This is a genomic window from Nocardia gipuzkoensis (genome assembly GCF_021183645.1).
Classification (GTDB): domain Bacteria; phylum Actinomycetota; class Actinomycetes; order Mycobacteriales; family Mycobacteriaceae; genus Nocardia; species Nocardia abscessus.
On sequence record NZ_CP089225.1, the window covers coordinates 746209 to 976894 of the forward strand.

The following is a 230686-nucleotide window of genomic DNA, read 5'->3' on the forward strand; positions in this document are numbered from 1 at the left end:
CACCATCAGCTCCCCCGCCACCGCCCAACCCCGAACACGCGGACTGGCACCCTGATCCGGAATATCCGCAGCGCATGCGCTGGTGGGACGGCGCCGATTGGACCGAGGACCGGTATCTGCCCCACCCCGCAGGCGGCAGGCACTGCTCTCGTTGCGGAAACCCGCTCCGCCGCAAGCTGTTCGGCGGGCTGGCCCCGTGCCAGCGGTGTGCACAGGAGATCGAGGAATACCTCATCCATTGGCACACACGGGCATGGCGGGTGCTCACCGCCCATGGGCCGCGTGGCCCCGAGTGGGCGGCATTGTGGGCATCGTTGCGCTACCAGCGCATCGAGGCCGATGCGGGGCGCACGGCCTTGCGCGAGGTCGGCCTCAGCTATGTGGAGCGGCTGGTCACCTTCGCCTTCGCCGACGCCGAAGTCCACCACGCGGAGCTGGAGCTGTTCGAACAGGCGGTCACCGAACTCGGGCTCGGCGGACCACTGATCGAGGACCTGCGCCGGCGGATGCATCGCGGGAACACCCTCTACCGGCTGCGCACCGGCGATCTGCCGGTCGTCCGCACGCCCGGCCTGCATCTGGACCCCGAGGAGACGGTGCACCTCGACCTGCCCGCGACGCACGTGCGCCAGCTCGCCCGCGGCCCGAAGCTCACCGAGGGCAGGCTGATCGGCAGCAACAAGAAGCTGCGTTTCGTCGGTGCCGACACCGGCATCGAGATGCCGTGGTCGCGCGTGGTGTCCGTGCACACGGAGCAGGGAGTGGTGGTGCTCGCGGCCACCTCCGCGCGCGGGGGCGCGACGTTCGCCGTCGACGATCCGGACTATGTCTCGGCCGCGCTGGAAGGCGCGCTGCGCGTGGCCAAACGTCTCGTCCTCAATCCCGGCCAGCGTGACACGCGCAGCATCCCGCAAGAGGTGAAGGCGCAGGTGTGGCAGCGCGACGGCGGCCGGTGCGTCGAATGCGGCGACGGGCACTACCTGGAGTTCGACCACGTCATCCCGCTCAGCCGCGGCGGTGCGACCAGCGCGGCGAACCTCCAGATCCTGTGCCGGGCGTGCAACCGCGCGAAGGGGGCTCGCATCTAGCGCGAGCGCCGGGATCAGTCGGGCAGCAGGCCCGCCGTGCGCCCCAGGTCGGCCAGCATCGCGTCGAACAGGATCTCCGGCTTGTCCAGCGGGATCGGGTAGTTCCCGAACACCTCGAGCGTGACGTGCCCGTAGAGCCGCGCCCAGATCTGGATCATCAGATACGTCACCCCGAGATCCAGCTTCTCGGCGGGGAATTTCTGGCTCGACTCCGACAGCGCGGCCAGCAGTTCGGTCTGGAAGTGCACCAGATCCTCGCGCAACTCCGGCGGGATGACGTCGGTGGAGGGCGTGACGATGTCGTAGTTCGCCAGCAGCCTGCCCGCCGCGGCCAGGAAGATCCGGCCGAAGGGCTCGTCGAAGCGGCGCAGCGCGCGGGCCTGCCCGGCGCCGGGCGAGGCGAACACCAGGGTGAACTCCCTGGTGTGCGTCAGCGCCCAGCGCCGGAAGCCACGGCAGATGGCGAAGAACTGCACGGCGCCGTCGTCGGGCAGCGTGGCGATCTCGGCGGTCAGTTCCGCCGCCAGGTCGGCGCAGAAGTCCAGCCGCAGTTGCTCCAGCAGGTCTTCCAGCGAGTCGTAGTACCGGTACAGCGCGGGCGCGGTGACACCGAGTTCCCGCGCGATGGCGCGCAAGCTGACCGCATCGGGCCCGCGTTCGACCAGCAGCGCGCTGGCGACCCGCCGGATGTCGGTGTCGGTCACCACCGGCGCACGACCCCGTGGTTTGGACTGTTGCACCGTTCGATTCAAGCGTATTCGACTTCCCAGCGCTTGATCCCGTTCAGCCAGCCCGACCGCAGCCGCACCGGATCGGCCACCTGCCGCAGGTTGGGCATCACCTCGGCGATGGCGTTGAACATCAGATCGATCTGCAGCCGGGCCAGGTTCGCGCCGACGCAGTAGTGCGTGCCGGTGCCGCCGAAACCGACGTGCGGGTTCGGGTCGCGCAGCACGTCGAAGGTGAACGGATCCGCGAAGGCCTCCTCGTCGAAATTGGCCGAACTGTAGAACAATCCGAGCCGCTGGCCCTGCTTGATCTCCTGACCGCCGAGCACGGTGTCCTGGGTCGCGGTGCGCTGGAACGCGGTGACCGGGGTAGCCCACCGGACGATCTCGTCGGGTGCGGTGCGCGGGCGCTGCTGCCGGTAGATCTCCCACTGTTCCGGGTGGTCCACGAACGCCTTCATGCCGTGGGTGATCGAGTTGCGGGTGGTCTCGTTGCCCGCCACCGACAGCAGGATGACGAAGAAGGCGAACTCGTCCGAGCCGAGGTGCTCGCCGTCGATGTCGGCGTTGACCAGCTGGGTCACGATGTCCTCGGCGGGGCAGGCGCGCCGCTGCTCGGCCATGTTCCAGGCGTATCCCATCACCTCGGCGGTCGCGGCCTGGTGGTCGCCTTCGAACTCCGGGTCGTCGTAGGAGATCATCTGGTTGGACCAGTCGAAGATCTTCTTCCGGTCTTCCTGCGGAATGCCCAGCAGCTCGGCGATGGCCTGCAACGGCAGTTCACAGGCGACCTGCTCGACGAAGTCGCCGCTACCGGACTTCTTGGCCTCGTGCACGATCCGCGCCGCGCGTTCGGTGAGCGCGGCGCGCAGGCTTTCCACCGCCCTCGGGGTGAAGCCCTTGGAGATGATGCGGCGGGTCTTGGTGTGCTTGGGCGGGTCGAGGTTGAGCAGCAGCATGTCGCCGAGCATGTCGATCTGCTCGCGGGTGGTCTCTTCGTTGAACCGGATGATCGCGGTGTTCTGGTGCGAGGAGAACACCTCGGGATTCTTCGAGATCTCCTTGATGTGCGCGAGCTTGGAGACGACCCAGTACCCGCCGTCGTCGAAGCCGCTGGCCCGATCGGGTTGCGCGCACCACCACACCGGTGCGGTGCGGCGCAGTTCGGCGAACTCCGCGATGGGCAGGCGGGAGGCGAGCAGGTCGGGGTCGGTGAAATCGAATCCCGTCGGGATCGAGGGCGTGGTCACGGTCATGGCTAACTCCTACGGTCTGGGCGCAGACCTCACAACGACGTCGGGCACACGGTCAAGGGAGATGCAACCACAGAACCACCCTTCGTGAACAGCGTTTAGTAAAACCCGTTTACTTTTTTGCCCGCCCATAGGCGCGACCGGTCGGTTCGCGCAGGTGACCGATATCGGCCAATACCCCGGTTCGCCTGGACAGCGGCTGACGGACTGCCTGTAATGAGAACTCAGCCCACACCCCGGCCGGAGGTCCCATGCCCAGTCTCTACGACCACGTCGGCGGCGACGAGGTGCTGCATCGCGTCGAAGCGGCGTTCTACGACAAGGCGCTCACCGATCCGGTGCTGAAGACGTTGTTCACCGAGCGACTGCCGCAGCACGTCGACCGTCTCACCTGGTTCACCGCCGAATCCTTCGGTGGTCCGGATCGTTTCACCCGGGAACTCGGGTTCGAATACATCATCGCGGTGCACCGTAACCTGCGGATCACCGATGAGCAGCGAGAACGCTTCGTCGAGGTGTACATGCAGACCTTCGAGGAAGCCGGACTACTGGAGGACGATCGATTCCGCACGGCGGTCTATGCGCATGTCGCGTTCGGATCGCAGGTGGCGCAACAGAATTCGCACGCGACCAGCGACGCGGAGCTGCACCCGATCCGCGAGGTCCCCCGCTGGAGCTGGGCGGGCGACGACTAGCTCACCGCAGCGCGATCAGCGGCGGCGGTTGCCAGCGCCGCTGTAGGACAGCTTCTTTCGGGGCGAACAGCGCCAGGGTGGCCGAGAACGGGTCCGACGCCGGGATGGGCAGCCAGTTGCCCTTGGGGACGCTGGGACCAGGATCGTCGTGCTGGAGCGTGAGGTCGAGGGAGCCGTCCGGATTGAGCACCACGGGGACATGGTGACCTACCGAGTAGATCTCGGCCGGATTGGCCACCAGATAGTCCGCGGCATCGTAGACGGCCAACGACCAGAAAGCGTCCACCGGTGGCAGCTCGCCCGGCGTGAAGTGCAGCCGGAAAGGGCCGGAGCCCGCGGGAACCGCCGTGAAGAGGTAGTGCGCGTCCGCGGACAAGGGGATGCCGAGAGCGCCGTACGCCGTGACGGCGCGCAGCAGATAGTCGGTGCCGAACCGGCCGGCCCCGAAATCGGCGACCCAGCCGTTGTCGTTGATCGTGTTCGGACCCAGAGTCACCGGGAGCTGTCGCTCGACGGTCTCGACCGCGGCGGTCAGTTCCTCCTCGGAGACGCCTTCGACCGCGCCGCCCGGCCGGATTCCGATCGTCGCGAAGCGCCGCATGGCGGGCTCGTCTTCGGGAGCGGGCGGATTGATCGACATCACCGCGCACATCCGGTCGAAAAACGCGCGCGCGTCCATTCCCATGACCTGATCGACCGGGCGCTGGGCGTTCGCCTGCCCGTTCGGCGGGACAGCCGGGGCAGGCTGCTCGCCCGCTTTCCAGACGCTCAGCGGGACCAGTTTCAACCCCTGCTGCAACGAGCGAACGATCGGAAGGTCGTCGTCTCCGTCGACTTGGATCCGCACGATCAGCCATACCGTCGGCGTCGGCACCGGCAGCGGAGTGAGATCGTCGGGTAGCGGGCCCGCCCAACCCGGGCCGGTCACCACGTAGGTGTACGGCGGCACAGCCGACTTCGCCTGCGGCCGACGGCTACTCGGATTGTGCACATTGTTCGTCCAGGCGTCGAGGACTTGCGCCAGCCAGAACCGGCCGCCGCCCATCATGGGGACGCTCAGCACCATCGGCTCGCTCGTCAGATCGAGCCAAGCGGTCGAGTGCAGGGTGTCGGGATCCGGCCGCACCACCTCCTTGTAGGCCGGGGTGGGCAACGACGTGTCGTGCCGGAACCGGTTGGGCGGCGTGGTCGCCTCGGCCGCCACGCGGGTGACATCCATCAGCACCAGCGGAAAGCCGAACAAGCAGGCGTCCTTGGCGACCATTCCGCCCTCGCTGGTGACGGAAAGGCGGGTGTCGGCCGAACCGTCCTCGTCCGATCCGCCGCACGCCGCCACGCCGAGGGCGGCCATCGAGGTCGCCGCCATGCCGAGCACGGCGCGCCGCGACAGCGCGGCATCGCGGTAGGTCCAGTCGCCCATGATCTTGCTCCGCCTCCGATCCGATCGGGTACCGTGCCGGATCCGCCTGGATTATAGTCGCCACCCAGAGGGAAATTGCTGGTCAGCGCGCCTACTGCGGCCACATGTCCCGCCCAGCGACCTGTTCGCCGCAGATCGCGGCGACGTGTCGCGGTCCGCTGATCGTCGATGAGCGACCGGGAACGCTTCGATGATCCCCCGCGCGCGGAGACCGGATCAGGACGCGGGCTCCAGCGGCGGCGGACGCCATCGCCCCTGGATGGCCTCCGCTTTCGGCGCATACAGGCGCAGCGTCAAGGAGAATTGACCGGACTCCGGGATGGGCAGCCAGTTCCCGGCCGGAACGGTCGGTCCCGGGTCGGTGTACTGCAGGGCGATGTCGGAGGACCCATCGGGATTGAGAACTACCGGAGCCGGGTGGCCGACGGCATAGATCCCCGCCGGATTGGACACCAGGTAACTGTCGGCGTCATAGGCGGTCAGCGACCAGAAGTCGTCGGCCGGTGGCAGCTGGCCGGGCGCGAAGTGCAGGCGGAATCGGCCCGCACCATCCCCGGCGTCCGTCGAAGCGAACAGGGTCGGATAGAACGCGTTCTCGGCCAGGCTGGCGCCGAGGGCTATCCGGGCGACGACGGCGCGCAGCAGATAGTTGGTGCCGTAGCGCCCGACGTCGGGGTCGACGAGCCAGCCGTTCTCGTTGACCGTCCGCGCCCCCAGATACACCGAAATCTGCTGTTCGGCGCTGTCCACGGCGGCGGCGAGATCGATGTCCGAGACGCCCTCGACCGCGCCGCCCGGCCGGATTCCGATCTCCGCGAAACGCCGCATGGCCGGTGCGTCCTCGGCCGCAGGCGGATTGACCGACATCAACTGGCACATCCGATCGAAGAACACGCCCGCGTCCATCTCCGCGACCCGCTCCGGCGGCGGCTGCGCGCTCGCCCGCCCACGCCGCGCGGCGGGCGCGGGCGGCTCGGTACCGGCGATCCACGCGCTCAACGGAACCAGCTTCACCTCCTGCTGCAGGGAGCGGACCACCGGCAGATCGTTCTCGCCGTCGACCTGGATCCGGACGATCAGCCACACCGTCGGCGTCGGCACCGGCAGCGCGGCGAGACCGTCCGGCAGCGCGCCCGACCAGCCCGGACCGGTCACCGCGTACGACAGGGCAGCCGACGTCGCCTCCGGCCGGACGCTGCCCAGGTTGCGCACGTTGTTCGTCCAGGCATCCAGCACTTGCACCAGCCAGAACCGGCCGCTGTCCAGCACGGGGACGCTCAGCACCATCGGCTCGCTCGTCAGATCGAGCCAAGCGGTCGAACGCAGCGTGTCCCGGTCCAGTCGCACCACCTCTCGCTGCGCCGGAGTGGGCAACGACGCCGCGTGCTCGAACCGGTTGACGGGGGTGGTCTCCTCCGCCGCCGTGCGCGTCACGTCCATCAACACGAGCGGATAACCGAACTCGTAGGCGTCCTTGGCGATCGTGGCGGCGTCGCCGGGAACGGAGCCAGGGGTGGAGTCCTCGTCGTCGGAGCCGCCGCAGGCCGACAACCCGAACGCGGCCATCGACGTCGCCGCGATGCCGAACGCGGTGCGCCGCGACACCGTGACCTTGCCGTAGGGCCTGTCGTTCATGATCCTGCTCCGCCTCCGATCATATCGGGCACCGCGAGATCCGTACCGGAGTATAGCCACACTCCGCGACGAAATTGCAGGTCAAGGAGGCAATCGCAGGACCTCCGACCGGTTCCGGTCGGCGCCTCGGCCGCGGACAGGGCTCGCCCGGCATCGCGACCGAGTTCTCTCGGCGGCCCACGGCGATCCGTTCGTGGCACACTCGTCGTCGCCGACGAAACGAGCCCGAGGGATCGCCGCACGGCCCCCGCGCTCAGAACTCCAGAACGGTGTTCATGATGGTGCCCGCACTGGTGGCGACCACCCCGCCGAGCATCGCCCCCGCGATCATCTTCGGCGACTGCAACCCGCCGCCGCTCCACTTCTCCCAGGCGAATCTGCCGCCCGCGTAGATGATGCTGACGATGCCGGACGCCAGTGCGAACCAGGTGAGGTACCGCACGAACTGTAAGAGCTTGTCCGCCAAAGGCGGCGCCTCCGGGGTCGGATTGCCGATCTGCGCCAACGTCGTGAACGAATCGCCGACCGACGCCAGAATGATGCTCACCGTCTACTCCCTCTACGCTCGAATACAACCCTGCCGCCGACCAGCCGCTTTGCGAAAACTGTTCGACCACCGATGAATTCGGCCACGCACCAGGATACGGGCACGGACCGCGGGGCGGTGTGCTCTGCCCGGAACGCCCGCGACCGGCCGCGGAACCAGCAGGGGGATCACGCCGGATCACCCGCGAGCAGTCGTCGGCGGATCCGGCGATACGCGACGGCAAGTTCTCGACCGCCGCGCGTCATCGATGATCCCGAGGTTCGCCTACCCCGGCAAGGCAACGCGAAACGCGAACTTCACTGCGCTACATGGACCTGACTGCATCGCGGCGAGCGAACGGATACGATCTCCTCAGCGAATCCCTTGCCCCTGTCCCGAATCCAGAATGAGCGAACGACGATGATACTGGCCGCCGCTTACGACACCTTGGCGCAGATCGGCAACCCCACACCAGAAGCACCGCCGATCTCCGACAAGTTCCTCCAACTGGTCCGCTACCTGACGTGGTTCGTGCTCCTGTCGGGCATCTGCGGCATCATCTACGCCGGTGGCCGCTTCGCCTGGGAGAAGTGGACCGGCGGCGGGCTCGAGTCGCCGAAGATGGTGGCGGGAGCCATGATCGGCGGGGTGATCGCCACCAGTGCGGGCACCATCATGAACGCTGTCATCGGCTGATTCGAGGCGCGCCGAACCCCACCCCATAGCTGTTCGCTATGACATGCGGGGTGCTGGGCAGTGGGCAGGGCAGCTCTGCGCTGTTCGCCGCGAGGCCGCCGATGCGCACTCTCGCGGGTCAGCGCAGGATGCCCGCGGCGCGCGCGGCGCGCAGCCAGTCCGGGAACTCGCCCAGCAGACGCGCGTAGAGCTGCCCGTCGTCGACCTGATCGATGTCGTCCAGGGCGAAGAATCCCGCGTTGTCGACCGCCCGGTCCGACAGCTCGTCCAGGGTGCGCAACAGGCCGTAGTTGGCCCGGCCGAGACCGACGAACTGCCAGAAGGCAGGCAGCTGCGAGGCTTCGCGCATGAGCGCCGCGATCTCGCGTTTCTTGGCGAAGCCGCCGTCGGTGAAGAACAACACGAGGGTGGGGCGGCCGCCCGGGCGCAACGAGTCGATGACGTCGCGCATGATCGGCAGTTCGTCGTTGCGGCCGCCGAGCCGGTCGTAGTCGATGCCCGCGTGGGTACCGGTGAGATGCAGGAAGGTTCGTGTCCACTCGTCGCCGCGCTCGACGGTGATGTCGGGCAGCTTGGCGAAGGAAAGCGCGTACAGGTACGCCTCCAGGGTGCCGTCGTCGTCGAGCTGGGTGGCCACCGGAATCATCCGCTGCACGACGCGGTGCACCACCTTGTCGTGGTACTGCCGCTTCATGCTGCCGGTCTTGTCGATGACGAGCACGACGCGGGCGCGGATCCCGAAAGCGTCCTTGTCGATGAGGACTTTCGCGACCGCGCGCTTGCGCAGGTCCAGCTTCGCGCGCTTGTCGAACGAGAGCTTCGCCTCGCCGGGGACAGTGAAGACATCCGCTGTCGGAATGACCATGGCCTGCGGGTCCGGCGCGGCCGGGTGCGCTGACGGGGCCTCGCCTCGGACCGGCTCGTCGTCGACGCTCACGCCGTGATCGGTGACCAACGCGGCGAAGCCGCCCGCGTAACCTTGCCCGACCGCACGCACCTTCCATACGCCCTGGCGGCGATACAGTTCGAGCGCGATCACCACGGATTCGCTACCCAGGCCCTCGATGCGGTATTCGTACAGCACGTTTCCCGCCGCGTCGGCGACCGTGGCGACCGGCGGTGCGAACCGGCCGAAGGTCTGCTCCGGATCGTCCAGGGTGAGCACCGCGCGCAGCTGCGCGATGTCCGCGGGCAGATCGCTCAGTGAAACCGACAGCGCGGCAGGCGTTCCCTGATCCAGCGTCACGCCCGGCGCGCGCGGCTGGTTGAAGAACACGAAGTCCGCGTCCGATCGAACGCGGCCCGCTTCGGTCACCAGCAGCGCCGACACGTCGACCGGTGCCTCGGTGCGCACCGACACCAGCACGCGGGCCACGTCCAATGCCCCGTTCTGACCTTTGATCAATGCCGCACCCACCGAGACTCCCAGCCGTCGTCACTCCGAAATCCCCACCGGGACCAGCGTAAGTCCACAATCGGGAGGATGCGGAGTCTTCGCTCCGGGCGCGTTACGCGCGGGCGGATTCCGCGGCGCCGGTGATATTGCGCGCCATCCCGCCGAAGATGGCGGCGTGGAACGGCGCGATGGATTTCCAGTACAGGTGCCCGGCCAGCCCGTGCGGCTCGAACAGCGCGCGCTGGTGGTAGGTGGCGCCGGGGCCGTCCGGCTCGACCGCGAGTTCCAGCCAGGCCCGGCCCGGCACCCGCATCTCGGCGCGCAGGCGCAGCAGCCGCGGACGCTCGAGCCGCTCCACCCGCCACCAATCCAGCGCCTCGCCTTCGTGCAGCCGGTGCGGATCGCGGCGACCGCGGCCGAGACCGGCGCCGCCCGCGAGCCGGTCGATCCACCCACGCAGCGACCAGGCCAGCGGGAACGAATACCAGCCGTGTTCGCCCCCGATGGCCTCGATCACCCGCCACAGCGTCGCCGGGTCGGCGTCGGTGTGGCGCTGCCGCACATCCCGGTACAGCGAGCCGCCCGACCACTCCGGGTCGGTGGGCAGCGGATCCGACGGCGCGCCCGGCGGGTGGGCGTCCGACCACCTGGTCGGCACGTCCAGATCACGGATCTTCCGCAGCGCCAGCGTCACCGCTCGCCGGTAACCGGTCAGGCCCGCCGGTGGATCCGGGATGAGATCGGCGATCGCGTGGTCGCGGCAGACCACGTCGTTGATCAGCGACTCCATCAGCGGCACGGCGATCGCGCGCGGCACCGGGGTCACCAGATTCACCCACTGCGCCGACAACCACGGCGTCAGCACCGGCACCGGCACGATCAGCCGCCGCGGCAGCTGCGCCACTTCGGCGTAGCCGCGCATCATCTGCAGGTAGGTCAGCACGTCCGGACCGCCGATGTCGAAGGCCCCGCCTGCGCCTTCGGGCAGCGTCGCCGCCTCGGTCAGGTAATACAGCACGTCACGCACCGCGATCGGCTGGATCCGGTTGCGCACCCAGCGCGGTGTGACCATCATCGGCAACCGCTCGGTCAGGTAGCGCAGCATCTCGAAACTCGCCGAGCCGGAGCCGATGATCACCGCGGCCTGCAGCACCAGGGCGGGCACCGCGCCCGCCCGCAGGATCTCGCCCACCTCGGCCCGGGAGGCCAGGTGGCGCGACAACCGCTGCGCACCCGGGATGATGCCGCCCAGATAGACGATTCTGGTCAGGCCTGCCTCGGCCGCCTCGGCGGCGACCAGCGTGGCCGCCTCCCGGTCGACGGTGTCGAAGTCGGCGCGGGTCAGCGAATGGATCAGGTAGTACAGCACGTCCTGTCCGGCCAGCGCGGCGCGCACGTCGGCGACGGAGGTCACGTCACCGGTGAGCACCTCGACGCGATCGCGCCACGGCGCCTCGGCGAGCTTGCCCGGCGTGCGAGCCAGCACCCGGACCGTGTGACCGGCGCGCAGCAACTCCGGTACCAGTCGTCCGCCGATGTAGCCGGTCGCACCGAACACCACACATCGCACGACAACCACCCTTCCGATGACCTGCTCCGGTGATGACCCGGGGCCGCCGGGTCAAACAGCGTCCCGCTCGCGCGACCGGCCGTGGGCCCTGACCGATCCGCCACCGCGTGCCAGACTGGGCCGGTGAGCGAACGTAGCAAAAGCCACGGACCGGACAAGCCCACCTTGCGGGATCGCGGCGACGTCATCGGTGTGGGCCTGCTGTGGCTGGCCAAGTGGGCGCTGTGCATCGTCGCCATCGCGGCAGGCGCGTGGGTGCTCGGATTCCTGGTCGCCCGGCTGTGGGTGGTGATCCTGCCGGTGGCGCTGGCGATCGTGATCGCCACGGTGCTGTGGCCGCCGGTGCGCTGGATGACCTCGCACGGCCTGCCGCCCGCCGCGGCCGCCTCGATCGCGGTGGTCGGTTTGATCGGTGTACTGGCCGGTGTCATCGCGCTGATCGTGCCGTCGGTCGTGGACCAGGCGCCGGAACTGGCCGACAAGGCGGGCGCGGGCGTCGAACAGGTGCGCGACTGGTTACAGGGTCCGCCGCTGAGAATTCGTGACGAGCAACTGGATTCGGCCGTGGACGCGATCGTCTCCCGGTTGCAGTCGAGTTCGGAGCAGATCGCGACCGGCGTGTTCAGCGGCGTGTCCACCGCGACCTCGGTGCTGATCACGCTGTTCCTGGTGCTGGTGCTGGTGTTCTTCTTCGTCAAGGACGGACCGCGTTTCCTGCCCTGGCTGCACAGCGTTTCGGGCAGCCGCAGCGGCAAGCACCTGGAGGAGGTGCTCAGCCGGGTCTGGGTCGTGCTCGGCGGGTTCATCCGCACCCAGGCGCTGGTCAGCCTGGTCGACGCGGTACTCATCGGCGCGGGCCTGGTCATCCTCGGGGTGCCGCTGGCACTGGTCCTGGCGGTGGTCACCTTCCTCGGCGGATTCGTCCCGATGGTCGGCGCGTTCGTCGCGGGTGCGCTCGCGGTGCTGGTGGCGTTGGTGGGCAACGGCTTCGTGACCGCCCTGATCGTGCTGGGCATCGTCGTCGCCGTGCAGCAGCTGGAGGGCAATGTGCTGCAACCGGTGTTGCAGAGCCGCAGCATGCAGCTGCACGCGGTCATCGTCCTGCTGGCGGTCACCGCCGGCGGCTCGCTGTACGGGATCGTCGGCGCGTTCCTGGCGGTCCCCGTGGTCGCGATGGCCGCGGTCGTCCTGCGCTACGTCGGCGAGCAGATCGATGCGGCCACCACCTCGCTTACGGAACCGGAAACCGAGCCGGAGACCGCGGACTGACCGCACCGCGCGAAAAGCCGCGCACCATTGTTGCATTCAGTCCGAATGTAACTATCGCCGTCACCCGCTGCGGTTCCTAGCGTCAGTGGACATGACAACTGATCTGAGCACCCCGCTCAACGACATCGCCGACGCCACCGCACGGGCCGTGGCGGACGACCCGGCGAACGCGCTGGTGGTGTTCCGTGCCTCCGGAACTCCGGAGGGAACGGTGGGCAGCACGATCAGCCTCGGCAAGCACACCGTGCGCGTGGACGAGCCGCCCGCGCTCGGCGGCGCGGACACCGCGCCCAATCCGGTCGAGGTGTATCTGGCGTCGCTCATCGCCTGCCAAGTGGTGACCTACCGGTTCTGGGCCCAGCGCCTCGGCATCACGATCGACGATCTCGCGGTGAGCGCCGAAGGTGATCTCGACGTGCGCGGGTTCTTCGGCTTGGATGACAACGTCCGCGCCGGGTTCGAAGCGGTGCGGGTGACCGTGCGCATCAGCGGACCCGACACCGAGCAGCGCTACGCCGAACTTCAGCAGGCCGTCGACGCGCACTGCCCCGTGCTGGATCTCACCACCGGACGCACTCCGGTCGATACCACCCTGATCACCGATTAGCCGCTGCCCCAACCCGATCGCCCATCACAAGGAGGACCACCCCGATGACCGAGCCCGACCCGTCCCAGGACTGGAGCTTCGAGACCAAGCAGATCCACGTCGGACAGATTCCGGACGGCACCACCAACGCCCGTGCGCTGCCGATCTACCAGACCACCTCCTACACCTTCCGCGACACCGCGCACGCGGCGGCGCTGTTCGGTCTGGCCGAGCCCGGCAACATCTACACCCGGATCATGAATCCCACCCAGGACGCGGTGGAACAGCGCGTCGCCGCCCTCGAAGGCGGCGTCGCCGCACTGCTGGTGGCCTCAGGGCAGGCCGCGGAGACCTTCGCGATCCTCAACATCGCCGGAGCGGGCGACCACATCGTCTCCAGCCCCAGGCTCTACGGCGGCACCTACAACCTCTTCCACTACTCGCTGCCCAAGCTCGGCATCGAGGTCTCCTTCGTCGACGATCCCGACGACCTCGAGCAGTGGAAGGCCGCCATCCGCCCGAACACCAAGGCGCTCTACGGCGAAACGATTTCCAACCCGCAGAACCACATCCTGGACATTCCGGGGATCGCGGGCGTCGCCCACGACAACGGCGTTCCGCTGATCGTGGACAACACCGTCGCCACGCCGTACCTGATCCAGCCGCTGGCCCACGGCGCCGACATCGTCGTGCACTCCGCCACCAAGTACCTCGGCGGGCACGGCGCGGCCATCGCGGGCGTGATCGTCGACGGCGGCAAGTTCGACTGGACCGGCGGCCGGTTCCCCGGCTTCACCGAACCCGACCCGAGCTATCACGGCGCCGTGTTCGCCGACCTCGGCGCACCCGCCTACGCGCTCAAGGCGCGCGTGCAGCTGCTGCGCGACCTCGGCTCGGCGGTATCGCCGTTCAACGCGTTCCTGATCAGCCAGGGCCTGGAGACACTGAGCCTGCGGGTCGAGCGGCATGTGCAGAACGCGCAGGCGGTGGCCGAATTCCTCACCACCCGTTCCGAGGTCACCTCGGTGTCCTACGCGGGCTTGCCGTCCTCGCCATGGTACGAGCGGGGCCGCGCCTTGGCGCCGAAGGGCACCGGCGCGGTGATCGGCTTCGAGCTGGCCGGCGGCGTCGACGCGGGCAAGCGGTTCGTCGAGGCGCTGCGGCTGCACAGTCATGTCGCCAACATCGGTGACGTGCGCTCGCTGGTGATCCACCCGGCCTCCACCACCCATTCGCAGCTCACGCCGGAAGAGCAGCTGGCCGCGGGCGTAACGCCCGGCCTGGTCCGGCTCGCGGTCGGCATCGAGGGTATCGACGACATCCTCGCCGATCTGCGCGCCGGATTCGCGGCGGCTTCCTGACGCATCGCGCCCCGGGGCGAACGACCCCGGGGCGCTCTGCCTGTCCGCGATGTGGATCAAAAGCCGTACAGCAGGGCGAAAACCCGTTTCGAGCCGATTTTCGTGAGTTCCATTGACGAATCGGGCCGCAACGGCAAATGCCATCGGATACCCACGGCGCCATCGTTATTCGTCGCGGTCGCACGATGCGATCGAAAAGAAATCGAACCTTCGCGCATCCGTAAGGCTTTCTGAATCGAACTAGAAAGGTAGGTATATGTCCTCTTCAGAATGAGGTGGGTAAGTCCATGGGCATAGCAGTACCCGAAACTCCAGCGCACCCCTTCTTACGCCGCGCCGCCACTCTGGTCGTCGCGGGCGCCATCCCGCTGTCGGTGGTCGGCGCCGCGACGGCCACCGCCGACCCGCTGGTGCCGGAGATCTCGATCCAGCTTCCGTTCGCCCCGGCGCCTGCCGTCGGCGTCATCGCCCCGGCGGCCGATCCCGCGGACCCCGGATTCGTTCCGCCCGAAGCGGCGCCCCCCGCGCCTCCGATTTCCGCCGGCCGCAACGACCTGAGCGTCAACCGGCCCATGCCGGACCCGAACGTGCTCGCTCCGATCATCCCGCAACGGCTGCACCTGCCCAATCCCGCGGCACCGGCTCCCGCCGTCGCGCCGATCGAGGCGCCGCCCGGCACGCTGCGCGTCGGTTCGGTGGTGATCGGCCGGCCGGACTTCCTGACTCCTGAACAGGGCAAGATCTTCAACGACGCGATCGCGGTCCCGGAAGCAGGCCTCGCGCAGACCTTGGATTCGGCGGGCTTCGAGCCCTCGCGCTCCGACCGTATCGCCGCCGACCTCCTCGGTTCCACCGCCATCGGCGCTTCGGTGGGCAGCATGGTGGCCGCGCCGGTCGCTTCGATCGGTGCGGTCATCGGCGCTGTCTGCGGCGCCATCGCGGGTATCCCGATGTTTCCGACCGGGACGGTGGCCGTAATGGCCTTCGGCGCCGCCATCGGTTACGGATTCGTCGCCTCACCGGCCATTGCCGTTGGCGCGGCCGTCGGCGCGGGTGTCGGCGTGCTGCAAGGCCTTCTCACACCGCCTACGGTTCCGGCCGCGTAATCCGCTTTCCCGGTGCGTTGCGGGACGAGATCACCTTGTGGGCTCCAATTCCGCCGGGTCTTCTGCTTTGCGCGAAAGGCCCGGACGTTTGGCCTCGCCATAACGGGCTATCGCGAAGGAGACCGGCTGAAGATGGCCGGCCGGTCTCTTCACAAGGAGGTTGTGACATGAGCGCAGTCGACAAGGCGAAGAACAAGGCCGAGAAAGTCGCTGGTCAAGCCAAAGAAAAGTTCGGCGAGGCGGCAGGCGACCGGGGGAAGCGGGACGAAGGCCGCACCGACAAGGTCAAGTCGGACCTCAAGGACGCCGGCGAGAAGGTCAAGGACGCTTTCAAGCACTGACCGACGCTGGTGGACGCTGTCGGATGTAGTCCGTCCCCAGCGCCACACCTGGCCGGAGCAACGGCGCAGTCGCCGTGCACGGCCGAGCGAAGGCGGTAGAGCGCCACGCTCGGTCGCAGTGAACGCGGAGCAGCGCCTCGCACGGCCGAGCGAAGGCGAAGGTACGACAGAGCGGATGACCGCACCGAGCGGTCATCCGCTTTTCTTGGGAGACATTCAGACGTTCGATCCCGCCAAGGTCGCCACCCACGAGTGGACCTCGACCTACGCAGCGCGCCGACATGGCGCGCCCGAAGCGGCTAATTGTTCCGCGGCCCCGGCTGGTCGCCGGCCGACTGATCTGCGTAGGAAGCGGGAGCGCTGGGCCGATCGCCGTCCTCCTCGACGAGCCGCAGTTCGCTCGGCCACCAGATCCTGCGCCCGATCAGGCTGAACAGCGCCGGGATCACCACGGTGCGCACGACGAACGTGTCGAGCAGGATACCGAGGCCGACCACGATGCCGACCTGGGTGAGCGTGATCAGTGGAAGCACCCCGAGCACACAGAACACCGCGGCCAGGACGATGCCCGCGCTGGTGATGACCGCGCCGGTCACCGCCACCGCGCGCACCATGCCGTGCGTGGTGCCGTATCGCGGCGTCTCCTCGCGGGCCCTGGTAACGAGGAAGATCGTGTAGTCCACGCCGAGCGCGACCAGGAACAGGAACGCGAACAGCGGCACGCTGATGTCCAGCGCCGGGAATCCGAACACGTGCTCGCTCATCCAACTGCCCAATCCGAGCGCGGCCAGCGCGCTCAGCACCGTGACGGCGACCAGCAGCAGCGCGGCGGGCACCGCGCGCAGCAGCACGAGCAGCACCACCAGCACCACGACCAGGATGAGCGGAATGATCAGCTTGCGGTCCCGGCTCGCGGCGCTCTGGACGTCCAGAGCCTGGGCGTCGGTGCCACCGACCAGCGCGTCGGCTCCCGGCACCTGCGCGACCGACGCGCGCAGCGTCTCGATCGTCTCGAAGGCGCGGGCCGACGACGGTGGCGCGTCGAGCACGACCGACCACCGGGTCAGCCCGGTCGGCGAGGCACCCGTCTGCCAGCTCAGCACCACGCCCTCGGTGCGCCGGAACGCCTCCTCGATCCCCGCCGCCGCCGCGCCGCGCGCGAGAACGATAGCGGGATCGGAGGAGCCCGACGGGAAATGCGCGGCGAGTGCGTCGAACCCATCGACCGACTCCGCGCGCACCCGGAACTGCTCGGTCTGCGAAAGCCCCACCTGCGTCGACAGCAATCCCGTGGCGCAGACCGCGAGAACCGCGATCGCGCTTCCGGCGATCAGCGCGGGCTTGCGCACCACGCGCGCGGCGATCGCGTGCCACACTCCCTCGTCGGCCGTGTCGCGGTCATCGGCTTGCGGCACGAAGGGCCAGAACACATTGCGCCCGCACAGCGCGAGCGCGGCGGGCAGCGCGAGCAGGACGAACACCACCGCCACCAGCAACCCGAGCGCGGCCATCACGCCGAGACTGCGGGTGCTCGGCACCGACGCGAGCAGCAGCACCAGCAACGCGGCCACCACCGTCACGTTGCTCGCCAAGATCGCGGGTCCGGCGCGCCGCACCGCCTGCCGCAACGCCGTGCGGTGATCCGGCTCGCGGTGCAGTTCGTCGCGATAGCGCGACACCAGCAGCAGCGCGTAGTTGGTGCCCGCACCGAACACCAGCACGCTCGTGACGCCGGAAGTCGAGCCGTCGAAGGTCAGCGGGGTCAGCCGCGCCAAGGCGGTTCCGGCGCTGGTGGCCACCCGGTCGGCCGCCCCGACCACCAGCAGCGGAACCAGCCACAGCACCGGGGAGCGATACGTCGCGATCAGCAGCACCGCCACGACCACCGCGGTCACCGCCAGCAGGGTGACGTTGGCGCCGGAGAACGAGTCGGCGATGTCGGCGCCGAACGCCGGGCCCCCGGTCACCTGCAGGCTCAGCCCCTCGGGCAGGCCCTCCCTGGCGGCCACCCGGATGTCCCGGATGCGATCGGTCAGCGCGAATCCGCTCAGGTCGGCGTTGACGGGCACCTGCCCGATCTCCGCTTTGCGGTCCGGTGCGGCGAGCAGGTCGCCCGGCCCCGGCGTGCGCCCCGCGGCGCGGGCCACCGCCGCGGCGGTGGCGCCGCGGTCGTCCTCGGTGAGCTCACCGCCATCGGCGCGCGTGACGACGATGATGGCCGCGGCCGTCCCCGCATCAGGGAACTCGCCCAGCGCCTGTTCGACCCGTGCCGACTCCGCCGAGGAGGGTAGCGCCGTCGGCGCCTGCCCGGCGGTCTCGTTCTCCCCCACCGCGCCGATCAGGCCTATCGAGGCCGCGGCGAGGATCAGGAGCAGCACCCACGAGGTCCGGGCGGTGACCAGCGATGCATAGCGATCCCAAGCGCTCACCCGGCAACTCTCTCAGAAACTTAAATATTAAGCAATCGAGACATCAGCTCCACTACGCTGACGTCCCGTGTGGAAAAGGATGCGCCGTTGATCGAGGAATCAAACGCCGACGAGCCGGACCGTGATGAATTGGAAGCCGACATCGCCGCCGACATCCGCGCGCTCACCGCGATCTCCGAGCAGATCGGACAGGTCTTCGCGCGGTCCAACGAGCTGCGCGCCAACGACTTCCGCGCACTGATGCACGTCGCGACCGCCGAGCTCGAGGGCGCGCCGCTGACCGCGGGCGGGCTCGGCAAGCTGATGGGCATCTCTTCGCCGGCGGTGACCTATCTGGTCGAGCGCATGATCGACTCCGGTCACCTGCGCCGGGCGACGGACCCGTCCGATCGCAGACGGGTCATCCTGCACTACGACGAGCACGGCATGGACGTAGCCCGCGGCTTCTTCACCCCGCTCGGGCGGCGGACCCGCGCCGCGATGGCCGAGCTTCCCGGCGAAGACTTGCGCGCCGCGCACCGCGTCCTGGTCGCCGTCGTGCTGGCGATGCGCGACTATCACGCCGACCTGACCGGCGAGTGAGCGCCGGACGGCAGGTCCGCGATATCCGCGTCAGTCGCGCAGCGCCTGCTCGCGGAGCGATTTCAGGGTCTTCGACAGAATCCGCGACACCTGCATCTGGGAACAGCCGATCCGCTGGGCGATCTGCTCCTGGGACATCGAATCGAAGAAGCGCATCACCAGGACCTGCTTCTCGCGTTCCGGCAACGCCGCCAGCAGCGGCTTCACCGCCAAGTAGTTCTCGACGGTGCCGAAGTCGGGGTCCTCGGCGCCGAGCGAGTCCAGCAGTGAGGGACCGCCGGACTCCGCGTCGTCGGTGTCCGAAGCGGCATCGATCGAGGAGGTCTGGTAGGCGTTGCGCGCGATGAGCGCCTGGGTCACCTCGTTCAGGTCCGCGCCGAGTTCCTCGGCGATCTCCCTGGCCCGCGGCATCCGGCCCAGCCGCTGCGACAGGATCTCCACCGTCGGACCGATGGTGGACTGAATTTCCTTGAGCCGCCGCGGCACTCGCACCGACCAGGCGTAGTCGCGAAAGTGCCTGCGCACCTCGCCCATGATCGTCGGCACGGCGAAGGACAGAAATGTCGCGCCGTGTCCCGGATCGAAGCGGTCGACGGCGGCGAGCATGCCCACCCGGGCGATCTGCAGCAGATCCTCGAAACTCTCGCCGCGCCCACTGAACTTGCGGGCGATGTGTTCGGCCAGCGGCAGACAGCGCTCGATCACTTCCGCGCGCACGGCTTCCCGGCGCGGGTCGTCCTGGGCCAGCGCGGCAAGTTCGGCGAAGAGCGGCTCGATATTGTCGTAGCTGTCTCCCCGCGCTTTACGCTTGGGCGCGACCGGATTCGACTCGCTACTCATTATTCGAGCCGCCGCGCACCCAACGGAAGTCGACGACAGTCGGGTAGCCGCCCGCGGCGGAGTCGTGCGCGCCTCGCGAGGACGAGACAGAGTTCGTCAACGTCGCCACGATGTGCCAGCCGAAACTCGACTCGTCCGGGCTGGCGTCCGACACCGTGACGGTGGACACACGCACGTCCACCGCGTCGCCGTCGAAGCCGAACGCACACTCGAGCTCCGCACCGTCCACCGCGTCCAGCACCAGTGCGCTGGCCACCTCGTCGAGCGCCAGCCGGATATCGGTCACCTCATCGATGCCGAAATCGGCCATGAGCATGACGGTCTCGGCCAAGGCACGCAACATGGCCAGCTGCTCGGACACCGCGGGCACCCGCACACTGATCGTGCCGGTCCGCGTCGTGGCGGGAGGAGTCCCCTCAGCCTTGCTCATGCACCGCTCCCAGAAGTCGCGCCGTCCTTCGGAGCGCCCAGCCTACGCCCTCTCGTCAACTCGCCGCGATCGGCCACCGCACAGCGCGCGCGTTTCCGCCCGCCGCGGCGAGTCATCCAGGGCCCCGACGCGGGCACGGCCACTCCGCGCGACCACCGATCACGAAGCTGACCAGCGCGTCTGCCCGGCACGACCGCACTGCGCGCCTGAGCCAGGTCTCGAGTCCGCGAGCCGCTCATGGATCACCGGGTCACCGGCGCCGCCGCCGGTTGTGTCCGCTTCGGCGGGAGGCGGCGACGGCCGTCGGTGACCGCGTGCACCAGATCCGCGTAGGCGATCTCCAATTCGGCCAGCCGGGTCCATGCCGCGTGCATGCGCTCGCCCCCCGGATCGTCGTGCATGAGCAGATGGAACGCCTTCTCCGCGACGGCGGCCATCCGGTCGATCACCTCGCCCAGGCTCGCGTCGTGCAGGCGCGCGGCCGTCGTGGCGGACGGCAGGTGCAGCGTCGCCCACGTGTCGATCCGGTCGACCACCTCGGCCCGGCGCCCGTCGATCTCGGCCCAGCTCTCCGCGTCCTCGCGCCGGCGCCGATGCAGTTCGGTCAGCTCGCGCGCCCACCGGCTCACCGGCCCTTGCACATGCTGACCGCCCAGTGCGCACAGCAAACTGCTCGGACTCGGCAGCACCGAACCCTCGTACACCTTCCGCGGGCGCGCACGCTGGACCAGCATCGGCCTACCTCCTCGGCACGACCACACCGATTCCGCGACCGGTCGTCGAAGCCTTCATCAGGACAGCGTTCATTCCGGATCGGGCATGCCCGCGTGGGGCCCGTCCAAACTCACAGGGGCGCAGTGAGTTCGAGGTGGATACCGTCCGGATCGGAGAACGACAGGATCGCGATCCCGAAATCGGCCATTTCCTTGATCTCGCCGTGTTCGATGCCCGCTTCGGCCAGACGAGCGGCCGCGGCCACCAGATCGTCGCGCGCCGGGACGGCGAAGCTGAGGTGGTCCAAACCCACACGCTCGGAATCGAACCGGTCCGTCGCCGCCGCCACCGGCCGCAGGCCGAGCAACATGCCGTTGGCCTGGAACACCACCCCGCCGAACAGGCGCATCGGGTCGGTACGCACCGCCGGATCCTCCGGGCTGCCCGGCGATTCGGCGGCGATCGGGAAGCCGAGCACATCCTGGTAGAAGGCGCGGGACCGGGCGATGTCGGTCACGGTCAACCGGATGTGGTGGGTCCCGGTCGTTTCGATCATGGTCACGCGAACTCCCAGGTGCGAAGAGGTAGGGCCGGTTCGAAGGACGCCCGGGGCCGATGCCGCCGGAGGCGAGCCGTCTCGCGATGACAGTAGGACAGAATTCCGGCGGATCCGAGTGTCGCAAACGACATCTTCGGTACTGTTCCCGACATGGACGTGGCTGTCTTCATAGTGGACGGCGTGGCCGACTTCGGATACGCCGCCTTGCTGGAGACCTTCAACACCGCCAACAGCGTGCGCGGCGAACTCGCCGACCCGCCGCAGCCGTGGCGCGTCCACAGCACGTCGTTCGGCGCCACGGTGCGCTCGGGTAACGGAAACACCGTGCCGACAGTCCCGCTCGACGAGCTGGGTGACGCGTTCGAGCTGATGATCGTGCCCGCGGTGAACGTCTTGGAGGCCACGGCGCTGATCGACCTCATCTCCGCACCGGCCAGCCGTCCCGTCCTCGACCGCCTGGTCGCCGCGCGCGAACGGGGAGCCCATCTCGCCGGCGCCTGCACGGGGACGTTCTTCCTTGCCGAGGCAGGCGTACTGGACGGTTCACCCGCGACAACGAGTTGGTGGCTCGGGCCCAGCTTCCGGCGCCGCTATCCCCGCGTCGAGCTGAACGAAGGCCTAACCCTGTGCCGCGGCCACGGCGTCACCACCGCCGGTGCGGCGCTGTCGCACATGGACCTCGCCTTGTCGCTGATCGCCGCCAAGAGCCCGGCGCTGGCCGAGCGCGCGATGCGCTACCTCGCGGTCGGCGCGGGCCGCCCGCAACGCGAGTTCATCGTTCCCGAGATCATCGCCCGAGGCGATTCCGTCACCGCGGCCTTCGAACGCTGGGTCCGCGAACACCTCGGCGACAATTTCCGGATCGCCCAGGCCGCCCGCGCCATCGGTGTCACCGAACGCAGCCTGCAGCGGGCCACGCACGCCGAACTCGGCATGTCGCCGACCGACTTCGTGCACGACATCCGCCTGGAACGCGCCGTGCATCTGCTGCGCAGCACACCGCTCACGGTGGACGCGGTGGCGGCCAAGGTGGGCTACCTGAATGCCGGAACCCTGCGCGGGTTGTTCCGCCGCCGCGGAATGTCGATCTCCGAAATCCGCCTGGCGCGACTCTCCTACTGAGCCGGGCGCCACGCCGCGCGGTGGCGCGACGGAACCTCGTCCCGGACCGGCGCCGGGAGCGGTATCGTCCGGCACGAGCGCCGGATACGCAGAGCAGGCCGCGCGAGGAGGATCGCCGTGACCGATCACCAGCACCCGTCGAGGTCCGATGCGGCACGACCCCCGGTGGCCGCCGGAACGAATTCGCGCGACACGGTGCGGGCGGCCGTGGTGGTCGCCGCGCTCGGCGTGGTGTTCGGATCAGCGCGCCTTGCATCATGGGCTCGCACATCGAGATCTGAGCGCGCGGACCGCGGCCTCGGTGCTCGTTTCCGGTCGACGCGCCGCCAGGCCGATAAGCCCGATCGGACCGCACCCTAGGGACGGAGCCGACCGGTGAGCAGTAACGCGGTACGCAGGCCGCGCCGGGGAGACGCGTCGACTCCGGTCGCCGGGCCGGCGGCGAACTTCCGTTCCGATGCGGTCTCCGGTGCGTCATCGGAGGTCGCGGTCAGGAAGCTGTCCGGGAGGGCCAACTTGTGGATGGTGCGCAGGGTCAGCAGATACTGCCGGATCAGCGGCCCGGTGGTGTAGGGCAGGTCGTACTTGTCGCATACCCGGCGCACCCGCACGGCTATCTCGGCGTACCGGTTGCTGGGCAGGTCCGGAAACAAGTGGTGCTCGATCTGGTGGCACAGATTCCCGCTCATGAACGCCAGCACCGGTCCGGCGTCGAAGTTCGCGCTGCCGAGCATCTGCCGCAGATACCACTCCGCCTTCGTCTCCTGCTCCACGGCGGCCTCGGTGAATTTCTCCGCACCGTCCGGGAAATGACCACAGAAGATCACCACATACGCCCAGACGTTACGCAGTACGTTGGCGGCGACGGTCGCCGCGAGCGTGCGCCGCCAGCGCCGCCCGCTCAGCGCCGGAAAGAGCACATAGTCCTTGGTGACCTGCCGCGCGATTTTCCGGATCAGCCCTCTGGTCTGGGCGGCCTTCTCCGCCGGGTCAGGCGTGCGAGCGCGCTCGGAGTACAAGTCGTGCAGGGCGATGCCCCATTCGAAAGTCATCGCCAGGAACAGGTTCTGCAGCGGTTGCAACAGCAACCGCGGCCTCCACCGCTGATCGCGGGTCACCCGCATCACGCCGAAGCCGATGTCGTCGTCTATGCCGACCACATTGGTGTACACGTGATGGCGATAGTTGTGCGAATACCGCCACTGGGAGGACAGACCCGCCATATCCCATTCCCATGTCGTGGAATGAATTTCCGGGTCGTTCATCCAATCCCATTGTCCGTGGCACACATTGTGGCCGATTTCCATGTTCTCGATGCTCTTCGCCGCCGCCAGCGCCGTGGTGCCCAGTAGCCAGCCGGCTTTGGTCCGGGTACCGCCGATCACCAGCCGGGACGTGGCTTCCAGTATTCGCTGGAACGCGATGGTCCGGCGGATATAGGCGGCGTCCCCGGCACCGCGCCGATCCAAGATGTCACGGCGAATCGCATCGAACTCCCGCCCCATCGCTTCGATATCCGTGTCGCTCAAATGCGCGTAGGCCGCGACCTGCGTGATTGCCATTCGTTACTACCTCGAGTTTGTGGAGCACGTGCCGTGAAGGGCTGGCATCTCCGGACCGTCGAGGTCGGAGTCAGCGTGTGAACGCCTGCTTCAGCTTGCGTCCGGCCAGTGCGATGGTGCCGCCGGGACGTCTGCCACCGACGTCCGTTCTGCGACGGCTGTCTTCGTCGGTCTTGGCCAGCAGCGTCCGTAAGCGCGAGCGGCCTGCCCGGACCTGGTGCGCGATCTTGTCCCTGATGGTCATCGGAGAGTTCCCGTCTTCCGGTTGCGCGGCTCGGCCACGGACTCTTCGATCGGCCGACAGCGGATGCGTGAACCGGTTGTCGCCAGTCTACGGTCGGCTACAACGCGCGTCTACATCGTAGACGTACATTGGTGACATCACGGGTCACCGCGCCTGACCTGGCTGGAGCAAAGTGACGCTCAGGCCGGTGAGCAGGATGTCGAGGCCGCGTTCGAGTTCGGCTTCGCCGTCGTAGGCGGCCAGGACGGGCGCGAGTTCGCGCAGCAGCGGGAACTCCGCGATCGGCAGGCGGTACAGGCCCAGCCGCAGTACGTCGTCGGTCTCCTCGGGACGCTCCACGATCTCCTGCAACTCGTTGAGAACGTGCCCGTACAGGAAGCCGAACACCGCACGGTAGACGTGCAGCGCGTCGGCGCCCGAGAACCCGGCACGGGTGAGCAACTGGAGGACGTCCTCCAGGGTGTGGACCACCGCGTAGGGGCGCAGCCCCAACGGCGTGGCCAACGGCCGGGTCACCAGCAACGGCACCACCTGCGGATGCGCCAGCGCCAGTCGCCGGAAATCCCGGGCGAGGGCCCGCAGTTGCGCCGCCCAGTCCGGGGCGGCGGGATCGACCGACAGCTGCGCCAGCACCAGTTCGGCCACACCGTCGAGCACAGCCGCCTTGTTCGGTACATGCCGGTAGATCACCATCGGATCCCGCCCGACCGCCTCGGCCAACCGCCGCATCGACAGCGCCTCGACACCGTCCCGATCGATGATCTCGAGCGCCGCGGACAGCACGGTCGTCCTGGTGATCGGACCGTTGCCCCGGCCGGTGGCGGCGCGGTCGGGCCGTCGGTTCCCCGAGCGAGAGCTCGGGCGATCGATCGGTTCGGCCATTCCCATGCCTCCAACGCCATGACAACACGTGCTGTGATGAGTGTAGACCTACAACGTTGACATCGCGACGCATGCGGCGTCTACTGGAGGTACACGGCTACTGCGCCGGTCACTTCGCCGATCAGTACCGAACTCGGTGTCCGCAGGTTCGCGGCCGCCATCGGTTTCTATGCGCCCGACTTCAGCTGCCACCGACCCGCCGACGAGGCCGCCCTACCGGCGTCCGCGCCGCCCGGCGATCCCGAGCCATCGCGCCACCATCGGCCGACGACGCGATGCTCCCAGCGAAAGGAACGACATGCGATTCCACAACAGAAACAGCGGCGCGAGCACGACATCCGAACAGACGCATGCGCCCTACGCGCGGCATGACGTTCCGCCCGACTACACCCCTCGACTGAGGCTGAAGCCGAAAGCGGAACGCGGCGGATACATCGACGGCGCATGGTGGCCCCGCTCCAGCGAACTGACCGCCGAGCTGCCCGACCTGCTCGCCGTCCTGACCGTGCGGCTCGGCCCCATCTGGCGAGTCGTCTACGACCCCACCTGCTGGTCGGACACACCCCGGCAGACCACCGTCCACGGTGGTCAGATCGTCCGGCTGGACTCCTATCCCTTCGAACTGTGGAACACGATGTACGTCTTCGGCCGCGACAACGACCTGCTCGTGCTCCGCGTCATCCCATCGGCCACCGACGACGACATCGCCCACACGGCCCTGATGGCCGCCGTCGCACCCGAAGCCGCGACCACCCCCACCGGCTGACCAGAGGAACACGCCATGCCCCGAATCAGAATCCGCCGCCCGATCACCAACCACTTCGACATGTCCCCCTCCACCGGCCCGCCCCAGCCCAGCAGGCAACCCTTCGAGGCACCCACGCGCACCCCGCGCCTGCTACTGCGCGAATCCGGAACCGGGCCCGAGGAGGTCGACGGCGGCTGGTGGCCATGGACGGACAACCTCACCGCCGAACTACACGACCTGATCAGCGCTCTCACGCCACGCCTCGGACACACCGCACGCGTCAGCTTCGACTGGAACGCCGTCAGCCTCACCCAACGCCGCATCGACAGCCAGGACGGCATCGAAGTACACGGACCCGATTCCGGTCAACCGCCCGGCACGATGCATCTGATCGGCACGAACGGCGCCCAGGCGACGCTCCTCGTCATCCCCGCCGCCACACCACCCGCCGAAGCGGAGAACCTGCTGCGGCGTGCGGCCGGGAAATCCTGACGAACGGATGCTCGGCTGCGACAAGACCAACGTCACCGGCATGGTGGACCGGCTGGAGCGCCGAGGACTGCTCGTCCGGGAGACCGATCCCCGCGACCGCCGGGTGACTCGCGCCGTCGCGACCGAACAGGGCTCGGCGGTGCGCGAGAAGTTTCGCGCCGACCTGGAACACGAACCGACCCGCAGACTTCCCGAAATCGACCGGGCTGGATCGGTCACCCTCGTGACCGCGACGGCTACGGCTCTTGCCGAACACCGGTGAGCGCGACCCACCGCGCCGAACGTCGCTGAATCCGACAGCACTCCAATCGACCAACTTTTCGCGGCATTCCGTTCTGCCCTGGGTTCGAGTAGTTCGCTACTCGTGTACGGCTCGCGCGGCGATCCGATGATGGCAATAGCTGGTGCGACACCGTTGTCGCCGCCATGCTTCACCTCGAACACGGAGTCCGCCATGCCTGCCAAAAAGAACTCGCCGACCGGCCGGTCGCACGCCGAGAACGACCACCTTCTCGGCGCACTGCGCACATTCATCCGCACCAAAGGGGAGGATTTCCTCGAAGACCCTAATATTTCCTCGATCGGCGTCGGCTACAAGCAGGTCGACGGGAAATCGACCGGTGAGATCGCGGTGCAGTTCACGGTGAACGAAAAGGTGTCCGAGCCGGAGGCACTCGAAGCGCTGGGCACGAAGACCATTCCGGAAACCGTCACCGTCGACGGGATCGAAGTGCCCACCGATGTCCTACCGCGGAAATTCGAGCCCGCCTTCAAAGTAGTCGGCGAAGCGCTTGCGCCGCAACGAAAGACGCGCCTGGATCCGATTGTTCCCGGAGTCAGCGTCGGCCATCCCACCAGCACGGCGGGGACGATCGGGTGCGTCGTCTACGACCGAGACGACGGCACGCCGTACGTATTGAGCAATTGGCACGTCCTGCATACCGCGGAGGGGGCGCTCGGCGACGACGTCGTGCAGCCGGGCCCGCGAGACGACAACCGGATCGACCGCAATCGGCTCGGCCGGCTCGTCCGCTCCCATCTCGGCACGGCCGGCGACTGCGCCGTCGCCGCCATCGAGAACCGGCAGTTCAGCGCCGAGATCAGCGGGCTCGGCGTCACCCCGGACCGGCTCGGCGAACCCGAACTGGGCGACAAGGTGATCAAGAGCGGCCGCACCACGCAGATCACCCACGGCATCGTGCGCCGCGTGGACGTCGTCGCGAAGCTCAGCTACCCAGACGTGGGCACGAAGAGCATCGGCGGCTTCGAGATCGGACCGGACCCGGCGAACCCGCCGGTCGACGGCGAGATCAGCAGCGGGGGCGACTCGGGATCGGCCTGGATGTTCAAGTCCGCCGACGGCGAGACCAGCACCGTGCTGGCCGGACTGCATTTCGGCGGCGAAATGCGGCCGAGCACCGACGAGCACGCGCTGGCCTGCCTGCCGCAATCGGTGTTCGAGAAGCTCGGGATCACCCTCACCCCGCCCGTCGCGGAGGAAGTCGCGGTCGTCGCAGGCTACGACCCTCGTTTCCTCGCCGCACCGGTGCCGCTGCCCGAGGTGGACGCCGAGCTCCGCCCCGACGTGGCGACCGCACTCGACGGCGCGGACGTCCTGCACTACACGCACTTCTCCCTCGCGATGCGCCGCTCACGCCGATTCGCCATCTGGGTGGCCTGGAACATCGATGGCGCGTCGATGAAGAAGCTGTCGCGAAAGAAGATCGACTTCGTGAAGGATCCGCGCCTGGACGCGGATGTCCAGGTCGGCAACGAGTTGTACCGCGACAACCGGCTCGATCGCGGTCACCTCGCGCGGCGCGCGGACCTGCTCTGGGGCAGCCTGCCCGAAGCGGCGAAAGCCAACAAGGACTCGTTCTTCTACACCAACATCACCCCGCAGATGGACGATTTCAACCAGAGCGCGCGCGACGGGATCTGGGGGCGGCTCGAGGACGCCGTCTTCGCCGATGTCGACGTCGACGACCTCAAGGTCAGCGCATTCGGGGGGCCGGTCTGCACCGACGACGACCGGGAATTCCGGGAGGTCAAGATCCCCCGCGAGTTCTGGAAAGTCATCGCGTTCGAAGAGAACGGCGAGCTGAAGGCCCGCGGCTTCCTGCTGACCCAGAACCTGGAGCAGCTCGAAGCACTCGAACTCGACGAGTTCCGCGTGTTCCAGGTCGCGCTGTCCGAGATCGAACAGCGGGCCCGCTTCCACTTCCCGCAGGTGCTGCGCGACGCGGATCTGCGATTGGCACCGGAAGAAGTGGCCACCCCGTTGGACGCGGTCGCGGACATCCGTTGGTGAGGCCGACCGGGTGCGATACGTGATCGCTATACCGCGCGAGAATTCGGAGGTGCGCTGAATCCCTCGGCGAATTCGATGAAGTTCTGCACGACGGTTTCGCTCTCTCGTCGAACGCTGCGTTTGAGCAGAAGTCCTGGGAGCAACAGGGAGTAGTGCACCTCGGTGTGATACCAGACCTGGGTATCCGCACCGTCGCGCGACACTTCGAACCAGCCACCGCCGCCGAGCCCGTTGCAACTGTCCACGACCTGCCACGACACCCGGTCAGCGGTCCACTCGTATTCCAGCACCTGCAGATCGGACCTGCCGAGGAACGTGTCCGCGGTGACGTAAACCCGCTGCGGCCTGCCGGATTCGTCGCGAGAGGCCACGCGTGCATCCGAATACAGCGACCATTCGGGAAGCAATTCGATCGCCGCGACCGCATCGAAGACCTGTGCGGGATCGACGGCGACGGCGAAATGTATATCGGTTTTTACGCGCATAACTCCTCCACCCCCCGTACCAACGCGGCCGATTCTGCCCGGCACGCCTTTCATCCGTCAACATGCTCTTGCCCTTCACACACCGGCTTCGCGAGAATGTCGCAGTCGGCTACCCGTGGGCTATTTCGCGGCGGTCGCAGTGCCGAGACCACAGACCGATCAGGAATCGAGAAGCACCGGTCGAGGAGCCGGAGCTAGCGTCACTGGCAGAGACCGGATCGAGCTTTCTCGTGGCTGTCGCGAGAACCGACTGGAGGTAAGCGGATGACACAGAACCAGAAAGCAGGCAAGCGTGGTACGACCGGGGCGTTGTCCCGGTGGTTCCAGCGGAAGATGAACGTTCGCACGAACGCCCGTATCCGGCGCAAAGGCGGCAAGTTCATGGGCATGGACCTGCTGATCCTGCACACGGTGGGTCGCCGCAGCGGCCAGCAGCGCGAATCGCCGGTGACGTGGTTCTCCGACGGTGCGGACGGCCGGCTGATCGTCGCGTCGGGCGGCGGCAGCAGGCACCCGGACTGGTACGTCAATCTGATGGCGCATCCCGACCGAGCGTCGATCGAATTGCCCGGCCACGGCACCGTGCCGGTGGCCCCGTGCCGCCTCGAGGGCGCCGAGCGCGAGCAGGCATGGCAGCGGATCGTCACCGCTCAGCCCCGCTACGCGAAGTACCAGCGCAAATCCGGCCGGGAGTACCCGCTGATCCGGCTCACCCCCCGCTGACCGTCCAGCCTGCGCAACCGCGCCCACCGAGGGTGATCTCGGGCGCCACCGCGAGCCGGCTTCCGCGGGCCGACGAAGCCGACGGGGTTCCTCATCGACCGCGCACCGGAGTGGCGCGGTCGTCAGCGGTGGTGGCTCGATCCGACGGTGTGCATGCCGCTGAACGGGGTGGTGAAACCGTCGTAGCGCAGACGCAGCATCATCCCTTGGTGCGCGTGCGGCAGGTTGTGGCAGTGGTTCATCCAGATGCCCGGATTCGAGGCGCGAAACGCGACCTCCCATACCTGGCCGGGACGAACGTCGAAGGTGTCGACCCACAGTGGGCTGCCCGACGACGGCGTGCCGTCTCTGGACAGGATCAGCACCGGATGGCCGTGCAGATGCCAGGGGTGCGTCTCGCGGCTCCGGTTGACCACGGTGAACCGGACGATGTCGCCTTCGGCGACGAGCTGATCGGGGATCGAGGGGTGGCCACGGCCGTTGACGGTGTGCGCGTACGCCGGTGCACCGTCGACCATGGCCGCCCCACGGTCGAGAACCAGGGTGAAGTGCCGGTCGGCAGCGGCGGTGCGCAACGCGACGGGGACCGGGGTTCCGTACCTCAGCAGGTCGAGTTCGGGCCATCGGGCGATGTCCTGGGTGGACGGCTCGCCGTCCGGAGCGCCGGCCCGGGGCCGCAACCACACTGTGGCAGCGCGATCGTCCACCGCCAGTGCCACGGACGTGCTCGGCATGACGAACACGAGGTCGTGGCGGCCGCCCGCGGGCAGCCGCAGTGCGGTCCGGGTGACCTCGCCCGGCTGCTCCAGGTCGCGGCCGTCGACGGCCACCACCCGGAACGAGGCGCCCGCCAGCGCGAACATGTGCGGATCGGAGTCGGTGTTGATCAGCCGCAGCCGTACCGCGGTGCCCGGCGGTGCGATTCGTTCGGCGCCGCCCGCGATGGTGGCGGTGCCGTCGAAAGTGTGCACGAGCAGAGTCAGATCCAGTTGTTCGGTGTCCTCCGCGCGAGGTTTCACCACGAGGGCACCGAAAAGCCCCCGGCGTACGCCGATGTGTGACGCGTGATGGGTGTGGTACCAGTAGGTTCCCACTTGGTCGGCGCGGAACCGGTAGACGAATTCGCCACCGGGTGCCACGGCGTCCTGGGTGAGGCCCGCGGCACCGTCCTCCCCGCACGGCACGTCGTAGCCGTGCCAATGCAGCGTCACTCCGTCGCCCAGATCGTGGTTGATCAGCTTGACCTCGATCAGGTCCCCCTGGGTGGCCGTGATCTGCGGGCCGGGCACCGTGCCGCCGAAGGTCCAGGCGTCGATGTCGCGTCCGGACTCCGAGCGCACGGTGGCTTTCCGGGCGACCAATGCGTGTTCGCGCCGGACACCGCCCGGTGCCGGTGTCTCGGCGCCCCGCAGGTCGGTCACCGGTACGGCCGCGTGCGACGCCGGACCGGGACCGCCTCCGTCGGTCACCGACGCGGCGGACCGCACCGACAGGCCGACGCCGGTACCGGCCGCCCCGACCACGACCACCGCACCGGCGACGCCGAGAAAGCGGCGGCGCGAAACCTCGGGCCGGTCATCGATATCCGGCTCGCCGGCACTGTCCACGCTCGGTGTCCCGAACACCCGCACGGTCAGCAGCACGCTCGCCGCCACCAGGGCGATCGTGATCAGCACGATGCCGAAGCTGAGGGGATATCCGATGAGGAAGCTCACCGCGAAACCCGCCAGCGCGGCATAAGCCGCGGTGAGCATCGCGACGACGCCTGCCACATCGGGGGTTTGCGGCGGCCTGGTATCCCTGGCCTGCGCGAGCAGCCGGGGACCAGCGATCACCGTGGCCGCCGACGCGGCCACCACGAGCAATGGCAGCCCGAGGAGCACCTTCTCTTGGACGAACCACCACCCCCGACCGGCCAGCGCCGTGACCGACACCGCCCTGGCCGACGTCACCAGCAGTGCCACGACCAGGAGAGCCAGGGCGAGCCCGGCCCGCCGCAGCGACATGGTGACGCCTGCCGCGAACCACACGACCACACTCAGCAGCGCGAGGGCATGGTCCACGAGGATCCAGGTGGCTGTCGTCATGACGCCGTTCGCACGGGTTTCCGCGCTACCTTCCGCGACTGCCGCACGATCATCCCGATCACGCCGATAATGACCAGCCCGTTGATCGCGTGCACGCCGAAGACGAGATGGCCGCTCGAACCGTCACCGAACGCTCTGGCGACTTCCCGGATCACCGACTGACCGATCACCAACCCGGTGACCAGACCGGCCAGCCCGACGAGCCGTCGCGGCATCCGGGCGATGGCGGCGGCGATCGTGAGCACGAGCGCGAAGACGAGGATCACGTACCCGAGCGTGCGATGCGGCTGGAAGGATTCCTCGACGGGCGCGGTGTCGTACGCACCGCTGGCCGCCAGATAGAACTGGGCGATGACGGCGAGCAGCAGCAGGGCCGCCAGGCCGGTGAAGGCTCTTTTCATGCCGTCGATCGTCGTGGCGGCCGGGCATGCCCGGCTTCCGGCGACGGGAGTCGCCGTCTACGCGAATGCGCGTAGAAACATCGCGATCGGCTGCGCCGGTCGTCGTAGCCGATCGCGCACACGAGGCGGGGTGCGAGCGCTCCCGGATGCCGTACTCTCACGGCATGGTTCTGCGGGCGGTGTCGCGACAGCTGTCTGCCCGGTCCTCGCCTCGGCCCGACTGGGTCTCGGATATCGCGCTGGCGCTGTTCGTCACCGTGATCCAGGTTCTGAGTGCCGCGATCCCGGTGCCGCTCGAGCCGGTCTCGACGCCGGTCTCGGGCGTCGGATACGCCCTGCTGTTCGTGAGCGGCGTGGCCGTCGCCGCGCGCCGCCGGTGGCCGGTCCCGGTGTTCGTGGTGACGGCGCTGGCCAGCCTCATCTATTTCGGTTTCGACTTCCCCGACCGGCTCTCCTATCTCGCGCTCTTCATCGCCCTGTACACCCTCGCCGCCTACGGCGACGGGCGGCGCTCGCTGATGATCGCCGGTGGCGGCATCACGGTGCTCGCCGTCGGCTGGCTGATCGCCGCGGCGGATGTCGAGCCGATCGTGGCCATCGGATGGGTGTTCTTCCGGATCGGCGCGTCCGTGATCAGCACGACGCTGGGCGAGTCCGTCCGATCCCGCCGGGTCATCGCCGCCGATGCGCAAGAACGGGCAGAGCTGGCGGAGCGGTCCCGCGACGAAGAAGCCAGGGCGCGAGTCGACGCCGAACGACTGCGGATCGCCCGCGAAGTCCACGACACCGTCGCCCACGCCATCGCCATCATCAATGTGCAGGCAGGTGTCACCGCACACGTGCTCGACAAGCGACCGGAACAGGCCCGCGAAGCATTGCGCACCATCGAACAGACCAGCTCTCGTGCGCTGCACGAGATGCGTGCCATTCTCGGTGTACTGCGCGATGGCGACGAGCGCGAACCCTATCCCGGTCTCGGTCAGATCGATGAACTCGTCGGCAAGGCCCGCGATGCCGGGCTCGACATCGCTTTCGAGCAGACCGCCCCGGTGACACCGCTGCCGAGCGCGGTGGGCAGCGCCGCGTACCGCATCGTGCAGGAATCGATCACCAACGTGATCCGCCACGTCGGCCCCACCCGGGTGACGGTGGCGCTCGAACCCGGCATCGACGCCTTGCGGATACGGGTGATCGATGCGGGCAGCCGCGACACCGCGCACGTTCCGCCCCGCGCCGGCAGTTCACCCACGACCGGCCGCGGCATCGTCGGAATGCGGGAACGCTGCCAGCTGCTCGGCGGTGAACTCGACGCGACGTCGCGTCCCGACGGCGGGTTCGAGGTCACCGCCCGGCTCCCCCTCGCCCCGGTCGGATCGCGCCTGTGAACTCCACACCACCGATCAAGGTGCTGCTCGCCGACGACGAACGTCTGGTCCGTTCCGGCTTCAAGGTCCTGCTCGACCTGGAAGACGACATCACGGTGGTCGGTGAAGCCACCAACGGTGCGGAAGCCGTCGAACTCGCCCGCGCCGGCCGCCCCGACGTCGTCCTCATGGACATCCGCATGCCACGGCTGGACGGCATACGCGCCACCGCCCAGATCGCCGAGGCCAACGGGTTGGAACGGGTCAAGGTGCTGATCCTCACGACCTACGACACCGACGAGAACGTCTTCGACGCCCTGCAGGCGGGTGCCAGCGGGTTCTTGCTCAAGGACGCGGGCCCCGCCGAACTCTTGCACGCCATCCGGGTGGTCGCCGCCGGTGACGCGCTGCTCGCGCCTCGGGTCACCCGCCGCCTCATCAGCCAGTTCACCGCGCAGCGCAGGGCTGCCAAGTCCGCCGAAGACCGGCTCGCGGTGCTGACCGACCGTGAGCGCGAAGTGCTGGCATTGGTGGGTCAGGGCATGAGCAATGACGAGATCGGCGCCGCGTTGTTTCTCAGCCCCGCCACGGCACGCACCCATGTCAGCCGCGCGATGGTGAAACTGGGTGCGCGCGATCGCGCGCAGCTGGTCGTGATCGCCTACCAGACCGGACTGAGTGATTTCACCGCGTAGTTGTCGGCGGTTCGTCCGTCCCTGACGGCACCGACGTCATTGCGGCTGGACATATTTCGGTACGCCCGTGTCCGTTCGACCACGGACCGGTACGACGACCGACGCAGCTGACCGTGATCTTCGTACGCGCATTCACGTAGACAGCGACTCCTGTCGCCGGAAGCGGAGCAGGCCTGGCGGACGCGACGATCGTCGGCATGATCATCGATCCCGAACTCGAAGCATTCCTCCCGCTGTTCCCCCCGGCCGATCTGAGCGACCCGCTCACCGCCCGCGCGAACCTCGCGGCGCTGTCCGCCGCGGTCGCCGTACCGGACACCGCGGACCTGGAGATCGAAAATCGCACGGTGCCGGGCGATTCCGATGTGCCGATCCGGATCTACCGGCCGCACCGGGCACAGGGCGCCATCCTGTGGCTGCACGGCGGCGGATTCGTCATGGGTGATCTGGACACCGAACATCCGTGGGGCGCGCTGCTGGCCAAGGGCTCCGGCGCCACAGTGATCTCGGTGGGCTACCGCTTGGCCCCCGAACACCGGTTCCCCGCCGCGCATGACGACATCTACACGGTGCTGACCTGGACGGCCGAGCACGCGGCCGAGCTCGGCATCGACCCGGCGCGGATCGCGATCGGAGGCCACAGCGCCGGCGCGGGACTCGCGGCCGCGGTGACATTGCGGGCGCGGGACCACCAGGGGCCGCCGATCCGCTTCCAACTGCTCAACCAACCGGTCCTCGACGACCGGCAGCAGTCCTGGTCGGCGCGGAATTTCACCGACACACCCTTCGTGACTCGCGCCAAGGTCGCCCAAATGTGGGGACATTACTTGGGTTCCACGCCCGCCACGCCGTACGCCGCCCCGGCGCGGGCCACCGACCTGTCCGGCCTGCCACCTGCCTACATCGCCACCGCGGAATTCTGCCCGAACCGCGACGAAGACATCGACTACGCCCTGCGCCTGCTGCGGGCGGGCGTACCGGTCGAGCTGCACCAGTGGCCCGGCACGTTCCACGGATCGCAGGCGATCCTGTCCGCTCAGGTGTCCCAGCGCCAGACCGCCGAACTCGCCGCAGCGCTGCGCCGAGCACTGGCCGGGGATACGAGCTACTCGGAATCTAGACATTGACAAGTTTGCGCGCACCAACTTATCTTTCCACTGTCAAGATTTGCTCTGGATCCCCGGGGGCTCGATGGCAACGACGGCTGACCGACCGACCCGCGTCGGCTCCATCCATGGGCGCACGCGACCGCACACGAACCCGCCGCTATCCAGCGCGAAGAGATTGACGAAGACAGGAGAACGATGACCACCATCGACCTCGCGGAGGCGAGGGAGCAGTCCACCCCACCCCCAGCAGATGTCGACTCCTCGGCGCAAAACAGCGTGACGGCACTTCTGCGCCCTTATCTGGGCGGGTTCGCCGCCGTGGTCGTCCTGCAGATCATCGGCGCCATCGCCGGCCTGGCGCCATTGCTCGCGGTCGTCGAACTGGGTCGAACACTGTTGGCACCCGGGCCGATCGATCACGGTCATGTCTGGATGATCGTGCTCGCGGGCGCGGTCGGCTTGTTCGCCCGGCTGCTGTTCACGGCCGCGTCGTCCGGCATCGGGCACCTGCTCGACAGCCGGGTGCAACTGGCATTCCGCAGGCGACTGGCCGCGCGGCTGGGCCGGGTACCGATCGGCTGGTTCGCCCGGCGCAGCTCCGGCGAGCTGGCGAAGATCGTCGGTAAAGACGTGAGTGCCGTGCACCCGCTCATCGCCCACACTCCCGGCGATCTGGTCGCCGCGTTCGTGGTGCCGCTGGTGTCGCTGATCTACCTGTTCACGATCGACTGGCGGCTCACGCTGATCACGCTCGTTCCGGTGGTGCTGGCCGTGGCGCTGGTGCCACTGATGATGACCCCGACCCGGCTGCGCGAGCAGAAGGAGTTCGACGCGGGGATGAGCCGGATCGCGAACGCGGCCGTCGAGTTCGTGCAGGGCATCTCGGTGGTGAAGGCGTTCGGCTCCGGCGAGCGTGCGCACCGGAAATTCCGGATGGCCGCAGACGATTTCGCGGACGCATTTCTGAGGATGGTGCACGGTCTCGCCGGGATCGCAGCGGGAATGCAGGTGGTGCTGTCGCCGCCGTTCGTGCTGCTGATCGTCCTGATCGGTGGGACGGTTCTGATCACGGACGGTTCGCTCCCCCCGGCCGACCTGCTGCCGTTCCTGCTGCTGGGCCTCGGCCTGACCGCTCCGATCGCGGCACTCGGCCACGGATTCGACGATCTGCAGGCCGCCCGCCGCGCCGTCGAGCGCATCCGCGACGTGCTCGCCGTGCCCTCGCTGCCGGAGCCCGCGCGCCCGGTCGCGCCACAGGGCCACCGGGTGGAACTGCGTGACGTGCGATTCGGGTACGACGCCGGTCGGGAAGTACTGCGTGGCATCGACCTGGTCCTCGAGCCGGGCACGGTCACCGCGATCGTCGGACCGTCCGGGAGCGGCAAATCCACGCTGGTGCAGCTGTTGCCGCGGTTCTTCGACCCGGCCCACGGTTCGGTGACCCTGGGCGGAGTCGATCTCCGCGAAGTCGCCGGGCGTGAGCTCTACCGGATGGTCTCGTTCGTCTTCCAGGACGTTCGCCTGCTGCGCGCGTCGGTCGCGGACAACATCGCCCTGGCAGTGCCCCATGCCGACCGCGCCGCCGTGGTGCGCGCCGCCCAGCTGGCGAACATCCACGATCGAATCCTCGAGCTGCCCGACGGCTACGACACGGTGCTCGGTGCGGGCGTTCAACTGTCCGGCGGTGAATCGCAGCGGATTTCACTCGCCCGCGCACTGCTGGCCGACACCCCCGTTCTCGTGCTCGACGAAGCGACCGCTTTCGCCGACCCGCACACCGAACAGGCGGTGCGCCGGGCACTGGCGACGCTGGCGGGCGATCGGACGATCCTGGTCATCGCCCATCGCCTGGAGACGATCGCCGACGCCGACACCGTCGTGCTGCTGGAGAACGGGTCGATCGTCGAACGCGGCAAGCCGGCCGAATTGCTGGCGCGCAACGGCAAATTCGCCGAATTCTGGCAATCCCACCGAGTCACGTTCACCGATGGGGCCGAAACCCTGGGTGGCGTGCTGCGGCGTGAACTCGGGCCATGGAGGCGGATCGCCACCGCGCACGACACCGATCGAACACTGCAAGGAGACGAGCCCCGATGATTCGAACGCTATTGCGCGTGCTCGGAGACGAGTACGCCCAGCCCGTGCGCCGCACGGTCGCCCTGATGACGGCAACCGCGATAGCCGAGGGTTTGTCCTACGCACTGCTGGTTCCGGTGTTGCGGGCACTGTTCGGAAGCACGCCCACGGACGCCCGCCCCTGGCTGATCGCGTTCGGAGCGGCCGTCGCCGGCTATGCGGCGCTGCGCTATCGCAGCGATCTGTCCGGTTTCCGCGTCGGGACCACGCTGCTGCGCGGTGTCTATCACCGTTTCGGCGATCGCCTGGCTCGATTGCCCCTCGGCTGGTTCACCGCCGGTCGCGTCGGGGAGGTGTCGGTCCTGGCCAGCGAGGGTGTGCTGCAAGCGATGAGCGTGATCGCTCATCTGCTGGCGCCTCTGATCTCCGCCGTGGCTACTCCGCTGACGATCCTGCTCGTGATGCTCGCCTTCGACTGGAAGATGGGCTCGGCCGCGCTGGCCGCCGTACCGGTCGTGGCGGCGATCCAGATCTGGACGGGGCGCTCGATGGCCGCTGCCGACGCGGAGCGCACCGAACGTACCAAGGAGGCCACGGGAAGAGTCATCGAATATCTCCAGGCCCAGCCCGTACTGCGCGCCGGTGGCCGGACCGCCGAACGCTTCCGGTTGCTCGACGACTCACTGTCGGGACTCGAGCGCGCGGCCCGCCGTTCCATGCTGTCGGCACTGCCCGGCATCGTGGGCCTGACGCTCACCGTGCAGGCCGTGTTCACCGCGTTGCTCGCGTTGGGCGCTTACCTCGCGCTCGGCGGGAACATCGGTGTAGCAGAGGTTTTGGCGATCCTGGTGCTGGCTGCCCGATGTGCGGATCCGCTGCTTTCGCTCTCGGAAATCGGCGGCCAACTGCGGGGCGCGCGGGTGGGGCTGGCCGGCCTCGACATGGTGTTGCGCACCGAGCCCCTACCGGAGGCTCTCGAACCGATCCCGCCGAAAGGCCACGCTCTGGCGTTCGAGTCCGTCACCTTCCAGCATGGCGGCCGCACGGTGATCGACAACGTGTCGCTGTCCGTGCCGGAGGGCCGGCGCCTCGCCGTTGTCGGGCCGTCGGGGGCCGGTAAGAGCACTTTGCTGCAACTGCTCGCACGGTTCTATGACGTGGATAAGGGTGCGGTGCGCGTGGGCGGTGTGGACGTCCGGGCCATCAGCACCGAGGCGCTGATGGCGCAGTACGCCATCGTCTTCCAGAATGTCTACCTCTTCGACGGCACCATCGAGGAGAACGTACGACTCGGCCGTCCCGACGCCACCGACGCCGAGGTCCGGGCGGCAGCGGCCGCGGCGCGATTGGACGAAGTGGTCGAGCGACTGCCCGACGGATGGGCAACGAACGTCGGCGAAGGCGGCGCACTCCTGTCGGGAGGCGAGCGTCAGCGTGTCTCGATCGCCCGAGCGCTGCTGAAGGACGCGCCCATCGTGCTGCTGGACGAGGTGACCTCCGCACTGGACCCGACGAACGAGGCAGCCGTCCACGAGGGCATCGAGCGCCTGATGGCGGGGCGGACGGTGGTGATGGTGGCGCACCGTCTTCGGACCGTGCAACGCGCTGACCAGATCGTCTTCCTGGACGGCGGCCGGGTCGTGGAGCAGGGCAGTCACGAGGAGCTGTTGCGTCACGGAGGGCATTACGCCGACTTCTGGAAATTGTCCCGGGTACCGGTAGCGAGTGAATGAGTCATTACGAGTGTGACCTGCGTCCGCAGATCGAGCTACCACCGCCCCTTCGTCCACCAAGCCGAAGTACAGGTAGCTGGCTACCCGTGAGCAATCCAGTTTCCACTGGCAGGGTTCTCCCTGAGCATGAGTAGTCGAATCAGGAGTTTCGATGCGATCTCCAAGTAGCCATAGTTCGAGACCTGCGAGAGCCGCTTGGTTTGCCGCGAAGATTTCGGTGCTCGGATTCTCAGCGACCGTTTTCACGGCTTGCGAAGGCAACAACATCGACCCACCCCCACCGCCCAAGTCGGCCTCCCCTTCGGGGACATCTACGCCGGCTGCGACGCAGCCCGGGGTGACGGTTTCGCCCGCAGATTCTGTTCCAGCGTCGCCGTCGTCTCCAGTGCCGATACCTGACGGAAATAGGTTCCCGACTGCGGAACCGCTCGATACCCGTACACCCGGTGGGCGACCACCTACTCCGGGAGGCTACGTACGCCCTTCCACTCCACCGCTGCCAGAGAGCAGGACCCCGGAACCGGCTGAAACGGGCACTCCGCCGACCACGCAGGTCATCCCCGGTGGGCCGACGCCCGCACCCAACGGCACGCCAGAAGGTCCGTGAGATGACCGACCAGCCAGCCGCGTCCCCGGCGATGCTCCAACGATGGGTGGGGTTCATCGGGGCGGTCGTCGCCCCGACCACGATCATCACGGCGCTGTGCTACTACTTCGGCTACGTCTACACCCGCAAGAAACTGGCCCATTTCGGCGTCGACTGCGACGCCCTCGGCTTCGCCTCCAGCGACTACGTAGTGGGGAGCGTCAGCGTGCTGTACGCACCACTATTACTACTGCTGGTCGGGTGGTTCTCAGCTGCCTGGGTAGGCACCTACGCAGGACGTTTCATCCGGAGCGGACAACGACCACGCCTGGTTCGCAACACCGGCCGAACCATCCTCACGCTCGGAGCAGTCTTCATCACCACCGGTATCACCGGAGTAGTGGTGCCCTGGCTCACGCCCAAGTCCCCCGTCATTTCCTGGGCGTTTTCACCCACCACGCTCGGATTGGGTGGACTTCTCATTGTGGTCGGCTATTGGGTCCTGTCCGCATCGATGACCGAGCAGGGTACACGTAGAGCGGCACCGACCACACGAGTCAACCAAACCATCGCGATCGCAGTCAGCCTCCTGGCCCTCTTCGCCGTGATGAACTCCTTCGCCACCCGGCTCGGCGACAACGCCGCCCAAACCTCTGCCCACGAACTCTGGACGAGAGAGTCCGTCGTCTCCGTCGTAACGGACGAACGTTTGGACGTGCCGAGAAACCTGATAGCGGAGACACTGGTCGAGGCCCAACCGCAACAGCCTCCACGATTCCGCTACCAGTGTTTCCGCGTCCTCGTAGCCCGCGGCGACCTATGGGTACTTGTGCCCGCAAAATGGTCCCAGGACAACGGATTCGCGGTCATCGTTCCAGCCGACAACTCCATCGTCAGCGTCTCACGATCGAGCGCCTTCAAAAAAGTCGCCGAAGACAACCCCCAACCCCAAGATGTGCCATGGCAGTGCCCAGAACGTGCACCGAACCCCCACTGACACCCTGCGTAGCGTAACTATGGCAGCGGCGCAGTGTCATGCCTACGAAGTCGCGCCGCCGCGATGAGAGACTGTCAGGCCCCGTGTGCTGGGCAGCAGGCTTCGAACAATGATCTGCACCACAGCCTGTGGCGCTTCGACTGAACGACGCATCGATAGCGGATCCCTGCGTCGGCACCTACCGAGCGGCGATCATCGACAATAGAAACTGCGCGACCTTGATTGCAGGTTCAGGTCCGCTCTGCGGTGCGATCGAAATCTTGAACGCTCGCTCATGTGTCGATCAAACGGCGGGCCAAGCACACCTGGGGCGCCGGACAGCTCAAATCTTGACGTTGGCCCACTTCGCGAATCGGGCCAGGTCGTCGGTTCCGCGGCGGGCGTGGGCGAGTACGCGCACGGTCTCGTGGACTTGGGGATGGTTGCGCGTCAGCCCCGGCGCGAGCCGGCGCGCCTGGTCGAGACTGGTGAGGGCACGATGCTTATCCCCGTGGAGCAACCACGCGCGAGACACGTCGATCCAGTGATGCCCTGCGCGGGAGGGCGATACCGATGCCGGTAACCGAATCTGCTCGGCGCGTGCGACCGCGGTCGTACCATCGGACAACTCTACGGGCACCGCGACAGAGTGGATTGCGACGTTCGGCAGATGGAACCCGGTCCCGTACTCCTGATACCGATCGGAGCTGATCACCTGTCCGATCCGACGTGCTTCCCGCAGATGCGCGTCGGCGGTTTCGGCGTCGAGCGCACGGGCCGACAGTACCGCTCCCCGCAGGTGCAACGCGCCCCGTACCGCGAGGACTCCGGTGTTGTGGGCAGCTTCTCGCTGACGGCATGCGCACGTTCAACGACCCGCAGCCCACCGGCGTACGCGCCGGAGTACAGCAGAATGAGCGCACGATGGTATTCCGCCGCGATCGGCCACGCCGGGTCACCACTGCGTTCAGCGGCCCACACGCAGCGCTCTGCGGCCAACCCGGCGAGATCGAGGTAGCCGTACCGATAGGCGATCGACGACGCACTGTTATAGGCGTAGGCGAGCGTCGAATAGATAGTCTCCAGCCGATGCCCGGGAGGTTCGTCGCTCGCGAGCACGTGCAAACCGTGGATCACGTCCGGCAGTTCGGCGGTGTGGTCGCCGTACCGGCCCCGGCGCCTGCTCTCCTGAACCCGATGCAGTGCCGCGGTCAGCTCTTCCAAGGTGGTCGGCGCGCTCAGCGGTTCGTCGTTGAACGCCAGGATCTTTCGGCGCAACTCGCGGATCGTGGCGTGAGCCCCGGCGTCGTCGCGCGCCGGGGTGTAGGGCTGTCCGGTCAGGTCCTCGATGTTCACACCGAGGGCACCGGCCACGGCCGCGATGAACGCGGGCGAGGCGGGGCGTGTGCCTCGCTCGACCTTGCGCAGCAGCGACACGTTCGCCCTCTGCGCAAGCTGTAACTGTGTAAGCCGAGCGAGTTTGCGCGCCCTGGCGGTACGTTCCCCGATCCCGGCGTCGTCCATGCCTCCACGGTGACACACGATGTGCCGCTTCGCATGGGTTCACCCAGGCCGAGGTATCCGCAGGCCCCGGCGTCGGGTTGACCCCCGAATCCCCGACGCCCGGTGCCCGCCGACCACCACAACGCACCGAAGGGTCACCGAATGACCGCAGAGCTCGCAACCGTCCTGATCGTCATAGCCGCTGTCGGCGGGCTGCTCATCCTTGTGTTCTGGGTTCTTCCCTGGCTACTTCAGCTGGGCGACGATCCGCACGAGTCGGTACCGGCGCGTGAGATCTTCGCGCGATTGAAGGACGAGCAGCGATGACGACACGGCGTTCATGGGTCCAGGATTACTGCGAGGACAGCAATCGTCCCGCCGATGAGCAGCACGCGCAGGGCCTGTTCAAGCTCCACGCGACCTGCACCCCGGCGTGCCCGCACAAGCTTTCTGCACAGCGGTATCTCCAGGAGCGCGATGCGGAGGGCCAAGCCACGGAAGGGCGAGAGGGTCGCTAGCCGGTTACGCAACGTGACAACAACCGGCGTACCGGGAAGCGACTGACCGGCCACTTGCTGAAGATGAGCACCCGCCGACGGCGGCCATGGGATACCCAATGGTGGGTGACCAGCGTCTGGTAGCGGCGTTTTAGTGGCGTTAGCGCCCGCCATCGAGCGATCTACCCTCCGGCGCACCAGGCCGCCGATCAGCTACTCCGGCCGTACCTGCATCCATTATAAAGCCATGATCATCTAATGCGGGTAGCCACTACTCACGCCAAGAGCGTATCTACAAGTGATTCTAGAAAATGTCAGTTTCATGCTAGCAACCCGGACGGGGCTGCTGACTCAGTTGACAAGAAGAATCACTGCAAGAACGGAGAAGCAAATGAACAACAACAGCTGCTTGATCAAGCTCCTCCCGGAGGAGGTTTGGCCCGTCGCCGCCGAACGAGCTAGCGGGATCAACCCGGCCAACGCGCCGGCGTTACAGATGCTCGAACTTGCGGTCCCTGATGCGGTCATGGACCCGGGTCATCTTGCCGCCCTAACCGGTAAGTACTGGGGCAGCAATGGGGTACGGCTAACTGTACAGTTCCTCGATAATCCTGCCGCCGACCTGCGGTCTCGAATCCTCTCGCACATGAACAGCTGGGGGACCTGGGCCAATGTGAACTTTCGGGAGACAGCGGTCGACGGACAAGTGCGCATCGCTCGCGCCGATGGCCGAGAAGGTGGATTCTGGTCATTTCTTGGGACTGACATCCTTCAGGTTGAAGCAGGGAATCCAACGATGAACCTCGAGGGCTTCACGATGAGTTTCCCGGATTCCGAATTCTTCCGCGTTGTGCGGCACGAGACGGGGCACACGCTGGGGTTTCCGCACGAGCATAAGCGCTCGCAGATTGTAAATCGCATCGACAGAGACAAAGCTATCCAATTCTTTGCCACGCGCTTTGGCTGGTCAGAGCAAATGGTGATCTCACAAGTATTGACCCCACTGGAGAACTCGGCGCTCATCGCAACTGAGCAGGCAGATCCGCATTCCATCATGTGCTACTGGCTACCGGCATCCATTATGCGAGATGGTATTGCCGTCGAGGGTGGCACCGACATCAATGATCAGGACGCAGGATTCGCTTCATCAATCTATCCCAAACCGCCGGCATGGTACGTCTCGGAAAGTGGAACAGGGAAGTGGAAGGAAATAAACGTCTCCAGGTTCCGCATCGAAGATTTAGCCTTCGGCGACTTCACCGGCACCGCCAAAACAGACGTCTTCCGCGCCGACGGCACCAACTGGTTCATCTCCGAAGGCGGAACCGGAAAATGGAAAGAAATCAACACCTCCAAGTACCGCATCGAAGATTTAGCCTTCGGCAACTTCACCGGCACCGCCAAAACAGACGTCTTCCGCGCCGACGGCACCAACTGGTTCATCTCCGAAGGCGGAACCGGAAAATGGAAAGAAATCAACACCTCCAAGTACCGCATCGAAGATTTAGCCTTCGGCAACTTCACCGGCACCGCCAAAACAGACGTCTTCCGCGCCGACGGCACCAACTGGTTCATCTCCGAAGGCGGAACCGGAAAATGGAAAGAAATCAACACCTCCAAGTACCGCATCGAAGATTTAGCCTTCGGCAACTTCACCGGCACCGCCAAAACAGACGTCTTCCGCGCCGACGGCACCAACTGGTTCATCTCCGAAGGCGGAACCGGAAAATGGAAAGAAATCAACACCTCCAAGTACCGCATCGAAGATTTAGCCTTCGGCAACTTCACCGGCACCGCCAAAACAGACGTCTTCCGCGCCGACGGCACCAACTGGTTCATCTCCGAAGGCGGAACCGGAAAATGGAAAGAAATCAACACCTCCAAGTACCGTGTCGCGGACTTGGCGTTCGGCGATTTCACGGGCGATGGCACGACAGACGTATTCCGCGCCGGCTAACCGAAGCGCCGACGTCTATCTCTGACAGCAAGGCCGCGTCCGAGATCGCTACCACTCAGCGAGCCGCCTCAGCTAAGGCGCGTTCAACGACGTTGCGCCGCCAGTAAGCGATTGAGTCTAACCTGGGCGGTCGCCCCCCCCCGACGCGGTCTCGCCGTCCGGTGGGCGATCTGGTCGGCGCGTTCGGTAATGACAGCGTGAATACGCCTGCGACGCATCAGGACCGATTACTCGCCGATGAGTAAGGCTCGTCGGCGAGTAGCCGGGTAGGACGGCGCCGCGGCAGATCACCGGTCAGCCGCGGCACCGCGATGGCATCGAGCACGGCGGGCATCATCGGCCAGTCACCAGCTCGGCCCGCATCGATGCAGCCGGTTCGATGAGGCAAACCGAGTCGAGCACGCCGTTCTCCGCCGCGCTAGACACCACACAGGTTCTACTCCGATCAATCAGGGTGTCCGGCGATGGTGGGCGCAGCTTTCCAGCGGCAGCGATTTACCACGTCCGGCAGTCGGACGAGCACACTGTCCACCCAATTCATTGCGAGGGAATGCCGGAGTGAAGTCTTCTTGAGCGCCCGCGGATCGAGCTTTCACCGACCCTTCGTCCATAAAGTCGTACAACAGGTAGTCTGCCACCCGTGAGCAATAAATGATCTATCGGCAGCGTTCTCCCTGAAACCTGGTAGTCGAATTAGGAGTTCCGATGCGATGCCGAGAGCCATAGCTCAGGAGCTTCGAGAGCCGCTTGGTTTGCCGCGGGGACCTATCGGCGCTCAAATTCTGTCGACCGTTTTCATGGCTCGCGAACGCAACAGCGATCCAACATTACCACCTGACTCCCACTGTACGCTACCAGCCCGAAAGGGGCAGTGGCACATATGTTTTCGGAAACCGAATCACATTGCAGCAGAGAAAAGGGCGTCTCAGTGAGAGACTGAAACTATGCCGATAATCGCAAATCAGCAAGGCTCCGACTGCATCGTCCTCAGCAGTAACAAAGAGTAAGCTCAATCCTTATCGGTGATCGATACATCGAAATCTTACTGGACTGGCAGTAGCAGACGAGTCGATCAGACGTCAAGGCGACCGAACGCCCGCGCCAGCGGATTGCGGACAAAAGCAACCGAGGAGCCCCATCATGACAGTGGTCCAGAACTTCATCGACGGCAAGCTCGTCGACTCGGTCAGCGGTGCGACGATGGCGCTCATCGACCCCACCACTGGCGATCAGTACGGCACCGCCCCGGCGTCCAACGAACAGGACATCGACAACGCGTACGCAGCGGCGGACAGGGCGTTCCACGACTGGAAGCGCACGACGCCGTCGCAACGCCAGCAGGCGCTGCTCGATTTCGCCGACGAGCTGGAGAATGTCGCCGACGCGCTTGTCCAGGCAGAGGGCCGAAACACCGGCAAGCCGAACCACCTCACCTCGGCCGCGGAGATCCCGCAGATGCTGGACCAGACCCGGTTCTTCGCGGGGGCGGCGCGGGTTCTCGAGGGTAAGTCGGCCGGCGAGTACCTCGCGGGCCATACATCGTGGATCCGCCGGGAACCGATCGGCGTCATCGGGCAGGTGACGCCATGGAATTACCCGATGATGATGGCGATCTGGAAGTTCGTTCCCGCGATCGCGGCGGGCAACACGGTGGTGATCAAGCCGAGCGACACCACCCCGGTGACCACGGTGATGCTGGCCGAACTAGCCTCCGAACACCTGCCGCCAGGCGTGCTCAACGTAGTCACCGGTGACCGGGTGACCGGCGCGGCAGTGGTGGCGCATCCGACCCCGAAGATGGTGTCGATCACCGGTTCGGTGGCCGCGGGCCGTGCGGTCGCGGAGTCGGCCGGCGGCCGGCTGAAGCGCACGCATCTGGAGTTGGGCGGCAAGGCGCCGGTGATCGTGTTCCCCGACGCCGATATCGCCGCTGCCGCCAAAAGCATTGCGGCCTCGGGCTATTTCAACGCCGGGCAGGATTGCACGGCAGCCACCCGGGTGCTCGGTCACGCGTCGGTGACCGATGATCTGACCGCGGCGCTGGCCGAGCAAGCCAGCAGCGCGACAACGACTTTCGGCAAGGCGGCCGATGACGAGGAAGCCTGGGTTCCACCGGTCAACAACGCCAACCAACTACAGCGGGTGCTCGCCTTCCTCGATGAGGTGCCCGATCACGCTTCGGTCGTGGTCGGTGGGAACCGGCAGGGCGACCACGGGTATTACGTCGAGCCGACGGTCATCGGCGGGCTGCTTCAGCACGACCGGCTGAGCCAGAACGAGATCTTCGGCCCGGTGATCACCGTGCAGGCGTTCACCGACGAAGACGAGGCGATCCGATGGGCCAACGGCGTCGAATACGGCCTGGCCTCCTCGGTATGGACCAAGGACTTGTCCCGGGCGCTCCGCGTGTCGGCCGCACTCGACTTCGGCTGCGTATGGATCAACACCCACACCGCGCTGATCGCCGAGATGCCGCACGGCGGGTTCAAGTCGTCCGGGCACGGCAAGGACCTGTCGATGTACGGGCTGGAGGACTACACCCGCGTCAAGCATGTGATGGCCAAGATCGACTAGCCACTCCTTTGATTAGACTTCAGCGTTTGCACAGCTCAGAGGTCATTCTATGGGGCGGGCGGGGCTCGAATCCGCCACCGATTTCGACGAGCGGTGTATCGCAGCCAGCCCGCCGTTTGCCGCGCTACGGTTCGCGGCTACCTACATCGCAACCAGCTACCGAAGCTGCGTTCCCCCCTGGCTCAGAAGGTGCCCGAGCCCCGGATCGTCGGGAACAAATCCGAGGCTCTACTCCCCCGATTCAAGGGGTGGGTACGAAGTCGAGGTCGCGGAGGAGGTTTCGGAAGAATCCGTTGGCGCCGATGCCGAGTGCCGAGCCGAGCAGCATTCCGACGACGACGTCCTGTGGCGTGGCTGTCGGTTCCCAGAAGATGGTTTCGGGTGGGTGATTGACCTTCGACGTTTTGAACCGACCGACAGGGAACTCCCCCGCGAAAAGTGTGGCGCGCTTGGGTCCAGTTGGGATCAGTCGGTAAGCGACTCCTCGCACGAGCGCGTCGCATCGGTATGTGCGTCGTCGCATGCCGCGTTTGCCCGCCGAGATGACCGCCGGATCGTTCTCGACCATGAGCGTCACGCTTCGTCGGTTGGTCGCAAGGATCCTCGGTGGGACCACACTCGTAGCGAGGCGGCGCGGCAGGCCTTCGTCCCGCACAGTGAGCCGCGGTGCGCCGGCAACTTCGACCGTGACGCTTCGGGGATACCACAGCTCGATGAATCGCGCGGTGCCGAACCGGCTATGAGTCGGAACCGACCGGAGCGTCGGCTCGGAGGGCAACTCCGGCCCCACGACCGCCCGTTTCAGGCTCTCCCACATCCAGCGCTCCTGCAATCAAGGACCTCGATCGGCACTGCCGAGTATGTATTCGCCGACGACATCCGCCAGTGATGGGAATGGCTCCGGCATGTCGGAGCCAGGTGGGAAGGAACGTGCCGCCGTCGGGTGGATTCGGTAGAGTTCTCCATCTGCTTTCGCACCGAACCAATCGGCGGCGAATTCGAACCTGTTCGGAGTCGCGGGAAGTCAGATGGGTTGTACCGAGCGATGTTTCACTGATTGTGCCCTCTCCTCCGCCCCGGGGTACTTGAAGCACAGCAGCGACCGGTACCGGCCGCGTGCGTACTCCGGCGACAACGGCCCATGGTGCACTCCAAAATTAGTGGCGCAGCAGGGTGGATGTGCTCGATGCCGGCGGCCTCGGCGCGGCGTTCCAGCATCTGCTGAGACGACGCGGCCGGGTTGGCGACCTCACCGCAGCGGCAACCTGTGTCCGCGAACAACCGCGAAAACAAAACCCGCTGGTCAGCGGGTATTTGTGGGGCGGGCGGGCTCGAACCCTCGACCAATGGATTGTGAGATCAATTCGGAACTCCGACAGCCTTACGATAGTCGACGGCGTAGTTCGACCTACTGCACACCGGGGCGGACCGTTCTCGACCGCCGAAGTCTGCTGTAGCCAGGTGTCCCAAACTTCGATCTGAGCACGATTGCTTGCTCGATCGTCAGCCACCGCGCGAGCCGTTCAAGCGTCAGCGACGCTACCCGTTGATGGTCAACAGGCAGCCCGACTTGTGCCGGTTGCGTTCGTCACCCCACGCCGCCGCTGTGTCGCTCTCACGGCTCATCGCGGATGGTTCGCGTCGACCCAGCGGCCACACGCTTGTCGATGATCTTCATACTCGGGGACGGTGGGCTGGCCGAGACCATCCTGCTCGGAGACGATGCCCCTTTCGGCTCTTCAGGTAGCGCTGGCTCGGACCGGTCGGTCACCGCGCGCGGCGCCCACAACTGTCGTGAGAGCCGGCCCGCCAGGCATGCACCGGCCGCGTTCACCAGCACGTCGTCGACGGATGAGTGACGGCCGATAGCGAGGGCGAACTGCACAGTCTCCACCGCGATCGAAGCTGCCGCTCCCGCCAACAGGATGCGGTACGAGCGGGCGAACCAGGCTCGGCGCACCGGCAACAGGAAGCCGAGTGCGGCGAAGACCAGCAGATTCCCACCGAACTGCTCGATTACCCTGTCGTCGGCCAGTACCTCGGCCAGATCACGCAACGGCACGAGAGTCACCGAACGGCCCGTTCCCGTCGGCGTGAGGACCATCCACAACCACGGCGCGGTACCCGTCACCATCCCGACGTCGCATAGCGCGGCACGCCACCCGCGCCGCCCAGCCAGCCACCAGGCCGCGAGACCGGCTAGCGGTATCGAGGTAATCGCGGCGATCGCGACCCCACCCCACGCCTCCCATGTCCCGTTCATACCGCCAGTATCACTCAGATCATCTGCGCCCCAGGTCGGCTCGACAGACCGTCCACACGACCCACACCGCACACACCAGCCAGGCGTCGTAATGGTCCTCCGCAAGCTCTCGGATGCCGTCCAGGTTCCAGCCCCAAGCCCGACCTATCGGCAAAATCCATTGCTGCCGGAGCGCTGTTCTAGATCAACTCAGCTGTAGAGTTCAGCGTTTTCGCAGATCAGAGATATTTGTGGGGCGGGCGGGGCTCGAACCCGCGACCAATGGATTATGAGTCCACGGCTCTAACCGACTGAGCTACCGCCCCATGCCGCGGGGAACCGCGAGCGTTGGGGATGCTACCGGGTTCGGTGGGTCGGGGACCAGTCGGAGGGGGATCGCTTAGGGTGGGCGGGTCGGAAACTTACTGGAGGGTCAGGTATGGCCGGTCTGTTCACGAAGGTGCTGAAGGCGCATCAGTGGGTGTACGAGAACAGTGGCGGGCTGGTGGGGCATCGGCTGCTGCTGGGCAATCCGACGCTGCTGTTGCGGACGGTGGGGCGCAAGTCCGGTAAGGAGCGGACTTCGGCGTTGACGTACGCGCGCGACGGTGGGGACTATCTGGTGACGGCGTCCAACGGCGGGTCGCCGCGGCCCCCGGGGTGGCTGGCGAACCTGAAAGCGCGACCGGAATGCGAGATCCAGGTCGGGCGGCGGAAACTGACGGTGCGGGCCCGGGCGACGCTGCCGGATGATCCCGATTACGCCCGGCGGTGGGCGATCGTCGACAAGGTGAATCGGGGTCGCTACAGCGCTTATCAAAAGCTGACCAAGCGGCCCATCGCGGTCGTGGTACTGACCCCCGCCGGGCGGGGTCAGTCGTCGCGATAATCCTCGTCCCAGTCGTCCTCGTAGTCCTCGACGTCGTCATGGTCGTCCCACGGCTCGGCTTCCTTCGGTGGCCGGCTGGCGAACTGCACTACAGCGACTACGAAGCCGAGGACCACGATGACGATACCGACGACGAGCAGAGTTTCCACCCCGGCACCCTAGCGCCGTCGTTCGAACCGCGCACTACGTCGATTGTCCAGTTCGTCGCTTTGTTCACACTGTTAACAAAGTGCGCCCCACCGCCGCCCTGGACTCGATGGCGGCATGCGCCCGATCCGCTCCGTCGAGTGGGAAGGTCTGGCCGATGACCACCTGCAAGCGCCCCGCCGCGACCTCTTCCTGAGCCCGCCGGGCCAGCGCCTGCCAATCGATATCCGCGCCGGTGATATCGAACAGCCCATAGACGGTGATGTCGCGCGCCGCCGCGTCCTCCCGGTCCAGAGCGGCGAATTCCCCTGCGGCAGCGCCATATCCGAGGAAACGCCCACCGTCCGCGGCGGCCGTGAGCGCGGCCTCGCCGAGCGCGCCGCCCGCCCCGTCGAACACGACGTGCGCGCCCGCTCCCCCGGTCGCGGCGCGTGCCTTCGCCGCCCAGTCGGGGGCGGAGTAGTCGACCACCGCGCTCGCGCCGAGCCGCTCGGCGAGTTCCAGCTTCGCGGCGCCGCGCGCGGCGGCGACGACGTTCGCACCCGCCGCACGGGCGAGCTGGATCAGCAGGATGCCCAGTCCGCCGCCCGCGGCGGTGATCAGGACCCATTCGCCCGGCTGCACGGCGGCATGGTCGAAGACAGCGAGCGCCGTCCTGCCGTCATGGGCGAGCGCGACGGCCTGCGTCGGGGTGAGCCCGTCGGGCAGAGCGACGAGGGTGTCCGCCTTGGCCAGCGCTTTCTCGGCGTATCCGCCGATCGGCAGGCCGCCGCCGACGCCGCTGGCCGCGGTCGGCGTCGACACCCGCTTGCCCAGCCAGCCCGGGTCGACGTCGGGGCCGACCGACGCCACCACCCCGGCGACGGCGCCGCCGGGCACATAGGGCAGCTCGATCGCGAAGAAGTCGGTGCCCCAGCCGCTGCGCAGCCGGGTGTCCAGGAACATCACATCCGCGGCGGCCACATCGATGACCACCTCGCCCGGTCCGGCCACCGGATCGGGCAGCTCGCGCACCACGAGTACTTCCGGTCCACCGAACTCATCGGCTTGTACAGCCCGCATGACACACCCTTCGTAGTTTCTTGCTGTCTCGGACGAAGATCAGCATGGAACCTTAAGAAGGGTTGAGGTCAAATCCTGCGTCAGGAACCGCCGCCGCAGCTGCTACTGCTTCCCCCGCCACAGCTGGAACTACTGCCCCCGCCGCAACTGGAACTGCTGCCGCCACTACAGCTGGAGCTGCTTCCGCCGCCACAGCTGCTACCGCTTCCGCCGCCGCAACTACTGCCATGGTGGTGATGCCCGCCCCCACCGCCGTGCGGCTGGTCGAACCCGCCGATCAAACCGGCGCCGCCGGCTGCCCAGAACGGGTCTGTGGATCCCCCCTCGTAATATCCTCCGCTCCGATTCCCGCCGCGCCACGGACCATAGGGTGGCGGCGGCAGGAACTGATTGCGCTGCGAGCGGATGACGACGACTACGACGATGATCGGAACCGCCACGAGGAGCAGCACCATCAACAGGATGAAAAGAACGATGAGTGCGCTCATGTCACGACGGTAGCGGCCGATCGGCACGCACGTACAGTGAACTGTGGTGAACTTCAGGTTCCGCAGATCTCCAGCGGGTGAGATCGACCTCGCGGCCGTGCGCGCCGCCGTCGACGCCCTGGAACTGCCCGAGGCCGTCTACAAGACCTGCCCCTGGCAACCACGAGAGCTGGTGGAGAAGGGATTGCGGCAGTGGTTGCTCTGCTGCGGCGCCGCCATGCGCGACGACCAGGTGATCGGCATGCCATCGCACGCGGTGGACGAGGCATGGCACGGATTCATCCTGTGCACCAAGCGCTACGCCGACTTCTGCGCGCGAGCCTACGGCCGCTTCCTGCATCACTTCCCGGAAGGCGCCGGGCCGCCGGTGGACTCGCACGGAACCATGGCCGAGCAACTCGGCCGCACCGTGGTGGCGTGGTCGTTCGTAGCGGCTCCGGGCGAGAAATGCGTGCTCTGGGATCTGGATCGGCGGGTGGGTGTCGAGCACCCGTGGGGCATCGGGCTCGAGCGAGTCGTGGCCGTCGAGGCCGAACTCGCCCGAACCCTCGCCTCCTGAGTCAGGTCAGCTTCACCCGCGCCGCCAGGAACCGCACGACGGCGGGCGCGAGCCGCCCGAAGTGATACTGCAGGTGGGCCTCCGGCGTCACCGGCACGATGCTGCGATTGCGCTGCAGGGCGCGCACGATCTGCTCGGCCACCTTCTCCGGGCCGTAACGCCGCATCCGGTACAGGTTGTCGTAACGCTCCTGTTTGCGCTTCTCCTCCTCCGCGCTGACGCCGGAGAACCGGGTGCGCGCCACGATATTGGTGTGCACGATGCCCGGGCAGATCGTGTGCACCGAGATTCCGCGAGCGGCCAGTTCGGCGCGCACGCAGTCGGAGAACATGAACACCGCCGACTTGCTGGTGGAATACGCGCTGAATCCTTGCTGCGGACTGTAGGCCGCCATGCTGGAGAGGTTCACGATGTGCCCGCCGAGGCCACGCTCGGCCATGGCGGGCCCGAAGGCACGGCAGCCGTTCACCACGCCCCCGAGATTGATTCGCAGCACCCGGTCGAAGTCGGCCGCCGAGGTCTCGAAGAAGGCACCGGCCTGGCCGATCCCGGCGTTGTTGATCAGGATGTCGGGGACGCCGTGGTTGTCCAGCACCGTCGCGGCGTGCGCCTGCATCTCGCCTTCCTCGGCGACGTCGAGTTGATAGGCGTGCGCCACGCCGTGTCCGGCGGTGATCAGCTCGGCGGTCTCCTTCGCCGCTGCGAGATCAATGTCGGAGAGCACGATCTCGGCGCCGCGGCGAGCCAGGGCGAGCGCGGTGGCACGGCCGATGCCGCTGCCACCACCCGTGATGACGACCAGCTGATCATCGAACGGCCTTGCGGCCCGGCCTGTTTCGGCCCGGCGCAAGGTCCGGGGCGGCGCCGCGCCGCCCAGCGTGTCGATCAGTTCCGTGGTCGCGGTGGCCAGCAGCTCCGGATGCGAAAACGGCATCCAGTGCCCGGCGGGCACATCCCGCCGCCACAGCCGCTCGGTCCACCGGTGTTCGTCGTCGAACCCCGCGGGACGTACGGCGACGTCACGGCCCGCGACGATCAGCTGCACCGGCACCTCGGTGTGCCGCTCACGTGGCGCGAGCATGCGCTGCACGATGTTCGCGCGGTAGATCAGCAAGCCGTCGACGAGGTCGGCGCGGAAACTCGGGCCCAGACGCACGTTCGACGGCGCGGTCTCGTTCATGATCGAGACGACCCGCCGCCAGATGCGTTCGGTACCGATCAGGCCGAAGGCGGCGCGCGGCAGCGCGGGGGTCATGAAGAAGAAGGTGTACGCCGACGACAGCAACTGCGTGAACGGCTGCCATATGTTGCGCGGCGTCGGACGCGAGAGCCGGTTGCGAATCCACTTGCCGATGTGGTCCAGGTTCGGCCCCGACACCGAGGTGAACGACGCGACCCGGGTGGCCGCACGCGGCTCGCACACCGCTTCCCATACCTGCACCGAACCCCAGTCGTGCGCGAGCACGTGCACGGGCCGGTCGGGGCTCACGGCGTCCGCGACGGCGTAGAAATCCGCGGCCAGGCGGTCGAGCCGGAAGTCTTCGGTGCGCCGGGTGCGGGTGGAGCGCCCGTGCCCGCGGGTGTCGTAGGCGACCACATGGAACCGGCGAGCCAGCAGCGGCACCACCGCGTCCCAGAGGTGGTGGGTATCGGGCCAGCCGTGCACCAGCACGACGGTTTCCGCGGCGGGATCACCGTATTCGTAGACGGCGAGGTCGAATTCGCCGCTGCACACGGTGCGTTCGACCGCGGGGAGCGGTTCGGTAGTGGTCATCGGGTTTCTCCTTGACTGACCGTGGTCGGGTCACAGATCGAGCACGAGTCGCCCACCGTCGGCGCGCGAGACGCAGACGAGCATCTCGCCCGCCTCGTGTTCGGCGGCGGTGAGCACGGTGTCGCGGTGGTCGGGTTCGCCTGCCAGCACCCGGATCTTGCACGTGCGGCAGAAGCCCTGCCTGCACGAGTACGGGCGGTCGGGCCGGGCCTGGAGGATCGTGTCGAGCGCGCTGCGGTCCGCAGCGACCTCGAGAACCTCCCCGGTGGAGGCGAATTGGATCTCGAACGGCTTGCCGTTCACGATCGGCGGCGGCGAGAACCGTTCGGAATGCAATTCCACATAGGGCATTTCGCGCACGGTTTCGGCGATGATGGTGATCATCGGCACCGGGCCGCAGCAGTAGACCGCGGTGTCGGGGCCGACGCCGGGCAGCAGGGCGGCGGCGTCGGGAAGCCCCTGCTCGTCGTCGGTGCGTACGACGACGCGGTCGCCGAATCCCGCGATCTCCTCGAGGAACGGCAAGGTGTCGCGGCTGCGCCCGGTGTACACCATCGTCCACTCGATCCCGAGCCGGTGCGCCAACCGCGCCATCGGCAGGATCGGCGTGATTCCGATGCCGCCCGCGACGAAATGCAAACGCGCGGCCGGGGATCCGTGGCCGGGCACGGCGAACGGAAACGCGTTACGCGGCCCGCGTACCACGATCGGCGACCCCACCGGGAGAGCCTCGTGCGCCTCCACGGAACCACCGCCGCCTTCCGGGATGCGGCGCACCGCCACCCGGTAGGCCCGAACGTCCGCGGGGTCGCCGCACAGCGAGTACTGCCGCAGCCGGCCGGAGGGCAGCTCGAGGTCGAGGTGGGCGCCGGGACGCCAGGGCGGCAGCACGCGCCCGTCCGGCGCGGCCAGTACCAGGCTCACCACGTCCTGGTCGCGCGCCTCGATCCGCCGCTCGGTGACCACCAACGCGAGCCGCCGATCGTCCACCCTCGGACGTGGATCGCGCCGGTTGACCAGGGTGGTCCAGCGCAGTCGCGCCGAGGCCACCGCGTCGAGCACCCGCACGGCGCGGTCGCGATCACGCTTGCCGAACAGGTCCGCGGGAAGCCGGTCGGGAACGGGCAGCCTCACGAGGCGATCGCCTGCGCTGCCGGGGATTTGGCCAGGTAGGCCACCGCCTGCGCGGTGGAGCCGACCGTCTCCGGGTTGTAGCCCGGTTTGAAGGTGCTCAGCGCGCTCCACAGCAGCGAGGGGACCCCGGGCAACGCGCCGCGCCACATGGCGCCGAAGACTCGCGCGAGCAACCGGGGATAGTCGAGGTCGGGCAGGTCGCGGTCCTGATGGACCATGAACTTGGTGCCGCGCACCACCAAGGTCAGGAAGATCGGGAACACCAGCAGCATCAGCCCCGCCCGCCGCACGTATCCGGCGCCGAAATAGACCGCCACGTCGTGCGCGACGTGGCGGTGCTCGACTTCCTCCGCCCCGTGCCAGCGGAACAGGTCCGCCATGCGCGGGTCGGCGCCGAACCGCTCCAGATCCGCGTTGAGCACCCAGTCGCCGAGGTAGGCGAAGAAGTGCTCGAGGCACGCGATGAAGGCCAGTCGCTCGATCATCACCTGCCGCTCGGCGACGCCTTCGACATCCCTCGGCCCGAGTGTCCGGCGGAACAGGTACTCGGCCTGTCGCAGGTAGGGCTCCGGATCGATGCCGTGCACGGCGAGCACGTCGCGCAGCACTCTGTCGTGCGTCTCGGCGTGCATCGATTCCTGACCGATGAACCCGAGCATCGCCTCGCGCAGCTTCTCGTCCCGCACGTACGGCAGCGCCTCGGCATACGCGGCGCAGAACATGCGCTCGCCCTCGGGCAGAAGCAGATTCAGCGAATTGATCAGGTGCGAGGCGATGGGCTCGGCGGGCATCCAGTGCAGCGGCGTGCCCGCCCAGTCGAATCGCACGTTGCGGGCGTGCAGCGCCACGGCGCCAGGGTCCGTATCGGGCCGACGCCCGGCCCTGCGAAGTAGCTTCATCGATACTCCTCGATCCTCGCTCGCCGCCATCGCGCGCGATTCCTACATGTCCGTAGCAAGGACTATACACATATGTAGAACTTTCAGTAACACACAAAAGCGGCACCCGGCGCTGTACGGTGACACGACTTCGCGACAGTCGTCACACCGGCCGTTTCCGGCACAAAACTAGAACGCGTTCTAGTAGGCTTTTGCTATGGAACGATTGACCGGATTGGATGCCAGCTTTCTCTACCTCGAAACCGGGACCCAGCATCTGCACGTCTGCGCGCTGCTGATCCTCGACCCGTCGTCGGGTGACTACTCGTTCGAGGGCTTCAAGGCCGAACTAGCCCGGCGACTTCCCCTGATTCCGCAGATGCGCCGCCGCGTGTACGAGGTGCCGCTCAACCTCGACCACCCCGTCTGGGTGGAGGACGAGAATTTCGACCTCGACTATCACGTCCGCCGCATCGCGATCGCGGCGCCGGCCGGGCGCCGCGAACTCGCCGAACTCGTCGGGGACATCGCCAGCCGTCCCATGGACCGCGACCGCCCGCTGTGGGAGATGTCCGTGGTGGAAGGTCTCGATGACGGGAAGGTCGCGGTGGTCTCCAAATACCACCACGCCGCCGTGGACGGCATCACCGGCGCCAACCTGATGATGCATCTGTGCGACCCGGAGCCGGGCGTCACGAAGACCGTGCCCGAGGACGAGTGGCGCCCCGAGCCCAAACCGAACGACTGGCAGATGCTGGCCGAAGCGGTGGTGAAGTTCCCGGCCAGAGCGGGCATCGTCGGCATGCTGCCGAAGACGGTCGGCGTGGTCGCCGGATTCGCGCAGCGCCGCCGCGAGAACAAGGCGGGCATGGCGATACCGTTCTCCGCGCCCCGCACGCCGTTCAATCTCGCCATCACTCCGCATCGCGCGGTCGCGTTCACCGACGCCGAACTGGACGCCATCAAGGAGATCCGCTCCGCGTTCGGCGTCAAGGTGAACGACGTCGTGCTCACCGTGGTCGCCGGTGCGTTGCGCACCTATCTGGCCGAACGCGACGAATTGCCGGACCGCTCGCTCATCGCGTCGGTTCCGGTGTCGGTACACGAGTCGACCCGGCACACGGCGGGGGTCAACAAGGTGTCCACGCTGTTCGCGCGGCTCGGCACCGACGTCGCCGACCCGGTGCAACGCCTGCGTGAAGTGGCCGAGAACAATCGCGGGGCCAAGGAAGAACACGAAGCGATGGGCGCGGACTTCCTGCAGGACTGGTCGAAATACGCCCCGCCGAACACCTTCCGGCTCGCCGCGCGGATGTACTCCTCGCTCAAATTGGCCGAGATGCACCCGGTGGTGCACAACCTGGTGGTGTCGAACGTGCCCGGCCCTCCGATGCCGCTGTACTTCCTCGGCGTCCGGGTGGACGGGATGTATCCGTTCGGGCCGGTGTTCCACGGCGCGGGCCTGACGGTCACCGTGCTGTCCAACAACGACAAGCTCAACTTCGGCTTCATCGCGTGCAAGGAACTGGTGCCCGATCTCGCGGCGCTCGCCGACGCCGTGCCCGGCGGGGTCGCCGAATTGCTCTCCGCGGCGCGAAAATCGGGCTGAGCGCCGGTTCCCTGTCCGCCACCGCCGCCGGGCAGGACCGCACCATTCAGATCTTCGCGGCGACAGTCTCGCAGGCTTCGAGCAACACGGGCACGAAACGATCGGCCTCCAGCACGCAGGACGCGTGCCCGGCCGCCACCAGGTGCTTGCTCGCTCCCGGGATCATGGTCGCCATCTCCATCTGCCGATAGACCGGAATCGCCCGATCCCGGGTCGTGATCACCACCGCTGTCGGCATCGTCAGGTCCCCTAACCACGCGGTCGCGTCGAAGCGCCCGACTACGGCGAGAACCTGGGTGAGTGCCCACCCGCTGGTGCTGCGGAACTCGTCCAGCGCCCAGCGATCCAATCGCCCCCGGGTCCAGGTGACCTGCGGAAGCTCGGGCAGACGGCCCGCGAGCTTCTCGGCACGACGGTAGGAATACGGCCCCACCGCGGCGGCGAAGACGCCGAACGTCCGGTGAAAAGCGTGCTCGCGCCACTTCTCCCGGAATCGATAGGGTGTCGCGCAGAGCACCAGACCGCTCACCCGGTCCGGATGACGGCGCCCGGCCAGCAGGCTGACGATTCCGCCGAGTGAGAACCCCGCGCACATGGCCCGGTCGACGTGCAGCGCGTCGAGGACCGCCACCACGTCGTCGGCGCAGTCCTCCAGGGTGAAACGCTCGGAGCGGATGCCGCGTCCGTGCCACCGCTGGTCGAACAGGATCACCCGGTACCGCTGGGCCAGCGCCGCCAGCGACGGGAACCAGGTGAGGTAGGCGGTGCAGGCAGTGGCGTGCAGGAGCACCAGCGCGGGTGCGTGCTCCGGTCCCGGAATGTCGACCACATAGGTCCGGCCCCGCCCCGGCAGATCGACCAGGCGGCCGCCGGGCACCTCGGCGATGTCCGGCACCCGGAACCGTCCGCCGAACCGCGTCACGCTTCGGCCGGAGTTCGTCATGGCGCACCTCCCGAGCGGTCACATCGGGGACATGATTAGAACGCGTTCTATACGATCATGGCACAGCCGCACACCGGGCGGGCGCGCGGTCGTCCCGGCGATGCGGACCAGCCTGCCCGGCACCGTTCCGTTCGATGGTCAGCGCGACCGCCTCGACATTCGCGCACCGCCCGTCCGGGAGGCGCTATCCGGAAGGCACCGAGGCGAAGGTTCGTGCCGTAGCCGTTCCGGGCTCGCGCGACAGAGCCGGACAGGTGCCGCGACCGCCCACCTACTTGCCGGACACAGCGACACCGGCGACCGCCGAGCGCCCGCCTGGGTTAGTGTCGCGAGACGCGCCCACACCGGCGTGTTTCTGCAACATGTTACAGACGACGTTCGAGAGACGGAGGTTCCCGGATGGGGCGGTTGACCGGCAAGGTGGCGTTGATCAGCGGCGGAGCGCGCGGCATGGGCGCGGCGCACGCCAGGGCGCTGGTTGCCGAGGACGCGCGGGTGGTGCTGGGCGACGTGCTCGACGACGAGGGCGCCGCGGTCGCCGCGGAACTCGGCGACAACGCCGTCTACGTGCACCTCGACGTGCGCGAGCCGGACGACTGGCGCAACGCCGTCGGCGAGGCGGTGGAGCGGTTCGGCTCGCTGAGCGTGCTGGTGAACAACGCGGGCATCGCGAACGGCAACCTGCTCGTCGCGTTCGAGCTGGCCGAATGGCAGCGGATCATCGACATCAACCTGACCGGCACGTTCCTCGGCATGCAGGCCGCGACGCCCGCGATGATCGAGGCCGGCGGCGGGTCGATCATCAACATCTCCTCCGTCGAGGGCATGCGCGGCAGCCCCGGACTGCACGGCTACACGGCCACCAAGTTCGCCGTGCGCGGGCTCACCAAGTCCACCGCGCTCGAGCTGGCGCAGTACAGGATCCGGGTCAATTCCGTGCACCCTGGCCTGATCCGGACCCCGATGACGGAGAACATCCCGGAGGACTTCCTGCAGATCCCGCTCGGCCGCGCCGCCGACCCGGCCGAGGTCTCCGCCCTGGTGACGTTCCTGGCCAGCGACGAGTCGTCGTACTCCACCGGCGCCGAATTCGTCATCGACGGCGGCCTGACCGTGGGCATTCCGCACAAGAGTTTCGGCAGCTGAGTCAGCCGCGGGTGGCGAGCAGGGCCAGTGGCGGCAGCGACACCAGCGCGACGCACGCGATCACGGTGCTCCATTTGTAGGCCACCAGGAGCGCGGCGAATTCGCGCAGGAACGCGCTCGGCAGGTAGTAGAAGGCGGTCCCGGCGCCGGTCACCTCGGCGTCGAGATCGAGGCGACGCGCCAGGATCGCCGTGCGCAGAATATGGAAATTGCTGGTCACCAGCACCATTCGGGTCGTCGGGCCGCGCTCGCCGAGCAGCCGCTTGGTGAACAGCAGATTTTCCTCGGTGGTGCCCGATCGGTCCTCCAGGATCACGTGGTCGTCGGGCACACCGTGCTCGATCAGGTAATCCGCCATCGCCGCCGCCTCGGAGACCTCCTCGTCGGATCCTTTACCGCCACTGGCGATCAGCAGCGGGGCGCGTCCGCCCTCGGCTTCGCCGCGATAGACCTCGATCGCCCGATCCAGGCGCGCCGCCAACAGCGGCGGCACGTCGCCGTCGACCAACCCGGCGCCGTGCACGACGATCGCATCCATCCCGGGACGGTAGGGCAGCAAGCCGTAGCACAGCGAATACACCAGGAATGCCGCGAACAGGAACCCGATGTAGCTGATCGCCATCGTCAACGATGCCAGAAGGACCACGAACCAGAGGTTTTCGGTGTGCAAGGCGAGGGCGAGCACGACATACGGCACCAGCAGCGCGATGCCGAGTCCGAGCGGCAGTAGATTCGGAAGACGCCAGCCCTCCCGGCGTACCAACTGCGTGCCGTTCGCGATCGACAACCCGGCCAGCACCAGCACCACCAGCGGCGACAAGAGCACGAGCAGCGGGGCGAGCACCACCGGCAGATCACCGTCGGCGACCAGGCCGACCACCCACGCGCCGACGAACGCCGTCCCGAGTAGCAGATACACGCCGTGCCCCAACCGCCTGCGGTCCCTGCGGAATCGCACTCCGAACACACCGAGCAGGATCACGCCGACGACCAGCAGAAGCACCGGGTCACGGTAACCGACCGGTGGGCGGCGCGCCCGGCCGTCACCCGGCGGCGCGGCTACCTCGGCCTTTTCCGATCGTCCCCTAAAGTGTGCAGGTCCGGGCATCGGCCGCAGGCGACCGGTATCCGCAGTATTCGACTTCAGCAGACCAGCGTTTCGGAACAACACGTCGTGACGAATGGGAGTCGACGAAAGCCATGCTTCGATTGGTCATCGCTACCGCCGCGGCCGCGCTCTGTCTGATCACACCGCAGGGTCTGATCACCCCGCAGGCCGCGGCGCAGCCGATCTATCCCGAACCTGATCCCGACCCGTTCTACGCCACTCCGGCCGACCTGGACCGCACCGCGCCGGGCGACGTCCTCGCGGTACGGCCGATGCCGGGACTCCTCGCGTTCCCCGGCGCGACGGTCACGATGATCAAGTTCCGCTCGACGAACTCGGCGGGCGAGCCGATCGCGGCCACGACCACCGTGCTGACGCCGCAGAACCCCGCCCCGGGTGGGCCGCTGCTGTCCTATCAGCACATCATCAACGCACTCGGCACCCAGTGCGCGGTCTCCCGCGTGCTCTACACCAGCGACCCCAACTTGGCGGTGCGCGAAGCACCCGCACTCAACGGGCTGCTGCTGCGCGGCTGGTCGGTCGCTCTGCCAGATCATCTCGGGCCCACCAGCGCCTACGGTGCGGCGAAGCTCGGCGGCATGATCACCCTGGACGGCATCCGCGCCGCACGGCGGGTGACAGAACTGGGACTGGCCGACAGCCGTGTCGCCATGCTCGGCTACTCCGGCGGCGGCATGGCGACCACCTGGGCGGCCGCGCTGGCGCCGACCTACGCGCCGGAACTGCCGATCATCGGCGCCGCCGCAGGCGGGGTGCCGATGAACCTGGTCAAAATGATCGAGGGCCTCGGCTATGCGCCGCACGCCGCATTCGGCCTCGCCTTCGCCGCCGCCATCGGGCTGGAGCGGGAGTACCCGGCGCGGCTGCCGGTGAGCGACAACCTGAACTCGGCCGGGTTGTCGTTCCGCGACCGGATCGCCGACAGTTGCACCAACGAGATCCTGCTGGCAGGCGCGGGCCGCGGCATCGTGGACGTCGCGGCCTCGAATTCGCTCGCCGAGGACGAGCGCGCACGCGGCGTGCTCGAGGAGAACAGCCTGGAACTCTACGAGGGCATTCCGACCGCGCCGCTCTACCAGTGGCGCGCGGAGCACGACGCTCTGATACCGGTGGAGTCGATCGACGCGACGGTGCGGCGATACTGCCAGGCGGGGGTGCCGGTCCAATACGAGAAGTTCGTGAGCCCGGACCATTTGTCCACCGCGGTGCTCGGGATACCGTCGGCGCTCGGATGGTTGGAGGCTCGGTTCAATGGTGTGCCTGCGCCGAGTACTTGCTGAGTGGGCTCGATTCGGAGGGCGGGCTGTCCACCCATCGAGTGTGCTGTGCGGTTGGTGAACCGCCGCGGCGGAAATCCATCCTTCTACCAACCGACGATCTCGTCATCGCCGCCGACGGCATCGACTCCCTTGTACGACAGCGCATCGAACCCGGGCGCATCCCTGAATACGCCGGTCAGATCGTCTTCTACGGCCGCACCGAGCAGCCACAAGCATTGCGCACCAAAAGCACGGTGCTGCATTTCGACGGACGAATCGGCGAAGACGGCCGCCCGACCGGCGCGTTCGGCCACTTCTGGGACGAAACGATTTCCGTCTGGTTCGCCCGGGTCACCCGCCCGCCCCTTCCCCCGGAGAGCATCGGATTCCATCCGGTGGCGCAGTGGGCCGAACTCATTCGTACTGTCGCCCCGGGAATCTCCGACGTCGTAGATCTTCTGCTCGCGCAGACGCAGACGGTGCACATCTCGAACGCCCGCAATGTGCCTTTCGCCGCCGCTGCTCCCCCACGGCTCCCGGTAATCCTCTGTGGCGACGCCGATCACGCCATCACGCCTGCCGAAGGAGTCGGCGCGCGCGACGCGATCGAGGACGCGGCAGCCATATTTCGAGCCTTGACCGCGGGCTCCTCGCCCGCGGAGGCGATGGCGGCCCGGCGGCGGCAGATCGCCGCCGACCGGGAACGGGTTGTTCCACCCTACCGCCGCACCGGGAACTAGGCGTCCTTGCTGCTCTCGTACGCGCTCTGTCGCGCCTCATCGAGGTCGGCCTCCGAACGCGCCTTCGCCGCCTCGGCTTCCTTCTGCGCCGCCTCCCGCTGGGATTCGGCCTTGTCCTGCTGCGCGCGACCCTCTTTCTTCAGGTCTTCGTCACCGGTGATGACGCCAGCGGTTTCCTTGGCCTTGCCCTTGATGTCCTCGACGACACCCTCGACAGCTTCCCGTGGTCCGCTCTGATGCTCCGGCATCACATACCTCCCAATCAGTAGTCGGCTGACACCCGCCGCATACCCGGGCCAGGAAGGATCAATCACCCTGTGACCGTCGCCACCGGCGATTCACAGGGGCTTTTCGCGTCCCCTCCAGAACGCGCGGGCGTACACATTCGCACCGCTACCGAAGAATTGGCGAGTTTCCGTGAGGACGTGTCGTAAATGCCACTGGGAGACGCTCGTTCGACTGGATAGTTTCGGAATCCGGAAGCGCCCACCGAACGAGGAGTCACCCAATGATGACCTACATCGCACCAGTGCTGATCGGCCTGCTGTACGCGCTGGCGATGTCCCTCATCCCCGAACCACAGCGCCGCCGATTCAACGCCATCATGGTCGCCGGCGCAGGCGCCGCATACCTCAGCGGCGGCGGCTTCGGCGGATGGGAATTCGCCTTCACCGCCGTCACCACCTACTGCGCGTACCGTGGCCTCGAATCCTGGACCTTCATCGGCATCGCCTGGCTCCTGCACACCGCTTGGGACCTGCTCCACCACTTCAAAGGCAACCCGATCATCCCGTTCGCCCACGACTCGTCCCTGGGCTGTGCGATCTGCGATCCGGTGATCGCGGTGTGGTGTCTCTACGGAGGACGGTCGTTGCTCCATGTCCGTCGCAGTGCAGTCGTATCCTGAGTCGGTTGTGCCGCGCGTCGGACGCCGCGAAACGGCTATCAGCGCGGCTTCCGCGCTCGGACCATGAGCACCGAGTTGGAACCTCAATCCCAGGGAGCAGGACCGGTCCCGGAATTCCATGCGGCCAGCGCGCGGTTGTCGACGAGTCGGATGCCGTTCCGGGCGGCTGTTGCACGAGCCGGCGCGGTGAATGACGCCGTCGCGACCAGGGCAGCGATATCGAATTGGTGCCAGGTCATCAATCCGCCGACCAGTTGCTGCATCTCTTTGTCCCCGACCCGGCGTGTGATGTTGTACCGCTTGGCCTGCAGGATCAATCTGCGCCCGTCCGGAGTCAACGCCACAACATCAGCGCCGTGGTCCCCCGAGCCGCCAGAGACCTCCACCTGGCGGCAACCACTGTCGCGACACAGCGAAGCCAACGCGTGCTCGAACTGCTTGTCGTTCATGCTGTGGAACGGCAGCACGGCGCGTAGACGCTTGTCCTCGAGTTCCTGACGCCGTCGGATGCGCGACTTCCACATCACCGCCACGGCTCCGGCCGCCGCAACGAGCCCTACGATCGCCGCGATCACCACCACGAGGTTGTCTCTCGCGAATCGCACCGCCGGGGCCAGAACCACGAACCCGGCGATTCCGAACATCAGCGGCAGAGCCACATTGTCGGAGTGGCGACGCCGTCTTGCCATGTCTCCCCCTGCTCGACAGTGCCGATCGATTGGCAGCGAACAGAACCGTAGCGCAACCGACCGACAACTTTGACCGTGAAAGTTCGTCACTGCCAGAGCATCACGGCTTCAGGACGTCTGTGAGGTTCGCTGTTCCTCGCGCATCCAGAGCAGTCGTCAACTACAGTCCCAGCCTTGGGCCCGGATCACCTCTGATCGCACTATCGCTTAGGAGTCGATGCGTCGTGGTCGCTGCGCAGGAGACCAGTCTGCAGAAAATCCTCGAGGGCACCTCGCAATATCTGGTTCCGCTGTATCAGCGGCCGTACCAGTGGGGTCCGGACAACTTCAAAGAGCTGTGGCGAGACGTCACCCAGCTGGCGGAAGACCGAACCGATGACATCGACACAACTCACTTCATCGGTTCGGTGGTACTGGCACCGGTGCCAGGCGGTGTCGCAGGATCGATCATGCGGTACCTCGTCGTCGACGGTCAGCAGCGTCTGACAACATTGACCTTGCTGCTCGCTGCGATTCGTGATCACCTGCGCGAACTCGACAGCAATACGCGCCGCGATACCGATCGAATTCATAACCAGCTGCTGACCAACCAGTACGAGGACGATCCGTATCGCCTGAAGCTTCTTCCGACTCAGGCCGATCGAGAGTCCTACGCTGCAGTGATCGACGCTTTGCCAACGGCTGGCGGCGACGACAACATCGGTGCGGCCTACCGGTTCTTCCGGGCCCGCTTGGCCGAGCCAGTCGATCCAGACGCATCATACGATGCGGTGCAGATCGCTCACGCTGTTACCTCAGGTCTGTCGGTGGTATCCATCAGCACCCACGCAGGCGACAACGTTCACCGAATCTTTCAGTCCCTCAACAACACCGGACTCAAACTCACACAGGGCGATCTGCTGCGGAACTACCTCTTCATGCGGCTGCCTACGCGCAGCGACGAGGTCTACCGCATCCACTGGTTGCCGTTGCAGAATGCCTTGGTCGACAACGATCGAATCGAGACACTTTTCTGGCTCGACCTCCTGCACGCCAAGCCGCAGGTCAAACAGACCCAGACCTTCGCAGGCCAGCAGGCTCGCTTGGATAGGCTCACCACGGAAGACGAAATCGTTGCCGAGATCGAACGCATCGCTCGTCTCGGCCGCCTGTACCGACTGATGCTTCACCCGGCAGAGGAGACCGATCCTGCCGTGCGAGAGCGCCTTACTCGTCTGGCCGAGTGGGACTCCACCACCCCTGCACCGCTCGTGCTGCATCTGTTGGTGCTCCGCGACCGCGGCGACGCCACCTCCGAGCAAGTCGTTGGGGCACTGCTCTACATCGAATCGCTGCTGGTGCGTCGTTTCCTCGTCGGTCGAGCCACCCAGGGCCTGAACCGGTTGTTCCCCGCCGCGGTCCAAGAACTCGACGCCTCGCTTCCGGTCGATGAGGCACTGCACCGCTACCTGTCCGAAGGGCGCAAACACTACGCCACCGACGAAATCCTCACAGAGGCGATCTTGACTTCGCCTCTCTACACGACGGGGCGTGCCGCACAGCGAAAAACCATAATGGTATGGATCGAGCAACTGTTCGCCTCCAGAGAACCAGTGGCTACGGAGTCGCTGACCATCGAACATGTGATGCCACGGACCTTGTCACCACAATGGCGACAGGAGTTGGGTGCGGCCTACGGCGCAGAGAACGTCGATGACCTCCACGATCAGTTGGTGCACACGCTGGGAAATCTCACGTTGACCGGATACAACGTCAATCTCAGCAACCACCAGTTCGACCGCAAGCGCGAGACCTTGCAGGCCAGCAGCATCCGGATGAATCAGGAGATCTCGCGGCACTCAGCCTGGGGGCCGAAACAGATCGAACAGCGCGGTCGCGAACTCGCTCAGCGAATCATTACCGCGTGGCCGGGCCCCGTTGCCGGGGGGCACGGCAGCACGGATGACAACCCGCTGTGGGAGTCGCTGAACCGTCTGCTGGTGCTGCTGCCTGCCGGACATTGGACCACGTATGGAGATCTTGCGAAGGTTCTCGGCACCGCCGCTCAGCCACTAGGTAATCGCTTGGCGACGGTGTCTGCGCCCAATGCGCATCGTGTCCTGAATGCGCAGGGAGAAATATCGGCGGCTTTCCGGTGGCTAGAGGTCGATCGGACCGACAACCCCCGGCAGATCCTCCAACATGAAGGCGTCCGGTTCACCACAGCGACTCGCGCCGACCCATCCCAACGCCTGACGATCGAGGACCTCGAACGCTTGCGGTCCGCGGCTGAGGACGACACAGATCTGACGGGTTAGCCATGTTCGGACACAAATCCGGCCCCTGACCTTGCAGGAGTATCTGCTGGTCAGAGGCCGTTTTATGCTCCCCCATCTGGACTCGAACCAGAAACCTGCCGATTAACAGTCGGCTGCTCTGCCAATTGAGCTATAGGGGATTGCCCTTGGCTCGTCCGGTTGGTATCGGGCGGGCCGAGGAGAAACTTTAGCGTATCGCTGGGCGGGAGCCCAAATCGCGCCGCTACCTGCTGACTTGTCGGTGGGGACGGGTGGCTCGCTACCGGGTAGCCGGATCGACAGGCGTGTGGGGCGTCGGGCAGGATGGGGGCGGCGAACTGGCAACTGGGAGGAGCACATCGAGATGCTGCGGTTGATCATCGGCGTGGCGGCCGGCTACGTACTCGGCAGCAAGGCCGGGCGGGCTCGCTACGAACAGATCAGCGCCGCGACGCGCGCGCTGACCGAGAGCCCGGTGACCCGCAAGCTCGTGCTCGTCGGGAGGCAGAAACTAGCGGACAAGCTGAGCACCCGCCCCCGCCTGGAGCCGATGGAGCCGCTGGACGAGCGGACCACCGTCCTGGTCCCGCACGACCAGCTCCGCCGCTGACCTGGAGCTTTACCGCACAACGACCTGATTCCTCGCCCACGTCGAACGATGTGCGAGGAATCACGCATCCGTGAGAAAGCCTGCTAGGCCCCGGTGGCGAAATCGCCGTGACTGCCCATCGCCTGGGTGAGCAGGCTCTTGCGGTACTGCTCCAGGGCGACGAGGTCGCCGAAGAGGGCGAAGTAGGCCTCCGGCTGTTCGGTCGAGGAGACCCGCTGCAGCTTGGACTTGAGTTCGGCGATCTGCCTGCCGACCCAGGCCTCCTGGGTGCGTGCCAGGACACCGGCGACGAAGCGCGGGATGTCGGCCTCCGTTTTCACCGGCAGCGGCTCGTTGGCCAGCTCCGAGAGCATGGCGCGCATGGTCAGGTCGTCGGTGCGGTCGGCGACGGCGTTGACCCACTCCGCGCCGCCCAGTCCGGCCGCCGTACCGCCCGCCTCGGCGATCAGCATGCGCACGACCGCGTAGGCGGGGTGGGTGAAGGCTTCGGACTCGAGCGCGTCGAACCCAGCGCCCGCCATCGCCGGGTACTGGAGCGCGGCCGCCAGGACCTGGCGTTGCGGCAGGAGCGTGGGATCGTTCGGATTCGGCCGTGCCGCAGGATGTTCGGCTACTACGTCGCGCTGTGCGGCCGGAGGTGGTACTCCCGGGCGCCCGCCACCATTACGATGCCGCTTGGCTTCCTCGCCGACCCGGCGCACGACGGTCTGGATGTCGTCCCAGCCGACCCAGCCGGCCAGTTTGGTGGCGTAGGCCTTGCGCAGGGCGTTGTCCTTGATCTGGGCGACCACCGGCACCGCGCGGCGCAACGCCTCCACCTGCCCCTCCGCGGTGTCCAGATTGTGATCGGCCAGCAGTCCGCGAATCACGAACTCGTACAGCGGCGTTCGGCGGGCGACCAGATCGCGCACGGCCGCGTCGCCGGAATGCTGCCGTAGCTCACACGGGTCCTGCCCGTCCGGCGCGACCGCGATGTAGGTCTGACCGGCGAGCTTCTGATCGCCCGAGAAGGCTTTCAGCGCCGCTGCCTGGCCCGCCGCGTCACCGTCGAAGGTGTAGATGATCTCGCCGCGCCAGAAGTTGTCGTCCATCAGCAGGCGGCGCAACAGGGCGAGGTGCTCGTCGCCGAAGGCGGTGCCACACGCCGCGACGGCGGTTTTCACCCCGGCCAGGTGCATCGCCATGACGTCGGTGTAGCCCTCGACCACGACGGCCTGGTGGCCCTTGGCGATCTCGCGCTTGGCATGGTCCAGACCGAAGAGCACCTGGGATTTCTTGTACAGCAACGTTTCCGGGGTGTTGATGTACTTGCCGGGCATGGTGTCGTCGTCGAAGAGCTTGCGGGCGCCGAAGCCGATGACGTCACCGGACAGGTTGCGGATCGGCCACAGCAGACGCCGGTGGAAACGGTCGATCGGGCCGCGCTGGCCCTGCCGGGACAGCCCGGCCGCCTCCAGCTCCTTGAAGTCGAACCCCTTACGGAGCAGGTGCTTGGTCAGCACGTCCCATCCCGCGGGGGCGTAGCCGCAGCCGAAATGGTGCGCGGCGGCCGCGTCGAAGTTGCGCTCGGTGAGATAGTTGCGCGCGGCTTCCGCTCCGGGCTCGCGTAGCTGGGCCATGTAGAACTCGTGTGCGGCCGCGTTCGCCGCGACCAGCCGGGACCGGGTGCCGCGGTCGCGCTGCACCGAGGTGCCGCCGCCCTCGTAGTTGATCTGGTACCCGACCCGGTCGGCCAGCTGCTCGACCGACTCGACGAACCCGACGTGCTCGATCTTCTGCAGGAAGGCGAATACGTCGCCGCCCTCACCGCAGCCGAAGCAGTGGAACAGGCCGTGGTTGGGACGTACGTGGAACGACGGCGACTTCTCGTCGTGGAACGGGCACAGACCCTTCATGGAATCCGCGCCGGCGCGCTTGAGCGCGACATACTCTCCCACCACGTCTTCGATCCGGACGCGTTCGCGTATCGCCGCGATATCGCGATCTGGAAGTCGTCCGGCCACGGCAGTGAGTCTAGGCGAACGCGGGGCCGACGCGCCCGGGCGGCTCCGCACAGCGCGTTCCGGCCGAACCTGGTGGCGCGGCCGCCCGGCGGGAATCCGCTCGCCCGGTCGATCAGGCCCGGTCCAGCTCTGTGCGGATCGCCGCGACCGTCTGCGCCAGCCGGGCTTGGTGCGAGCCCTGCCAGTAGACACGCCCGCACGCGTGGCACTGCCGGAACGTGTCGTAGTAACGCCGGGTGAGCGGTTCCAGCCGATCTTCGACCTCGGCTTTGGCGACCTCGGCCACGGCACCGCCGCAGCGCAGGCAGCGGGTGAACGGCGCCAGGCACGCGATGAGGTCGAGCCGCCGGATCACTTCCACGACTTGCTCCACCGGCTGGTCGGACCGGATGTAGACGCCGTGTGTGACGTTGCGGCGCTTGAGCAGCCCCCGATCACGGGTGAGCAGGATCCGGTGCTCGGCCGCCGACACCTCGGCGAGTTCGGCGTCCTCGGCGTCCCACCGGCAGTGCACGTCGAGGCCCATCAACCGCATCAGCTTGGCGAGGCCGCCGAGATTCACGTCGGCGAGGAACCGGGGCGCGCGCAACGGGTGCGGGCGAACTCTGGTCACGGCCCCGATGTCGAGTGTCTCGAAGACGGGATACGCGGCGACCCGCCCGCCGATGGGTGGTTGATGGTCGAAGTCGACCGGGTGCCCGTCGACCAGGACCAGGTCGACCTCGGTGTGCGGGATGCCCGCGGCCTCGATGACGTCCTTGACGGTCTGATGCGGGCGGAACGGCCGCCGCAGCACGGTGTACCGCTCGTCGGGCCGCAGGAAGTCGTTCAGCTCGGCGTAGACCCTCAGCTCGACGCTCATTCGACGAACAGCGCCATCGACGCCGTGAATCCGTGCAGCGCGTTGCGACCCGCGATGGGCCCGATCTCGCCCGCGGCGAAGAAGCCCGCGAGCGGAATGCCGTCGAGCACGTCCTCGATCGCCGTGGCGTCGTGATCGGCCACCCCGAACATCCGGCGGCCGCGGCCGTTGCAAGTGAACAGCAACGCGCCGGCGGGACGCCCGGAAAGGTCCGTCCGCACCCGCGCCAGGGCGGCTCGCAGGTCCTGGTCCGCCCCGACCGCGTCGCGAACCTGGAATTGCACGGTCGTTCCGACCTCGACGACCTCGCCCACCTCGATCGCTCCACTGGACGGATCGGCGCCGAGCAGGCCGCGGATGAGGAAGTCGCCCTGACCGGGCTCGGCCAGGTGCTCGTCCACCACGAAGCCGATCTGCAGGCCGCGGGCGAGCTGTTCTTGCTGGTCGATCGGCAGCACGGCGACGATCTCGCGCAACCGCTCGATCGGCGGTTGCCCGCCGAGCCCCGTGATGACGGTGCCGTCCGCGCCGGTGACGGTGTAGGGGTAACCGATCGGGCGGCAGCCCTGCGAGACGATCGGCACATTGTGCAAGCCGGGAAGACGCACGCCGACCGCACCGGAGGTCACCACGGCGTGGTCGCGGAACAGCCGGCTGCCTTCTGGCCCTCGACCGCCGCTCACCAGCCCACCCATCACGACGGTGCCGGGCAGGTCCGTGTTCACGTACTCCAGCAGCAGGTCGGCGGGGAAGGAGTAAGGGTCGGGCAGCAGCAGGTGGAAGTCGCGTGCGGCCTTGTCGAAGCGGTAACCGGCGAGCAGCCCGCCGCTCGCGGTCCGGAGGAAGTCCAATTGGAAGGTCTCGGCAGCGGGCAGTCCGGAAGCCAGCCACACCGCCACCGCGGGCTCGTCCTCGATCTCGCGGCGACCAGCGACGATCGCCTGCGCCACACACCCGATCAGAGCGGGCACCCGGACCGTCCGGTGGACACCGGACAGCACCTCCACGGCCTCGTCGGTGTGCGCCCGGGAGGCGAGCAGCACGGCGAGGGACGGCGCCGCACCCGCGAGCTGATCACGGGCGAACGCTGCGGCCTCCATGCCCGCCTGACGGGCGCCGGTCGCGGTGGAGAGTCCTACTCCGATCCGCACCCTTCCATGGTAGCCAACCTGGGACGACGGGGATAATATTGCCGCGCAAGGCATTTGGATGCCGCTAACGGGCGACGGGTGATGACGCCGCGATAGGGCCGTTCGGTGCGGTCGTCTGACTCCGGATACGTGTCCACATCGTGATCGCTTGGAGCCCCCCTGGTTTCGGCCGGGCAACGACGATCAGCGCATGTTGCGATCCGATAGCTGCTCGGCGACTCGCCATCGTCGTCCATCTTCCCAGCCCCGAGAGGTCCGGTGAACTCGAGTGACAATAACCGGCACCACAGTCTGCTTTCGGCCATGCGGAGATCAGAGTGTCGGCGCAGGCCAGCGCACCGCGGCAAGACCTGATGAGGACAAGCGGGAGACATCGTGAGTCAGCCGTCGCGGATCGACACGGGCGAACTGCGCGCGATGGTGTCGACCCTGGAGCGACTCATCGCGGAGGCCGCGCGCACGGTCGGCGAGTTGAAGGCAACCATCGCGTCCGCGGAAGCGCTCGTCAGCGGCGACCACCACGGCGAACAGCCGGTTCCGGCGCGCGCCGAAGCGGTCATCGCCCAGGCGCCCGTCGCCGAATCGCCGGCCGAATCCGATCGCACGGCGATGCCCACTCCGTGGTCGCGACGACCTCCGGCGACGCCCTGGTCGAGGCGCGTCGTCAGGCCGTGCCCGACCGTGCCCAGCACGCCGGTTCGAGTGTCCGCGCCCCGCACGGCAGGCGTCCCGATCGCAGAACTGCCCGCGCCCGCATGGCAAACGGCCGCGTCGCGTCGCTCGGAATTCGAGTTCACCCGTGGCCGGACCGGCGCCGTCGGCGACTCCGGCCCCGTCCGGCGAACCGATAGCGCCGACGACGTCCCGGCCCCACAAGTCGCGGTCACAGCCGACTCGGCGCCGATTCGGAGGACCGAGTACGCCGACCACCCCGCACCCAGCCAGCGGGCCGATGCGGCGGCCATCCAACCGACCGATGTCGTCGACTCCGCGCCGATCCGGCGCACCGGCGGAGCACCGATCCCACAGATCGACAATCTCCATGAGCCCCGGTCGGCCGGACGGACCTCCATCACCCCAGGCCCTGCATTCACGCGACAGGCCGGCACAACGCCTAGCCGTGCTGCTGACCACCCGACAAAGGCCGACGCCGCACCGCGCCACGAGCCCGTCCCGCTGATAGCGGACGGGTTTCCGCCCATCAAGCGCACCGGCGCCGTACCCGTCGCAGAGAGCGCTACTCCGCATCACCGCCCGCCTGGCGGGCGAACCGAACACATACAGGGCACGAGCGCACAACGCGCCGACGCCCCACAGCACCTCGTGTCGAGGCGGAAAGACTCCAGCTCAGCTGTCCCCCAGGCCGACTCGGGGCAGCCCGATATCGCAGACGCCTCCCCATCCGTCGCAGAAACCGACACCGCGCATGGAGCCGAACCCGGCCCCCCGATCGGCACCGCCGACGAACCGGTGGCGATCGAGCGGACCGACACCACGAGCCGCCTGGCACCCACCATCGCGGACGGCCCCCCGGCGCGAGCCGGTAACGAGCACCGCCCCGAACTCATCTCACCGATCGACCTGGCGAACTGCCTCGCATCGGCATCGGTCCAGCGAACCGCTCCCCGATCCACCGAGTCCGCCACCCCGCGGCGTCCGGTACCCACCCAGCAGTTCGAAGCTACAGACGACACGGCAGCCGACGGAAGGACCGACGACCCCACCACCATCCAGCAGACCGATCCCAGATCTACCGAGTCCGCCACCCCATGGGGCCCAGCACCCATCTCACGGCCCGACGCCACCCACAACTCCGCACCCACCCGGCCGTTCGAGGCCACAGGCGACATCGCGGCTGGCGGAAGGACCGACGTCCGCACCACCATCCAGCGAACCGACCCCGCATCGAACAACGAGAGCGGCGCTCCGAATCACCCGGCCATCCAGCAGACAGCTGGCCCCGAACAGCGGCCTGCCCCCGCACCCAGCGAGCGGATCGACATCAGCCACCGCCCCCCGCCGCAGACCGGCACTTCCGACATCTCCGAGGTGAGTCGGATCGCCCAGGAGATGTCGGAGCGGCACGGCTTGAAGTGCGTCGGGTTCGATGGCGCGGATGTCGACGTGCAGGCGGTCCGTGAGATTGCTTCCGCCATCGATGACCTGCTGGCGAAATACCCGATTCCGCTGCGGGGGGTGGAGCTCACCGACGATCCGGAATCGCGTCCGCGGCCGCAACCCACGACGATCGCGGAGGGATCGGCTGAGGTGTGGATCTTCCTGGATAGAGCTGCCCCGCAGTCGCCGGGCGGGGCGGCTCCGCAGCAAACGCGAAGAATATTTCGCAAGCGCGGGCCTGTCGAGCGGCCGGTGTATTCGACGGTCGTCCGGGAATTCGCGAGGGCATTGGACGTCGCGGGTGGTTTCCGGGCTCGTCAAGAAGCGTTGCGAACGTTGATCAACGAGTCCCTTCTCCGCGGCGGCAGTGGCGCCGGTCTGCTGGACCCGGGCCGGGCTCTGGTGGAGGGCTTCACCGAGGTGGTCCTGCGTGGAGATCGCGCGGGGGCGTCGGCGAAGGAACTGCATGCGGCACTGGTGAAGATGGCGCGCGCGGAGTCCACCGACCTGCCGGAGTCCACCGACCCGCCGCAGCCCACGGACCTGCCGGAGTCCTCCGATCTGTCGGCGTGATGTCGGGGCCGCCGGGCATTCTCCGGTCTAGGCGTTCAGGTGGACCGCCACCCGCTCCAAGCGGCTTTCGGTGTAGGAGGCGATCTGGTCCACCACGACGCGCACGCGGGCGGTGTCGTCGCGCGCGGCATCCCAGAACGGCAGCAGCACCGGATCGAGACTGTCCGGGGCGGTCGCCAGCAACCGATCGGCCACGGCGAGGATGCGTTCGCGCTGCGCGGCTTGCCGCAACTGGTGCGCGGAGTCGGACATCACGTAGCGCAGCGCGACGGTTTTCAGCAGTGCCACCTCGGCGGCGACGATGCGCGGCACTTCCAGGTCGGCGGCGTATCGGGACACGGGTTCCGGCCCGGCCACCTCCCGGGTCGCCATGATCGCCGCCGTGGCGAAGCGGCCGACCAACTCGCTGGTGAGGCGCTTCAGCGCGACCGAGGCGGTGAACGTGCCGTCGTAGCCGGACGCCGCCGCGACCACCGGCAGTTCCGACAGCCGTTGCGCGGCGGCGATCAGTTCGTCGGCCGCCAGCGAGTGCTGGAACTGACCCAGCGCCGCCAGCGCGTCCTGTTCGGTGGTGTCGGCCAGCGCGCGCAGGTCGATCCGGCCTGCGATGACGCCGTCCTCGACGTCGTGCACCGAGTAGGCGACGTCGTCGGACCAGTCCATGATCTGGCATTCGAGGCTGCGGCGACGGTCCGGCGCGCCCTTGCGGATCCACTCCAGGCGCTCGAGGTCGACCTCGTAGGCGCCGAACTTGGTGCCGGGACCCATTCGCCCCCATGGGTATTTGATCGCCGCGTCGAGTGCGGCGCGGGTGAGGTTGAGGCCCGCGCTGGTGGCGTCGGGCTCGAGCACTTTGGGTTCGAGGCGGGTGAGGATGCGCAGGTTCTGCGCGTTGCCTTCGAACCCGCCGTATGCGTCGGCGAAGGTGTCGAGGGCTTTCTCCCCGTTGTGGCCGTAAGGCGGGTGGCCGATGTCGTGGGCGAGCCCGGCCAGGTCCACCAGGTCCGGATCGCAGCCGAGACCGTCGGCGATGCTGCGGCCGATCTGGGCTACTTCCAGGGAATGGGTGAGCCGGGTGCGCGGGGTGTCTCCGTCGCGCGGACCCATGACCTGCGTTTTGTCGGCCAACCTGCGCAGGGCCGCGGAGTGCAGCACGCGGGCGCGGTCACGGGCGAACTCGGTGCGATGGCCGGTTTCGAACTCACTGCGCGGCGGGCCGAGCCCGGCGATCTTGGCGCCCTCGACGACGAGGCGTTCGGTGTCGTGATCGGTATATCGGGCGCTCATCTCGTCTCACTGCCCCGCCGTGTAGGTGAAGTCCGCCGAGAAGTGGGTGAGCTGGTACCAGAGCAGGGCGCCGGTCTCCCGCGCGATGCCGTGCGCCTGGGATTCGCGCGTGTAGACGGCGGGGCCGGTCCTGGTCGGCGCGGTCCACGCCGCCAGACCTTCGTCCCTGGCCATGGTGCGGGTGCGCAGCGAGTGCCAGGGATCGCTGACCAGCACCGCCGACGACATGTCCCGCGCCCGCATCGCCGTCGCCACGGCCTCGACGCTGCGCAGGGTGTCCGAACCGGTTTCGACGGCGAGGATCTTGTCGCCGGGCACGCCGCGCGCCTGCAGGTAGTTCTTGCCCGAAGCGGCTTCGGTGAACAGATCGCCCTCCTGCTTGCCGCCCACGGTGATGACCCGCGGCGCGACACCGGCCCGGAACAGCTTGTACGCCTGGTCGAGTCGCGCTTCGAACACCGAGGACGGCGTTCCGGAGTACTGTGCCGCGCCGAGCACGACGATCGCGTCGGCCTTCGTGTAGTCCTCGATGCGCGCGACCTGCCACACGCGGAACGCGGTACCGCCGACCAGCACCGCACCCATCACCACCGAACCGATGACCAGGCGCCGTGCCCAGCGCAGCAACCCCGCGCCGAAGCCGTGCGGCCCGGCCGGGTCGGGAGCCGGGAGAGCTCGGGTGCGCATCGTTGGCAAATCCACGCCCCAAGTCTGCCAGGAGCGGCATCACGGTCCGGTAACCGTCGGTTCGAGCTCGGAACGCTCAGCGGCTCCGCGCACCGGGCGAATGCATTCAGAGCGCCGATCACCCCTGCGAGCAGGCCGGTTACCAGCCGCGGGACTGCCAGGCCGGAAGGTCGGGGCGTTCGGTACCGAGGGTGGTGTCGTCACCGTGGCCCGGGTACACCAGGGTGTCGTCGGGGTATCGGTCGAAGAGTTTGGTCGACACATCGGTGAACAGGGAGGTGAAGTCCTCCGGGGAGGTGGTGCGCCCGATGCCGCCGGGGAACAGCGAGTCGCCGGTGAACAGGTGAGTGCGGCCCGTCCCGTCGGTGAGCGCGAGGGTGATCGAGCCCGGCGTATGGCCGCGCAGGTGGATGACCTCGAAAACGAGGTCGCCGACCGGGACGGCGTCGCCTTCGGCGAGCAGCCGGTCCGGGCGGATCGGGAGCGGATCGGCGTCGAGCGGATGGGCCGCGGTGGGAGCGCCGGTGGCGGCGGCGGTCTCCCGCAGCGCCATCCAGTGGTCCCGGTGCTGATGCGTGGTGACGATCAGCTCGACCTGTCCCGGCGCCTCCTGCTCGATGAGGGCAGCGATGCGAGCAGCCTCGTTGGCGGCGTCGATGAGCAGGGCGGCGCCGGTGCCGGTGCACTGCACCAGGTAACAGTTGTTGTCCATGCCGCCGACGGACATCTTGACGATGCGGGCGCCGGGGACATCGCGCTGCTGCGGGTTCGAATCCGGGGACACGTGGCCGCTGTACGGGCGATCGATGGTGATCACGAAACGATGCTAGCGAGTTAGATTCGTGCCATGTCATCGCCGCCGCGGTTCCGCTTCGCTCGCATGCTCGCGATCAGCGTTCTGCTCACCGCGATCGCACTGTCCGGGGCCGCGACGGCCGGGGCGGAACCACCGCTGCGAATGGACACCTATGTGGAGGACCCGGCCGGCGCGCTCGACGAGCGCCAGCGCGACCAGGTGCGCAATGCGGTGAACCAGCTCTACGCCGACCAGCAGGTCCGGCTGTGGGTCGTGTACGTGCGCGACTTCGACGGACTCACTCCGCAGGACTGGTCCGCGCGCACCGCGTCGATGTCCGGGTTCGGCGAGCGGGACCTCCTGCTGGCGGTCGCCACCGAGGACCGCGCGTACTGGTTGGCGGGCGAACTGCCCAGCGGCGTCAGCGATTCCGAACTCGACGGCCTCGTGATCCGGGAGGTCGAGCCCGCCCTGCGCGACGGCCGCTGGGCCGATGCCGGGGCCGCGACGGCCGACGGACTGGACACGGCGATGCGCGGCGGCGGGGTGAGCGTCCGCGCGCTGCTCGTCCTGGGTCTGCTCGTCGCCCTCGGGGCAGGCGGCCTCCTGTGGTACGCGCGCAAACGGCGGCGCGACCGATCCGAGGCCGAGCTGGCGGCGGCGCGGCAGGTGGACCCGGAGAACGCCACGGTGCTGTCGGCGTTGCCGTTGGACGCGCTGCACGCCCGCTCGCGGGAGGCGCTCGTGGAGATCGACAACGCGGTGCGCACCAGCGGCGAGGAACTCGACCTCGCCACGGGCGAGTTCGGCGCCACCGCCACCGTCCCCTTCCGCACCGCACTCGACAGCGCGAAAGCCGCTGCCGCCGAGGCGTTCGCGATCCGCCAGCGCCTCGACGACGCCATTCCCGAGACGCCGGACGAACAGCGCGCACTGCTGGTCGACCTGATCGGCACGGTGGGCCGCGCCGACCGGGAACTCGACGCGCAGGTCGCCGCCTTCGACGCCATGCGTGATCTGCTGCTCGACGCTCCGGTGCGGTTGGACGCTCTGACCAGGGACATCGTCGACCTCACTGCTCGGGTCCCGGATTCGGAGGCCGAACTGAACCGGCTCGCCGCCACTCATCCGGCGAGTGTGCTCGCGCCGATCGAGGACAACGTGCGGATGGCGCGGGAGCGCATCGCCTTCGCGGAGCAGAACATCGACGCGGGACGGTCCGCCCTCGCCGAGCCGGTCGGCCAGCAGGGCGGCGCGGTCGCCGCCATCCGGTCGGCCGAAGCCGCGATCGGTCAGGCGCGTGCCCTGCTCGACGCGGTCGACAACGCGTCCAGCGCCATCCGGCAGGCCCGCGACGGCCTGCCCGCTGTGCTGGACGAACTGCGCCGCGACATCGCCTCCGCCGCCGAACTCTCCGGCTACGGTGGGCCGGAACTATCGGATGCCCGCACCGCCGCGCAGTCCGTGTTGGACAAGGCGACCGCCGCGGCCGACACCGACCCGCTGAGCGCCTTCCACGACGCGGTCACCGCCGACGCCGCCCTCGACCGCGCTCTCGCCGCCGCCACCGACCGCAAACTCGCCGCCGAGGACCTCGCGCGCAGGCTCGGTCACGCGCTCACCGACGCGGGCGCGCGGATCGGTGCGGCCGCCGACTACCTCGCCACTCGTCGCGGCGGCGTCGACGCCGAAGCGCGCACCCGGCTCTCGGAAGCACAGCGCAACCTCGACGAGGCGCGGCGGCTGAGCGCGAGCGATCCGGCAGTGGCACTGCGGCACGCGCAGACGGCGGCGGATCTGGCCGGGCGCGCACTGCGGGCGGCACAGGCAAGTGTGCGGGCCTGGGAGGCGGGCCAGGGGCCCTCCGGCGGCGCGCAGGCCGGGGCGGTGCTGGGCGGCATCCTGCTCGAAGGGCTGCTACGCGGGGCGGCGGGTGGCGGACGGCTATCCGGGGGCGGCTGGAGCCCTGGCTCGTACGGCGGTTCGTCGGGCTCCCGGCGGATCGGTCGCGGCGGAAGATTCTGACCACGTCTTGACCCTGACACCGTGTGAGGCCATAGACCAGGACCCGTCATGTTGAGTATCGGAGACTTCGCCAGGCACGGACAGGTGTCGGTGCGCATGCTGCGCCATTACGACGCGATCGGGCTGCTGCGGCCCGACCGGGTCGACGCCGCCAGCGGTTACCGCTATTACGAGGCGGGACAGCTGGCACGGCTCAATCGCATCGTCGCGCTGAAGGATCTCGGCTTCACCCTCGAACAGGTGCGCCGGATCCTGGACGAGCGGGTGGGCGGCGCCGAACTGCGCGGCATGCTGATGCTCCGCCGCGCCGAGCTCGAGCAGCGCATCACCAGCGACCGCGCCCGCCTGACCCAGGTCGAGACGAGGCTTCGAGTCATCGAGAAGGAGGGCTTCATGCCTGCCCACGATGTGGTGATCAAATCCGTCCCCGCCGTCCGCGTAGCCGAGGTGACCGGTGTCGCGGGCGACTTCGAACCCGGGTCGATCGGGCCGGTGACCGGTCCGTTGTTCGAGGACCTGTGCGCGCGGCTGGCACGTGCCGAGGTCACGCCGGTCGGTCCCGGTATCGCGTACTACGAACAGCGCGACGACGGCACGATTCTCGCCCACGCCGCGATGCCCGTCGACCTCGATCCGGACGGCGGACACGATTTCGCGATGGTGGACCTGCCCGCGATCGACCGGGCCGCCACCGTGGTGCATCGTGGCAGCATGGACCTGGTCCTGGAACCCTGGCAGGCGCTCGGACGCTGGATCGACGAGAACGGCTACCGCATCACCGGGCCCAGCCGCGAGGTGACCCTGGTCTACACCGAGGACACCACGGGCTGGGTCACCGAGTTGCAGGAGCCGGTCCAGCCGAAATGAGATCAGGCCGTGGCTGCCGCGTAACTCGGCCGCCACGGCCTGCCCCGGGCGGATCAGCCCGCGCACACTGCCGACAACGCGGTCAGCTCGGCCCGTACCTCCTCGAGCAGGTCTTCGGTGTGCGTACCGCCACCGAGCACGCCGACGGTCAGCTTGCCGGTGAAGGTGTAGACGAGATAGGTGACCGCGGCCGACGCGCCCGCGGAGGGCCGGGGATGCGCGGAGACATAGACGATCTCGTAATCGGTCAGTTCGAGACCGGCGGGCGTGCGGAACGCGGGCACTACTCCGGTGTTGGTCACCGCGATATGCCCGGCCAGTGAGTGGATCCTCGTGCCACCGTAGTAGTCCGGGAAATGCAGCACCGACTGCTGCACGACGCCTTCGGCCAGATCGTGCGTCAACCGGGATGAAACGCGCTGGGCCAGTTCGAGAACGTTCGCCGCGGGGTCCACTTCCGCCGCGAACGAAGTCAACCCGGCCATGTTGGTGCCCGCCGCGGCGGCGACCGGAGGCTCCAGCCGGGTGCGCAGGTCCACGGGGTACAGGCAGCCCAGCTGGGTCGCGCCACCGGCGGCGGCCCGCCCGTACGCCCGCAACAGCGCCGCGGTGAGCAGGCCGTTCACCGTCACACCGGTCTTGCGGCCCAGATCCACGATCCGCGCGGTGGCGTCGCGGTCCAGCCGCACGCGCGGAGGGCGGGCGAGCGTGCTCGGCGCGGGCTGCGGGCTGTCGGGCGGCACGCTCCTCTCCTCGGGCGCAAGCGGCTTGGTCACCTCCTCGAATCCGGAGACTGCGGCCCTGGTGATGCCACGCTCGGCGACATACCACTCCAACGATTGCGGAATCCCTTGCGGAACAAGGCTTGTAGGCCGGTTCTCGATAATGCTGGTGTAGCAGTCCCATAGTCTGGCGAGCAGTTCGACGCAATGCCCCGCATCGGCGACGCTGTGGTGAGCGAACAGAGTGACACGCCATTCGCCTGCGCCCGCGCCCACCACGTCCAGATAAGCCAGTTGAACCGCGGGATCCACAGCGGGGACGACGATCGCCGCCACGTCACCTTCCCGTACCGAAACCGGTACCCATGCGCTCTCGTTCGCTTCGAGCAGATGACCTTGTCCCGCAGCGTCTTCCGCGATGCGACAACCGATCACCGGATACGCGCGCCGCAACGCCGCGAATGCCTCCCGCAACGCGGTCACGTCGAGCTCGCCCCGCACCGACACCGACCGGCCCGTGTAGGTGCCGTGCCGCACGAACCGCTGCTCCGACGGCGCCAGCGGCCGGATCGGAGCGTCCTCATCCCACAACATTCCGCAAGGGTGCGGCACCACCGGCACGGGTGCAAACCGACCAGGCGGACGAATGCGGAAGACTGCCGGTATGAGTCTCGCGGCACATCTGGAGAAGATCGGTCTGCCTTCGGTGGAGGCACAGCTGGCCCACCCCACCGTGGTCGGGATCGCCGAGGGCACCCTGCCCGAGCCGGTGTTCCGGTCCTGGTTGGAGCAGGACTATCTATTCCTGCTCGACTACGTCCGCGTGTTCGCCCGCCTCGCGTGGCAGGCTCCGGCGGCCCATCTGGGCGACCTGGTCGACCTCGCGCACGCCACCTACCACGAGGAACTGGCACTGCACCGCTCGCTGGCGGCCGAGTTCGGCGCCGACCTCGACGGCGCAGCCAAAGGCGCGCCGTGCGCGGCGTACACGGCGTTTCTCCTGGACTCCGCCGCGTCCTACGGCGAGGGCCTCGCCGCCCTCTACCCGTGCATGTGGGGGTATTCGACGCTCGGCGCACGGCTGGCCCAGCGCCCGCCCGCCGAACCGCGCTACCGCCGCTGGGTCGACACCTACGCCGATCCGGGATTCGCCGCCCTCACCCGCCGCTGCGCGCAGATGATCGATGAGTCCGGCGCCGACCCGGCACGCGCGGAAGATCTGTTCCGCGAAGGACTGCGGCACGAGCTGGCGTTCTGGGACGTTCCGCTGAATCCCTCTGGCACGGAAGGTCACCCCGCACCCTCGGCGGAGTGACTTAGGCTGACACCGTGAGTCAGGACCACGTGCGGGCGTCCGACGCCGACCGCGAGAAGATCGTCGACCAACTGCGGCTGGCGATGAACGAGGGCAGGCTGACATTGCCCGAATTCGACGAACGGCTGCAACAGGTGTACGCCGCCAAGACCTACGGCGAACTGACGCCGCTGCTGTCCGACCTTCCCGCGCAACGGCAATCGCGGCGGGCGCGCGCCGAAGGCATTCCGCAGTGGATCACCATCATGTGGACACCGTGGGTGTTCGTCAACGCGCTGTGCGTGGCGATCTACCTGGCCACCGGCGCGGGCTACTTCTGGCCGTTCTGGGTCGCCGTACCCTGGGGGCTCGCGCTGCTCATTCCGACCACGATCGGCATCACCACGCGCAAGAAGAGCTGCTGAACGACAGCGTCCCGCGGCCGGTTACGGCCACGGGACGCGACAGCGAACTCAGGCGCCGATCAGGTGCTGGGCCAGGTAGCCCTCCACCTTGTCCAACGCGATGCGCTCCTGGGTCATGGTGTCGCGCTCGCGGATGGTCACCGCTTGATCCTCGAGCGTCTCGAAGTCGACGGTGATGCAGAACGGCGTGCCGATCTCGTCCTGGCGGCGGTAGCGGCGGCCGATGGCGCCCGCGTCATCGAACTCGACGTTCCAGTTCTTGCGCAGCCGCGCGGCCAGATCCTTCGCCTTCGGCGTGAGATCGGCGTTGCGCGAGAGCGGAAGCACCGCGGCCTTCACCGGCGCGAGGCGGCGATCCAGGCGCAGCACCGTGCGGGTGTCCACGCCGCCCTTGGCGTTGGGCGCCTCGTCCTCGGCGTAGGCGTCGACCAGGAAGGCCATCAGCGAGCGGGTGAGGCCCGCCGCGGGCTCGATGACGTACGGGATGTAGCGCTCGTTGGTGGTCTGGTCGAAGAAGCTCAGCTCGGTGCCGGAGTGCTCGGAGTGCGTCTTCAGGTCGAAATCGGTGCGGTTGGCGATGCCCTCCAGCTCACCCCACTCGTTGCCCTGGAAGCCGAAGCGGTACTCGATGTCGGTGGTGCCCGCCGAGTAGTGCGACAGCTTGTCCTTCGGGTGCTCGAACAGCCGCAGGTTCTCCGCGGTGATGCCGAGATCGGTGTACCAGGAGAACCGCGTCTCGATCCAGTACTTGTGCCACTCCACGTCCTCGCCCGGCTTGACGAAGTACTCCATCTCCATCTGCTCGAACTCGCGGGTGCGGAAGATGAAGTTGCCCGGGGTGATCTCGTTGCGGAAGCTCTTGCCGATCTGCGCGATGCCGAACGGCGGCTTCTTGCGCGCGGTCGTCATCACGTTGGCGAAGTTGACGAAGATGCCCTGGGCGGTCTCCGGGCGCAGGTAGTGCAGGCCCTCCTCGGACTCGATCGGGCCGAGGTAGGTCTTGAGCATCATGTTGAAGTCGCGCGGCTCGGTCCAGCGGCCGACGGTGCCGCAGTTCGGGCACGCGAGCAGTTCCATCGAGACCGTGTCCGGGTCGTCGATCTTGTTCTTCAGCGCGTACGCCTCCTGCAGGTGGTCCTGCCGGAAGCGATGGTGGCAGTTCAGGCACTCGACCAGCGGGTCGTTGAACACGCCGACGTGGCCGGAGGCCACCCACACCTGGCGGGGCAGGATCACCGACGAGTCGAGGCCGACGACGTCCTCACGGCTGGTGACCATGGCGCGCCACCACTGCTTCTTGATGTTCTCCTTGAGCTCGACACCCAGCGGACCGTAATCCCACGCCGACTTGGTGCCTCCGTAGATCTCACCGCACGGGTACACCAGACCCCGGCGCTTGGCGAGGTTGGCAACGGTGTCCACCTTCGACTTGGGTGCCACGCGAGAATTCTCCATCCACTGCGAGTCGGATTCTTGTTGCCTCGACACGATAGTTTTGCGTCGACGCTGCGATTGTGCCCAGCCTATCGGCAGGCTCGGCGCCGGTTTCAACCGCACGGTTCGGCGCGCCCGTTTGACATGCGCACCTGTGCATACGCAAACTGGTAATGCTTTCCATTAAGGAGTTGGTGACATGACCGCCGAGACCGCCGCGGCTCCGCCGCACAACCCGTATCGGTCACCCGGCCCTGCGCCGGTGCCCGCACGCACCGTACTGGAGGACGCGGGTGAGCTGTTGCGGGCGCTGGCCGCGCCGGTGCGGATTGCTATCGTGCTGCAGTTGCGCGAGTCGCCCCGCTGCGTCCACGAATTGGTCGACGCGCTCGGGGTCACGCAACCACTGGTCAGTCAGCATCTGCGTATCCTCAAGGCCGCCGGTGTCGTGCACGGTGAGCGTTCGGGTCGCGAGGTGCTCTACGAACTCGTCGACGACCATCTGGCGCACATCGTCGTCGACGCCGTCGCGCACGCCGAGGAAGGGTGATTCGTGCCAGACAACACGGCCGCTCCACAGAAACCGGTCGGTATCCGCAGCACCAGGCAGCGCAGCGCCATCGCCGCGCTGCTCGGTGACATCGACGAGTTCCGCTCCGCCCAGGATCTACACGACGAGCTGCGCAAACGTGGCGAGGGCATCGGGCTGACCACGGTCTACCGGACGCTGCAGTCGCTGGCCGACGCGGGCATGGTGGATGTGCTGCGCACCGACTCCGGCGAGTCGGTCTACCGGCAGTGCTCCACCGGCCACCATCACCATTTGGTGTGCAGGCATTGCGGCCGCACCGTGGAGGTGGAGGGCCCGACGGTGGAGGCGTGGGCCGAGGCGATCGCGCACGAGCACGGCTTCACCGAGATCAGCCACACCCTCGAAGTGTTCGGCACCTGCACGACATGCGGGACGCCGCGCCGACGCGACGGGTGATCGATCCGCTGCCCAGGGCGTCCGGTTGACGCGGCCTCGGCCGAATCATGTGGTCCGCGCTGTTCGACACCGTCGATGCGGCCCCGCGGTCGGCCGAACCGCGCCGCAGAATTCGCCATCGCGACACGGGAAGGCGACCCGGCGCAGATGACGGCCAGGTCGCTCGCGAACGGTCGGGAATCGATGACTTTCGGCACCGACGGCGGGCCGCTCCCGTCCGAGGGCGGCCCGCCGCAGTGACCGAATTCAGCTGACCGGCACCGGGTTCCGCGTGGGAGCCGGGGTGTCGGCCGGACGACCGCGCAGCGCGCCCACGCCCAGCAGTGCGAGCGCGACTGCGCTCCAGACCAGCAGCACCACCAGCGGGCCGGTCGCGGCGGCGCCGTCGAAGAACGCGACCGAGCGCAGCAGCGACCCGGCGGCGCCGGGCGGTAGCAGCTGTCCGACGGCGCCCCACGGCTGCGGCAACAGCTCGGGCGCCGAAGTGGCCGCCGAGAACGGATTGCCGATCAGCAGCATGGTGAGCGCGGCGATACCGATGCCGGGGCGCCCGAGCACGGCGGCGAGTCCGACGACCGCGCCCGCTACCGCGAACGACACCAGTCCGGCCACCGAGGCGAGCACCAAGTAGGAGCCGGGCACCACGGACATCCAGCCCTGGATGATCGCCATGCTCAGCAAACCGCCCGCGACGCCGAAGGCGACCAGCCCGATCACCTTGCCGCCGAGCGCGGGGATCAACAGTGCCAGCAGCACCCCGGCGGCGATACCGGACATCACCAGCGGCAGCACCATCGCACCGAAGGCGGCGCCGCGCGGATCATCCGAGTCGGCCGCCACCACGTCCTCGACCCGGGCGGCGGGAGCGCCGGAGAGCTGCTGCCCGATCTGGGTGAGCTGTTGCGCGACAGCGGGACTCGCGCCGGAAGCGACCAGCACGCGCGGCGGCCCGTCGCCGGTGACGATGGCCCCGTAGACCTCCCGGTCCTCGATCGCCGCACGTGCGGCGGCCTCGTCCGCGGGCGTGCTGATCTCGAAGGCGCCGGGACTGTGCTCGGCGAGCTTGCCGGTGACCATCGCGGCCTGCGGGCCGGTGACGGCCAGCGGCAGGTCACGGGGTGCGATGTTGGCGGCCGGCCAGGCGAACGCGATCAGCATCAGCGCCTGGAGCAGGGCGGCGCCGAGACCGAGAGCGAACGCCCGCTGCTTGGTGTTCATGGCCTACACTCCTAAAAATCGAATGCTCGTTCTTTTTAGTTGCGCCTACCGTCGCACGGAGCATCTCGGTTGTCAAGAACGGATATTCGTTTTATTTTTGGAGCATGCCCCGAGTCAGCGAAGAGCACCTCGAACGCCGCAGGCAACAGATCCTGGACGGCGCGCGGCGCTGCTTCACGCGCAAGGGGTTCTACGAGACCTCCATGCAGGACGTGTTCGCGGAATCCGGACTCTCGGCCGGGGCGGTGTACCGCTACTTCAAGAGCAAGGACGAACTGGTCACCGCACTCGCCACGGAGACGACGGTGTCGCTGCGCATCGCCATGGACCAGGCGATCGGTCGCGAACCGCTCCCCACGCCCGCCGAACTGATCACCATGATCGCCGAGGAGGTGGTGCGGCGCAGTGGGCCGGACGGGCCGGTGCGGCTGGCACCGCAAGCCTGGGCGCTGGCCCTGGTGCATCCCGGCGCGGCGGTGATGGTCCGCGAGACGATGCTCGCTATGCGCGCGCTGTGGGTGACCTACGCCGAACGCATGCGCGACAAGGGCTGGCTACCCGAAGACGCCGACGTCGACGCCGTGGCCAAAGCGATCATCGGGCTGCTGCCGGGATTCATCCTCCAGCACCTCATCCTCGGCGACCTCGACCCGCAGACGCTCGCGCGCGGCGTGCGCACCCTGCTCCCCTACGGCGAAACGGCCCACACGGACGTCGGCTGATCCGGCCGACGCAGCTGGCAGGCGCATGCGGCGCGCGAACTCGGCACCGCGCGGTGGTGGTGGCCGGAGTCAGGGCAGCAGCAGGCCTTGCCTGGCTCGGCTCGCGTTGGACAGCACGAGCAGCAGCATCGTGGTGAGGGCTTGGTCGTCCAGGCCCGCGGCCGGGAAGGTGTAGCGCAGGATGACGTCGGCGAGCCGGCCGCGGCCGATCACAGTCAGCGAACCGAACTGCAGCGCGTTGTTGCGCTCGGCCACGCGCTTGTGCAGCTGCGGCTTCAGCGGCCGGTCCCAGGCCAGCACACAGGTGAGGCTCACCACGTCCAGGCCGGGCGCCAGGTTCACCGCGCGCAGCGAGCACAGCGCGCCCTCGTACTCGAATCCCAGCGACCCTTCGGGGTCGACGCGCACGTCGATGCCGTAGCTCGACAGGCAGGCTCCGGCCCGTGCCTGCAGCTCCTGGTCCGGGGTCACCGCTGCGTCCATGTCCGTGCCGCCGTTCACTTGGTGCCGCCGAAACGGCGGTCCCGCGCAGCGTACTGCAGACATGCCTCCCACAGGTTGCGCCGATCGAAATCGGGGAAAAGCGTGTCCTGGTAGACGAATTCGGCGTAGGCCGACTGCCAGAGGAGGAAGTTGGAGCTGCGGAATTCGCCCGAGGGGCGCAGGAACAGATCCACGTCCGGCATGTCCGGTTCGTCCAGGTACTTCGCCACTGTCGCCTCGGTGACCTTCTCCGGATCGATCTCACCCGCCGCCACCCGGCGCGCGATCTCCCTTGCCGCGTCGGCGATTTCGGCGCGGCCGCCGTAGTTGACGCACATGGTCAGCGTCATCACCGTGTTGTCCTTGGTGAGTTCCTCGGCGATCTCCAGTTCCTTGATCACACTGCGCCACAGGCGCGGGCGGCGACCCGCCCAGCGCACCCGAACGCCCATCTCGTGCATCTCGTCGCGGCGGCGACGGATCACGTCGCGGTTGAAGCCCATGAGGAAGCGCACCTCCTCGGGGCTGCGCCGCCAGTTCTCGGTGGAGAAGGCATAGGCCGACAGCCACTTCACGCCGATCTCGATGCAGCCCTCGACGGTGTCCATCAGCACCGCCTCGCCGCGCTCGTGGCCGGCCGTGCGGGGCAATCCGCGTTCCTGAGCCCAGCGACCGTTGCCGTCCATGACGAGCGCCACATGCCTGGGCACCAGTTCCGGCGGCAATTGCGGCGGTCGAGCTCCCGACGGATGCGGCGAGGGCGGGCGGACGACGCCCGCGGGCTTGAGCTCGGTCGCGGTAGCGGAGTCTCGGCGGAGGATCACGGCCTCCATACTGCCCGATCGCCGCCGCTGCCCTGCCGCCGCGTTGCTTCCTGATGAATTCCCCAGTTCCCACCGGCACCGGTGACTTATTCTTTCCTAATCGTGATACTGGGGAGGGGTTTCTCGGACGTGACCGATTTACCAGGCACCGGGACGGCGGCAGGTTTCCGGGCCACTCGCGAATTACTCGGCCTCCCGGTCCCCTGGTGCGCGCGATTCTTCGCGGTCGCGGAGCGCACTGTCGAGCGATGGGAGAAAGGGGCCTTCCAGATTCCCGACAGCGTGGCTCGCGAACTCGCCGCTCTCGCCGACGAGACCGAACAGGTGGTCGAGGCGATGGTCGAAGCCATCGACGCCGGGGAGATCTCGCCCCGCCTGCACACCTACCGCACCAACGACGACTACGCCAAGCACGAGCCGGACACCCGCTACCCGGCCACCTGGCATCGCGCGGTGTGCGCCCGCGTCATGAGCGAGCTGCCCCAGGTAGAGCTGCAATTCGTGGAGTAGGCGGCGCGGGCTGGGGACGGTCTTCGTCCGGTCGCACCGTGTCCTGCGGCGCCCCGGACCGCTCGATCAACGGCAGCGTGCGCAGCTGACGTTCCAGATGCCACTGCAAGTGCGCCGCGACCAGTCCGCTGGCCTGCCTGCGCACCGTGTGCGGTGTCGTCTCGACGCGCTCCCAGTCCCCGCGCAACAACGCGACCAGCAGGTCGAGCACGCCGGGGCCGGGTGTCGCCGCGCCAGGTGGGCGGCAGTGCACGCACACCGCGCCACCGGCCGCGACATGGAAAGCGCGATGTGGACCCGGCGTCGCGCACTTGGCGCATTCGTCCAAGGCGGGCGCCCAGCCCGCGAAACCCATGGCGCGCAACAGGAACGCGTCCAGGATCAGTTCGTGCGGCCGCTGCTTGGCCGCGATCGCGCGCAGGGCGCTAGCGGTGAGCGCGTGCAGCCGGGGCGCGGGCGCGTGCTCCTCGCCCGCCAGGCGTTCGGCGGTCTCCAGCACGGCACACGCGGTGGTATAGCGCCCGTAATCATCGATGATGTCGGCGGCGAACGCCTCCATCGTGTGCACCTGGGTGACGGTGTCCAGCGTGCGCCCCGGATACAGCTGCACATCGATGTAGGAGAACGGCTCCAACCGGGCCCCGAACCTCGACTTGGTGCGCCGCACCCCCTTGGCGACCGCCCGCACCAGGCCGTGCTGCCGAGTGAGCAGCGTGACGATGCGATCCGCCTCACCCAGCTTGTGCTGGCGCACCACTACCGCCTCGTCCCGATACAAACGCACGTGCTGAGTCTAATTGCAGCGCCTGCGGCGCTGCGTGTTCGCGGCCCCTTTGGGGCTCGCGTTTGCGCGGCCGCCGCTTGCTCCTTCGTCGCGTACGCGGCGGCCGCGCAAACGCGAGCCGGGCCGCGAACGGCGCATGCTCGGTCTCGCTTCGCTCGAAACCTGGGGTTGGGGTGAGCCGGGCGCGTTGTGAGTCGGCGCGTTGGTGTCCGGGCTCCGGCTCCGGCTCCGGCTCCGGGCATACGAAATACGGCATGCGGCATGCGGTTCGGCGTGGCTGCTGGGCTTCATTGCCGGTCGGCAGCGACAGACCGCGCGACGCGGGGGCGGTTCGGTGTGCGGGGTCACCGCGCCAGGAAGTGCCAGCCGAGCCAGGCCCAGACCAGTACGGCGGTGATCTTCGTGGTCCGGGTGCTGGTCAGGTACACGATCGTTTCCCCCAGAGACGCGACCTGATCCCGGCGCAACCGTGTGACCGCGACCGCGGCCAGCGCGACTGCCAAGAGCAGGCAGAACCCGGTGATGACTATGGCCCGGTCGCTCATCTCGACACCAGCCACCATCCGGCGGCCAGCCACACCAGCCATCCGGCGAAGCGCAGCGGCCACTGTTCGAGCGCCGGATCCAGCAGCGTGGACAAGCTCGGGTGTTCTCGGCTCGGCTGGTTCAGGGCGGGCTGGCGCAGCAGTGCGTGGACCTCCCATGCCGATGCCGCGACCAGCAGCGCCGACCACACAGCGACCCCGCGCCCGAGCCGGGCGGTGCGCGGAGGCCGCTGGATTCGCGCGCGGACGGCAGGCACCATCGCGCCCAGCGCCGCCACCGCCACGATCGCGGTCGCCGGCCAGCTGAACGGCCGGGTCGCGGCACCGGACGCCGCCAGCACGAGACCCACGGTCAGCAGGGTCACGCGCCACCGGAATCGACCTGCCGACCGCGCCGATTGCTCCGTCATATGCGCAGGATAAGGCCCTGAACAGCCGGAGCCGGGCAGGCAGGCACCGCGACATCCGATCGAGCGGCGCTATCGATCCGTCCTCGGCGCGCGCCGGGCGCAGGCGAGCCGTCAGCCGCTGGTACGCAGGAGTCCGGAGATCAACAGCAGCACCGACTGCTGGGTCTGCGCACGCGCGAGGTCGGGGTCTGCCGCGTGCGCCACGATCAGGGCGGCCTCGCTGACGACGCTGACGACGAGCTGGGCCAGGACCGGAACGGGGGCCTCGGCGATCAACCCCGCGGCGCGGGCGCGCTCGAGCTGTGCGGTGATCAAGCCGAGGCCGTGAGCGGATTCGAATTCGCGCCAGGCCTGCCAGCCGAGCACGGCGGGAGCGTCGGTGAGGGCGATCCGCAGCATCGCCGGGCGCTGGCAGATCTCCAGGAACAGACCGAGCCCCGCGGCCATGCCCGCCATCACGTCATCGGAGTCGACCGCGGCGATGGCCTTTTCGATCTCCTCGGTGGTCTCCACTTCGATCTGCTCCAGCACCGCGAGGAACAGGCCGCGCTTGTCGCCGTAGTGGTGGTGCAGCGCGCCCCGGGTGACCCCGGCCTCGGTGACCAGCTCTTCGGCCGAGGTTCCCGCGAAGCCGCGCTCAGTGAACAGGCGGCGTCCAGCCTGTTCGAGCGCGGCTCTGGTGGCCCGAGAGCGGTCTTCCTGACTACGGCGTGGCATGCAGCCGAGTGAACTCCAGAATCGATTCGGCGAGCAACTCGGGCTGGTCCTCCGGCACGAAGGTGTAGGAGTCGTCGATGAGCTTCAGCGTCGCGTTCGGCAGATCACGGGCCAGCCGTTCGGCGAACGTCACCGGGAACAGCCGATCCTCGCGCGCCCAGGCCAGCAGCACCGGGATGTCGACGTCGCCGAAGTGGCGCGCGGCCTCCAGCGTGTATCGGCGGTGCGCCGACTTCAGGAAGCGCCGCAGGTCTTTGCGAATCGCGGAGGAGTTCCGGCTCGGCAGCAGATAGGAGTCGGTGATCTCCGGCGGAATCGGCCGTTTGGTGACCCAGCCGAAGGCCAGGGGCAGTCGATGCAGCGCCCGGATGCGCAGCGCCTCGGTCAACGGACGGATCGACCCGGGGACCTTCGCCAGCAGCGGAAGCGCCGTGAACGGCTGCGGCAGGAAGCCCTCGTAGCTGTCCACCGAGGCGAGCACGACGCGGCCGATCCTGGACCGGTCGCGAGTGAGCAGCACCTGGGTGATCGCGCCGCCGGTGTCGTTGGCGACCAGGGTGACGTCGGTGAGGTCGAGACGCTCGAGGAACGCGGCGATCAGGTCCGCCACGCCGACCGGAGTCAGCTCCGCGTCCGGTACCGGGATCTCGTGCGAGCCCAGGGGCAAGTCCGGCGCCAGGCAGCGGTATCCGGCCGCGGCGACGGCGGGCACTACCTTGCGCCAGAGGTCCGCGTTGACGAGCAGGCCGTGCACGAAGACGACCGGAGCGCCCTCTCCCGTCTCGTGATAGCGAATGCGGCCGCCGGACAGGTCCATCTCGTGAGTGCGCCCGAGTGATGTGCTTGTTGCCATGTGGTCCTCCCAGTCCGAACGAATACATCCACCTTTACATACATACGGTATGTATGTCTATAGCTGGATTTTCCGCCCGCCCTCAGCGGATGACCGCGTCGACGATGACGTCGTCGCGTACGACGTAGTAGCCGGTATAGGTCCGCATCGAGTCGTCGGTCTGGCGGGCCGACAGCTCGATATGCACGATGTCCCCACTCTCCGAAGTGATCCGCACCGCCTCGTGCGCGGTCGTCGATAGACCTGCCACGAAGTGCTCGTAGCTCGTGTCCAGGTTCCGGCCGCCCAGCTCCCACGCGCGGCCGTAGTCCCGCCGATTGATGGCGTCGAAGTACGCCGTGACGGTCCGCGCCGGCCCGGTCGCCGGGGCCTGCGTCGTCGTAGAGCGCGCGCTACTGCGCGACGGCGCGCTCGTGGCGGTGCGGACGCCCGTGCGCGACGGCGTGGGCGAGGCGGTGCGGGCGCCGGTGGTCGTCAGCGCGAGTCCGACCGCCGACGGTCCCTGGTCGGCCGGTTTGTCGCCGGGCGCCACGACCAGCACCACCGCCGCCACCACAGCGGCGGCGAGCAGAACTCCGCCCGTGATGACGGCGGGGTTCCGGCGAGGTGGGGCGGCCACGACCGGCGGCGTCCGATTCGGCGGCCGCACCAGCGCGGCCGCGCTCGCGCCGCACCTGATGCAGAATCGCCCCGGCCCGCCGACCGGCTCCTGCCCACAGCTCCAGCACACACCCGCGCCACACGCGGTGCAGTGCCGTTGCCGCCCGCCGGACAGCGATTCCCGGCATCTCCAGCAGTTCGCCATGGATTACCCCGCACCACTCATCAGTCAGCCGAGGACGGCCTTGACGGCGAGTTCCAGCGCGCTCACCAGCGTGGCCAGGGAGGCGATGCCCGCGACCGACCGCCCCACCGCGTGCAGGATCCCCGAGAGCACCAGCCGGTTCGGTCGTTCCTTCGCCGCCTCGGCCACCGCCTGCCGCGTCGTTTCCTCGACCAGCTGACGGTCCGGCAAATCCGCGTCGTACCGGCCGATCCGATCGAGCAGATCGTCCAGGGCGGAACGCAATTCGGCCACCGTCTGCGGAACCGGAATCGCGGCTGCCCCGGCGGTGGTGTTCGAGACCGTGCCGTCACGGCCCGCGACGACGGACCCGCTCAGATGCGCGCCCCCACCGATGGAAACTCCGGTATTACTGCCGACATTCTTGTTCATTCGCTTTCCCTTCTGCGCAGTGGACTATTTCTCGATGATTCGGCGGGTGCGGAAGCGACCCGCGCGGAAACGCCGCCGATAGCGGAATTCAGCAGAGTGGCGTCGCCGTTGATCGTCACGCTGCTGTTGATGATCTGCTCGCCACGGCGAATCAGTTCGTCCGGATCGACATTTCGTTCGGTCAGGAACTGAGCCAGTGTCTCGAAGATCTTCTTCTCGACCGTCTTGGTGAACATCTCCTGGTCGAGCAACTGGAAGTAGCGGTGGTAGCGGATCGAGCGGCCACGCCGGTCGACCCGCAGATCGCCTGCCGCCTCGCGGACGCTGATCAACGCGCCGTGATCGAACGTGAACACCTGGCTGACCTCACTCACTTGGCGGGCGTGCTTACGTTCCCTGCGGACATCACCGAGCAGTTGCCGGATGGCGTCCGGCACCGCGTGCCAGTAGGTCCGGGGCAGGCTCAGGAGGCTGCGCCAGGCCAGGCGCAGCACCTGCCCCGGCCGCGGGCGCAGCAGCAGATCATCGATCTCGTGGTACACCTGCCGCAACGGCGGCAGGGCGCAGTAGTTCGCCTCCACGAACAGCGATGACGCGCTGACGGCGAGGCGGACGAACGCGGTCCACACCACCTCCCCGCCCCAGCCGACGATTTCCGCGGTCAGATAGGGACGCGCCCGGTCCTCCGGGGCCGTCATCAGCGCCTCGATCGTCGTCTCCGGCACGCGATCCACCGGCCTGCCGGTGGGGTCCGGCAGGAATCGCCCGTCGTGGTGGATATCCCCGCCGTTGACGAACAGCCGGTTGTAGACATTCAGCCCGCGCATGTCGAGCTGCGTGATCTCCTTGCGGAGGCGTTCGTTCAACTCGACCGCGGTGAACGGCCGGACCGGCTCCTGATCCGATCCCGGCCTCGTGATGTCCAATGCCATCGACCACGCCGAAAGCGGCCAGCCGTGACCGAGGAACGGCTGGTAGCCGTGATACGCCGTCACATTGCCGTCGGAATAAGCCGCCACGTGCTCGATCTGCTGCCGGACCGAAGCCTTGCGCGGAACCGGAGCCGCGGATGAACGAAATGTACCGCGCCGCAACGAATTCGCCGTGCCGCCCCAGCGAGCGCTGCATCCTTCACCCCACACGGCGAGCCAACCGACGAGAAGGGCTCCCAACGGCAGCGGCGACAACAAGCGGAAAGGATCGAGGATCAAGAGCAGACCCAGCGGCCCGGCGTCGAAATCGGCCGCGGCGAGTTGATTCCCGACGACGACCACCATCGTCGCGATCATCACCAGATTGCGCGCGAGCTGTCGCTCCCGGGCGGCCACCGCGTGCTTCGCCACCGCGACGAGATCGACACCCGGCGACCGGGCCACCGATCGCAACGGTTCCTCGAGCACTTTCTCGACGACCTCGGATGCCAGCGCACTGTCGAAATGAACCGCGGCGCAGAGATAGCGGGTCGCTTCTTCCCCGCGCACCTCACCGGTATTATCGTCGGCCTGCCTCGGCGATTCCGCTGACTCCGTTCCGCGCGACCGCGCACCACAGTTCCCACAGAACGTGGCGTCTTCGGGATTCGATTGTTCGCATTCTGGGCATCGCACAGGACGAGCCAAGCATTCGGTCAGCATCCGGTCTACGAAAATGCCTGCGCTGTACCAACTCTGATCCACACCACGCCGGATGAGTGCAATTCGCACCTCGACCCGACTTCGGTGAGCAAGATCTTGCACGGCGGGAAATCGAGTTCCCGCCAACTCGCGGGTTCGTACGGGGCTGTTCGCCCACGGAATCGACGGACCGGCCCGCATCCGCGTTTACGACACATTATGGACGCTTGACCAATTGGCCGCTACGGTTGATCGAAATCGAACGACAGGGAGTTGACATGACCGTGTCCGATCCGACCCGGCTGCCGCCCGACACCCGCGAGCTGGGGCTGGCCGAATCGGCGGCCGCGATCGCGGGCGGCGCGATCACGTCGGCCGCGGCCGTCGGCGGCGCACTGGACCGGATCGACGCGGCACAGGACACGCTCAACGCCTTCCGGGTCGTGCGCCGGGAACGCGCGCTGGCGGAGGCCGCCGACGCCGACCGGCGGCTGGCCGCGGGGGAACGGCTGCCGCTGCTGGGCGTGCCCGTCGCGGTGAAGGACGACACCGATATCGCGGGCGAGCCGACCGCGTTCGGGTGCGGCGGCGACTTCGCGCCGAAGACCGCGGACGCCGAATCGGTCCGCCGCCTGCGCGCCGCGGGCGCGGTGATCGTCGGGAAGACCAATACCTGCGAACTCGGGCAGTGGCCGTTCACCAGCGCCGCGTGGTTCGGGCACACCCGCAACCCCTGGGACCGCACCAGGACGCCGGGCGGCTCCTCCGGCGGAGCTTCGGCGGCCGTCGCGGCCGGATTGGTCCCCGCCGCCCTGGGTTCCGACGGTGCGGGCTCCATCCGCATCCCCGCGGCGTGGACGAACCTGGTCGGCATCAAGCCACAGCGTGGGCGGATCTCCACCTGGCCGGAGGCCGAGGCGTTCTACGGGCTCACCGTGCACGGGCCGCTGGCGCGCACCGTCGCGGACGCGGCGCTACTGCTGGACGCGGCGGCCGGGCCGCACCCCGGTGACCTGCACACACCGGCCCCGATCACCGCCTCGGACGCGGTCGGCCGTGATCCTGGCAGATTGCGCATCGCCCTGTCGCTGCGCATTCCGTTCACCGCGACCAGAACCGCGCTGGATCCCGAGATCGAGCGAGCGGTGCGGCGCACCGCCGACACCCTGCGCGCTCTCGGGCACACCGTGACCGTCGCCGACCTGCACTACGGCGTGATGATCGGCGCGTCGTTCCTGCCGCGTTCGCTCGCCGGGATCCGCCGGGTGTACCACCGGACGCCCGGCCTGCGGGTCGATCCCCGTACCACCGCCAACGCCCGGATCGGGCGCGTGCTCGACGGGCCCGCCCTGTACGCGGCACGGCAGCTGGAACCCTTGCTGCACAGGCGAATCGGCCACTTCTTCCGAGACTACGACGTCGTCCTCGCACCGACCACCGCGACCGCGCCGCCGCGAGTCGAGGAGATCGACGGCATCGGCGTCCACGCCACCAACAACCTCATCACCGCGGCCTGCCCCTACACCTGGCCGTGGAACGTCCTGGGCTGGCCGAGCGTCAACGTCCCCGCCGGATTCACCGACGCAGGCCTCCCCGTCGGCGCCCAGCTGATGGGCACGGCGAACTCCGAACCCCTGCTGATCTCCTTGGCCGCCCAGCTCGAATCCGAACTCCAGTGGCACCGCCACCGCCCCGACGCGTGGTGGTGAGCGACGTCAGAAGCCGAGTTTGCCGAGCTGCTTCGGGTCGCGCTGCCAGTCCTTGGCCACCTTTACGTGCAGGTTCAGGTAGATGCGGGTGCCGAGGATGTGCTCGATCTGCTTGCGGGCGTTGGTGCCGACTTCCTTCAGCCGGGAGCCGCCCTTGCCGATGACGATGGCCTTCTGGCTGGGGCGCTCGACGTAGAGCAGGGCGTGCACGTCGAGCATGTCCTCGCGCTCCTCGTACGGCAGGACCTCCTCGATGACGACGGCCAGCGAGTGCGGCAGTTCGTCGCGCACGCCCTCCAGCGCGGCTTCGCGGATGAGCTCGGCCATCAGCGTTTCCTCGGGCTCGTCGGTGAGCTCGCCGTCGGGGTAGAACGCCGGTCCCTCCGGCATCTTCGAGGCGATGACGTCGACGAGGACCTCGACCTGCTCGCCCTTGACCGCCGACACCGGCACCACGTCGGCCTCCGGGCCGAGCAACCGGGAGACGGCGAGCAGTTGCTCGGCGACCTGGTCACGGCTCACCTTGTCGATCTTGGTGACCACGCCGAGCAGCGTCGTCTTCGGCGCCATCTGCCTGATCTGCTGCACGATCCAGCGGTCACCCGGACCGATCTTCTCGTCGGCCGGTATGCACAGCGCGATCACGTCGACTTCGGAATACGTGTCGCGGACGAGGTCGTTGAGGCGCTGCCCGAGCAGGGTGCGCGGGCGGTGCAGGCCGGGGGTGTCGACCAGGATCAGCTGCGTGTGCTCGCGGTGCACGATGCCGCGAATCGTGTGCCGGGTGGTCTGCGGGCGCGAGGAGGTGATCGCGATCTTCGCGCCCACCAGCGCGTTGGTCAGCGTCGACTTGCCGGTGTTCGGGCGACCGACGAAACAGACGAATCCGGAACGGAATTCGCCCTTCTCCCGCGCGTCAGCCACCGCGGACCTCGCCCGCGTCGGCGCTCACCGCGTCCACCGCGTCCGCGGAGTCGTCGACGATCTCGAACACCGCGCCGTCGCGGTCGGTGAAGATGATCCGCGCCTCGGCCGAGACCTCCCGCACCGCGGTGACACCGAAGTCGGACAATCGCCCGCCGACCACCACGGCCGCCTCGAATCCCTCGGCGCCGCTGGACAACGCGGCGGCCACCGCGGCTTGCAGTGCTGTCAGCCGCAGGGCGGTCAGCGTGACCTCGCCCGCGGCGTAGGTGCGGCCGTCGGTGTCCCGGATCGCCGCCCCGCTCGCCCCGCCGGCGCGGCTCAGCGCGCCGCGGGCCAGCACGACCAGCTTGTTGTCCTCCGCGTCCAGTTCGGTCATTCGGTGTCTCCGTCCTCGTCGCGATCGGCCGGGATCTCCCGTTCCGATCCGTTGGCCTTGCGCTTGCCATTGGGATTGTCGCCGTTGGTCTTCCCTGCGGGGACCTTCTCGCGCGCTTTGCGTACAACTACGGTGTTCACCCGCATCCGGCCCCGCGCGTCGGCTCCGCCTTCGCCGCGCAGCACCAGCCCGTGGGCCTCGACCTTCGATCCGGGAAGCGGCACCCGGCCCAGCTCGTGGGCGAGCAGGCCGCCCACGGTGTCCACGTCCTCTTCCTCGATCTCCAGCCCGTACAACTCGCCGAGATCCTCCACCGGCAGCCGGGCCGAGACCCGGTAGCGACCGTCGCCGAGATCCTCGATGGGCGGGGTCTCGTCGGTGTCGTACTCGTCGGCGATCTCACCGACGATCTCTTCGAGCACGTCCTCGATGGTCACCAGGCCCGCGATACCGCCGTACTCGTCCACCAGCAGCGCCATGTGGTTGCGCCTGCGCTGCATCTCGTCCAGCAGGCTGTCCAGCGGTTTGGAGTCGGGCATGAACACCGCGTGCCGCATCACCTCGCGCACCCGCACCTTGCGGCTGCGATCGGCATACGGCACAAGGTCTTTCAGATAGACCACGCCGAGGATGTCGTCGACGTTCTCGCCGATCACCGGGATCCTGGAATGCCCCGACCGCACCGCGAGCGACATCGCCTGCGCCGCGGTCTTGTCCGCCTCGATCCAGACCATCTCGGTGCGCGGCACCATCACGGCACGCGCCGGTGTGTCGCCCAGTTCGAAGACCGACTGGATCATGCGCCGTTCGTCGTCGGCCACCACGCCGCGCTCACCGGCCATCTCGACCACTTCGCGCAGCTCGATCTCGGAAGCGAAGGGGCCGTTGCGGAAACCCTTACCCGGGGTGATCGCGTTGCCGAGGAGGATCAGCAGCCTGCTCAGCGGACCGAGCAGCGCGCCGATGAACTGCAGCGGCAGCGCCGCGGCGAGCGCGATCGAGTACGCGTGCTGACGACCCAGCGTACGCGGGCCGACGCCGATCACCACGTAGGACACCAGCGCCATCACCAGCGCGGTGACCAGCAGCGCCCAGTTCCTGCCCCAGACCGTCATCAGGCCCGCCGCCAGCAGCACGGTGGCGCCGATCTCGCACAGAATCCGCAGCAGCACCATGAGATTCACGTAGCGCGCCCGGTCGGCGACGATTCGGGTCAGCCGCATCGCCCCGGGCCGGTCGGCGCGCACCAAGTCCTCGACGCGGGCGGGCGAGATGGTGTTCAGCGCGGAATCCACACCCGCGAACACCCCGCCCACCGAGACCAGCAGGACCGCGAGCAGAACGAGGGTCAAAGAGTTCACGCGGAGCCCAGGGAGTCACCCGGTGTGGTGAAGCCCGCCTTACCCAGCAACCGCGCGTCGCGCTCGGCGAGTTCGGCGCGCCGACGCGCCTCGCGCAGGCTCTCGTACCACTCCTCGAGCAGCCGGGCCTGCAACGCGAACATCTCCTTCTCCTCGTCGGGCTCGGCGTGGTCGTAGCCGAGCAGGTGAAGGACGCCGTGCACGGTGAGCAGCGCGAGTTCGTGGTCCAGATCGTGACCCGCCTTGCGCGCCTGTCCGGCGGCGAACTCCGGGCACAACACGATGTCGCCGAGCATGGACGGGCCCGGTTCCGGGCTGTCGGGCCGTCCGCCCGGCTCGAGCTCGTCCATCGGGAAGGACATGACGTCGGTCGGACCGGGCAGGTCCATCCAGCGCATGTGCAGGTCGGCCATGGTGTCGAGATCGACGAGCACCATCGACAGCTCCGCGGCCGGGTGCACGTCCATTCGGGCGATCACGAACCGCGCGACGCTGACCAGCTCTTCTTCGGGCACGTCGATACCCGACTCGTTGGCGATCTCGATGCTCACCCGAACAGACTACGATCCCGGCGATCGCGTCGCCGGAGCGGAGCCCCGCCCGGCGAAACGAATTACCGCCGGTCCCCCCGGCTCGCCGCACGACGCTGCGCCCGATTGCCGCCGTAATGCGGGGCGACCGGCGGCCGCGTCTCCGATTCGAAGCGGTCGTAGGCGTCGACGATGTCCGAGACCAGCCGGTGGCGGACCACGTCACTGCTGGTCAGCTCCGCGAAGTGGATGTCATCGATCTCGGTGAGGATCTCGCTGGCCGCGCGCAGACCCGACCGCGCGCCGGTCGGCAGATCGACCTGGGTGACGTCACCGGTCACCACGATCTTCGATCCGAACCCGAGACGGGTGAGGAACATCTTCATCTGCTCGGCGGTGGTGTTCTGCGCCTCGTCGAGAATGATGAACGAGTCGTTCAGCGTACGTCCGCGCATGTAGGCCAGCGGCGCGACCTCGATGACACCGGCCGCCATCAGCTTGGGAATGGCCTCCGGGTCCATCATGTCGTGCAGCGCGTCGTAGAGCGGACGCAGGTACGGATCGATCTTCTCGTTCAGCGTGCCCGGCAGGAAGCCGAGCCGCTCTCCCGCCTCGACCGCCGGGCGGGTGAGGATGATCCGGTTGACCGACTTGGTCTGCAACGCCTGGACCGCCTTGGCCATGGCCAGGTAGGTCTTGCCGGTGCCGGCCGGGCCGATGCCGAACACGATGGTGTTGGTGTCGATCGCGTCGACGTACCGCTTCTGATTCAGCGTCTTGGGCCGGATGGTCTTGCCCCGCCGGGACAGGATGTCCAGGCTGAGCACCTCCGCGGGGGACTCGCTGGAGCCCTCGGTGAGCATCGAGACGGTGTGCCGCACCGCCTCGGGAGTCACCACGCGGTTGCGGCCGGTGAGCGCGACCAACTGCTCGATGACCCGCTCGGCGAGGGCGACGTCGGCCGCCTTGCCGGTGAGGGTTACGGAATTGCCGCGGACGTGAATGTCCGCGTCGAGCAGCGTTTCCAGTTCACGGAGGTTCTGGTCGGCCGAACCGAGGAAGGGGAACACGGATTCGGGAGCGAGTTCGATACTCGAGCGCACGGTGCGCGCTGCGGGACCCGAACCGTTGTCGCCGGCGCCGATGCCCGCCGCTGGGGTGGTCGGGTCGCCGATCTCGCCTTGTGTTCTCAAAAGTGGCTATATCCTGCTTTCCGGTCTCGACTGCTGCTGTATGGAGAGAAGTTTAACGCGCCCCACCGACACCGCCCAGTGAATAAGCCGCCGACCGGCCCGGTTCCTCACGGGATTCCACCACGTCGCCGCGCCCGATCCTCGGTGAAGTCACGGAAACGCGATGGAGTATGCGCCGCATCCCGAAGCCGTCCGCCCTCGGGGGCGTTCACCAGCGTGGGGTCAGCGCGCCGAGCGCGCCGAGCGCGACCGCTGCCGCGGTGGAGGTACGCAGCACCGTCGGGCCGAGCAAGGTCACCTCAGCGCCCGCCTCGGCCAAGGCGGCGAGTTCCGCGTCGTCCAGCCCGCCTTCCGGGCCTACCACGAGGACGATCGCGGTGGCCTCGGCGAAGGGCAATTCGGCGAAGCGGGCGGAGCCGGACTCGTGCAGCGCCGCGATGACCGCGCCGTCGGCTTTCGCCGCGCGGACCAACTCCAGCAGGGCTTTGGTGCGGTGCAGATCGGCGACCGCCGGGATGTAGGCCCGCCGGGACTGCCGGGCGGCCGAGCGGGCCGCGGCCCGCCACTTCTCGACCCCCTTGGCCGCCTTGCCCTCCCAGTTCGCGACGCAGCGCGCGGCCTGCCACGGGATGATGGTGTCCGCGCCCGCCTCCGTCATCAGCTCGACCGCGAGTTCCGAACGATCGGATTTCGGCAGCGCCTGCACGACGGTCACCGGCGGCGCCTGCGGAGCCGCCAGCACCCGGTTGCGCACCGCGAGTTCGAGCCGGTCGCGCTGCGCGGCGACGACTTCCGACTCGGCGAGCACACCGCGCCCGTCGGAGAGAGTGATCGGCTCGCCGATTCGGATGCGGCGCACCGTGGCGGCGTGCCTGCCCTCCGGGCCGTCCAGCACCGCGACCGCGCCCGGCTCGGGCACCTCGTCGAGGTAGAAGACCGTCGCGGCCACCTAGCGCCCGCTGAACGACGCCCGCAGCCGCGCGAACAGGCCGCTGTTGTGCTCGGACTGTGCCGACATCACCTCGGCGCGCTCGCGCTCCCGCATTCCCTTGTACTTGCGCAGCAACTCGGTCTGCTTGCTGTCCAGCTTGGCCGGGATCACGATGTCCAGGTGTGCGAGCAGGTCGCCGCGCGCGCCGGAGCGCAGCCGCGGCATACCGTGACCGCGCAGCACCGAGATCTCGCCGGGCTGGGTGCCCGCCGGAATGGTCAGCTCGGTGGGGCCGTCGAGGATCGTGTCGATCACGACGGTGGTGCCCAGCGCCGCGTCGACCATCGGCACCCGGATGGTGCAGTGCAGGTCGTCCCCGTCACGGACGAACACGTCGTGCGGCTGCTCCACGATCTCGACGTACAGGTCACCCGCGTGACCGCCGCCCGGGCCGACCTCGCCCTGCGCGGCCAGCCGCACCCGCATGCCGTTCGCCACACCGGCCGGAATCGGCGCGGCGATCTCGCGGCGCGCCCGCACCCGGCCGTCGCCGCCGCACTTGTGGCACGGGTCCGGGATGGTCTCGCCCGCGCCCCGGCAGGTCGGGCAGGGGCGCGAGGTCAGCACCTGGCCGAGGAAGGACCGCTGCACGGACTGCACCTCTCCCGCGCCGCCGCAGGTTTCGCAGCGCACCGGCTTGGAGTTGCCGTTGGTGCCCGAGCCCTGACAGATGTCGCACAGGATCGCGGTGTCCACGGTCAGGTGCTTGGTCACGCCGACCGCGCACTCGGCCAGGCTCAGCCGGGTGCGGATCAGTGAATCGGCGCCCGGCTGGACGCGACCGCGCGGCTTGCGCGCGCCGGTCGTGCCGCTCATGCCGCCGAAGAACGCCTCGAACACGTCGCCGAGTCCGCCGAAGCCCGCGCCGTTGAAGCCGGCGCCGCCGCCGCCCGATTCCAGCGGGTCGCCGCCCATGTCGACGATGCGCCGCTTCTCCGGATCCGACAGCACCTCGTAGGCGGTCGACACTTCCTTGAACTTGGCCTGCGCCGCCTCGTCGGGGTTGACGTCGGGGTGGAGCTCACGCGCCAGCTTGCGGTAGGCCCGCTTGATCTCCTGATCGGTCGCGTTCTTCGCGACGCCGAGCAGTCCGTAGTAGTCCCGTGCCACTTTGAGTTCTCTAGTCCTTGGTCGTTCTCGACGGTGCCGCCGGTGCCGCGCCGCGTAGGAAGCGCGCCGACAACAGCATTAGTCTCGTGCACTCAACTTTATCCGCCCGAAGGGTCGAGCGTAGCAGTGGCGTCGCCGACCGGGTTTCCGCCTCAGCGCTCGGCGAGGACCTCGCCGATATAGCGGGCCACGGCCGCCACCGAGGCGATCGTGCCCGGGTAGTCCATCCGCGTCGGGCCGAGCACCCCCATACCGCCGAGCACCGCACCCGCCGCGCCGTAGCCGGTCGACACCACCGAGGCGCCGCGCATCTGCTCGACCTGCGTCTCCTCGCCGATACGCACCGTGACCGTTCCCGGCTGCTGCGCCGCGGCCAGCAACTTGAGCACGATCACCTGCTCCTCCAGCGCCTCCAGGACGGCGCGCAGCGAACCGGGGAAGCCGAAGTCGGCGACGTTGCGGGTCAGGTTGGCGGTGCCGCCGAGCACCAACCGCTCCTCCGGATGCTCCACCAGCGTCTCCACCAGCACCGTGGACACCCGCACCAGCACGTCGCGCAGCCGCACCGGCGCGTGCTCGGGCAGTTCCGCGACTGCCGCCGAGGCCATGGCCAGCCGTTTGCCGTCCATCGCCCCGCCGAGCATGCCGCGCAGCGCGGCCAGATCCTCGTCGTCGATCACCGCGCCGAGTTCCACCAGACGCTGGTCGACCCGGCCGGTGTCGGTGATCACCACCAGCAGCAGGCGCGCGGGATTGAGGGCCACCACCTCGATGTGCCGCACCGTGGACGCCGACACCGTGGGGTACTGCACCACCGCGACCTGCCTGGTCAGCTGGGCCAGCAAGCGGACGCCGCGGCGCAGCACGTCGTCGAGGTCGACGCCGGACTCCAGGAACTCCATGATCGCCCTGCGCTCCGCCGGCGACAGCGGCTTCACCTCGGAGATCCGGTCCACGAACTGCCGATAGCCCTTGTCGGTGGGAATGCGGCCGGAGCTGGTGTGCGGCTGTGTGATGTAACCCTCGGCCTCGAGCACCGCCATGTCGTTGCGTACCGTCGCGCTGGAAACACCCAGATTATGCCGCTCGACCAGCGTCTTCGACCCGATCGGCTCCTTGGTCGCGACATAGTCCGCGACGATCGCGCGCAGGACCTCGAAGCGCCGATCCTCGGTGCTCGACATCGGCCCCACCTCCTCGCTTGCGTCTCCGGTCGCGCCGTACCCGGCGCGCACGCCCCGCGCCCACGAGCCAACGCGGGCGAATCACGGTTCGTCTCGTTATCCAGTCTAAATGTCGAAAGCCGAATCGCTCGCCCGCAACGCTCCCGGTGACGGCGGCAGGACCGCCACCCACCGGCCCGGAAACCGCCGAGCGGGACGTGACCGTGCGGTCGGCGGACCCACGATCACGTCCCGCCTGGTGCGGCGGTCAGCGCGCAGCGGCGGCTCGGACCACTGCGGCCACGGCGTCGGGCCGGGAGACCAGCGAGGCGTGCGAGGCGTCGATCTCGCTGGTCAGCGCCCCCATCCGCTGGGCCATGAAGCGCTGGGAGGACGGGGGGATCACCCGGTCGGCTCCCGAGACCAGATACCAGCTCGGGGTGCCGGACCACGAGGGCGGCCCGGACGGTTCGAGATTGGCCTTCACGGCGATGGAGTGCTGATGGGCGATCATGTCGGCCGCGGTCGCCGGACCGACGTCCTGGGCGAAGACGGCGTTGAAACTGTCGGGAGCGACGTAGCCGTCCACGTTCTTCCCGGCGACGCCCGTGGCGTCGTCGACGACTTTCACCTGTAGCGCGGGCGGCAGCAACTGGCTGCCCGGAAAGCGGATCGGGTCGAGCGCCGACTGGGCCACCTCGCCTTGCACCGGTGCGAAAGCGGCGACGTAGACCAGGGACTCGACCTTCGGATCGCGCACGTTGCTGATCACGAAACCACCGTAGGAGTGCCCCGCCAGCACGACCGGACCGCTGATCGTGTCCAGCGTGCGCTGCACGGCCGCGGCGTCGTAGGCAGGTCCGCGCAGTGGGTTCTCCGGCGTCACCACGCGATAGCCCTGTTCGCGCAGCACGGCGGCGACGCCGTCCCAGCTGGTGGTGTCGGCGAAGGCGCCGTGCACGAGCACGATGGTCGGCAGCGCCTGCGCCTGTGCGGGCCCGGCCGAGACGGTGGCGGCGAGTACGACGGCGAGCGCCGCCCATGCGCCGCGCAGGTTGCGTTTGTTCGTCATCGGATGGCTGTCCTCCTCAGCTCTTCACGAAGTCGAGCAGATCGGCGTTGAACGCCTTCTCGTAGTCGCCACAAAGTCCGTGCGGAGCGCCGGGATACACCTTCAGCTGTGCTCGCGGTAGCAACTTCGCCGTCTTGGCGCCCGCGGCGGCGAGCGGCACGATCTGGTCGTCGTCGCCGTGCGCGACCAGCACCGGGATATCGATGCTCGGCAGCTCGGCGGTGAAGTCGGTCTCGGAGAACGCCTTGACGCAGTCCAGCGCGGCTTTGAGCCCCACCTGCATGCCCATCAGCCAGAAGTGGTCCCGCAGTCCCTGAGAGACCTTCGATTCCGTGCGGTCGGCGCCGTAGAACGGGACCGACAGGTCCCTCCAGAACTGCGACCGATCAGCGGCCACGCCCGCGCGGATGTCGTCGAACGCCTCGATCGGCGTCCCTTCCGGATTGGCGCCGGTCTTCAGCATCAACGGCGGCACCGCGCCCAGCAGCACGGCCTTCGCGACCCGCGTGGTGCCGTGCCTGGACAGGTATCTGGCCACTTCGCCGCCACCGGTCGAGTGCCCGACCAGAATCGCGTCCGTGATGTCCAGCTCGTTCAGCAACGCGGCGAGATCGTCGGCGTAGTGGTCCATGTCGTGCCCGTCCCACACGTCGCTGGAGCGGCCGTGTGCCCGCCGGTCGTGCGCGATGGCCCGACAGCCGTGGCTCGCGACGAGGTTCATCTGGTTTTCCCAGGCGTCCCCGTTCAGCGGCCAGCCGTGGCTGAACACCACGGGACGCCCCGAACCCCAGTCCTTGTAGTAGATCTCGACGCCATCGGTGGTGGTGATCGTCGGCATGACGGTTCCCTTCGCTCTGGATGGATCGGACTACGGCTCGCCGGGCAGCACGAAGGAGTGCTCGCCAGCAATCTCAGAGCAATACGACTGTGACGCCTCCGGGGCCGTGCATGAATACCATCGGACGTCGCTTCAACCCTGCCTCCTACGGCGAACCGCGATCGTTCTGTGTCGATCGCCGTTCGACAGCGTATTACGGGCAACCACCGGAAAAACGACTTTCAGTGCTCGGCCTGCCCGCGGACCCGATCAGTCAGGCCGCGACCAGGGTGCAGGACAGCCCGCGCTACCGGCTAGTGGCCGGTCACATCGCCCAGCTGACCGCCGACGCCGACACACTCAGCGCCGGCCGGCGGCCGCGCTGTCCGGCTGCACCGGCATCGAATTGATCCGGGGGCCTGCTGTTGTCGGCGGACAGCGACAATGGCAACAGCTCCGTCGCGCCGACCGCCGACATGCTGCGGTCCCGGATTCGCGCCTACGTCCGGCGCGACCTGGCCGACCCCGGCCTCGGCGCCGCACAGATCGCCAAAGCGCACACCATGTCGGTCCGGCAGCTGTACAAGGTTTGCGCGAACGCGGAATACAGCCTCGAACAGTGGATCATCAGCCAGCGGCTGGAACAGGTGTGCGGCGATCCGGCGCTTTCACACCGCCTACGGACTCTCGCCCCGGGAATGGCGCGGGATCGCGCTCGCCACGGACGAGCCGTAGCGGTCAGCCGCGATCTGGGGTTCTCGCCTGCTTGCCCGCGAGGGCGTCGAGGCCGAGCATCGCCAGCAGCGACTCGCAGTCGGTGGCGTTCTGCGCGTAGCTGGCCACGGTGCGGGCGGCGACGGCGCACTGGCGCGCATTCTCCGCTTTCTCCGCCGCTCGCGCCTCCGCGAATTCGCCCGGTTCATGGATAAGGGTGATGTGCCGTGCCGACGCCATTGGTCTCCTTGGGGGTTGGTCGCAGACTACGCGGCCGTTCGGCGCCGCGTTACCGGAATCGGAGGCGCGGTTCGCGGAACCACCGCAGCCGCGGGCTCGGGTCGGGCCCGCCCGGCCGGGCGCGGGACCGCCCGCGTTACGGGTTGCGCGAGTGCGATTTCCGGGGTGGTCGTGCCCGAATCGCCAGGTCGGACCGCTTCGTCTGGAGCGCGCCGGGTGGATCATCCGAGCAGTTCGCGCACGACGCCGTCGGCGAGGAGGCGGCCGCGGTCGGTGAGCACGAGCCGATCGCCGGGCGAACGCACGGCGAGGCCGTCGGCGATCACGCGGTCGATCGCGGGCGTGGCGGAGGACGTCAGCTCGGCCAGGGGCAGGCCGCTGCGCAGCCGGACGGCGAGCATGACCCGCTCCAGGTAGCGCTCGTCCGCGCTGAGCGCCTCCCAGCCCGCGGCGGGCAACCCGCCCGCACCGACTCGATCCGCGTACCGCGCGGGGTGCTTCACGTTCCACCACCGCACGCCGCCGACATGACTGTGCGCACCCGGCCCGGCGCCGAGCCAGTCACCGCCGTCCCAGTAGCCGAGGTTGTGCCTGCAGACCGCGGCGTCGTCCGCCGCCCAGTTCGACACTTCGTACCAGCCGAGCCCCGCCGAACGCAGGCGCGCGTCGATGCGCTCGTAGCGGGCGGCGAGCACGTCGTCGTCCGGCGCCGGCAGTTCGCCGCGGCGCACCCGCCGGGCCAGCGCGGTGCCGTCCTCCACGATCAGCGAGTAGGCCGAGACGTGGTCGACGCCCGCGCCGAGCACCGCGTCCAGGCTGGCGTCCAGGTCGGCGTCCCGCTCGCCCGGCGTCCCGTAGATCAGGTCCAGGTTGACGTGGTCGAAGCCGGCGGCGCGCGCCTCTCGCGCGGCGGCCACCGCGCGGCCCGGGGTGTGCGTGCGATCGAGCACCCGCAAGACGTGCTGCGCGGCGGACTGCATGCCCAGCGACACCCTGGTGAATCCGGCCGCCCGGATGCGCTCGAAGAATTCGGGCGAGGTGGATTCCGGATTGGATTCCGTGGTGACCTCGGCTCCCGCGGCGAGGATGAACTCGGCGCGCACGGCGTCCAGCACCGCGGCGAGCCCGTCGCCGCCGAGCAGTGAGGGCGTCCCTCCGCCGACGAAGACGGTGGCGACCTCGGGCGTAGCGCTCGGCAACGCGGCGAACTCCCGCGCGGCGGTGGCCAGCTCCCCCCGCAATGCCGCCAGCCATGACTGCGGCGAGGCCGACGTGCCGAGTTCGCCCGCGGTGTAGGTGTTGAAGTCGCAGTAACCGCAGCGCGTAGCGCAGAACGGCACGTGCACGTAGATCCCGAACGGCCCGGCGCCGAAATCGCGCAGCACCGGCGCGGAGGTGTCGGTGCTGGCAGACGCGGCGGAAGAACTCACAGGTCCAGTGTGAACGCCGCCGGATGCGCGCCGACGCCCGGGACTCCGCAGCGCCCCGGCCGACCCCGGATCGTTGGTTCCGATCATGCCGCGCGGCGCGCCTGCGACCGGCGGGATCGTGGGCTCAGGACACCCGGCGGCCTCTCCGATCGCAGGCCCGAGAGGCCGGCGGGGCGAACGACGGCGGCTTCAGTCCGCCAGCACGGGGGTGTTCTGGTTGGCGGTGAGCAACCAGCGGCCGTCCTCCTTGGACATCACGTACATGGGGGTGCCTTCGCTGTCCAAGGCGCCCTCCGGGGTGAAATAGCGCTGGCGCACCTTGACCGCGGCCACATCCGGGCGAATGAACAGGATGTGCTCGATCTCGTAGGTCGCCGTGCCGTGCGCACTCGCTCCCGGCAGCACCTGGGCGGTGAACTCGGCGATGGCGGCGCGTCCGAAGAGGCGTTTGCCGTGGCCGGTGGTCCAGATCGCGTCCGCCCGGAACAGCGCGGCGAATTCGTCGACCAGTTCGTTCTGCTGGATGTGCTGGACGCGCGCGACGACCGCGCGGATGGCCTCGATCTCGGCGGCGGTGTCGGCAACTGTGGTACTCATAGCGCCGAGCGTGCTACCTCGACCGCGCTCGAGGTCAAGCGGCGTGCGAGGCGTCACACCCGCCGAGGCGGCCGTATCACCCCCTCTTTCGGCCTCCTTACTATGACTGCCGTCACAAACCTGGTCCGTAGTCCAGGGGATTTCCCGCCAATCAGCGGGAAATACCGAATGCGGGGTCGGAAGGCCATCGCTGACGTGGCACAATAGGCCGCATGCGCGCTTTGGGAGTACGACTTGTGGCACGTCGCCACGTCGATTACAAGCGCGTCTGCAGCGCCTGCTGTCTGCCCGGTTCCCTCCGGTAGCTCAGCGCGCCCGATCCCCGGAATCCCCGGCGATCCCGACTTCATCGGCCCGCTGACACCGCAGGCGTGAGTCAGCCCCTCGCGCCCTCAGCAGGATGTACCACCCACCCCGCAGGAGCGACCCCATGACGTCGAGCACCGACGCCGGTCCGACCGATCAGCCCACGCCCGAATCCCAGCCGGGCCACCGCGCGCGCACCGAACGCCCGGCCTCCGAACGCCGCGTCCGCCCGGACCGCCCGCGTCCCGAGGCGACCTCCACCGGACCGCGCGTGCGTACCGGCAAGCCCGTGCGCCGCAAGGCCGAGGGCCAGTGGGCGCTGGGCTACCGCGAGCCGCTGAACCCGAACGAGCAGTCCAAGAAGGACGACAATCCGCTCAACGTCCGCGCCCGGATCGAGAACATCTACTCGAAGACCGGATTCGACGGCATCGACAAGGGCGACCTGCGCGGCCGGTTCCGCTGGTGGGGTCTGTACACCCAGCGTGAGCAGGGCTACGACGGCAGCTGGACCGGCGACGAGAACATCGACCTGCTCGAGGCCAAGTACTTCATGATGCGCGTCCGCTGCGACGGCGGCGCGCTGAACGTCGCCCAGCTGCGCACGCTCGGCCAGATCTCCACCGAGTTCGCCCGCGACACCGCCGATCTGTCCGATCGCGAGAACGTGCAGTACCACTGGATCGAGGTGGAGAACGTCCCCGAGATCTGGAAGCGGATCGAGGCGGTCGGCTTGAAGACCACCGAGGCGTGCGGCGACTGCCCGCGCGTGGTGCTCGGCTCCCCGCTGGCGGGAGAGTCGCTGAACGAGATCATCGACCCCACGCCCGCGATCGATGAGATCGTGCGCCGCTACATCGGCAAGAAGGAGTACTCCAACCTGCCGCGCAAGTTCAAGACCGCGATCTCCGGCCAGCAGGACGTGGTGCACGAGATCAACGACGTCGCCTTCGTCGGTGTGGTGCACCCCGAGCACGGCCCCGGTCTGGACCTGTGGGTCGGCGGCGGCCTGTCCACCAACCCCATGCTCGCCAAGCGGGTGGGCGTCTGGGTGCCGCTGGACGAGGTGCCCGACGTCTGGGAGGCCGTCGTGTCGGTGTTCCGCGACTACGGCTACCGCCGCCTGCGCACCAAAGCGCGCCTGAAGTTCCTGATCAAGGACTGGGGCATCGAGAAGTTCCGCCAGGTGCTGGAAGACGAGTACCTGAAGCGCAAGCTGATCGACGGCCCCGCGCCGGAGCAGCCGACCAAGCCGATCGACCACGTCGGCGTGCAGCGGCTGCGCAACGGGCTCAACGCCGTCGGTTTCTCCCCCATCGCGGGCCGGGTCTCGGGCACCGTTCTGACCGAGGTCGCCGCGGCGGTCGAGCGGATCGGCTCCGATCGCATCCGGTTCACCCCGTATCAGAAACTGATCGTGCTCGATGTTCCCGACGACAAGGTCGACACGCTGATCGACGAGCTGGAGCCCCTCGGCCTTCAGGCGCGGCCCTCGCTGTGGCGGCGCAATCTGATGGCCTGCACCGGCATCGAGTTCTGCAAGCTCTCCTTCGCCGAGACTCGCAAGCGGTCCCAGGCGCTGGTGCCGGAACTGGAGGAGCGGCTGGCGGATCTGAACGCGCAGCTGGACGTTCCGATCACGATCAACATCAACGGTTGCCCCAACTCCTGCGCCCGTTCCCAGATCGCCGACATCGGATTCAAGGGTCAGCTGGTCGACGACGGCGACGGGAATCAGGTGGAGGGCTTCCAGGTTCACCTGGGTGGCAGCCTCGGCTTCGACAGCGCCTTCGGACGCAAGCTGCGCCAGCACAAAGTGACCACTCAGGAACTCGGCGACTACGTCGAGCGGGTGGTGCGCAATTTCGTCAAGCACCGTGCGGACGGCGAACGGTTCGCCCAGTGGGCGGTCCGCGCCGACGAGGCCGACCTGAGATAAGTGTCGACGGGAGATCAACTGTGACAACCGAACTCGCGGAAAAGCTGTCCGAGGACGAGCTCCGCGCCATCGCCGCGCGCGGCGCCGCCGAGCTGGACGGCGCCTCGGCGACCGAACTCCTGCAGTGGACCGAGGACACCTTCGGCACGAACTACATCGTGGCCTCCAACATGCAGGACGGGGTGCTGGTGCACCTGGCCGCGGGCATCCGGGCCGGCGTGGACGTGCTGTTCCTGGACACCGGCTACCACTTCGCCGAGACCATCGGCACCCGGGACGCGGTGGAGGCCGTGTACGGGGTGAACGTGGTCAACGTCCGGCCGGAACACACGGTGGCCGAACAGGATCAGCTACTGGGCAAGGATCTGTTCGCGCGTGAGCCGAACGAGTGCTGCCGGTTGCGCAAGGTCCTCCCGTTGCAGAAGTCGCTGGCGGGATACAACGCCTGGGTCACCGGCATTCGCCGCGTGGAGGCGCCGACCAGGGCGAACGCGCCGCTGATCTCGTTCGACGAGGCATTCGGACTGGTGAAGATCAATCCGATCGCCCCGTGGTCCGACGACGAGATGCAGGACTACATCGAAAAGCACGGCATCCTCGTCAATCCCCTGGTCGAGGAGGGGTATCCGTCGATCGGCTGCGCACCGTGCACACGGAAGCCGGAGCCGGGATCCGATCCGCGCAGCGGCCGCTGGGCCGGGCTCGCCAAGACCGAATGCGGATTGCACACAGCATGACCGGAGGACACAGCATGACCGAAACCATCCGAGGCGAGCGTTCGCTCGGCATCAGCGAATTCGACACCCTCGCCGCGCTGGAGTCCGAGGCGATCCACATCTTCCGCGAGGTGGCGGGCGAGTTCGAGCGGCCGGTGATCCTTTTCTCCGGCGGCAAGGACTCCACTGTGCTGCTGCATCTGGCGCTCAAGGCGTTCTGGCCCGCGCCGCTGCCGTTCGCGCTGCTGCACGTGGACACCGGGCACAACCTGCCCGAGGTGCTGGAGTTCCGGGACAAAGTGGTCGAGCGCTACGGCCTGCGCCTGCACGTGGCGAAGGTGGAGGACTACCTGGCCGACGGCAGGCTCACCGAGCGCCCCGACGGTATCCGCAACCCGCTGCAGACCGTCCCGCTGCTGGACGCGATCAGCGAGCACCGGTTCGACGCCGTGTTCGGCGGCGGCCGCCGCGACGAGGAGCGCTCGCGCGCCAAGGAGCGGATCTTCTCGCTGCGCAACGCCTTCGGTCAGTGGGACCCGAAGCGCCAGCGTCCCGAGCTGTGGAATCTCTACAACGGGCGGCACGCGCCGGGCGAGCACGTGCGCGTGTTCCCACTGAGCAACTGGACCGAGCTCGACATCTGGCGCTACATCGCCCGCGAGGACATCGATCTGGCGAGCATCTACTACGCGCACGAGCGTCCGGTGTACCAGCGCGACGGCATGTGGATGACGCCCGGCGTGTGGGGCGGCCCGCGCGACGGCGAGGTGCTCCAGACCCGGTCGGTGCGCTATCGCACCGTGGGCGACGGATCCTCCACCGGCGCCGTGCTCTCCGACGCCGCCGACAACGAGGCGATCCTCGCCGAGGTCGCCGCGTCCCGATTGACCGAACGCGGCGCGACCCGCGGCGACGACCGGGTTTCCGAAGCCGCGATGGAAGACCGCAAACGAGAGGGTTATTTCTGACATGTCCGACCTATTGAGGCTGGCCACCGCCGGTTCTGTCGACGACGGCAAGTCCACTCTGGTCGGACGCCTGCTCTACGACACGAAATCCGTTCTGGCCGACCAGATCGACGCCGTCACTCGCGCGTCGGTGGACAAAGGTCTCGCCACCCCGGATCTCTCGCTGCTCGTGGACGGGTTGCGCGCGGAACGCGAACAGGGCATCACCATCGATGTCGCCTATCGCTACTTCGCCACTCCGCGGCGCTCTTTCGTGCTCGCGGACACCCCCGGGCACGTGCAGTACACCCGCAACACCGTGTCCGGCGCGTCCACCGCGCAGCTGGTGATCCTGCTCGTCGACGCGCGCAAGGGCGTCATCGAGCAGACCCGCAGGCATGCCGCCGTGCTCGCGCTGCTGGGTGTGCCGAAGCTGGTGCTCGCGGTGAACAAGATCGATCTGGTGGACGACGCGGCCGGTGTGTTCGCCGCCATCTCCGCGGAGTTCAGCGAACTCACCAGCACTCTGGGCTGGTCGAGCGAGGACGTGCTGGAGATCCCGGTCTCGGCGCTGCACGGCGACAACATCGCCACCCGGTCGGACAACACCCCCTACTACGACGGCCCCTCGCTGATCGAGCACCTGGAATCGGTGCCGGTCGACGCCGACAGCACCGGCAATCACGCGCTGGGCCTGCGGTTCCCGGTGCAGTACGTGATCCGGCCGCGCACCGCCGAACACCCGGACTACCGGGGGTACGCCGGGCAGATCGCGGCGGGCACGGTCGCTCCGGGCGACGAGGTCGTGGTGCTGCCCTCGGGTGTCCGCACGACCGTCGAGCGGATCGACACCCCCGACGGCGAACTCGCGGTGGCGCAGACCGGGCGCAGCGTCACCTTGATCCTGGTCGATGACGTCGACGTCTCCCGCGGCGACATCATCGCCTCGACCGCCGACGCGCCGGAGCCGGTCGACACCTTCGACGCCACCGTGTGCTGGCTGGGCGACAAGCCGCTGCGGCCCGGCGCGCGATTGCTGCTCAAGCACGGCACCCGGACCACCCAGGCGATCGTCGGCGCGCTGCTGGAGCGCTTCGATGAGCAACGCCTGGTCGCCGATCCGAACCCGGAGTCGCTGGAACTCAACGACATCGGGCGCATCTCGGTGCGGCTCGCCGAGCCGATCGCGGCCGACGACTACCGGGTGAACCGGTACACCGGCAGCTTCCTGCTGATCGACCCGGCCGGTGGCAATACGCTGGCGGCCGGTCTGGTCGGCGACGTGCTGACCGCCGTCGAGGTCGGCACCGGAGCCTGACGTGACCGTGTCGCGAGCCCGTTTCGATACCCCGCCGGTCCTGCGCGCGAGCGCTTCGGTGGGTCGTTCGGGCTGCGCGACATCAGGAGCCGGTCACCGCGCGGCCGCGTTCGGTGCGACTACGGCGCCGCCACCCGCGCTGATCGCGGTAGCGCACGGCAGTCGTGATCCGCGCTCGGCGGCGACCGTCGCGGAGGTGGTCGGCGCTCTCGCGGCCGCGCGGCCAGACCTCGATGTCCGGACGGCGTTCCTCGATCTCACCGCTCCGTCGGTCGAACAGGTCGTGGACGCCGTTGCCGCCGACGGACATACGCACGCGGTGGTGACACCGCTGCTGCTCGGCAGCGCCTTCCATGCCAGGGTCGACCTGCCCGGCCTGCTCGCCGCCGCCCGCAGCCGCCGGCTCGGTCTGCACCTGACCCAGGCCGACGTGCTCGGCGCCGACGCCGGGCTGATCGGCGCTCTACGCGACCGTGTCCTCGCCGCTGGTGGCGGGCACGCCTCGGCGGGTCGTCGCCTCGGCGTCGCGGTCGCGGCGGTCGGCTCGTCGTCGGCCGCGGCCAACGCCCGCACCGCCGAGGTCGCCACCCGGCTCGCGACCCGCACCGGCTGGCGCACCGAGATCTGCTTCGCGACCACCGAACCGTCGGTGGCCGAGGCGGTTTCGCGGCTGCGCGCCCGCGGTGCGGACCAGGTACTGGTGGCCCCCTGGTTCCTCGCACCCGGTCTGCTGACCGATCGCCTGGCCCACGCGGCGCCGCAGGCGATCCACGCCGAGGTCCTCGGCGCGCATCCGGCACTCACCCAGGTCGTCCTGGATCGTTATCACGCGGCGATCGAGGAGACGCGCGCCCTTTCGGCCTGACCGGAGTGCTCTCCTCGTCGGCTGCGGTGCCGATCGAAAGCCCCGCACGCCCACCGGCACCATCCGGCCGCACATCGTGGACGCCGACGGCGTCGGATCGACCCCGATAGATCGGCCGGGCCGTGGCGACCATCGCCCGGCTGTCGCGGTTCAGCCGAGCAGGTCGTCGATTATGGCGCGGGCGGTGGCGACGCCCCGATCGTCCCCCATCTGCCGGGCGGTGTGCGCCGCGGCGATCACCGCGTCCAGTTCGAAGGCGACCGCTTCGGCGCTGCGTGCACCGAAATGGCCCTGGTCCTGCGCGCGGCGAATCTCCTCGACCAGGAAGGTGAGCCAGTCTCGGCGATCCTGGGCGATGGCATCGCGCACCGGTCCCGGCTTGCTGTCGAACTCGGCGAGGGTCGCGACGCGGAAGCACCCGCCGGGAAAGGCCGGGTGGGCCACCTGACCGAACCAGCGCTCGACCAGGGCGCGCAGGCGCGGGAGTCCGGCGGGTTCGCCCCGGCTCGGGGTGATGACTTCATCGATGAAAACCTGCCGCGCGCACTTCACCGCCGCGAGCTGCAAACTCTCCTTGCTGCCGAAGAGCGTGGCGATGCCGCTCTTGCTCAGGCCCAGATCGGTGGCCAACCGGCCGATGCTGAGGCCGTTGAGCCCTTCGACGGACGCCACGTCGGCGGCGCGGCGGGCGATCGACGCCCGCGCTCGGGCGCCTTTGGCCAACCGCTGATCGGTGTCGTACGACCGGCCTGTGGTGACGGACTCGCTCATGACCTCATTCTTTCACTCCGCTGTTGCACATACGAACGTATGGTCGTAGTTTAACTGAACGAACGATCGTGTGTTTTGTTTCCCTGCTCCGAAGGACTTCCCATGACCGACGCGTCCGTGCGGCTCGACAGCCCGCCGACCGCGACCGCGGCTACCCGCACCTTGCTGATCGCCTGCGGTGCGGCGTTCATCGCCTTCCTCGACCTCTCGGTCGTCAACATCGCCTTCCCCTCGATCGCCCGGGACTTCCCCGGCACGGCCACTACCACGCTGACCTGGGTCGTCAGCGGATATGCGGTCGCTTTCGCCGCGCTGCTCACGCCGGCCGGCCGCTTCGCCGACACGCTCGGGCGGCGCAGGCTGTTCCTCGGCGCGCTCGCCGGTTTCGCCCTCACCTCCCTGCTGTGCGGTCTCGCGCCTACGGCGGGCTGGCTCGTCGCAGGCCGGATACTGCAAGGCGCGACGGCGGCGCTGATGGTCCCGTCCGCTCTCGGCTCGGTACTCGCCGCCACGCCGCGCGAGAAGATCGGCGCGGCCATCGGGGCGTGGTCGGCCTCGGGCGGGTTCGCCGCCGTGGTCGGTCCCGCGCTCGGTGGCGCGCTGGTCGAAGGATTCGACTGGCGGGCGGTTTTCGTGATCAACGTGCCGGTGGCGCTGCTGCTCATCGCGGCGGCGACCCGTATTCCGGCGGACGCTCGCCCTTCCGGCGGCGCGCTACCGGACCCGATCGGCACCGTCGCGGTGGCACTGGGTCTCGGCGGACTGGTCGCGGGCGTCACCGAGGGGCAGCGCTGGGGCTGGACCTCGGCGGGGACCCTGGCCGCCCTGATCGGTGGCGGACTGCTGGTCGTCGCCGCACTGGCGCGTTCGGCGCGGCACCACGATCCCGCCGTCGCCGTGGACCTCTGGCGTAGCAGGTCGTACGCGCTGGCCAACGCGACCTCGTTCGTCTTCGGCGCCGCCATGTTCGCCTGGTTGCTGGCGGGACCGCTGTTCCTGGACACGATCTGGGGCTACTCGGTGCTCGGCTCGGCGGGCGCGATGACCATCGGCGCGGTGGCCTCGATGGTGACGGCCACCGTGGCGGGACGGGTCGGCTCGCCCACGGTCAGGCGATGGCTCGGTGTGCTCGGGGCGCTGATGTTCGTGGCGTGCACCGTGTGGATGAGCACGGATGCCTTCGGTTCCACTCCCGCCCTGTGGTCGGCCTGGATTCCGGCCGGCGTGCTCGGCGGTGGCGGCATCGGGTTCGTCGTCACGGTGCTGGGCACCGCAGCCGCCAGTTCCCTGCCACCGCAGCAGTTCGCCGCCGGGACCGGCATGAATCTGACGGCGCGGCAGGTGGGCGGTGCGCTCGGCGTGGCCGTTCTCGCCGCCGTGTTCGCGGCGCGGACGGACGATCCGCTCGGCGCGTTCCACACCCTCTTCGCCGTGTGCGCGGGCATCGCCGCCGTGTCCGCATGCCTTGCCGCCTTGCCCGCCCGCACCCCCTCCTTCTCCATCGACAGCTAGGGAAACATCATGAGCGACAACGTCATCCGCACCGAAGCCAACGATCCCCTGCTGCTGCCTCCTGCCGAACAGCGACGCCTGCTCGCCGATGCCCCGTGGCAGCGCTACGCGGTGCTCGGCGACTCCATCGCGCAGGGCGTCGGCGATCCGAGCCCGGGTTACGAACCGGTGGGCTGGGCCGACCGCGTCGCCGCCGTGCTCACCGCGGTGCGCCCGGGCCTGGCCTACCTGAACACCGGCCGGATCGGCGCCACCTCCGCCCAGGTTCTCGCCGAGCAGCTGCCGTCGGTGCTCGAATTCCGGCCCGACCTGGTGCATCTCAGCTGCGGCGGCAACGATCTGTTCCTGCCCGGCGGTGATCCCGCCGAGTTACGAGCCAATCTGGACACACTGTTCGGGACGCTGGCCCGCACGGGAGCGCAGATCGTCACCTTCACCCTGGCCGACGTCTGGGAAGTCGAGCGCATGGCGCCGATGCGTCCGATGCGCGAGCGGATGGCCGCGCTCAACGACTTGGTCCGTGAGCTGGCCGGCCGCTACGACGCGCTGCTGCTCGAACTCTGGGACCACCCGCTGCGCCTGCGCCCCGATCTGATGAGCGCCGACCTGATCCACTTCAGCATGAGCGGGCACGCCGTCCTCGCCTCGGACATGGTGCGTACGTTGGCCGAGCACGTGCCCGCGCGGCGCTGACCGGACCGGCGTGGTGGAGGCACCGGCGGGGGGTGCCTCCACCGCATCACGACCGATGTCCGCCCCCGACCGCACCGGATCAGAATGTCGCGCCGGGCCCACTGTCCGGTCCATAGCGTTCGAGCAGTTCGGCGCCGAGGCGGGCCAGTTCGGCGCGGACCTCGGGCGGACCGAGGACCTCGATGGAGCCGCCCCAACCGGCCAGCTGCTGGGCGAGCATCCAGGCGGTCGGGGCGGTGACGCGGACTCGGACGCGACCGTCGTCGGCGGGGCCGTCCACGACGCAGTTCCTGCCCTGCTGGTCACGCAGGATCGGCAACAGGCGTTCGGAGATCAATACGGTGGCGGCGGTGGTCGCCCGCCGCTGCTCCATCTCCTCCACCACCCTCGCCCAGGCGGCGGCGAGATCGAAATCGTCCGGGCGGTGGGCCGGTTCGTCGGTGAGCGACGCCTCGGAGATCCGGTCGACGCGAAACGTCCGCTGCCCCCGCTCGGTTCCGGCGACCAGGTACCAGACGGCGTCCTTGTCCACCAGGCCCCAGGGATCCACGAGACGTTCGGACCGCTCGCCGGTGCGGTTCGCATAGCGCAGCCGCACCTTGTTGCGCTGCACGACAGCTCGTTGCAGCAACGCCACCACCGGCGGCAGCTCGCGATCGGTCGCACCCCAGCGCGCCGGGTCGATCACCACGGCGTCGGCGGCTGCCTGCGCGTCGCCACGGAAAGTCTGCGGCAGCGCCCTGACCAGCTTGCGCAGCGCCGATCTCGCCTCCGGCACCGCACCCGCGGAGGGACCTGCCAGCAGGAACAACGCCCGCGCCTCCCCCGCCGTCAGCCCGCTCAGATCGGTGCGCGCACCGCCGACCAGCGACCATCCCCCGCCGCGTCCCGGCTGCGGATACACCGGCACACCAGCGGCGGAGAGGGCCTCGAGATCCCGGCGCGCGGTGGCCACCGAGGTCTCCAGTTCCGTGGCGACCTGCGCGGCCGTCACCCGGCCACGGGTCTGCATCATCAGCAGGATCGCCACCAATCGGTCCGCTCGCATGGGCACAATTCTGCCGCGGAAAGTGCTCATTCGGTGCGCACTTTGACTCGGATGATGGTTCTACAAGCACCAGAGACGACAACTCGAAGGAGAACCACCATGTTGCGCGGAATGGCGACGAGCACCTTCTACGCCGACGACCTGGAGGCCGCCAAGGACTGGTACACGCAGTTCTTCGGCATTGAGCCCTACTACCACGTCGCGGGCGGCTACTACGAGTTCCGCATCGGCGATTACCAGCACGAATTCGGCATCGTGAACCGCGCCTACGCACCGGCGGGCGCGCACAACGCACCCGGCGGCGCGATCGTCAACTGGCACGTGGACGACCTGCAGGCGACATTCGACCGGCTGCTGGAACTCGGCGCGACGGTCTACGACCCCGTCACCCCCAGGGGAAACGGCGGCGAGGGCGGCTTCGTCACCGCCGCCGTGGTCGACCCGTTCGGCAACGTTCTCGGTCTCATGTCGAATCCGCACTACCTGGAAGTCCTCGCCAAAACCGGTCCCGCGTAACCGGAAGCGGGGACGGCGCGGCGTCGGGCGAAGCCGATGAGCCCCGACGCCGTGCCGCACAGCGGAAACCTGCCACGCGGCCAGGCGGCGCCGGCCCTCGGCTCGCGATTCTTCAGGGCCGGAACCAGCGCTCCAGCACTGTGGCGACGCCGTCCTCGAGGACGTGGCCGGTCACTTCGTCGGCGAGGTCGCGAATATCGGCGGGCGCGTTGGCCATGGCGACCGAATGCGCCGCCCAGCGCAGCATCTCACGATCGTTGTATCCGTCGCCGATGGCCAGCGTCGCTTCGTCCGGCACACCGAGGGCGATGCGCAGTTGTTCCAGGGCCCACCCCTTGGACACGCCCTGCCGGGAAACGGTGACCCACGGCCCGAATTCGCCGTGCACCCAGCTCGCCCCCGGCACGCGCAGGGAGCGCAGCGCTCGCAACATCTCCTCCAGTGAACCGTCCGGCCACCAGCCGTTCAGGCGCGGGGTCGGTTCGCTGCTCAACACGTGGTGGTCGACGAGCAGGTACTCGCCGAGGGAGTATTCGCCGGGACCGGCTCCGGTGGCCCAGGTGCCGACGCCGACCTTCTCCACGGCGAAGATCATCGCGGGAAACAGCGCGCGTAACGCGGTGATCGCCGGTGCGGGATCGAAGGACTGGATCGCGACCGGCTCCCCTCGGGCCACGTCGATCTGCACGGCGCCGTTCGAGCACAGCGCATGTCCCTCGGACAGACCGAGTTCGGTGAGCACGGGACGGGTGGTGAGCAGCGTGCGACCCGTCGTCACCACGACATGCGCACCCGCCGCCACGGCCGCGCGCACCGCCGCGACCACCCGCGTACTGACCGGTGTTCCCGTATCCAGCAGCGTCCCATCCACGTCCAGCGCGATCAGCTGGGGACCCCCGGAGGCCATCAGCCCATTGTGCATCGATGGCGCGGCACCCGTCAGCGAATCCGGGGCCGCGAGACCCGCACGCGGGCCGGACAATTCACCGTCGGCCGCTACCGGCCGCGGGCTCCGCCTCCGGCGCCGCCCGCACCTCCGGCGCCACCCGCGGACGACCCGCCTGCCGACGAGCCCCCGACCGAGCCGGACCGGCCCCGTGAGCCGCTGGACGACGAAGCGCCCGAGGAGTTCCCACCCGGCGACGACGCGCCGCCCGCGCGCCCGCCAGATGCGGAGCCACCGGTCGGGGACGAGCCACCCGACGACGAATTACCGGCCGAACCACCCGAGGACGAACCATGCGATGAGGGGTTGCCACCCGAACCACCCGACGAACCGTGCGACGAGGAGTTGCCCGCCGAACCACCCGACGAACCATGTGACGAGGAGTTGCCACCCGAACCACCCGGCGACGAACCATGCGTCGAGGAGTTGCCACCCGACGACCCACCGGTGGACCCACCGGCCGAGTGATCGGACGACCCGTTCGCGGAAGAATCACTCGTAGAACCACCGGTGGACGCGGTCCCACCGCTGGAGCTCCCTCCGGACGACGTTCCGCTGGAGGAGGTTCCCTCGCCCTCTCCGGACGACGATCCCCCGGTACCTCCAGGAGAGGAATCGCCTGACGAACTCGTGCCGGGGGAGCCGCCGTGCTCACCCGATGCCGCACCGGCACCCGTCGAGCCGGACGTGCCGTTCGACGGACCGCCCGGCGAGTTCCCCGGCGCAGTCCCACCGGAACCCGGACCGGTCTCCGCGGGCGTCGAACCATTCTGCGGTGCGGGGACGGTCGAGCCCGGCGTCCCCACCGGCGGCGTCCCGGCGCCGGGAGCCGGAATCTGGCCCGGTGCGGGCGGTTGCGCGGGCAATCCGGTCCCCTGCCCGGGCAGCGGCAGACCCGGCTGGCCGGGGGTCGATGGCCCGCCTCCACCGGGCGGCTGCGCGATGTCTGCGGGTGCGGGACGCATGACCGGGCCGAACGGCAGTGGGTTCACGAAGTAGGCGGGATCGCCATACCCCCCGTAGCGCGATCCGCGCGGGGCGCAGCAGTTTCGCGGGTGCGAGCCGAGCTGCGACTCGGCCATCGAAGGACCGTAACCGGCGCTGCGCGGAGCCGGCGTGATGAATCGGGTGTAGGCGGAGGTCCGTTGCGCGAGGAACGCGGGCAATGCCCGGCCCGAGTTCCGTGTGGTCGGCGCGGACATCCAGGACCACGCGTCGGCGAGACGCTCGCTTCCGACGTCGACCAGCAGGCTGTCGCTCGGCGCCGCGAGGTCCGGGAGGCGCTCGAGCATCGGTGACAGCTCCGGCACGGTAGGGCCGCCGAACACGGTCACCGCCGACATCGCGACCGCGGAGACCACTGCCGCGCTGGAGAACACCGCGACGCGGGGCGCCACGGCGCGTTCACCCGACGCGCCGAGCGCCATGGTGCGCGCCGCCATGAGAGCGGCCCCGGCGGCGACGGTCTGGCCGGGGTCCGACGAGATCACGACGGGCCGACCGAGTTCGGCGAGAGCGCGTGCCACTTCGGCGGGACGCGATGCGCCGCCCACCAGCAGGACGCAGCCGATATCGGACAGGGTGATGTCCGCCGCACGCACGCAGTCGCGGACCAGTGGGAGCGAGTCCTGTACATGGGTGACGCGCAACCCGTCGATGTCGACGATCGACGTCATCGACAGTCCCGCGGACGCGGCCGACGCGTCGGGGGCGTACCGAGCGATCATCGATCCCAGCGGCCTGCCGCCGAAGTCGTAGGAGCGTACCGGCTTCCCGATCATCGGATGGTTGTCCCAGTCGGGGCCGACGCGCACGATGCTCACGTCGAGGCTGGTGCCGCCGAGGTCGTAGACCAGCACGAAGCCGGTCCGCAGCGGGCCGTGCTCGTGCTCCAGCCATTCCGCGGCAGCGACGGGTTCGGGGACCAGGTGCACGTCGCCGCCCCCGGATAGGTCGAGCGCCTGGCGCAGCAACGCGACCTGCTTATCGGAATACGTTGCCGGGTAGGTGGTCACGACACCGGCCTGGGCAGCCTCCGGCTCGACCGCCCGCAGCTCGTTGACCACCGCCGCGACGAGATTGGCCGGCGACCAGATGCGGCCGCCGACGATCACCGTGTCCGGATCCCGGCCCAGGTCCGCGAAATCCGTGATCGCCGTGCTGAATTGCGCGATCCCGCCGAGGCGTAGTCCGCCCGCGCTGTCGAAGGTCACCGCGGTGCGCCGAGACCGCACCGCCGGGCGTGGTCGTTCCGCACTGACCGAAGCCGTCACGGAGTTCACTGCACCGATGCTGAAACCCAGACCTGTAGTCATTCGCTATCCCGTCAACGCACCGTGACCACGTCCATCACACGGATCTTCCGGTGGCCGCGGTCGTCTTCCAAACAGCCACCACAGGTTAGCTGTTTCGCGTCCACACGGATGCGCAATTGATACGAAGAGTTCGATAGGACGCCACAATCGCCCGAATTACCAGGTGAATACGAGTCGACTCAACTGTCCAGTCCGCTCGACACCGCCAGACGTACTGCACCCCCTTCAATTCCGCTACCTTACAGCGATCTCGTTATCCCGGCTGCAATCCGACCAGCGGACTGTTTATCCCCGCGTAAACACACCTCGTGACAGACACCAACTGGTCGGTAACCATCACTTTGCCAGCGCCGTTCAATGGCGCGAAGGGCAGCCCTGCCGCGAATTAATGACGCATCAACTAGACGTCCGATTCGCGCCAGCATCGCCGCGTGCGCCCGGCTTGACTCGACAGCGGATCCCACCACGGAGGTGAGATCGCGCAAACGGAAAGGGAATGCCGACGATGGCAACACGATTCGCCGAGCAGGTCGTACTGATCACCGGGGCGACCTCGGGTGTGGGCAAAGCGGTGGCGATGCGGGTCGCGAGCGAAGGCGCCGCGGTCGTGCTCGGCGCACGGGGCAAGGACGCGGGCGAGCAGATGGTCGCGGACATCCGCGCGGCCGGTGGCCGTGCGCTGTTCGTGCCGACCGATGTCACGGTGGAACAGGATGTGGCCCGGCTGACCGACGCCGCGGTGTCCGAATTCGGTCGCCTGGACGCGGCATTCAACAACGCGGGCGCCGTGCACGCCTTCGGCCCGGTGGCGCAGATCGATGAGGCGGGCTGGCGCGCCGACCTGGAGCTCAATCTCACCAGCGTGTTCTACGGGCTCCGGCATCAGGTTCCGGCGCTGGCGGCCTCCGGCGGCGGCGCGATCCTGAACAACGCGTCGAATCTCGGTGTGGTCGGCATGGGTTCGGTGGCGCCGTACGTGGCCGCCAAACACGGAGTCGTCGGCTTGACCCGGGCCGTCGCGCTCGAGGCCGCCGACCAGGGCGTACGGGTCAACGCGCTGGTGTCGGGGGCCGTCGACACGCCCGCGTTCCGGAACTCGATGGGCGCGACGCCCGAAGGGGTGGCCGCCATCGCGGCGCTGCACCCGGTGGGCCGCATCGCCGTGCCGGAGGAAATCGCCTCGTTCTGCGCCTACTTGCTCAGCGGCGAAGCGAGTTTCGTCACCGGCGCCGCGCTGGCCATCGACGGCGGTTTCACCGCGCGCTGAACTCCGGAACGTGGGACCGCCTCGGGATACCGGTGTGACCGGGGTATCCCGAGGCGGGGTTCGTCAGGCGCGGGCCAGCAAGCGGCGAACGCGGCCGGGGCGTGCCGCGGCTGCTCCACCGGCACGGACGGCGGGCTGCCGCAGCCGCACCAGCCGATCGAACTCCGCGGCGGTACCGGCGGGTTCGGGCAGGCGGCCCGCGTTGAAGTCCGCGGCCAGCTGCCGCACGGTCTCCTGCGCACAGGACTTGTTGGTGCCGATGAAACCGGTCGGCCCGCGCTTGATCCAGCCGGTCACGTAGGTGCCGGTGACCACCGGCCCGCCCGCGCGTTCCAGGACCACCCGGCCGTCCACGTTCGGGATCACCGCGGCCTGCTCGTCGAACGGCAGACCCGGCAGCGCGACACCGCGATAGCCGACCGAGGTGAGCACCAGGCCCGCCTCCAGCCGCTCGGTCTCCCCGGTGGGGACGGCACGAACGCGACCGTCCGGATCGGTGACCAGCTCGTTGCGGCCGACCTCGATGCCGGTCACCCGATCGGTCCCGAGGATCTCGGTGGGCGCGGACAGATAGCGGAAGACGATGCGCTTGCGCTCCCCGACCGGCCGCGTGCGCGCACTGTGCAGCAGACCTAGCTTCTGTTCGACGTGGAAGGGCAGTTCCGGGCCGCGTTCGGGCAGCTCGCCCTCCACCACGATGTCCACATCGCAGCCCAGCAGGCCGACGAATTCCGGCACCGTGAAGGCGGATTCGAGCGGGCCGCGCCGGCCGAGCACGACCACTTCCTCGATTTCGCTCTCCCGCAGCGCGCGCAGCGCGTACGGCGCGATGCCGGTGCTCGCCAGCGTCTGCGGGTCGCTGGTCAGCACGCGGGCGACGTCGAGGGCCACATTGCCGTTGCCGACGATCACGGCGCGCCGGGCGGACAGATCGAAGGCGTGGTCGGCGTGATCGGGATGCCCGTTGTACCAGGCGACGAAGTCGGTGGCCGGCACGGTGCCCGCCAGACCCTCACCCGGGATGCCCAGCTTGCGATCGGAGGACGCGCCGACCGCGTAGATCACCGCGTGGAAGTGGTCGAGCAGTTCGGCGTGCGAGATGTGCGCGCCGATGTCGACGTTCAGGTACGCACCGAAGCCCGGCTGCGCCGAGATGACGTCGAACAGCTCGCCGACCTTGCGGGTCTTGTCGTGGTCCGGCGCGACGCCGTGCCTGGCCAGCCCGTAGGGCACCGGCAGCCGGTCGAACACGGTGACCGATACCTCGGGCTGGGTCAGCAGTTCGTCGGCGGCGTACATCGCCGACGGCCCCGACCCCACGATCGCCACCCGCAGCGGCGCGCCCTCGGTGTCGATCCGCGCCGCGGGCACCGGGCGCGCCAGCAGCGGGCGCGGCCGGGTCTGCCGGTAGAAATCGGCGTTGATCTCGATGAACGGCTTCTGCTCAGCGGTCAGCTTCTTCGATGACACGATGGCGTCGACCGGGCACGCGGTGGCGCAGGCGCCGCAGTCCACGCACGCCTTCGGGTCGACGTACAGCATCTCCGCCGTCCGGAAGTCCGGTTCGTCGGGCGTGGGATGGATGCAGTTGACCGGGCAGGCGTACACGCAGGACGCGTCGCTGCAACAGGACTGGGTGACGACGTACGGCATACCGGCTCAGGCGACCTTGCTCGCGGCGCGCAGCGGCTCCGACCGGTACCGGGTGCTGGGACCGTCGATCCCGAGCGCCTTCCAGACCGCCTTGGCGACCGGGTTCATCAGCCCGATGTCCTTGGCCAGGGCGCGCACGTCGCAGAAGTAGTCGCTGAAGACCTGCTTGGCCTCCTTCGAGCCGTAGAACAGCTCCTTGCGGACCTTCTCCGGGATGTCGAACTCGGTGAAGAACGAGCGCGGCGGGGTGACGATGGCGCGACCGAGGATCCACATGACGATCGGCATGGCCAGCGAGAGGACGAACTTCTGCGCGGGCTTCGCATGCGGCACATGGTTCTTCAGGAACTCGTGCGCGAAGGAGATGTGCCTGGCCTCCTCGGCAACGTGGATGGCCATCACGCCGCGCATGATCGGGTGCACGTCCTCGCCCGAGCGCAGAATCTGCTTCTGGATGTGGTCGATCGGTTCCTCGCCGGCCAGCACGGCCATGAAGAACAGGTTCGGGAACCAGGCCGCCACGGGCGCGCCCAGGTACTTGAACTTGCTGACCAGCGGGCCCATGCCGGGCACGTCCAGCCCGATCCGGTTGACCATCTCCTGGAACATCAGGGTGTGGTTGTGCTCCTCGATCATCTCGTGGGAGCAGTACCGGAACTCCGGCGAACCGTTCGGCAGGCCGAAGTTGTGGATGACCATGCCACTGATCAGGATCGACTCGAACTGCAGGCCGACCTTCGCGATGTTCGCCTGCCGGTACTTGCCGACCGCGATCTTCTGTTCGTGCGACAGCGCCTGGTACCAGGGGTGGCGGGCCACGGTGTCGGCGGACACCGGCAGGATCCAGCGCTCTTCGCCCGCGTCGGCGGCGAAGTCGGGGTTATCCCAGTCGATGTCCTCGAACGGGTCGAAGTGCTTGTTGACCGATCCCTCGGAGAGCAGCAGCAGCTTCGCGGCGTACTCCTGCGCCTTCTCCAGATCGGGATCGACTGCGGGTGTCACGGCTGCGGACATCGTCGTCACTGCCTCTCCTCGATGGAACCGTTTAACTGTATCCCATAGTTACACCAACGGAGAGTTACGTCAACCCGACAGTTGCTAGGGCCGTCCGGCGATGCGCGCCCTCATCACGCGCACCGCCGGACGGCCCTGTTTCATCGCGGCCCCCCTGTGCCTAACTCACCAGCACCCCGTCCCCGGCCGCCAAGATCGAGGTCCCGAACCCGAAGACCGCCGACGTGCTGGTGACGACCATCACCCGGCCCAGCCTGCGCCGGGTGCGGCGCGACAGCATCAGGGCACGCGTGGCGGCGCGACGACGGGCACGGCGGCGCCTGGCATGGCGCAGCTCGGCCGCGGCCTCGGCCGCGGCAGCCGCCCGCCTGCCGATGATCGCCGCGCCGTCGGCGGTGGTCCGCTCCGGGTCCGGCGCGGTGATCACCGGCCTGGCCAGTTCCGCGGCGAGCACCTCGGCCACCTCCGCCGGTCGCGCCGCACCTCCGACCACCAGGACGCAGTCGACGTCGGCCATGGTCACGTCCGCGACCCGCAGACAGCGGTAGACGAGTTCGATGGACTCCCGGACATGGCGGGCGCGCAGCTCACCGGCGATGCCGTCGGCGACCGACTCCGAGACCGAGTTCGAGGTCAGGCCCGGTCCGGCATGCGCGGCGATCAACGCGCCGAACGCGCGTCCGCCGAATTCGGTCGACCGCAGCGAGACGCCGACGATCGGATTGTGCGGGCACCCGGCGCCCACGCGGACCAAGGTGACGTCCAGCCCGGCGCCGCCGAGATCGTAGACCAGCGCGAGGCCGGGCATCAGCGGACCGCGGTCGGCTTCCAGCCAGGCCGCCGCGGCGACGGGTTCGGCGACCAGCGCGACCTGCCCGAGGTCGACCCCGTCCAGTGCCGCACGCAGCGCGTCCACCTGCTCATCGGCGTAGCGGGCCGGATAGGTCAGCGCGATGCCGAGCCCGGCGGCACCCGGCGGCTGATCCTGCACCGCCTCGCCGACCAGGCATTTGGCCACCGTGGCGACGAGGTCCGCCGGTGCGAGCGCGCGATTGCCAACCCGCGCCCACGTGCTGGAACGCTGCGTGAGGTCAGCGAATTCGGTGACCGCGCGACCGTGTCGGGGAATCATGCCGACCTTCGCCACGCCGGTGCTGTCGAAGGTCAGCGTGGTGCGCCGCGTGATGGTCTGCGGGCGCTGCGTTTTGCGTCGCCCCGGCGGAGCTTTGGCCGAACCTTCCTCCGCGAGAACGGAAACCGTGTTCACCGTACCGATGCTCAACCCGAGACCAACCGCCATCGCAATCCACCCGATCGCCGTGCCGATTTGCTTCGAACGTCGTCCAGGCAACCACTCCGCGATCTTCATGCCAACCCCGGACAACCGATTGTCCGCAAGCCGCCTGTCCGCGACCGCGCCGCGTGCGCGCTCCGCGACACCCTCACCTGGCACACCAGCGCTACGCATGCCGTCCAGTCGGATTTCCTTGCGACACGCGGGGATAGACGGTGCCCGGTAGAAGTTTGCCGGTTTCCCGCTTCCAGGCCGAGCCTCGATCGGCGAACCATTCCCACATGCGGAGACTCGCGGCGACGAGTCAGCACAGGAAGGTGCGGGATATTAACCGAGGCGACAGTCTGTCGAGCGGGCGATGCCAGTGGCTCCGGCACCGCCCGCAGGGGCCGAGTCGATCGTCGTTACGGCAGCCACGCACGCCCGGGCCCGGCGGACAATCGCGACACAGCCGGGGAAGGGATGCGCGCACCGAAATGTCCGATCTCACAGCAACCCTCCAGCGCTGCATCTCTCAGCCAAGCGAGGACGCGCCGGGCTCCCTCGAACCCGCCAGGTTCTGTCTCCTAATGATCCGAGCAGGCTCATGCTCGCCATCATCGCCGCCGGACGGCATTCGAGGCCGCGGGTTTCACCAGCGGCGGACCCCGCCAGGGAAACCGGTCGCGACCAAAAGATGCGATCAGGGGAATACAGACCGGTTGATACGGGTCGATACCAGTCCCGCGCCCCAAACGCCACGGCCGCGATTACCCAACCCGCACCCGCCTCGGGCCGGGACGCCCGCCAGGAACACCACAGCATCAACAGGATCAGTGGGATGTGACCGAGGGCGAAGGCCTCCATCGACATCGGCGCGATATGCTGCGACACCCACGCCGCGAACCCCGGTCTCTCCTCCAAGGTATGCACGACGTAGACCGCGAACGGCGCGAAGAACAACCATCGAACTCCGGTCAGGTCCCAGCTTCGCCTCGGCTTGCCAGCACGGGCAATTGAACAGACATCGTGGACAACCTCCCACATTAGAATGTCACATGCGAATGTTACCATGCTTTCGGCGGGCGGGATGTTCCATCGCGGCGCGATGAAAGGTGATGCGCGGACAGAGGTCGGCACGGGTGCGCGAGGAGGTCGACATGGGGCGAGGGCATGATCACGGGGTGTCGGTGGCGGATGCCGGTAGCGCCTCCGGGAAATATGTGCGGCGGCTGATCCTGGCGATCGGCTTGGGTCTGGTCACGTTCGTGACCCAGCTCGTCGTCGGGTTGTCGACCTCATCGCTGGCGTTGCTGTCGGATTCCGCGCACGTGTTCGGTGTCGTGATGGCGCTGGTGGCGATCCTGGTGGCCCGCCCCGCGCCCCGGCGGGTCGACCGCTCCTACGGGATGTACCGCGCGGAATGGTCGCGGCACCGGAACTCCTGGCCGACTCCTACCACCTCAACCACGGCGCGCGCGCACACCCTGCAGGTCGAAGCCGCCAGCATGGCCGAACGCTGCAAGCGGCTGTCCTGGTAGCCCAACCCACTCGGGATGACCAGTCAGCCCACCGCACCCGCCGATGCAGGCGGCCAACGCGACGCCATGACCGGGCCTGTCGCAACCGCCCGCCCGCCCGAGCCGTCGACCCGGCGCGTCGGCTGCCCCCCGAGGTGGGCGGGTCGGGTCATCGTCGCACCCGGCGTCATCGTCTATCTCGGCCCAGGTGCGGCCGCTGACGAGCATGCCCATCACGCAATCCAATTCGTCTGGGGCCTCGACGGCGAGCTCGACATCGAACTGGGCGAGCATCGCAGGCAGGTCAGAGCCGCCCTCATCCCTGCCGACACCGCACATCGATTCGACGCCCACGGCGGGCGGATCGCCCTGGTGTTGATCGACCGCTCCGGTCGCCGCGGCACCGGCCTACAGCACCGCGCCGTCGACCTGGCGGGCACCGATCTGACACAGCAACTCGCGACGTTCGCGCCACCCGAAACCGACATGACCGCCGAAGAGGCCATCGCCTGGTGCGAGGGTCTGATCACTGCCCTCGGCATCGACGCCATCCCCGCGGCACCGCTCGCGCCGCCCGTCGCGCAAGCCCTCGCCTACCTCCGCGGCGAAATCTCTGGCACACCACGGCTATCCTCGGCCGCCAAGCACGCAAACGTCTCGCCGACCTGGCTCACCCACACCTTCTCCCGGCAGATCGGCATCCCCTTCCGCCGCTACGTGCTATGGATGCGCATCCAACGCGCGGTCGACGAACTGTGCCGCGGCGCCGACCTCACCACCGCCGCCAGCCACGCCGGGTTCAGCGATTCGGCACACCTGAGCCGGGTGTTCCGCACCAACTTCGGGCTGGCGCCCTCGACCCTGCTCTACAACACCACACTCCTCGGCGGCAGCTGAGCGCACCCACAACGACCGCAACATTCAAGCCCGAGACCCCGACCCGACCTACCGTCAGATCATGGACCCCCACCTGCGCCCCACCACGTTCCTGGACTACAACCACCCCCGGCTACAGCAACTCATCGGCGAGCGCGGCTGGACCGACCTGCCCACACCCGACCGCATCGCCGCCGTCTACACCTTCGTCCGCGACGAAATCCCCTTCGGCTACAACGCCTCCGACGACATCCCCGCCTCCGCCGTGCTCGCCGACGGCTACGGCCAATGCAACACCAAAACCACCCTGCTCATGGCGCTGCTGCGCGCCCTCGACGTGCCCACCCGCTTCCACGGCGCGACCATCCACAAAAGCCTGCAACGCGGCATCCTCACCGGCGCGCTTTACCACATCGCACCCCGCGACATCATCCACAGCTGGGCCGAAGTGCAGCACGAGCGACGGTGGGTAGGTCTGGAAGGGGTCATCCTCGACCGCCCATACCTCGACGGAATCCGCGCCAAATTCCCCGACCGACGCGACCGGTTCCTCGGCTACGGCGTCGGCACCACCAACCTCACCCAACCACCCATCGATTGGAACGGCACCGACACCGCCATCCAATCCACCGGCGTCAACAACGACTACGGCACCTACCACGACCCCGACACCTTCTACCGCCAACACGGAACCAACATCCGCGGCCTCCGCGCATGGCTGTTCAACCACCACATCCGGCACATCATGAACCGCAACGCCGCCGCCGTCCGATCCTGCACCCCCAGCAGCCCCTCGGCAGCCCGACTCCGCACGTCTCCGAGCAGCCGCGCGGGTAAGTAGGTCTATCTATGATGACTGCACTGCTACCTCTCGCCTACGGGTACATGCGCGATGACTTGATCCATGATTGCGACCGTGACGCGGGTGAGGACACTTTGCGGGCCGCCGCCAGGTCACTCGGCTACGAGCTGGCCACCGTGTTCCATGAACCATCACCGCAGAGCGGACTACTCCCACCGGCGTTCGTCGACCTGGTCCAGGAATGCCGCCGCGCCGCCGCGCACATGGTGCTCACCTTGGAGGGGCACATGTCGAACACGTCCATGTCCCGAATGGTCCTGCACGAGGTCTTGCACGCACGCGCCGAGGCCGTCGTCCACGAAATAGGAGACTGAGCGCCGCACAGGACTACTGCCCACCTACGTATCCGTCGAAGAAGGCCGTGCTGGCCGTGCAGCGGAAACTGAGGACGATCCGGCGGTCGAACCGAACCAGCCCCTCGATGACCTGGTGCGGCGCGTGAACGCGACAACGCGGGGATGGTGCGGCTATTTCCGGCCCGGTGCCTCATCGGCCCCCTCGCCTATCTGAACCACTAGTCACCACCAACTCGCGACACTTGATCACGGGAAGCTTCCGGTCCTACGGGCCGACTCCACAAGATGATCCGGGGAATGCAAACCGATTGAACACGGACCCTTGCCAGCCCGGCATGCCGACACCGTTGCGAGCGTGGCACCGAAGTAAAATCCGCGCCCACGCGCGCCGGTCATGTGCACGTGGGCGTTATCGGTCACGGTCCGTCGTTCGGCGCTCCGAACACCAGCAGCCGGGCTGCCCCAGCTCATTCGACCCCTACAGCGGGACTGCCCCGTGTCGGTTGACTCGCGGGGTGTGTAGTTCAGGCGGCGAGCCGGCCCCTATCGGGGATCTCATACTCGGTCACTTGGATCGAACGGACCTATCACCGGCGCCGCCGCAACGACTCGGTCGCCTGACCCCGCGGCCACGTCCGGAAGTGGACGCAGGCACGCAGCATTGACAACTCGGGACAGGCTGGTCCAAGCGCCGCGTCACAGACGGCGGAGGGTTGGCGCAGATGGGATAGAATAGACAAGCATCTTGCCTATAATGTGGATATCTGGCGAATCCAGCAGTCGTTGCAGAGGAGATGGTCGTGTGTAAGTACAAGGGCCTTGTCGGCGATGCGGCACCGGCCACGGCGGTGTGCCCCCATCGGCCTGGTGGACGATCGGCAGGGTTGGCCGCGATGCATGCGGTCATCGGCGCGGCCCCCATCGGTGGGTTCTCGGCGAAGCTCTCCGGTGAACCGGGAACTCGAATCGACTTGATCGGCATCGCGCATCGCAGCGAATCTGCGAACTGGGCGGCATCAGCGGGCGCCGGATGCGATTGCCATCGCACAGATGGGATCGACGGCTGTGGCTGACGAAGCGACATCTTTCCCCAGGTATATAACTCGCGATATCGAGCTTCCTCTGCATCTCCCGGTCGGCGAATACTCAGAGTTCCTGAGATGCGCTATAAAAACGGGCGAGTCGGCGATCGACAGGCTAGCGGACCTGCTGCGTCCAGGCACTCCGGCCGACCCCTCCCAGGCAGTGTTCGTGCAGCGGCACGAGTTGCGGTTGGACAGGCTGGAGGAGATCAGTGGAAATTCTCTCCTTCACCACAGATATATGAATGTGGTCAAAAGGGCAGAGGGCGTAAGGGAGTTGATAGCCAATTCTTCCGAGGCCGTGAGCGATGCGAAAGGTAAGGTTTCGACCGTCCTCAGTCAGTCGCTCGGGCGCATCGAGGACTCCGTTCTGTCCCTCAACGAGATGTTGGAATCTGCGTCCGTGGGCGCTGGAAACAGGATTCCGCTCCGAACCCAGGCAGACCTGGCCGAGGCCATAGACAGGACCCTCGGAACTGCGGTGGACGAGGTTCGTGGCGCCGCGGATAAGATGCGTGAAGTGGTGCGTGATGTCGACTGGCACAGTTCTCGAGTGGACGACAGCTAGGTGTCCGGACATCAACCGCGGTGTGTGGCCGGACCAGTTCAGCCCTGTCTGTTCACCAGAATGGTCAGGGTGCGATGCAGCTCGGTCATCCGCTCTGGGCCGAGAACGCTCTCCCAGTCTCGTTCCAGTGCTCGCATGCTGCGGTGCAGCACGCGGGTGGCCATGCGGCCGCGTGGCGTGAGGCAGACCAGCTTCGCGCGGCGGTCGCCGGGGTCGTCGATCCGGGTGAGGTAGCCTGCGCGTTCGAGTGTCCCAACGACCTGCGCGGCGGCTTGACGCGTTACTCCGAGCTTGGCCGCCAGATCCGACGCCCGCACACCGCCACCCAACAGGAGAGGGAGCAACTGCAGGGCGTGCCGTGGGAGTAGATCAGGCATGCCGTTGTCGGCGAACGCTTCAGACAGTTTCAGGCTGTTCAAACGGGCAAGGCGGTAAACCAAGCCTGGTGGCGCGGCCGAGGGAGGGCTGGTGGGGGGTTCGCTCACCCTGCGTATTCTGCCACTTGCAATATGGCAGGTTCCTTGCATAATAGTCGGGCGGCGACCAGGACGAATCCGTCACCCCACAGCAGTGCTGTTCCGCGCTCCTCCGCAGGCCCCCCAATGGATGGTCGATCATGCATTTCACGAAGTATTCACTCGAAAGTCCCTCGGAATCGCGCACCAGGGTGCTGACCGTGGCCGTGCGATCGCCCTCCACTCGCTGGTGTCGATCGCGATGTTCGCGCATGTCGGGTGAATGCCCGCCGGGGTCGCCGGTCAAGCCTGGCAGGGGTGCGCCCGGTCTGCGCAGACTACGGGTCGTATGGTAGTCGCGGCTTATGCGTGAGGCATTGGCGGGCCGGATTGCCCGAATGCGTATCGGGTTCGCCGCGCTGATCACGTCGCCGGACTTGTCGCTCACGGATGTTGTCGCTGGTAAACGTGGTCTGCTGGACGTGGCGTCGCCGCATCTGCTGTATGGCGTGGTGTATGCCGTGACTCAGGATGTGCCGGTTTCGGTGTGGTCGGCATTGATCTGGGGTGGCGGCTCGGTATCAGCTCGGATGATCTTCGGGCAGCCCACACGACAAGCCGTCGGCGGACTCGCGCTCGCAGTGTTGTCGGGGCTGCTGGCTGTCACCACAGGCCGCGGTGTCGACTTCTATCTGCCGCACATGCTGCGCGGCATGGCATGGGGAGTGCTTCTGCTGCTTTCGCTGCTGGGACGCCGTCCTCTTGTCGGTGTGCTCGTCGGGCCGGTGGTCGGCGGGACGGCATGGCGTCGGGACCGGAACTTGCTGCGGGCTTATCGGCAGTGCACCGCCGTCTGGGCGGCCATAATCGGCTTGCGGACGGCGGTGCACATACCGCTGTACTTCGCGAACAATGTTGTCGCTCTCGGGATCGCGCACCTACTCGCAGGGGTTCCGTTGTTCACTGTCATGGTGTGCGTCAACCTGCGGATTCTGCGCCGCGGCTATGCCGCTTACCGGGCCGGGCAGCCCGCAGCCTCTACTTCGGCCTTGGACGTGTAACGAATCTCGGGGTAATACGGCCCCATGCCCGACTTCGGGTCGGCGGGATCAGCGTTCTGGATCGATTGCCGAAAATCCTTGGTCGGCAGCATATTTCGCATAATCAACAGGTTCGATCCGGAGTCGTTGGGCAGCCATCCGATGCCGCAGCCGCCGGTGGTGTTCGCCGGCCGATCGTTCGAGGGTGACACAACGATGGTGTAGAAGCCGTCGGCGCCAATAGTCGTCTCGTCATCGACGACGCATGCGGCAACGGCGGTCGAGACGGGGTTATTGCTGCACAGCGACCAGTACCGCACTTGCCCCGAGCCCATTATCGACTGCTTTTGGTACGTGGCCGGGGTGGTCGGCAGCTTTCCCCGGATCACCGCCACTCGGTTCGGCTCGAGGAGGGTGGCCAGGTACTTGTTGTCCGGGTTGGGGTAGTAGCCGCCACCTGCGGCAGGTATCCAGTCCGATCCGTGCGGTGATGTCCTTCGGGCGGGCAGCCGCACCGGTCCGGGCGGATTCAGGGCGTGTGGATCGTAGATCGTGGCGTCAGCGACACAGTCGGACAGCTCGTGCTCCACACCATCGGACAGAGCGAAGGTGAGGTGGGGCAGATTGGTGCCGCCCGTGGAATCGAGCCCCGTGTCAGGCCGGTAGACGCGGTAGGCGACTGGGATAACGCCCGTGACCTCACCCAGGTAGAGGGTGTTGGCCTCCGGCTGCGGAGGCGGCGCGCCCACTACGACGCGAACGGTGTACTCGCGCGCCGAGGCCTCGCGATCGGCGCCGCTGCCGAACGGGTTGACGCTGCCGGCATCGGCGGTGATGACCTGATCATTGAGCGCTCCGATCACCTCTCGCTTGGAGTAAGCCGTAAACGACATGTACCGCGCATGGGGAAAGGTGCCACGGATGGTCAGGATCCCCCCGGGAATCGCTGGCAGGATAGTCGTCCAATAGTTTGCGAATGTGTCCGGGAAGGCGGCGTTGACCGTGCCTGCACCCATCCGCGGGCTCCAGCCGCAGGCAAGGTTATCCGCGACACTGCTGTCGGGAGCGGCCGCAGCGGGGGCAGGCTCTGTCGCAGCCGGTACGGCCATCGCGCATCCCAGGACCGCCGCCAATACCGCCGACAGTATCCCAGGGCGCCGACTCGGCGGCACACCTCCAGCTCGGAGATTAGCAAGGCACTTTAGTATTTTCAAGATAGCTCTCCAACTTGGATCGAGACATCAGCTTACTTCCGCTATTGTATAGACAAGCTCCTTGCCTATACTAGGCGGGTCCGGAACCTTGTTGCGGGCCGACCCCTCTGCAGGCTCGTGCCCAAGAGCGAGGCTCATGCGCCCCTGGCCCGGTGTCGATGGGAGTTGTTACGTGCGTCGGACAGATGGATACGAAGGATCGAGAACTGAGTTATGGATTTCCCGCGATACCCACTTCTCCAGATATTTGAACTGAAACTTCTTGGTTGCCTTGCTCGTTGAGGGTTGTGTGAGTGATCAGGACGCGCGGCGGTTGTCGCCCGCTGCGCAGGAGGTGGTGCGGTTGCGGGTGGTGGCCGCGCTGGAGTCGGAGCGGGTACGCAGCTACGGCGAGGCGGCGGAAGTGTTCGGTGTCTCGCGGCGATCGGTGGGCACGTGGTGGCGTGGACCGATCAGTGCGGGCTGCGCAGCGACACTGCCCCGCCGGGGCGTAGCTGGGCGCCGAAGGGCAGCACACCGGTGGTGCGGGTCAGCGGCAAACGCCTGCGCGTGAACATCATGTCCGCCATCGCTTTTCGTGGCGCACTGTGGTTTTCGGTGTTCACCGGCCGCTTCACCGCGAAGGTGTTCATCACCTTTCTCGACCGGCTCGCCCGCCAGGCCGGGCAAGGTCCATGTCATCGCCGACCGGCACCCGGTGCACCGCAGCAAGGCGGTCACCGCCTGGCTGGCCGCCAACGCTCACCGCGTCGAGCTGCATTTGATGCCCGGCTACAGTCCCGAGCTCAACCCCGACGAGATCCTGAACGCCGACATCAAACGGCACGTTCACCCCGCCCGCGCCCGCTCCCGCGACGACCTCGCCCACGAAACCCGCCGCTTCCTGCACCGCCGACAACGCCAACCCGACATCGTGCGCGGCTACTTCCACGCCCCACACGTCCGCTACACGACCCTGGAGGAAATGACATAGTTTCGGCTCAAATAGTTAGCTCGTCGGCCGAGTCAATCGGCCGGCCGTCATCGGTGCGGCGGCGGCGCGTGGTCGCCGCGGCAATCGCCGCCCTCGTTGCGGCGGCCTGCTCCATGCCTTCCACATCATCTGATATTCGCCCGGAAGCAACAGGTGCCGAGGCCGTCTTTCCTGGTTCGGGATGGAAGCAGGTGGACCCAGCCGATGCGGGTTTCGACCCTGTGGTGTTGTCTACCCTCGTTTCCGAGGCGGAGGCAGCCAGCTCGTCGTGTCTGGCGGTTGTGCGCGACGACAAGGTCGTGGTCGATGAGCACGGGCCGGGTCCGGATATGAATCCCACAGAGGCGTTCTCGGTGACCAAGTCGTTGACTGGGCTTCTGGTCGGTGTCGCGCTGAGGCGTGCCGAGTTGTCTTTGTCCGACAGAGTTGCCGACTACATACCCCAGTGGCGTGACACACCCTCGGCGGGGGTGACGGTAGAACATCTCCTCACCAACACCTCGGGTCGGGAATGGGATGCTGCAATCGACTACCGGGAGATGGCAGTGAGGGCGGCAGACAAGTCGGCGTTCGCTATCGGCCTCGGCCAAGAGGCCGCGCCAGGGACCGAGTGGGTGTACAACAACTCGGCGGTGCAGGTGCTTGCGAAGGTCCTGCAGACAGCGACCGGGGTGCATCCATCCGACTATGCGGAGGAGCACATCTTCGGCCCACTCGGGATGGATGCTTCCCGACTCGGACGGGATCTTTCCGGCGGAGCGATGACGTTCATGGGCCTGAAGACGACCTGCCTCGACCTCGCTCGCCTCGGAGTCTTCATGCTTCACCATGGGAATTGGAAGGGCGTGCAGATCGTGGACGCCGACTATATACGGGCCTCGGTTACCCCGAGTACCAACCACAACCGAGGCTACGGGCGCCTGTGGTGGTTGAATGCCGAGGGAGCCGTAGCATTACCCGCGCTCGCTGTCACCGGTCGAGGCGATCAGCAAATCCGTATGGGTCCGCTGATTCCGTCCGCTCCCCGCGACACATTCTGGGCATTAGGTTTCAACAACCAGATACTCGCCGTGGTGCCAGAACAAAACGTCGTGGCCGTCCGGCTAGGCCCGAAACCGCCCCCAGCAGCGCCGTTCGGCTTCCAACAACTCACCACCGGTGTGCTCGAGGCGATCCGGTAATCCTTCCTCACCGGACTCTCACCAACCGGAGAAGAGAGGGCCGGGGCGCTGGCGCCTGCACCCAAAGTGGCTATGTCAACTTGAAGTGGCCCCGGTGTGACGGTTTGACTCGGCCCTGACCGACTGGGAGTGTCGGGTAAACGGCTCTGGCTCACTGCCGGTGGCTCGAGGTGATGGTCTGACGGCACGATGCCTCGGTGAGTGTGGTGGATATTGCTATCGAACTTGCGTTCTCGGGTTTGTCAGCGCTGGTGATCGATGACGTTGTCGACGCGGGTTCGCGGGTCGTTGTTCGGGCCAGGACGGCGCCGGGCCCTGCGATGTGCTCGCGCCGCGGCGCGGCGTCGGCGAAGCTCCACAGCTATCACCGTCGGACCGTCGCCGATCTGCCGGTCGATGGCCGCCTGGTGGTCCTGCGCGCCACCGCGGCCACACCGCACTCGGCGGACATCCACCAGCGGCCCGCGTCCCCAACCTCTCGGGTCAGTACATCTAGTGCATGGGCAGTTCCGGGATCCGCGTGGCACGCACGTAGACCGTCTCCCCGTCCGAGAGCCGCAGCGCCTCCGCGTCGCCCCGGGTGACCTGCGCGGCGAACAGGTCGCCGGTCGCGGCGTTGCGCAACTCCACGCGCACCTCGAAACCGAGATGGACGACGCGCTCGACCGTCGCCCGGGTGACCCCCGCGGACTCCGCGGTGCCCTCGTGCTCGGCGCGCGCCATGCCGGGGTCACGGCCGACGCGAATGTCGTGCGGCCGCACCAGATGTCCGTTCAGCCGGGCCACCGCGCCCAGGAACGACATGACGAACTCGTTGGCGGGCCGGTCGTACACGTCCTCGGGGGTGCCGATCTGCTCGATGCGGCCCTTGTTCATCACCGCGATCCGGTCGGCGACGTCGAGCGCCTCCTCCTGGTCGTGGGTGACCAGCACGGTGGTCACGTGGACCTCCTCGTGCAGGCGGCGCAGCCAGGTGCGCAGGTCCGCGCGAACCTTCGCGTCCAGTGCGCCGAACGGTTCGTCCAGCAGCAGCACCTGCGGATCGACGGCGAGCGCGCGGGCCAGCGCCATGCGCTGGCGCTGGCCGCCCGACAGCTGCGCCGGGTAGCGGTGCTGGAAGCCGTCGAGTCCGACGATGCCGAGCAATTCGTCTACACGCTTGCTGATCTCGTTCTTCGGGCGCTTGCGGATCTTCAGGCCGAAGGCCACGTTGTCGCGCACGGTCATGTGCTTGAACGCCGCATAGTGCTGGAACACGAAACCGATGTCGCGTTTCTGCGGCGGCACCCGGGTGACATCGCGGCCCGCGATGCTCACCACACCGGAGTCCAGCGACTCCAGCCCGGCGATCGAACGCAGCAGCGTCGACTTGCCCGAGCCCGAGGGGCCGAGCAACGCGGTGAGCTCCCCGGAGGGGATGTCGATGGTGACGTCATCGAGGGCCGCGAACGTGCCGTAGTTCTTGTTCGCGTTGATCACGGTAATCACTTTGCGCCCCGCTTACGTTCGAGGAGAGTCATCAGCAGAAGGGTGACGAGGGCTATGCCCATCAGCAAGGTCGCCGCGGAGTAGGCGCCGAAGGTGTTGTGGTCGTTGATGTAGCGGCCGTGCACGAGCAGCGTCAGCGTCTGCGACTTGCCGGGCAGCGCCGAGGACACCATGATCACGGCGCCGAACTCGCCGAGCGCGCGGGCCACGGTGAGCACCACGCCGTAGGTCAGGCCCCAGCGGATCGCCGGAAGCGTGATCCGCCAGAACGTCTGCCACTTGGACGCGCCCAGTGTGGCCGCGGCCTGCTCCTGGTCGTCGCCGATCTCGTGCAGCACCGGCTCGACCTCACGCACCACGAACGGCAGCGTGACGAAGATGGTGGCGATCACCATGCCGGGCAGGTTGAAGATGACCTTGAAGCCCAAGTCCTCCAAGCCGCCGAACCACCCGCCGACGCCCCAGAGCAGGATCAGCGAGACGCCGACGACCACCGGCGAGACCGCGAACGGCAGGTCTACGATGCCTTGAACCAGGGTGCGACCGGGGAACTTTCCGCGGACCAGAGCGAGCGCCGTCACGATGCCGAAGATCACGTTGACCGGTACGACGATCGCCACGATCAGGATGGACAGCTGGAACGCCGAGATCGCCGCGGGCGTGGTGATCGAGTCGACGAACGCGCCGACGCCCCGCTCGAAGGTGCGCCACAGGATGACGACCAGCGGCAGGACCAGCAGGATGAACAGGTAGCCGAGCGCCACGGTCCGCAACGAGACGCGGGTCGACGGAGACAGATTCATCGAGCCGCCTGTTCCTTGCGGGCGCTGCGTTCGGCGAGCAGCCGCAGCACGAGCAGCGTCGCGAACGAGATGGCCAGTAGCGCGACCGACACGGCCGCCGCGTTCACCGGCCGGTCGATCTCGATCTGCTTCTGGATGTACTGGGAGGCCATCTCGGTCTTGCGCGGAATCGCACCGCCGATCAGCACCACCGAACCGTATTCGCCGATCGCGCGGGCGAAGGCCAGGCCCCCGCCGCTGATGATCGCGGGCGTCAGCGCGGGCAGCACGATCCGGCGGAAGGTGGTCCAGTTGTTCGCGCCCAGCGACAGCGCCGCCTGCTCGACCTCGCGATCGGCCTCGATCAGCACCGGCTGCACCGAACGCACCACGAACGGCAACGTGACGAACGCCAGCGCCACCACCAGACCCGGCTGGGTCGCGTTGAGGTGGATGTCGATCGGGCTCTGCGGCCCGTACAGCGAGAGCAGCACGATGCTGGCCACGATCGTCGGCAGCGCGAACGGCAGGTCGATCAGCGCGTTGACGATGCTTTTGCCGGGGAACTGGTCGCGGACCAGCACCCAGGCGATCAGCGTGCCCATCACCACGTTGATCAGCGCCACCACCACTGAGACCAGCACGGTGATGCGCAGCGAGTCCAGTGCGGCGGGCGCGGTGACGGCGTCGACGAAGCCGGACCAGCCGTCCTCGAAGCTCGTCACGGTGAGCGCCGCCAGCGGCAGCAACACGATGATGCTCAGCCACAGCACCGCGGTGGCGATGCCCAGCGGGCCGACCGAGCCGGTCACGCGCAGCCATGACCAGTTCCAGCGGCGGCTCTGGCGCGCGGCGTGGGAGACGCCGGGACCGTCCGCCTGCGCGGTCCCGGCGCTACTGCTGTTCGTCACAGTCGTCCAGTATCCGGTGTAACGGGGGTCACCCGGTCACTTGGTCGCGTTGTCATAGATCACCGCTACCGAGCCGGTGTTCGGGGTGAACAGCTCCTTGTCCACCGTCTTCCAGCCGCCGAGGTCGGCGATCGTCCACAGCTTCTGCGGGGTCGGGAAGTCCTTGGCGTAGTCGGCGGCGACCTTCGGGTCCACCGGGCGGAAGCCCGCGTCGGCCCAGGCCTTCTGGCCTTCGGGGGTGAACAGGAAGTCGCGGAAGGCGACGGCTTTCTGCTGGTTCTTGCTGTTCTTCAGCACCGCGAACGGGTTCTCGATCTTGAACGTGACCGGCGGGACGATGTGCTCGATCGGATCGCCGTTGCGCTCGGCGAAGATCGCCTCGTTCTCGTAGCTCAGCAGGACGTCACCGGTGCCCTGCAGGAAGGTCTCGGTCGCCTCGCGGCCGGACTTCGGCTGCACCTTCACGTGCTCCTCGGAGACCAGCTTGCTCAGGTAGTCCAGGCCCGCCTGCGGGTTCTTGCCGCCGTCGCTCTTGGCCGCGTACGGCGCGAGCAGGTTCCACTTGGCCGAACCGGAGCTGAACGGGTTCGGGGTGACCACCTCGACGCCCGGCTTCAGCAGGTCGTCCCAGTCCTTGATGCCCTTGGGGTTGCCCTTGCGCACGACGATCGCGACCACCGAGCCGAACGGGATTCCCTTGGTGGCGTCGGCGTTCCAGCTGGTGTCCACCAGGCCCGCGTCCACGAGGCGGGTGACGTCCGGCTCGACCGAGAAGTTCACGACGTCGGCCTCGGCGCCGTCCTTCACCTTGCGGGACTGGTCACCCGAGGCTCCGTAGGACTGCTGGATCTGGACGCCCTTGCCCTGCTCGGTCTTGTTGAACTCGGGGATCACCTTGTCGAAGCCGGGCTTCGGCACGGCGTAGGCGTAGAGATTGAGGGTACCGCCGCTGCCGTCGGCATTGTCTCCCCCGACCGTGTCGCTGGCTCCGCCGCCGCACGCGGTCAGCGCGACCGCCGCTAGTGCGGCGAGGGCAACGGCGCTGTAGCGTCGGCGCGGCGAGAGCCAAGATTTGCGAGCCATCGGGGTGGACCTTTCTTGCGGACCGCCAGTTGTCCGGAAATACATCGGTGGCGGCGACCATCTGTTTGGTTCAGCAGACCTGCCGGTCGGGTGATACGGCAGTGGCGCGACTATCGGCCCAACGGGCCGCCGGGAAGCAGAGCAGATCCACGAGAAGCGCGCCAGTCTACTGGGAAACGAGACGCGGACGTGCCCGGTTGCCGATCAGCGACAGTAGATATCCGCGACCGCGAGATCACCGACAGCAATCAACGCCAATTCATGGCGGACCTGCGGGACGGCGCTCGAAGACACGGGCAGACTTTAGCAGAGCGGACGACGGAGTTCGAATCGAAGAGTCGCTGGAAGAGGGGGTTTTCATCCCATGACCAGTAGTCCGGACCGCCTCCGCGCCGAATTCTCCGGCATCAGTACCCGCACCGGGGAGCATCCCGCCGACCGTACCGCTCTGGTTACCTCGCGGTCACCGACGGGGTTCGACGTGGTGCTGCGCACCTACCGCGCGAACTTCGACCAGTCGTGCGCACGCTGGGCCGGGATGCCGGAGCGGCGGCGAGCACCGTCGCACACGAGGTCGGCGAAAGGCGGTTCGGCGACCGGCGCGAGCTGACCTTCAGCGGGTGAACAACCAGGCGACGACGATGAGCACGAGCAGGGCGACGAGGGCGAGCTGAACCCGCGAGCGAGGCATCAGTGCGCCCCGCTCTGCACCGGGGTGCGGGCCGCGGTGACCTGTTCGGGCTCGAGCATCGCCGCGCCGGCCGGGACGGGCCGCGCCGGTGCCGGATCGGCGCCGTACCTGCGGTCCACCATGCGCAGCACGGCACGCAGTACGCGATCGAGCCCGTAGGCGATGGCGAAGCTGATCGGGACCATGCCCACGAGGACGACGAGGAACTGCGGGATGAACGGCAGTCCCGCCACCCACAGCTCGAAGCCGTCCCACCATCCTGCGATGCGATGCACGGTTCCAGCCTAGTGCGTCCGGCGGCCGCCTCCACGGGGCCCATCCGGCCACGGCGGCCGACCCGTGGCGCCGAGCGGTGGACGCCGGGTGCGCATCGGCCCGAAGATGGGGTATGGCGTCCTCCGATGACCTCACCCTGAACGACTCCGACGGCCTGCCGACGAGCTTGTCCGAGCCGACGAGCCTGTCCGCACCGCACCGGCACGGCGCCTACCCGCCGATCGACGACTACGCCTTCCTGTCCGACTGCGAGACCAACTGCCTGGTCGCCAGCAACGGCGCGGTGGAGTGGATGTGTGTGCCGCGGCCGGATTCGCCGAGCGTCTTCGGGGCCGTCCTCGACCGGAGCGCGGGGCACTTCCGGGTCGGACCCTACGGCGTCAACGTGCCCGCCGCCCGCCGCTACCTGCCCGGCGGGATGATCCTGGAGACCACCTGGCAGACCGGCACCGGCTGGCTGATCGTGCGGGACGCGCTGGTGCTCGGCCGTTGGCACAACAACGATCAGCGCAGCAAGACCCACCGCCGCACCCCGATGGACTGGGATGCCGAGCACCTGCTGCTGCGCACGGTGAAATGCGTGAACGGCACCGTGGAGCTCGAGGTGAGCTGTGAGCCGGCGTTCGACTTCCACCGCGCCACCGCCCGCTGGGAGTACACCGGCAAGGTGTACGAGGAGGCGACCGCCGTGCGCAGCGACGATCCGAGCGCAGGCCCGACGCTGGTGCTCACCACGGATCTGCGCCTCGGACTGGAGGGCCGGGAGGCCCGCGCCCGCACCAGGATGACGGAGGGTGACGAGGTCTTCGTCGCGCTCACCTGGTCGGAGCTGCCCCCGCCGCGCACCTTCGAGGAGGCCGCCAACAAGATGTGGCAGACCACCGAATGCTGGCGCCAATGGATCACGCTCGGCAAGTTCCCCGATCACCCGTGGCGCAACTACCTGCAGCGCAGCGCGCTCACCCTCAAGGGCCTCACCTACGCGCCGACCGGCGCGCTGATGGCGGCCGCGACCAGCTCCCTGCCGGAAACCCCTGGCGGGGAACGCAACTGGGACTACCGCTACACCTGGGTGCGGGATGCCAGTTTCGCGCTGTGGGGCCTGTACACGCTCGGCCTGGACCGGGAGGCCGACGACTTCTTCGCGTTCCTCAACGACGCGACCACCGGTGAGAACGGCGACCCGGTTCCGCTGCAGGTGCTCTACGGCATCGGCGGTGAACGGCAGCTCGACGAGCTCAGCCTCGACCACCTCAGCGGCTACGACCATTCCCGGCCGGTGCGCATCGGCAACAACGCCTACAACCAGGCCCAGCACGACATCTGGGGCACCATGCTCGACGCGGTGTACTTGCACGTGAAGTCGCGCCAGCAGGTGCCGGAGACCCTGTGGCCGCTGCTGGTCCGCCAAGTGCACGCCGCCATCGAGCACTGGCAGGAGCCCGACCGGGGCATCTGGGAGGTGCGCGGCGAGCCGCAGCACTTCACCTCGTCCAAGGTGATGTGCTGGGTGGCGCTGGACCGCGGCGCGAAACTCGCCGAGCTGCACGGCCAGTACGAGCACGCCGGAGAGTGGTACGCGATCGCGGAGGAGATCAAGGCCGACGTCCTGGCCAAGGGCGTCAACTCCGAAGGCGTGTTCACCCAGGTCTACGGCGGCGACACTCTGGACGCTTCCCTGCTGCTGGTGGTGCTCACCCGCTTCCTGCCGCCCGAGGACAACCGCGTGCGCGCCACCGTGCTCGCCATCGCCGACCGGCTCACCGAGAACGGCTTGGTGCTGCGGTACCGGACCGAGACCACCGACGACGGTTTGAGCGGCGAGGAAGGCGCGTTCACCATCTGCTCGTTCTGGCTGGTCTCCGCGCTGGTCGAGATCGGTGAGATCCAGCGCGCCCGGCACCTGTGCGAACGGCTGCTCGGCTTCGCGAGCCCGCTGCGGTTGTACGCCGAGGAGATCGATCCGCGCAGCGGCCGCCACCTGGGCAACTTCCCCCAGGCGTTCACCCATCTTGCGCTGATCAACGCCGTCACCCACGTCATCCGCGCCGAGGATTCCCGGCACGCGGGCCGGTTCCAGCCCGCGCACACCCCGCAGGGCCATCCGGTCTGACCCGGCGATCGGCCTACGCGGGGACCAGCCCGTCGGCCTCGTCGCGCAGCACCCGCAGTTTGCCCAGCCGCGCCTCGAGGTCGGCGATCCGCTCCGGCCCGCGGTCGCCGTACTTCCCGTAGTTCTCCTCGGCCAAGCGCAGCGCGTCGTCCGCGCTGCGCGAGACCTCGGTCGCGATGTCGGTGAAGTGGTCGCGCAGTACCCGCTGCATGGCGCGCAAGCGGTTGCGCGACTCCTTGCCGACTTGGAAGATCACGTCGTCCATCAGGCGGGCGACCGCCACCTTGGCCTCGGCGCGGCGGCGCAGCTTGCGGTTCTTGCGATCGTCCCACAGCGCGTTGACGCCCAGCAGCACGCCCGCGCCCGCCGAATACCAGTTCACCAGCGACATGCCCAGCAGGCTGGTGGCCAGACCGACCATCAGGATGCCGCCGTAGGAGCCGCGCAGACCGGTGAGGAACTGCTGGGTCACCCCTGCCTTCGCGCTCTCCAACGGCTCCAGGGGCTGCACCGCTTCGAGCACCTCACCGGGATTGGTCAGGCGCAGGTCCGGTAGCGGCGCGGTCCGGTTGTCGGCCGGGAACTTGGCGGCCACCTGCTCGGACAGCTCCATCGAGCGGTAGTGTGCCACGGCGAAGTTCTCCTCGACCGCCTCGCAGATGCGCGCGTCCAGATCGGCGCCGAATTCCTTCCACCGGCGCGCCGGATCGGTCTGGGCGATCTCGGCCTCGGCGTCGCGGATCAGGCTGCGCAGCCGGTGGCGCAGGTCGTGCTCGATGTCGGCCATCAGTTCCGTCGCGCCGTCGACCAGGGTGACCTGCCAGTTCGCGGTGCGCTGGCGCAGCTGGTCGGCCTCGTCGCGGGCGCGCACGAGCTGGTCGGTGATCTCGGCCTTGCGCCGCGGATCGCGCAGCGACTCGGCCTCGGTGCGCAGCGTGAGCGCCAAGTGATCGCAGACCAAGCGGATGTCCTGGACGGCGGCTTCCAGCGCCACCGCGTCGGCGCGGGCGACCACGTAGTCGCGCAGGTGATCGATCAGCTGCGGCACGCCGGACTCGATGTCCCGCTGGTAATCACCGGTCATCCCGGCCTGCCGGTGCAATTCCGCGGACACCGGCGCCACCGCGAAACCGAGCCCCGCCGAGTCGAGCAGTTCCCGATTGCGCTGCTGGGTGTGCGACCAGTGCGGATACACATCGATCTTGTTCAGCACACAGACCACCGTGGGACAGATCTGCTGGATGCGCTGCAATTCGGCGATCTGCTCCATGGTCAGCTCGGCACTCGCGTCACCGACGTAGAGCACGGCGTCGGCCGCGGCGATCATCGACCAGGTGGTGCGATTGTCACCCAGCCCACCGGGAGCGTCCATGACGACGACACCGTCGGCGAGCAGCGAACTCGGCTGGGTGAACTCGGCGCGGACGACGCCCTGGGTGGCCAGCGCCGGACCGGGATCGAGCGGGTCGACCGACTGGCGCTCGGTGCGGCCGAATTCGGTCTGCCGCACCAGCGTCGCGGTCGGCTCGGGGCCGTACTCGACGATCACCGGGACGCTCAGATCGCTGTTCGTCGCACTGACCGAGGCACCGACCAAGCTGTTGACCAGCGTGCTCATGCCGTTCTTCGGATGGCCGACGACCACGAGTCGCACCCGGGGATCGCTCACCCTGGCGCGGACCATGCTCAGTCGGCTGCCGAGGTCGTCGCGTCCCGCGCATCGGGCCGTCTCCCGCAGCTCGTCGAGTATTCGGATGAGCGGGGCCATCGCGTCCGGATGTTTCACCGTCGCAGCCTTCAGCCCGGCAGCGGCAGACAACCCTCCTCCTTACTCTCGGTGACTCTTGTTCTGGTACCCCCTGCGGACGCTCCGCAGACCTCGCCGACTCTTGTAGCCCTGCTACATCAGCGAGACGTCCGACACACCGGACGCCTGGTGGTGCATATCCGCTATGGCCGGATCCGGCAGCAACCCACTCGAGAGACCGCCATAGGACACCAGCGTGAGTGCGGAGTGGTCGTAGGTGTGCTCGGCGACCACCGAGGTGTCGGCCGCCAGCGGCGCCGAGATCCCCTGCGGCTTCGGGTCGATCACTTGCGGTTTGATCGGTGCCTGGGTGGGCACGGGAGCGACCTGGGTCGGCGCCATCGGAGTGTGCGGCTCGACGGTGGGCGCGTGCGCCGGGGCGCTGTAGGTCGGCTGGTCCGGCGCGGAGTACGTCGGCTGCGACGGCCTGCTCACGGTCGGCACGTCGTCGGTCGGCAGGTCGTGCGTCGGGACGTCGGCGGTCGGGTAGGCGTCGTTGGTCGGGTAGGGGCTGTTCGAGGTGCCGCCGGTGCTGGGCCGGCCGGTGACGCCACCCGGGGTCGTCACGTCGTCGTCCGGGGTGGTCGAGCCGGGCGCCGGGGGCTTGGTGACCGTCGCGCCCGGTGTCTTGGTGGTCGGCACGTCCGGGGTGGTGACGCCTCCGTGCGGCAGCGTGGTGGCGCCCGGGAGCTTCGTGACGTCGAGATCCGGCGTCTTCGGCACGGACGGGGTGGTCACGTCGCCCGGAACGCTCGGCGTCGGGGTGGTCTTCACGATCGTCGTCGGCGCGGTCCCCGTCGGCGTGGACGGCTGGGTGGGATGGGACGGCTGCGGGTCGGTCACCGGCGCGGGCTTCACCGCGGGCGTCGGCCGTACCGCGTCGAACAGCGCGGGGACCGCCGCCGCCGGAGCGGTCAGCACGGACGCGCCCTCCGGCGCGGCGAGCACATTCGCGATCGGGGTCGAGGCGGCATCGGGCTGGATCGTGGTCTGCAGCGGGGTGGCCGCGACGACCGGAGCGGCCGCGACCGCCGCGGGTGCGGCGGCAGGAGCCGGGACGGCGGGGGCCACCGACGCGGCCGGCGCGACAGCGGCAGCATGGGCGGGCGCGACCGGCGCCGAGGCGGCCAGCGGCTGCGCGACGCCGGACGCCGCCTGCGACTGCGCGACTCCCGCCGACGAGGACTGCGCTACGCCGGACGCCTGCGTCCCGGAGGTGCCCGGTGACGTGAGTCCGCCGAGCAGACCGGAATGGCCGTTGCCCGGCGCGTGCGGGTCGGTGACCGGGCGCTCGGTGCCGTCCGGCACGTGGATGCCATCGGCCAGCCAGTCGGTGTACTGGTCGAGCTGGTCGCCGACGTGCCCGGCCGCGGCGTCGACCTTCATCTCGGAGGTGAAGTAGATCCCGTTCGGGCCGATCCCGAAGTCGACCGACCACTGGGTGCCGACGAACATCCCGAGATCGCCGTCCTGGCCGACGCCGTCGAACGGGTCGCCCGCCGTGGGCGCCACGCCGAGTCCACTGTTGCCGGGCAGGTCGAAGACGGTGGAGCCGGGCGCGACGAAGCCGTTCGTCCCGGGCAGGCCGAAGCCGTGCCCGGCTTGGCCCAGCCCGTGGCCCGGCAGGCCGAACCCGTGGCCGCCGGGCGCGTCGAGGTCGTTCGCGGAGTCGGACCGGGCACCGGGCACCGGCAAACCGCTGGAGACGTTGCCGTCGGTCCCTGGAATGGTCAGTCCGGTCCCGGAACTGCCGTCCGCACCGGGGATGCCGCCCAGTCCGGGGACACCGCCTCCGGAGTGTCCGGGCAGTTGCATCCCGTGGCCGCCCGCGTCGCCGCCGGGCAAGGTCGGTAGCGGGAACCCGGCGTCGGTGCCGCTGTAGTCGTCGCCGAACGTGGGCAGCGATCCGGCGGGCCCGGCACCGGTGCCCGGAATGGTGAACTCGGGCGCGGGCAGGGAGCCGGGCGCCGGGTTTTTATGTGCCACCGGGACATTCGAGCCGTGCGAAGCGAACGGCGCGGGCTCGACGACCGGGTCCGGGAAGGTGACGACCGGGCTCGGCTGATCGGGATCGGGATCGGTACTGTGCGCCCAGCCGGTTTGCCAGCTGTCGAGGCGGGACTCGCCGGGCTGCGCGGGAACGCCGCCGCCGTTGGCGGCCACCAGGGCGCCGCCGGTGACGTAGGCGCCCGCCCGCGCGACCCGCGCGACGCCGGTGGCCACACGGTAGGCGGTGTCGCCTGCGCGCTCGGCCCCTTCGGTGTGCTCGTCGAAGGGCAGATCACGCGTCATAAAAGGCTCCACTCTCGGTTCTCCAGCATCCTCACCGCGCCGGTCCGACCAAGTGAAGATCACCCAACAGTATTTCGGGAATACTCGCCTGTCACATTCTCCAGGACTGTAGAGAATACGACTGTGGTGAGCAACACAACCCTGCCATCCGAATTACCGGATCGGAAGCCCTATTTCCGGTGGCCTTCCCCAACGCGCGCCGTCTGGAATACGCGCCACTACCAGGCCGGATCGAATGCGTCCTGACCGCGACGGCGTGCGGCGGCGAACGCGGCCGGGAAAACTAATAGAACTCTAAGAGTTGCCAGAGGAGTGCTGAAGATCCGCGCCCTACTGTCGAATTCGGCGAACCACCCGTTCGGCAGCATCGACGCGCAGGAGACCACATCATGGGCGCATCAACCGGCGGAGTCTCGGCGCAGGACGCACCGGCCCTGCCCGAGTCGACCGCACCGCCTGCCGTCTCAGACTGTGGGATTAGATTGACCCCATGGCCGGACAACGAATCTTGGTCGTGGACGACGAGGTTCGCCTCCTCGCGTCGCTGCGGCGCGGACTGGAACTTTCCGATTTCGAGGTCGTCACCGCGGTCGACGGCGCGGCGGCGCTGAGCATGGTCCGCGCCGCCACGCCCGACGCGATGGTGCTCGACGTCAACCTGCCCGAACTCGACGGCGTCGGCGTGGTCACCGCGCTGCGCGCGATGGGCAACGACATCCCGATCTGTGTGCTCAGCGCGCGCACCGCGGTCAGCGACCGGATCGCCTGCCTGGAGCGCGGCGCCGACGACTACCTGACCAAGCCGTTCGATCTCGGCGAACTGGTCGCACGGCTGAACGCGCTGCTGCGGCGCAGCCAGAAGCCGGTGCGGCGGCCGGAGGGGGTGCGCACGGTGGGGCAGGTGCGCATCGACCCGGCCGGGCACCGGGTGCTGGCCGCGGGCAGACCGGTGGAGCTGACGAAGCGCGAATTCGAGGTGCTCGCGCTGCTCGCCGAGCACACCGGGATCGTGCTCGGCCGCGAGCAGATCCTGTCCGCCGTCTGGGGATACGACTTCCCCACCGACACCAATGTCGTCGACGTGTTCGTCTCCTATCTGCGGCGCAAGCTGGAGGCGGACGGCGCGTCCCGGGTGATCCACACCGTGCGCGGCGTCGGCTTCGTACTCCGGGAGGAACCATGAGCGGGTCACCGTCGCTGCGTACCCGGGTGGCCGTGGTATCGGGGGTGGTCGCGGCGCTCGTCGCGCTCACCCTGACGGTCACCTTCACGGCCCTGCTCGGCGCCACCGGCGAACGCCAGTTGGACGAGACCGTCTCCTCGATGGCGGTGCGCGTCGCACCGCCTCTGAAAGCCGGTCCTGCGCAACAGGTTCCACCTTCCGCGGCCACCTTGTCCCCCGAGCAGGCCCCCGCGGACGCGGCGGACGCGCGGCTTCCCGGTATACCGGGCGACGCGGCGATCGCCCGGGTCGACGGACTGCCCGGCGTGCTGGTCGCGCTCGATCCCGACCGCGACGTCGTGACGGCGGCCATCCATCGCAGCCAGCGCATCGGCCTCGGCATCGGCGTCGCGGGCGCGCTGCTGGCCGCGCTGCTCGGCTGGTACCTGGCCGGATTCGCCGCACGGCCGCTGCGCAGGCTGGCCAACGCCACGCACAGCATCGACACGTTGGAGCAATTGCCGCCGCTGTCCGGCCGCGGCGCGCGGGAAGCCGAGGAACTCTCCGACGCGATCACCCGCATGCTGGCCCGGCTGGAGGCCGCCCACCGCGCCACCAACCGCGCGCTGACCAGCGCTCGCGACTTCGCCGCGGTCTGCGCGCACGAGCTGCGCACGCCGCTGACCGCCCTGCGCACCGATCTACAGGTGCTGGCCACCAAGGAGATTCCGGCGCAGCAGCGCGGCGCGATCCTGGCCGAGGTGCTCTTCGCCGAACAGCAGATCGAGAACACGCTGACCGATCTGGAACGCCTGGCGGTCGGCGAGCTCACCGGTCCGGACGTCTTCGAGCCGTTCGATCTCTGCGACACCCTGGACCGGGCGGTGCACGACGCGCGCCGCAGGCACCCCGGGGTCCGGGTGGAACTCGCCGAATGCGCCCCCGTCACCGTGACCGGCCTGCCCGGCGGCGTGCTGCTCATCGTCACGAATGCCGTCGCCAACGCCGTGCAGCACGGTCATGCCCGAACCGTCGTCGTCAGCGCCCGATCCGGCCCGCGCGACTGCGTGGAAATCGTCGTCGACGACGACGGCCGCGGCGTCCCCGAGGCGCTGCGCGGGGACGCCTTCGACCGCTTCGTGAAAGGGCCCGGCTCCCCCGGCTCCGGTCTCGGGCTGGCCTTGGTCCGCCAGCAGGCCGAATTGCATTCCGGCACGGCGGAACTCGACGAAAGCCCGCTCGGGGGCGCCCGCCTGCGCGTGCGACTGCGCGCGACGGGCTAGCCGCCTACTTCTTTTCTTTCGGCTTGTCCGAAGCGGCGTCCGAGGACAGCGCCGCGACGAAGGCTTCCTGCGGGACGTCGACGCGGCCGATCGTCTTCATCCGCTTCTTGCCTTCCTTCTGCTTCTCCAGCAACTTGCGCTTGCGGCTGATATCACCGCCGTAGCACTTGGCCAGCACGTCCTTGCGGATGGCGCGGATGTTCTCGCGCGCGATGATCTTCGAGCCGATCGCCGCCTGGATCGGCACCTCGAACTGCTGGCGCGGGATCAGCTCGCGCAGCTTGGTGGTCATCTTGTGGCCGTAGGCCTGCGCGGCGTCGCGATGCACGATCGCGCTGAACGCGTCCACCGCCTCGCCCTGCAACAGGATGTCCACCTTCACCAGCTGCGACTCCTGCTCCCCCGACTCCTCGTAGTCGAGGCTCGCGTAGCCGCGGGTACGCGACTTCAGCGAGTCGAAGAAGTCGAAGATGATCTCCGCCATCGGCATCGTGTACCGCAGCTCGACGCGGGTCTCGGACAGGTAGTCCATGCCGCCGAGCTCGCCGCGGCGCGACTGGCACAGCTCCATGATCGAGCCGATGAATTCGCTCGGCGAGATGATGGTGCACTTCACCACCGGCTCGTAGACGTTGCGGACCTTGCCTTCCGGCCAGTACGAGGGGTTGGTGACCACGTGCTCGGCGCCGTCCTCCATCTCCACCCGGTACACCACGTTCGGCGCGGTCGAGATCAGGTCGAGGTCGAACTCGCGCTGCAGGCGCTCGCGCGTGATCTCCATGTGCAGCAGGCCGAGGAAGCCGCAGCGGAAGCCGAAACCGAGCGCCACCGAGGTCTCCGGCGTGTAGGTCAGGGCGGCGTCGTTGAGTTGCAATTTCTCCAACGCGTCGCGCAGGTCCGGGTAGTCGGAGCCGTCTACCGGGTACAGGCCGGAGTACACCATCGGACGGGGCTCGCGATATCCGGTGAGCGGTTCGGACGCGCCGCCGCGAGCACTGGTCACGGTGTCGCCGACCTTGGACTGGCGCACGTCCTTCACGCCGGTGATCAGGTAGCCGACCTCGCCGACGCCGAGACCCTGGGTGGGCTTGGGCTCCGGCGAGACGATGCCGATCTCCAGCAGCTCGTGAGTCGCGCCGGTGGACATCATCTTGATCTTCTCGCGCGGGGTCAGCTTGCCGTCCACCACGCGGACATAGGTGACCACGCCACGGTAGGTGTCGTAGACCGAGTCGAAGATCATCGCGCGGGCGGGCGCGTCGGCGTCCCCGACCGGCGGCGGCACCTGGGCGATCACCTGGTCGAGCAGCTCGGTCACGCCCTCGCCGGTCTTGCCGGAGACGCGCAGCACGTCCGACGGCTCGCAGCCGACGATGTGCGCCAGTTCGGCGGCGTAACGCTCCGGGTCCGCGGCGGGCAGGTCGATCTTGTTCAGCACCGGGATGATCGTCAGATCCTTGTCCAGCGCCAGGTACAGGTTGGCCAGCGTCTGCGCCTCGATGCCCTGCGCGGCGTCGACCAGGAGGATCGCGCCCTCACACGCCTCCAGCGCGCGGGACACCTCGTAGGTGAAGTCCACGTGGCCGGGCGTATCGATGAGGTGCAGTACGAAATCGGTGCCCGCGTGCTCCCCCGTTCGCGGCTTCCAGGGCAGCCGCACGTTCTGGGCCTTGATGGTGATGCCGCGTTCGCGCTCGATATCCATCCGGTCCAGATACTGCGCGCGCATCTGCCGCTCCTCGACCACACCGGTCAGTTGCAGCATCCGGTCGGCCAGCGTCGACTTGCCGTGGTCGATGTGCGCGATGATGCAGAAGTTCCGGATCCGGGCGGGATCGGTGAACGTGGTGTCGGCGAAGCTGGCGGGCACTCCACTCCTCATGGGTATCGGCAAACTGCCCTCCATCGTCCCATGATGCTGTGTTGGTTTTTGCAGCGCCTGCGGCGCTGCGTGTTCGCGGCCCCGAGAAGTCTCGCGTCCGAGCGACCGAGACTCGCGCCTACGGCGCATGCGCTTCGGTCACTCGGCCGCGAGACGGGCCGCGAACGGTGCTCGTAAGACTCGCACCCGGCGGGCCGAGAGGGTGGTCGGGCGGCGGGCTCGTCGTGTACCGGCCGGCGTGGCACGAGTGGGATTTGTCTGGTCGGTACAGGATGGGCGCGTGCGTCCGACCTCACGGCCTGCTCGCGTCGTGAATGCGCCCGGCGACACAACGGATCCCGGGCAGGTGAGAAGCGGCGGGAGCGCCGTTATTCTCCAGGGATGCCCCGAAGTTGGAACTCCCTCGGCAAGCAGATCGGTCTCATCGCCAAGCAGCAGGGTCCCAAGATCGTCAAGCAGCAGGGCCCGAGGCTGGTCGACCGGCTGGTGGGGTCGCTGGCTCAGCGGCGCGCGCCCGGCGCGGTCTCCGTGCGGCCCGCCGCGTCGATTCCGGTCCCCACCGCCGAGCGGGCGCGGCAGATCGTCTACTCCCCGCAGTTGGACGGCCGCGCCGACCCCGGTGAGATCGTCTGGACCTGGGTGCCGTTCGAAGAGGACCCGAGCAACGGCAAGGACCGGCCCGTGCTGGTGGTCGGGCGCGACCGCCGCACGCTGCTGGGTCTGATGCTGTCGTCGAATCCGGAACGCGCATTCGACCGCAATTGGATCGGCATCGGCAGTGGGGCGTGGGATCACGACGGCCGCCCGAGCTGGGTGCGGCTCGATCGGGTGCTCGACGTACCGGAAGCGGGGATCCGCCGCGAGGGCGCGATCCTGGCGCGCAAGACGTTCGACCTGGTCGCCCACCGGCTCTGCGCCGAATACTCCTGGCACTGACCTCCGCCATGGCACGCGTACTCGGACCGACCAAGATCGCCATGCTGATCACCGACGTCGGTTTCCTGCTCTATTGGACGATCGCGTTCGCTCAGGTGATCCCGCCCGAGTGGGCGTACAAGGACTACACCGATCCGATTCTCAGCGACTGGAACTACTCGTTCGTCGTGCTGGACCTGGCCGCGAGCGTCACGGGCTTGGCAAGCCTGTGCCGCACACCCGGCTGGCGCACCCTGATGACGGTATCGCTGACGCTGACCAGCGTGGCCGGGTTACAGGCCATCGCGTTCTGGACGCTGCGCGGCGATTTCAGCCCGCTGTGGTGGGTGCCCAACCTCTTTCTGCTGCTGTTCCCCATCCCGGCGCTGGTGACCCTGGTATGCGCCGGGCCGCAGGAGCGTACGGCGAGCTGACCGGGCAGAGCGTTCCGGCCCCGGCCAGGCGACCGGGGCCGGAACGACGCGCCGCGCGTCAGGAGATCATTTCGCGGGAACGGCCGTAGAGCAGGCCGTACAGCAACGCGCCGAGCGCGCCGCCGATCAGCGGGAACACGATGAACGCCCAGACCTGCCCCATCGCCCCGTCCTGGTAGGGCGCCACGGCGAGACTGCGGGCGGGGTTGACCGAGGTGTTGTCCACCGGAATCGACACCAGGTGGATCACCGCCAGCGTCACGCCGATGGACAGACCGGCCAGCGGCACGTCGGAGATCTGGTCGGTCGAGGACAGCACCACGAAGACCAGCAGTGCGGTCAGCATCACCTCGACGATGATCATCGCGGCCATCCCGAACCCGTTCTGCACGACCACCTCGCCGAGCGGCCCCCGGATCGCCGCCGGGCTGTGCTTGCCCCACCCGTTCGCGCCGAGCCCGTCCACCGACCGGTCGTACGACGGCAAGTTCTTGGCCAGTGCGAACAGGACCAGACCAGCCAGAAGCCCGCCGATCAGTTGCGCGATCACGTAGCCCGCCGCGGACACGGCACTGAGCCGGCCGAGCAGCAGATGCCCCACGGTCACCGCCGGGTTGACGTGGCAGCCCGAGATGGGCCCGATCGAGTAGACGAGGAACATCAGCGACAGACCGAAGCCGAGTGCGACGCCCAGCGGACCGACCTTCTCCCCCGCCAGCACCGCGGTGCCGACGCCACCGATCACCAGGACGAAGGTCCCGAGCGCCTCGGCGCCCCATTTTTTGCTCTCGGGAATCGGTTTGTTCTCGACAGCCTCTTCGACAACTTCCTGGGCCGTAGGAGACATCTGTCCACCTTCCGCGTTCCAGACATGTGCTCGGACGAGTCGTGGTACCGCTTCGACAACAGAGCCGCTCGACAGCAACGGTTGCTGGACAGGACGCTACGCGAGTCGGGTGCGCTCTACAACGACTTCGAGGTGGGTCGCGCCGCCGCCGGTCCGGTGTCGATTTCGTGCGCCGGACCGCGGCTGGTACCCTCGATCTTCGGCGCTGCGTTACCCGTTCACTCCGGGTGTGTCGCGCGCTCGACAAACTTTTCCCAGGGCAGACCAACCAGACAGGAACACGAGGAACCGGCGTGGCCAACATCAAGTCCCAGCTCAAGCGGATCCGCACCAACGAGGAAGCGCGCAAGCGCAACCAGTCGGTCAAGTCCGCTCTGCGCACCGCGATCCGCAGCTTCCGCGAGGCCGCGGCCACCGGCGACAAGGACGCCGCCGCCGAGCGCCTGCAGTTCGCCAGCCGCAAGCTGGACAAGGCCGCCTCGAAGGGCGTCATCCACGCCAACCAGGCCGCCAACAAGAAGTCGGCTCTGTCGCTGGCCTTCAACAAGCTCTGATCTACCCGGTACCGCACGTCGGTACCGCCCCGCTGTGACGCAGCCGCCGTGGCCCCGATGACCACGGCGGTTTTTGTCGTGCCCGGCGCGCCTTCGCCACAGGGTTTCGGGATTCGACCCGCGCCGTGTCAGAGGTTCCAGCTACCATTCGGCGCATGGTAACCGTGTATGCCAATCAGACGGTCGTTCGCGCCGAGGATCTGCCGGACGTGATCCGCGCGGCCGAGGTGCTCGGATTCGGACTGAAGATCGAGAATGTGCTGGTTCCCGACGACGACGGCGGTTACTCGTTGGAGTGGATCGTCACGCGGGACGAGGACGTGCCCCCCTATGAGGAGTGGGAAGGCCGCTACGAGGACGCGGACGACGACGGGGAACTGCTGCTGAGTTCCGCGGAATAGCCCTGGTCACGGCGCATCCAGACCGGCCACGAGCCGGTCGAGCGCCGCCTGGGAATCCGCGTTTGCGGCGCGGTAGATGATGATCCGCTGGTCGGGGTCCTGCACGGGCATCAGCACCTCGTAGCTGACGACCAGCGGACCCACCACCGGGTGCCGCAACGGTTTGTTTCCCCGCCCCTGTACCCGTACGTCGTGGCGGGCCCAGGCCTGCTGGAACTCGGCGCTGGAGGCGGTGAACTCGGCGATCAGGTCGGCCAGCGCCCGGTCGTCGGGGTGCGCGGCCCACGCTGCGCGCAGATCCGCGATGCCCTCCCGGATGATGCGCTCACGCTCGACGTAGAAATCCCGCATGCCCGGGTCCAGCAGGCACAACCACATGGAGTTGCGCTGCCGCTCCGGCAGGGCGCCGAAGTCGGTGATCAACGCCGCCATCTCCCGGTTCCAGGCCAGGATGTCGTAGCGGTGGTTCACCAGCATCGCGGGCAGCGGCGACAGATCGCACACCAGCATCGCCAGCGCGGCCGCGGGCACCGTGCTCGGCTTGCCGTGGTCCGGCTGCCGCTGACGCGCCAGATCGAACAGATAGGCGCGCTCGTCGTCGTTCAGGCGCAACGCCCGCGACAGCGCGTGCAATACCTCCACCGAGGGCCGCAGCCCCCGGCCCTGCTCCAGCCGCACGATGTAATCGGTGCTCACGCCTGCCAGCTCGGCGACCTCTTCCCGCCGCAGCCCCGGTGTCCGGCGCGTCTGCCTGCGTTGCGGCAATCCGAGATCGTCCGGCGTCAGCCGCTCCCGGCGGGCCCGCAGGAACGCGCCCATCTCCTGCACTCGGTCCGCGCCGCTCCCGGGCCCCGCGTAGTCACGCGCGCTACCGCCTCCGGGCCTGAGCTCGCGGCGCTGTGTTGAATCCGCGCCGCTCCCGGGCCCTGCGTGGTCACGCGCACTACCGCCTCCGGGCCTGAGCTCGCGGCGCTGTGCCGAATTCACCGTGCCAGTCATCACCGCCGATCCTACGGCTGCCTAGGACTGGCTTTCCCAGGAAGAAGCTTCCCTTACTGGGGCTCGTGCGCCGCTGAAGACTGTGTATCGACAACACGGCATCGCGAAACACAAGGAGCTGGACATGTCCGGAGCCCGCACCCTCGACACCTACCGGCTGCTCGGCCGCTCGGGCCTTCGGGTGTCTCCACTGTCCCTGGGAACCATGACCTTCGGCGCCGATTGGGGCTGGGGCGCGGACCGGGACGAAGCCCGCAAGATCTTCGACACCTACGTCGAGCGGGGTGGCAACTTCATCGACACGGCCAATCAGTACACCAACGGCACCTCCGAGCAACTGCTCGGCGAATTCACCGCGGACAGTCGTGAAAGCCTGGTGCTGGCCACCAAATACACCATGCTGCGCCGCCCGGGCGACCCGAATTCCGGTGGCAACCACCGCAAGAGCATGATCGGTTCGGTCGAGGCCAGCTTGCGCAGGCTGAACACCGACTACATCGACCTGCTCTACCTGCACGCCTGGGATTTCCTGACCCCCGTCGAGGAAATCCTGCGCGGGATGGACGATTTGGTGCGCTCGGGCAAGGTGCTCTACCTCGGCATCTCCGACGCCCCGGCCTGGCAGGTCGCCCGCATGCAAACCATCGCCGACCTGCGCGGCTGGTCACCGCTGATCGCGCTGCAGATCGAGTACAGCCTGATCGAGCGGACCGTCGAACGCGATCTCATTCCGATGGCGCGCGAACTGGGCCTCGGCGTGATCCCGTGGTCTCCGCTGGCCAGCGGGGTGCTCACCGGCAAGTACGGCCCCGCCGATCTCGCCCACGAGGCGGAAGGCTCGCCAGAGGGCAGCCGCAAGAACGTAGCCGCCGCGAACGGCTCGCTCACCGAACGCGGTCTCGCCATCGCCGAGGTGGTCAAGCAGGTCGCCAACGAAATCGGCCGGACGCCATCACAAGTCGCGCTGGCTTGGACGCTGCGCGACCCCGCGGTCACCTCGCCGATCATCGGCGCGCGCACTGCGGCGCAGCTGGAGGACAACCTCGGCGCGCTGGACGTGGAGTTCGACGCGGACCAGCTCGCCCGGCTCGAGCGGGCCAGCGCGGTGGATCTCGGCTTCCCGCACGAGTTCCTGAACCGCCCGATGACCCAGAGCGTCACCTTCGGCGACCTGAAGATCGAAGGGCGCGTCTGATCGTCGCTCCGTGCGGCGGTGCGAGTCGATCTCCTACCGCCGCATGCGCTGCCCGAGGTCGGTCGTGCGCTGTGGATGCCGGGTAGCACCGCGGCAGTGGTTCGAACGTCGTGACGAGAACCACGATCCGATGAATTCCGGCTCGTCACTTCGTCCGTATCGGTGACAGCGCCGACCGCGGAGGGCGACGATGGACCTGGACAAGATCATGATGTGGACGCGCGCCGAACGTCTCGGGGTCGCCGACTTCCTCGACGACCTGGACGACCACGAGTGGGCGGCCGACTCACTGTGTCCCGGCTGGACCGTGCACGACGTCTCGGCCCACCTCACCCTGTCCAATCGGGTGACTCTCGGGGCGACCATCGCCGGAGTCGTCCGGGCACGAGGCGACTGGAACCGGATGACCGAGCGGATGGCGCGCGATCGCGCGAGCCGCTACACACCCGCAGAGTTGATCGCGCAGCTGCGCGAAGGCGCCGGATGGAGTCGGCGAGCGCCAGGCGCCGGGCCACTGGATCCCCTGGTGGACACCATGATCCACGGGCAGGATATCGCCCGGCCGCTCGGGAGGCGGCGCGATATGCCCGCCGAACAGGCCGTCGTCGCGCTGGAGCACGTGCTGCGGAGCCCCTTCTACGGCAGCAAGAAGCGTCTGCGCGGCGTGCGTGTGGTGGCCACCGATGCGGAGTGGTCGGCCGGTAGCGGGCCGGAGGAGATCCACGGACCCCTGAGCGATCTGTTGCTCCTGGCGACCGGTCGGGCGGCCGGGCTCGCGGGGGTGACCGGGACAGGTGTCCAACGACTCGCGCAGGCGCTGTAGTCCAGCGCTCGCACCGAGCCGTGGCCGCACGCGATGGCGCACAGCATCTTTCGGCTCCGCCCGAGCGGCGCCTTCTCCAGGAGCACGCTCTGCCTATTTCGGATCCACCGTACGCTGAGGGTCTGTCCAGGAAGTTCCGGCGATGCCGGGAGCTCACGAACCCTCTGCCTGCGGCATCGGTGACAGCGTCGCCCCGGCCGTCCGCAGTCGCTCCGCCAAGGTGTGACAGCGTGCCGCGAGCTCCGGAGGGTCGAGCACCTCGAAGTTGTGCCCGAGCAGCAGCACGTGCGCGAGCACGACGTCGAGGCTGTTGTCGGCGCCGCTGAGCACTTCGCAGCGCTCGTTGTCTCGCGGACGTACGACGGCGGCAGACGCCGGAATCTGCCTGCGCACGGTGTCGGCCGACGCGTGCACGAGAAAGCGTGCGTGGTGCGGATAGACCCGGCACGCCACACCCTCTTGGACGTAGGTCGCCGCGTCGGGCGCGGCACGCGGACGGAAATGCCAGGTCCGAGCGGCCACATCGGTCATTCGGTCGACACGGAAGGTGCGCCAGTCGTCGCGATCGAGGTCGTAGGCGAGCAGGTACCAGCGCCGGTCGGAGGCGACCAGGCGATAGGGCTCGACCCGCCGCCGTGTCCGGCTCCCGGACGGGTAGTCGAAGCCGGCCTCGACCTCGTCGCGACAAGCTCTGGCCAGCACCATGAGCGCCTCCGGGTCGACCGGCGCGTGGCCTGTGCCGAAAGACTCCACCGAGTCGGCCAGCGCGCGCACCTCGTGCCGCAGGCGGGTGGGCAGCACCCGGTCGAGTTTGGTCAGCGCCCGCAGCGCGGCGTCACCGGCACCGGTGATCGCGCCACCCGCGCCGACGAGCAGTGCGACCGCGGTGGCGATCGCTTCCTCGTCGTCGAGCAGCAGCGGTGGCAGGTCTTGCCCCGGCCCGAGCTGGTAGCCACCGCCGACGCCATTGCTGGCCTGCACCGGATAGCCGAGCGTGCGTAGCCGCTCGACATCGCGCCGGATCGTGCGCGGCGTGACCCCGAGCCGGTCGGCGAGTTCGGGGCCGGTCCAGACCTGGCGCTGCTGTAACAGCCCGAGCAGAGTGAGCACTCGCTCGGTCGTACCCCGTTCGTCACCGCCTGCCATGTTCACCTCGCCCAGCGTGCCGGAGATAGCGGACCGATTCTGTCCGCTAGGGGTGCCAGGCTAGCGCCATGGGCACAGACGAACTCGACTGGAACCGGACATTGCGCGAGCAGTGGGAGCACCACTGGAACCATCAGCTCCGCTCGCGGCTGGACGGTCTCACCGACGACGAGTACTTCTGGTCACCGGTGCCGGACGCCTGGAGCGTCCGGCCGCGCGGCGACTCGACCGCACCCGTGCCGATCGGCTCCGGAGACTTCACGATCGACTACGTCTTCCCGCATCCGGTCCCCGCGGCGTTCACCACGATCGCCTGGCGACTCGGTCACGTCATCGTCGGCGTGCTCGCCGCGCGCAACGCCGCGCACTTCGGGGCGCCCGCCGCGTCGTACGAGACCTGGGAATACGCCGGCAGCGCGGCCGCCGCACTCGACCAGCTGGAGAACCAACTCGATATCTGGCTGACCGGCGTGCGCGGCCTCGGCGACGCCGGGCTACGGGCGCCGATCGGCGCGAAGGAACCCTTTCCCGAATCGCCCATGGCCGACTTGGTGCTCCACATTCACCGCGAACTGATCCACCACCTGTCCGAGGTCTGCCTGCTGCGCGATCTCTACCTGCACACCCGACTCGCCACGAACGGAAGAGCAACCCGATGAGCCGTCAGATCCAGATCACCTTCGACGCCCACGACCCGCGAGCACTGTCGACCTTCTGGCGCGACGCACTGGGCTACGTCCATCCAGGCCCACCTGGCGTCGACCTGCCCGCCGACGCCGACCCGCTGGCCGCGTGGGAGGAGTTCCTCGCCCGTGTCGGCGTACCGCCCGAGCAGCGCAACACCAGATCGGCCATCGAGGACCCGGACGGACATGGCCCACGACTGTTCTTCCAGCAGGTACCGGAGGACAAAGTCGCCAAGAACCGCGTCCACCTCGACGTCAGGGCGGCTCCCGGGCTACAGGGAGAAGAACGGATGGCGGCACTGGAGGCCGAGTGCGCTCGGCTCGTCGGGCTGGGAGCGACACGGGTACGCCGCCATGAGCCCGCGCCCCCTCTGGACGCCGGCCATATCGTGATGACCGACCCCGAGGGCAATGAGTTCTGTTTGGACTGACCACGCGGTCACCCAAGGAGAAAACCTTCGCACGCGGGCGCCCGGTGGCTCGACGACCCGTTCTACGAAGCGGGCAGGTCGGCGCGGACCGACGAGATCGGTGCTCAGCCCGCGCCGTGCAGGTCCAGGATCTGGGTGAGGGCGTGTTCCAGCGCGTAACCGGCGTCGGCGGCGCCGCCCTTCACGTCGGCGTTGAGGCTCGCGACCACTTGGAGGGCGGAGCCGATGGTCGCCGGGGTCCAGCTGCGGGCCTGTGCCTGCGCCTTCTTCACCTTCCACGGCGGCATGCCGAGCTGCTGGGCCAGCTTGAACGGGTCGCCGCGCCCGGCCGAGCCGACGCGCGCGATGGTGTGCACCGAGTCGGCGAGCGCGTCGGCGAGCAAGACGTGCGGAACGCCCCGGTCGTTCGCCCAGCGCAGCGCCTCCATCGCGCCGGGCCGATCCCCCGCCACCGCGAGCTCGGCGACGTCGAACCCGGAGACCTCGGCCTTGCCCGAGTAGTACCGGCGCACGGCCGCCACGTCGATCTTGCCGCCGGTGTCGGCGGCCAGCTGCCCGCATGCCGCGGCCAGCTCACGCAGGTCCGAGCCCACCGCCTCCAGCACCACCTGGACGACCTCGCCGGACACCCGCACTCCGGCGGTGCGGAACTCACCGCGCACGAACTCGACGCGCTCGGCGGCCTTGGTCAGTTTGGCGCACTCGTGGGTGACCGCCCCGGCTTTCTGCAAGGCGGGTGCCAGCGCTTTGGCCCGTCCGCCGCCGGAGTGCAGAACGACCAGCACCACTCCCTCGGGCGGGCTCTGCGCCGCCTCGGTGATCACCACGACCGCGTCTTTGCCCGCCTCGGCAGCAGAGTCGAGGATGATCACGCGGTCCTCGGCGAACAGTGACGGGCTCAGCAACTCCGCCAGCTCGGCGGTGCTCGCGTCGCCCGCGCGCAAGCGATCGACCGGCACGGCGTCCGGATCCGGCGCCAACGCCCGCACCTGCGCGGTCAGCGCCGCCAGCGCCCGCTCGATCAGCAGATCTTCTTCCCCCAGTACCAAGTGCACCGGCGCCGGACGCTCGCTCACGACAGCGTCTCCTCGATGCCGGAGGGCGTCGCGCCCGAAGGCTCTGCCGCATTGCTCCACTCATCGCGCTCGTCCACAGGCCGATCCTACGGTCCCGGACCGACACCTACCGCGACCACCGAGCACGTGCGGATCAATATATGAGACCGGCCCAACACGAGCACCTGCCGACCGCTCTGGTGAAGATCCGCGTGCGGCAAACGAAATGATCGGCACGGCGACCGGATCCGCGGAGCAGTCCTGAACCGCGGTCACCGTGAACTCGTCACGCGCAGTTGTGGCCCGCCACCGATGACCGTGATATCGCCTCGCCGATCCGTCCGGGCCACCGTCGCACCGAGAGCGGACAGGTCTGCGAGAACGGCAGGGTGGGGATGTCCGAACGTATTGCCGATGCCCACGCTGACCAGCACCAGGCGAGGACGCACCGCGTCGAGGAATTCTCTGGTGGTGGTGCGTGATCCGTGGTGCGGCAGTTTGAGGACGTCGGCCTGGATGGGGATTCCGGCGCGCATGAGCGCTCGCTGGCCGTCGGCCTCGATGTCACCGGTGAGCAGAATCCGGCCTGCGGTCGTGCGGGCGGTGACGACGATCGAGCGGTCGTTGGCGTTTTCGGTTTCGGCTCCCCGGACCGGCCGCGGCCCGTTCCTGGACGGCGCGAGCACCTCGAGTTCGACCGAGCCGAAACTCAGGACGTGTCCGGCCGACAATTCCAGCAGCGGCACTTGCGCCCTCTTGGCGACGGCCACGATTCGAGCCGGCCCAGAGACCGGGACGCGCGCGTCGCCGAACGACCCTGCGGCCTGTTCGCTCTCCGGTTCGGCTGCGCCGCAGCTTGTTCGAACCCGGTTGGGTGGGCGCACAAGGCGAATACGGCTGTCTGCCGACACCCCCTGTGATCCTGGCGAACCGATCAGAGGATCGGCGCGGGTGATCAGCGCGTGCCCCTTCCCGGCATCGGCGTGCCCGTCGGCATCCGCGGCCGGCGCGGAACCGCAGCCGCCGTCTGCCGCGGGAGACGGCCGCGCGTGCTCTGGCCGGACAGGCGCCGCAAGCCCGTCGAGTTCGTGGATGCCGACGGCTATCGCGTCGACCGCGCGGCCGTGCAGTGCGCCGGTGAGTCCCCCGATGTGGTCGGCGTGCGGATGGGTGAGGATCAGCAGCGGGACGCGTGAGATACGCAGCCGGTCCAAACAGGTGCGCATCGGGCGCGGGTCGGGTCCTACGTCGATGACGACGGCGGCGCCGGGGCCGACCGCCAAGGCGAGGCCGTCGCCTTGGCCCACGTCGCACGCGGCGAGGACCCAGCCGTCCGGCGGCCAACCCGGGTGCCAGAGTCGCACCGGGACCAGTACCGCCGCGGCACCGAGCGCTACCGCCGCGGCGATGCGTCGCACGGCTCGTACCCGCAACGCCGCGATCGTGACCACCACCAGGACGCCGGCGACCAGCCCGCCCGCCAGACCACCCGGGACCGCGACGGACGCGCCGGGCACCGCGGCCGCGTATCCGGCCACCCGGAGCAACCACCACAGCGGTGGTGCCGCGCAGCGCAGCGCCAAGTCGGCCAGCGGTGCCCACAGACACGCCAGCACCGCACCGCCGGCTCCGATGACGGTGATCGGGGCGACGACCGGGGCCACGAGCACATTCGCGAGCACCGCGACCAGACTGAGCCGCCCGGTGAGCGCGATCATGATCGGAGTGGTGACCACGAACGCCCCCGCGGACACCGCGACTATCTCCGCGGGCATGCGCCACCATCCTCTGGCCCGCAACCAGTCGGCCCAGCTCGGCGCCAGCAGGATCAGGCCGCCCGTCGCGACGACCGACAGCGCGAATCCCGCGTCGACGGCGAGTCCGGGCCACAGGGCCAGCAGCGCGATGATCGCCGCGCACAGCGCGGGTAGCGCCTGTTTCCGGCGACCGGTGAGCACGGCCAGCAGGGTGATCGCGCCCATCGCACCGGCGCGCAGCACACTCGGGTCCGGCCGAGCGACGACGACGAACATGAGCAGCGCCGCGGCGGCGACGGCCGCGGCGGCGCGCGGACCGAGCGTCAGCAGCCGCACCAGAAACAGCACGACCGACAGCAGGATGGTGAAATTCGCCCCGCTCACCACGGTCAGGTGTTGCAGCCCGGCGACCTCGAAGTCGTCGCGCACATCGTCGGACAGCGCGGAGGTGTCACCGACGACGAGCGCGGGCAACAGACCTGCGGCGCCGGGCGGCAGTGCCCGCGCGGCCGACGCCGCGAAATCGGCGCGCACCGAATTCGCGACGCGCTGCCACCCGGGCAGCGGCCCGGCGACGCCGGGCGCTCCCTGCGCGTGGAGCGTCACGACGGTGAGATCGGGTCGGCGCGGCTGATCCACCCGGGCCCGGAATTCGACCGGCCTGCCCGGCGAGAGGTCGGCCCACTCCGGTCCGGTAGCCAGGACGACCACCGCGCCACCGGCTCGTACCGTCCCGCCGCCGCGCCGGTACTCCCGCAGATCCGCCCGTACCACCCATAGCCGCTCGGCCCCGGAAACTGTGGCGCGCAGTGGCTTCGGGTCGTCCTTGGGGGTGACGACCACCCGCAGCGATTGCCCCGTCAGCGCGCGGAGCGGGTGCGTCGCCACTCGATGTTCCCGCCATGCCGCCGCGGCCGCGAACCCCACACCGAGCACCACGGCCGCGAGCGCCACCACCGCTACCGCTCGCCTGCGTTCTCGGCGGTGCGCAATTGCGCACAACAGCAGCACCCACAATCCGATAGCCGAGATCGTCGCCATGGCGGCCAACAGCACCCCGGCCCGCCACCCCGCCGTCAGCGCCAGAATGGTCGCGCCCCAGCAGCACAACGCGGCGGGTAGCAGACGAGCGTCCAGCACCTGCGCGATGCCGGGTTCCTCCGCCGCAACGCCCTCTGTCGAACTCCGGAAAGGCTCGGCGCCGCCCTTCTCCGCACCTCGGACAGCCCCGCCGCCGCCCATCGAGAATCCCGCACGCGACCCCAGCGCCCGGCGAACCGACTCGACCAAGCCGCCCGCGGTCATACCCGCACCAGATCACGCAACCGGGCCAGCCGGGCCGGGCCGATGCCGTCGACCTCGCCGAGCTGCTCGACGGAGGTGAAGCGCCCGTTGCTCGTTCGCCAGCTGACGATGGCGCGGGCGGTGACCGGCCCGACACCGGGAAGGGCATCGAGTTCGGCCTCCGAGGCCGTATTGAGGTCGACCCGGCCCGCCGGGGCCGACGGACGCCCCGTGGTGGCAGCGGACCCGGACGGTGGACGCCCGCCCGCACCGATCGTGCTGCTGCCCTGCTGCGGCGCACCGGCGCTCGGCACGGCCGGACCGACCAGCACCTGGTCGCCGTCCGCCAATCGCTGGGCCAGATTCAGGCCACTGGTGTCCGCGCCGTCGCTCGGGCCGCCCGCCGCGGCGAGGGCGTCGGCGACGCGCGAGCCCTCCGGAAGCCGGACCAGACCGGTGCGCTGAACCAGGCCGACCACGCTGACGACCAGTTCGGTCACCGGCGGGCCGGGGGCGACACGCTCCCGCGGAGTTGCACGACCGTCAGCCGCGCTCGCCGACACAGCCGCACCGGGGGTTTCCAGCGCAACGGTTTGCCGGACCGCCAACGGCGGCACCGAGTGGGCGATCGGGCGCTCGCGGAACACGATCACCCCGGCGATCACCATCGCGGCGAACCCGGCCAACGCCAGCGTGCGCACCCCACGACGGCCCGGATCGATCCGCATGCCCCGGAACCGTTCGGGCACAAGGCGTTGCCGCCGACCCGGCTCCTCCAGCCAGCCAGGAGACCGCACCCGACCGACATCGTCGTCGTCCTCCCGGCCGGGAGCCTGGGCGGCGGGCAGCCGCAAGAGTTCCCACTTTCCCGCTTCGCCCGAACCGTCCTCGGGCCGTGGTTCACCCACCTGCGCAGCGTCGTCGGCGAAGCCGCTTGCGCGTGCCGATCGGCGGCCGTCTTCGCCCTCGGATTCGGGTGCACGAATGTTCACCCCCGTCTCGGCGTTCCGGGAGGCGGGCTTTGCTTCTCCGGACCCGGTAGCGCGTCGAAGGACACGCGGCGTACTGCTCGTCTTCGCTCCGGATTCCGCCGACCGCGACGGACTTTCGCCGGATACGGATGGCCCTGCGACCAGAGCCGACTTCCCCTCACGCGATATGACGGCTCGGCCGGGATCCACGAGCCGCGGCCTATCCGGTTGCCCGGCCTGTCGCCCGAACTCGCTCCTCGGAGATCGTGCCGCCTCCCTCCCGGACGGTCCGCGCTCTGCCGCCCCGGTGCCCACACCGGCCGTCCTGCTCGCGCCGACCCGGACGGTCAGCTCACCCAATCGCCGTCGTACCCGCTCGCGTTCGTCCTGTCCTGACATGGCGGCGACGATAGTGCCGCTGCACGGCGAAGAATTCGGTCCGACCAGGCCTTTCGACGAGCCTGTTGATAACCGCGGCGCTGTGCACAACTCTTCCTCGACCGGTCGGCGACTCGGCCGAACACACCGTGGACTTCGCATAGGGACCTCCCGGACTAGGCGCGCCGAAGCCTTGTCTGAGCGTCCGGACCTGCCCCGAAAGACAGGGCCGACTCCAGATCGGGTATGACACGAGCAGACCCGCTGGATGGTGGATCCGTCACGCCCAGCCTCGAGCGGCGCGGCCCGCCTGCACCACTGCGTTCAGCAGGTAGCCAACCGCTCATGCGGTGGTGAACTGCCGCTCAGCAACGATCAGGAGATCGGCTCAGCCCAGATCTTTCGCGAAGCAGTTCGACAGCGGCAGAACCTCATACGGCGAGAAGATCGCGATCCGCTGGTAGCCGCTGCGTTCGTAGAACCGTACGGCTTCCGGTTGCAGATGCCCGGTTTGCAGGATCAACCGGGGGCGTCCGGCCGTGCGGGCGGCATCTTCGGCGGCGGCGAGCAGCGACGCCGCGGCGCCCGAGCCGCGGTGCGCGGGGCGGACGAACATTCGTTTCACCTCGAGGTCCGCCGCGTTCCACCGCAGCGCGGCGTGGCCCACCGGCCCGTCCGAGTACGCCACGAAGGTGCTGTGCACGGTGGCCGGATCGACGGCGTTCGGGTTGGTGGGCAGCTGCCGCGCCAGGTCGGCGTAGCGCGGACCGACCTCGGCAGCCATCTCCGCGCGCAACGTCACCGCGTCCGGATGTTCCCAGTCGACCGAGGTCACGGTCAGCGGCGGACGAACCGGCGGCCCCGACACACTCATGCCCCGACGCTAACCACGCGTCCGGCGGCCCGCTCGCATTCGAATCACCGAGATTTGTTGTCCCGGCGCCGGTTCGGCAGCGCTCAGTGGCAGCCACCCGGGACGACGAGCACGCCGAGTGCTCCCAATCCGAGGTGCACCGCGAGCGCAGGCCCGAATTCGGCGACGATGAGTTCTCTGATGCCGGGAACGAGTTCACGCAGCTGATCCGCGATGGTATGGGCGGCGTCCTCGGCTCCGAGGTGTTGCACGGCCACCGCGGCGCCGTCCGCACCGGCCGCGTCGACCGCCGCGGCAACGAGTTTCGCGTACGCCTTGGACCGCGTGCGGACCTTCTCGCGCAGCTCCAGCCGCCCTTCGACGAGGTGCAGCAGCGGCTTGGTGACCAGCTCGCTGCCGAAGAACGTCGCCGCCGACGACAGCCTGCCACCGCGGCGCAACTGCTCGGTGCGATTGACCAGGATGAACGTGCGGGCGCGCGCCGAGGCGGCGACCGCCGCGTCGTAGACGACCTCCACCGGCGCCCCGGCCCTGGCCCGCCTCGCGGCTGCCAGCACGGGCAGCCCGGTGGCCAGCCCGGCTCCCAGCGAGTCGACCAGGCGGACCCGGTCGGCGGCGTCCATGTCCCGCACGGCTTGGCGACCGGCCTCCCACGTCCCGGACAGCCGGCGGGAAAGATGCACCGCGACCACGCCGTCGCCGCCGCTGCGTTCCCACGCCTGCTCGTAGACCTCGCGCAACTCCCCGGGCGAGGGGGCCGAGGTAGTCACGGTGTCGGAGGCATAGTCGATGTCGACGGGGTCCACGCCTTCCCGCATCGCCCGGTCGCCGACCAGGACGTGCAGCGGGACGACGGCGATATCCAGTTCGTCGAGGTGTTCGGTAGGGAGACCGGCGGACGAATCGGTGACGACCACGACTGCCACGGACTACCGAACCTCCTGCAGGGTCTTGACCATCGCGTTGGCCACCGCCGTGTGGCCGTCCCAGCCCCAGTGGATGCCGTCCGGGTTCGCCGCACCGGAGAAGATGTTGTCGCGCACCGCTTCACCCAGGTCGACCAGCGGCACCGAGGTCCGCCCCGACCACGCGCGCAATGCCTCGACCGCCCGCGGGCGCCCGGAGTGCACCCGACCATAGGCCGCGCAGTCGTGCACCGACGGCAGCACCGCGACAACGGGCAGCTCGGGGCGCAATTGCGCCAGCGCGGTGCGGGACTGTTCCAGGTAGTCGACGCTTACCTTGGGCGGAAGCGCCACGGGCCTGCCGAGTTTCGACAGCTTCGGCTGCAGCCAGGTGTAGGTGGCGCGAACCGCGCGGCGCAGGGCGGGCGGGCGCACATAGCGGATCAGTTCGCGCAGCGCGGTCGGCAGCGGCGAGGGCAGCGTGTCCATGCCGCCGACGGCGAAGACCACCGCGCCCGCGCGCGGCACCGCCGCCCACACCCGGGGATCGCCGATCAGCGCCCAGTAGGCGTCGCGGCAGGTCCAGCCGATCCGTGCGACCAGCTCGACGTCCCAATCGAGTTCGGCTGCCACCAGATTCGGCCAGATTCGCGGATCGTCGGCGGGCAGTCCGCCTTTGGGCCCGAAATACGAGAGGGAGTCGGCGATCACCAGCAGCACCGGGCGCACGGCTTCCTCCGTTCCGGCGGGCTCGTCACCCGCCACGGATTCCGAAGCGGCGGCGACCGACTCGGTTCGAGCGAGTTCGGCTTCTCCGGAGTCGACAGGTCCGGTCGTCACTGTGGCGGGCTCCACTGCCGCGTCGGGCGGCACGGGCGATACGGCGATCGCGTCGGCTGAAGACCCGTCCGCCGCCGTAGCAACCGATTCATCTCCCACGGACCCGTCCGCCGCAACCGATTCTTCGAGCGCTTCCGCCGAGTCGGCGATCGGTCCCGGGGCGTCGTTCGCGGTGTCGACCGGCGATGTGTCGCCACCCACATGGACCTGCGGCTCCGCCTCGGTGGCGAGGTCCGCGGCGACCTCGGCGGATCCGTCGTCCTCCGCGTCGGATTCCTCGGCCGGGTCGGACGACCCGCCGGATTCCGCGACCGCGCCCGGGGACGCCTCGGGTTCGCGGGGAGACGATGGCGGCCCGCCGAACAACGCGTCCGGCAACTGCCGCTCGGCTTTCGCCGACACCTTACGGAACAGTTCGTCCGGGACCGATCTGATCGGCTCTTCAGAGGACATCCGGTGCTACCTTCGCCAATGCGTTCCACACATCCAGACGCCAGCCGGGCTGTTCGATGCTAGGGCCGTGACTGCTGAGCTGCACCCAGCTGGTGTTGGCCAGTCCTCCGAGGATGGGCCAGTTCTGCGGCGGCAGGTCGAGCAGCGCGGCCGTGAGGGCGGCGATCAGCCCGCCGTGCGCCACCAGGATGATAGTCCGGCCGGGCCAGTCCTGCCGCCCGACCAGCAACTCCTGCACCACCGGCAGCGACCGCGCGCCGACCTCGAGCTTGCTCTCGCCGTTGGGCGGGGTGTACTTCGCGTCCAGCCGCCATGCCATGCGCGCGCCCGGGTAGTCGGCGTCGACCTCCAGGTGGGTCAGGCCCTCCCAGTCGCCGAGGTTGGTCTCCCGCAACCTGACGTCGGGGACGACGGTGAGCCCGGTGTGCTCGGCCAGCGCCGTCGCGGTGTCGAAGGCCCGGCGCAGATCCGAGGAGTGGATGGCGATGGCGTTGCGCGAAACCAGCTCGCGCGCGGCCTCTTTGGCCTGCCTGCGACCGAGTTCGGTGAGATCGGTGTCGATCTGGCCCTGCATGCGGTCGGTGGCGTTCCATTCGGTTTGCCCGTGGCGCAACAGGATCAGGGTGCGCACGCCGGCGTGTCTGCTCACGATCGCGCCTCGTCCTCCGTCGCCGCGGCGCGCGTCTGTGGCGCGGCCCCGGTGATGCCCGCGACCGGCACGACGGGGCAGTCCTTCCACAACCGTTCCAGCGCATAGAAATTGCGCTCGTCGTTGTGCTGGATGTGCACGACCACGTCGACGTAGTCCAGCAGCGCCCAGCGGCCTTCGCGGGTGCCCTCGCGCCGGACCGGCTTGTGCCCGGCCGCGCGCAGCTTCTCCTCGACGTTGTCGACGATGGCGTTGACCTGACGTTCGTTCGGCGCGGACGCGATCACGAAGCAGTCGGTGATCACCAGCTGCTCGGACACGTCGAGCACCACCACGTCGGAGGCCAGCTTCTCGTCGGCGGCCCGCGCGGCCACCTGCGCGATCTCCACCGACTCGACCGACGCGGTCATCCCCGCACCTCGCTGTGCTCGCTCACGCTCAGCTACCTTCCGCTGCTCCGGGCACATACAGGTGCCGCTTCGATATGTACTGCACCACGCCGTCGGGGACGAGGTACCACACCGGCCGGTTCTCGGCGGCGCGGCGACGGCATTCGCTCGACGAGATCGCCAGTGCCGGGATCTCGATCATGGTCACCGCATCGGACGGAAGATCCCGCAGATACTCCGCGAGATGATCGGTGTTCAGCTCGTACCCCGGACGGCTCACCCCGACGAACTTCGCCAGTTCGAACAGTTCCGCCCAATCCTGCCATGTCAGGATGCTGGCCAACGCGTCCGCACCGGTGATGAAGTACAGCTCGGCGCCGGGATGCTGCGATCGCATCTCCCGCAGGGTGTCGACGGTGTAGGTGACCTTGCCGCGGTCGATGTCCGCGCGGCTCACCGAGAACCGGGGATTGGACGCGGTCGCGATGACGGTCATCAGGTACCGATCCTCGGCCGGGCTGACCTGCGCGTGCGATTTCTGCCACGGCTGTCCGGTCGGGACGAAGATCACTTCGTCCAGGTCGAACCGGTGGGCGACCTCGCTGGCGGCGACCAGGTGCCCATGGTGGATGGGGTCAAACGTGCCGCCCATCACACCGAGCTTGCGGACGCGCCGACCTCTCTCGTGCATGACTGCCGAGCTTAACGGGTGGCGTGCGGCCCGCACGGGCCGGTAAGCGAGGCGGGCGCCGAACTGGTGACGCCCGCCCGCACTCCGGCCGCCCGGTTCAGGCGCTGGTCTCCGTGACGCCGCCGATCTCCAGCATCCGGGCCAGCTGATCGCGGGTGTGCGCGAGCTCCTCGGCCGCCTCGGCCGACCGGTCGGCCAGCGCGGCCAATTCGGCGGTCAGCGCCCGCATCGACGGGAGCCAGCGCTCGGGATCGGCTCCACCGGCCACCTGGAGCCAGGCAGCCGACCGCAGGCAGCGCGCCCGCGCCGCCACCTCACCCAGCCGGGCCGACAGCTCGGCCGCCCGGTGATAGGCCGCCACCGCCTCCTGGTCCTGCCCGCAGTACTCAAGCGCGGTGGCGGCCGACCAGGCGAGGTCGGCGTGCAGGTCGGTGCGCTCCGGAACGTGCTCGACCAGCCGCGCCCCTTCGAGGAACTGGTGCGCGGCCTCGCGGTGCCGGTCCAGCGCGAGCAGGGACCGGCCGAACTGCGCGCGGACCGCCGCCAGTTCACCGGACGGATACGGCAGGGCGCCGCTGACCAATGCCTGCTCGAACAGGGCGACCGCCTCGCCGTGGCGCTCGGCGCGATGGAACGCGCGCGCGGCCACCACGGTGTGGTGCAGCACGTCCGGTTCGGACAGCCCTTCCCAGCGTGCGGCGGCGCGCACCGCGGCGTCGGCCAAATCGAGCTCGCGGTCCGGCTGACCGGCCACGGCGATGACCAGCTGCGCACCCAGCCGGGCGGCTTCCTCGCCGGTCAATACCGGCGTACCGAGCGCCAGCGCTTCGCGCAGATACGCTTCCGCCTCCTCGGGCATATCGGCCAGCCGAGCGGCGCCGAGTTCGGACAGCCTGCGCACCTCCGCGGCCCGGTCGCCGGAGAAGTCGTCGGCTGCCGCGACCGCGTCCGGACCGCTTCCGGTGCGGGGCAGGGCGCTGCGCACACCGAGCGGCAACCGGTCGAGCAGTGGCGGGGCGGCGAGCCGCGCGGCGGTGCGCAGACTCACCGCGCTGTTGCCGTTGCGGGCGTCGTAGCGCGCGCACAGCGCGCCGATCTCGACCTCGAGGTCCGCGCGCACCGATTCGACCGTCCCGTCCGCCAGGGGAAGCTCGCCCAGCCGCAGCGTGACCAACCTGCGCAACAACACGCACGCGCCGGTCGCGAACGCGAGCCGCGCGCCCGCGTCGGCGCCGGGATCGGTGAGCCAGCTCGCGTGTTCGGCGAGGATCTCCAACCCGCGCGCCTCGTTGCCGGTCAGCGCGCAGAATTCCACGTGCAGCGCCACCGAGGGACGCAGGTCCTCGGTGTGCCGGACCAAGGGATACCCGGTCAGGTGTGCGCCGCGCGCGGCGGCGACGCGACCGGTGCGCACCATCGGGAGCAGTGCCGCGGCCAGCACGCGGTGCGGTTCTTCGGCGCAGGTGCGCTCGCCGTCGAGGACCGGTCGCCAGTGCGCCAGCCCGGCTTCGTCCTCGCCCAGGTACACGCTCGTCACGCCCCATTCGCTGCGCTCACAGGCCTCGCAGTCGGACATGCTGTCGCGTGCGGCGGCCATCGCCGCCGCCAGCCACGTGGCGGCCGCCGCGGTGTCACCGATCTTGCGGGCGAGTTCGGAGCGCAGCGCCAGCACCGGGCGCAGACTGTAGCCGCGCTGCCGATAACGGCTCTCCAGCTCGCCGAACCAGCGGTCGATCGTGGCCAACGGGATCGACGGGTTGTCGATCATCCCCCAGGTCATCCATTTCAGGTACCAGTGCACCGAATACGTCATCGATCCCAGTTCGGCGGGGTGATCGTCGTAGATGCGCAGCAACCTGCCATAGGCGACGGGCACCAGATCGCGTTCGCCCGCATAGGTGTAGGACTTCGCCAGCTCCAGCAGCACCCTGCCTTCGAGCGCGCGGTCCGAGCCCGCTTTGGCGGCCGCTGCCAGGGTTTCCAAACGCTCGGTCCGCGTTCGGCCGTGCGGCAGGCCGCAAACCTGCGACAGCGTCGCGCCGATCTCGGTGGCGTCCATGCTCACTCCGTCTCTTCGCCGCGGCCCGCGGCGCGTTGTGTGGCCCAGCCGAGGAATTCGCCGAAAGCGCGGTTGAGCAATGCCGTATCGGCCGCGCTGAGCGGACGATGCGTCATCAGCAGGGCTTGCCCGTACAGCGATTCCACGGCCGTCTTCAGCAAGCCCGGGTCGCCGATGCGGGCCAGTCTGCGCACGATCGGGCTGTGGTGGTTGAGCACGAGCTGCGCCCGCGGCGTGGCGACGGCCAGGGCGCCCAGGATCTCGGTCCACAGTTCGTCGGCACCCTCGGCGGTCTGCGCCCTGGCGCGTTCGTTACGGGCGGCGCGGCCGTCGAGGTAGAGCGCGGGCACCGAGACCGGATGGAAAGCGCGCAGGATCACGTCGCAGGACAAGGAGTCGAGCGTGGTGCGCGCCACCGCGAGCACCGGGGCCAGCGCCAGTTCCTCTCCGGGGTCGACCGGGTCGAGCGCCGCGGTGATCGCGTCGGCGTCCAGTTCCACCACCTCGACGCCGGCCAGCAGCCGGGGCAGCTGCGCGACCAGCTCGCGGTCGTAGGCGTAGCCGCCGTTGACCACGCCGATCCCCTGCGCGGCGGCGGTCGCGGCCACCTGACGGAATTCCTCCACCGTCGCGGTCACCCGCACGGTCCGGTGAGCGCGGGCGAACTCGGTGAGCGGCACCCGGCCGTCGGTGGTCTCGAAGTGCAGGTGCGGCAACATGATCCGCAGCAGGTCGAGAGAATGCGAGGCCAGGGCCTTCACTCCGAGGGCGTGCACGGACAGGAACGCGGCCAGCCGCTGCGGCTGTTCGGCGGCGATCTCGGTGATCCAGTCCCGGATCCGGTCGCCGAGCACTTCCCGGACCACGGCGAGCCGCTCGTCCTCGTAGAGCCCTTCCCGCGACGCGGTGGGACGCAGCATGTCGGTGTCGATCACACAGCGCACGAAGAACGCCCAGTCCGGCAGCACGCCGCGCACCGCGTCGCCCAGCAGCATCCCTTTGAGGTACACCCGATGCGCACTGCTCTCGGACGGATTCCCCGGTTGGGACAGCACGTACGCCACGCCGCTGACTCCGGCCGGACCGGCATCGAGGTCGATCACGTCGAGCGGGGGAAAGCCCAGCGTCCGGTGACCGTACGCGAGCAACGCGGCCCTGCGCTCGCCCGGTGTCGGATACCCGCGACGCCAGACCGGAACGCCTTCGGTGACCGTCGTCACGACACCGTCCGCCTCCACCGTCACCTCATAGGGCAGCAGCGACCCGAACTCGCGCGCCAGATCGATCACCCGCTCGGGCTGGAACCACGCCTGCGCTCCCCGGCGCGGAGCGAGCCACACCATGGTGCCCGGCTCCGGGTGTTCCCCCGGGTCGAGCGAACGCACCGAGTACGTGCCGTCGGCGGCGGCCAGCCACTCGACGGGCGGTGCGGTCGGGTCGGTGGCCGATCTGCTGACCACCCGGATGGTCTCGGCGACGGTGAAACAAGCCAGCAGTCCGATCCCGAACTGCCCGAGGAACTCGCGTCGTGCGCCTTCGATGTCGTCGCGCTTGGCGGAACGGCCGATGGTGGCGAGGAACCGGTGGACGTCGGCCTCGGTCAAGCCGACACCGGGATCGCTGAGCCGCAGGCCGGACCCGTCCACGGTGAGCCGGATCGCAGTGGGCGCCCCCGGGTCTTGCAAGGTGCGCGCGGTGACCGCGTCGACGGCATTCTGCAACAGCTCGCGTAGATAGACCCGCGGGCTCGAGTAGAGGTGATGCGAGAGCAGATCGACTATCCCGCGCAGGTCGACCTGGAACGAATAGTTGTTGTGCGCCGCCGCCGGATCGTGCGGCGTTCTGTTCACCATGGCTGCCGATCTTGTCGGCACCCGCCAAAGGTTCCCTTAAGGAAGGCTTTCGCCTCAGGTGGGGCGCTTGGATTTCGGCAGTTTGCCCACGACGGCGTCGTAGGAGAGATCGACCAGCTCGTACAGTTCGTTATCCGGGACGGCGCCTGCGAGCTGGACGACGTTCCAGCCGTACCGCCCGATGTAGGCCGACGCCGCCACGTCGTCCGGGTACACCCGGACCAGTTCGTCGGCCTCCTCGCGGGACCGTCCGCATTTGAGGCCGACCGATGTGGCGCCGAGGAAAGCAAAGATCTTGTCGCCGACCTTTGCGACTACGTCGCCCTCCCACGGCTCGTCCTGCCAGGCGCCCGGCTTGGCCAGGCAGTAGCTCAGCAGAGCGGCGTCGTCCATGCTCGTCTCCTACACCGGAAGCAGCCGGGACACGACCGCGGTGAGCTGTTTCGCCGAGCGGCATTCGTGCATTTCGATGACATCGCGGTACTTGTCCGCGGCGGAATCGCCGGAGCCCCACTGGTCCTGCCGTTCCGGATTGAGCCAGTGCGCGTGCTTGGCGACTTCGACCAGCGACCGGAGGGTGGCCAGTCGCGGGTCGCGGTAGTTCGTGCGGGCGTCGCCGAGGATCAGCAGCGACGTGCGGCTGGTGACAGCATCCGGGAAGTCCCTGGCGAATCCGGCCAGCGCGTGGCCGTAGTCGGAGTGCCCGTCCGGGCCCGTGACGTCGGCCTCGGTGAAAATCCTGGTCATCGCCTCTTCGAGCTGGGTGTGCGGATCGAAGAACCGGGTCACCTCATCGACCTGATCGACGAACGCGAAGATCCGTACCCGGGAGAACTGCTCGCGCAGCGCGCTCACCAGCAGCAGCGTGAAGTTGCTGAAACCGGCCACCGAGCCGGAGACGTCGCACAGCAGCACCAGATCCGGGCGGCCGGGACGCGGCTTACGGTTCACCAGATCGATCGGCACCCCGCCGGTCGACATGGATTTGCGCAGGGTGCGGCGCAAGTCGATTTCGCCGCGGCGGGCGTGCCTGCGTCGCGCGGCCAGGCGCGCGGCCAGGATGCGGGCCAGTCGCTGGACACCGCGTTTGAGCTCGGCGAGTTCGGCCTGGGACGCACGAAGGAAGTCGACCTCTTCGGCCTGCCGGGCGACGCTGTAGCTCGCCACCCGCTCGCGGCCGAATCGTTCGGCGGCCCGCCTCCTGGTCTCCGCCTCGACGGAGGCCGTGAAACCGGCGATCCGCTGCCGCGCCGCGCGGCGGGCGACCTCCATGTCGAAATCGCTGGTGTCGGGCCCGAGGGACAGTCCGGCCAGAATTTTCGCCAGCAGCGTTTGCGGCTGCACCTCTTTCAGCGTTTTGTACGCCGAGAACGACGAGCCGCCCGCGGATTGATAGCGGCCGAGCCGCTCGACCAGTTGCGCGGCCAGCGCCTCCAGCTGCTGGGTCGCCGCCTCCTGCGTGAGCAGTTCGGCGAGTAGCTCGCGCAGCGCCGGGATGTCGACGTCACCGGTGGGCGTGCGAGGGATCTCGATCTCGTCCTCGGTCGCCGTGCGTTCTCCGAGCGCGACCGGGAACCACAGGTCGAACAGCCCGTCGTAGATCGCGCGGTGGGTGGTGCGCCGCAGCAGGGCGCAGGCCAAACCCTCACGCAGGACCTCGCGGTCCATCAGGTCGAGCACGGTCATCACGCGGCCCGCGTCCACCGTCTCCGAAGGCCCGACCGGTATCCCGCGCGCTCGCAGCGCCTCCACGAAGCCGACCAGATGCCCGGGCAGCCCGTGCGGCGCGCTCAGCGGTGCGGCATCCGGGGGGACCGATCCCGCCGACATGGCTCAGGCCAGCTTCAGTTCGGCCAGCGCGCGCTGATGGTCGCTCTGGTGTTTGAGCACGACACCGAGGGTGGCGCGCACGGTGGTGTCGTCCAGGTCGCGCAGGCCGAGAGCGAGCAGTGTGCGGCCCCAGTCGATCGATTCCGCGACCGAGGGCAGCTTCTTCAACTGCATGCCGCGCAGCACGTGCACGATCCGCACCAGCTGCGCGGCGACCGCGGCGGACAGCTCGGGCACCCGGCTGGCCAGGATGCGCCGCTCCAGCTCCTCGTCCGGGAAGTCCAGGTGCAGGTAGAGGCAGCGGCGCTTGAGCGCCTCGGACAGCTCGCGGGTGGCGTTCGAGGTGAGCACGACGAACGGCTTGCGGCTGGCGGTGATGGTGCCCAGTTCCGGCACGGTCACCGCGAAATCACTGAGCACCTCGAGCAGCAGACCCTCGATCTCGACGTCGGCCTTGTCGGTCTCGTCGATCAGCAAGACCGTGGGATCGGTGCGCCGGATCGCGGTCAGCAGCGGGCGCGACAACAAAAACTCTTCGGTGAAGACGTCGGCCTTCGTCTCCTGCCAGTCGTTCTCGCTGGAAGCCTGGATGCGCAGGATCTGCTTGGCGTGGTTCCACTCGTACAGCGCGCGGGCCTCGTCGACGCCCTCGTAGCACTGCAATCGCACCAGCTCGGCGCCCGAGGTCTGCGCGACCGCGCGCGCGAGTTCGGTCTTGCCCACCCCGGCCGGTCCCTCGATGAGCAGCGGCTTGCCCAACCGGTCGGCGAGGAACACCGAAGTGGCGGTGGCCTTGTCCGCCAGGTAGCCCGTGCTCGCCAATCGCTCGATCACGTCTTCCACCGACGAGAAGACCGGTTCCTGAACCGTATTGTCCGACACCACCGAGCACCTTCCTTCCAGACCACTCCCCACGCTACGGCAGCGCGGCGCCCGCGCCGACTCGGCGGCGGTCGCGACCGCCGCCCGCGCGGGTCAGACCGGCCGAACCTGGCCTTCGCCCCAGACGATCCACTTCGTGGAGGTCAGTTCCGGCAGGGCCATCGGGCCGCGCGCGTGCAGCTTCTGGGTGGAGATGCCGATCTCGGCGCCGAAGCCGAACTGCTCGCCGTCGGTGAACGCGGTGGAGGCGTTCACCATCACGGCGGCGGCGTCGACGCGGCTGGTGAACTCGCGCGCCGCGGCGAGGTCGCCGGTGACGATGGCCTCGGTGTGGCCGGTGCCCCAGGTGTTGATGTGCTCTACCGCCGCGTCCAGGCCGTCGACCACTTTGAGCGCGATATCCAGGGTGAGGTACTCCTCGCCCCAGTCCGCGTCGGTGGCCGGGACCTGGCCGGGCAGGTCGCCGTGGATGGTCACGCCGTGCTTCTCCAGCGCCTCGGTCAGCCGCGGCAGCGCGGTGTCGGCGAGCGCGGCGTCGATCAGGACGGTCTCGGCCGCGTTGCACACGCTGGGACGGCGGGTCTTGGCGTTGATCAGGATCTGCTCGGCCATGTCCAGATCCGCGGCGGCGTGCACGTAGACGTGGCAGTTGCCGGTGCCGGTCTCGATGGTGGGCACCCGGGCGTCGCGGACGACCGCGTTGATCAACCCGGCGCCACCGCGCGGAATGACCACGTCGACCAAGCCGCGGGCCTGGATCAGATGGGTGACGCTGGAGCGGTCCTCGCTGGGCAGCAGTTGCACGGCATCGGCCGGGATGCCCTGCGCGGCAAGCGATTCACGCAGCACGACGACGAGCGCGGCATTGGACCGGGCGGCCGAGGACGAGCCGCGCAGCAGGGCGGCGTTACCGGACTTGAGCGCGAGACCGAACGCGTCGACGGTGACGTTGGGCCGGGCCTCGTACACCATGCCGACCACGCCGAGCGGGACGCGCACCTGCTTGATCTCCAGGCCGTTCGGCAGGGTCGAGCCGCGCACCACCACACCGACCGGGTCGGGCAGTCCGGCCACCTGCCGCAATCCGGACGCGATGCCGTCGATGCGGGCCTTGGTCAGCCGCAGGCGATCCAGCAGCGACTCCTCGGTGCCCGCCGCCTGCGCCGCGGCGATGTCCTCGGCGTTGGCGGCGAGGATCCGGTCGGCGGCGGTCAGCAGCGCGTCGGCGGCGGTGTGCAGGGCGTCGTTCTTCTGCGCGGTCGTCAGCTGGGCCAGCACCCGCGACGCTACCCTCGCCTTGCGCGCGGCCTCGTGCACCACCTCACGAACATCCGGCTGGGCGGTCGTTCCTACCGTCATGCACTACAGCCTACGCACCCGGTCCGGCGCCGATCCCACCCGCTGGACGGCTCGGTGACGCCGTGCGGGTGCGTGCGCGAGGCAAGTCCGGCGACTACCGTCCGGCGGTATGACGGCCGAATCGGACGCTCCCGCGATCGTGGTGCTCGGCAGCATCAACATGGACTTGGTGACCACGACCGGAGGCAGGCCCGAGCCCGGGGAAACAGTGCTGGGCACCGGCTTCGCCATGGTGCCGGGCGGGAAAGGGGCCAATCAAGCCGTCGCGGCGCAGCGCGCGGGTGGCGAGGTGCGTTTTCTCGGAGCGATCGGCACCGACGTCTTCGCCGCCGAGCTGCGCAGGACGCTCACCGATGCCGCGGTGTCCACCGACCGGCTGCGCACAGTCGCCGGGCCGAGCGGCGTCGCCACGATCGTGGTCGACGGCGACGGCGAGAACAGCATCATCGTCGTCGGCGGCGCCAACGCGCGGATGACCGGCCTGACCGAGCACGACCTGACGGCCATCGCGGCAGCCGACATCCTGTTGTGCCAGTTGGAGATTCCGGTCGACACGGTGGCCGCCGCGGCGCACCACGCCAGGGCCAACGGCACGACGGTCGTGCTGAACCCCTCGCCGGTCCGCCGGCTGCCCGCCGAGCTGTGGGCCGATGTCGATGTGGCCGTGGTGAATTCGGGCGAGGCCGAGCGATTGGGCGCCGACCTCGATCCGGTTGCGCACCTGGTGGTCACCCGTGGCGCGGCGGGCGCGGACTATCGCGGACCCGCCGGTGCGCGCCTGTCGCGGCCCAGCCCCCAAGTGGACGTCGTGGACACCACCGGGGCGGGCGACGCTTTCACCGGCGCGCTGGCGGCGGCCTGGCATCGGGGTCCGGAATGGGCTCTGACCTGGGCCTGCGCTGCCGGAGCGCTGGCGACGACCAGGCTGGGCGCCAGCAGTTCGATCCCCACCCGCGAAGAGATCACCGCCGCGCTGGCCGCCGAGTAGCGTCGCGCGCGCCGACCCGGCTGCCGGTGCGTCCGAGCCGATATCGTGGGGGCATGGCCACCACGCCGGATCGCATTCCCGCCGACGGCGACACCGCCCTGGTCGGCAAACTGGACGCGGCCATGGTCGCGCTGAGCTTCGTGGACAACGCGGGCATCACGCGGGTGAAGGCGGTGCCCAAGCAACGGCTGGACCTCGCGTCCTGGTACGGCGTCGGCGTGTCCCCGTGCTTCGAGACCTTCGCCTTCGACGACCTGATGGCGGTCGGGCGCTATCTCGGTGGCCCCGACGGGGATCTGCGGCTGATCCCCGATCTGACCATGCTGACCGAACTGGCCTGCCAGCCCGGCTGGGCGTGGGCGCCAACCGACAAGTACACCCAGGACGGCACCCGCTTCGCCGCCTGCCAGCGCCACTTCGCGGCGCGCCAGGCCGAGGCGGCGCAGGCGGCGGGGCTGGGGTTGTCCATGGCATTCGAGACCGAGTGGTCCGTGGGCCGGGCCGACGACACCGACGGCTTCACCCCCGCGATCCACGGCCCCGCCTACGGCATGGTGCGGCTCGGCCAGGTCGCCGAGTACGCCGCGGACCTGGTCGCGGTGCTGGAACGGCAGGGCATCACCGTCAACCAGTTCCACCCGGAATACGCGCTCGGCCAACTGGAATTGTCGATCGAGCCGTCCGAGCCGGTCACCGCCGCGGACGAGGCCGTGCTGGTCCGGCACACGATCCGTCAGGTGAGCGCGCGGCACGGCTGGCGCGCACTGCTGGCGCCGTGCATCGAACCCGGCGGCACCGGCTCCGGAGCGCATCTGCACCTGTCGGTGCACGACGAGCAAGGGCCGCTGTTCGCCCACGGTGACGGTCCGCACGGGATGCGCCGGACCGGCGAGGCGTTCCTCGCCGGGATACTGCGGGAACTCCCCGCGCTGGTCGCGGTCGGCGCGGGCAATCCGGTGAGCTTCCTGCGGCTGGCGCCCTCGCGCTGGGCCGGTGTGTGGCAGTGCTGGGGTCGCGAGACCAGAGAGGCCGCGCTGCGCTTCATCACCGGCGTGCGCGGCACCGAGGGCTGGGCGGCCAACGCCGAGATCAAGTGCTTCGACGCGACCGGGAATCCGTACCTGATCGTCGGCTCGGTGCTCGCGGCCGGACTCGCCGGGGTGGCCGAACAGCTGCGCCTGCCCACCGAAATCACCGGGGACCCGGTGACTTTCGACGCCGAAGCGCTCATGATGTCGGGTGTGCGCCGACTGCCGACCACACCGACCGAAGCCGCCGATCAGCTCGCCGCGTCCCGGGTGCTCGCCGCGGCGATGGGCGCCGAGCTGCACGACGCGCTGCTCACCGTGCGGCGCGCGGAAGCCGAGCGGTATGCCGAGGCGAGCGCCGAAGAGCTCGTCGCGCTGACGCGTTGGCGGTTCTGACCGTGCTCACCGACGGTGTTCCGCTCACCGACCACCACTGTCACGGCGTCACCACCGAGGGGCTCGACCGTCCCGGCTTCGAGCGCTTGCTCGGCGAAGGCGCCCACGGAAGTTTCGATTCCGCGCTCGGGCTCGCGGTGCGCCGGTGGTGCGCCCCGGCGCTCGACCTGCCCGCCCAGGTGAGCCCGGACGTCTACCTCCGTCATCGCGCCCGGCTCGGTGCGCGCGAGGTGGCCGCGCGGCTGCTGCGCGCGACCGGCGTGACCAGGTGGTTCCTGGACACCGGGATCGGCGGCGGCACAGCCGATTTCGCCGGCCTGGTGGACGGCGAGGTGCGTGAGATCGTCCGGCTGGAGGAAGTGGCCGAGCGAGTCGTGGCGCAAGTCGGCGCGGTGTCCGGGGTCTACGAGCGGATCGAGGCCGAGCTGCGGGCGCGAGCCGCCCATGCCGTGGGGCTGAAGACGATCGTCGCCTATCGGTGCGGTCTGGATTTCCCGCTGCGCGATCATCCGCCGACCAGTTTCGCGCCCGAGCACCGGCTCACCGATCCGCAGGTACTCGGCTGGCTGGTGGGCCTCGGCGCGCGGATCGGCGCCGAGTTCGGCATCCCCTTGCAGTTCCACACCGGGTTCGGCGACCCCGATCTGCGCCTGCGGCGCGGCGACCCGGCGCTGCTCACCGACTTCCTGCGCCGGACCGCGGGCACCGGCCTCTCGGTATCGCTGCTGCACTGCTGGCCCTTCCATCGCCACGCCGCCTACCTCGCGCACGTCTTCGACCACGTCCATCTGGATCTCGGGCTCACCATCCCGTATGTGGGACAGCGCGCGGGCGCCGTGCTCGCCGAGACGCTGGAACTCGCCCCGTTCCGGTCGCTGCTCTACGCCTCGGACGGTTACGGGCTTCCGGAGCTGCACTATCTCGGCGCCCTGCTCTGGCGGCGCGGGCTCGGCAAGCTGATCGATGAGTGGATCGCCGACGACGCGATCACCACCGCCGACGCCGAAGGCCTGGTCGGCGCCATCGCCCACGGCAATGCCGAGCGCGTCTACCGCGCTCGCCTCGCCCCGGCCACCCACTGACATCCGGGCATTCCGACCGGTTCGATATTGGGGTGCGCCGGGTGCGCTCGGTCCCTACCGTTGGAGACGAAGACCGACGAAAGGATCGAGACCATGTTTCCCGTCGAGCTGCGCGGCACCAAGGCGCAGACGCTCATGTGGGCCCCCGAGCACGAGGTCGAGCAGGCCGCGCTCCAGCAGCTGCGCAATATCGCCGCGCTGAAATGGGTCCACGGCGTCCGCGTGATGCCGGACGTGCACCTCGGCAAGGGGGCCACGGTCGGCTCGGTGATCGCGATGAAGGACGCGGTGTCGCCCGCCGCGGTGGGCGTGGACATCGGCTGCGGCATGGAGAGCGTACGCACCGACCTCACCGCCGCCGATCTCCCCGACAACCTGCGTTCGCTGCGGTCGCGGATCGAGGCGGCGGTGCCGGTCGGCTTCCAGGCCCACCGCGACGCCGTCGACGTCACCCGGCTCGGCGCACAGGTGGCCGGGCTCGGCGCGAGCACCGCCACACTGCGCGCGGGCTGGGACCGCTTCTGGGGATCGTTCGGCGCGCTGGACGACCGGGTACAGGCACGAGAGTCCAAGGCGCACAAGCAGATGGGCACGCTCGGCGGCGGTAACCACTTCATCGAGGTCTGCCTGGACCAGGACGACCGGGTGTGGATCCTGCTGCATTCCGGCAGCCGCAACATCGGCAAGGAACTCGCCGAGCGGCACATGGCGATCGCGCGGACGCTGCCGCACAACGTCGACCTGCCCGACCGCGACCTGGCGGTCTTCGTCTCCGGCACGCCGGAGATGGACGCCTACCGGCGTGACCTCACCTGGGCCCAGGAGTACGCGGCGCGCAACCGCGCGGTGATGCTGGCCCTGGTCTGCCGTGCGGTGAGTGCCGAGTTCGCGACGCGGGGCGTGCGTTTCGAGCAGCCGATCAGCTGCCACCACAATTATGTGGCGGAGGAGATCATCGACGGCGTGCCGATGCTGGTCACCCGCAAGGGCGCCGTGCGGGCGGGAGCGGGCGATCTCGCGCTGATTCCCGGCTCGATGGGAACCCGCTCGTATGTGGTGCGCGGAAAGGGGAATCCGGCGTCGTTCCAGTCCGCCTCGCACGGCGCGGGGCGGCGGATGAGCCGCAACGCGGCCAAGAAGCAGTTCACCGTGGCCGATCTCATCGCGCAGACCGAGGGCGTCGAGTCGCGCAAGGACGCGGGCGTGGTGGACGAGATCCCGGCGGCGTACAAGGACATCGACGAGGTCATCGAGGCACAGCGGGACCTGGTCGACGTGGTCGCGACGTTGCGCCAGGTGCTCTGCGTCAAGGGCTGACCGCCGCGTAGCGGGCTTCGCGCCGGGCGAGTCGCGCTCGCCCGGCGCCGCGTCGCGCTCCGGGTCGCCACGAGGTGAGCGACGAACTCGGCTCCCCGGTGAGCAGACAAGTCGAGCGTCAGTGCCCAGCCGACTCGGTTACTGCGGCCCGGTCCGGCGCTTGTGCCATCGGCCACCAGGGAGTGCGGCGAGCTGCACCGACGCCGACGCGCCCGCACCTGTCGACGTGGATCTGCCGACGACTTCCTCGATATCATCGGATATGCCCTCGTGGCCCTCGTTCTTCTCGACTCCTCCGGACTCCGACCCGGCGGCAGGCCCGCCGGAGATCCCCGGCGTGCGGCGGTCGGAGGTGATCGCCCGCGGCGTGCGTTTCCATGTCACCGAGGCGGGCCCGGTGGACGGACGTCCGGTGCTGGCGCTGCACGGCTGGCCCGAGCATCACTACGCCTACCGGCATCTGCTCGCCGATCCACCGGAAGGACTGCGGATCATCGCGCCCGACCTGCCCGGTTACGGCTGGTCGGGTCCCGCGCCGCACCGGTGGGCCAAGGAGGACATCGCCTCCGACCTGCTCGCGCTGCTGGATGCGCTCGGCCTGGAGCGCGTACTGCTCGTGGGCCACGACTGGGGCGGCTACATCGCCCACCTGCTCGTGTTGCGCAAGCCGGAGCGATTCGATGCCCTGCTGGCGCTCAACATCGCCCACCCGTGGCAGACGGCGCGCGGCTTCCTCCCGCACGCGTGGCGGTTCCTGGTCTACCAACCGGCCGTCGCGTCGTTCGGCGACTACCTGCACCGGCGTACCCGCTTCCTGGAGCAGTTCGTCTTCGCCGGCGCCGTCCGTAATCGCGAGGAATTCGGCCCCGAGGTGACCCGGGCGTACGCGGACCGTTTCCGCGACCCCGTCTGTGCCCGCACCGCGACCGACACCTATCGCACCTTCCTGCTGCGCGAAGTACCCCGGTCGGCCGGACACGGCGAACGACGCCGGGCGACGGTTCCGATCCGCGCCCTGTTCGGTGTCCAGGACGCGGCGATCCATCCGTCGCTCGCGGCCGAGGAGACCGCCCGCGCCGACGACTACCGCCTGGAACTGGTCGAGAACTGCGGCCACTTCATCGCCGAGGAGCGTCCGGACCTGGTCCGCGCCCGGCTGGTCGCGCTGGCGGCGGAGACCGCGCGACCCGGCTGAGCACGACCGTCGTCCTGGCTGCGCGATCAGCCCCAGGCGCGCCACTCGAACGTCACACCGGCCGCTTATCGGGGTTGCTCGCGCGTACCCCCGCTCCCGGTCGGCGTGACCGCCTCACCCCTGGCTCCGGCTCGGTGTTCACCCGGCAGGTGGGCGATCGGAAGTGACGCCGCGCTCACCGATCCCGGTCGGCGTGACTGCCTCACCCTCAGCTCCGACTCGGTGTTCACCCGGCCGGTGGGCAGCCGGAAGTGGCGCCGCCCTCACCGGACCATCGGCTGGCACGTCCCGCCGCCCAGCAACGGTCGGGCGCGGGCTCACCTGTCGGAGCCGTCGGGCACGATGGAGCGCATGACCACGGCCACCGGCGCGTCCTCGATCGACCTCACGGCCCCCGACCTGCGCGAGCATGCCGAACAGCTGTTGCGCGAACTGGCCGGGGCGGGCGCTGCGCTGCGGGAGGACCAGTGGACTGCCATCGAGGCGCTCGTCGTCCGGCGGCGCAGGGCGCTGGTCGTGCAGCGCACCGGCTGGGGCAAGTCGGCGGTGTACTTCATCGCCGCCAAGCTGCTGCGCAGGGCCGGGCGCGGGCCCACGGTGATCGTGTCGCCGCTGCTCGCGCTGATGCGCAACCAGGTGGCGGCGGCGCAGCGCGCGGGGGTGGTGGCCGCCACCATCAATTCGGGCAACGTCACCGAGTGGGACGAGATCCACGCACAGGTCGCGGCGGGCGCGGTCGACGTCCTGCTGGTCAGCCCGGAGCGGCTGAACAACCCGGATTTCCGGGACCAGGTGCTGCCCCGGCTCGCGGCCGACGCCGGACTGGTGGTGATCGATGAAGCGCACTGCGTGTCGGATTGGGGCCACGACTTCCGGCCGGACTACCGGCGCATCCGGACGCTGATCGCCGACCTGGGCTCCGACGTCCCGGTGCTCGCCACCACCGCGACCGCCAACGACCGGGTGGTCACCGACGTCGCCACCCAGATCGGCACCGACACCTTGGTGCTGCGCGGCACGCTCGATCGCGAGTCGCTGCACCTGTCGGTGGTCCGCTTCGACGACGCCGTGGAACGCACCGCCTGGCTCAGTGGCCACCTGCACCGGCTGCCCGGTTCCGGCATCGTCTACACCCTCACCGTCGCCGCCGCGCACGATCTGGCCGACGTGCTGAACTCCCATGGCCACACCGTCGCCGCCTACACGGGCCAGACCGACCCCGCCGAACGCGAGGCACTGGAGGCGGCGCTGCTGAACAACGAGGTGAAGGCGCTCATCGCCACCTCCGCGCTCGGCATGGGATTCGACAAACCCGATCTCGGGTTCGTGGTGCACGTCGGCGCGCCCTCCTCGCCCATCGCCTACTACCAGCAGGTAGGGCGCGCCGGGCGCGGCACCGACCGCGCCGAGGTGGTCCTGCTTCCCGGCCCCGAGGACACCCGGATCTGGAGCTACTTCGCCTCCGTCGCCTTCCCGCGTGAGCACATCGTGCGTGCCGTGCTCGATGCGCTGGACTCCGACCGCGCGCTGTCCACCGCGGCGTTGGAGCCGCTGGTGGAACTGAACCGCTCCCGGCTGGAAATGGTGCTGAAGGTGCTCGACGTGGACGGCGCGGTACGCCGCGTCCGCGGCGGCTGGATCGCCACCGGCGAGCCGTGGACCTACGACACCGAGCGCTACGAGCGGCTGTCCATCGCGCGTGAGGCCGAGCAGCAGGCCATGATCGACTACCAGTCGACCGCCGATTGCCGCATGGAGTTCCTGCGCCGCCAGCTCGACGACCCCGGGCTGTCCGCGGGATCCGCCGATTCGCCCGGCTGCGGCCGCTGCGACAACTGCACCGGCAGTCGCCCCGACCGCACCGTGGCCGCCGAAGCGGTCGCCGCGACCAAAGCCCGGCTCGACCGCCCCGGCATCGATCTCGCACCGCGCAAGCAGTGGCCCACCGGCATGGCCAAGCTCGGAATCCCGCTGTCCGGCAAGATCACCGGCGGCGCCGAGACCGGTCGCGTACTCGGCAGGCTGACCGACCTCGGCTGGGGGCAGCGGTTGCGAGTACTGCTCGACGGACCGGACGACCCGGTTCCCGACGCGGTCTTCGACGCCTGCATCGCCGTTCTGCGGGAGTGGGACTGGGCAGCCCGCCCGACCTCGGTGCTCGCGTTGGAATCCCCGCGCTACCCCGTACTCACCGCCACCCTCGCCGCCCGGCTCGCCGAGGTCGGCCGGCTGCACGACCTCGGCACACTGCGCACCCGCCCGGGCAGGCCGCCGGTCTCCGCGGCCAATTCCGCGCATCGCGTCGCCGGACTGTTCGACTCGTGGGAGATCCCCGACCTCACCCAGGTGCCGGGCCCGATCCTGCTCGTGGACACCGTCACCGACACCGGCTGGACCTTCACCGTCGCCGCCCACGCGCTCCGCGCGGCCGGAGCCGACGCCATCCTGCCGTTCGCCCTGGCCACCCCGACATAACGACGGCCCTCGGCGGACGCGGGCCGGTCTCCTGCCCCCAGGACATGTCGCACCGCACCGTCGAACACGCTCACCGGCGTCCATCGGGTGTGCCTGCGACGAGACAGCGACCAGTCCCCCACCTCTCCTCCCAGCCGCAAGTCTCGAACGAAGCGACAGCGAGGTTTGCGCGAGCTTCGCCCACCATGAACGTCCAAGTAATCGCAGCCTCCGTGACGAAGCACAAGTGCCGACCCCACCCCGCCCTGACGATGGCAAAAATCAGGCCGCGAGGCTCACCGCCTACGCACCACACCAGCTCAGCCCCAGGTTTCGAGCGAAGCGAGACCGAGCATGCGCCGTTCGCGGCCCGGCTCGCGTCCGAGTGGCCGCCGCGTAGGCGACGAAGGAGCAAGCGGCGGTCACTCGGACGCGAGCCACCAAGGGGCCGCGAACACGCAGCGCCGCAGGCGCTGCAATCAAAGACTGAGCGTCGCCCGCAAGCGTGCGTCGAGTGATTCCGTCTCGGCCTGGGTGAGCACACCGAGGTGTTCGGTGAGCCAGGGGCGGTAGGCGCGGTGCAGTTTCAGGGTGTCGGCCCAGCCGTGCTCGGTGTGGGTGGCCAGCACGTGGCCGGGGTCCGCGTCGCGCAACGGGACGACTTGCAGCCAGCGATAGCGCGAGGTGATCACCGCGGAGTCGGACACCAGCACGACCGTCATGCGTCGCGGGAAAGGAGTTCCGTCGCTGAGCGTCGGGGCGTAGCGCCAGATCTCACCGCGTCTCATGCGGCGCCGCTGGCGTCGTCTTCGGCGGCCTGGGTGAGCGTGACGTCGTCGTAGGCGGCGGCCAGCTCGGCTTCGTCGTCGATGACCAGCGCCGTCAGGCTGTCGTGCACGAGCGTGGTGCGCAGCGCGGCGTTGATCACCGCCGACAGACTGCGGTGCTGGCGATCGGCGACCTCCCTGGCCCACTCGGCCACCTGCGGATCCAATGTGACGGTCACGCGCGTCGCCTTGCTCATATTCGTATGCATACCAGAGCGGTGCGACGACCGGTACCGGCCCGAGGCCGCCCGCTGTGGGAATGCCTCGCCATCGCCGCGCCACACCCCGCGGCGCTTCGGACCGGCCCCGTCCGGCTCTGCCCATTAAGGTCGATTCGTGGCAAGCAAATCCGCGGGGTCGGCGATCGAACTCGAGGTCGACGACCACACGATCCGTATCTCCAATCCGGACCGGGTCTACTTCCCGGAGACCGGCGCGACCAAGCTCGATCTGGTGCGGTACTACCTGAGCGTCGGCGACGGCATCGTCAACGCGCTGCGCAACCGGCCCTGCATGCTGCACCGGTTCCCCAAAGGACTCGCGGGCGACAAGGTGCATCAGAAGCGGCTTCCCGCGGGCGCGCCGGACTGGATTCCCACTGTGCGGGTGTACTTTCCGCGCTATGGCAGGCACGCCGACGAGCTGTGCGTCGAGAAGCTCGCCGACGTCGTCTGGGCGGTGCAGATGTCGACGGTCGAGTTCCATCCGTGGAATTCCCGCGCCGCCGACACCGAGCGCCCCGACGAGTGGCGCATCGACCTCGACCCGATGCCGGACTGCCCGTGGTCGCGGGTGCAGCGCGTCGCCGGAGTGGTGCACGAGGTGCTCGACGAGATCGGCGCCGTCGGATGGCCCAAGACCTCCGGCGGCAAGGGCCTGCACGTGTACGTGCGGATCGCGCCGGACCGAGGTTTCCAGGATGTGCGCCGGGCAGCGCTCGCCTTCGCCCGGGAAGTCGAGCGCCGCGCACCCGACGACGTGACCACCACCTGGTGGCGCCGCGACCGCGATCCGAAGCTGCTGTTCGTCGACTACAACCAGAACGCACGCGACCACACCATCGCCGCCGCCTACTCTGTGCGCGGCGTCCCGGCCGCCACGGTCTCCACCCCGGTACGCTGGGACGAAATTCCCGACATCGATCCGCGCGATTTCACCATGTCCACCGTTCCCGCTCGCTTCGCCGAACTCGGCGATCTGCACGCGGGCATGGACGACGCGGTGTTCCACCTGGATCCTCTCCTGGAGTGGGCCGAGCGGGACAAAGTGGACGTGGAGCTCGACGAGGAGCAGACGGATCGGCGCGAGGCCTAGCGCCCATCCGGACCGGCGTCCCGCGACCGATCGGCGCACGCCCGGCGGTGCTACGGTCGCAACGTCCACCCCGCTCGCGACCACGTCCTACTGCTCCGAAGGAGGTCCGTCCATGAACCGACCGGCAGTATCCATCGCGATCGGCCCCACCGACCCTCCTCCCACGCTGGTGGAGAAGGCCGTGCTGGAGGCGGGCGCCGTGGTCTCCGGCCTCGACGAGGCGCAGGGGCTGATCTGGGTCGGCGATCCTGAGGAGTTCCCCGAGGAGTTGCCCGCCCGCGTGGAGTGGGTGCAGCTCCCGGCCGCGGGCGTCGAGGACTGGTTCACCGCGGGCATCATCGCCCGGCATCCCGGTGTCCGGTTCACCTCGGCCGCAGGCGCTTTCGCGGCGAGCGTGGCCGAGCACGCGCTCATGCTGCTGCTCGCGGGCGTCCGGTACCTGCCCGAGCACCTGCGCGCGACGGACTGGCGGCAACAGGACTTCTTTCCCCACGTCGGCACGCTGCGCGGCAAGACGGTGACGATCGTCGGCGCGGGCGGCATCGGCCGCGCGCTGATCCCGATGCTGGTCCCGCTCGGCGCGCACATCATCGCCGTCAACCGCAGCGGGCGGCCGGTCACCGGCCCGGGCATTCCATCCTCGGTCGAGACGATTTCCGCCGATCATCTCGGCCGGGTCTGGCCGCACACCGATCACGTGGTGGTCGCCGCGCCCGCCACACCCGCCACCAGGCATCTCGTCGGTGCGGATGAACTCGCGCGGCTCAAGCCGTCCTCGTGGATCGTCAACGTGGCGCGCGGCAGCCTCGTCGACACCGACGCGCTGGTGGCGGCGCTGTCCTCCGGCGCGATCGGCGGCGCCGCGCTCGACGTCACCGACCCCGAGCCGCTCCCGGCGGGGCATCCGCTCTGGAAGCTACCGAACGCGATTGTCACGCCGCATGATTCGAACCCGCCCCAGCTGCGGTTCGCGGCCTTCGCCGATCACGTCGAGGCGAACGTCAAGCGGTTCCTCGAAGGAGGACAGCTACTGGCGCCGATCGATCCCGCGCGCGGGTACTGACGAAAACATCTCGGCGACCGCGACATCCGCGCGCATCGCGACCGTCAGCCGGACAGCGCCCGGCCGAGGATTTCCTCGATGACCGCGCTCTTGGCGTTGGCGTAGTGCTGGACGAACTTCCAGTCGCGTTGTGCGAGTTGACGTTTGTTCCGCTCGTAGTACTCCCGGTCGCTGTCGTGCGTGCGGAGCCGGTCGCGGAAGGCCAGAATCCGCTCGATCTCCGGCGCTCCCGACTCCGGCGAGAGCACGTGCAGGTTCACGTCCCGCGAGGCGCCGGTATCCACACGGCGGACGAGACAGCGATGCTGATACCAGCCGGGCTGCCGGATCCGTAACGTGTACCCGGCAGCCTCGAGAGCCGGAACGTAAGCGGGCTCGTCGGTGGTGTCCGGAACCAGCAGCAGGATGTCGATCAGCGGCTTGGCCGCGAGACCGGGCACCGCCGTGGAGCCGGTGTGCTCGATCCGCAGAGCCACCGCGCCCAGCGCCGCGCGAATGACGGCTTCTTCCCCGGCGTACCAGTCCGGCCACGCGGGGTTGTATTCCTCGAGCACCACCTTGACCGCATACGGCCGCAAATCGCCGACGGTGACGGCGGCGATCTCATCGTCGTCCAATATCGCCACACGTCACTGTACAGCCGCACTCCTCCGTTCAGGCGCTGCACGATGCGCGCAGCACAGACGCAAACAATCAGCCTCTTAGAAATGTGCCATTGACAACTGGCACATTGGTGACTGATTCTGAACGCATGACAAGGTCAACGAGGACCTCGGTACCCGGCGTCCCCGCCGCGCCCTCGGCCCGCGCCACTGTGGCCGCGGCAGCCTCTCGGCTCGCCCTGCGTCCGCTGAACTGCGCGGTTCCGATGAACACGCCGGGCGTCTGGTTCGCGCGCAAGCTCATCGCCACCTTGATGACCGTCGGTGGTCCGGTTCCACCCGGGACGTCCGTAACGCAGGTCCGGTCCGGTGCGGTTCGCGGCGAATGGGTGCGGGCGGCCGGCGTGCCGTTCGGGACGCGAGCGGTCTACTACATCCACGGCAGCGGCTATGTGATCTGCTCGGCCCGTACGCATCGCGCTCTCGCCGCCCGGCTTTCGGCCAAGACCGGGCTTCCGGTCTTCCTCACCGACTACCGCCTCGCGCCCGAACACCGGTTCCCTGCCGCGGCCGACGACGTCGAGGCAGGCTACCGCTGGCTGCTCGGCCGTGGCATCGCCGCGCGAGACCTGGTGATCGCCTGCGATTCCGCGGGTGGGCACCTCGCACTCGACCTGCTCGTGGAGAACGGACGACACCGGTGGCCCCAGCCCGCGGCGGTCGCGATGTTCTCCCCGCTGCTGGACCTGACCCTCGGCCTGGCCGCCGAGCAGGAACGCGTCCGGACCGATCCACTGATCTCCGCCGCCGCGGCGAGCAGGCTGCCCGCGTCCTACACCACCGGGCACCCGGCCGACGCGCCGCGCCTGCGACTGGCCGTTCCGCACGGTCTGGCCTTGCCGCCGATCCTGGTGCAGGTGGGCGGCACCGAGATGCTCGCCGCCGACGCGCGAGCGCTGTGCGAGATGGTCCGGCGCGCCGGCGGCAGCTGCGAACTCGAGGTCTGGCCGGGGCAACTGCACGTCTTCCAGGCCCTTCCCCTGGTGGTGCCCGAGGCCGATCAGGCCATCGCCCGCGCCGCCGACTTCCTGCGCGCGGCGCTGGTCGCTACCTCCGGTACGGAAAAGGTGAGTTGAGATGTTCGGATTGGACAAGCTGGTGGCGCTGGGCCGGGCCCGGCGCACGCACGGCGCGCGAGCCGTGGTCACCGGCGCGGGCAGCGGCATCGGGCGGGCGTTCGCGCTGGAGATCGCGGCCCGTGGCGGCCGGGTGATCTGCGCCGACATCGACGAGGCGCGTGCCGACGAGACCGTCGCCCTGATCGAACGCACCCACCCCGGCGCCGCCCACGCCTTCCGCTGCGACGTCGCACAGCGCGAAGACGTGGAGCTGCTGGCCCGGTTCGCCGAAACTCTGTTCGAGCGCCCGGTCAGCCTCGTCGTCAACAACGCGGGCGTCGGCATCGGCGGAAAACCGGTGGGCCGCATCGGCTTCGATGATTGGCAGTGGGCGCTCGGCATCAACCTGTGGGGCGTGGTGCACGGCTGCGAGGTCTTCGCTCCGCGCCTGCGCGCCGCCGGGCACGGCGGCATCATCAACGTCGCCTCGGCCGCCGGATTCGCCGCCGCCCCCTCGATGGCCGCCTACAACGTGTCCAAGGCGGGCGTGCTGTCGCTGTCGGAGACCATGGCCGCCGAGCTGAGCGGTTCCGGCGTCGCGGTCACGGTTCTGTGCCCGACGTTCGTGCGCACGAACGTCGCCCGTGACGGCCGGATCACCAGGGAGTCGGCGCAACTGGCCGATTTCCTCATGCGCTGGACCGGTTTCTCGCCAGAGCGCGTCGCACGCACGGCCCTGGACGCCCACGACCGCGGGCAGCTCTACGTGCTCCCCCAATTGGACGCGCACGTCGTCTGGCTGCTCAAGCGGTACTTCCCCGCGCAGTACACCTTCGTCCTCGGGCTCCTGGATCGGCTCCTGCCCCAAGAGGACTCGACCACCACCGACCGTACGACGGTCGCCGACAAGACAGGAGTCTGACATGGCCATCGCGATGGACTTCGACGACATGCTCCGCAAGATCAAGGATCGCCAGTGGGCGCTGGCCGACATCGACTGGGACGCGCCGGGCGCCGAGACGATCACGCCCGAACTGCACGCCAAGCTCAAGCCGTTCATGGCCGACCTGATGTGGATCGAGAACGTCGGCGCGCGCGGCTTCGCGGCGATGGCCAAGAAGGCGCCGAACGAGACGCTGCGCGAGATCTACCGCTACTTCCACGCCGAGGAGCAGAAGCACGCCAACGCCGAACTGGCGCTGATGCGCCGGTGGGGCATGCTCGACGGCGACGAGATCCCGCAGCCGAACGTCAACGTCAAGCTGGTGATCGACTTCCTGGACAAGTACTCCGACGACATGTCGCTGTCTTTCCTCGGCACCGTGATCCCGATGCTGGAGGTCGCCCTGGACGGCGCGCTGATCAAGTTCATCATGGACGAGATCGAGGACCCGGTCTGCCAGGAGGCGTTCAAGAAGATCAATTCCGACGAATCCCGCCATCTGGCCGTTGATTTCGCCGTGATGGATCTGCTCGGGCACGGCGAGATGCGCAAGCTGCTCATCGACCTGGTCGGCGGCTGGGCCAAGCCCTCGCTGATCATCGGCGTGCTGAGCTACGTGCCGCTGCTGAACAAGATGCGCGACAACATCGTCGCGATGGGCGTCGACGAGGAGAAGCTCTACGGCGCGCTCAAGCGCTACGCGAATGTCGGCGAGCGCAGCGAATTCGCCCGACGACTCCCGATGTACCAGATCGTGAAGATGCACGGCAGCTGGGTGATCGATCGTGGTCACCCCTACCACGTGGTGGCCGACGCGCTGGTGAAGATCACCGGGCTGATGCCGAAGGCACTGCTGCGCAACAACCCGACCTGGTCGAAGGAACTGACCTACGAGCCCGCGGCATGACAGGGAACCCGATGAGCACGCACACCTTGGATGTCGCCGTCATCGGCGGCGGGTTCGCCGGCATCGGCACGGCCATCCGGCTGAAGCAGCGCGGAATCCACGATTTCGCGATCTTCGAGCGCGGCGCCGCGATCGGCGGCACCTGGCGCGACAACACCTATCCCGGTGCGGCGTGCGACATTCCGTCCCGGCTGTACTCCTACAGTTTCGCGCCCAACCCGAACTGGTCGCGCACCTATTCCGGGAGCAACGAGATCCTCGGCTACATCGAGGCGATGACCGCGGAATTCGGGCTCGGCCCGCACCTGCGGTTGGGGCACAACGTCACCGGCATCGTGTTCGACGAGCAGGCCGGGGTCTGGGAAATCGCGGTCGAAGGCCGCGCGCATCCGATCCTCGCCCGCACCGTGGTGCTGGCGTCGGGGCCGCTGGCCAACGCCAGTCTCCCGGATATTCGCGGCATCGAGACCTATCAGGGCCACAAGATCCACAGCGCCCGCTGGGATCACGACTACGACTTCACCGGTAAACGCGTCGCGGTCGTCGGCACGGGGGCCAGCGCGGTCCAGATCATCCCGGAACTGGTCGAGAAGGCCGCCTCGGTGAAGGTGTTCCAGCGCACGCCGGGCTGGGTGCTGCCGCGGGTCGACCGGCAGACCAACGGCCTGACCAAGGAGCTCTACCGCCGGGTGCCGGCCGCCGAACAACTGGCCCGGCGCGCCTGGTTCTACGGGCACGAGTCGGTGGCGCTGGGCGTGGTCTGGAACACGCCGCTGACCAGGGTGGTCGAGCTGGTCGGCAAAGCGCAGCTGCGCAGGCAGGTCAAGGACCCCTGGCTGCGCCGCCAGCTCACCCCGGACTTCCGGGCCGGCTGCAAACGCCTGCTGATGACCGACGACTACTACCCCGCCCTGCAGCGGGACAACTGCAAGCTGATCACCTGGCCGATCGCCCGGATCTCCGAGCACGGCATCCGCACCGCGGAAGGCATCGAGCACCAGGCGGATTGCATCGTCTTCGCGACCGGCTTCGACGTCTCCAAGGCCGGGACGCCCGTGCCGGTGGTCGGGCGCGACGGCCGGGTCCTCGCCGACGAATGGTCGCGTGGCGCCTACGCCTACAAGAGCGTCGCGGTCTCCGGATATCCCAACCTGTATCTCACCTTCGGACCCAATTCCGGGCCGGGGCACAACTCGGCGCTGGTCTACATGGAAGCCCAGATCGACTATCTGGTCGGCGCGATCGGCCTCATCCTGGACCGGAATCTGCGGATGCTGGACGTGCGGCGGGATCGCCAGGACCGCTACAACGCAGCCATCCAGCGCAAGCTGTCGGCTACCACCTGGAACTCGGGATGCCGCAGCTGGTACCTCACCGAGGACGGCTTCAACGCCACGATGTATCCGGGTTTCGCCACCCAGTACGTCCACCAGCTGCGCGCGGTGGATCTCGACGACTACCTCGTCGTCGAATCCAGCGCCGACCAGCGGCAACCACGGGTCGCACCGGTTTCCTAGGTGCCGAGGAACCGGCGGCGCGGACGATAGACTCGGTCCGCAGGGAGTTCAGCAGCGCGCCGCCGGTCCATCGGCGCCGTGGTCAGCGAGGGAGGTGAGGTCGACGCCGGAGTACCGGATCGATGACCTCGCGCGCGCCGCGGGCACCACCACCCGCAACGTGCGCGCCTACCAGGAACGCGGTCTGCTGCCGCCACCGGTCGGCAAGGACGGCCGAGCCAGTATCTACGACGACGCGCACCTGGAGCGGCTGCGCCTGATCGACGCGCTGCTGCAACGCGGCTTCACCACCGCGCACATCGCCGACTTCATCACCAGCTGGGAGACCGGCAAGGACCTCACCGAGGTGCTCGGCCTGCAACACGCCGTCACGGCGTCCTGGGCCAAGGACGAGACCTTCGAGGTGCCCCGCGAGCTGATCGGCACCATTCTCGGCTCCGAGGCCGACGAGCTGGTCGACCGGCTGCGCGAGATGAAACTGGTCCGGCTGGAAGGCGACACTGTGGTGTTCACCGAGACCCAGCTGCTCACCTCGTTCGCCGAACTGCACGAATACGGGCTCGAACTGCGCACGCTCGTCGAGATCTACGCCAAGGTGGCCGACCGGATCGATGACATCACCCACATCATGATCACCGCCGCCAAACAGCACATCATCGATGAGCACGGCCCCGGCTGGATGCCCGACACCAGCAGCGAAATCGCCGACACCACAACGATGCTCAACAAGATGCGCGAACTCGCCGTGGCCTCGGTGCACGCCACGCTCGCCCGCTCGATGGACGTCACGCTGCGGCGCGAACTCGGCGACTACCTCGCCACGGCGGCCGAGCGAGAGAAACAGCGCAGCGAATCCGGTCGCGACGTACCCTCCTAGACAAAGCGCAGAGTGCCGACCTTCGACGGATGGAGTCGCCGTGGCGTCCGACCGACCGAGAATCCCTCCGCTGCCGCTGGTACGGGCCGTCGAATCGGTGCGCGGCGCGCTGGCCGTCGCGTTCCGCAAATTGGTGCCGGGCCACGTCGCGCTGATGGAGCTGATCGCGGCCGGATGGATCACCCAGGCCATCCATGCCGCCGCGGCGCTCGGCGTGGCCGACGAGCTCGCGGCGGGACCGCGGTCGGGCGCGCAGCTCGCGGCGGCGGTCGGCGCCGACGAGGACGCGTTGCGCCGGTTGCTGCGGCTGCTGATCAGTCACGGCATCTTCACGCAGCGGCGCGACGGACGATACGCACTGACGCCGATGGCGCGGGCTCTGCGCCGCGATGCGGACGTATCGTTGCGCGACGCCGTGCTGTTCTTCGGTTCGCCCGGTCACCGCAACCACTGGACGCACCTGGTCGAGGCCGTGCGCACCGGCGAGCCGGTCGGCGAGAAGCTCGACGGGATGCCGTTCTTCGAATACGTCCAGCACGACCGCGAACTGGGCGAGCTGTTCGACCGCGCGATGACCAGCATCGCCACCCTGGCGATGGAACCGCTGCTGGCCGCCTACGATTTCGGCCGCTACGAGACCCTGGTCGACGTCGGCGGCGGCGAAGGAACGCTGATCACCGAAATCCTGCGCCGTGCGCCCCGATCGCGTGGCGTCCTCTTCGACCTGCCCGAGGTGGTCGCCTCGGCGCCCGCCCGGCTCGCCGAGCTCGGCCTCGCCGAACGCTGCGCGGTGGAGAGCGGATCGTTCTTCGACCGGGTTCCCGAAGGCGGCGACGCCTACATCCTCAAGCACATCCTGCACGACTGGGCCGAACCGGACGCGGCGCGAATTCTGCGCACACTGCGAGCGGCCATGGCTCCCGACGCCCGCTTACTGATCGTCGAACTGGTCGTCCCGGAGCACACCGCACCGCACCCGAGCAAATTCATCGACTTGGAGATGCTGGTCAATACGGGCGGCCGGGAACGGACCGAAGCGGAGTACCGCGAGTTCCTGGCCCGGCACGGCTTCACGCTGATTCGGTGCGTGCCGACGGCCTCTCCGGACAACGTGCTGGAGGCCCGGCCGAGTTGACCGCTCGAACGGCGAAACCCGCTCCGGTCGAACGAATTTCCCGCTACAACGCCGGGGCGGGGACGACGAACGCCAGGGTGGCGATCCCTACGGCGCCGTCGGCCATGCAGGTGACGCGCATCGGCTTGCCGACCGGCGTCTCCTGAGACTCGAAGCCGCTGTAGTAGCCGAGCACCGGCCCGGACCGCACCGACGGCAGGAGAAGACCGAAGCACTCGGCGTCCAGCACCGACACGCCCTCGCCGCTGTGGCACAGGGCGGCCGCGTCGGTGACGCCGCGGTCGACGTAGCAGCCGGTCGGCTCGGCGGCGGCGGGCCCGGCTCCGGCCAAGGCGACACCGCCGACCAGAAACAGCAGACCGGTTCCCGCGCCCACGCGCCGCATCATGGTGTGCACCGCAATCCTCCTCGGCATATCTCGGCCGTACCCGGTTGTTGCTGTGCGGGGTTTCGCCCCTTGTACGTCCGGCGAACCCTTTCGGATATTCCAGCAGAATCGCAGGGCGCGGTCGAGCGCGACACCGTCACGAAATCACGGTTTTCAGATTGGATACCGGGCACGTCCGCCGGGACCGTGGCGTGCTCGCGTGGGAGATCTGCGGTCCGGACGTCGGAACCGCTAGGCTACGAGCAGCATCGGCGGGTTCGTGAGGATGTGATGCGGCCGTGGAATGGACCTTCACTCCGGACGAGTTCGCCCATATCTGGCGCGAGACCGACCTGGATCGACACCCGTACCCGCTGCGCATCCTGGAGACGCCCCGCACCGAGGACGAGGCGGAGAAGTTGCGCATCGTCCTCGCCGAGCGGCTGCCGGTCGGCTCCGACCCCGACCTCTCGGCTTGCCTGCGCATTTTGGCCAAGCCGCACACCAGGATCGTGGCGATCGGCGGCGCGCACCAGCCGGGCAGCGAACTGCGGCTGCTGGCCGCCGCCATCTACGACCGCGCCGTGCTCGCGGTGCAGGAACCCGGCGCGAGCCCGGATTTCGGTGGGCACGTGCGTATTTCGATCGGGCACAGCGCGAAACTCGGCCGCCGGATCGCGGCGCTGCTGCCGAAGACTCCCGCGGGCCGCGAACCCGCCCGGGTCGCGTCCGGCGACGCGGTCCGGGACCAGGAGACGGTGCGCGCGCGCCAGCAGGCCGCGCCGCGGATTCGCAAGCTGCTGCTCGAGCCGCATACCGCCGAAGGTCACATCAGAATCGAACCGCGGCTCGATCGCCCGACGCCGCCACCACCGATCCACTACACCTGGATCGACGTGCGCAACGACGGAAGATACCTGATCAAAGCGGGCGACGAAGTGCGCATCGCCCCCGCATCCGCCGAGCAGATCGCCATCCAATTGCAAAAGCGCATCCCGGTATAACTCGTTTCGGCGGCCGTGGGCGCCGACTATTACTGACCCGGCACTCGGCTTCCGGTTAGTCTGGGGCGGACCGACCGATCTCAGGGGTGAGCGATGACGATCGAGACCAGCCGAGCCGATATCGCGCGATTCAAGGAGGCCGCGCAGGCCGGGACCGTCCAGTTCGATCCGGCGGCGGCTCGGCAATGCGCCGACATGTACGAACGGCAGGCCGACCGGCTGATCCACCTACAGCAACGCCTCGAATCCGCCGCGGACCTAGGAGGTTTCGGTGGTTTCGTCTCCGCCCAGCAGTTGCAGGCGGGCTTCAGCCACAAGGCGCGTGACGCGGCGGCTCTGCTCGACCACTACATCGAGGCGGCCTACCGCATGAAGGAAGCGTTCTTGATCAGCGGAGGACTGTTCGAAGAGGCCGACGCCGCCGGCGCCGCCGCCCTGCGCGCGGTCCAGACGAGGTTGCCCCGATGACCGGTTCCGATCCCACCTACATCAACTCGATGGAGCACTTCGAGTCGCTGCGCCACGAGGAGATCTACGCGAAGGCACAGCAGATCGACGCGGCGCAGGTACTGCGCGCGTCGGCGATCTGGATCGAGGTGGCCGGGGCGCTCACCACATCGTTCCCGCTCACCCGCGGCGGTGCGGACCGCGTGATGGACTCGGCCGAATGGAAAGGCGCCGCGGCCGACGCCGCCCAGGCATCCGCCCGCAGTTTCGCGGCGTCGGCCGACGAGCTGGCCGCCGTGCTCGGCCAGGTGGGCGCCCGGCTCGGCGGGGTCGCCGCGGCCGCCGAGGCGGTGAAGCTGGCGGTGGTGCCGCCCGGCGCTTCCGGACCCGTCGGCGCGATCGCGCAACTGCTGGAAGCAGCGCACGTCATCAACGCGCAGATGGCGCAGGAGGCGATGCGCCAAGAGGCCGTGCTCGCGATGAACATGGTCTACAAACCCGCCTATTCCGCGGCGGGTACCGCCGTGCCCGCGCTGCCCCCGCCCCCCGCGATAACGGCGCCGTCCGCGCCGCGGTCGGTGTCCCCTGGCGCACCCAGATACGCCACGCCCGAGCAAACGTCACCGAATGGCCAATGGTCGCCGGAGACACCGCAACCGGCACCTGCCGCGCCGGAATCGTCCGAGCCGTCGCACAATCCGGCACCACCCGCCCAGGCGAAGCCGGAGACTCAGCAGCCCCCTTCGGCGCCACCCACACAGCAGGCTCCCCCGCCGCAGCAGGCGCCGTCCACCCAGACACCGACGCCACACCCCACACCGTCCCAGGAGCCGACACCGTCCCCCCAGCCGGCTCCGCCGACACAGCAGGCGCCGTCCACCACACCGACGCCACCGAGTCCTTCTCCCACACCGAATATCCCGGAGCCCGTGCAGCCGCCGAGCTCATCGGCACCGCCACCGCCCACGCCACCGAGCACGGAACCAGTGCAACCGCCGAGTTCGTCGGCACCGCCACCACCCGCACCGCCCAGCCCGGAACCAACCCCGCCACCGAGCCCGTCGGCACCGCCACCGCCTCCACCCACACCACCGAGCACGGAACCAGTGCAACCGCCGAGTTCGTCGGCACCGCCACCGGCACCGCCGAGCCCGGAACCGGCCCCGCCACCGAGCCCGTCGGCGCCGCCACCCCCTCCACCCGCACCACCGAGCCCACCCCCCGCGCAGCCCCCGGTACCCGGTCCTGCCGGCCCCGAGGTCCCGATGCCCGACCCCGGTGGCCAACCCGGCGTCACCGGCCCGGTGGAAGGCAACCAACAGCAGATACCCACGACCAACCAACCCGGCGTCGTCCCGTCCTGACGGCCGATCCTCGAACACCGTCACCACGGCGGTGGCCGTCGGCAGTTTTCGGCCAGGCCGGCGGCACAGTTCTGGCCGACAGCCGCCGCGAACTGTCGCGTCCCGCTCCGGCCTACAACCACGGCGCTGCACGGCAACGCGGCCGACCCATCGCGCGATCACCGCGATCCCTGATATGCGCCGAAGACGCTCGACCCCAGCGCATTCGAGTCGCGACAGGCACAGCGCCGTGCCGATCGCCGGGCCCCATCCGCCACGGAGCACCGCAGCTATTGGATGGCCGACGGGTCGATCCCGTGCATGGCCGTGTCCTGCTACAACCGAGATCCACCCATCGCGAAAGTCGTACGGCATAGAGGAGCAAGCGAAGCCGGGATAGACCTGCCCCGACCTCTCCCGCACCACCGCAGGCCCTCATCAGGAACCGACAGACCCAAACCCCATACCGGTCCGCGACCCGTACCGCCCGATCGCGCCACCCTGATTTACAGCCGCGGGCACTCGACCACAGCGCACCCGCATACGGATGCCGTCGTCACGCCGTCTCGACCACCCCGGCCACCACAGAACACCGTGGCGTCAGCCGGTTTTCGCGAACGGCCGGGCCTGGTCCGGCTCGCCTCGCCACAACAGTCCGCCAGCGACCAGCGCTTGCCGGAGATCCGCCGCCCGTGAAACATGCTTGCGGGTGCACGACCGAATGGATTCTCGGTCATGGGTGGTGCCGCGGCCGAGCGAACGCGCGGACCCGCGTGGCCCACGCGGCCGGGCATTCGCTATGCGATCAGACCTTGACCAGGTCGTCGGCGTGGATGACGGGGCGTTGCATCGTGTCGGGGAGTTCGGCGGTGGAGCGGCCGAGCATGCCTGCCAGTTCGGTGCTGTCGTATTCGACGACGCCCCGGGCGACGATCCGGTTGTCGGGGGCCACCAGATCCACCACGTCGCCGCCGTAGAAGCGGCCCCGGACGCCCACGATGCCGGCCGCGAGCAGCGACCGGCGCCGGTGCGCCACCGCTTGGACGGCGCCGTCGTCGATCAGCAGCGCGCCGCGGCTGTCCGCGGCGTGCCGGACCCAGAACTTCCGGGCGGACAGCCGCACCGGGCGTGCGGCGAACGCGGTGCCGACGGTGCCGGTGCTCAGCGCGGCGGAGGCCGAGGTGGCGGCGGCCAGCAGCACCGGCACGCCCGCGTCCGCGGCCAGACGCGCCGCCGACAACTTGGACGCCATGCCACCGGTACCGAGCGCGCCCCCGCTGCCCGCGATGACGCCGTCCAGGTCGGCGCTGCTGCGCACCTCGGGAATCAGCGTGGCCGCGCCCTTGCGCGGGTCGCCGTCGTACAGTCCTTCCACATCCGACAGCAGCACGAGCGCGTCGGCGCCCACCAAGTGGGCGACCAGCGCGGCGAGCCGGTCGTTGTCGCCGAAGCGGATCTCTTCCGTCGCGACCGTGTCGTTCTCGTTCACCACGGCCACCGCACCGAGCGAGCGCAGGCGATCGAGGGTGCGCTGCGCGTTGCGGTGGTGCTCGCGGCGCGCGAAGTCGTCGGCGCTCAAGAGCACCTGGCCGACCGTGCGGCCGTAGCGGGCGAACGAGGTGCCCCAGGCGTGCGCGAGCGCCAGTTGCCCGACGCTCGCAGCGGCCTGTTTGGTCGCCAGATCACGCGGACGGCTGGACAGGCCGAGCGGGGCGATACCCGCGCCGATCGCGCCGGAGGACACCACGACCACATCGGATCCGGCGCGCATCCGCGCCTCCACCGCGTCGGCGAGCCGATCCAGCCGCGCGGTGTCCAGGCCGCCCTTCAGACTGGTCAGCGCCGACGAACCGATCTTCACCACGACCCGGCGCGCCGCCGCGATCGCCAGCCGGGCGTCGCTCAGGCCCGGCGAATCCGCCTGGGCGGAAATAGACCTTACCTGCATCGCCACCGAACTCCCTGCACCACAATCGAATCCACGGTAGTCAGGGCGGTTGCCCTACTCCTCGTCGTCCTGGACCAGCCCGCGGCGCACCCGCGACGCGTGCTTGCGCTCGGCCGCGCTCACCCGGTCGGACTGCTCCAGCCGGATGTCGGTGCCGCGCCCGGTGGGCACCATGTCGATGCCCGCCGAGATCTGCGGCTCCCACTCGAACGTCACGGCGCCGATGGTCACCGGCGCTCCCGGCTCGGCGCCCAGCTTCACCAGCTCGTCCTCCACGCCCAAGCGGGCCAGACGGTCGGCCAGATAACCGACGGCCTCGTCGTTGTCGAATTGAGTCTGTCGCACCCAGCGCTCGGGCCGGGTGCCGCGCACGATGAAACCGCCCGGCTCCTGCGGGTCGGCGATCACGCTGAAGCCTGCCTCGTCCACCGCGATCGGACGGATGACCGGACGCTTGGGCGCCGCCTGCGGATGCTCCTCGCGGTACCTGCGCACCAGGTCGGCGAGGGCGAAGGTCAAGGGACGCAGGCCCGCGCGGCTCACCGCGGAGATCTCGAACACCGGCCAGCCCCGCTCAGTGAACTCCGGGGTCACCATTTCGGCCAGTTCGGCGGCGTCGGGCACGTCGATCTTGTTCAAGATCACCACACGCGGCCGGTCGGCCAGGTCGCCGAGTACGGCGTCCGCGCTCAGCGCGGGCTTGTAAGCGGCGAGTTCGGCCTCGAGCGCGTCGACGTCGGACACCGGGTCGCGCCCCGGCTCCAGCGTCGCGCAGTCCACCACATGGGCGAGCACCGCGCACCGCTCGAGGTGCCGCAGGAAGTCCAGCCCCAGGCCGCGGCCCTCGCTGGCCCCCGGAATCAAGCCGGGTACGTCGGCGACGGTGAAGGTGGTGTCGCCGCTGGCGACGACGCCGAGATTGGGGACCAGTGTGGTGAACGGGTAGTCGGCGATCTTCGGCTTGGCCGCCGACAGCACCGAGACCAGCGACGACTTGCCCGCGGAGGGAAAGCCGACCAGCCCGACATCGGCCACCGACTTCAGCTCCAGAACCAGGTCGAGTTCTTCGCCGTCCTCGCCGAGCAGCGCGAAGCCCGGCGCCTTGCGGGCCTTCGAGGCCAGCGACGCATTGCCGAGCCCGCCGCGGCCGCCGCGGGCGACGATGAACCGGTTGCCCGCACCTACCAGGTCGACCAGCACCTTGCCGTCGTCGTCGAGCACCACGGTGCCATTGGGCACCTGCAGCACCAGGTCGCTGCCCTGCTTGCCGTCGCGGTTGCCGCCCTCACCCGGTTTGCCGTTGCCCGCCTTCGCGTGCGGGTGGAAATGGAAGTCCAGCAGGGTGCGCACGTTGGAGTCGACCTCGAGGATCACGTCCCCGCCGTTGCCGCCGTTACCCCCGTCGGGCCCGCCGAGCGGCTTGAACTTCTCGCGGTGCACCGAGGCGCAGCCGTGGCCGCCGTTACCCGCACGCACATGCAGTACGACACGGTCGATGAACTTGGACATACGCCGAATCATCCTCCTTCTGGACTGGTCGTACTCGGGGCTGGTCGTTCGAGAACACGAAAAACGGGCCAGGGTTTCGAGACCCTGACCCGCTCGCTGTATATCCGGAAGTGGTTCGGCGGTCAGGCCTGAACCGGCTCCGGGGCCACGATGTTGACGGTCTTGCGTCCACGCTTGGTACCGAACTCGACCGCGCCCGCCGAAAGGGCGAACAGGGTGTCGTCACCGCCACGGCCGACGTTCACGCCGGGGTGGAAGTGGGTGCCGCGCTGACGCACCAGGATCTCGCCCGCCTTGACCGTCTGGCCGCCGAAGCGCTTGACGCCGAGTCGCTGGGCGTTGGAATCGCGTCCGTTCCGGGAGCTGGACGCGCCCTTCTTGTGTGCCATAGCTGGTTCTCCTCGGGATGTCTTACTTGATGCCGGTGACCTTCAGGACCGTCAGCGGCTGACGGTGGCCCTGGCGCTTGTGGTAGCCGGTCTTGTTCTTGAACTTGTGGATGCGGATCTTCGGGCCCTTGGTCTGCTCGACCACCTCGGCGGCCACGGAGACCTCGGCCAGCTTCGCGGCGTCGGTGGTCAGCTCGGCGCCGTCGACGACGAGAACCGGATCCAGCGCCACGGCGGTGCCCGGCGCACCCTCGATCTTCTCGACCTTCACCAGGTCACCGACCGCGACCTTGTACTGCTTTCCGCCGGTCTTGACGATCGCGTACGTTGCCATCGGTCGGCTGCCCTTCTTCCTCTATAGTGCTCGGCACTTGCTCACGCGGCGACTCCTCCGGTTTGATGCCACCGGAAACCGCCACACGACTGGTCTGGTAATCGCCACCGCCTCGGCGCCTGGTGACCCTCGGTATCGAACTGCGAGAACCGGGCCACGAAGACAAAATATGTTGTCACCGGGCAGCGACTGTCCAAGATTACAGGACGGCTACCGCGACGACCAAACCGGCGTCCGAGCGCGCCCTACCCGCATGCCACCGGTTCGCCGGCGGGACGCACGTGGCCCCCGCCGGAGAGACCGGCGGGGGCCATGCGCGCTGAGTGACGACTCGCTCCTACGCGTCCGGCGCACCTGCCGGGCGGCCGACCGCCCGCCTGCGTGGCCGGCTGCGCTGCGGCAATTCGACCGGTTGCGGCTGGGAGTAGTCGACCGCGGGCGTGGGCGCCTGCTCCGCGGTGGGCAGCACGAACACCGCTCCCGAGCTGTCCGCGGCGGGCGCGGCAGCCGAACGGGCAACCCGCCGGCGACGCGCCGGACGGGCCGGTTCGGGTTCGGCGGCACCGTTGGTGGTCGCCTGCGCACCGGCCTCGGCGGCCGCCTCGGTGACCGGGGCAGGCTCGGTGACCGGGGCAGGCTCGGTAACCGGGGCAGGCTCGGTAACCGGCTCGGGCTCGTCAGCGGCTCGGCCTGCGGTGGCGGCCTCCTCCGCCCGCACCGGTTCGATTTTCTCGACCTGCTCGACGACCTCGACGACTTCGGCGGGCTCGGTCTCCGGCTCCTCAGCGGGCACCGCGACCGCGGCCTCGACCGTTTCCTCGACCACCCGCTCCTCGGCGACGGCACCCTCGGCGCTCGCGGCCTCGGCCGGTTCCTGCTCGGGCTCGTCGGAGTGGTGCGCGGCCATCGCCAGCGCCACCGGATGCGCCCGTTTGACGGCCGCTTCCTCCTCGGTTTGTTCGACCGCGGGACCGGACCCGTTCGCAGGCTGAGCTTGCGCGGGTGCGGCCGCGCCCTTGTCCCGGCCACGGCGCCTGCGCGAACCGCTCTCCCGGGGGCGCCCGGCGGCTTCCTCGCCGGAACCGGGCTCCACCGGGTAGGCGTGCACGAGGATGCCGCGACCGTGGCAGTGCTCGCAGGTGGTGGAGAACGCCTCGACCAGGCCGGTGCCCAGCTTCTTGCGGGTCATCTGGACCAAGCCCAGCGAGGTGACCTCGGAGACCTGGTGGCGGGTGCGGTCCCGGCCCAGCGCCTCGGTCAGGCGGCGCAGCACCAGGTCGCGGTTGGACTCCAGCACCATGTCGATGAAGTCGACCACGATCATGCCGCCGATGTCGCGCAGCCGCATCTGGCGCACGATCTCCTCGGCCGCCTCCAGGTTGTTCCTGGTGACCGTCTCCTCCAGGTTGCTGCCGCCGGAACCGGTGAACTTGCCGGTGTTCACGTCGATCACCGTCATGGCCTCGGTGCGGTCGATCACCAGGGTGCCGCCCGAGGGCAGCCACACCTTGCGATCCAGCGCCTTGGCCAGCTGCTCGTCGATCCGGTAGGTCTCGAACACGTCGACGCCGTTGTTGTCGTGCCGGGACACTCGGGCGAGCAGGTCCGGCGCGACGGTGCCGATGTATTTCTCGACCGTGCTCCAGGCCCGGTCGCCCTCGATGACCAGCCTGGAGAAGTCCTCGTTGAACAGGTCGCGGATGACCTTGACCAGGAGGTCGGGCTCCTCGTACAGCGTCTTGGGCGCGTTGTTGTCCTTGCCCGTCTGCTCCTGGATCGTGCGCCAGGTCGCCTGCAGCCGGTCCACGTCGCGGGCCAGTTCGGTCTCGCTGACGCCTTCGGAGGCGGTGCGGATGATCACACCGGCGTCGGCAGGCACGATGTCGCGCAGGATCTCCTTCAAACGCTTGCGCTCGGTGTCCGGCAGTTTGCGGCTGATCCCGGTGGAGGTGCCACCCGGCACGTACACCAGGAACCGTCCGGCCAGGCTGATCTGCGTGGTCAGGCGGGCGCCCTTGTGGCCGACCGGGTCCTTGCTCACCTGGACCAGCACCTGGTCGCCCGGCTTGAGCGCCTGCTCGATCTTGCGCTCCTTGCCGCCGAGCCCAGCGGCCTCCCAGTTGACCTCACCGGCGTACAGCACGCCGTTGCGGCCGCGGCCGATGTCGACGAACGCCGCCTCCATGCTGGGCAGCACGTTCTGCACCCGGCCCAGGTAGACGTTGCCGACCATGGACGCCGAGCCGGTGCTCGTGACGAAGTGTTCGACCAGGACGTTGTCCTCGAGCACGGCCACCTGCGTCGCGGTGGGGTGGTCCGGGAAGGACTTCTCGCGCACGACCATGACCCGGTCCACCGCTTCGCGCCGGGCCAGGAATTCCGACTCGGTCAGGATCGGCGGGCGGCGGCGGCCTGCCTCGCGCCCGTCGCGACGGCGCTGCCGCTTGGCTTCCAACCGGGTGGAGCCGGTGATGCCCTGGACCTCGTCGACCGCGACACGGCTGCGGCTCTTGTTGCGCGGTTCGCGCTCGTGCACGACCGTGTTGGGCGGATCGTCGTCGGCGGGCTCGTTCTCGCCGGAGTCGCCCGCCACCTTGCGGCGACGACGGCGGCGGCGACGACGGCTGGAGCCTTCCGGCACGCCGTCCTCGTCCTCGCCCTCGGCGGTCTCGCCGGATTCCGCCTCGGCGGCCTCGGTGGTCTCGGGAGCCGACTCGTCCTCGGTCTCGGTGTCCGACTCGCTTTCCTCGCCGTCGCCGTCGCCGTCGGACTGCTGCTCGCCACGACCACGGCCACGGCCACGGCGGCCACGGCGCCTGCGGCGCGGCTGGCCGTCGGTGTCACCCTGCTGGTCGGCCGACTCGGTCTCGTCCTCGCCTGCCTCGGTCTCGTCCTCGACGGGCTCGGGCGCGGTCTCGACGGGCTCGGGCGCGGCCTCTTCGGTGCGCCGGGCTTCGCGTTCGGCGCGTCGCTGTCTGCGCGCCGCCTCGGCGGCCGCGGCATCCGGCGGCAGGAACAGCGGGGCCTGTACGACGGCCGCGGACTCGAACACCGTCGGGGCGACCGGCTCCGGCTCCGGGCGCACCGAGTGCGTGAAGAGCTGGGTGGGCGGGGCCACAGCGGCGCCGGTCGACGGCTGTGTGGCGCTCACCACATCCGGTGCGGAGAAGATGACGCCCGTACCGGTGAACGGGGTCTCGGTCCGCGCTTCCGGGGCGGGTACCGCCTGCTCGGCCGCCGCCGGGGCGGGGGCCTCGTCGGCGGGCGCGGGGGGCTGCGCCGGTGCGGGGGCCTCCGCCTGTGCGGCGGGCTGCTCGGCGTCCGCCTCGACGGTCACCAAGGCGTCGCGCACCGACTCCGCGACGGCCCGGTCGACGTTCGACTGCGCGCTACGCGCGTCGGCCCCCAGCTCGGTCAGCTTGGCCAGGACGCGCTTGCTCGTTACCCCCAGCAGCTTGGCGAGTGCATGAACTCGGATTCGCTCCGGCAATTGTTCGGCATCCTGTGATGTTGTTTCCAGCGGCTCTTGATCGGCCACGAAGTCTCCTCGGGCCCCCGGGCGCGTCCCTCCCGGCGGGAGTGACGCGGCCGACGCGGGGGCGCTGTCCGTTCGACTCGCACCCGGTGGGCGCGAGGTCAAGTGGTCTCGCCCCGCGTGCCCGGTTATTTCCTCGGTTGTTCGTCGTTCGGGCTAACTGGTCACGCGGCGCCTGGCTGTATGGCTGAACTCCGCGGATCGAGCGCTCATCCAGCATGCCGACGCGAACAGCGGGCCCCTAACCAGGCCGTTTGTCCATGGCAGCGATGATCGGCATCGAACCGTGGTGTCATCCGGCTGCGCTCGTCACGTCTCGTTCGCGCACCTGCACGAACAGTCGGCGTCGAAAGCAGCCGATGCCAGTATCCCACACCGCGCGCCGGGCGTTCGCCATCGGCGCTCGACTCGGTCCGGCCCGCGGCGCGAACGCAGGTGTCGCGGCAGCGCGGGCACGGCGATCGAGACCCGGTCAGGCAGGCCGCTCGGGGAACCAGAGGGCGATCTCGCGCTTGGCCGATTCGGGTGAATCGGACCCGTGGACCAGGTTCTCCTGCGTCTCGAGAGCGAAGTCTCCGCGAATGCTGCCGGGCACGGCTTTCTCGACCGGGTCGGTGCCGCCGGCGATCTGGCGGAACGCGGCGATGGCGCGCGGGCCCTCCAGAATGGCCGCGACGACGGGACCCGAGGTGATGAACTCGATCAGGGAGCCGAAGAACGGCTTCTCGGCGTGCTCTGCGTAGTGGCCCTCGGCCAGTTCCTCGGACACGTGCTTCAGCTCGAGGGCGACGATCTTCAGGCCCTTGCGCTCGATGCGTGCCAGCACCTCGCCGACAAGGCCACGGGCCACACCGTCCGGCTTGATGAGTACCAACGTCTGCTCAGTCACGGCGCAAGCCTATCCGGCACGGTTCCGGGTGCCGCACCAGCGGTCGGACTGATCGATCTCGCGGTGCGGTGGGCAGCGCCACGCCGGACTGAACCGGCCCACGACCAGCGCGATCATCGCAGGTGGCCGCGCGGCGCCGCGGCGGGCAGGCGGCTACTGCCGCTGGATACGCTGGCTGGGCAGCAGGCCCTTCTCCATCCGGCCGCGCACATCGGCGCGCAGCACCAGGATGAAGCCCCACACCACGCCGAACACCACACCGATGACGCCGATGGACAGATGGATGAACGCGCCCAGCAGGACGAACACCTGCAACGCGAGATTGAACGGCAGCGCCCAGGACCGGCGCTGCAACCCGGCCCCGAGGAACATCACCACCGCCAGCGCCACGAGGTAGGTGCCGGACATCCAGGTCACCCCGCCACCGACGTCGGCGACCACCGGCAAGGCCAGCAGCACGACGATCGCCTCGAGCACCAAGGTCCCCGCCATCACCCCGCGGAAACCCTTCCACGGGTCGGTCGCGGGCGGTGGTACCGGCTGCTCGTCCTTATCGGCCGATTCGCTCATGCTGTGCCCTCCTCGGCAGTCGCGGGCCCGACGTGGTCACGCACACCGCCGCCTTCGGTTGTGCCTCTCATGCCGGGTCCTTTCCGAACAGCGCCCGAGCCGAGCCCGCCGTGACCACCGACCCCGTGACCACCACACCCGCACCGGACACCATCTCACCCGGCTCGCCGACCTCTTCGGCGATCGCGATCGCGGTTTCCAGTGCGTCGGGCAGCGTCACCGCGGTGACCACGCGTTCGTCGCCGAAGCGCTGCACCGCGCGGTCGGCCAGGGTCTCCACGTCCAGCGCGCGGGGCGAACCGTTGCTGGTGACGACGATCTCGTCGAACACCGGCTCCAGCGCGGCGAGGATGCCGTCGACGTCCTTGTCACCGAGCACCGCGACCACGCCGACCAGCTTGCGGAAGTCGAACTCCTCGGTGAGCGTCGCGGCCAGCGCTCGCGCGCCCGCCGGATTGTGCGCGGCATCGATGAAGATGGTCGGCGCGCTGCGCATCCGTTCGAGCCGCCCGGGGCTGGTGACGCTCGCGAAACCGGCGCGCACGGCGTCGAGGTCGAGCCGCCGTTGCGCGCCCGCGCCGAAGAACGCCTCCACCGCCGCGAGCGCGAGCACCGCGTTGCGCGCTTGGTGCTCGCCGTGCAGCGGCAGGAATATGTCGTCGTACACCCCGCCGAGCCCCTGCAACTCGAGCTGCTGCCCGCCGACCGCGATCTGGCGGGCCAGCACCCGGAACTCGGAACCTTCCCGCGCGACCGCCGCGTCCACCTCGACGGCGCGGCGCAGCAGCACCTCCATCGCCTCCGGGTCCTGCTCGGCGATCACCGCGACGTTGTCGCGCGGCACCAGGCTGTCCGGGGCCCGCTTGATGATCCCGGCCTTCTCTCCCGCGATCGAGGCCAGGTCCGGGCCCAGGTAGTCGGTGTGGTCCAGGCCGATCGGCGTGATCACCGCGACCTGCCCGTCGACGACGTTGGTGGCGTCCCAGGTGCCGCCCATGCCCGTCTCCACGACCGCGACATCGACCGGCGCCTCGGCGAAAGCGGCGAAGGCCATGCCGGTGAGCACTTCGAACTTGCTCATGGCCGGTCCCCCGGCCGCCGCCGACTGCTTGTCGATCATCTCGACGTACGGCAGCAGCTCCCGGTAGATCTCCACATACCGCGCGGGCGTGATCGGCGCGTTGTCGATGCTGATCCGCTCGGTGGCCAGCTGCAGGTGCGGACTGGTGATCCGGCCGGTACGCCGGTGCAGCGCGGTGAGCAGCGCGTCGATCATCCTGGTCACCGAGGTTTTGCCGTTGGTGCCCGCGATGTGGATCGCCGGATAGTTCTGCTGCGGCGAGCCGAGCAGGTCCATCAGCGTGGCGATCCTGGTGAGCGACGGCTCGATCTTGGTCTCCGGCCAGCGCTGGTCGAGTTCCGCCTCGACCAGCGCCATCTCGGCCAGCTCCACCGGCGAGGGCCCGGACCCGAGCCGCGCCCCGCCGCCACGGCGCTCGTCGTCGCCGTATTGCGGTTCCGGCTCGTGGTTCACTTCCCGCTCAACTCCGCCAGTCGCGCCCCGATGCGCGCCACCTCGTCGGACGCGATCTGCTGCCTGCCACGGATCTTGTCGACCACGTGGTCGGGGGCCTTGGCCAGGAACGCCTCGTTGCCGAGCTTGGCCGCGGTGCCCTGCAGTTCCTTCTGCGCGGCGGCGAGATCCTTCTCCAGCCTGCGGCGTTCGGCATCCAGGTCGACCGCGCCGGAGGTGTCCAGTTCCACGGTGACCGTCCCGGCGCTCAGGCGGACCTCCACCGACGCGGTCGCGGCGAAGTCGGCGCCGGGTTCGGTGAGCCGGGCCAAATTCGCCACCGACGCCGCCTGCTCGCCGAGGCCCGCCTCGTCCACCCCGATCAGCTTGGCCGCCACCTTCTGCTTGTCCGCGAGACCCTGGTCGCTGCGGAATCGCCGGATCTCGGTGATCAACCGCTGGGTGTCGGAGATGCGCTGCGCCGCTTCCTGATCCACGGAGACACCGGAGGGCTGCGGCCACGATGCGATCACTACCGACTCGCCGCCGGTCAGCGCCTGCCACAACGACTCGGTGACGAACGGGATGACCGGGTGCAGCAGGCGCAGCACCGCGTCGAGCACCGAACCGAGCACCAGCTGGGTCGCCTCGGCGCGCGCGCCGTCGGCGGCGAACTGCACCTTGGCCAGCTCCAGATACCAGTCGCACAGCTCGTCCCAGGCGAAGTGGTAGAGCGCCTCGCACGCCTTGCCGAACTCGTAGGCGTCGAACGCGGCGTCGGCTTCGGCGCGCACCGCGTCCAGCCGGTCCAGGATCCAGCGGTCGGCGTCGGTGAGCAGCGCGCGGTCGGGCAGCTCGCCGACCCGCGCGCCGTTCATCAGCGCGAACTTGGTCGCGTTGAACAGCTTGGTCACGAAGCTGCGCGCGGCGAGCACGTGCGGCTCGCCGACCGACAGGTCGCCGCCGGGCTGCGCGCCGCGCGCGAGGGTGAACCGCGTGGCGTCGGCGCCGAAGCCGTTGATCCAGTCCAGCGGGTCGATCCCGTTGCCGCGCGACTTGGACATCTTCTTGCCGAACTGGTCGCGGATCAGGCCGTGCAGGAACACGTCCTTGAACGGCACCTGCCGCTCGCCGCCCTTGCCCACGGTGAGCGCGGCGTCCTCGGCGACGTAGGTGCCGAACATCATCATCCGCGCCACCCAGAAGAAGAGGATGTCGTAGCCGGTGACGAGAACGCTCGTGGGATAGAACTTCTCGAGTTCGGCGGTGGCGTGCGGCCAGCCCATCGTGGAGAACGGCCACAGGCCGGAGGAGAACCAGGTGTCGAGCACGTCCGGGTCCTGCACCCACCCCTCGGGCGCCGCCTCGTCCGGCCCGACGCACACCACTTCGCCCTCGGGGCCGTACCAGATCGGGATGCGGTGGCCCCACCACAGCTGACGCGAGATGCACCAGTCGTGCATGTCGTCGACCCAGCCGAACCAGCGCGGCTCCTGGCTCTTGGGATGGATCACGGTGTCGCCGGTGCGCACGGCGTCACCGGCCGCCTTGGCCAGCGACTCGACCTTCACCCACCACTGCATGGACAGGCGCGGCTCGATCGGCTCGCCGGTGCGCTCGGAGTGCCCGACGCTGTGCAGGTACGGCCGCTTCTCCGCGACGACCCGGCCCTCCCGCGCGAGCCGCTCGCGCACCTTGACGCGCGCCTCGAAACGGTCCATGCCGTCGAATTCGGTTCCGGTGCCGGTGATCCGGCCGCGCTCGTCCATGATGGTCGGCATCGGCAGCCGGTGCCGCAGACCCATCTCGAAGTCGTTGGGGTCGTGCGCGGGCGTGATCTTCACCGCGCCCGATCCGAACTCGGGGTCGACGTAGTCGTCGGCGATGATCGGGATCTGCCGCCCGGTGATCGGATGCTCCAGGGTGGTGCCGATCAGCGCCCGGTAACGCGGGTCCTCCGGGTGCACGGCCACCGCCGTGTCGCCCAGCATCGTCTCCACCCGGGTGGTGGCCACGACGACGTGCGGCTCGCCGTCGTCGAGCGAGCCGTAGCGCAGCGAGACGAGCTCGCCCTGCACGTCCTCGTACTTGACCTCGATATCGGAGATCGCGGTGCGCAGTTCGGGCGACCAGTTCACCAGTCGCTCGGCGCGGTAGATCAGGCCCGCGTCGTAGAGCCGCTTGAACATGGTCTGCACGGCGCGCGACAGGCCCTCGTCCATGGTGAAGCGGTCCCGGCTCCAGTCCACGCCGTCGCCGAGCGCGCGCATCTGCCACTGGATCGCGCCGCCGGACTCGCGCTTCCAGTCCCAGACCTTCTGCACGAACAGTTCGCGGCCGAAGTCTTCCTTCGTCTTGCCGTCCACCGCCAGCTGCTTCTCCACCACGGTCTGGGTGGCGATGCCCGCGTGGTCCATGCCGGGCAGCCAGAGCACCTCGTAGCCCTGCATGCGCTTGCGGCGCGAGAGGGTGTCCATCAGGGTGTGGTCGAGCGCGTGGCCCATGTGCAGGGTGCCGGTGACGTTCGGCGGCGGCAGCACGATCGAGTACGCGGGCTTGCCGCTGGCCGGGTCGGCGGTGAAATAGCCAGCGGCTACCCAGCGCTCGTACATCTCGGCCTCTACCTCGCTGGGCGTCCAGCTCTTGGGGAGGGCATCGGCACGATTACGCGTGTTGTCAGGGGCTGCGCTGGTCACCCCGCGATTCTAGAGCGCGCCGATCGACCCACTTCGGGTCGGTCGATCCGGGCGCCGGTTCGCGCGGATTCACCGGTCGGCCCCGGACCGGAAATAGGGAACCAGGGCCGCGGTCGATCGATACGAACCGTACAGGCGGTATTTCACATCGAAGACAAAGAAAGGCGGAGTCTTCGGTGGATGAGGGACACCGAACACTCCGCCTATGTCAGAAGCTTACCGGCGATCCGAGGCCGCACTCGGAATCCATAAGTAATTCTCAGCTTCCGGCATTTTGTACCCCGGCTATTCCCCTTATCGGGCGAAGGCGCCTGCGTCGGCCAGCACAAGGTCGCCGTTGATCGCGATCGCGGCGGTCGAACCGGCACCCGCGGCGGAGATCACCTGGGCGGCCGGATTGCTGACATTCCCCGCGGCCCAGACTCCCGGCACGCTGGTGCGCCCGGTCGCGTCCGTCACCACCCAGCCGCTGTCGCCGAAGGCGCAGCCCAGCGTGACCAGCACGGCATCGTTGGCACGGAAGGTCGGCGCGACGAACATCGCCGTCCTCGGCACCGCTCGCCCGTCGGCAAGTTCCACGCCGCGCAAGCGGTCGTCCACGGCGAATCCGGCCACTTCGCCGTCGAGCACCCGCACCCCGCGTGCGTCCAAGTGAGCGCGGTCACCGTCGGAGAGCGGCATCGTGTTCGGGAAGAAGATGACATCGTCCGACCACTGCGGCAGGAGCAGCGCCAGGTGCACCGCGCGGGCTCGTGCCCCGGGTTCCGGCCCGCCGAGCACGCCGATCGGCTGGTCACGGACCTCGTAGCCGTGGCAGTACGGGCAGTGCAGCACGTCACGGCCCCAGCGCTCACGCACTCCGGGCAGCTGCGGCAGTTCGTCGCGCAGCCCGGTGGCGACGAGCACGCGGCGAGCCCGCACCGTTGCGCCGCCGCCGAGCCGCAGTGTGTAGTCCGACTCCCCGGTCCGCTCCGCGTCGATCACCACGTCATCGATCAGTTCCGCGCCGTAGCCCGCGGCCTCGGCGGCTCCGTGGGCCAGCAGCTCGGCGGGCGGCATCCCGTCCCGGGACAGGAATCCGTGCATGTGCCCGGCGGGCGCGTTGCGCGGCGCACCGCCCCCGACCACCGCGACTCGCCGCCGCGCCCGGGCCAGGACCAGCGCCCCGGACAGTCCCGCCGCGCCGCCACCCACGATCACCACATCGTATGTCTCGCTCATTCCGCGATCACCTCCACCGACACAGTGCAGTCGTTCATGGCACTTCAGCAACTAATGTTGCCAAAATCGGGAAGACGCGGTGCACTGGTGAGATGTCCACACCACCGGCCGTCGCCCAGGCTCTCGCCGACATAGGCCCGCGACTCAAAGCGCTGCGCACCCGCCGCAACGTCACACTCACCGCGCTGGCGGAAAGCACCGGGATCTCCAAGAGCACGCTCTCGCGCCTGGAGTCCGGTCAGCGAAAGGCCAGCCTGGAGTTGCTGCTGCCGATCGCGATGGCCCACCAGGTGCCGCTGGACGAACTGGTCGCCGCTCCCAAGATCGCCGATCCGCGCGTGCACACCACAGCACGGAAGATGAACGGGCTCACCATCGTCCCGCTCACCAGGCAGCCGGGGCCGCTACAGGCGTTCAAGATCATCATTCCGCCCGAGCGCGGTGAACCCGACCCGAAGGTGCACGAGGGTTTCGAGTGGCTCTACGTGTTGTCCGGACGGCTTCGGCTGGTGCTCGGCGAGCACGACCTGGTGCTCGGCCCCGGCGAGGCGGCGGAATTCGATACCCGTCAACCGCATTGGTTCGGCAGCGCGGGCCGGGGCCCGACGGAAATCCTGAGCCTTTTCGGATCCCAGGGCGAACGAATGCATCTTCGCGCGCGATCGGCGGGCCGAAAACGCGAGTGAACAGCCATTGTCCGAAATGTCCGTTATTGCCGAATGCGCTGAAACCCAGCACTCTGGAGAGGGTGGATACCCCTGGCACGCCTCCTCCGGTGAATCCTCCGCGAAAACCAGGGTTTTCCCGGTTGCCGAACCCGTATCCACTGCGCACGCTGGGAGAGGTGAACCCCCCGCTGGAAGCCGTGTCCGCGTCCGCCCCGGAACCCCGGCTGCCGATCCTGGTCCCGGACACGCTGCACGATCTCCGCGGTCACGCGATCGAAGAGATCCGGTACCCGGTCTCGGCGGCGCTGATCGTCGCAGGCGTGCCCGGTGCGGGCAAGAGCACCGCGTTGCGCAAGTTCTTCGGCGCCGATTCGGCGGCCGACGCGCCGTCGCGCAGTGCCGCCGGGGTGCTGGTGCTCGACTCGATGCAGGCGCGCAATCGCTGGCGGCCCCGGCTGTGGTGGCTGCCCTACCTGCTGTGGCGTCCGCTGGTGCACGCGGCGCACTTCCTGGCGATCCGCACCGCGCTGCGTGAGGTCACCGGCCCGGTGGTGATCCACGACTGCGCCACCTTCGGCTGGGCACGGGCCCTGATCGCGCGCTGGGCGGCGGACCGCGAACTGCACCTGCTCATGCTCGATGTGCCCGCGGCGGTGGCGCGCGCAGGTCAGCACAGCCGTGGCAGGCGGATCAATCACATGTCCTTCCGGCTGCACGTGCGGCGCTGGCGGCAACTCATGCGCGCGGTCGTCACCGAGCATCGGTCGCCGGCCGGTGCGTCACGGTCGGTGGTCATCGTCGACCGCGCGGCCGTCGACCGGTTGCGCTGCGTGACGTTCGGCTGACCGGCACGCGAGGCCGCCGCTGCGGTCAGGGCACCAAGACGGTCAGCGCCGCGGGAACCGCGCGGATGGTGATCGGCAGGTGGCCCGCCGGTTCCCCGTCCGCGGTCGCGGGCGCGCCCGCCGCGCTGAGCGTGACCGCCGAGGCGCGAAACTGCCTGACCTCCGGGTGATCCTGGCGTTTGCCCGCCGACAGGGCGGGCAGCAGGCGCAACATCTCCCTGCGCGACAACGCGCCGACCACGGTCAGGTCGAGCAGGCCGTCGTCCATGACCGCGTCCGGGCAGATCAGCATGCCGCCGCCGTAGGTGCGGGTGTTGCCGACCGCGACCATCACCGCCTCGGTCTCCAGCAGGGAGCCCGCGCCGGGGTTGGTCAGCCCTTCGGTCACCGCGCCGACCAGCTCGACCCGGTAGGGCACGGTGAACCGCCTGGAGATCTCGGCCAGCGCGGCGACGGTGTAGCGCAGGCGGCCTTTCGGCCAGCGCATCGCGTTGGCGCGCAGGGTCACCCGCGCGTCGAAGCCCGTGCCGGTCACCGTGGCGAACCACATGGGCGGCCCGGACGACTCGATCCGCCCGAGATCGATCGTCCTGGTCCGCCCGCCCAACACGACAGCGGCGGCGGCGACCGGATCGTCGGTCGGCACACCGAGTTCCCTGGCCAGATCGTTGCCGGTCCCCGCGGGAACCATGCCGAGTGCGATGCCGGTCTCCGCGACGGCGGGCAGCGTCACGTTGATCAGGCCGTCGCCGCCGACGCAGACCACGGCGTCCGGCCGCGCCTCACCCGCGACCGAGTCCCGCACCTGCCGAACCGTTTCGGCGACCGAAGGGGCGCACACCTCGGTGATCTCGGCGCCACCCGCGCGGAGGCGGGCGATCGCGGCGCTCGCCGCATCGCCGCCTCTGCCGAGCGGATTGGTCACCACGGTGAGCCTGCGCACCGGCGAATACTCGGTCACGGCACCAGCTTTCCGGGATTCAGGATGCCCGCCGGGTCGAGTTCGGCCTTCACCGCGCGCAGCACGCGCACGCCGAGGTCGCCGACCTCGTCCGGCACCCAGGGGCGGTGGTCGGTGCCCACCGCGTGGTGGTGGGTGATGGTGCCGCCCGCCGCGACGATGGCGTCGCCCGCGGCGCGCTTGGCGACCTGCCACTGGGCCAGCGGGTCGTCCAGTTGCTTGGCGACGACGGTGAAGTACAGCGACGCGCCGGTCGGGTAGGTGTGCGAGATGTGGCACATGACCAGGGGCGGCGTCCCCTGCGCGCCGAGCGAATCGGACAGCGCCGCGGTCACCTTCGCCTTCAGTGCGCTCAGCTCGGACCAGGTGGTGGCGGTTTCCAGGGTTTCGCAGAGCACGCCGACATCCAGCAGCGCGTCGCGCAGGTAGGGCGCGGCGAAACGCCCGTGTTCCCATTCCCGGGCCGGGGTCTCCCCCAGGGCCGAGCCGCCCGCCGCGGCCAGCACAGCGGCCGCTTCGGCGCTGCGCGCGGCGACATGCGCCGCGCTGCCCTCGAAGGTGGTGACGGCCAGGCATCCGGCGACCGGGTTGCCGCCGATATCACCCGAGCGGGCGAGGTTGATCCCGGTCTCCGCCTCGTCGGAGAGCCGGAGCACAGTCGGCGCCGCACCCGCCTGCACCACCGAGCGCAAGGCGGCGGCGCCGGTTTCGAAGTCGGGGAACGACCACGCCTGATACGCGACGGTTTCCGGGACCGGGTGCACCCGCAGGGTGACCTCGGTGATCACACCGAGCGTGCCCTCCGAACCGACGAACAGCTCGCGCAGGTCCGGCCCCGCGGCCGAAGCCGGAGCGCGGCCGAGTTCGAGGGTGCCGCTGGGCGTGGCGATCTTCAGCCGCTGCACCATGTCGTCGAACCGGCCGTAACCCGCCGAGGCCTGGCCCGACGACCGCGTTGCCGCGAAGCCGCCGATGGTGGCGAACTCGAAACTCTGCGGGAAGTGGCCGAGTGAAAGTCCGTGCGCGCCCAGCAGTTCCTCCGCGCGCGGACCGGTGAGTCCCGCTCCCAGTGTGGCGGTGCCGCTGATCGGATCGATTCCGGTGACGCCGTCGAGCCTGCGCAGGTCCAGCGCGATGACGGTGCCGAAACGACCGCGCACGGGATCGACCCCACCGACCACGCTGGTGCCGCCGCCGAACGGGACCACCGCCACGGCGTGCTCCGCGCAGTAGGCCAGCACGGCGAGGACCTGATCGTGGTCGGCGGGGAAGACGACGGCATCCGGGACGTCCTGCGGGCCGTCCGCCCGGCGGCGCAGCAGATCGGGGGTGCTCTTTCCTCCGGCGTGCCGCAACCGATCGAGGTGGTTGGTCGACACGTTGCCGGGCCCGACCACCTCGATCAACCCGGCTTGCCGCGCCTGCGTCAGCGCCGATTCGCGCAGTGGCACGTCGCCCTCATCGCGGCGCGCCACCGTATTGCCGGACACTCCGAAGACCTGCGTCAGCAGACCACGGATTCGCTCCGACAGCGGCTGGTGCCCAGCCGGGATTCCCCAGGCATCCCAGACCATACCCGCCGCTGATGCGCTCACGCCGGTCTTTGCCGGGGCAGCCGGATCGCCGCCGGTATGTTGCTGCGTCTCCACCATGCGTTACAGTTTGACATAGACTGTCAATCAGTAACAAGCATGCGAACCATACTTCCTGGTCGGCGCCCCGCGGACCCATCGACTAACCGGGTGACACCTTGAACGCTCCTGACGGCTCCGCCGAGAACTCGCTCTCGGCGATCGACCTGGCGATCCTGGACGCGGCGCGCGCCTGCGTGCAGGAGTTCGGCGTACGCCGCACCACGCTCACCGAGGTGGCGCGGCGAGCGGGCGTCAGCAGGCCCACCGTCTACCGCCGCTGGCCGGATACCGGCGCGCTGGTGGCCGAACTGCTGGTCCGCGAGCTGCGCGGCATCGTCGCCGAGACGATGCCCGCCGCCGGCAGCGCGCGCGCCAGGCTGGTCGAGGGCGTGGTCGCGGGAGCGGCGACGGTTCGGTCGAATCCGTTGTTCGACAAGATCTTCCGCACCGACACCGATCTGATGCTCACCTACGTCTTCGGGCGGCTCGGGCGCAACCAGCACGCGCTGATCGAGCTGTTCGCGGCGAGTATCCGGGAAGGCCAGCAGGACGGCTCCATTCGCGACGGCGATCCGGAGCGGATGGCCACGATGCTGCTGCTGATCGCCCAGTCGGCGGTGCAATCGGCGGGCACCGTCGCGGCGTTGCTGGCCGGTGAGGACCTCGACACCGAACTCCGTCGCGCGATCGACGGCTATCTCGACGACCACGCCGCCGCCGAAAACGGCGACCGAAAGCGACCGTGACGAGCACGCGCTCCAACGCTTCCTGCTGGATCGGAAAGGCATTGTGATGACCACGAATTCGGTGCGCACCGGAGACTCCGCGTTGAACGCCGCCCGCCGCGCCGCGGACCTGGCCCGCCTCGGCGACGGCGCCGAGATCGATGTCCTAGTGATCGGCGGCGGCGTCACCGGCGCGGGGGCCGCCCTGGACGCCGCCGCCCGCGGGCTGCGCACCGTCCTGGTCGAGCGCCACGATCTGGCCTTCGGCACCAGCCGGTGGAGTTCCAAGCTGGTGCACGGCGGCCTGCGCTACCTGGCAGGCGGCCGGGTCGGCATCGCCCATGAGAGCGCGGTGGAGCGCGGCATCCTGATGCGCACCACGGCACCGCATCTGGTGCGCCCGCTGCCCCAACTGGTGCCGCTGCTGCCGGGCATCGGCGCAGCGCAGGCCGCCCTGGTGCGCGCCGGTTTCCTGGCGGGTGACCTGTTGCGGCGCGGCGCGGGCACCCCAGCGGCCATCCTGCCCCGGTCCCGGCGCGTCACCGCCGCGGAGGCCGTGCGGCTCGCGCCGACCGTCCGCCGCGCGGACCTGCGCGGCGGCTTACAGGCGTGGGACGGCCAGCTGGTGGACGACGCCCGCCTGGTCGTCGCGCTGGCGCGCACCGCGGCGGCCCACGGCGCGCGGGTGCTGACCCGTGTCGAAGCGCTCGCGGTGTCCGGGGATTCGGCGACCCTGCGCGACACGCGCACCGGCGAGACCCTCACGGTGCGACCGCGCACCGTGGTGAACGCCACCGGCGTCTGGGCCGACCAGGTGGATCCGAGCATCCGGCTGCGGCCCAGCCGCGGCACCCACCTGGTGTTCTCCGCCGCCTCCTTCGGCGGCCTCACCGCCGCGCTCACCGTGCCGGTACCCGGCAGCATCGGCCGCTTCGTCTTCGCCTTCCCCGCCGCGCACGGCCGGGTGTACCTGGGTTTGACCGACGAGGACGCGCCGGGACCGGTACCCGACGAGCCGAAGCCCACCGATGGTGAGATCGAGTTCCTGCTCGACACCATCAATCCGGCCCTGCGTGAACCGTTGACCCGCGACGATATTCGCGGCTCGTACGCCGGACTGCGGCCACTGTTGCAGACCGCCGACGACAGCACGGCCGACATCTCCCGCAAACACGCGGTACTGCGGTCCCCCACCGGGATCATCACCGTTGTCGGGGGCAAGCTCACCACCTACCGGAAAATGGCCGAGGACGTGATCGACGCCGCGGTCGCGCACGGCGGTCTCGCCGCGGAGCCCTGCCGCACCCGGCAGCTTCCCTTGGTCGGCGCGGTCTCCGGCGCGGCGCGCGACCACATCGACGCCCCGCCCGTGCTGATCGAGCGCTACGGCAGTGAGGCGGCCGCCGTACAGGCCGCGGCGCGCAGTGATCCGGCACTGGCCGAGCCGGTCGCGCCCGGAATCGACGTGCTCGGCGCCGAATTCGCGTTCGCGGTGTCCCACGAGGGTGCGCTCGACGCCGAGGATCTGCTGGATCGGCGCACACGCATCGGCTTGGTCGCCGAGGAGCGCGCGGCCGCCGCCCCGGCCGCGGTCGCCGCAGTCGGCTAGCGGACGCGCACGTCGCTTCGTCCGGCGCAGCGGGCGGTCATTCCATCGACCACGCGGCCAGTTCCGCGCGCATGCACGCGCGCGGCCAGCGGTCGAGGCCGTGAGTACGTTCGGCGGCCCGCAACGCGAGCAGCCCCGGCGTCTCCTCGTCCGCCGCCAGGTACCGGAAGCCGAGCCGCTGGTAGTACGGCCCGTTCCAGGCGACTTCGGTGAACGTGGTCAACGTCATCGCGGGCAGGCCCACGGCGGCGGCCCAGCGGGCGGCCCGATCGATCAAACGCTTGCCGATCCGGCGCCCGGCGTAGTCCGGGCGCACCGATACCTGCTCGATATGAGCGTTGCCGTCGACCACCCCCAGCACCAGGTAGCCGATCGGCACGTCCTCGTCGGTCCACACCCAGGCGCGCCCGGCCTGCTGGAACTCCTCCAGCGTGGCCAGCGAAGGAGGTTCGTCGTCGGCCACGGCCGTCATCCCGATCTCCGCGAACGGCTTGCCCGCCGCGGTTTCGATGTCTTGCAGCACGGGAAGGTCTGCGGTTGTCGCCGGCCGGATCACCGGCTCATTCTGCCTCCGCATCGCCGCGCGAACCAGCGAATTTCACTCCGCCCGCGTGGCGAGAATGCCGTTGAGCAGCACCCGCACCGCCCAGGCCGCCCGCGCGTCGCCGTCACCGGCCAGCAGAGCGTCCCGCATGGCTACGACCAGGGGATAGCGGTCGGCGGGCAGTTCGGCGAAGCGTCGCCGCATCCCGGCGAGGTACTCCTGCTCGGTACCGCCGCCGACGTTGTGCACGCTCTGTTCGGCCGCCGACGCGGTGATGTGCAGAAAGAGCAGGTCCACCGCCCACGAGGCGGTTCGGTCGTCCAGTCCCGCCTCGGTGAGCGAGCCGAGCATCAGTTCCACCAGCCGCAACGCGTTCGGACTGTCCGGGATCGCGCCGAGCGCGACGAGCGCCAGCCCTTCGTGCCTGCTCATCGCCGCGACCATGGCATCGACCAGCGCGGTGAGCCGCTCGCGCCAATCCGCTCCGGCGGGCTCCGGGACAGCGCCGAGGACGTGGTCGAGCATGGCGGCCATCAGATCGTCGCGATTGGCGACGTAGACGTACAGCGAGGCGGCTCCGGTGTCCAAGTCCTGCGCCACTCGGCGCATGGTCAGCGCCGCCGCGCCATCCCGGTCCAGGATGCGCAGGCCGGTCTCGATGATCACCTCGCGACTCAGCGGAGCTTTGGCCGGGCGGGACCGGCGGCTGACGGCTGCTGCGCTCATGCGCCGAGCATAACCAGCAACGAACGCCGTTCGGGTGATCGGCGCGTGCTCCCGCACCGCGTTCTGGGCGTGCTTGCGTCACGGTGCGCTGGGCCGTGCCGCAGTACACCGGCGTGCATCGTGCCCCAGCGCGTACCGCAGTTCGAGCGATGAGGGAGCGGGATCGTCGCAAACGGGACATACGAACGGACAGCAGGAGCGCCGACGACACGGTCCGCACTACCGGGGCCCGGAACTGACCGCGGCAACACCCGATACGTGATCCACGACACAGCAGAAAATTTCACACATGACTGTCTGTTGCTGCGGAAAAGACCACAACGCCCAGCTCACAGCCGTCGCACAGGCGTGCGGAACCGCGCGTGAGAACCCGGACGGCAGCGCGTGATTCGAGGAACCGACAGCACATCGGAGCGTTCCAGGAATCGGCTCGGTGATGGTTCAAGCCCCCGGTTCGGCCGCCACCGACGCTCTATGCTGGCTTCGGAATGCCGGTAGTGCGCCGGGAAGGAGGGCGCGGGTGCGCAAGAAACCGTCCACCGTGGGTGTCGCACCGGGCGACGGACTGGTCGCCCGCTTCGGTGCGGTCGTCGCCTATCTCGGTGCCGAAACCACCTCCACGGACCGGATACTCGGCACCATCGAAGCCGTGGCCGAGGGCGATCACCCCGGCGCCGCGCTGGCGCAGCGCCTCGCCGCGGTGATCTTCGGCAGCAAAGTCCAACTACCGCCGTTCGGAGTCGTCGCGCCGACCGACGACGGCATGCTGATCCTGCTGCGCGGAGCGGTGACCGCGGAGATCCAGGGCGCGGAGGGCACCCGCCGCATCGACGGCGGGCGTGCCTTCACCTGGGTGGACGAGATCGTGCGCGAACCGGTACGCCGCATCACGATCGGCGCGGGCACCGGCGCCCCACCGACCGCGCTGCCCCGCACCGATTTGCGCGCCGGCGTGGTCCCCGGCGGCGGCTTCGTCTTGCACGCCGCGGTGCGCAGCGCCGGGAAGACCGTCGAGCCCCGGCCATCCGAACCTTCCGCACAGGCCGAGCCGGAGCCGACGGCCGCGGCCGGCTTCACGGCGACGCCCGAACCGACCGGCGCTTCCGACGCGGTCGCGCCTGTGGCGCCGCCCGCCCGGCCGACCGGATCGGCTCGCCCCCTTGCCAAACCGCGTCCGCCCCGGCCCGCCGCGGATCGACCGCTCGCGTGGTCGCAGGTGCAGCCCGCGCACGAGCCGGTCGCCTTGCGCAAAGCGCCGGAGAACGGTGGGGCGCGAGTCCCGCGCCCGGCCGCGCCGTCCGGTGAATCCGCCGTCGGCGCCCTGGTCACCGAAGACGGGGCCGCGTACCCGTTGAACCGCGCCTATGTCATCGGACGCGGGCCGCAGGTGGACGAATCGGTCCGCGCCGCCACCGCTACCCCGATCGTCATCCAGCGTGACCGCCACGTCTCCCGCGTGCACGCCTATGTGTCGGTCGACGCGGGCAAGGTGTACGTCCGGGACGCCGCCGCCACCTCCGGCACCTTCATCGCCGCTCCCGGCACCGATCAGTGGACTCGGATCAGCACATCCCCGACCGAACTCCCGCCGGGCTGGCGCGTCCGCATCAGCGAGCGAGTCCTCACCTACCGCGGCGATGACCAGCGCACGGGCACGGCCGACATCGCAGGCGCACGCCGCCGCTCCTGACCCGCGCCGACACCGGACCACCGGGCGGACAACCGGTCCCCGCCCGCTCCCGGCCGCGTGGAGAGCACAATGGCGGAATGCGCCGAAACGGACCGAGCCAGGACATCGACGAGTCCGAGCTGACGGTGACCCCGCCGAAAGAGCAGGCGGCGGGTGTCACCGCCGTGGGGGTGGCGCTGAAACGCTCGGTCGAGGAGATGGGTGTCATCCGCACCGCCCGCACGCTGGCGCGGGTCAACCAGGTGCACGGCTTCGACTGTCCCGGCTGCGCCTGGCCGGAGCCGACCGGTCATCGCAGGCCCGCGGAGTTCTGCGAGAACGGGGCGAAGGCGGTCGCCGAGGAAGCCACGCTGCGCACGGTCACCCCGGAGTTCTTCGCCGCGCACTCGATCGCCGAGCTGAGCGAGAAGTCCGGCTACTGGCTCGGCCAGCAGGGCAGGCTCACCCACCCGATGGTGCTGCGGCCCGGCGACACCCACTACTCCCCCATCGCGTGGGAGCAGGCCTACCGGCTGATCGCGGAGACGCTGCGCGGCTTGGACTCGCCTGATGAGGCGGTGTTCTACACCTCCGGCCGCACCAGCAACGAGACCGCGTTCCTGTACCAGCTGCTGGTGCGCAGCTACGGCACCAACAACCTGCCGGACTGCTCCAACATGTGCCACGAGTCCTCCGGCGCCGCACTGTCGAGTTCGATCGGGATCGGCAAGGGCTCGGTCTCCATCGACGACTTCGCCAAAGCCGACCTGATCGTCGTGGCGGGACAGAATCCGGGCACCAACCATCCGCGGATGCTCAGTGCGCTCGCCGCCGCCAAGGCCGAGGGAGCCCGGATCATCGCGGTGAACCCGCTGCCGGAGACCGGGCTGCTCGCCTTCCGCGATCCGCAGACGGTCAAGGGTGTCACCACCGGCGTGCCGATCGCCGACGACTTCCTGCAGATCCGCCTCGGCGGGGATATGGCCCTGTTCCAGGCGCTCGGCCGCCTGCTGCTGGAAGCCGAGGATCGCGCGCCGGGCACGGTGGTCGACCGGGCGTTCATCGATGCCCACTGCGCGGGGTACGCCGAATACGAAAAGCAGGTGCGCGCGGTCGATCTCGCCACCGTGCTGGAAGCGACGGGCCTCAGCACGGCCGAACTCGAGCACACCGCCGAGGTGTTCGCCCGCTCCCGCAACATCATCCTGTGCTGGGCGATGGGGCTGACCCAGCAGGCCGATGCCGTGGCCACCATCGAGGAGGCCACCAACCTGCTGCTGTTGCGCGGCATGATCGGCAAGCCGGGCGCGGGTGTGTGCCCGGTACGCGGCCACTCCAACGTCCAGGGTGACCGCACCATGGGCATCTGGGAGAAGATGCCCGCCGCCTTCCTCGACGCCCTCGACCGCGAGTTCGGCATCACCAGCCCGCGTGAGCACGGCTTCGACACCGTCGCGGCCATCCGCGCCATGCGCGACGGACACGCGAAAGTCTTCTTCGGCATGGGCGGCAACTTCGTCTCCGCCACCCCCGACACCGCCGTGACCGAAGCCGCGCTGCGCGGCTGCGCGCTCACCGTGCAGGTCTCCACCAAACTCAACCGCAGCCACGTCGTGCACGGCCGCACCGCCCTCATCCTGCCCACCCTGGGGCGCACCGACCTCGACCTCGCCCCGGACGGCACCAAAAACCATGTGTCGGTGGAGGACTCGATGTCGATGGTGCACCTGTCCACCGGTCGGCTGAAGCCGGTCAGCGATCAGCTGCGCAGCGAAGTCGCCATCGTCTGCGAACTCGCCGCGGAGCTCTTCGGCGCCGATCACGCCGTGGGGTGGGCGCGCTTCGCCCGCGACTACGACACCATCCGTGACGCCATCGCCCGCGTCGTTCCCGGCTGCACCGACTACAACCGGAAAGTCCGCCAGCGCAACGGGTTCCAGCTCCCGCACCCGCCGCGCGACACCCGCGAGTTCCGTACCGCCACCGGCAAGGCCAACTTCGCGGTCAACGAACTGACCTGGCTGCCGGTCCCCGAGGGCAGGCTGATCCTGCAAACCCTGCGCAGCCACGACCAGTACAACACCACCATCTACGGCCTCGACGACCGCTACCGCGGCATCCACAACGGCCGCAAAGTCGTCCTGGTGCACCCCGACGACATCACCGCGCTCGGCTTCACCGACGGCGACCTGGTGGACGTCGTCTCCGAATGGACCGACGGCACCGAACGCCGCGTCGAAGGCTTCCGCCTGGTTCCCTACCCCACGCCGCGGGGCAACGCCGCCGCCTACTACCCCGAAACCAATCCCCTGGTGCCGCTGGACCACGTCGCGAAACGGTCCAACACACCCGTCTCCAAAGCGGTCACCATCCGATTCGAGCCGAGCATCGGCGGAAAGCCGGTCCCCGCTCATGCCGACCGGGATCCGGCATGAGCGATCGGACCCGGAGGCGGCAGCGCGTAACCACGCAGGGCACCGCTCATGCCGGGAGACAGCAGTGCGTAACCACGCAGCGCCCCGCTCAAGCCGGAAGGTTCGCAGCATGAGCCGCGTCACCGCCCGCCGCCGGATGCGCCGGATCTCGCCTACCGGGGAGATCCTGCGTCCGGACACCCTCGCCGTAGAGGAACCGCTCGAGATCCGCATCGACGGGCGATCGCTGACGGTCACCATGCGCACCCCCGGCGACGACATCGACCTCGTGCACGGATTCCTGCTGAGCGAAGGCATGATCGGCTCTGGCGAGGACATCGTCGCGGCGCGCTACTGCGCGGGCACCGACGACCAGGGCCGCAATACCTACAACGTCCTCGACGTCACCCTGCGCACCCCCGTCCCGGTGCCGACCCGCGCCTTCCTCACCACCGGAGCCTGCGGACTGTGCGGCAAGACCGCCCTGGAGGAGGTGCGTACCCGCACCCGATTCCCGCTACCCGCCGGAGGCCCCGTGGTGGACACCCACACCCTGGCCGCCATGCCCGGCGTACTGCGCGACCGCCAATCGGTGTTCGACGCCACCGGCGGCTTGCACGCCGCGGGACTGTTCACCGCCGAGGGCGATGCGCTGGCGGTGCGTGAGGACATCGGCAGGCACAACGCGGTGGACAAGGTGATCGGCTGGGCGCTGCGCGAAACCCGGGTCCCCGCCCACGATCTGGTGCTCATCGTCAGCGGGCGGGCCTCGTTCGAACTGGTGCAGAAGGCCGTCATGGCCGGAATCCCGATGCTCGGCGCGGTCTCGGCGCCGAGTTCGCTCGCGGTCGATCTCGCCGCCGAGGCCGGACTCAGCCTGGTCGGTTTCCTTCGCGGCGACACCATGAACGTCTACAGCGCCCCCGAGCGGATCCGCGCCGATCCTGGCGCGAGTTCCAGGTTGGCCTGACTCACTATTGCCCGCGAGGGACACGCGTTTTACCGTGACTGCACGGAGCCGGAACGGATTCGGCGGGAACGGAGCGGCCGATGCGGATCTCGGTGCAGGGGAACTCCGAGGGCCTACGGGTACGGATGCGGTTCGCGCAGTACCGCCGCCTGCTGCTCACGCGGATCGTGCTGGCCGTCTTGGCGGTGCAAGGCGCCGTCATCGGCCTCTGGGCCACCCTGGCGCCGCACTCCTGGTACACCAGCTTTCCGGGGTTCGGCGCGCGGTGGGTGGCGGCGGACGGCCCCTACAACCACCATCTGGCCGCCGACGTCGGGGCCTTCTTCCTCGCGCTGACCGCGGTGACGATCGCCGCCCTCGTCGTGGACGACACCACGGCGGCCCGGATCGCGGGCGTCGGCTGGCTGACCTTCGGTGTCCCTCACTTCCTGTACCACGTCCTGCACAAGCCGGCCGAGCTGGGCGCGGCGAGCTTCACCACCAGCCTGATCGCGGCGTTCCTGCTCGTGGTCGGCGGAGCGGTCTGCGTCTTCGTTCCGCCGCGCGGGAATCTGCCGCTGTCGGATCCGCAACCGATCACACTGCGTTTCCCCCGCCGCGGACCTCGC

The 230686-nt window shown here is 68.9% G+C and carries 217 protein-coding genes, 2 tRNA genes and 2 pseudogenes (2 of these 221 running past the window's edge); 101 read left to right on the plus strand and 120 right to left on the minus strand.

Annotation, left to right across the window (positions count from 1 at the left end):
* Positions 1-1088, plus strand: the 3' portion of a protein-coding gene (locus LTT66_RS03450) for a TerD family protein (protein ID WP_233063712.1). 928 nt of this gene lie to the left of the window's left edge; 1088 of the gene's 2016 nt are visible here — the last part of the coding sequence; its start codon lies beyond the left edge, outside the window; the stop codon is at positions 1086-1088.
* A gap of 14 nt (positions 1089-1102) precedes the next feature.
* Here the strand turns inward: LTT66_RS03450 and LTT66_RS03455 are convergent, their stop codons facing one another.
* Both LTT66_RS03455 and LTT66_RS03460 read right to left on the minus strand, forming a co-directional pair.
* Positions 1103-1828 carry a TetR/AcrR family transcriptional regulator gene (locus LTT66_RS03455; protein WP_233063713.1) on the minus strand — a complete coding sequence of 242 codons (726 nt, stop codon included), beginning with the start codon at positions 1826-1828 and terminating at the stop codon, positions 1103-1105.
* 8 nt (positions 1829-1836) lie between these two features.
* Positions 1837-3066 carry a cytochrome P450 gene (locus LTT66_RS03460; RefSeq protein ID WP_181720672.1) on the minus strand — a complete coding sequence of 410 codons (1230 nt, stop codon included), beginning with the start codon at positions 3064-3066 and terminating at the stop codon, positions 1837-1839.
* Positions 3067-3320: 254 nt separating this feature from the next.
* On the opposite strand from LTT66_RS03460, the gene LTT66_RS03465 reads away from it, so the two are divergent.
* The gene (locus LTT66_RS03465; protein ID WP_233063715.1) at positions 3321-3764 is read left to right on the plus strand and encodes a globin domain-containing protein; all 444 of its coding nucleotides are present in this window, start codon (positions 3321-3323) and stop codon (positions 3762-3764) included.
* Between the two features lies 1 nt (position 3765).
* Here LTT66_RS03465 and LTT66_RS03470 read toward each other — a convergent pair whose 3' ends face one another.
* From LTT66_RS03470 to LTT66_RS03480, 3 genes are all read right to left on the minus strand, one after another.
* Positions 3766-5184 (minus strand): DUF1254 domain-containing protein, encoded by a 1419-nt coding sequence (locus tag LTT66_RS03470; protein ID WP_233063717.1) that lies wholly within the window; start codon positions 5182-5184, stop codon positions 3766-3768.
* 216 nt (positions 5185-5400) lie between these two features.
* Positions 5401-6819, minus strand: coding sequence for a DUF1254 domain-containing protein (locus LTT66_RS03475; RefSeq protein WP_233063720.1), 1419 nt, complete (start codon positions 6817-6819; stop codon positions 5401-5403).
* A gap of 253 nt (positions 6820-7072) precedes the next feature.
* Positions 7073-7366 (minus strand): hypothetical protein, encoded by a 294-nt coding sequence (locus tag LTT66_RS03480; protein WP_040865713.1) that lies wholly within the window; start codon positions 7364-7366, stop codon positions 7073-7075.
* 399 nt (positions 7367-7765) lie between these two features.
* On the opposite strand from LTT66_RS03480, the gene LTT66_RS03485 reads away from it, so the two are divergent.
* Positions 7766-8041 carry a hypothetical protein gene (locus LTT66_RS03485; RefSeq protein ID WP_039796837.1) on the plus strand — a complete coding sequence of 92 codons (276 nt, stop codon included), beginning with the start codon at positions 7766-7768 and terminating at the stop codon, positions 8039-8041.
* Positions 8042-8159: 118 nt separating this feature from the next.
* Here LTT66_RS03485 and LTT66_RS03490 read toward each other — a convergent pair whose 3' ends face one another.
* Positions 8160-9458 (minus strand): vWA domain-containing protein, encoded by a 1299-nt coding sequence (locus tag LTT66_RS03490; RefSeq protein ID WP_233063723.1) that lies wholly within the window; start codon positions 9456-9458, stop codon positions 8160-8162.
* 91 nt (positions 9459-9549) lie between these two features.
* Positions 9550-11007, minus strand: a complete 1458-nt coding sequence (locus LTT66_RS03495) for an SDR family oxidoreductase (RefSeq protein ID WP_233063727.1) — start codon at positions 11005-11007, stop codon at positions 9550-9552.
* A 123-nt stretch (positions 11008-11130) separates the two neighbouring features.
* On the opposite strand from LTT66_RS03495, the gene LTT66_RS03500 reads away from it, so the two are divergent.
* The 5 genes from LTT66_RS03500 to LTT66_RS03520 all read left to right on the plus strand — a co-directional run bounded on the left by LTT66_RS03500 (position 11131) and on the right by LTT66_RS03520 (position 15670).
* Positions 11131-12276 (plus strand): AI-2E family transporter, encoded by a 1146-nt coding sequence (locus LTT66_RS03500; protein ID WP_233063730.1) that lies wholly within the window; start codon positions 11131-11133, stop codon positions 12274-12276.
* 91 nt (positions 12277-12367) lie between these two features.
* A complete protein-coding gene (locus tag LTT66_RS03505; RefSeq protein ID WP_233063732.1) occupies positions 12368-12883 on the plus strand; it encodes an OsmC family protein in 516 nt (171 codons plus the stop codon).
* Positions 12884-12927: 44 nt separating this feature from the next.
* A complete protein-coding gene (locus LTT66_RS03510; RefSeq protein ID WP_181720644.1) occupies positions 12928-14223 on the plus strand; it encodes a bifunctional o-acetylhomoserine/o-acetylserine sulfhydrylase in 1296 nt (431 codons plus the stop codon).
* Positions 14224-14510: 287 nt separating this feature from the next.
* Entirely contained in the window at positions 14511-15329 is an 819-nt protein-coding gene (locus tag LTT66_RS03515; RefSeq protein ID WP_233063735.1) for a hypothetical protein, read from the plus strand.
* Between the two features lie 167 nt (positions 15330-15496).
* Positions 15497-15670, plus strand: a complete 174-nt coding sequence (locus tag LTT66_RS03520; protein ID WP_043701485.1) for a CsbD family protein — start codon at positions 15497-15499, stop codon at positions 15668-15670.
* Between the two features lie 299 nt (positions 15671-15969).
* Here the strand turns inward: LTT66_RS03520 and LTT66_RS03525 are convergent, their stop codons facing one another.
* A complete protein-coding gene (locus LTT66_RS03525; RefSeq protein WP_233063738.1) occupies positions 15970-18099 on the minus strand; it encodes an MMPL family transporter in 2130 nt (709 codons plus the stop codon).
* Between the two features lie 90 nt (positions 18100-18189).
* Between LTT66_RS03525 and LTT66_RS03530 the strand changes: the two genes are divergently transcribed.
* Positions 18190-18681 (plus strand): MarR family winged helix-turn-helix transcriptional regulator, encoded by a 492-nt coding sequence (locus LTT66_RS03530; protein WP_233068978.1) that lies wholly within the window; start codon positions 18190-18192, stop codon positions 18679-18681.
* A gap of 30 nt (positions 18682-18711) precedes the next feature.
* Here LTT66_RS03530 and LTT66_RS03535 read toward each other — a convergent pair whose 3' ends face one another.
* The 4 genes from LTT66_RS03535 to LTT66_RS03550 form a co-directional block, all read right to left on the minus strand.
* Entirely contained in the window at positions 18712-19521 is an 810-nt protein-coding gene (locus tag LTT66_RS03535; protein WP_043701487.1) for an RNA polymerase sigma factor SigF, read from the minus strand.
* Positions 19514-19951, minus strand: coding sequence for an ATP-binding protein (locus LTT66_RS03540; RefSeq protein WP_043725884.1), 438 nt, complete (start codon positions 19949-19951; stop codon positions 19514-19516). Before LTT66_RS03540 ends, LTT66_RS03535 begins: the two co-directional genes overlap by 8 nt.
* Positions 19952-20193: 242 nt before the next feature.
* Positions 20194-20685 carry a DUF4254 domain-containing protein gene (locus tag LTT66_RS03545; protein ID WP_181720647.1) on the minus strand — a complete coding sequence of 164 codons (492 nt, stop codon included), beginning with the start codon at positions 20683-20685 and terminating at the stop codon, positions 20194-20196.
* 110 nt (positions 20686-20795) lie between these two features.
* Positions 20796-21221 (minus strand): VOC family protein, encoded by a 426-nt coding sequence (locus LTT66_RS03550; protein WP_233068979.1) that lies wholly within the window; start codon positions 21219-21221, stop codon positions 20796-20798.
* Between the two features lie 153 nt (positions 21222-21374).
* On the opposite strand from LTT66_RS03550, the gene LTT66_RS03555 reads away from it, so the two are divergent.
* Positions 21375-22346: a GlxA family transcriptional regulator gene (locus LTT66_RS03555; protein ID WP_233063741.1), complete on the plus strand. Its 972-nt coding sequence runs from the start codon at positions 21375-21377 to the stop codon at positions 22344-22346.
* Between the two features lie 356 nt (positions 22347-22702).
* Here LTT66_RS03555 and LTT66_RS03560 read toward each other — a convergent pair whose 3' ends face one another.
* The 3 genes from LTT66_RS03560 to LTT66_RS03570 all read right to left on the minus strand — a co-directional run bounded on the left by LTT66_RS03560 (position 22703) and on the right by LTT66_RS03570 (position 25034).
* Positions 22703-23908, minus strand: coding sequence for a fatty acid desaturase family protein (locus LTT66_RS03560; protein WP_233063743.1), 1206 nt, complete (start codon positions 23906-23908; stop codon positions 22703-22705).
* Between the two features lie 70 nt (positions 23909-23978).
* A complete protein-coding gene (locus tag LTT66_RS03565; protein WP_233063745.1) occupies positions 23979-24152 on the minus strand; it encodes a hypothetical protein in 174 nt (57 codons plus the stop codon).
* Positions 24153-24296: 144 nt separating this feature from the next.
* The gene (locus LTT66_RS03570) at positions 24297-25034 is read right to left on the minus strand and encodes a TetR/AcrR family transcriptional regulator C-terminal domain-containing protein (protein ID WP_233063746.1); all 738 of its coding nucleotides are present in this window, start codon (positions 25032-25034) and stop codon (positions 24297-24299) included.
* Positions 25035-25332: 298 nt separating this feature from the next.
* Here LTT66_RS03570 and LTT66_RS03575 point away from each other — a divergent pair, with 298 nt between their 5' ends.
* The 4 genes from LTT66_RS03575 to LTT66_RS03590 all read left to right on the plus strand — a co-directional run bounded on the left by LTT66_RS03575 (position 25333) and on the right by LTT66_RS03590 (position 28585).
* Positions 25333-25800, plus strand: coding sequence for a DUF5994 family protein (locus tag LTT66_RS03575; RefSeq protein ID WP_233063747.1), 468 nt, complete (start codon positions 25333-25335; stop codon positions 25798-25800).
* A gap of 15 nt (positions 25801-25815) precedes the next feature.
* A complete protein-coding gene (locus LTT66_RS03580) occupies positions 25816-26274 on the plus strand; it encodes a DUF5994 family protein (protein WP_233063748.1) in 459 nt (152 codons plus the stop codon).
* A 7-nt stretch (positions 26275-26281) separates the two neighbouring features.
* Positions 26282-26536 (plus strand): MarR family winged helix-turn-helix transcriptional regulator, encoded by a 255-nt coding sequence (locus LTT66_RS03585; protein ID WP_233063749.1) that lies wholly within the window; start codon positions 26282-26284, stop codon positions 26534-26536.
* A 192-nt stretch (positions 26537-26728) separates the two neighbouring features.
* The gene (locus tag LTT66_RS03590; protein ID WP_233063751.1) at positions 26729-28585 is read left to right on the plus strand and encodes a DNA/RNA non-specific endonuclease; all 1857 of its coding nucleotides are present in this window, start codon (positions 26729-26731) and stop codon (positions 28583-28585) included.
* 26 nt (positions 28586-28611) lie between these two features.
* On the opposite strand, the gene LTT66_RS03595 is transcribed toward LTT66_RS03590, so the two are convergent.
* Positions 28612-29070 carry an SRPBCC family protein gene (locus LTT66_RS03595; RefSeq protein WP_181720655.1) on the minus strand — a complete coding sequence of 153 codons (459 nt, stop codon included), beginning with the start codon at positions 29068-29070 and terminating at the stop codon, positions 28612-28614.
* 264 nt (positions 29071-29334) lie between these two features.
* Here LTT66_RS03595 and LTT66_RS03600 point away from each other — a divergent pair, with 264 nt between their 5' ends.
* Positions 29335-29793 (plus strand): nitroreductase family deazaflavin-dependent oxidoreductase, encoded by a 459-nt coding sequence (locus LTT66_RS03600; protein ID WP_233063753.1) that lies wholly within the window; start codon positions 29335-29337, stop codon positions 29791-29793.
* A 122-nt stretch (positions 29794-29915) separates the two neighbouring features.
* On the opposite strand, the gene LTT66_RS03605 is transcribed toward LTT66_RS03600, so the two are convergent.
* A complete protein-coding gene (locus tag LTT66_RS03605; protein ID WP_233063755.1) occupies positions 29916-31880 on the minus strand; it encodes a multicopper oxidase family protein in 1965 nt (654 codons plus the stop codon).
* Positions 31877-32281 (minus strand): DUF6220 domain-containing protein, encoded by a 405-nt coding sequence (locus LTT66_RS03610; protein ID WP_233063757.1) that lies wholly within the window; start codon positions 32279-32281, stop codon positions 31877-31879. The genes LTT66_RS03605 and LTT66_RS03610 overlap by 4 nt, the downstream gene beginning before the upstream one ends.
* A 164-nt stretch (positions 32282-32445) precedes the next feature.
* On the opposite strand from LTT66_RS03610, the gene LTT66_RS03615 reads away from it, so the two are divergent.
* From LTT66_RS03615 to LTT66_RS03640, 6 genes are all read left to right on the plus strand, one after another.
* On the plus strand, positions 32446-33666 hold the full coding sequence (locus tag LTT66_RS03615; protein ID WP_233063759.1) for a sensor histidine kinase: 1221 nt from the start codon (positions 32446-32448) through the stop codon (positions 33664-33666).
* Complete coding sequence (locus LTT66_RS03620; RefSeq protein ID WP_181720660.1) at positions 33663-34340, plus strand: response regulator transcription factor; 678 nt, start codon at positions 33663-33665, stop codon at positions 34338-34340. The genes LTT66_RS03615 and LTT66_RS03620 overlap by 4 nt, the downstream gene beginning before the upstream one ends.
* Before the next feature lie 197 nt (positions 34341-34537).
* A complete protein-coding gene (locus LTT66_RS03625; protein ID WP_233063761.1) occupies positions 34538-35467 on the plus strand; it encodes an alpha/beta hydrolase in 930 nt (309 codons plus the stop codon).
* A 177-nt stretch (positions 35468-35644) separates the two neighbouring features.
* Positions 35645-37546 (plus strand): ABC transporter ATP-binding protein, encoded by a 1902-nt coding sequence (locus LTT66_RS03630; protein ID WP_233063763.1) that lies wholly within the window; start codon positions 35645-35647, stop codon positions 37544-37546.
* Positions 37543-39258 carry an ABC transporter ATP-binding protein gene (locus LTT66_RS03635; protein ID WP_233063765.1) on the plus strand — a complete coding sequence of 572 codons (1716 nt, stop codon included), beginning with the start codon at positions 37543-37545 and terminating at the stop codon, positions 39256-39258. Before LTT66_RS03630 ends, LTT66_RS03635 begins: the two co-directional genes overlap by 4 nt.
* 608 nt (positions 39259-39866) lie before the next feature.
* Positions 39867-40841, plus strand: coding sequence for a hypothetical protein (locus tag LTT66_RS03640; RefSeq protein WP_233063768.1), 975 nt, complete (start codon positions 39867-39869; stop codon positions 40839-40841).
* Between the two features lie 322 nt (positions 40842-41163).
* Here the strand turns inward: LTT66_RS03640 and LTT66_RS03645 are convergent, their stop codons facing one another.
* Both LTT66_RS03645 and LTT66_RS03650 read right to left on the minus strand, forming a co-directional pair.
* Positions 41164-41355 (minus strand): hypothetical protein, encoded by a 192-nt coding sequence (locus tag LTT66_RS03645; RefSeq protein ID WP_233063770.1) that lies wholly within the window; start codon positions 41353-41355, stop codon positions 41164-41166.
* Between the two features lie 176 nt (positions 41356-41531).
* Positions 41532-42344 carry a helix-turn-helix domain-containing protein gene (locus tag LTT66_RS03650; protein WP_233063772.1) on the minus strand — a complete coding sequence of 271 codons (813 nt, stop codon included), beginning with the start codon at positions 42342-42344 and terminating at the stop codon, positions 41532-41534.
* 141 nt (positions 42345-42485) lie between these two features.
* On the opposite strand from LTT66_RS03650, the gene LTT66_RS03655 reads away from it, so the two are divergent.
* From LTT66_RS03655 to LTT66_RS03665, 3 genes are all read left to right on the plus strand, one after another.
* Positions 42486-42650, plus strand: coding sequence for a hypothetical protein (locus LTT66_RS03655; RefSeq protein ID WP_233063773.1), 165 nt, complete (start codon positions 42486-42488; stop codon positions 42648-42650).
* Positions 42651-43211: 561 nt separating this feature from the next.
* Positions 43212-44777, plus strand: coding sequence for a zinc metalloprotease (locus tag LTT66_RS03660; RefSeq protein ID WP_233063774.1), 1566 nt, complete (start codon positions 43212-43214; stop codon positions 44775-44777).
* Positions 44778-45917: 1140 nt separating this feature from the next.
* On the plus strand, positions 45918-47351 hold the full coding sequence (locus LTT66_RS03665) for an aminobutyraldehyde dehydrogenase (protein WP_233063775.1): 1434 nt from the start codon (positions 45918-45920) through the stop codon (positions 47349-47351).
* A 241-nt stretch (positions 47352-47592) separates the two neighbouring features.
* Here LTT66_RS03665 and LTT66_RS03670 read toward each other — a convergent pair whose 3' ends face one another.
* From LTT66_RS03670 to LTT66_RS03680, 3 genes are all read right to left on the minus strand, one after another.
* A complete protein-coding gene (locus tag LTT66_RS03670; RefSeq protein WP_233063777.1) occupies positions 47593-47919 on the minus strand; it encodes a hypothetical protein in 327 nt (108 codons plus the stop codon).
* Between the two features lie 1047 nt (positions 47920-48966).
* The gene (locus tag LTT66_RS03675; RefSeq protein WP_233063779.1) at positions 48967-49614 is read right to left on the minus strand and encodes a VanZ family protein; all 648 of its coding nucleotides are present in this window, start codon (positions 49612-49614) and stop codon (positions 48967-48969) included.
* Between the two features lie 231 nt (positions 49615-49845).
* A tRNA-Ile gene (locus LTT66_RS03680) sits at positions 49846-49919 on the minus strand.
* A 113-nt stretch (positions 49920-50032) separates the two neighbouring features.
* Here LTT66_RS03680 and LTT66_RS03685 point away from each other — a divergent pair.
* A complete protein-coding gene (locus LTT66_RS03685; RefSeq protein ID WP_195065337.1) occupies positions 50033-50482 on the plus strand; it encodes a nitroreductase/quinone reductase family protein in 450 nt (149 codons plus the stop codon).
* On the opposite strand, the gene LTT66_RS03690 is transcribed toward LTT66_RS03685, so the two are convergent.
* Positions 50467-50631 carry a hypothetical protein gene (locus tag LTT66_RS03690; RefSeq protein ID WP_233063781.1) on the minus strand — a complete coding sequence of 55 codons (165 nt, stop codon included), beginning with the start codon at positions 50629-50631 and terminating at the stop codon, positions 50467-50469. The genes LTT66_RS03685 and LTT66_RS03690 overlap by 16 nt on opposite strands.
* Before the next feature lie 64 nt (positions 50632-50695).
* Positions 50696-51691 (minus strand): zinc-binding dehydrogenase, encoded by a 996-nt coding sequence (locus tag LTT66_RS03695; RefSeq protein WP_233063783.1) that lies wholly within the window; start codon positions 51689-51691, stop codon positions 50696-50698.
* A 227-nt stretch (positions 51692-51918) separates the two neighbouring features.
* On the opposite strand from LTT66_RS03695, the gene LTT66_RS03700 reads away from it, so the two are divergent.
* Together LTT66_RS03700 and LTT66_RS03705 are read left to right on the plus strand one after the other, a co-directional pair.
* Positions 51919-52260, plus strand: coding sequence for a hypothetical protein (locus tag LTT66_RS03700; protein ID WP_233063785.1), 342 nt, complete (start codon positions 51919-51921; stop codon positions 52258-52260).
* Positions 52226-52738, plus strand: coding sequence for a glycine-rich domain-containing protein (locus LTT66_RS03705; protein ID WP_408638741.1), 513 nt, complete (start codon positions 52226-52228; stop codon positions 52736-52738). The genes LTT66_RS03700 and LTT66_RS03705 overlap by 35 nt, the downstream gene beginning before the upstream one ends.
* A gap of 1 nt (position 52739) precedes the next feature.
* On the opposite strand, the gene LTT66_RS03710 is transcribed toward LTT66_RS03705, so the two are convergent.
* From LTT66_RS03710 to LTT66_RS03720, 3 genes are read right to left on the minus strand one after another with little or no spacing between them, the layout of a single operon-like run.
* A complete protein-coding gene (locus LTT66_RS03710; RefSeq protein WP_233063788.1) occupies positions 52740-54512 on the minus strand; it encodes an SDR family oxidoreductase in 1773 nt (590 codons plus the stop codon).
* Positions 54513-54542: 30 nt separating this feature from the next.
* Complete coding sequence (locus tag LTT66_RS03715) at positions 54543-55640, minus strand: PDR/VanB family oxidoreductase (RefSeq protein WP_233068980.1); 1098 nt, start codon at positions 55638-55640, stop codon at positions 54543-54545.
* 2 nt (positions 55641-55642) lie between these two features.
* On the minus strand, positions 55643-56545 hold the full coding sequence (locus LTT66_RS03720) for a metal-dependent hydrolase (RefSeq protein WP_233063790.1): 903 nt from the start codon (positions 56543-56545) through the stop codon (positions 55643-55645).
* Positions 56546-56741: 196 nt separating this feature from the next.
* On the opposite strand from LTT66_RS03720, the gene LTT66_RS03725 reads away from it, so the two are divergent.
* Positions 56742-58133, plus strand: a complete 1392-nt coding sequence (locus LTT66_RS03725; protein WP_233063792.1) for a WS/DGAT/MGAT family O-acyltransferase — start codon at positions 56742-56744, stop codon at positions 58131-58133.
* A 46-nt stretch (positions 58134-58179) separates the two neighbouring features.
* On the opposite strand, the gene LTT66_RS03730 is transcribed toward LTT66_RS03725, so the two are convergent.
* Positions 58180-59076: an alpha/beta fold hydrolase gene (locus LTT66_RS03730; RefSeq protein ID WP_233063795.1), complete on the minus strand. Its 897-nt coding sequence runs from the start codon at positions 59074-59076 to the stop codon at positions 58180-58182.
* Between the two features lie 399 nt (positions 59077-59475).
* Here LTT66_RS03730 and LTT66_RS03735 point away from each other — a divergent pair, with 399 nt between their 5' ends.
* A complete protein-coding gene (locus tag LTT66_RS03735; RefSeq protein ID WP_195098055.1) occupies positions 59476-60222 on the plus strand; it encodes a glucose 1-dehydrogenase in 747 nt (248 codons plus the stop codon).
* A 1-nt stretch (position 60223) separates the two neighbouring features.
* Here LTT66_RS03735 and LTT66_RS03740 read toward each other — a convergent pair whose 3' ends face one another.
* Complete coding sequence (locus LTT66_RS03740; protein ID WP_233063797.1) at positions 60224-61330, minus strand: YdcF family protein; 1107 nt, start codon at positions 61328-61330, stop codon at positions 60224-60226.
* A 92-nt stretch (positions 61331-61422) separates the two neighbouring features.
* On the opposite strand from LTT66_RS03740, the gene LTT66_RS03745 reads away from it, so the two are divergent.
* Together LTT66_RS03745 and LTT66_RS03750 are read left to right on the plus strand one after the other, a co-directional pair.
* The gene (locus tag LTT66_RS03745; RefSeq protein WP_233063800.1) at positions 61423-62631 is read left to right on the plus strand and encodes a lipase family protein; all 1209 of its coding nucleotides are present in this window, start codon (positions 61423-61425) and stop codon (positions 62629-62631) included.
* Positions 62625-63350 carry a Rossmann-fold NAD(P)-binding domain-containing protein gene (locus LTT66_RS03750; protein WP_233063803.1) on the plus strand — a complete coding sequence of 242 codons (726 nt, stop codon included), beginning with the start codon at positions 62625-62627 and terminating at the stop codon, positions 63348-63350. The genes LTT66_RS03745 and LTT66_RS03750 overlap by 7 nt, the downstream gene beginning before the upstream one ends.
* On the opposite strand, the gene mbp1 is transcribed toward LTT66_RS03750, so the two are convergent.
* On the minus strand, positions 63347-63598 hold the full coding sequence (gene mbp1 / locus LTT66_RS03755; RefSeq protein ID WP_043722032.1) for a microaggregate-binding protein 1: 252 nt from the start codon (positions 63596-63598) through the stop codon (positions 63347-63349). The genes LTT66_RS03750 and mbp1 overlap by 4 nt on opposite strands.
* A gap of 260 nt (positions 63599-63858) precedes the next feature.
* On the opposite strand from mbp1, the gene LTT66_RS03760 reads away from it, so the two are divergent.
* Positions 63859-64257: a DUF6010 family protein gene (locus LTT66_RS03760; RefSeq protein ID WP_233063806.1), complete on the plus strand. Its 399-nt coding sequence runs from the start codon at positions 63859-63861 to the stop codon at positions 64255-64257.
* Between the two features lie 83 nt (positions 64258-64340).
* Here LTT66_RS03760 and LTT66_RS03765 read toward each other — a convergent pair whose 3' ends face one another.
* A complete protein-coding gene (locus LTT66_RS03765; RefSeq protein ID WP_233063808.1) occupies positions 64341-64916 on the minus strand; it encodes a restriction endonuclease in 576 nt (191 codons plus the stop codon).
* 254 nt (positions 64917-65170) lie between these two features.
* Between LTT66_RS03765 and LTT66_RS03770 the strand changes: the two genes are divergently transcribed.
* Positions 65171-67243 carry a GmrSD restriction endonuclease domain-containing protein gene (locus tag LTT66_RS03770; RefSeq protein ID WP_233063810.1) on the plus strand — a complete coding sequence of 691 codons (2073 nt, stop codon included), beginning with the start codon at positions 65171-65173 and terminating at the stop codon, positions 67241-67243.
* A gap of 67 nt (positions 67244-67310) precedes the next feature.
* Here LTT66_RS03770 and LTT66_RS03775 read toward each other — a convergent pair.
* Positions 67311-67383, minus strand: a tRNA-Asn gene (locus LTT66_RS03775).
* A gap of 203 nt (positions 67384-67586) precedes the next feature.
* Between LTT66_RS03775 and LTT66_RS03780 the strand changes: the two genes are divergently transcribed.
* Positions 67587-67832: a hypothetical protein gene (locus tag LTT66_RS03780; protein WP_043688781.1), complete on the plus strand. Its 246-nt coding sequence runs from the start codon at positions 67587-67589 to the stop codon at positions 67830-67832.
* An 83-nt stretch (positions 67833-67915) separates the two neighbouring features.
* On the opposite strand, the gene dnaG is transcribed toward LTT66_RS03780, so the two are convergent.
* The 4 genes from dnaG to LTT66_RS03800 all read right to left on the minus strand — a co-directional run bounded on the left by dnaG (position 67916) and on the right by LTT66_RS03800 (position 72465).
* Positions 67916-69835 carry a DNA primase gene (gene dnaG / locus LTT66_RS03785; RefSeq protein WP_233063813.1) on the minus strand — a complete coding sequence of 640 codons (1920 nt, stop codon included), beginning with the start codon at positions 69833-69835 and terminating at the stop codon, positions 67916-67918.
* 112 nt (positions 69836-69947) lie between these two features.
* Complete coding sequence (locus tag LTT66_RS03790; protein ID WP_233063820.1) at positions 69948-70697, minus strand: Mut7-C ubiquitin/RNAse domain-containing protein; 750 nt, start codon at positions 70695-70697, stop codon at positions 69948-69950.
* Entirely contained in the window at positions 70694-71848 is a 1155-nt protein-coding gene (locus tag LTT66_RS03795) for an FIST signal transduction protein (protein ID WP_233063823.1), read from the minus strand. Before LTT66_RS03795 ends, LTT66_RS03790 begins: the two co-directional genes overlap by 4 nt.
* Positions 71849-72228: 380 nt before the next feature.
* Entirely contained in the window at positions 72229-72465 is a 237-nt protein-coding gene (locus LTT66_RS03800) for a hypothetical protein (RefSeq protein WP_233063825.1), read from the minus strand.
* A gap of 853 nt (positions 72466-73318) precedes the next feature.
* Here LTT66_RS03800 and LTT66_RS03805 point away from each other — a divergent pair.
* The gene (locus LTT66_RS03805; RefSeq protein ID WP_233069547.1) at positions 73319-74539 is read left to right on the plus strand and encodes a hypothetical protein; all 1221 of its coding nucleotides are present in this window, start codon (positions 73319-73321) and stop codon (positions 74537-74539) included.
* A gap of 27 nt (positions 74540-74566) precedes the next feature.
* Here LTT66_RS03805 and LTT66_RS03810 read toward each other — a convergent pair whose 3' ends face one another.
* From LTT66_RS03810 to LTT66_RS03820, 3 genes are all read right to left on the minus strand, one after another.
* Positions 74567-75826: a deoxyguanosinetriphosphate triphosphohydrolase gene (locus tag LTT66_RS03810; protein ID WP_233063832.1), complete on the minus strand. Its 1260-nt coding sequence runs from the start codon at positions 75824-75826 to the stop codon at positions 74567-74569.
* Positions 75827-75832: 6 nt separating this feature from the next.
* Positions 75833-76513 (minus strand): YdcF family protein, encoded by a 681-nt coding sequence (locus LTT66_RS03815; protein ID WP_181721352.1) that lies wholly within the window; start codon positions 76511-76513, stop codon positions 75833-75835.
* Between the two features lie 139 nt (positions 76514-76652).
* A complete protein-coding gene (locus LTT66_RS03820) occupies positions 76653-77330 on the minus strand; it encodes an MBL fold metallo-hydrolase (RefSeq protein ID WP_233063834.1) in 678 nt (225 codons plus the stop codon).
* Between the two features lie 30 nt (positions 77331-77360).
* On the opposite strand from LTT66_RS03820, the gene LTT66_RS03825 reads away from it, so the two are divergent.
* Positions 77361-79334, plus strand: coding sequence for a TPM domain-containing protein (locus LTT66_RS03825; RefSeq protein WP_233063838.1), 1974 nt, complete (start codon positions 77361-77363; stop codon positions 79332-79334).
* Positions 79335-79382: 48 nt separating this feature from the next.
* On the plus strand, positions 79383-80201 hold the full coding sequence (locus LTT66_RS03830; protein WP_233063848.1) for a MerR family transcriptional regulator: 819 nt from the start codon (positions 79383-79385) through the stop codon (positions 80199-80201).
* Between the two features lie 53 nt (positions 80202-80254).
* On the opposite strand, the gene LTT66_RS03835 is transcribed toward LTT66_RS03830, so the two are convergent.
* A complete protein-coding gene (locus LTT66_RS03835; RefSeq protein WP_233063850.1) occupies positions 80255-81517 on the minus strand; it encodes a phthiocerol/phthiodiolone dimycocerosyl transferase family protein in 1263 nt (420 codons plus the stop codon).
* Between the two features lie 70 nt (positions 81518-81587).
* Between LTT66_RS03835 and LTT66_RS03840 the strand changes: the two genes are divergently transcribed.
* Both LTT66_RS03840 and LTT66_RS03845 read left to right on the plus strand, forming a co-directional pair.
* Positions 81588-82238, plus strand: coding sequence for a TenA family protein (locus tag LTT66_RS03840; RefSeq protein ID WP_233063856.1), 651 nt, complete (start codon positions 81588-81590; stop codon positions 82236-82238).
* A gap of 14 nt (positions 82239-82252) precedes the next feature.
* Positions 82253-82642: a DUF1707 domain-containing protein gene (locus tag LTT66_RS03845; protein ID WP_233063865.1), complete on the plus strand. Its 390-nt coding sequence runs from the start codon at positions 82253-82255 to the stop codon at positions 82640-82642.
* A gap of 48 nt (positions 82643-82690) precedes the next feature.
* Here LTT66_RS03845 and LTT66_RS03850 read toward each other — a convergent pair whose 3' ends face one another.
* Positions 82691-84082, minus strand: a complete 1392-nt coding sequence (locus LTT66_RS03850; protein WP_269821993.1) for a glycine--tRNA ligase — start codon at positions 84080-84082, stop codon at positions 82691-82693.
* A gap of 193 nt (positions 84083-84275) precedes the next feature.
* On the opposite strand from LTT66_RS03850, the gene LTT66_RS03855 reads away from it, so the two are divergent.
* Together LTT66_RS03855 and LTT66_RS03860 are read left to right on the plus strand one after the other, a co-directional pair.
* Complete coding sequence (locus LTT66_RS03855) at positions 84276-84626, plus strand: ArsR/SmtB family transcription factor (RefSeq protein ID WP_043688763.1); 351 nt, start codon at positions 84276-84278, stop codon at positions 84624-84626.
* Between the two features lie 3 nt (positions 84627-84629).
* The gene (locus tag LTT66_RS03860) at positions 84630-85064 is read left to right on the plus strand and encodes a Fur family transcriptional regulator (RefSeq protein WP_195065367.1); all 435 of its coding nucleotides are present in this window, start codon (positions 84630-84632) and stop codon (positions 85062-85064) included.
* 246 nt (positions 85065-85310) lie between these two features.
* Here the strand turns inward: LTT66_RS03860 and LTT66_RS03865 are convergent, their stop codons facing one another.
* The gene (locus LTT66_RS03865; RefSeq protein ID WP_233063867.1) at positions 85311-86282 is read right to left on the minus strand and encodes a hypothetical protein; all 972 of its coding nucleotides are present in this window, start codon (positions 86280-86282) and stop codon (positions 85311-85313) included.
* A 104-nt stretch (positions 86283-86386) separates the two neighbouring features.
* Between LTT66_RS03865 and LTT66_RS03870 the strand changes: the two genes are divergently transcribed.
* Positions 86387-87004 (plus strand): TetR/AcrR family transcriptional regulator, encoded by a 618-nt coding sequence (locus tag LTT66_RS03870; protein ID WP_233063870.1) that lies wholly within the window; start codon positions 86387-86389, stop codon positions 87002-87004.
* A 69-nt stretch (positions 87005-87073) separates the two neighbouring features.
* On the opposite strand, the gene LTT66_RS03875 is transcribed toward LTT66_RS03870, so the two are convergent.
* Positions 87074-87487 carry a YbjN domain-containing protein gene (locus tag LTT66_RS03875; protein ID WP_181721270.1) on the minus strand — a complete coding sequence of 138 codons (414 nt, stop codon included), beginning with the start codon at positions 87485-87487 and terminating at the stop codon, positions 87074-87076.
* A gap of 14 nt (positions 87488-87501) precedes the next feature.
* Positions 87502-88320: an isoprenyl transferase gene (locus tag LTT66_RS03880; RefSeq protein WP_233063873.1), complete on the minus strand. Its 819-nt coding sequence runs from the start codon at positions 88318-88320 to the stop codon at positions 87502-87504.
* 120 nt (positions 88321-88440) lie between these two features.
* On the opposite strand from LTT66_RS03880, the gene LTT66_RS03885 reads away from it, so the two are divergent.
* Positions 88441-88821 carry an Aca2/YdiL-like domain-containing protein gene (locus LTT66_RS03885; protein WP_195065370.1) on the plus strand — a complete coding sequence of 127 codons (381 nt, stop codon included), beginning with the start codon at positions 88441-88443 and terminating at the stop codon, positions 88819-88821.
* On the opposite strand, the gene recO is transcribed toward LTT66_RS03885, so the two are convergent.
* The 8 genes from recO to LTT66_RS03925 form a co-directional block, all read right to left on the minus strand.
* Positions 88778-89605 carry a DNA repair protein RecO gene (recO, locus tag LTT66_RS03890; RefSeq protein WP_233063875.1) on the minus strand — a complete coding sequence of 276 codons (828 nt, stop codon included), beginning with the start codon at positions 89603-89605 and terminating at the stop codon, positions 88778-88780. The genes LTT66_RS03885 and recO overlap by 44 nt on opposite strands.
* 344 nt (positions 89606-89949) lie before the next feature.
* Complete coding sequence (locus tag LTT66_RS03895; protein WP_233063878.1) at positions 89950-90150, minus strand: DUF6186 family protein; 201 nt, start codon at positions 90148-90150, stop codon at positions 89950-89952.
* Positions 90147-90560: a hypothetical protein gene (locus tag LTT66_RS03900; protein WP_233063881.1), complete on the minus strand. Its 414-nt coding sequence runs from the start codon at positions 90558-90560 to the stop codon at positions 90147-90149. The genes LTT66_RS03895 and LTT66_RS03900 overlap by 4 nt, the downstream gene beginning before the upstream one ends.
* A gap of 111 nt (positions 90561-90671) precedes the next feature.
* The gene (locus LTT66_RS03905; RefSeq protein ID WP_233063886.1) at positions 90672-91277 is read right to left on the minus strand and encodes a TetR/AcrR family transcriptional regulator; all 606 of its coding nucleotides are present in this window, start codon (positions 91275-91277) and stop codon (positions 90672-90674) included.
* Entirely contained in the window at positions 91264-92130 is an 867-nt protein-coding gene (locus tag LTT66_RS03910) for an alpha/beta fold hydrolase (protein WP_233063890.1), read from the minus strand. The genes LTT66_RS03905 and LTT66_RS03910 overlap by 14 nt, the downstream gene beginning before the upstream one ends.
* 82 nt (positions 92131-92212) lie before the next feature.
* A complete protein-coding gene (locus LTT66_RS03915) occupies positions 92213-92749 on the minus strand; it encodes a hypothetical protein (protein WP_233063896.1) in 537 nt (178 codons plus the stop codon).
* 210 nt (positions 92750-92959) lie between these two features.
* Positions 92960-93346: a hypothetical protein gene (locus tag LTT66_RS03920; RefSeq protein ID WP_233063898.1), complete on the minus strand. Its 387-nt coding sequence runs from the start codon at positions 93344-93346 to the stop codon at positions 92960-92962.
* On the minus strand, positions 93343-94827 hold the full coding sequence (locus LTT66_RS03925; protein ID WP_233063900.1) for a hypothetical protein: 1485 nt from the start codon (positions 94825-94827) through the stop codon (positions 93343-93345). The genes LTT66_RS03920 and LTT66_RS03925 overlap by 4 nt, the downstream gene beginning before the upstream one ends.
* 410 nt (positions 94828-95237) lie before the next feature.
* Between LTT66_RS03925 and LTT66_RS03930 the strand changes: the two genes are divergently transcribed.
* Positions 95238-96668 carry an amidase gene (locus LTT66_RS03930; protein WP_233063911.1) on the plus strand — a complete coding sequence of 477 codons (1431 nt, stop codon included), beginning with the start codon at positions 95238-95240 and terminating at the stop codon, positions 96666-96668.
* A 6-nt stretch (positions 96669-96674) separates the two neighbouring features.
* On the opposite strand, the gene era is transcribed toward LTT66_RS03930, so the two are convergent.
* The 13 genes from era to LTT66_RS03995 form a co-directional block, all read right to left on the minus strand.
* A complete protein-coding gene (gene era, locus LTT66_RS03935; protein WP_181721281.1) occupies positions 96675-97592 on the minus strand; it encodes a GTPase Era in 918 nt (305 codons plus the stop codon).
* Positions 97585-97971 (minus strand): cytidine deaminase, encoded by a 387-nt coding sequence (locus tag LTT66_RS03940; protein ID WP_233063914.1) that lies wholly within the window; start codon positions 97969-97971, stop codon positions 97585-97587. Before LTT66_RS03940 ends, era begins: the two co-directional genes overlap by 8 nt.
* Positions 97968-99332: a hemolysin family protein gene (locus tag LTT66_RS03945; protein ID WP_233063915.1), complete on the minus strand. Its 1365-nt coding sequence runs from the start codon at positions 99330-99332 to the stop codon at positions 97968-97970. The genes LTT66_RS03940 and LTT66_RS03945 overlap by 4 nt, the downstream gene beginning before the upstream one ends.
* Complete coding sequence (ybeY, locus tag LTT66_RS03950) at positions 99329-99883, minus strand: rRNA maturation RNase YbeY (RefSeq protein ID WP_043688747.1); 555 nt, start codon at positions 99881-99883, stop codon at positions 99329-99331. Before ybeY ends, LTT66_RS03945 begins: the two co-directional genes overlap by 4 nt.
* Before the next feature lie 62 nt (positions 99884-99945).
* Positions 99946-101007 (minus strand): PhoH family protein, encoded by a 1062-nt coding sequence (locus tag LTT66_RS03955; protein WP_233068981.1) that lies wholly within the window; start codon positions 101005-101007, stop codon positions 99946-99948.
* A 256-nt stretch (positions 101008-101263) separates the two neighbouring features.
* Positions 101264-102004: a 16S rRNA (uracil(1498)-N(3))-methyltransferase gene (locus tag LTT66_RS03960; RefSeq protein ID WP_233063918.1), complete on the minus strand. Its 741-nt coding sequence runs from the start codon at positions 102002-102004 to the stop codon at positions 101264-101266.
* Positions 102005-103156: a molecular chaperone DnaJ gene (gene dnaJ, locus LTT66_RS03965; protein WP_043688744.1), complete on the minus strand. Its 1152-nt coding sequence runs from the start codon at positions 103154-103156 to the stop codon at positions 102005-102007.
* Positions 103157-103308: 152 nt separating this feature from the next.
* Positions 103309-104340 (minus strand): heat-inducible transcriptional repressor HrcA, encoded by a 1032-nt coding sequence (hrcA, locus tag LTT66_RS03970; protein WP_043688743.1) that lies wholly within the window; start codon positions 104338-104340, stop codon positions 103309-103311.
* A 247-nt stretch (positions 104341-104587) separates the two neighbouring features.
* Positions 104588-105391, minus strand: coding sequence for an alpha/beta fold hydrolase (locus tag LTT66_RS03975; protein ID WP_233063919.1), 804 nt, complete (start codon positions 105389-105391; stop codon positions 104588-104590).
* A 16-nt stretch (positions 105392-105407) separates the two neighbouring features.
* Positions 105408-106229, minus strand: a complete 822-nt coding sequence (locus LTT66_RS03980; protein WP_233063922.1) for an alpha/beta fold hydrolase — start codon at positions 106227-106229, stop codon at positions 105408-105410.
* A gap of 717 nt (positions 106230-106946) precedes the next feature.
* Positions 106947-107162, minus strand: coding sequence for a hypothetical protein (locus LTT66_RS03985; protein ID WP_195036007.1), 216 nt, complete (start codon positions 107160-107162; stop codon positions 106947-106949).
* Between the two features lie 221 nt (positions 107163-107383).
* On the minus strand, positions 107384-108592 hold the full coding sequence (gene hemW / locus LTT66_RS03990) for a radical SAM family heme chaperone HemW (RefSeq protein ID WP_233063927.1): 1209 nt from the start codon (positions 108590-108592) through the stop codon (positions 107384-107386).
* A gap of 189 nt (positions 108593-108781) precedes the next feature.
* The gene (locus LTT66_RS03995) at positions 108782-109189 is read right to left on the minus strand and encodes an SgcJ/EcaC family oxidoreductase (protein WP_233063929.1); all 408 of its coding nucleotides are present in this window, start codon (positions 109187-109189) and stop codon (positions 108782-108784) included.
* Positions 109190-109401: 212 nt separating this feature from the next.
* Here LTT66_RS03995 and LTT66_RS37340 point away from each other — a divergent pair, with 212 nt between their 5' ends.
* The 6 genes from LTT66_RS37340 (at position 109402) to LTT66_RS04020 (ending at position 115280) form a co-directional block, all read left to right on the plus strand.
* Entirely contained in the window at positions 109402-109494 is a 93-nt protein-coding gene (locus LTT66_RS37340; RefSeq protein WP_369122979.1) for an Ms4527A family Cys-rich leader peptide, read from the plus strand.
* A gap of 125 nt (positions 109495-109619) precedes the next feature.
* Entirely contained in the window at positions 109620-111434 is a 1815-nt protein-coding gene (locus tag LTT66_RS04000) for a nitrite/sulfite reductase (protein ID WP_269821994.1), read from the plus strand.
* 20 nt (positions 111435-111454) lie between these two features.
* A complete protein-coding gene (locus LTT66_RS04005) occupies positions 111455-112171 on the plus strand; it encodes a phosphoadenylyl-sulfate reductase (RefSeq protein WP_181721292.1) in 717 nt (238 codons plus the stop codon).
* A gap of 14 nt (positions 112172-112185) precedes the next feature.
* The gene (cysD, locus tag LTT66_RS04010) at positions 112186-113118 is read left to right on the plus strand and encodes a sulfate adenylyltransferase subunit CysD (protein ID WP_181721293.1); all 933 of its coding nucleotides are present in this window, start codon (positions 112186-112188) and stop codon (positions 113116-113118) included.
* Position 113119: 1 nt separating this feature from the next.
* Positions 113120-114415, plus strand: a complete 1296-nt coding sequence (locus LTT66_RS04015; protein ID WP_181721294.1) for a sulfate adenylyltransferase subunit 1 — start codon at positions 113120-113122, stop codon at positions 114413-114415.
* 139 nt (positions 114416-114554) lie between these two features.
* On the plus strand, positions 114555-115280 hold the full coding sequence (locus LTT66_RS04020; protein WP_233068982.1) for a sirohydrochlorin chelatase: 726 nt from the start codon (positions 114555-114557) through the stop codon (positions 115278-115280).
* Between the two features lie 150 nt (positions 115281-115430).
* On the opposite strand, the gene LTT66_RS04025 is transcribed toward LTT66_RS04020, so the two are convergent.
* Entirely contained in the window at positions 115431-116051 is a 621-nt protein-coding gene (locus LTT66_RS04025) for a TetR/AcrR family transcriptional regulator (RefSeq protein ID WP_233063930.1), read from the minus strand.
* Between the two features lie 102 nt (positions 116052-116153).
* On the opposite strand from LTT66_RS04025, the gene LTT66_RS04030 reads away from it, so the two are divergent.
* Entirely contained in the window at positions 116154-117563 is a 1410-nt protein-coding gene (locus tag LTT66_RS04030; protein WP_233063933.1) for an MFS transporter, read from the plus strand.
* Between the two features lie 9 nt (positions 117564-117572).
* Entirely contained in the window at positions 117573-118256 is a 684-nt protein-coding gene (locus LTT66_RS04035) for an SGNH/GDSL hydrolase family protein (RefSeq protein WP_233063935.1), read from the plus strand.
* A gap of 79 nt (positions 118257-118335) precedes the next feature.
* Here the strand turns inward: LTT66_RS04035 and LTT66_RS04040 are convergent, their stop codons facing one another.
* The gene (locus LTT66_RS04040; RefSeq protein ID WP_233063937.1) at positions 118336-119304 is read right to left on the minus strand and encodes a helix-turn-helix transcriptional regulator; all 969 of its coding nucleotides are present in this window, start codon (positions 119302-119304) and stop codon (positions 118336-118338) included.
* 99 nt (positions 119305-119403) lie between these two features.
* Between LTT66_RS04040 and LTT66_RS04045 the strand changes: the two genes are divergently transcribed.
* Positions 119404-119820 (plus strand): VOC family protein, encoded by a 417-nt coding sequence (locus LTT66_RS04045; protein WP_233063940.1) that lies wholly within the window; start codon positions 119404-119406, stop codon positions 119818-119820.
* Positions 119821-119932: 112 nt separating this feature from the next.
* Here the strand turns inward: LTT66_RS04045 and LTT66_RS04050 are convergent, their stop codons facing one another.
* Entirely contained in the window at positions 119933-120727 is a 795-nt protein-coding gene (locus LTT66_RS04050; protein ID WP_233063941.1) for an HAD family hydrolase, read from the minus strand.
* 89 nt (positions 120728-120816) lie between these two features.
* Complete coding sequence (locus LTT66_RS37035; RefSeq protein WP_269821995.1) at positions 120817-123048, minus strand: Hsp70 family protein; 2232 nt, start codon at positions 123046-123048, stop codon at positions 120817-120819.
* Between the two features lie 538 nt (positions 123049-123586).
* Between LTT66_RS37035 and LTT66_RS04060 the strand changes: the two genes are divergently transcribed.
* Positions 123587-124348 (plus strand): SDR family NAD(P)-dependent oxidoreductase, encoded by a 762-nt coding sequence (locus LTT66_RS04060; protein ID WP_181721303.1) that lies wholly within the window; start codon positions 123587-123589, stop codon positions 124346-124348.
* A 63-nt stretch (positions 124349-124411) separates the two neighbouring features.
* Here LTT66_RS04060 and LTT66_RS04065 read toward each other — a convergent pair whose 3' ends face one another.
* From LTT66_RS04065 to LTT66_RS04075, 3 genes are all read right to left on the minus strand, one after another.
* Positions 124412-126001 carry an FAD-dependent oxidoreductase gene (locus tag LTT66_RS04065; protein WP_233063944.1) on the minus strand — a complete coding sequence of 530 codons (1590 nt, stop codon included), beginning with the start codon at positions 125999-126001 and terminating at the stop codon, positions 124412-124414.
* Between the two features lie 6 nt (positions 126002-126007).
* The gene (locus LTT66_RS04070; protein WP_233068983.1) at positions 126008-127015 is read right to left on the minus strand and encodes an AurF N-oxygenase family protein; all 1008 of its coding nucleotides are present in this window, start codon (positions 127013-127015) and stop codon (positions 126008-126010) included.
* 160 nt (positions 127016-127175) lie between these two features.
* On the minus strand, positions 127176-128282 hold the full coding sequence (locus LTT66_RS04075) for an Hsp70 family protein (protein ID WP_233063945.1): 1107 nt from the start codon (positions 128280-128282) through the stop codon (positions 127176-127178).
* Positions 128283-129448: 1166 nt separating this feature from the next.
* On the opposite strand from LTT66_RS04075, the pseudogene LTT66_RS04080 reads away from it, so the two are divergent.
* The 6 genes and pseudogenes from LTT66_RS04080 to LTT66_RS04105 all read left to right on the plus strand — a co-directional run.
* Positions 129449-129712, plus strand: a pseudogene (locus LTT66_RS04080) (cation transporter); the annotation flags it as partial.
* A 132-nt stretch (positions 129713-129844) separates the two neighbouring features.
* Positions 129845-130705, plus strand: coding sequence for a helix-turn-helix transcriptional regulator (locus tag LTT66_RS04085; RefSeq protein WP_233063946.1), 861 nt, complete (start codon positions 129845-129847; stop codon positions 130703-130705).
* A gap of 61 nt (positions 130706-130766) precedes the next feature.
* The gene (locus tag LTT66_RS04090) at positions 130767-131525 is read left to right on the plus strand and encodes a transglutaminase-like domain-containing protein (protein WP_233063947.1); all 759 of its coding nucleotides are present in this window, start codon (positions 130767-130769) and stop codon (positions 131523-131525) included.
* Between the two features lie 8 nt (positions 131526-131533).
* Positions 131534-131860, plus strand: coding sequence for a hypothetical protein (locus tag LTT66_RS04095; RefSeq protein ID WP_233063948.1), 327 nt, complete (start codon positions 131534-131536; stop codon positions 131858-131860).
* Positions 131861-131984: 124 nt separating this feature from the next.
* Positions 131985-132056, plus strand: coding sequence for a hypothetical protein (locus LTT66_RS04100; protein WP_233068984.1), 72 nt, complete (start codon positions 131985-131987; stop codon positions 132054-132056).
* An 851-nt stretch (positions 132057-132907) separates the two neighbouring features.
* Positions 132908-133492, plus strand: a complete 585-nt coding sequence (locus LTT66_RS04105; RefSeq protein ID WP_233063950.1) for a hypothetical protein — start codon at positions 132908-132910, stop codon at positions 133490-133492.
* A 38-nt stretch (positions 133493-133530) separates the two neighbouring features.
* On the opposite strand, the gene LTT66_RS04110 is transcribed toward LTT66_RS04105, so the two are convergent.
* The gene (locus LTT66_RS04110) at positions 133531-133977 is read right to left on the minus strand and encodes a MarR family winged helix-turn-helix transcriptional regulator (RefSeq protein ID WP_233063951.1); all 447 of its coding nucleotides are present in this window, start codon (positions 133975-133977) and stop codon (positions 133531-133533) included.
* Between the two features lie 368 nt (positions 133978-134345).
* Here LTT66_RS04110 and LTT66_RS04115 point away from each other — a divergent pair, with 368 nt between their 5' ends.
* Positions 134346-135008: a DUF3159 domain-containing protein gene (locus tag LTT66_RS04115; RefSeq protein WP_195098152.1), complete on the plus strand. Its 663-nt coding sequence runs from the start codon at positions 134346-134348 to the stop codon at positions 135006-135008.
* On the opposite strand, the gene LTT66_RS04120 is transcribed toward LTT66_RS04115, so the two are convergent.
* Entirely contained in the window at positions 134960-136003 is a 1044-nt protein-coding gene (locus tag LTT66_RS04120; protein WP_233063952.1) for a hypothetical protein, read from the minus strand. The two genes, LTT66_RS04115 and LTT66_RS04120, sit on opposite strands and share 49 nt — an antisense overlap.
* A gap of 487 nt (positions 136004-136490) precedes the next feature.
* Between LTT66_RS04120 and LTT66_RS37345 the strand changes: the two genes are divergently transcribed.
* The 3 genes and pseudogenes from LTT66_RS37345 (at position 136491) to LTT66_RS04130 (ending at position 138355) form a co-directional block, all read left to right on the plus strand.
* The gene (locus tag LTT66_RS37345) at positions 136491-136754 is read left to right on the plus strand and encodes a helix-turn-helix domain-containing protein (protein ID WP_408638742.1); all 264 of its coding nucleotides are present in this window, start codon (positions 136491-136493) and stop codon (positions 136752-136754) included.
* A pseudogene (locus LTT66_RS04125) lies at positions 136640-137174 on the plus strand (IS630 family transposase). Before LTT66_RS37345 ends, LTT66_RS04125 begins: the two are co-directional and overlap by 115 nt.
* Positions 137175-137242: 68 nt before the next feature.
* Positions 137243-138355, plus strand: a complete 1113-nt coding sequence (locus LTT66_RS04130) for a serine hydrolase domain-containing protein (RefSeq protein ID WP_233063955.1) — start codon at positions 137243-137245, stop codon at positions 138353-138355.
* Between the two features lie 492 nt (positions 138356-138847).
* Here LTT66_RS04130 and LTT66_RS04140 read toward each other — a convergent pair whose 3' ends face one another.
* The 5 genes from LTT66_RS04140 to LTT66_RS37195 all read right to left on the minus strand — a co-directional run bounded on the left by LTT66_RS04140 (position 138848) and on the right by LTT66_RS37195 (position 142913).
* Positions 138848-139843 carry a sulfate/molybdate ABC transporter ATP-binding protein gene (locus LTT66_RS04140; RefSeq protein ID WP_233063956.1) on the minus strand — a complete coding sequence of 332 codons (996 nt, stop codon included), beginning with the start codon at positions 139841-139843 and terminating at the stop codon, positions 138848-138850.
* The gene (gene cysW, locus LTT66_RS04145) at positions 139840-140646 is read right to left on the minus strand and encodes a sulfate ABC transporter permease subunit CysW (RefSeq protein ID WP_233063958.1); all 807 of its coding nucleotides are present in this window, start codon (positions 140644-140646) and stop codon (positions 139840-139842) included. Before cysW ends, LTT66_RS04140 begins: the two co-directional genes overlap by 4 nt.
* The gene (gene cysT / locus LTT66_RS04150; RefSeq protein WP_233068986.1) at positions 140643-141443 is read right to left on the minus strand and encodes a sulfate ABC transporter permease subunit CysT; all 801 of its coding nucleotides are present in this window, start codon (positions 141441-141443) and stop codon (positions 140643-140645) included. Before cysT ends, cysW begins: the two co-directional genes overlap by 4 nt.
* 129 nt (positions 141444-141572) lie before the next feature.
* Entirely contained in the window at positions 141573-142619 is a 1047-nt protein-coding gene (locus LTT66_RS04155) for a sulfate ABC transporter substrate-binding protein (RefSeq protein ID WP_233063962.1), read from the minus strand.
* A 204-nt stretch (positions 142620-142823) separates the two neighbouring features.
* Positions 142824-142913, minus strand: a complete 90-nt coding sequence (locus tag LTT66_RS37195; protein ID WP_312038717.1) for an Ms4533A family Cys-rich leader peptide — start codon at positions 142911-142913, stop codon at positions 142824-142826.
* A gap of 70 nt (positions 142914-142983) precedes the next feature.
* Here LTT66_RS37195 and LTT66_RS37350 point away from each other — a divergent pair, with 70 nt between their 5' ends.
* Entirely contained in the window at positions 142984-143229 is a 246-nt protein-coding gene (locus LTT66_RS37350) for a hypothetical protein (protein ID WP_408638743.1), read from the plus strand.
* Between the two features lie 80 nt (positions 143230-143309).
* Here the strand turns inward: LTT66_RS37350 and LTT66_RS04165 are convergent, their stop codons facing one another.
* Positions 143310-143585 (minus strand): hypothetical protein, encoded by a 276-nt coding sequence (locus tag LTT66_RS04165; protein WP_233063963.1) that lies wholly within the window; start codon positions 143583-143585, stop codon positions 143310-143312.
* Between the two features lie 113 nt (positions 143586-143698).
* Here LTT66_RS04165 and LTT66_RS04170 point away from each other — a divergent pair, with 113 nt between their 5' ends.
* Entirely contained in the window at positions 143699-145699 is a 2001-nt protein-coding gene (locus LTT66_RS04170; RefSeq protein WP_233063964.1) for a glycoside hydrolase family 15 protein, read from the plus strand.
* A gap of 13 nt (positions 145700-145712) precedes the next feature.
* On the opposite strand, the gene LTT66_RS04175 is transcribed toward LTT66_RS04170, so the two are convergent.
* The gene (locus LTT66_RS04175; RefSeq protein ID WP_233063967.1) at positions 145713-147518 is read right to left on the minus strand and encodes a dynamin family protein; all 1806 of its coding nucleotides are present in this window, start codon (positions 147516-147518) and stop codon (positions 145713-145715) included.
* 81 nt (positions 147519-147599) lie between these two features.
* Entirely contained in the window at positions 147600-149798 is a 2199-nt protein-coding gene (locus LTT66_RS04180; RefSeq protein WP_233063969.1) for a hypothetical protein, read from the minus strand.
* 490 nt (positions 149799-150288) lie between these two features.
* Between LTT66_RS04180 and LTT66_RS04185 the strand changes: the two genes are divergently transcribed.
* The gene (locus tag LTT66_RS04185; protein WP_233063971.1) at positions 150289-150981 is read left to right on the plus strand and encodes a response regulator transcription factor; all 693 of its coding nucleotides are present in this window, start codon (positions 150289-150291) and stop codon (positions 150979-150981) included.
* Positions 150978-152243, plus strand: coding sequence for a sensor histidine kinase (locus tag LTT66_RS04190; RefSeq protein ID WP_233063973.1), 1266 nt, complete (start codon positions 150978-150980; stop codon positions 152241-152243). Before LTT66_RS04185 ends, LTT66_RS04190 begins: the two co-directional genes overlap by 4 nt.
* A gap of 4 nt (positions 152244-152247) precedes the next feature.
* Here LTT66_RS04190 and lepA read toward each other — a convergent pair whose 3' ends face one another.
* The gene (lepA, locus tag LTT66_RS04195; protein ID WP_408638744.1) at positions 152248-154149 is read right to left on the minus strand and encodes a translation elongation factor 4; all 1902 of its coding nucleotides are present in this window, start codon (positions 154147-154149) and stop codon (positions 152248-152250) included.
* A 357-nt stretch (positions 154150-154506) separates the two neighbouring features.
* Here lepA and LTT66_RS04200 point away from each other — a divergent pair, with 357 nt between their 5' ends.
* Together LTT66_RS04200 and LTT66_RS04205 are read left to right on the plus strand one after the other, a co-directional pair.
* Positions 154507-155061, plus strand: a complete 555-nt coding sequence (locus LTT66_RS04200) for a type II toxin-antitoxin system PemK/MazF family toxin (RefSeq protein ID WP_181721315.1) — start codon at positions 154507-154509, stop codon at positions 155059-155061.
* An 8-nt stretch (positions 155062-155069) separates the two neighbouring features.
* Positions 155070-155474, plus strand: a complete 405-nt coding sequence (locus LTT66_RS04205) for a DUF5360 family protein (protein ID WP_233063974.1) — start codon at positions 155070-155072, stop codon at positions 155472-155474.
* A 58-nt stretch (positions 155475-155532) separates the two neighbouring features.
* Here LTT66_RS04205 and LTT66_RS04210 read toward each other — a convergent pair whose 3' ends face one another.
* Positions 155533-156321 (minus strand): aquaporin, encoded by a 789-nt coding sequence (locus LTT66_RS04210; RefSeq protein WP_181721317.1) that lies wholly within the window; start codon positions 156319-156321, stop codon positions 155533-155535.
* Positions 156322-156614: 293 nt separating this feature from the next.
* Between LTT66_RS04210 and rpsT the strand changes: the two genes are divergently transcribed.
* Entirely contained in the window at positions 156615-156875 is a 261-nt protein-coding gene (gene rpsT, locus LTT66_RS04215) for a 30S ribosomal protein S20 (protein ID WP_043688709.1), read from the plus strand.
* 155 nt (positions 156876-157030) lie between these two features.
* On the plus strand, positions 157031-157276 hold the full coding sequence (locus LTT66_RS04220; protein ID WP_181721318.1) for a hypothetical protein: 246 nt from the start codon (positions 157031-157033) through the stop codon (positions 157274-157276).
* Between the two features lie 6 nt (positions 157277-157282).
* Here the strand turns inward: LTT66_RS04220 and LTT66_RS04225 are convergent, their stop codons facing one another.
* On the minus strand, positions 157283-158095 hold the full coding sequence (locus tag LTT66_RS04225) for a helix-turn-helix domain-containing protein (protein WP_195098176.1): 813 nt from the start codon (positions 158093-158095) through the stop codon (positions 157283-157285).
* A gap of 304 nt (positions 158096-158399) precedes the next feature.
* Between LTT66_RS04225 and LTT66_RS04230 the strand changes: the two genes are divergently transcribed.
* Both LTT66_RS04230 and LTT66_RS04235 read left to right on the plus strand, forming a co-directional pair.
* Positions 158400-159470, plus strand: coding sequence for an aldo/keto reductase (locus tag LTT66_RS04230; protein WP_233063975.1), 1071 nt, complete (start codon positions 158400-158402; stop codon positions 159468-159470).
* A gap of 190 nt (positions 159471-159660) precedes the next feature.
* A complete protein-coding gene (locus LTT66_RS04235) occupies positions 159661-160293 on the plus strand; it encodes a maleylpyruvate isomerase family mycothiol-dependent enzyme (protein ID WP_233063976.1) in 633 nt (210 codons plus the stop codon).
* Positions 160294-160446: 153 nt separating this feature from the next.
* Here LTT66_RS04235 and LTT66_RS04240 read toward each other — a convergent pair whose 3' ends face one another.
* The gene (locus LTT66_RS04240) at positions 160447-161439 is read right to left on the minus strand and encodes a helix-turn-helix transcriptional regulator (protein ID WP_233068988.1); all 993 of its coding nucleotides are present in this window, start codon (positions 161437-161439) and stop codon (positions 160447-160449) included.
* A 68-nt stretch (positions 161440-161507) separates the two neighbouring features.
* Between LTT66_RS04240 and LTT66_RS04245 the strand changes: the two genes are divergently transcribed.
* Together LTT66_RS04245 and LTT66_RS04250 are read left to right on the plus strand one after the other, a co-directional pair.
* Complete coding sequence (locus tag LTT66_RS04245; protein ID WP_233063979.1) at positions 161508-162098, plus strand: DinB family protein; 591 nt, start codon at positions 161508-161510, stop codon at positions 162096-162098.
* On the plus strand, positions 162095-162556 hold the full coding sequence (locus tag LTT66_RS04250) for a VOC family protein (RefSeq protein ID WP_233063981.1): 462 nt from the start codon (positions 162095-162097) through the stop codon (positions 162554-162556). The genes LTT66_RS04245 and LTT66_RS04250 overlap by 4 nt, the downstream gene beginning before the upstream one ends.
* Positions 162557-162660: 104 nt before the next feature.
* On the opposite strand, the gene holA is transcribed toward LTT66_RS04250, so the two are convergent.
* The 15 genes from holA to LTT66_RS04325 form a co-directional block, all read right to left on the minus strand.
* Positions 162661-163632 carry a DNA polymerase III subunit delta gene (gene holA / locus LTT66_RS04255; protein WP_233063983.1) on the minus strand — a complete coding sequence of 324 codons (972 nt, stop codon included), beginning with the start codon at positions 163630-163632 and terminating at the stop codon, positions 162661-162663.
* A 251-nt stretch (positions 163633-163883) separates the two neighbouring features.
* Complete coding sequence (locus tag LTT66_RS04260) at positions 163884-166673, minus strand: ComEC/Rec2 family competence protein (RefSeq protein WP_233063985.1); 2790 nt, start codon at positions 166671-166673, stop codon at positions 163884-163886.
* The gene (locus LTT66_RS04265; RefSeq protein WP_233063988.1) at positions 166670-167560 is read right to left on the minus strand and encodes a ComEA family DNA-binding protein; all 891 of its coding nucleotides are present in this window, start codon (positions 167558-167560) and stop codon (positions 166670-166672) included. The genes LTT66_RS04260 and LTT66_RS04265 overlap by 4 nt, the downstream gene beginning before the upstream one ends.
* Before the next feature lie 829 nt (positions 167561-168389).
* The gene (locus LTT66_RS04270; RefSeq protein WP_233063991.1) at positions 168390-168875 is read right to left on the minus strand and encodes a GNAT family N-acetyltransferase; all 486 of its coding nucleotides are present in this window, start codon (positions 168873-168875) and stop codon (positions 168390-168392) included.
* Positions 168876-168958: 83 nt separating this feature from the next.
* Positions 168959-169801 (minus strand): DegV family protein, encoded by an 843-nt coding sequence (locus LTT66_RS04275; protein ID WP_233063993.1) that lies wholly within the window; start codon positions 169799-169801, stop codon positions 168959-168961.
* Positions 169802-169804: 3 nt separating this feature from the next.
* Positions 169805-170545: a diglucosylglycerate octanoyltransferase gene (gene octT / locus LTT66_RS37200; RefSeq protein WP_195065687.1), complete on the minus strand. Its 741-nt coding sequence runs from the start codon at positions 170543-170545 to the stop codon at positions 169805-169807.
* A 517-nt stretch (positions 170546-171062) separates the two neighbouring features.
* Positions 171063-171725: a histidine phosphatase family protein gene (locus tag LTT66_RS04285; RefSeq protein WP_043688837.1), complete on the minus strand. Its 663-nt coding sequence runs from the start codon at positions 171723-171725 to the stop codon at positions 171063-171065.
* The gene (gene rsfS / locus LTT66_RS04290; RefSeq protein WP_043688699.1) at positions 171719-172132 is read right to left on the minus strand and encodes a ribosome silencing factor; all 414 of its coding nucleotides are present in this window, start codon (positions 172130-172132) and stop codon (positions 171719-171721) included. The genes LTT66_RS04285 and rsfS overlap by 7 nt, the downstream gene beginning before the upstream one ends.
* 28 nt (positions 172133-172160) lie before the next feature.
* Complete coding sequence (gene nadD / locus LTT66_RS04295) at positions 172161-172802, minus strand: nicotinate-nucleotide adenylyltransferase (RefSeq protein ID WP_233063998.1); 642 nt, start codon at positions 172800-172802, stop codon at positions 172161-172163.
* A gap of 97 nt (positions 172803-172899) precedes the next feature.
* Complete coding sequence (locus tag LTT66_RS04300; protein WP_233064000.1) at positions 172900-174861, minus strand: hypothetical protein; 1962 nt, start codon at positions 174859-174861, stop codon at positions 172900-172902.
* A 2-nt stretch (positions 174862-174863) separates the two neighbouring features.
* Positions 174864-176714, minus strand: coding sequence for an HSP90 family protein (locus tag LTT66_RS04305; protein WP_233064009.1), 1851 nt, complete (start codon positions 176712-176714; stop codon positions 174864-174866).
* A gap of 54 nt (positions 176715-176768) precedes the next feature.
* Positions 176769-177107, minus strand: coding sequence for an MmcQ/YjbR family DNA-binding protein (locus LTT66_RS04310; RefSeq protein WP_233064011.1), 339 nt, complete (start codon positions 177105-177107; stop codon positions 176769-176771).
* Positions 177108-177116: 9 nt separating this feature from the next.
* Positions 177117-178544 carry a vWA domain-containing protein gene (locus LTT66_RS04315; protein ID WP_233064013.1) on the minus strand — a complete coding sequence of 476 codons (1428 nt, stop codon included), beginning with the start codon at positions 178542-178544 and terminating at the stop codon, positions 177117-177119.
* Between the two features lie 3 nt (positions 178545-178547).
* Entirely contained in the window at positions 178548-179426 is an 879-nt protein-coding gene (locus tag LTT66_RS04320; RefSeq protein WP_233064020.1) for an AAA family ATPase, read from the minus strand.
* 93 nt (positions 179427-179519) lie between these two features.
* Entirely contained in the window at positions 179520-180785 is a 1266-nt protein-coding gene (locus LTT66_RS04325; protein ID WP_233064024.1) for a glutamate-5-semialdehyde dehydrogenase, read from the minus strand.
* 109 nt (positions 180786-180894) lie between these two features.
* Between LTT66_RS04325 and LTT66_RS04330 the strand changes: the two genes are divergently transcribed.
* The 6 genes from LTT66_RS04330 to LTT66_RS04355 all read left to right on the plus strand — a co-directional run bounded on the left by LTT66_RS04330 (position 180895) and on the right by LTT66_RS04355 (position 189266).
* On the plus strand, positions 180895-181773 hold the full coding sequence (locus LTT66_RS04330; RefSeq protein WP_233064025.1) for a ribokinase: 879 nt from the start codon (positions 180895-180897) through the stop codon (positions 181771-181773).
* Positions 181774-181826: 53 nt separating this feature from the next.
* A complete protein-coding gene (locus LTT66_RS04335) occupies positions 181827-183197 on the plus strand; it encodes a type I glutamate--ammonia ligase (protein ID WP_233064033.1) in 1371 nt (456 codons plus the stop codon).
* A complete protein-coding gene (locus LTT66_RS04340; RefSeq protein ID WP_233064035.1) occupies positions 183185-184279 on the plus strand; it encodes an amidohydrolase family protein in 1095 nt (364 codons plus the stop codon). The genes LTT66_RS04335 and LTT66_RS04340 overlap by 13 nt, the downstream gene beginning before the upstream one ends.
* A gap of 93 nt (positions 184280-184372) precedes the next feature.
* Positions 184373-185596: an RtcB family protein gene (locus LTT66_RS04345; protein ID WP_233064037.1), complete on the plus strand. Its 1224-nt coding sequence runs from the start codon at positions 184373-184375 to the stop codon at positions 185594-185596.
* Between the two features lie 262 nt (positions 185597-185858).
* Positions 185859-186791: an alpha/beta fold hydrolase gene (locus LTT66_RS04350; RefSeq protein ID WP_233064039.1), complete on the plus strand. Its 933-nt coding sequence runs from the start codon at positions 185859-185861 to the stop codon at positions 186789-186791.
* A 351-nt stretch (positions 186792-187142) separates the two neighbouring features.
* A complete protein-coding gene (locus LTT66_RS04355; RefSeq protein ID WP_233064041.1) occupies positions 187143-189266 on the plus strand; it encodes a RecQ family ATP-dependent DNA helicase in 2124 nt (707 codons plus the stop codon).
* Between the two features lie 458 nt (positions 189267-189724).
* Here the strand turns inward: LTT66_RS04355 and LTT66_RS04360 are convergent, their stop codons facing one another.
* On the minus strand, positions 189725-190033 hold the full coding sequence (locus LTT66_RS04360) for a hypothetical protein (protein WP_228819801.1): 309 nt from the start codon (positions 190031-190033) through the stop codon (positions 189725-189727).
* On the minus strand, positions 190030-190251 hold the full coding sequence (locus tag LTT66_RS04365) for a hypothetical protein (protein ID WP_233064043.1): 222 nt from the start codon (positions 190249-190251) through the stop codon (positions 190030-190032). The genes LTT66_RS04360 and LTT66_RS04365 overlap by 4 nt, the downstream gene beginning before the upstream one ends.
* Positions 190252-190408: 157 nt before the next feature.
* Here LTT66_RS04365 and ligD point away from each other — a divergent pair, with 157 nt between their 5' ends.
* Together ligD and LTT66_RS04375 are read left to right on the plus strand one after the other, a co-directional pair.
* Positions 190409-191386: a non-homologous end-joining DNA ligase gene (gene ligD / locus LTT66_RS04370; RefSeq protein WP_233064045.1), complete on the plus strand. Its 978-nt coding sequence runs from the start codon at positions 190409-190411 to the stop codon at positions 191384-191386.
* A 112-nt stretch (positions 191387-191498) separates the two neighbouring features.
* Positions 191499-192449: a D-isomer specific 2-hydroxyacid dehydrogenase family protein gene (locus tag LTT66_RS04375; protein WP_233064048.1), complete on the plus strand. Its 951-nt coding sequence runs from the start codon at positions 191499-191501 to the stop codon at positions 192447-192449.
* A gap of 44 nt (positions 192450-192493) precedes the next feature.
* On the opposite strand, the gene LTT66_RS04380 is transcribed toward LTT66_RS04375, so the two are convergent.
* On the minus strand, positions 192494-193075 hold the full coding sequence (locus LTT66_RS04380; protein ID WP_233064050.1) for a GrpB family protein: 582 nt from the start codon (positions 193073-193075) through the stop codon (positions 192494-192496).
* A 125-nt stretch (positions 193076-193200) separates the two neighbouring features.
* Here LTT66_RS04380 and LTT66_RS04385 point away from each other — a divergent pair, with 125 nt between their 5' ends.
* From LTT66_RS04385 to LTT66_RS04410, 6 genes are all read left to right on the plus strand, one after another.
* The gene (locus tag LTT66_RS04385) at positions 193201-194187 is read left to right on the plus strand and encodes an alpha/beta hydrolase (RefSeq protein WP_233064052.1); all 987 of its coding nucleotides are present in this window, start codon (positions 193201-193203) and stop codon (positions 194185-194187) included.
* Between the two features lies 1 nt (position 194188).
* The gene (locus LTT66_RS04390) at positions 194189-195091 is read left to right on the plus strand and encodes an SDR family NAD(P)-dependent oxidoreductase (protein ID WP_181721345.1); all 903 of its coding nucleotides are present in this window, start codon (positions 194189-194191) and stop codon (positions 195089-195091) included.
* Positions 195092-195098: 7 nt separating this feature from the next.
* Positions 195099-196019, plus strand: a complete 921-nt coding sequence (locus LTT66_RS04395; protein ID WP_233068989.1) for a ferritin-like domain-containing protein — start codon at positions 195099-195101, stop codon at positions 196017-196019.
* 11 nt (positions 196020-196030) lie between these two features.
* Positions 196031-197536, plus strand: coding sequence for a flavin-containing monooxygenase (locus tag LTT66_RS04400; protein ID WP_233064060.1), 1506 nt, complete (start codon positions 196031-196033; stop codon positions 197534-197536).
* Positions 197537-197630: 94 nt separating this feature from the next.
* The gene (locus LTT66_RS04405) at positions 197631-198413 is read left to right on the plus strand and encodes a MerR family transcriptional regulator (protein ID WP_233064062.1); all 783 of its coding nucleotides are present in this window, start codon (positions 197631-197633) and stop codon (positions 198411-198413) included.
* A gap of 40 nt (positions 198414-198453) precedes the next feature.
* On the plus strand, positions 198454-199548 hold the full coding sequence (locus LTT66_RS04410; protein WP_233064064.1) for an acetylserotonin O-methyltransferase: 1095 nt from the start codon (positions 198454-198456) through the stop codon (positions 199546-199548).
* Positions 199549-199591: 43 nt separating this feature from the next.
* Here LTT66_RS04410 and LTT66_RS04415 read toward each other — a convergent pair whose 3' ends face one another.
* Positions 199592-199945: a hypothetical protein gene (locus tag LTT66_RS04415; RefSeq protein WP_233064066.1), complete on the minus strand. Its 354-nt coding sequence runs from the start codon at positions 199943-199945 to the stop codon at positions 199592-199594.
* Between the two features lie 269 nt (positions 199946-200214).
* On the opposite strand from LTT66_RS04415, the gene LTT66_RS04420 reads away from it, so the two are divergent.
* From LTT66_RS04420 to LTT66_RS04430, 3 genes are all read left to right on the plus strand, one after another.
* Positions 200215-200919 (plus strand): ESX secretion-associated protein EspG, encoded by a 705-nt coding sequence (locus tag LTT66_RS04420; protein ID WP_233064075.1) that lies wholly within the window; start codon positions 200215-200217, stop codon positions 200917-200919.
* Positions 200920-201012: 93 nt separating this feature from the next.
* Complete coding sequence (locus LTT66_RS04425; protein ID WP_181721350.1) at positions 201013-201387, plus strand: hypothetical protein; 375 nt, start codon at positions 201013-201015, stop codon at positions 201385-201387.
* A complete protein-coding gene (locus tag LTT66_RS04430; protein WP_233064077.1) occupies positions 201384-202730 on the plus strand; it encodes a hypothetical protein in 1347 nt (448 codons plus the stop codon). The genes LTT66_RS04425 and LTT66_RS04430 overlap by 4 nt, the downstream gene beginning before the upstream one ends.
* Before the next feature lie 784 nt (positions 202731-203514).
* On the opposite strand, the gene proB is transcribed toward LTT66_RS04430, so the two are convergent.
* The 10 genes from proB to LTT66_RS04480 form a co-directional block, all read right to left on the minus strand.
* A complete protein-coding gene (gene proB, locus LTT66_RS04435; protein ID WP_408638821.1) occupies positions 203515-204657 on the minus strand; it encodes a glutamate 5-kinase in 1143 nt (380 codons plus the stop codon).
* Positions 204658-204711: 54 nt separating this feature from the next.
* Positions 204712-206166 (minus strand): GTPase ObgE, encoded by a 1455-nt coding sequence (gene obgE / locus LTT66_RS04440; RefSeq protein ID WP_233064079.1) that lies wholly within the window; start codon positions 206164-206166, stop codon positions 204712-204714.
* A 122-nt stretch (positions 206167-206288) separates the two neighbouring features.
* Positions 206289-206555 (minus strand): 50S ribosomal protein L27, encoded by a 267-nt coding sequence (rpmA, locus tag LTT66_RS04445; RefSeq protein ID WP_043688634.1) that lies wholly within the window; start codon positions 206553-206555, stop codon positions 206289-206291.
* A gap of 22 nt (positions 206556-206577) precedes the next feature.
* A complete protein-coding gene (gene rplU / locus LTT66_RS04450) occupies positions 206578-206889 on the minus strand; it encodes a 50S ribosomal protein L21 (protein ID WP_043688633.1) in 312 nt (103 codons plus the stop codon).
* 337 nt (positions 206890-207226) lie between these two features.
* The gene (locus LTT66_RS04455) at positions 207227-210427 is read right to left on the minus strand and encodes a translation initiation factor IF-2 N-terminal domain-containing protein (RefSeq protein WP_233064088.1); all 3201 of its coding nucleotides are present in this window, start codon (positions 210425-210427) and stop codon (positions 207227-207229) included.
* A 469-nt stretch (positions 210428-210896) separates the two neighbouring features.
* Positions 210897-211313 carry a nucleoside-diphosphate kinase gene (ndk, locus tag LTT66_RS04460; RefSeq protein ID WP_043688631.1) on the minus strand — a complete coding sequence of 139 codons (417 nt, stop codon included), beginning with the start codon at positions 211311-211313 and terminating at the stop codon, positions 210897-210899.
* A gap of 153 nt (positions 211314-211466) precedes the next feature.
* Positions 211467-211883: a DUF4233 domain-containing protein gene (locus LTT66_RS04465; RefSeq protein WP_181724722.1), complete on the minus strand. Its 417-nt coding sequence runs from the start codon at positions 211881-211883 to the stop codon at positions 211467-211469.
* Between the two features lie 67 nt (positions 211884-211950).
* The gene (gene folC, locus LTT66_RS04470) at positions 211951-213321 is read right to left on the minus strand and encodes a bifunctional tetrahydrofolate synthase/dihydrofolate synthase (protein ID WP_233068994.1); all 1371 of its coding nucleotides are present in this window, start codon (positions 213319-213321) and stop codon (positions 211951-211953) included.
* 92 nt (positions 213322-213413) lie between these two features.
* Entirely contained in the window at positions 213414-216092 is a 2679-nt protein-coding gene (locus LTT66_RS04475; RefSeq protein WP_233064103.1) for a valine--tRNA ligase, read from the minus strand.
* Between the two features lie 294 nt (positions 216093-216386).
* The gene (locus LTT66_RS04480) at positions 216387-217313 is read right to left on the minus strand and encodes an NAD(P)/FAD-dependent oxidoreductase (RefSeq protein WP_233064105.1); all 927 of its coding nucleotides are present in this window, start codon (positions 217311-217313) and stop codon (positions 216387-216389) included.
* Between the two features lie 92 nt (positions 217314-217405).
* Here LTT66_RS04480 and LTT66_RS04485 point away from each other — a divergent pair, with 92 nt between their 5' ends.
* Together LTT66_RS04485 and LTT66_RS04490 are read left to right on the plus strand one after the other, a co-directional pair.
* On the plus strand, positions 217406-217999 hold the full coding sequence (locus tag LTT66_RS04485) for a helix-turn-helix domain-containing protein (protein ID WP_181724719.1): 594 nt from the start codon (positions 217406-217408) through the stop codon (positions 217997-217999).
* A 158-nt stretch (positions 218000-218157) separates the two neighbouring features.
* Entirely contained in the window at positions 218158-218826 is a 669-nt protein-coding gene (locus LTT66_RS04490; protein WP_233064107.1) for a TGBp1 family protein, read from the plus strand.
* Between the two features lie 25 nt (positions 218827-218851).
* Here the strand turns inward: LTT66_RS04490 and LTT66_RS04495 are convergent, their stop codons facing one another.
* Positions 218852-219787: a YegS/Rv2252/BmrU family lipid kinase gene (locus LTT66_RS04495; RefSeq protein WP_408638745.1), complete on the minus strand. Its 936-nt coding sequence runs from the start codon at positions 219785-219787 to the stop codon at positions 218852-218854.
* Positions 219784-221361 carry an FAD-binding oxidoreductase gene (locus LTT66_RS04500; RefSeq protein ID WP_233069006.1) on the minus strand — a complete coding sequence of 526 codons (1578 nt, stop codon included), beginning with the start codon at positions 221359-221361 and terminating at the stop codon, positions 219784-219786. Before LTT66_RS04500 ends, LTT66_RS04495 begins: the two co-directional genes overlap by 4 nt.
* A 176-nt stretch (positions 221362-221537) precedes the next feature.
* Between LTT66_RS04500 and LTT66_RS04505 the strand changes: the two genes are divergently transcribed.
* Both LTT66_RS04505 and LTT66_RS04510 read left to right on the plus strand, forming a co-directional pair.
* The gene (locus LTT66_RS04505; protein WP_233064117.1) at positions 221538-222167 is read left to right on the plus strand and encodes a TetR/AcrR family transcriptional regulator; all 630 of its coding nucleotides are present in this window, start codon (positions 221538-221540) and stop codon (positions 222165-222167) included.
* 46 nt (positions 222168-222213) lie between these two features.
* Positions 222214-223755 carry a glycerol-3-phosphate dehydrogenase/oxidase gene (locus LTT66_RS04510; protein ID WP_233064125.1) on the plus strand — a complete coding sequence of 514 codons (1542 nt, stop codon included), beginning with the start codon at positions 222214-222216 and terminating at the stop codon, positions 223753-223755.
* A gap of 37 nt (positions 223756-223792) precedes the next feature.
* Here LTT66_RS04510 and LTT66_RS04515 read toward each other — a convergent pair whose 3' ends face one another.
* Positions 223793-224311 (minus strand): GNAT family N-acetyltransferase, encoded by a 519-nt coding sequence (locus tag LTT66_RS04515; protein WP_233064134.1) that lies wholly within the window; start codon positions 224309-224311, stop codon positions 223793-223795.
* A 42-nt stretch (positions 224312-224353) separates the two neighbouring features.
* A complete protein-coding gene (locus tag LTT66_RS04520) occupies positions 224354-225025 on the minus strand; it encodes a TetR/AcrR family transcriptional regulator (protein WP_233064143.1) in 672 nt (223 codons plus the stop codon).
* Between the two features lie 520 nt (positions 225026-225545).
* Between LTT66_RS04520 and LTT66_RS04525 the strand changes: the two genes are divergently transcribed.
* From LTT66_RS04525 to LTT66_RS04540, 4 genes are all read left to right on the plus strand, one after another.
* The gene (locus tag LTT66_RS04525; protein ID WP_233064153.1) at positions 225546-226715 is read left to right on the plus strand and encodes an FHA domain-containing protein; all 1170 of its coding nucleotides are present in this window, start codon (positions 225546-225548) and stop codon (positions 226713-226715) included.
* A gap of 77 nt (positions 226716-226792) precedes the next feature.
* A complete protein-coding gene (locus tag LTT66_RS04530) occupies positions 226793-229129 on the plus strand; it encodes an FdhF/YdeP family oxidoreductase (RefSeq protein WP_233064174.1) in 2337 nt (778 codons plus the stop codon).
* Between the two features lie 109 nt (positions 229130-229238).
* Positions 229239-230078 (plus strand): formate dehydrogenase accessory sulfurtransferase FdhD, encoded by an 840-nt coding sequence (gene fdhD / locus LTT66_RS04535; protein WP_233064175.1) that lies wholly within the window; start codon positions 229239-229241, stop codon positions 230076-230078.
* 80 nt (positions 230079-230158) lie between these two features.
* A protein-coding gene (locus LTT66_RS04540; RefSeq protein ID WP_233064177.1) for a hypothetical protein crosses the window boundary here: on the plus strand, positions 230159-230686 show its 5' portion. Its footprint extends 12 nt past the window's final position; 528 of the gene's 540 nt are visible here — the first part of the coding sequence; the start codon lies at positions 230159-230161; its stop codon lies off the right edge, out of view.

Excerpts from the sequence above, each read along its gene's own strand:
- LTT66_RS03465 (WP_233063715.1), top strand. The coding sequence starts at position 3,321 with ATGCCCAGTCTCTACGACCACGTCGGCGGCGACGAGGTGCTGCATCGC.
- LTT66_RS03470 (WP_233063717.1), bottom strand. The coding sequence starts at position 5,184 with ATGGGCGACTGGACCTACCGCGATGCCGCGCTGTCGCGGCGCGCCGTG.
- LTT66_RS03475 (WP_233063720.1), bottom strand. The coding sequence starts at position 6,819 with ATGAACGACAGGCCCTACGGCAAGGTCACGGTGTCGCGGCGCACCGCG.
- LTT66_RS03485 (WP_039796837.1), top strand. The coding sequence starts at position 7,766 with ATGATACTGGCCGCCGCTTACGACACCTTGGCGCAGATCGGCAACCCC.
- LTT66_RS03505 (WP_233063732.1), top strand. The coding sequence starts at position 12,368 with ATGACAACTGATCTGAGCACCCCGCTCAACGACATCGCCGACGCCACC.
- LTT66_RS03510 (WP_181720644.1), top strand. The coding sequence starts at position 12,928 with ATGACCGAGCCCGACCCGTCCCAGGACTGGAGCTTCGAGACCAAGCAG.
- LTT66_RS03515 (WP_233063735.1), top strand. The coding sequence starts at position 14,511 with ATGGGCATAGCAGTACCCGAAACTCCAGCGCACCCCTTCTTACGCCGC.
- LTT66_RS03520 (WP_043701485.1), top strand. The coding sequence starts at position 15,497 with ATGAGCGCAGTCGACAAGGCGAAGAACAAGGCCGAGAAAGTCGCTGGT.
- LTT66_RS03535 (WP_043701487.1), bottom strand. The coding sequence starts at position 19,521 with ATGAGTAGCGAGTCGAATCCGGTCGCGCCCAAGCGTAAAGCGCGGGGA.
- LTT66_RS03540 (WP_043725884.1), bottom strand. The coding sequence starts at position 19,951 with ATGAGCAAGGCTGAGGGGACTCCTCCCGCCACGACGCGGACCGGCACG.
- LTT66_RS03545 (WP_181720647.1), bottom strand. The coding sequence starts at position 20,685 with ATGCTGGTCCAGCGTGCGCGCCCGCGGAAGGTGTACGAGGGTTCGGTG.
- LTT66_RS03550 (WP_233068979.1), bottom strand. The coding sequence starts at position 21,221 with ATGATCGAAACGACCGGGACCCACCACATCCGGTTGACCGTGACCGAC.
- LTT66_RS03555 (WP_233063741.1), top strand. The coding sequence starts at position 21,375 with ATGGACGTGGCTGTCTTCATAGTGGACGGCGTGGCCGACTTCGGATAC.
- LTT66_RS03560 (WP_233063743.1), bottom strand. The coding sequence starts at position 23,908 with ATGGCAATCACGCAGGTCGCGGCCTACGCGCATTTGAGCGACACGGAT.
- LTT66_RS03565 (WP_233063745.1), bottom strand. The coding sequence starts at position 24,152 with ATGACCATCAGGGACAAGATCGCGCACCAGGTCCGGGCAGGCCGCTCG.
- LTT66_RS03570 (WP_233063746.1), bottom strand. The coding sequence starts at position 25,034 with ATGGCCGAACCGATCGATCGCCCGAGCTCTCGCTCGGGGAACCGACGG.
- LTT66_RS03575 (WP_233063747.1), top strand. The coding sequence starts at position 25,333 with ATGCGATTCCACAACAGAAACAGCGGCGCGAGCACGACATCCGAACAG.
- LTT66_RS03580 (WP_233063748.1), top strand. The coding sequence starts at position 25,816 with ATGCCCCGAATCAGAATCCGCCGCCCGATCACCAACCACTTCGACATG.
- LTT66_RS03585 (WP_233063749.1), top strand. The coding sequence starts at position 26,282 with ATGCTCGGCTGCGACAAGACCAACGTCACCGGCATGGTGGACCGGCTG.
- LTT66_RS03590 (WP_233063751.1), top strand. The coding sequence starts at position 26,729 with ATGCCTGCCAAAAAGAACTCGCCGACCGGCCGGTCGCACGCCGAGAAC.
- LTT66_RS03595 (WP_181720655.1), bottom strand. The coding sequence starts at position 29,070 with ATGCGCGTAAAAACCGATATACATTTCGCCGTCGCCGTCGATCCCGCA.
- LTT66_RS03600 (WP_233063753.1), top strand. The coding sequence starts at position 29,335 with ATGACACAGAACCAGAAAGCAGGCAAGCGTGGTACGACCGGGGCGTTG.
- LTT66_RS03605 (WP_233063755.1), bottom strand. The coding sequence starts at position 31,880 with ATGACGACAGCCACCTGGATCCTCGTGGACCATGCCCTCGCGCTGCTG.
- LTT66_RS03610 (WP_233063757.1), bottom strand. The coding sequence starts at position 32,281 with ATGAAAAGAGCCTTCACCGGCCTGGCGGCCCTGCTGCTGCTCGCCGTC.
- LTT66_RS03615 (WP_233063759.1), top strand. The coding sequence starts at position 32,446 with ATGGTTCTGCGGGCGGTGTCGCGACAGCTGTCTGCCCGGTCCTCGCCT.
- LTT66_RS03625 (WP_233063761.1), top strand. The coding sequence starts at position 34,538 with ATGATCATCGATCCCGAACTCGAAGCATTCCTCCCGCTGTTCCCCCCG.
- LTT66_RS03630 (WP_233063763.1), top strand. The coding sequence starts at position 35,645 with ATGACCACCATCGACCTCGCGGAGGCGAGGGAGCAGTCCACCCCACCC.
- LTT66_RS03635 (WP_233063765.1), top strand. The coding sequence starts at position 37,543 with ATGATTCGAACGCTATTGCGCGTGCTCGGAGACGAGTACGCCCAGCCC.
- LTT66_RS03640 (WP_233063768.1), top strand. The coding sequence starts at position 39,867 with ATGACCGACCAGCCAGCCGCGTCCCCGGCGATGCTCCAACGATGGGTG.
- LTT66_RS03650 (WP_233063772.1), bottom strand. The coding sequence starts at position 42,344 with ATGGACGACGCCGGGATCGGGGAACGTACCGCCAGGGCGCGCAAACTC.
- LTT66_RS03655 (WP_233063773.1), top strand. The coding sequence starts at position 42,486 with ATGACCGCAGAGCTCGCAACCGTCCTGATCGTCATAGCCGCTGTCGGC.
- LTT66_RS03660 (WP_233063774.1), top strand. The coding sequence starts at position 43,212 with ATGAACAACAACAGCTGCTTGATCAAGCTCCTCCCGGAGGAGGTTTGG.
- LTT66_RS03665 (WP_233063775.1), top strand. The coding sequence starts at position 45,918 with ATGACAGTGGTCCAGAACTTCATCGACGGCAAGCTCGTCGACTCGGTC.
- LTT66_RS03670 (WP_233063777.1), bottom strand. The coding sequence starts at position 47,919 with ATGGTCGAGAACGATCCGGCGGTCATCTCGGCGGGCAAACGCGGCATG.
- LTT66_RS03675 (WP_233063779.1), bottom strand. The coding sequence starts at position 49,614 with ATGAACGGGACATGGGAGGCGTGGGGTGGGGTCGCGATCGCCGCGATT.
- LTT66_RS03685 (WP_195065337.1), top strand. The coding sequence starts at position 50,033 with ATGGCCGGTCTGTTCACGAAGGTGCTGAAGGCGCATCAGTGGGTGTAC.
- LTT66_RS03695 (WP_233063783.1), bottom strand. The coding sequence starts at position 51,691 with ATGCGGGCTGTACAAGCCGATGAGTTCGGTGGACCGGAAGTACTCGTG.
- LTT66_RS03700 (WP_233063785.1), top strand. The coding sequence starts at position 51,919 with ATGGTGGTGATGCCCGCCCCCACCGCCGTGCGGCTGGTCGAACCCGCC.
- LTT66_RS03710 (WP_233063788.1), bottom strand. The coding sequence starts at position 54,512 with ATGACCACTACCGAACCGCTCCCCGCGGTCGAACGCACCGTGTGCAGC.
- LTT66_RS03720 (WP_233063790.1), bottom strand. The coding sequence starts at position 56,545 with ATGAAGCTACTTCGCAGGGCCGGGCGTCGGCCCGATACGGACCCTGGC.
- LTT66_RS03725 (WP_233063792.1), top strand. The coding sequence starts at position 56,742 with ATGGAACGATTGACCGGATTGGATGCCAGCTTTCTCTACCTCGAAACC.
- LTT66_RS03730 (WP_233063795.1), bottom strand. The coding sequence starts at position 59,076 with ATGACGAACTCCGGCCGAAGCGTGACGCGGTTCGGCGGACGGTTCCGG.
- LTT66_RS03735 (WP_195098055.1), top strand. The coding sequence starts at position 59,476 with ATGGGGCGGTTGACCGGCAAGGTGGCGTTGATCAGCGGCGGAGCGCGC.
- LTT66_RS03740 (WP_233063797.1), bottom strand. The coding sequence starts at position 61,330 with ATGCCCGGACCTGCACACTTTAGGGGACGATCGGAAAAGGCCGAGGTA.
- LTT66_RS03745 (WP_233063800.1), top strand. The coding sequence starts at position 61,423 with ATGCTTCGATTGGTCATCGCTACCGCCGCGGCCGCGCTCTGTCTGATC.
- mbp1 (WP_043722032.1), bottom strand. The coding sequence starts at position 63,598 with ATGCCGGAGCATCAGAGCGGACCACGGGAAGCTGTCGAGGGTGTCGTC.
- LTT66_RS03760 (WP_233063806.1), top strand. The coding sequence starts at position 63,859 with ATGATGACCTACATCGCACCAGTGCTGATCGGCCTGCTGTACGCGCTG.
- LTT66_RS03780 (WP_043688781.1), top strand. The coding sequence starts at position 67,587 with ATGCTGCGGTTGATCATCGGCGTGGCGGCCGGCTACGTACTCGGCAGC.
- LTT66_RS03790 (WP_233063820.1), bottom strand. The coding sequence starts at position 70,697 with ATGAGCGTCGAGCTGAGGGTCTACGCCGAGCTGAACGACTTCCTGCGG.
- LTT66_RS03810 (WP_233063832.1), bottom strand. The coding sequence starts at position 75,826 with ATGAGCGCCCGATATACCGATCACGACACCGAACGCCTCGTCGTCGAG.
- LTT66_RS03815 (WP_181721352.1), bottom strand. The coding sequence starts at position 76,513 with ATGCGCACCCGAGCTCTCCCGGCTCCCGACCCGGCCGGGCCGCACGGC.
- LTT66_RS03825 (WP_233063838.1), top strand. The coding sequence starts at position 77,361 with ATGTCATCGCCGCCGCGGTTCCGCTTCGCTCGCATGCTCGCGATCAGC.
- LTT66_RS03830 (WP_233063848.1), top strand. The coding sequence starts at position 79,383 with ATGTTGAGTATCGGAGACTTCGCCAGGCACGGACAGGTGTCGGTGCGC.
- LTT66_RS03835 (WP_233063850.1), bottom strand. The coding sequence starts at position 81,517 with ATGTTGTGGGATGAGGACGCTCCGATCCGGCCGCTGGCGCCGTCGGAG.
- LTT66_RS03840 (WP_233063856.1), top strand. The coding sequence starts at position 81,588 with ATGAGTCTCGCGGCACATCTGGAGAAGATCGGTCTGCCTTCGGTGGAG.
- LTT66_RS03855 (WP_043688763.1), top strand. The coding sequence starts at position 84,276 with ATGACCGCCGAGACCGCCGCGGCTCCGCCGCACAACCCGTATCGGTCA.
- LTT66_RS03865 (WP_233063867.1), bottom strand. The coding sequence starts at position 86,282 with ATGAACACCAAGCAGCGGGCGTTCGCTCTCGGTCTCGGCGCCGCCCTG.
- LTT66_RS03870 (WP_233063870.1), top strand. The coding sequence starts at position 86,387 with ATGCCCCGAGTCAGCGAAGAGCACCTCGAACGCCGCAGGCAACAGATC.
- LTT66_RS03875 (WP_181721270.1), bottom strand. The coding sequence starts at position 87,487 with ATGGACGCAGCGGTGACCCCGGACCAGGAGCTGCAGGCACGGGCCGGA.
- LTT66_RS03880 (WP_233063873.1), bottom strand. The coding sequence starts at position 88,320 with ATGGAGGCCGTGATCCTCCGCCGAGACTCCGCTACCGCGACCGAGCTC.
- LTT66_RS03895 (WP_233063878.1), bottom strand. The coding sequence starts at position 90,150 with ATGAGCGACCGGGCCATAGTCATCACCGGGTTCTGCCTGCTCTTGGCA.
- LTT66_RS03900 (WP_233063881.1), bottom strand. The coding sequence starts at position 90,560 with ATGACGGAGCAATCGGCGCGGTCGGCAGGTCGATTCCGGTGGCGCGTG.
- LTT66_RS03905 (WP_233063886.1), bottom strand. The coding sequence starts at position 91,277 with ATGCCACGCCGTAGTCAGGAAGACCGCTCTCGGGCCACCAGAGCCGCG.
- LTT66_RS03910 (WP_233063890.1), bottom strand. The coding sequence starts at position 92,130 with ATGGCAACAAGCACATCACTCGGGCGCACTCACGAGATGGACCTGTCC.
- LTT66_RS03920 (WP_233063898.1), bottom strand. The coding sequence starts at position 93,346 with ATGAACAAGAATGTCGGCAGTAATACCGGAGTTTCCATCGGTGGGGGC.
- LTT66_RS03930 (WP_233063911.1), top strand. The coding sequence starts at position 95,238 with ATGACCGTGTCCGATCCGACCCGGCTGCCGCCCGACACCCGCGAGCTG.
- LTT66_RS03940 (WP_233063914.1), bottom strand. The coding sequence starts at position 97,971 with ATGACCGAACTGGACGCGGAGGACAACAAGCTGGTCGTGCTGGCCCGC.
- hrcA (WP_043688743.1), bottom strand. The coding sequence starts at position 104,340 with ATGTCGAGCACCGAGGATCGGCGCTTCGAGGTCCTGCGCGCGATCGTC.
- LTT66_RS03975 (WP_233063919.1), bottom strand. The coding sequence starts at position 105,391 with ATGACGAACAAACGCAACCTGCGCGGCGCATGGGCGGCGCTCGCCGTC.
- LTT66_RS03980 (WP_233063922.1), bottom strand. The coding sequence starts at position 106,229 with ATGCCGACGATCACCACCACCGATGGCGTCGAGATCTACTACAAGGAC.
- LTT66_RS03985 (WP_195036007.1), bottom strand. The coding sequence starts at position 107,162 with ATGGCGTCGGCACGGCACATCACCCTTATCCATGAACCGGGCGAATTC.
- LTT66_RS03995 (WP_233063929.1), bottom strand. The coding sequence starts at position 109,189 with ATGAGTACCACAGTTGCCGACACCGCCGCCGAGATCGAGGCCATCCGC.
- LTT66_RS37340 (WP_369122979.1), top strand. The coding sequence starts at position 109,402 with ATGCGCGCTTTGGGAGTACGACTTGTGGCACGTCGCCACGTCGATTAC.
- LTT66_RS04000 (WP_269821994.1), top strand. The coding sequence starts at position 109,620 with ATGACGTCGAGCACCGACGCCGGTCCGACCGATCAGCCCACGCCCGAA.
- cysD (WP_181721293.1), top strand. The coding sequence starts at position 112,186 with ATGACCGAAACCATCCGAGGCGAGCGTTCGCTCGGCATCAGCGAATTC.
- LTT66_RS04015 (WP_181721294.1), top strand. The coding sequence starts at position 113,120 with ATGTCCGACCTATTGAGGCTGGCCACCGCCGGTTCTGTCGACGACGGC.
- LTT66_RS04025 (WP_233063930.1), bottom strand. The coding sequence starts at position 116,051 with ATGAGCGAGTCCGTCACCACAGGCCGGTCGTACGACACCGATCAGCGG.
- LTT66_RS04030 (WP_233063933.1), top strand. The coding sequence starts at position 116,154 with ATGACCGACGCGTCCGTGCGGCTCGACAGCCCGCCGACCGCGACCGCG.
- LTT66_RS04035 (WP_233063935.1), top strand. The coding sequence starts at position 117,573 with ATGAGCGACAACGTCATCCGCACCGAAGCCAACGATCCCCTGCTGCTG.
- LTT66_RS04040 (WP_233063937.1), bottom strand. The coding sequence starts at position 119,304 with ATGCGAGCGGACCGATTGGTGGCGATCCTGCTGATGATGCAGACCCGT.
- LTT66_RS04045 (WP_233063940.1), top strand. The coding sequence starts at position 119,404 with ATGTTGCGCGGAATGGCGACGAGCACCTTCTACGCCGACGACCTGGAG.
- LTT66_RS04050 (WP_233063941.1), bottom strand. The coding sequence starts at position 120,727 with ATGGCCTCCGGGGGTCCCCAGCTGATCGCGCTGGACGTGGATGGGACG.
- LTT66_RS04060 (WP_181721303.1), top strand. The coding sequence starts at position 123,587 with ATGGCAACACGATTCGCCGAGCAGGTCGTACTGATCACCGGGGCGACC.
- LTT66_RS04065 (WP_233063944.1), bottom strand. The coding sequence starts at position 126,001 with ATGCCGTACGTCGTCACCCAGTCCTGTTGCAGCGACGCGTCCTGCGTG.
- LTT66_RS04070 (WP_233068983.1), bottom strand. The coding sequence starts at position 127,015 with ATGTCCGCAGCCGTGACACCCGCAGTCGATCCCGATCTGGAGAAGGCG.
- LTT66_RS04085 (WP_233063946.1), top strand. The coding sequence starts at position 129,845 with ATGACCAGTCAGCCCACCGCACCCGCCGATGCAGGCGGCCAACGCGAC.
- LTT66_RS04090 (WP_233063947.1), top strand. The coding sequence starts at position 130,767 with ATGGACCCCCACCTGCGCCCCACCACGTTCCTGGACTACAACCACCCC.
- LTT66_RS04095 (WP_233063948.1), top strand. The coding sequence starts at position 131,534 with ATGATGACTGCACTGCTACCTCTCGCCTACGGGTACATGCGCGATGAC.
- LTT66_RS04115 (WP_195098152.1), top strand. The coding sequence starts at position 134,346 with ATGCGTATCGGGTTCGCCGCGCTGATCACGTCGCCGGACTTGTCGCTC.
- LTT66_RS04120 (WP_233063952.1), bottom strand. The coding sequence starts at position 136,003 with ATGGGTGCAGGCACGGTCAACGCCGCCTTCCCGGACACATTCGCAAAC.
- cysW (WP_233063958.1), bottom strand. The coding sequence starts at position 140,646 with ATGAATCTGTCTCCGTCGACCCGCGTCTCGTTGCGGACCGTGGCGCTC.
- LTT66_RS04155 (WP_233063962.1), bottom strand. The coding sequence starts at position 142,619 with ATGGCTCGCAAATCTTGGCTCTCGCCGCGCCGACGCTACAGCGCCGTT.
- LTT66_RS37350 (WP_408638743.1), top strand. The coding sequence starts at position 142,984 with ATGACCAGTAGTCCGGACCGCCTCCGCGCCGAATTCTCCGGCATCAGT.
- LTT66_RS04170 (WP_233063964.1), top strand. The coding sequence starts at position 143,699 with ATGGCGTCCTCCGATGACCTCACCCTGAACGACTCCGACGGCCTGCCG.
- LTT66_RS04180 (WP_233063969.1), bottom strand. The coding sequence starts at position 149,798 with ATGACGCGTGATCTGCCCTTCGACGAGCACACCGAAGGGGCCGAGCGC.
- LTT66_RS04185 (WP_233063971.1), top strand. The coding sequence starts at position 150,289 with ATGGCCGGACAACGAATCTTGGTCGTGGACGACGAGGTTCGCCTCCTC.
- LTT66_RS04190 (WP_233063973.1), top strand. The coding sequence starts at position 150,978 with ATGAGCGGGTCACCGTCGCTGCGTACCCGGGTGGCCGTGGTATCGGGG.
- lepA (WP_408638744.1), bottom strand. The coding sequence starts at position 154,149 with ATGGAGGGCAGTTTGCCGATACCCATGAGGAGTGGAGTGCCCGCCAGC.
- LTT66_RS04200 (WP_181721315.1), top strand. The coding sequence starts at position 154,507 with ATGCCCCGAAGTTGGAACTCCCTCGGCAAGCAGATCGGTCTCATCGCC.
- LTT66_RS04205 (WP_233063974.1), top strand. The coding sequence starts at position 155,070 with ATGGCACGCGTACTCGGACCGACCAAGATCGCCATGCTGATCACCGAC.
- LTT66_RS04210 (WP_181721317.1), bottom strand. The coding sequence starts at position 156,321 with ATGTCTCCTACGGCCCAGGAAGTTGTCGAAGAGGCTGTCGAGAACAAA.
- LTT66_RS04220 (WP_181721318.1), top strand. The coding sequence starts at position 157,031 with ATGGTAACCGTGTATGCCAATCAGACGGTCGTTCGCGCCGAGGATCTG.
- LTT66_RS04225 (WP_195098176.1), bottom strand. The coding sequence starts at position 158,095 with ATGGGCGCGTTCCTGCGGGCCCGCCGGGAGCGGCTGACGCCGGACGAT.
- LTT66_RS04230 (WP_233063975.1), top strand. The coding sequence starts at position 158,400 with ATGTCCGGAGCCCGCACCCTCGACACCTACCGGCTGCTCGGCCGCTCG.
- LTT66_RS04235 (WP_233063976.1), top strand. The coding sequence starts at position 159,661 with ATGGACCTGGACAAGATCATGATGTGGACGCGCGCCGAACGTCTCGGG.
- LTT66_RS04240 (WP_233068988.1), bottom strand. The coding sequence starts at position 161,439 with ATGGCAGGCGGTGACGAACGGGGTACGACCGAGCGAGTGCTCACTCTG.
- LTT66_RS04245 (WP_233063979.1), top strand. The coding sequence starts at position 161,508 with ATGGGCACAGACGAACTCGACTGGAACCGGACATTGCGCGAGCAGTGG.
- LTT66_RS04250 (WP_233063981.1), top strand. The coding sequence starts at position 162,095 with ATGAGCCGTCAGATCCAGATCACCTTCGACGCCCACGACCCGCGAGCA.
- LTT66_RS04260 (WP_233063985.1), bottom strand. The coding sequence starts at position 166,673 with ATGACCGCGGGCGGCTTGGTCGAGTCGGTTCGCCGGGCGCTGGGGTCG.
- LTT66_RS04270 (WP_233063991.1), bottom strand. The coding sequence starts at position 168,875 with ATGAGTGTGTCGGGGCCGCCGGTTCGTCCGCCGCTGACCGTGACCTCG.
- rsfS (WP_043688699.1), bottom strand. The coding sequence starts at position 172,132 with ATGACCGCGTCGGTCGAGTCGGTGGAGATCGCGCAGGTGGCCGCGCGG.
- nadD (WP_233063998.1), bottom strand. The coding sequence starts at position 172,802 with ATGCACGAGAGAGGTCGGCGCGTCCGCAAGCTCGGTGTGATGGGCGGC.
- LTT66_RS04300 (WP_233064000.1), bottom strand. The coding sequence starts at position 174,861 with ATGGACGCCACCGAGATCGGCGCGACGCTGTCGCAGGTTTGCGGCCTG.
- LTT66_RS04305 (WP_233064009.1), bottom strand. The coding sequence starts at position 176,714 with ATGGTGAACAGAACGCCGCACGATCCGGCGGCGGCGCACAACAACTAT.
- LTT66_RS04310 (WP_233064011.1), bottom strand. The coding sequence starts at position 177,107 with ATGGACGACGCCGCTCTGCTGAGCTACTGCCTGGCCAAGCCGGGCGCC.
- LTT66_RS04315 (WP_233064013.1), bottom strand. The coding sequence starts at position 178,544 with ATGTCGGCGGGATCGGTCCCCCCGGATGCCGCACCGCTGAGCGCGCCG.
- LTT66_RS04325 (WP_233064024.1), bottom strand. The coding sequence starts at position 180,785 with ATGACGGTAGGAACGACCGCCCAGCCGGATGTTCGTGAGGTGGTGCAC.
- LTT66_RS04330 (WP_233064025.1), top strand. The coding sequence starts at position 180,895 with ATGACGGCCGAATCGGACGCTCCCGCGATCGTGGTGCTCGGCAGCATC.
- LTT66_RS04335 (WP_233064033.1), top strand. The coding sequence starts at position 181,827 with ATGGCCACCACGCCGGATCGCATTCCCGCCGACGGCGACACCGCCCTG.
- LTT66_RS04345 (WP_233064037.1), top strand. The coding sequence starts at position 184,373 with ATGTTTCCCGTCGAGCTGCGCGGCACCAAGGCGCAGACGCTCATGTGG.
- LTT66_RS04350 (WP_233064039.1), top strand. The coding sequence starts at position 185,859 with ATGCCCTCGTGGCCCTCGTTCTTCTCGACTCCTCCGGACTCCGACCCG.
- LTT66_RS04355 (WP_233064041.1), top strand. The coding sequence starts at position 187,143 with ATGACCACGGCCACCGGCGCGTCCTCGATCGACCTCACGGCCCCCGAC.
- LTT66_RS04360 (WP_228819801.1), bottom strand. The coding sequence starts at position 190,033 with ATGAGACGCGGTGAGATCTGGCGCTACGCCCCGACGCTCAGCGACGGA.
- LTT66_RS04375 (WP_233064048.1), top strand. The coding sequence starts at position 191,499 with ATGAACCGACCGGCAGTATCCATCGCGATCGGCCCCACCGACCCTCCT.
- LTT66_RS04385 (WP_233064052.1), top strand. The coding sequence starts at position 193,201 with ATGACAAGGTCAACGAGGACCTCGGTACCCGGCGTCCCCGCCGCGCCC.
- LTT66_RS04390 (WP_181721345.1), top strand. The coding sequence starts at position 194,189 with ATGTTCGGATTGGACAAGCTGGTGGCGCTGGGCCGGGCCCGGCGCACG.
- LTT66_RS04400 (WP_233064060.1), top strand. The coding sequence starts at position 196,031 with ATGAGCACGCACACCTTGGATGTCGCCGTCATCGGCGGCGGGTTCGCC.
- LTT66_RS04425 (WP_181721350.1), top strand. The coding sequence starts at position 201,013 with ATGACGATCGAGACCAGCCGAGCCGATATCGCGCGATTCAAGGAGGCC.
- LTT66_RS04430 (WP_233064077.1), top strand. The coding sequence starts at position 201,384 with ATGACCGGTTCCGATCCCACCTACATCAACTCGATGGAGCACTTCGAG.
- proB (WP_408638821.1), bottom strand. The coding sequence starts at position 204,657 with ATGCAGGTAAGGTCTATTTCCGCCCAGGCGGATTCGCCGGGCCTGAGC.
- obgE (WP_233064079.1), bottom strand. The coding sequence starts at position 206,166 with ATGTCCAAGTTCATCGACCGTGTCGTACTGCATGTGCGTGCGGGTAAC.
- rpmA (WP_043688634.1), bottom strand. The coding sequence starts at position 206,555 with ATGGCACACAAGAAGGGCGCGTCCAGCTCCCGGAACGGACGCGATTCC.
- rplU (WP_043688633.1), bottom strand. The coding sequence starts at position 206,889 with ATGGCAACGTACGCGATCGTCAAGACCGGCGGAAAGCAGTACAAGGTC.
- LTT66_RS04465 (WP_181724722.1), bottom strand. The coding sequence starts at position 211,883 with ATGAGCGAATCGGCCGATAAGGACGAGCAGCCGGTACCACCGCCCGCG.
- folC (WP_233068994.1), bottom strand. The coding sequence starts at position 213,321 with ATGGCGCTGGTCGAGGCGGAACTCGACCAGCGCTGGCCGGAGACCAAG.
- LTT66_RS04480 (WP_233064105.1), bottom strand. The coding sequence starts at position 217,313 with ATGAGCGAGACATACGATGTGGTGATCGTGGGTGGCGGCGCGGCGGGA.
- LTT66_RS04485 (WP_181724719.1), top strand. The coding sequence starts at position 217,406 with ATGTCCACACCACCGGCCGTCGCCCAGGCTCTCGCCGACATAGGCCCG.
- LTT66_RS04500 (WP_233069006.1), bottom strand. The coding sequence starts at position 221,361 with ATGGTCTGGGATGCCTGGGGAATCCCGGCTGGGCACCAGCCGCTGTCG.
- LTT66_RS04510 (WP_233064125.1), top strand. The coding sequence starts at position 222,214 with ATGACCACGAATTCGGTGCGCACCGGAGACTCCGCGTTGAACGCCGCC.
- LTT66_RS04520 (WP_233064143.1), bottom strand. The coding sequence starts at position 225,025 with ATGAGCGCAGCAGCCGTCAGCCGCCGGTCCCGCCCGGCCAAAGCTCCG.
- LTT66_RS04530 (WP_233064174.1), top strand. The coding sequence starts at position 226,793 with ATGCGCCGAAACGGACCGAGCCAGGACATCGACGAGTCCGAGCTGACG.
- fdhD (WP_233064175.1), top strand. The coding sequence starts at position 229,239 with ATGAGCCGCGTCACCGCCCGCCGCCGGATGCGCCGGATCTCGCCTACC.